Origin of the sequence: Roseovarius sp. (assembly GCF_027019125.1) — a bacterium.
In the GTDB taxonomy this organism is placed as follows: Bacteria; Pseudomonadota; Alphaproteobacteria; order Rhodobacterales; family Rhodobacteraceae; genus Roseovarius.
Genome location: NZ_JALUXE010000034.1, coordinates 169319 through 395417, shown reverse-complemented (window position 1 = coordinate 395417; position 226099 = coordinate 169319). Strand labels below are relative to the sequence as shown.

The following is a 226099-nucleotide window of genomic DNA, read 5'->3' as shown; positions in this document are numbered from 1 at the left end:
CGGATATTCTGGGCGATGAAGATCACCTGGGCGACATGGATTTCAAGGTGGCTGGCACCGCCGAGGGCATCACCTCGCTCCAGATGGACATCAAGGTTGCGGGCATCACGCCCGAGATCATGAAAAAGGCGCTGGAACAGGCCAAGGCCGGTCGTCTGCACATCCTCGGCGAGATGAACAAGGCGCTGTCGGGTGCGGCAGAATTCAGCGTTCACGCACCGCGCATCGAGACCATGCAGATTCCCACCGACAAGATCCGCGAAGTCATCGGGTCGGGCGGCAAGGTGATCCGCGAGATCGTCGAAGTGTCCGGGGCCAAGGTCGATATCAACGACGAGGGTATCATCAAGATCGCCTCTCCGAACGGCGAGTCGATCAAAAAGGCCTATGACATGATCTGGTCGATCGTGGCAGAGCCGGAAGAAGGCAAGATCTATGACGGCAAAGTCGTCAAGCTCGTGGATTTCGGTGCTTTCGTCAATTTCTTTGGCAAGCGCGACGGTCTGGTCCATGTCAGCCAGATCGAGAACCGCCGCCTGAACCACCCCAGCGACGTGCTCAAGGAAGGTCAGGACGTGAAGGTCAAGCTCCTGGGCTTTGACGATCGCGGCAAGGTGCGCCTGTCGATGAAGGTTGTCGATCAAGTGACCGGCGAAGAGATCGTGCCAGAGAAGGCCGAGAAAGAAGCCGAATAAGGCATCTTTTCAGATCAAATCAGGCCCCGGTGGAAACGCCGGGGCCTTTTTCATGCGACCGGGCTTTGCAACGTAAGAGGTATGGATTTCCATACGGGGCGTGAATGCACGGTATTCCCCATGAAAATCGCGCCCCTGTCTGCGACATCTATCCTTGTGGATAGGTATACTTGTGTCTCTGGTTTTGGTTTTCTGCCATTGGCGGCACCATCACTCACGTTCTGCACGCCAATCATACCCCGGTGGAAACACCGGGGTTTTGATTTTCTTGATAGCCACATGGTTTGACGACCTTGGCGACCGCTCAGTTCAGCATCGCCTCGACTTTTCTCGTGATCGCCCCCGCGGTCGGTCGCGTGGTCGATCCCCATGTGCCCGCGACCTCACCCTCTGGGGTGATGAGAACCTTGTTGAAGTTCCAGCTGGGCGCAAACCCGGTCTCGGCCAGAACCGAGGCATAGAACGGATGCGCCGCCTCCCCCCGCACCGAGGTGATCGTGGTCATCGGAATATCAAGCCCGAAATTGACCTCGCAGAATTCCTTGACCTCCGCCTCGCTCGACAGCTCTTGCCGGAAATCGTCCGAGGGCACGGCAAGCACCACCAAACCACGGTCGCGATAGGCATCATACAGCGACTGAAGCCCGTCATACTGCGGGGTAAACCCGCAACGCGAGGCCGTATTGACCACCAGCACCGGCTGACCCGCCCAATCCGAGAGCCGGATTTCGCCCCCGTCGATATTGCCAAAGGGCGTATCAAGATCGAGCGCCACGGCCGGCAGCGCGACGAGACTCGCAAACAAGATAGCGATGAACCGCATGGTATCCTCCTGTTTCGATGGAATACGCGACTTTGTGATCACCGGATCACCGCGCCCGCTATTTGATTTTTCCGCCGCCGATCCATCTGATAGCATGTGACCATCACAGGAGGCGCAGACGTGACCCAATATCACAAGACGCCGGAAAAAATCGCGGCTCTCAGCCCCGAGGAATTCCGGGTAACACAAAGAAACGGCACAGAGCATCCCGGCACCGGCAAATACCTGCACAACAAGGAACCGGGGATTTACGTGGATATCGTCAGCGGCGAGCCGCTCTTTGCAAGTTCGGACAAATACGAATCCGGCTGCGGCTGGCCCAGTTTCACCAAACCGCTTGAACCCGCGCATGTGAAGGAGTTGCACGATTTCACCCTTGGCATGATCCGGACCGAAGTGCGCAGCACCCATGGTGACAGCCATCTGGGACATGTCTTTCCGGACGGACCGCGTGATCGGGGCGGCCTGCGCTATTGCATCAACTCGGCAAGCCTGCGATTCATTCATCGCGACGACATGGAAGCAGAGGGATACGGGGCGTATCTCGATCAGGTGGAGGATGTGACATGAGCGAACGCGCCGTTCTGGCGGGGGGATGTTTCTGGGGCATGCAGGATCTGATCCGCAAGCTGCCGGGCGTGATTTCGACCCGCGTGGGATATACGGGCGGCGATGTGGCGCATGCCACCTATCGCAATCATGGGACGCATGCCGAGGGAATCGAGATCTTCTTTGATCCGGCGCGCATCAGCTATCGGCGGTTGCTCGAATTCTTCTTCCAGATCCATGATCCGACCACGGTGAACCGGCAGGGCAATGACATCGGGCTGAGCTATCGCTCGGCGATCTATTATTGCGACGATGCGCAAAAGGCCGAAGCGCTGCGCACCATTGCCGATGTCGAGGCCAGCGGTCTGTGGCCCGGCAAGGTCGTGACCGAGGTAGAGCCGGTCGGGGATTTCTGGGAAGCAGAGCCCGAGCATCAGGATTATCTCAAGCGGTTCCCTCAGGGCTATACCTGCCACTTTCCGCGCGCCGATTGGGTGCTGCCGCGCAAGGCCGCAGAAACCGACGCCTGACATCGAACAGAGGGCGTAGGAGCCAGGACCATGCGCCCTCTGACGGGAATATCGCTCAAACTCATTTCGGTGATGCTCTTCATCACCATGTCATCGCTGATCAAGGCCACGGCGGCGCATGTGCCGCCGGGCGAGGCGGTGTTCTTCCGCTCGTTCTTTGCCATTCCCGTGATCCTCTTGTGGCTGGCCCTGCGCGGCGATCTGCGCACCGGGCTCAAGGCCACCTCGCCGCTCAATCATTTCTGGCGGGGGTTCGTCGGCACCGCGGCGATGGGTCTGGGTTTTGCCGCGCTCGGCTTGCTACCCCTGCCCGAGGTGACGGCGCTCGGCTATGCCGCGCCGCTCCTGGTGGTGATCTTCGCCGCGATGTTTCTCAACGAGCAGGTGGGCGTTGTGCGCATCGGCGCGGTGGCGCTCGGGCTTGGTGGGGTGCTCATCGTTCTGGCCCCCCGCCTGACGGCGCTCAGCGGGCCGACGATGGAAACCATGCAGGCGGTTGGCGCGATGCTGGCCCTCACGGGGGCGATCTGCGCAGCACTTGCACAGATCTACGTGCGCAAGCTGGTGCAAACCGAGGAAACCAGCGCCATCGTGTTCTACTTCTCGATCACCTCGACGCTTCTGTCCCTCCTGACGATCCCGTTCGGCTGGGTCATACCCTCGGGGCCCGAGTTCGGGCTGCTAGTCATGGCGGGGCTTTTGGGTGGGCTTGGTCAGATTTTCCTGACCTCCTCCTACCGCTTTGCGGATGCCAGCGTGGTGGCCCCGTTCGATTATGCCTCGATCCTCTTTGCGCTTGGCATCGGCTATTTCATCTTTGACGAGGTGCCGACGCGCGCCATGCTGACGGGCGCATCTCTGGTCATCCTGGCGGGAATTCTCATCATCTTGCGCGAACGGCAACTGGGCATAAGGCGGAACAAGGCGCGCTCGGCCCGCACGCCCGAATGACTCATCCGCCGGTCAGTGTGGCCAGGGCATAGGGCGGCCAGAGCATCGCACGCCGGAACCGTCCCAGCGGCCATTTGCGCGGCGGCTTGCGCATGATCTCGGGGTAGAGGGTGCGCGGGGTCCGGTCCATCGCCAGATCGGCAAGGATCCCCCCGGCATAGCTCGCCATCGCCACGCCATTGCCGTGATAGGACAGGCCGGTAAAGGCCCCCGGCATATCGGGGATCGGCCCGGCATAGGGCGTCAGATCAGGCGCGAGGGACAAGAGGCCATTCCAGCTATACGGCGTTTCGACATGCGCCCAGGCGGGAAACATCGCCTCGAAATGCCGCCGTATGGTGCGGTGCATCCGGGCATCGAACCCGGGCGAGCTAAAGAGCCCGCCGCGCATGCCAAAGAGCATACGATTGTCGGGCATCAGGCGAAAATAATGCAGGAAAAAGCGATCGTCATAGCACATCTGCCGCGTGGTCCAGCCTTGGGCCGCCAGTTCATCTTCGGTCAGGGGGCGGGTGACGATGGCGTTCGACTGCGTCGGAATATAGCGCGCGCGCATCCACCCAGGCAGGTCATCCGAGGAATAGCCATTGGTGGCCACGATCAGGCGGCGGGCGGTGATCCGCGCCTGTGGCGTGGCGAGGGTAAAGCCTCTGGTCTGGCTGATGCTGGTAACGCGTGAATGGGCATAGATACGGGCACCGGCGCGCCTTGCGGCATCGGCCAGACCAAGCGTGTATTTGAACGGATTGAGCGCCACTCCGAGGGGCGTGGTGAGCGCCGCGTAGAACGGCCCCTTCATCCCCATCTGGGTTAGCTCGGAACCGGGAATGAACCTGGGCGTAACCCCGTAATCGGCCTTGATCCGCGCGGCACGCTCGGCAAAGCCTGCGGCCGCCTTGGGCGTATGCGCCAGCACGGTCTCGCCATCGGAATGGATGTCAGGCACGATCCCATGGGCGTCGATCAGGGCGCGGGTAAAGCGCACCGCCTCAGCCTCGCTCTGCCGGTATTCGCGGCGGGCAGGTTCGCCATGCATCTTGCGCAGCATCGTATCCGATGCCGCAGAGCCACCGAGACAGCAAAACCCGCCATTGCGCCCCGAGGCGCCCCAAGCGGGTGTTTCGGCCTCGAACACGCGCACATCCTGCCCCGCCTCGGCCAGATGCAGGGCCGCCGAAAGGCCGGTGAACCCCGCGCCGATCACCGCGACATCACAAGTGATCTCGCCCTCTGCACGCGGAAAATCAGGCATCTCTGCCGTGGTCTGCCAATAGCCGTGCGCCCTTGGTCCCTCGCCATAGGTATGGGCCGGAAAAACGCAGGTCATGCGTGCACGGCGGCGCGTTCGTCGGCTTGCTGGCGCAGGGACGCCCGTTTCGTGATCAGCGAGGCAGAGATGACCCCGACCGCGACGATCCCGATCATGATCGTCGAGAGCGCGTTGATCTCGGGCGACACCCCAAGACGGACCGCCGACCAGATCTTGATCGGAAGCGTGGTGGCCGAGGGACCGGCGGTAAAGCTGGCGATCACGAGGTCATCGAGCGACAGGGTAAAGGCCAAGAGCCAGCCCGAGATCACCGCAGGCGCGATGATCGGCAGGGTGACAAGCCGAAAGGCATCGAAAGGCGAGCACCCCAGATCAAGCGCCGCCTCTTCCAGCGAACGATCAAAGGTCACAAGGCGCGAAGAGACAACGACCGAGACGAAACACATCGAAAAGGTGGTATGCGCGAGAATGATGGTGAAAATCCCGCGATCCAGCCCGATCCCGATGAACAGCAGCAAGAGAGACAGGCCCGTAATCACCTCTGGCATCACCAGGGGCGCATAGATCATGCCGGAAAACAGCGTGCGACCATAGAATCGCCCGGCGCGCACCAGCACCAGCGCCGCCATGGTGCCCAGGATCGTGGCAATGGTCGAAGAGGCAACCGCCACCTTGACCGTCACCCAGGCCGCATCGAGGAACGACTGGTTGTTGAACAGTTCGCCATACCACTTGGTCGAGAATCCGGCCCAGACCGTCACCAGCTTGGATTCGTTGAAGCTATAGGTGATCAGAATGATCATCGGCAGGTAGAGAAACGCAAACCCAAGCGTAAGCGACGTGGCATTGAACCATGTGAGCCGTCTCATTCTTCGGCCTCCCGCTGCTTTTGTTCGTTGCGCTGAAAGAGCACGATGGGAATGATCAGGATCAGCAGCAGCACGACCGCCACCGCACTAGCCACCGGCCAATCACGGTTGTTGAAGAACTCTTCCCACAACACCTTGCCAATCATCAGGGTCTGCGAGCCGCCCAGAAGCGAGGGAATAACAAACTCGCCGATGACCGGGATGAACACCAGAAAACAGCCAGCGATGATGCCGGTCCGCGACAGGGGCACGGTGATCAGCCAAAAGGCCGTAAGGCGCGAACAGCCCAGATCTTCGGCCGCTTCCAACAAAGACCCATCCATCCGCTCAAGCGCGGAATAGATCGGCAGGATCATGAACGGCAGATAGGTATAGACGATGCCGATATAGACCGCCGTTGGCGTGTTGAGGATGATCAACGGCTCGGAAATCACACCGAATTTCAAAAGCACCTGATTGAGATACCCCTCGGTCGAGAGGATGCCCATCCACGAATAGACGCGGATGAGAAAGCTGGTCCAGAACGGCAGGATCACCAGCATCATCAGGGTCGGGCGCCAGTGATCCGGCGCATTGGCCATGCCATAGGCAATGGGGTAGCCCACCAAAAGCGTCAGAAGCGTGGCGAAGAACGCAATCTGAAGCGAGGAAATATAGGATTTCCAATAGAGATCATCGGTGGTCAGAAAAGCGAAGTTCTCGAAATCCAGCGCGCCGAAAAACGCCTTGATGCCCTGCCACCCTTGCGAGAAATCCAGGGTGGGTGTGTAGGGCGGAATGGCGGTGGCAATATCGCTCAGGCTGATCTTGAGCACGATCAGGAACGGCACCAGAAACAGCGCCAGAAGCCAGATGTAGGGCAGGAATATCAGGGCAAAGCGGCGCATCCCCCTACCCTTTCAAGAGCACGGCGGCGGTGTCGGTCCACGACAGCCAGACGGTGTCTTCCCAGGTAAAGCCGCGCCGGGACAGGCGGCGCGTATTGGCGGTCTGCGACTTGATCATCTGACCATTGGGCAAGGCCACGTGATAGGTCGACAGATTGCCGAGATAGGCAATGTCGATGATCTTGCCCTGCACGGCATTGCGGCGGTCTTCCGGTTTGTCGGCGCTGATCGCCACCTTTTCGGGGCGCAGCGCGATATGACAGGTCTCGCCATTGGCAAAGGCAGTCTCTGTTTCGGCATAGAGCGGCGCCATGCCCTCGGCATAGCTGATTTCATATCCCTCACCGGATTTGCGCGCGGTTCCGGGGATGATCGTGACCTCGCCGATGAAGTCGGCCACATAGACGGAATTGGGCATCTCGTAGATGCGGGCGGGCGTGTCGGCCTGAATGATACGGCCATTGTCCATCACCGCCACCCGGCTGGCCACGGTCATGGCCTCTTCCTGATCATGGGTCACGATCACGAATGTGGTGCCGGTCTTTTCCTGAATGTCCATCAGCTCGAACTGGGTCGCCTGACGCAGCTTGGCATCGAGTGCGCCGAGCGGCTCATCAAGCAAGAGCAACTTGGGTGCCTTGGCAAGGCTGCGGGCAAGGGCCACGCGCTGTCGCTGACCACCAGAGATCTGATGCGGCTTGCGCTTGGCGAATTGTTGCAGCCGCGTGAGCTTGAGCATTTCCTCAACGCGCGCGGCGATCTCGTCCTTGGGTTTGCCATCGCGCTTGAGCCCGAAGGCAATGTTCTCCCAGACCGACAAATGTGGAAACAGCGCATAGGACTGGAACATCATGTTCACAGAGCGCTTGTTGGGGGGGATGGGTGCCAGATCCTGACCAGCAAGCAGGATCTTGCCTTCGGTCGGTTTCTCGAACCCCGCCAGCATCCGCATCATCGTGGTCTTGCCACATCCCGATGGGCCAAGAAGCGCAAAGAACTCGCGCTCGTAGATGTCGAATGTCTGATTGTCGATCGCGGTAAATTCACCAAACCGCTTGGTTACGCCCTTGAATTGGATAAGTGGCTTTGCCTTGGGATCATTCCAAGGCTCGAAAACGACTTGTGCCATACCTGCCCCCGACTGTTTGAGAGTGCCCGCGCAGGGTCTGGCCATGCGCGGGCGATGTGCCTGTTCGGGTCAGGTGCCGGATTTGATCTTGGTCCAGAGGCGGGTCACGGTCCGCTGAACCTTGGCGTCATAGGGGGTGGTGGTGAAGAGGTTGTTCAGCGCCTCTTCCGACGGGTAGATCGCCGGATCGCCGATCACGTCTTCAACAAGGAACTCCTGGCTCGCCTTGTTGCCATTGGCGTAATAGACATAGTTCGACGCCGCGGCCATGTTCTGCGCATCCATGATGAAGTTCAGGAACACATGCGCCCCGTCGGGATTGGGCGCATCCACCGGAATGGCCATCTGGTCGAACCACATCTGTGCGCCTTCCTTGGGGGCGTTGTAGACGATTTCGACGCCATTGTCGGCCTCTGCCGCGCGGTCACGCGCCTGAAGAATATCGCCGGACCAACCCACAGCCACACAGATGTCGCCATTTGCCAGCGCGTTGATGTACTCCGAGCTGTTGAATTTCTGGATATGCGGGCGCACGGCCATCAGCACATCCTCGACCTTGGCGATCACGTCGGGATCATGGCTGTTGGGATCTTCGCCGATGTATTTGAGGGCCATCGGGATCATCTCGGCGGGCGCATCAAGGAAATGTACGCCACACGCGGACAGTTTGGACATGTTGTCCGGGTTCAGCACCAGTTCGAGACTGTCGAGCGGGGCATCCTCGCCAAGAATTTCCTGAACCTTGCCGACATTGGCACCAATGCCCGTGGTCCCCCACATGTAGTTGATCGAATAGGCGTTTTCAGGGTCATACTGTTCCGTGCGGCTGCTCACGACATCCCACATGTTGTCGATGTTCGGCAGCTTGGATTTGTCCAGCTTCTGAAACGCACCCGCCTGAATCTGGCGCTGAAGGAAGGTGCCGGTCGGGACAACCACGTCATAACCGGAACCGCCTGCGAGCATCTTGGTTTCCAGAACCTCGTTGCTGTCGAAGACGTCGTAGATCAGCTTGATCCCGGTATCCGCCTCGAACTTGGTCAGCAACTCTTCGTCGATGTAGTCGGACCAGTTGTAGACCCGCACTTCCTCGGCCTGGGCGGCAAACGCCCCAAGCGCGATGGTCGCGGTTGTCGTCAGTATCAGATTTCGCATCATGTTCTCCCGTTGGTCGGCATGTGTCTGCCCTGTTGCGGATTTGATCAAAAATTTCCGCTCATGGCAATATGGTAATGTTTTCATGCACAGGCTAAACTCGCAAGGCCAGACATTGAGACGCCTGATCGGATTGCCTTGCAGATGACCACCGCCGCACAGAAATTGAGCACGACCGATGGGGATTTGACGCGGCTGCCCGCGCACGAGGTGATCTATCGGCAACTTCGCGACCTCGTTCTGTTTGGTGATCTGGCACCCGGACAGGCCGTAACGATCCAGGGTCTCTCGGAACGTCTGGTCGCGGGCATGACGCCCGTGCGCGAGGCGATCCGCCGCCTCATCGCTGAGGGGGCACTGGAGTTTCAAGGCAATCGCAGGGTTTCAGTGCCTCTGTTGACGGCCGACAATATCAGCGAATTGATCTATGCACGGCAATGGCTTGACCCTTATTTGACGTTGCGCGCGACAGAGCGCGCGAGCCTTGAGGATCTGGATTGGCTGGCGGATTTGGATGACGAACTGGATCGTGCAATCCTGCGCGGCGATCTGCGTGCCTATCTCGAATTGAACTACCGCTTTCACAAGCGCATCTACGACATCGCACAGGCACCGATCCTGGCTGATGTCGCGGATGGGCTCTGGCTCCGGTTCGGGCCGTCGTTGCGCGTGGTCTGTGGACGCATGGGCACCCAGAACCTGCCGGACAAACACAAGGACATGCTGGCCGCGATGCATGCCCGCGATGCCGAGGCTGCCGCACGCGCCATTCGCGAAGACGTGATCCAGGGAATGGAGCAAGTGCGCCATTCCCTAGAGAGATCCGGCGCTCTCTACTGATTCGATTGACACTGGATAATTTGATCATATTTTTGTGGTGAGGGCCGCGCATGCGTGGCTGAACCGATTCGGGAAAGGGACCGCCATGACGATGATCACAAACCACATGCCGACCGCAGAGCTGCAGGCGCTGGATGCCGCGCATCACATGCACCCCTTTACCCATGGCGATCAACTGGGCGCCAAGGGCGCGCGGATCATCACCCGCGCCAAGGGCGTGACCCTGACCGACAGCGAGGGGCACGAGATCCTCGACGGCATGGGCGGGCTTTGGTGTGTCAACATCGGCTATGGGCGCAAGGAACTCGCCGATGTGGCCGCGCGACAGATGATGGAGCTGCCGTTCTACAACACGTTCTTCCAGACCAGCCACGTGCCCGCCATCGCGCTCTCGGCCAAACTGGCAGAATTGGCGCCAGAGGGGTTCAACCACGTGTTCTACGCCGGTTCCGGATCAGAGGCGAATGACACGAATATTCGCATGGTCCGCACCTATTGGGCGCAATTGGGCGAACCAGAGCGCAATATCATCATCAGCCGCAAGAATGCCTATCACGGGTCAACCATGGGCGGCGGCAGCTTGGGCGGCATGTCGGGCATTCACGCGCAGGGCGGCTTGCCCATCCCCAACATCTGTCACATCGACCAACCGCATTGGTATGCCGAGGGCGGCGATACCGACCCCGAGACGTTCGGCCTGGAACGCGCGCGACAGCTTGAGGCCAAGATCGAGGAACTGGGCGCGCATCGCGTCGCGGCCTTCATCGCCGAGCCGGTGCAGGGCGCGGGCGGCGTGATCATCCCCCCCGACAGCTATTGGCCCGAAATTCAGCGGATTTGCGACAAATACGGTATTCTGTTGATCGCAGACGAGGTGATCTGCGGGTTTGGTCGCACAGGCAACTGGTTTGGCAGCCAGACCTATAACATCCGGCCCGATATCATGACCATCGCCAAGGGGCTCAGCTCTGGGTACGCGCCGATTGGCGGGTCTCTGGTTTCGGACCGGGTGGCCAAGGTGATCAACGCCTGCGAGTTCAACCACGGCTATACCTATTCCGGGCATCCCGTCTCTTGTGCCGTGGCGCTCGAGAATCTGCGGATTCTCGAAGAGGAAAAGATCATCGAGCGTGTGGCGACGGACACCGGGCCCTATCTGCAGGAAAAGTGGAACACGCTGGCCGATCATCCGATGGTGGGCGAGACGCGGATCATCGGGATGATGGGATCGCTGGCGCTGACCCCGCACAAGGCGAGCCGGGCCAAGTTTGCATCCGAACCGGGCACGGCAGGCTATATCTGCCGCGAGCGGTGTTTTGCCAACAATCTCGTGATGCGTCACGTCGGCGACCGGATGATCATCTCGCCGCCCCTGGTCATCTCGAAATCCGAGATCGACACTCTGATCGAGCGCGCCTGGATGTCGCTCGATCAGGCGGAAAAGCAAATCCGCGACGAAGGCTTGATGAAGGCTGCGGCCTGAAAAATGACCTAGGTTGTGGCCGGGCGCAGCGCGCGTCCGGCCATTACAAGATGCGTGGCCATCGCCCCGATCCACATGCAGGTCACGGCCACCCACGCGGTCAAGGCGAAAATCGACCCACCCGACATGCCCGCGCCAACGGCGCAGCCACCGGCAAGCATGCTGCCAAAACCCATCAGTGCCGCACCGATCAGGTAGCGTTCCATCGGGGTATCGGGGCCAAAGCGCTCGATCTTCCATTCACGGGTCAAGAGGGCCATTGTGGCAGCCCCCGTAAAGACCCCTGGCACAAGACCCACGCCAAACCCAAGCGGCAGGGTGGTGCTGTTGACCAGTCCCATCAGCGTATCGGTAGACGGGCCCGTAAAGGTGACGGACGAGAGTTCGACCATCTCAAAGGACGTTTGGGCAATGGCATAGGTCAGCAACCAGCCGAGACCCACCGCAAAGCCCACCAATGCAGCAGCGATGGCGTGGGTGGCGCGCACGCCGCGCCGATATGCCAATAGAAAGCCGGCTGCGAGAACCAATGCCGCGAGCAGTACCGCCGCGCCCGGCGCCAGCCCAATAAGCGTCAGTATGTTGCGCGTGTCGCCCCCCGGCACGAGCCAGAGGCGCGCCAGTCCCTCGCGCGCCGGTGCAAGCACCCCACGCAAAGCCGATTGCGCCACGAGGGTCAGAACAAGCCCCGTCACGATGGCGCGCAGATTGCCGGTGGCCGAGAGCACGAGCAAGCGACTGGCACAGCCGCGCGCAAGGATCATGCCCGCGCCAAACATCAACCCGCCGATAATGGCCCCCGACATGCTGCCTGTTGCGGCCAAGGGGCGGGCTTCGGACACGTCGAGCAGGCCTAGGGCAATCGCACCCTGGACAGATACGACCCCCGCAGAAAAGGCAATGAGCCAGATCGAGAGACGCGGACCCAAACCGCGCTCGGCCACCTCGACCGCGGCGGCACGGAGGCAAAACCGGGAATGTTGGGCAGCAGCCCCGAAAAGCACACCGACAAGCGCGCCCGCCATGGCCAAAACCGCCCCGTCGCCAAATCTGTCTATCAAGGATTCAAGCATGCGCCGCCCCGCCAGAAAAGATGCGACCAGATATCAAGACAAGGGTTTGTGCGCCTTGACATGCGTCAACCGGGCCGTTGCAGCGGCCCGGTCGAAATGGCTTACTGCAATGCCTCTTGAACGATGTCGTCCAGCATTGCCTGCACCTTCTGCATCTCGCCCTCGGGATAGTTGCGATAGCCGATCAGCACCTCGCCCCCCTGATCGGCGACAAAGATACCATAGGGGCAATGCGCGATGTTCATCGGGTCTGCCTCCATGACTTCGCGCGAGAGGGTGGCGGAACAGAACAGAAAAATATCCGCCGAGTCGAAAATCCTCACATCGCTGCCCACATCCGCGCCGGTGCGGTTCAGCATTTCGCCGACGTGGCTCTGGAGATCAATCACCAGTCCACGCCCGACTATCGCGCTTTCAACAGCAAAGGTGGCGTCGTCAAAGCTGCCGTCATAGGGGTAGGTGGTGGCCTGATCCCCCGCCACTACGGGTGTCGCCAACAGGCTGAGGGCAGCGACGCAAAGTAACCGTTTCATGGAAATATCTCCTCTTTCAGAGTGGTGTTCGCGCGCATTCAGTTGAACATGTCGGCCGTGATACCGGCATACCAGCCCACGGATTCCTCGTATGTCGCCTTGCGGGTCGCGGCATCCTCGCCGGTCTGCGAGATGAACCCATCAACCTTGGCGATCTTCTCTGCCGTAGCCTCGTAGGTGGCCCCCACCTTGACGCCGTCGTCTGCGGCGATGAGGGACCAGCAGGTGTTGGTGAACTTCGCTGGAAAGACCTTGGAACCGGTCAGCGCGCCGCGGACCGCCATGGCGCAGACCTTGGCCTGCGAATTGGCGGCGAAACCTGACTTGGGCATGTCACCCTGTTGCGCCGAGTCGCCCAGAACATGCACATCCGGGTCAGCCTTGGACGACATGTCAGCCGCATTGACAGGCGCCCAGTTGCCATCGGTGACGCCTGCCATGTCGGCGATACGCCCGGCTTTCTGCGCCGGGATCACGTTACAGACATCCACTTTTTCGACCGATCCGTCGATGTCCACGGTCATTGCCGCGGGATCGACGCGCACATTGGTCGCGCCGAAATCCGGACCGACCCGCTCGATCATGCCGCTGTAATGGCGCTCCCAACCTTCTTCGAACAGAGCCTGTTTAGAGAAACTTTCCTTGGGGTCGACCAGCAGGATCTTGGCGGTCGGGTTGGTCTGCTTGAGGACATGTGCGACCATCGAAATCCGCTCATAGGGCCCCGGCGGACAACGAAACGGGTTAGGCGGGGCAACCATGGCGAACCGCCCGCCCTCGGGCATGGCCATGACCTGTGCCTTGAGAAGTTCGCTCTGCGATCCGGCCTTGTAGGCGTGGGGCATCTTGTTCTGCGCGGCGACCGACCAGCCGGGCACGGCCCCCTCTACAAAGTCAATGCCGGGGCTGAGGATCAGCTTGTCATAGGGCAGCACGGAGCCACCTGCGAGGCTGACGGTCTTGGCGTCGCGGTCCACATCGACGGCCCAGTCGTGCACGACATTGATCCCGTACTTGGCCGCAAGCGTGCCATAGGTGTGTGATATATCCTCGAGATCGGTAAAGCCCGCGATGTAGAGATTGGAAAAGTAGCAGGTAAAGTAGGTGCGCGACGGTTCGACCAGGGTGACGTCAATCGCACCCTGGCTGTCTTTGGCGATATAGCGCGCGGCGGTGGCCCCGCCCGATCCGCCGCCGATCACCACGACCCGGGGTTTGCCATGGCCATCGGCCAGAACGGCAGGCGCCGACAGGCTTGCAGCCGTGGCTGCGCCCACGGCAATAAACTTGCGTCGGTTCAACGTCATGTTCAGTCCTCCCTGAATGGACCTCAGGTCAGTCGAGGTCCTTGAAATAGGCCGCCAATGCCGCGATCTCCTCGTTCGACAGGCGTCCGGCCATCATCTGCATCACCGGATGGGGGCGCAGTTTGTTCTTGTATGCGTGCATGGCAACCACAAAATCCTCTTGGGGCCAGCGGGTAATGGACGGAATCCCATCGCTCGACCCATCGGCCTGATGGCAGCTGACACATTCGCTGGAGAGGTATTCGCCATATTCGGGATCACCCTGAATGGCCAGAATGGCAGGGTCAACAGAATGATCCGTGCCGCGTGCGGTCGGCGCAGCCTCAGGGATATTCGCAGGGTCAGCGGAAAAGCTACGCAGATAGGCCATGAGATCCGCACGGTCTTGCGCATCCTTGATGCCCCGAAAGCTCATCCGCGTTTTGGACACAAGGGCACGGGGATTCTCGATATAGGCGTCGAGCGTGTCAAAACCCCAGATCAACCCGTCAACCCCGGCCCGCTGCATCGAGGCGGAGTAGGCAAAACCCTCATGCGATGCGGCGCGACGCCCGAAGAGGCCATTGAGATGGGGGCCGATACGGTCTTCGGCCCCCTTCCCGATTTCGTGGCACCCTTTGCACTGTCCATACAACACAGCGCCTGCCTCAGCATCACCAGCCAATTCGGCGCGCAGAGCGCCCGCCGCCAGTATCGCGGTCAGGGCAATCGGCAAGAGGCGGCGCGCTATCATGGCCTAAGTCTACTGACTAAAGCTCGAAAGATAAGCGGAAATTGCTGCGAGGTCCTCATCCTTTTTGAGGCCTGCAAAGCTCATCTTGGTGCCCTTCATGAAGCCACGCGGATTGGCGAGAAATGCGGTTATCGTCTCGTCGGTCCAGACCAGACCGTCCGTCGCCATGGTTTGAAGCGCGTCGGAGTATTTGAACCCCTCGACCGCGCCCGCGGCACGCCCCATCACCCCATTGAGGACTGGCCCGACTCGATTTGTCGCCCCCTCCCCGACCTGATGGCAGGCGCTGCATTTCTTGAACACCTTTTCACCAGCGGCGATCAGCGCCGGATCAATCGCTGCGACCTCTGCTTCCGGGACCACCTCTGGTTCGGCAGCTGGCTCCGGCGCGGCCTCGGCCACTTGAACGGGGTCGGCCGCGCTTGCCTCTTCTGCAGCGCCCCCTTCATCGGGTGTCACGTCGAGAACGGTCGCATGCATCGTGATCTCGACCTTGTCCTTGCAATTCTCCATGCAGGGCTCGCCATGCCAGATGGCATATTCCGTCACGGCGCGATCATCGACGATAAAGCCGCCCGCGTTGGGCAATTCCACATCCATGAAGTTTTCATGGCTCAGCTCGAAATCGTCGTCCACAAGGTTGTTGGAATACAGGATATAGGCAACGATGGCATAGACCTCATCGGGTGTCAGGCTCTGCGCATTGCCGAACGGCATGGACCGGTTGACGTAATCAAACACGGTCGAAAGATGGGGCCAGTAGGACCCAACCGTCTTAAGCGGATCGTCCCGGTCGAGCGTGTCGGCCCCGCCCGCCAGTTTCGGCCAGTTTCCGATGCCTTCGGCGAAATCGCCATGACAGACCGCGCAATGTTCGCCAAAAACCTCGTCGCCAGTCCAGACATCGCCAGACCCCTCGGGCAAGCCGCGTCCGTCTGGCATCACCTTCACATCCCACGCCGCGATTTCCTCGGGCAGGGCAGGGCGCCCAAGGCCGTATTCCCCGGCCCAGATAGCAGTTGCCGTGGCGCTGAGGGCAAATCCCGTGACCAGCGTAAACTTAAGAAACTTCGACATTTTCTGCCTCCCCGTTGGGCCGCACCCACCATGTCTGAATACAGTTGTTGTGATAGACCGAGTTCAGGCCGCGCACCTCGCGCAGCTGCGCCTTGGTGGGCTGGATATATCCGGTCTCGTCCATGGCCCGGCTCTGAAGCAACATCTCTTCGCCATTCCAAGTGGTATCGAAGTAGAAACGGGTGAGCGCTTTGGCCTCTCCCGGTTTGGCAAGACGCGCGGTTTCCCATGTCTTGCCACCATCCTTGGACACGTCGACGCGGGTGATCGCGCCGTGACCGGACCATGCCAAACCTGTAATCACGAGTGGACCCGTGCCATGTTTGATGGGCGACTGCGGACTGGGCGAGGTGATGACCGATTTGGCATCCATCACCCAGGTCCATTTACGGCTTGTGCCATCTTCCAGCGTGTCCGTGTATTTGCTGGTTTCTTCGCGGCTCTCGACGGCGGCATCGGTCACTTCGATGCGACGCAACCACTTGACCCACATGTTGCCTTCCCAGCCAGGCACGACAAGGCGCACGGGATATCCATGCTCTTTGCGCAACGCCTCGCCATTGGCCTTGAACGCAACAAGGCAATCGCCAAGCGCCTTGGCCATGGGGATCGAGCGGCCATTGGAAGACGCATCCGCCCCCTCGACATAGACCCATTTATCCTTGAGATCGCCCGCTGCGTCCAATCCCGCCTCTTCGAGCAGGGTGCGCAGGGGGACGCCGGTGTATTCCATGTTGTGGATCATGCCATGGGTGAACTGCGCGCCGTTCAATTGTGCGCCGGCCCATTCCATGCCGGTGTTGGCGGCACATTCGCAGAAATAAACATGGTTCTCGCGCGGAAAACGCTCCAGGTCTTCGTAGGTAAAGACCAGCGGCGTATCGACGAGGCCGTTGATCATCAGGCGATAGTCCTCTTTCTTGAGGTCGATCGCGCCGGAATGGTGCCGCTCGAAGGCACAGCCCTGCGGCGTGATGGTGCCATCGAGCGCGTGAATGGGGGTAAAGTTGATCGAGCTGATCGGATCCGCGGTGAGCCAAGGCACATTGCGCCGCACGACATCCGATTCATACTCGATTGGCAGACCATAGGGCGTTGCATCCACCCCGTCGCCCAGACCGTTCGCCCAAGGCTGAACCTCGGTGATCAGCGGATCGGGGGTTCCTGCGTGCGTAGCCCCAGCCGCAACGGCCCCGGCCGCCGCCGCCACGCCACCGCGCAAAAAGGCGCGCCGGGAGGTGGGTTTGCCTTTGAATGTCCCTGACATCTCAAATGCCTCCTTTCAGCAAGTCGTTACGCGCCAATTACCTGGACGCTGTTGTTGGGGGTGACACTGACCGTGCCAAGTGTGCGGATATGGCTCTCGACCACATCCCAGATTTCGGGGCCTTCAGTGTTTTCATTGACCGAGGCCCAACCAGCGACCACGTAGGATTTCGCGGGATCAATCGCTTCGCCTGTCTTGAGCAGGGTCATGTCGCTGATCCGGCTGCCCTGCGGCTGGTTAATGTCGATCCGATAGCCCATGCCGCCGATGCGGACCATATCGCCACCCTGTTGATAATAAGGGTCGGGGTTGAAGATGTTGTCGGCCACGTCCTCGAGAATGACCTTGATGAATTCACCTGTCATTTCAGAGCGATAGGCCTTGCCATAGGTCATCGAGGTGACGTTGAAGATGTCCTCGCGGGTGATGTCCTGACCGGGGATCAGGCTTGGTCCCCAGCGGACGCCCGGAGACATGGCGATGTCGGCTTCGCGCTCGGACAAGAGCGCGTCGCAGATCAGATCGTCCCATGTACCGTTGAAGTTGCCACGACGATAAAGCAGGCTGTCTGTCTTGCCGATCACTTCGGTCAACTGGTCGAGATATGGCGCGCGCTGCGCGTCAATCAGGGCAGCAACCTCTTTATCCGGCTCGATCACGTCGGAGAAGATCGGGATCAGCTTGTGCCGGAAGCCCATCATCCGCCCATCGCGCACATCGAGATCAACGCGGCTCACGAATTTACCGTTGGAGCCAGAGGCCACAATGATTGTCTCGCCCACCAGCACAGGCTCTGGCAGGGCGTCATGCGTATGCCCCGACAGGATCACGTCGATGCCGGTAACGCGCCCGGCCATCTTCTTATCTACGTCAAAGCCATTGTGGCTGAGGCAGACGACGAGCTCGGCCCCCTGCCCACGCACCTCGTCGACCATGGTCTGCATGTTTTCGTCACGGATGCCAAAGCTGTATTCCGGGAACATCCAGCCCGGATTGGCAATGGGCATATAGGGAAAGGCCTGACCGATAACGGCGATCTTGACCCCGCCACGTTCGAAGAACTTGTAGGGCGGGAATAGATCGACCGGCTCGTCCCATTCGGCATCAAAGATGTTCTGTCCGAGCGCGGCAAAGGGGAGGCTCTCGACAATCTCCTGCACACGGGCGGACCCTAATGTGAATTCCCAGTGAAAGGTCATCGCGTCAGGTTTCAATGCGTTCATCACATTGACCATGTCCTGACCAGCGGTGTGGTAACAGGTGTAGGAACCATGCCAGGTATCGCCGCCATCCAGCAGGATTGCATCGGGGCGATCTGCTCGAATGGCGTTGATGACCGTCGCCATCCGGTCGAGGCCGCCGACCTTGCCATAAGCTTGCGCAAGCGCGCTGAAATCGCCAGCCGACAGGGCGTAATGCGTGGGGCTGCCATCGTCGATGCCGTAGAGCTTACGGAAATCCGCGCCGGTAACATGCGGCACGGCCCCCTTGTTTTCGCCCACGCCGATATTGATCGACGGCTCGCGGAAATAGATCGGTTTGAGTTGAGCGTGGATGTCGGTGACGTGGATCAGGCTGACATTGCCAAAGGTATCGAAGCGCATCAGCTGATCCTGGGTCAACGCCTGCTGCGCGGCGAGTTTCGCCCAGTTGCCAAAGGAAGATGCCCCAAGAATGGCAGAAGCAGCCATGCTCGTCTGAAGAAAATCACGCCGCGAGATCATGATGGACCTTTCCAACTCCCGCACAATCACATGCGGATTTTTGAATGTTTTTGGATATGGAAAACCCCGCCGACACGCAGTCTGGCGGGGTATCCCGATTAGTTTCTGACCGACGGACCTTCGACTGAAAGGCCGTTGCCGCGCGAGGCGACATAGAGCTCAAGCGCGATGAACTCGGGGCTACCTTCGGCAAAGGTTTCAGCCCGCGTGTCGCGAATGCACCCTTTGAAGCGGTTGTGTGCCCCGTTCAGCTTGGTGTTCTTGAGACGGTAGGTCGGGAAACCGTTGATCTGCCCTTGGCTCAGGTGATCCGCACGGATCATGTTGCCGTAGTTCTGTTCGTGGCAATTGGCGCAGGACAGCTCGAGCTGACCATACCGGGTATAATACATTTCCTTGCCCATTTCCCAAGTGGCCTGAGCCGGGCCGTCGATCGCGACGTTGATCGGCATGCCGCGCGATACAGAAGCCAAGAGCGCGGTCATGTTGACCATCTCGTCACCGCCATACTTCCACTTTTCAGCGCCCATCTGCTCTGTCCGGCAGGCGTTGACCTGCATTTCAAGCGTGCGCACTTCGGCAGCGGTCTCGTTCCACTTGGGGTAGACGGCACGGACGCCCTTCATGCTCTCGGCCGCATCACCATGGCAGCTTGCGCAGGACTTGCCTTCGGTGCCCTCTACGGTTTCCCATGCGGTCATTGCATTCTCGACAAAGATCATGCCGGGATTGTCGAAATCATCGGCCTGCATTGCACGGGTGTCATCGTTACGGAAATGCCAGCCGGACAGCACCTCGTCCAGCGTATCCGCGAGATGCGCGGGCGCCGCGGCGCGGGTGGTCATCTCGATTTCTTCGTTGATAACCAGGGTGTCGTCGACGGGGTCTGCAAAGGCAGTCCCCGCCAAGAGCGCCGTTGCGCCAATCAGACCGGTAATGCGTCCTGTTCTTGTCATTCTCGTCCCTCCCTTGACGATTGGCCCTTATTTCAGCGCGATCGGCTTGGTGTCTTCGTAGACCGAGCCATCGTCATCGTACCAAGTGAACTTGAATTCACCGGCTTCGGGCACGGTGGCGGCGAACTCGATGTAAGGGTTGGTCGAGATTGCGGGCTCCATGGTCACGTCGACGACGCTCTGACCGTTGAACTCGCAAGTGAACCGATTGATGATCGAGCGCGGGATGATGTTGCCTTCCTTATCCTTGCGCTGACCGGATTCCATCGGGTGGCTGATCAGGGTCTTGATCGTGACCGCTTCGCCTGCGGCTGCGGATTTCGGGACCTTGACGCGGGGTGTTACGTCTTGTGCCATTCTCGTTTCTCCTACCTAAGCCTCAGCCGCCGCAGCCGCCGATTGTAACCTTGACGTTGCTCGATGCCTTGGCGAAGGAGCCGTCGCTCATCTTGGCGATTGCCACCACATCCTGCGTGCCTGCCAGGCGGATGCGGGTCGAGGCGGTTTGCGATGCAGCCAAGGCGCCGAATTTGAAGGTGGCCACACCGGGCGTCGGGTTGCCCATGGCCAGCACGAGGATTTCGACGGCACCGGGGGCCGCGACCTCGATCGGCACCGTGTTTCCGTTCTCGGCGATTTCGGGGGCGGTCAATGTGATCCCGCTATCGGCCATGGCAGCCCCGCCCGTGAATTCGGCGATACGGTCTTCGCCTGCTGCGGTGGCGCGCATGGGAAGGCCAAAGGCGACAAAGGCCCCTGCCCCCATGATCATCACGTTGCGTCGTGTCAGTGTCATGTTGTCAAACTCCTGATCTTGGTCACGCTTGGGGCGCGATCACTCTTTGAGGGTCGCCAGATAGGCGACCACGTCTTCAACTTGCTGTGCAGTCAGCAGAGGACCAAAAGTGCTGTCTGCCGCCTCTCCGGTGAACGCATTTCCCGGCCGCGTATACCCATCTGTCCGGTAGAAAGAGGGCATCAGCGACTCTGGAAACATCATCTTGGCATTGGCGACGATGCCGCGCAGTTCGGCCTCGCTCCACCGAGAACCCGCGCCATCCAGCATTGGGCCGATCTCACCGTGAAACGGAACGTCGCTCAGGTCGGTAACCTGGTGGCAGGCCACGCAGTTGCCAAGCGAGCGATTTCCAAGCACTTCGCGCCCGGCGATTGGGTCGCCTGCAACACCCGTCAAGGATTCTGCAATCGCGCCATCGGTGAACTTCACATCTGTCGGTGCGACTTCGGCCGCTGACGCGCTCATTGTCGCGCAGATCAGCGACACCGTGAGAATTGATCGTTTCATGCGTCCTCCCTAACACATTCAGATTTTTGTATATCATAGAACACAATTTCGCGATCACACAACAATAAATTCGTATTCTTGAATTTAATGTATTCTCACGCAGCTGCTCACTGCGATTTTGCCGCTTCGCGTTCGGCGATGCGGCGTGCGTGATAGCGTTGGAAATCCTCTTCGGTATCAAGCAAATACCGTTTCTCCTGCACCCAAGTGAGCAAGTCTAACGTAGTGCCGGGGCCAAAGGCACCGGGCATCATCGCCACCGCTGCCTGTGCGGCTGTCTGATCTTCTGCCACCTCTTCGGGTAGAAACAGAATCGACGGCGTAAAGAGCAGCCCCCATTTTCGCGCGGCCTGTTTCTCAGACAGTGATTCACCGTCGAAATCGACAACCTCCAAATCGCCGTGCAAATTGAGCTGCACGACAAAGAAATTATCACGGATGAAATCGGCAATTTCCGGACGGGGAAACACCTCTTCATGCATCTTGGTGCAATAGATGCACCCGCGCTGTTCGATGATCACCATCAGGCGCTTGCCCTCGGTATTGGCATCAGCCAGGTCCTCACGCAGGTCCTTGAAAGTGTCGCGCATCCAGTCCGTCTTGTGCAGGCCGTCGTCGCCCAGTTCCACCGCAGCGACGGGCATTGCGAACAGGGCGGCGGCCAGCAGGGTCAACATTCTTGTCATCATGCTTCTCCTCGATCAGATGTTTTGAAAGGCTGGAAAGGTCTCCAGCATCCATTGGGCGATATAATTGACGCTGTCGGTCGCAATGAGCGCAGCAAAGACGATCAAGAGCAGCCCCATTGCTTTTTCGACCTTGGGCAAGTGGCGGCGGAACTTCGCGGCAAAGCGCAGAAACGGTCCGATAAAGAGCGAGGCCACCATGAAGGGCGTGGTCATGGCGAGACCAAAGACCAAGAGGAGCACCAGCCCTTTCATCGCCGTGGCCTCGGTGCTGGCGGTAAAGACCACTGCCGTCAGCACACCACCCACACAGGGCGTCCAGCCGGCTGCAAACGCAAACCCCACCACATAGGCCCCGAGAACCGACATATTCCTGGTGTCGCCGGCCTCCATCTGGAACACCCGGTTGAGAAAGCCGATGCGCAGCACGCCCAGAAAATGCAGTCCGAGGATCAGCACAACAAGCGCGGCAAACATGCGAAACTCTGTCTGAAATCCCCGGAACGCCTGGCTCAGGCCAAAAGCTGCGGCGCCTAGCAATACAAAAACCGTGATGATTCCCGCAGAAAACATGACAGACGCGGCAAAGGCGCGACGGCGCACACCCGGAGCAAGACGACCCTCCGCGCTGATCTCGGACATCGACGCCCCAGCCATGTAGCTGAGGTAAAAGGGCACGATTGGCAGCACGCAGGGCGAGAAAAAGACGATCAATCCCCCGACAAAGGCGCTAAGCAGTGAGACATCGAACATCGGGCATCCTCAGACGGGTTGATCCGCATACATATTCAAACTATCATATGTTTTATTCTGTCCGTCAATCGGAACACCGATGCACACGCTCGTTGCCTTTCTCGTTAGCCTCTCCCTGACATTCGGCCTGATTGGTCCGCTGTCGGCGGCTGAGCTGGTCATGGTCGAGCGGCATGGTTGTCATTGGTGCGAGCGATGGAATGCCGAGATTGCTCCGGCTTATCCCAAGACCACGGAAGGCGCGCGCGCACCCCTGCGCCGGGTGCAGATCAACGCGCTGCCCCAAGACATTGCCTTTCACAGTCGACCGATCTTTACCCCGACCTTTGTTCTGGTCGAGGACGGTCAGGAACTGGGGCGGATAGAGGGCTATGCGGGCGACGAGTTCTTCTGGTTTCTTCTGACACAGCTTTTGGACGCGCACCCCGATGCCACCAAGGCGCCGTGATACCGATGTTGCGCCGCGCTCCCCCTCCCCTTATGGACAAGTCTGACGAGAGCATCGATGCGATGCTTGACCTGGCGCATACGGCGGCAGAGTTCCTCAAGGCGATCAGCCATGAAGGGCGTTTGATGATCCTGTGTCATCTCGCTACCGGGGAAAAGAGCGTGACCGAGCTTGAGGATTTGCTCTCGGCGCGACAGGCGGCAGTGTCTCAGCAACTCTCACGCTTGCGTCTGGAAGGTCTGGTAACACCACGGCGAGAGGGCAAGGCTATCTATTACCGTTTGACAGACCGCCGCGCGATACAGATGCTCGAAGTTGTCTACGATCTGTTTTGCAAGCAACCGTGATCCACGCAGCGCGACCTTGCCAGCGTCAAACGGAGGAGCATCATGCCCGGCGGCATCCCTGAACCCATGATCATCCTGTTCTTTGGTTTTGCCGGCGGCATGGTCCTTGGGCTCGCGGCGCGCGTGGGGCGGTTCTGCACTCTGGGCGCGATCGAGGATCTGCTTTATCAGCAGAGCGATACGCGTTTGCGGATGTGGGGATTGGCCATCGGGGTTGCCGGGATCACGGCCTTTGGTCTGGCAGGGTTCGACCTGTTCGATATTTCCAGCAATGCCTATTGGATCACGCCATGGTCGCCGCTGGCCAGTGTCTCGGGCGGGCTTCTCTTTGGCTATGGCATGTCGCTTGCCGGGAATTGTGGATTTGGCGCGCTTGCCCGATTTGGCGGCGGCGATCTAAGAGCGTTCGTGATCGTTCTTGTGATGGGAATATCGGCCTATGTGATGATGTCGGGCCCCTTTGCGAGATTGCGTATCCTCGCGACAGAGGCAACAAGCCCCGCGTTCGAAAACCAGTCCTATGCGCAGGTTCTTGGATCGCTCACCGGATTACCGATGGTCTGGGTGGGAGCGGCAATTTCAGCGCTGATCTGCTTTGCGGCGCTTGCCTCGCGCAACTTTCTGCAGAACCGCCGTGCGGTCTTTTGGGGGGCGGCGGTTGGACTTGCGATCACGTCTGGTTGGTTCGGCACTTCCTGGGTTGCCACGCATGGCTTTATTCCGCAGCCGGTGCAGACGCATACTTTCTCTGCGCCTCTCGGGGAAACGATCATCTTTTTGATGACGGCAAGCGGTGGCGGCCTCAGCTTTGGCGTGGCATCCGTTTTTGGTGTGTTAGCCGGTGCATTTTGCGGCAGCCTGATCAAAGGCCATTTCCGGTGGGAAGCCTGCGAGGATCCGCGGGAATTGCGGCGGCAGATGTTGGGCGCGGTCTGCATGGGCTTTGGCGCGGTGCTGGCCTTTGGTTGCACCGTCGGTCAGGGAATTTCCGCCTTTTCCGTGCTGTCTTTCAGCGCGCCCGTTACCTTTGCCGCGATCTTTGTGGGTGCCGCGATTGGCTTGCGTCAGCTCATCACCGGCTTTGCCTGATCGCTTGCCACCGTATCGGGGCTGAGGGCCGTAAAGGCATCGTATTGCGCTTGGAACACCTGGCCGGTGAGGTCGCTCAGGAAATGCGCGCGGCAAAGCCGGTCCATTACTGGTCCCTTGACCTCTGACAGATGCAGGCGGATGCCCATCTCCTTGAGCCGATTGTTGATCTCTTCCAGTGTTTCGACCGCGCTCAGGTCGATCTCGTTGATGGCAGAGCACATGAGAACCACATCGCGCACCGGCCCCCCGGAGTGCACGCGCGCAAAGACGTGATCCTCAACAAAACGGGCATTGGCAAAGTAGAGGCTTTGATCGGGTCGAAAGGTCACGACCGCAGGATCGGTCAGGACCTGATGGCGCAGGATATTACGGAAATGCTGGGTGCCGGGAACAAGGCCCACTTCGGCAATATGAGGCCGGGAACTGCGATAGAGATGCAGGCCGATGGAAAGGATAACGCCGGCAGAAACTCCGGTTTCGACCCCGAAACCGAGGGTCAGAAGGATGGTACCCGCCACGGCGGCAAAATCTGCCTTTGAATAGGTCCAACTGCTGCGGAGGATCGCAAGATCAACGAGGCTGAGCACGGCCACGATAATTGTGGCCGCCAGCGTGGCAATGGGCAAAAAATAGATCAGCGGAGTGAGGAACATCGCGGCGATGGCCAATCCAGCGGCGGTAAAGGCGCCCGCGGCGGGCGTTGCCGCGCCTGCGTCATAGTTCACAACAGACCGGGCAAATCCGCCGGTGACGGGATAGCCGCCGGTAAAGGCCGCGCCGATATTGGCAGCCCCCAGACCGATCAACTCTTGATCCGGGTCGATCCGCTCGCGTTTCTTGGCCGCCAGCGTCTGCGCAACTGACATGGATTCAACAAAGTCGATCGCCGAAATCAGCAGCGCGGGCACAAAGAGAGCACCGATCAGGCCCGGAGAAAAGGACGGAAGTGTCAGGGGCGGCAAGCCTCGTGGCACATCCCCGACGACGGCCACACCATGCTGATCAAGCTCGAAGCGCCAGACGATAATGGTGCTCACGGCCACAGCGATCACTGGCCCTGCCTTGGCCCCCATATCCGCGGCGCGTGGACCCAGCCCGCACCGCACCAGCAAGGGTTTCAGGCCATGACGCACCCAGAATAGAAAAGCGGCGGAAGCCATGCCAATAAACAGGGTGAAATTGCTGATACCGCCCAAATGCTGCAGCAGCGACCAGAGCATCTCTGGCAAAGTTCCGCCGCTGGCCGGGACGCCAAGGAGATGTTTCAACTGACTGACGGCGATCAGTATACCGCTGGCGGTGATGAAACCTGCAATCACCGGATGCGACAGGAAGTTCGCCAGAAAGCCAAGGCGCAGCATGCCCATTGCAAGCAGGATAAGGCCCGACAAACCCGCGAGGGTTAGAGCCGCCACCGCATAGCCCGCTGTGCCCGCCTCGGCCACATCGCCAATCGCTGCCGCCGTCATCAGCGACACCACCGCCACCGGCCCCACGGCCAAGGCACGGCTGGTGCCAAAGATCGCATAGAGAACGATCGGAAGGATCGAGGCGTATAGCCCCGCCTCTGGTGGCAAACCAGCAAGAAGCGCATAGGCCAGAGATTGCGGAATCAGCATGATCGTCACGATCACCGCTGCCAGAGCATCGTCGGTCAGCGTGTTCCGCGTATACTGCCGACCCCAGTTCAGAATGGGCAGGAAGCGACCGAGTCGGCTCAGGTTCATTTCGGCCGTTCCCTGCCCTATCCAAGCGTTTGATCAGAGTCGGTTGACCGGCAATTTCAGCATCGGGTTGCCATCGCTGTCGCGGGGAACTTCGCCTGCGCGCATGTTGACCTGCAAAGAGGGCAGGATCAGCCGTGGCATGGCAAGCTGCGCGTCACGCTCTGTGCGGAACTTCACGAATTCCTCGCGGGTTTTCCCGCCACCGACGTGGATATTATACGCCTTCTCCGCCCCTACACTGGTCTCCCACTGAATGTCGCGGCCGTTGGGGCCGTAATCATGGCACATGAAGAGGCGCATATCATCAGGCAGGCGCAGCACCTTCTGGATGCTGTCATAGAGTTCGCCGGCATCACCGCCGGGAAAATCCGCGCGCGCCGAACCGCCATCCGGCATGAAGAGCGTATCGCCGACAAAGGCCGCATCGCCCATCACATGAACCATGCAGGCGGGCGTATGGCCGGGCGTGTGCATGGCAAAGCAGGTCATCTGCCCGACCTTGTAGGTGTCACCATCTTTGAACAGCGCATCGAACTGGCTACCGTCGCGCTGAAATTCGGTGCCTTCGTTGAATATCTTGCCAAAGGTTTCCTGCACGACGAGGATCTTCTCGCCAATCCCGATCTTGCCACCCAGTTTCTGCTGAATATAGGGCGCCGCCGAGAGGTGATCGGCGTGGACATGGGTCTCGATGATCCAGTCGAGCCTGAGGCCGAGGTCCAGAATATAAGCGATCATGGCATCGGCATGGGTATAGGTGATCCGCCCGGCCGCCATGTCGATATCCATCACGCTGTCAACCACCGCACAGGCGGACGAGTCGGGATCCTTGACCACGTAGCTGATGGTATTCGTGGCCTCGTCGAAGAACGCCTTGACTACGGGCGTCACGCCCATGTTCACGGGATAGTCCATCACGCCGTGACCCTTTTATCCGCTTGTTTCGTCTGTATCGTCTTGGCCACCCAAAGCCCGGCCAAGAGTGCTGCGACAAAGGCCACAACCTCGTATCTGCCCGAGCCAAGGGCCGGGACTGCTGCACCGGGGCAAAATCCCGCGATGCCCCAGCCAAGACCAAAAACCGCCGATCCCCCGATCAGGCGCGCGTCAATGACCCGGTTGGTGGGCAGCTTGAACTCTGCCTCGACAATCGGACCGGGGCGTTTGAGAACAAGCCGATAGCCGATGAAGGTGGTCAACAACGCACCGCCCATGACAAAAATCAGGCTCGGATCCCATGTCCCGGCAATGTCGAAGAAATTAAGCACCTTGGCCGGGTTGATCATGCCAGAGATGGCAATTCCCACGCCAAAGACAAGGCCGACAAGCAGCGCTGACAGGATACGCATGGCTCAGACTCCGATCACGTGACGAATGACATAAACCGTGGAAAAGGCCACCACCATGAAGGTCAATGTGGCCACGAAGGATCGGGGCGATAGCCGTGCAAGGCCGCAAACCCCGTGCCCCGACGTGCAGCCAGAGCCGAATGTCACACCGATACCCACGATGAATCCGCCGATCACGATCATCGGCAGGCTTATCGGTACCTCGACCTCTGGCATTTGTCCGGTCAGCGCCAGAACCACAAGCGGTCCGGCAATCATGCCCACGACCATCGCCGCACGCCAGCTCTTGTCGCCCGGCACACCGCCTGTAATCAACCCTGACAAAATGCCGGTGGCCCCCATGATCCGACCTTGGAGAAACATCAGCAACACGGCTGACAAGCCGATCAGCACACCGCCCGCGAATGACATAAGCGGGGTAAATTCAGTTTCGGCTCCGGTCATTCTTCTTCCTCTCTCGCCATGGCAAAAGCTCGTCAGGGGTGGCCAACGATTATATCTTTATTCTTGAATATATGAAGGGAAGCCGTGTTTTCCTAGCCCCCAGCAGGGCCTGTCACGAAAATCTTATCACGCGGCAAACCAACACGAGATGGTCGTATGCCACACGAGTTCAGCCCTTGTCCCGCGCCTTGTCAAGTGTGCCTCGCGCAATCGCAACGACCGCGATCAGGGTCAAGGCCCAGAAGAACCATGTGATTGGCCCCCGCAACAGCACATCGGGCGATCCGCCAGACATCAGCATGGATTTGCGGAAATTATCCTCGAGCAGGGGCCCCAGAATGAAGGCGATCAGGAAGGGGGCGGCGGGAATATGATAGCGGGACATGAAGAACCCGACCCAACCCATCACGAACATAACGCCGACGTCAAAGATGTTGTTGTTCACCGCGAACACCCCATAGATGCAGAGCACAAGGACGATCGGCATCAGAATACGCTTGGGAATATCAGCCACGGGCTTGAAGCCGCGAATGGCCAGGCCGCCCACGATCAAGAGCAAGCCAGAGGAAAAGATAAGGCCGATGAAGAGGCCGTATATTATGTCGACGTTCATCACGAACATCATCGGCCCCGGTTGCAATCCATGCACCATGAAGGCCCCGATGATGATGGCCGTGATCACGTCGCCGGGCACGCCCAAGGCCAGAAGCGGGATCAGAGTGGCACCCGCCACGCCGTTATTGCCTGCCTCCGAGGCGGCGACGCCCTCGATCTCGCCCTTGCCGAAATTGGCCTTGTTGGGGGATTTGCGGCGGGCTTCGGAATAGCTCAGAAACGCCGCAGGGGCCGCGCCGATACCGGGGATCGCGCCCAGGAAGACCCCGATGAAACTGCCACGCACGATGGAGCGAAAACAGCGCTTATACTCGGCGAAGGTGACCCATTTACCGCCCAGGGCCTGCACCTTGCCGATATGACCGGTGGGATTCCAAACCATGTTTATGACCTCGGGGATGGCAAAGAGTCCGATCAGCACGGCGATGAAATTCAGACCTCCCATCAGGTTGGGATCGCCAAAGGTGAAGCGATTGGTGCCATAGACAAGATCAAGCCCGATGGTTGCCAAGAGCAGCCCCAGAAGCGCCGCGAGAGCACCGCGCAAAAGGCTTTCGCCCGACACGCCCGCGATGATCGTGAGCGAGAACAGAATGAGCGCAAAAAATTCAGGCGGCCCAAAGCTGAGCGCAAAAGACGCCAGCCAGCCCGCGAAAAGGATCAGCGCAAGGTTCGAGATCAGATCCGCCGTGCAGGAGGCCCAGAGCGCCATGCCAAGCGCGCGCCCCGCCTCGCCGCGTGCGGCCATCGGATGCCCGTCCAGAACTGTGGCGGATGAGGCGGGCGTGCCCGGTGTCTTGATCAGAATGGCCGGGATTGAGCCGCCGAATATGCCGCCCTTGTAGACACCCAAAAGCAAGAGAATTCCATTGATCGGCTGCATCGGAAAGGTAAAGGGCAGCGTCAGAGCCACCGCCATTGTCGCCGAAATCCCGGGAATTGCCCCACCGATCACGCCGATCACGATACCTATCGCCAAGGACACAATCGCCTCGACGTTTCCGACCAGCGCGAGACCGGCCATGATGCTGTCAATCACACTCATGGCAGCCTCACAAATTCACCCTGCGGAATGGCGACGCCCGCAACATGAGCAAAGAAGGCATAGAGCAGGAGGGGAACAGTCACGGCACAGATCAACGCGGTCTTGGGATGACGCGTCTTGACCAGAAAAGCGAGCGACGCAAAGGCCAGCATCGTGGTCCAGACCATGCCGATCCGGGGCAAGAGCCAGAAGGTGACGGTCATCAATACCGCCATGCCTGCCAGCCGGATCAACCCCGCCTGCGGGTCTTGGATCGGGTCATTGACGGGCGCGTCATCCACATCCGGCTTGCGGTTCGCAAACAGCATTCCGAGCCCGACCAACCCCGTCAGTCCGGCGATGGCATAGGGCCAGAAGCGGGGCGACAACACGATGTTCCGGATATTGCTTGGAGCAGAGATCCAATAGGGAATGGCGTATAAGATCAGGAAAAGACAAGCCGCACAGGCGCCGATGCCCAGTTGCACCTGAATTGCACGTTTGTTCACCCTGATCCTCCCCGATCAGATTGCGGACCTCAGGCGACCGGGCACCGTGGTGCCCGGCCAGCGTTCGCGAGGGTCTTCAGCCTTCTATGCGCATGCCGAGTTTGTCGACCAACGCACGAAAGGTTTCATACTGAGTTTGAATGAAGGCGTTCGCCTCCTCGGGGCTCATGACATTGATGACCGAGCCAAGCGCGCTCATCTGTGCGATGAACTTCTCGTCTCCCGCAGCGGCGGCCATCCACTCGCCCCACTTTGCGGCTACATCGTCAGGAAGATCATCCGGCCCGGCAATGCCTGTCCAGCCCACAAGCTGCGTCAGGTCCGGTTTGCCGAGTTCGACAGCGGTTGGTGCGTCAAAGCCCGGTACAGGTTCTGCTGTGGTCACGAGGATCGGTTTCAACTGCCCATTGGCCACGAAATTGGCAAGGGCGGATGTGTTGGTGCAGATGAATGTCACGGTTCCGTTGAGAACGGCGGTTGCCGCCTCGCCACCGCCGCCTTGCGGGATATGGATCGCCTTGTCGAGCGGGTTCTCGACGCCGAACTCATCCAGCACCATTACCGCCGCGAGATGCAGCATCGAGCCGACGCCGGAGGAGCTGAAGCTGGTGCCTTCAGATTCTGTCAGTGCGACCAAATCCTCGATTGTCTCAATGCCGGAATCGGGGCGCACCGCACAGGCGACGGGGTTGATTTCATAGACTGTCACAAAGCGGAAGTCGTCTAGCGTATAAGGCAGCGTCGCCTTCATCGCCGGGTTGACGGTATGCGAACCGACGCGGGCAAAGAGCATGGTATAGCCATCTGGCTTGGCATTCTGCACCGCGACCGATCCTGTGGCGCCCCCTGCCCCAGTGATGTTCGACATGACCAAAGGCTTGCCGACCACGGTACCCAGTGGCTCTGCGATCGTGCGGGCCGAAATGTCGGTCGCACCGCCCGCGCCATAGGGAATGACCATGTTGATGGGGCGTTCGGGGTATTCGGCCAATGCGGCGGTCGCCGTCACGCCAAGCCCCAGGGCGCAAACCGCGCCCAACTGTCTCAGCTTCATGTTTTCCTCCTCCTCTGTGGTGTCGGCGGCTGGCTTGTTCGCGGATTGCAACGCCGTCGCCTTTAGGTGTAACTTTAAGGCAGGCTTAATATAAGCAATATTCTGTTACAGGATGCATTAGTTAAACTTACGAGAGAGGCGGAGCATGTCAATCCGGCGCTTGCGCACCCTGATTGCAGTAGATGATCACAAGACCTTTAGCGCCGCCGCCGAGGCAGTCTTTGTCACCCATGCCGCCGTCAGCCAACAGATGCGCAGCCTTGAGGAAGAATGGGGGGTCATGCTCTTTGACCGCTCACGCAGGTCTCCAGAGTTGACACCGACAGGGCGCGCCTTGGTCGCCCGGGCGCGTGACATCGTTCGCGCCTACGACGCCATCGTGCCATCGGTCCTGGGGGACGAGGGGTTTCGTGGCGAGATCTCTCTTGGTGCGGTGCCGATGACACTCACGGGGCTGACACCTCTGTCGGTCCGACTGCTCAAGGAAAGCTATCCGGAGTTGCATGTGCGCATCGTGCCCGGGATGACCACCGCGCTGATTGCCGAGGTCGAGCGGGGCGCGCTTGATGCGGCGGTGCTGTCGCGCCAAGGTCCTTTGCCTCCCGAAATCGACCATGCCGACATCGCACAAGAACCTATGGAACTGCTCGCCCCACAAGAGACAGAGGGCGACGATGTGCGCGAACTTTTGGTCCGACATCCCTTCATCCGGTTCAGCCGCGATGCTGTTGTCGGGGGGCTGATCGACGGTTGGCTGCGCGAGCACGGGATTCCCGTGTCGGTCACGATGGAGCTACAGGGGCTAGAAGCGATTTCGAGCATGGTCCTTGCGGGGCTAGGTGTGTCCATCGTGCCTGCGCGATGTGTGCGGGGTGTACAGCCGCTTCCGTTGCGCCGTGTGCCGCTGCCTGATGGCGCACCCGTGCGGCAATTGACGCTGGCCTATCGGCGAGACAACCCACGCATCCGCATCATCCAGGAAATCCACAAGGCCCTGATGGGTGCCGTCGAGATCGGCGTTTTCACCCCATCCACGGGCGGGCCGGCGGGATGAGCGCCGAGGTCATACCCTATGTCATTGCCGGAGCGATGGCGGGCGGATTCATCAACGGGCTGGCCGGGTTTGGCACGGCGCTGTTCGCCCTTGGCTTCTTTCTCGTCGTGTTGCCGCCCTTTCAGGCGGTGGCCATGCTGGTCCTGCTCTCGGTCATCACCGGACTGCAAGGCCTTTGGGTTGTGCGCGCTGCGATCCGCCAGAACACTCGGCGGCTAGCGCGGTTTCTGCTGCCCGGATTGGCGGGGATTCCCATTGGGGTGATGATCCTCAGCGTGATTGACGCCAGCACGCTCAAGACCGTGGTGGCGGCAATGCTGCTGCTTTACGGAGGCTATTTCACCCTGCGCGCACGCCTGCCACGGTTCGAGCGCGCGACGCCGTTCTGGGATATGCTGGTCGGGTTCCTGGGGGGCATTCTGGGCGGTGCCGCCTCGCTCTCTGGCGCGTTGCCGATGATGTGGTGCACGCTGCGTCCCTGGCCCAAGCAGGAAACACGCGCGGTCTTGCAACCGTTCAATGTGGTGGTTCTGGCGGTCACGACGATGCTGCTCGCGCTCAAGGGGGCCTATACCCATGAAACCTTGATCTATCTCGCGATGGCCATTCCAGCCGCGCTCTTGGCGGCGCAGATCGGGATTACCGTGTTCAAACGCCTGAGCGACACGGCCTTTCGACGGTTGCTGATCGTGTTGACCCTGGTTTCAGGCGTGGTTCTGCTGCTGCGCGAAGTGCTTTAGCCAATCACCTCGTCCGAGCGGTCATCGGTCTCGCCATAGCGTTTGAGCGTGGCGGGACGGGTTCCTTCATAAACCCGCGCCAGATTCTCGGCAATCTTGGCGTTCTCGCGCTCGAACAGGCAATTGCCCTCAAGGTCAGAGGCCACGATGAACGGCCCCATCTTGTTGCAGCGAATGACCCACATCGCCTGCGCCAGACCGAGTTCCTCTTGCCAATGCACGGCCTCGACCTTTTCGATGCCGCGCCCCAACAATGCGCCGGTGCCATAACCCACCGTCGAAAGGTAAATCGCACCATTGGGCACGAAATAGGATTTGTAATCCTTGGACGACATACCACCCTTGCCGATGATCAGCTTGGCACCGGTCTTGGCCATCCATTCCGGCAACCACTTGGCAAAGCGGAACGAGGCAGTGGCCGTCACCGCGCCCATGTTGAAGGACCCATCGGGGCGAATGGCAGCGGCGGGGGAGCAGTGGAAATTCGCGGCGCTCTGGCTGGGCAGTTCGAGCGGAATATTGGCCTTGTCCTCAAGCGCGCGCATGTAGACACCTTCGCGCGCCGTATAGAGCAACCCGTCCAGATAGACGATGTCGCCAAGACGAAGCTCGGCCAGGGCCTCGGGCGTCGGCGTGGTGCTCAGGCGGATTTCGCGGGGCTTGCTCATTCTGCGGCCTCCTGAGCGGAGCCTGGCCAATCGACGGTTTCGCGGCGCTGATAGGAGGTGAACCAATCAGGATCGGTGCGATGCTCGACCCGGCCATCGGGATAGATGCGTGCCACGGCCCGCCGTGATGACAGGCAAAAGGCATGCACCGACATCTGCATGCCCCCGGTATGGCAATAGCCCACCTCGATATTGCAGTTGATCACCATGTTCTTGCCGACAAAGCCCATCGCGCCCATGCCGATGGAATTGCCCAGTTCCTTGAACTCGCGCTCCAATGCCGCAATCTTTGGGTCAGGATTCTCGCTGCCTACCACACGCAGGCAGGCGGCGCGCTTGCCCAGAACCATGCAGGTATCCTTGGACCCACCCAGCCCGATGCCGATGATCGCCGGCTGACAGGCCAGCCCGCGTTTGCCAAAGGCCACGAGGCTATCGAGGTAAAACCGCTTGATCCCCTCGATCCCGTCGGAGGGGAAGAGCATGCGATAATCGGTGCCGAAAAGCCCGCCCTTGTGCACGGTGATGAGGTCGATCCATTCGCCCCCCGGCTCATAACCGTATTCGATCTCGGGCGCGCCGATGCCGACATTGTTGTTGTGATCGGTGCGCCAGAGCGGATGCACCCGGTTGGGCCGCAGGGGCACGTCATAGGTGGCCTTGGCCGTCGCACGGCGCAGCGCGGATTCGAGCGCGACCGGTCCGCCTTCGATCCGGGCCTCGTTGCCCATTTTCACATACCAGCGCGGACAGCCGGTATCGCCGCACATGGCGCGGCGGTCTTCCTTGGCGGCCTTGTAATTCTCGAGCATCGCCTGAAGAACGAAGGACGAGAGATTGCCATCCTCGGTTTCGGCGGCGGCCTGAAGGCCGGTCAGGTAATCCTCGGGGATTTCAATGGCCGCCTTGTCCATCAGGGCTTCGGCGGTGTTCTGGATGAGGTCGATCGAGATCATTGCGCGGCCACCAGTGTTTCAGGCTCATTTTCGGGCAAGATGGTCTCGCCGGGGCGAATGATGCTGAATTGCACCGGGTCGCGGCGCACGGTCAGGTCATCGCCCCGCTGCGTGACCACGGTAAAGTAAGAGGCATCGAGATCGCCCTCTTCGGGGAAATCCTCGCGATAATGCGCGCCGCGCGAGTTCTCGCGCGCAAGGCCCGCCAGCGTGATCGCCTCGGACACGTCGCAGAGCGAGCGCAGGTTGAGCCAATCGTGCCAAGTGAGGTTGAAGGCGAGATTATCGCCCGCGACGCCGACATTCATCAGCGCTTCGGAAATTTCGGCCACGCGGGTCAGCCCACGCTCCATTCCCGCGGCGGTGCGCATGACGCCGACATCGTCCCACATCGCCTCTTGCAGTGCCGCGCGCAGCGGATGGACCGGCGCAGGCTGGCGCGTGAGGGGGTGCAGCGCACGCGCAATCTCGGCCTGCAACACCTCGGGGCAGGGATCGCGGAGCGCCCCAATGCTGCGAATATCGGCGCCCATAACGTCACCCGCGACACCACCATAAACGGTGGAATTGGCGACGCCATTGCCGCCCAAACGGTTCGAGCCGTGGGCGCCGCCCGCATCCTCGCCCGCCACATAAAGCCCCTCCATCGCGGTGCGGGTGTCGGGATCAACCACCACGCCGCCCATGAAATAATGCGCGGTCGGCACAACCTCGACGAGGCCCCCCGCCAGATCGAAGCCACTATCGGCACAACGTTTGACCATGCCGGGGAACTTGGCGCGCACGGTGTCGGGCCCAAGATGGGACATGGAGATAAACACGCCGCCATTCGCCGAGGTGTTGTTCTTGCGCATCTCGGCATAGATGGCGCGGCTGACCACGTCGCGCGTCGCACGCTCTCCCTTGGGGTCATAGTCAAACATGAAGCGGTTTTCCGCGCCGTTGAGCAGTTGACCGCCTGCACCGCGCAGCCCCTCTTCCAGCACTGTTCCGGTCATGCGCGTATGGTCCCCCGCCAAGAGGCCGGTGGGGTGGAACTGCACCATTTCCATGTCGCGCAACTCCAGCCCCGCCCGCAGCGCCATGGCGAGGCCATCCATCGTCTTGTCGCCAGAGGGGGTATTGTACTTGTACATGGTCGGCCCGCCGCCGGTGGCCATCAGCACCGTCTTGGCCCGAACCAGCCGGAAACCGCCTGTGCGCATGTCGATAAAGAGCACGCCCGCGAGCGCGCTACCGTCGCGCGTGGGGATGAGGCCAATCGCGCGGTGTTCCTGCAACTTCTCGACAGGGCGCGCCAGAACCTGCTCCATCAAGCGGCTGATGATTTCTATCCCGGTCAGGTCGCCCTTGTGGACCGTGCGGTCGGCGGTCTGCCCGGCAAACGCCTTTTGATGCAGCGTGCCATCGGGGTTGCGGTCAAAGAAGCACCCGATTTCATTCTCTAGCTCGTGGATACGCACCACCGCCTGTTCGCAGAGTTTCCACGCCATGTCCTGATTGGGCAACCATTTGCCGCCCTTTATGGTGTCCATGAAATGCCGCTCGACGCTATCGCCCCCGCCCAGCGCCACGTTATAGCCGCCCTGCACCATGCGCGTGCAGCCGCATTTCCCGATCAGGCCCTTGACGGCAATGGTGATCCGCGTGCCCGCAGGTGCCGATTGCTGCGCGTGAAGCGCGGCAAAAAGCCCCGCACCACCGGTGCCAATGATGAGAATATCGGTGTCGTGCCGGTCGATATGGGTCATCAGATCGCCCTCAGGAAGAACGTGCCGGACAGGAAGAGCGCCGCGCCGACCGCCCCCGCCGCGAGCGTTTTCTGGCGGTCGGACCATGGCAGGAATTCTAGCGCCATCAAGCGCAGGCCACCGAACATATGGACTGCGAGCAGAAAGACGAGACCGAATTCGGCGATCTTGACCAAGGGATTGTCGGCAAAGGCGAGAAAGCCATCAAGTCGCGCAGGGGCGGTAATCGCCTGTGACAAGAGCCAGAAATGCGCGGGCAGGAAGAGGGCCAGGGCCAGACCCGAGACCCGGTGCAGCACAAAGGCCAGCCAGAGCGGATGCGAACGGGGCGGGTGTTTCATGGCAGCGTCACCGCAAAGACGGCACTGAACCCGAGCGCAAGGAGCGCGGCACAGGTGCCCCATGTCAAAAGGCCAAGGGCAGTTCCACGCAGGCGCAACCATTCATGCGCGATCACCCGCAGACCGATGGCGGCGTGAACAGAGACGGCCAGCACAAAGGTGCCGTAAAACAGGAACCACAGGAGGCTGCCCTGCGTCCGGCCAAGTATCTCTGCCGTGCTGAGCCCACCCTGAATGGCGTAAATCATCACCGCGATATGCCCTAGCACCAACGGGGCCATTACCAGCGCGCTCAGGCGCTGCGCCATGTAAAGCCGCAGATCAAGCATCGCGTTTCCCTCGCAAGGCCGCCTTGACCGTCTCGCGCTTGAGCCCCGCAATCGCGCGCATCGGGTTCAAACCATTGGGGCAATATTGCGCGCAGCTGCCCATGGAGTGACAATTGTGACAGCCACCCCTACCCGAGACAGCCGCCAGAATGCCGGGCCGGTCAGCATCGCGGCTGTCGTTGAGCAGAGTCCATGCACGTTGCAGGGCCGCAGGACCAAGGTAATCGGGATTGCCCGCTACCGTGTCACAAGCGGCGTAGCAGATGCCGCAGTTGATACATTCGATGCCAAGATTGGCCTCGGCGCGCTCGGGACTGTCCGGCTTGATCGGATCAAACTCTTCAAGCCGTCCACGTGTCGGATGGTGGTGGGCCTCGGCGGCGACCCATTTGTCAAAGAACGGGTCCATGTCCGTCGCCAGATCCTTGATCACCGGAAGGTTGCGCAGGGGCGCGATGTCCAGCCGCCCATCGCCCGCAACGCGGCTGACGTGGGTGCGGCAGGTCCAGCGCGGCACGCCGTTGACCATCATGGCGCAAGAGCCGCACATGCCCACGCGGCAGGCAAAGCGATAGCTGAGCGTCGGATCGGCCTCTTGCTGAATCCAGCTTACGACGTCGAGCACTGTCTGGTTTTCCCGCGCGGGCACGTCGTACCGCTCTTTGCGGGAGTCTTGTGCCGTGCCGCGCTGAACGGTGACGTGCAACATCTCGGGCGTTCGGGTCACGGCATCCTCTGGCTGGTGTGTAGACTGTGACCCTTGTTATAAACTTCAGTTTTCCTAACAAAAAGGAATAAATTCTAATATTTTGTGTAAGTCAGAGTATCATTTTGTCCAAGGTCAGGGATGACGCTTTCGCGACAACTCTTTGCCAAAGCCCAAAATTTGTGCATGACTGAGGGATAAGCGGGCATGAAACCGCATCGGGACCGGCTTGTCGCAACAATTTCGATTGCACAGGCCCCCGGACAGGGAAAGCATGATCCTATGGATATGTTCGATGAAATGCAGGGGCAGAACGGGCAGATTCGTGGCCCATATGCCAAATTCGACGCCTGGCTGAGCGAGGAAGATGCCGCTCGCCTGCGGGCCAAAAGTCGTGAGGCGGAGGATCTCTTTCGCCTTACGGGAATTACCTTCAATGTCTATGGGCGGTCAGAGGCTGAAGAGCGCCTGATCCCGTTCGACATCATTCCGCGCATCATCTCGGGGCGGGAGTGGCAGCGGCTGGAACGCGGCATCGAACAGCGCGTGCGCGCGATCAACGCGTTCTTGCATGACATTTACCACCGACAGGAAATCCTGCGCGCCGGACGCTTGCCGCAGGAGATGATTTCGAACAACGAGGCGTTTTTGCCTCAGATGATCGGGATGATGCCGCCGGGGGGCGTCTACACCCATATCACCGGCATCGACCTTGTGCGCACGGGGCCGGATGATTTCTTTGTGCTCGAGGATAACGCGCGCACGCCTTCGGGTGTCAGCTACATGTTGGAAAACCGCGAAACCATGCTGCGGATGTTTCCAGAGTTGTTCTCCAGAAACCAGGTTCGCCCGGTGTCGGATTATCCGCGCAATCTGCGCCGTTCGCTTGCCGCCTCGGCACCGGCCGCCTGTGAAGGCACGCCAACGGTCGCGGTGCTGACCCCTGGCATCTACAATTCGGCCTATTACGAACACGCCTTTCTGGCGGACAAGATGGGGGTCGAGCTGGTCGAAGGGCATGATCTGCGGATTGTGGATGGGCGTGTCGCGATGCGCACGACTCGCGGGTATCAGCCGATTGATGTGCTCTATCGCCGGGTCGATGACGACTTTCTCGATCCGCTCAACTTCAACCCCGAGAGCGCGCTTGGCGTGCCGGGGATCATGGATGTCTATCGCGCGGGCGGCATCACCATTGCCAACGCCCCAGGCACCGGTATTTCCGACGACAAGGCGATCTATAGCTACATGCCCGAAATCGTCGAGTTCTACACCGGCGAGCGGCCCATCCTGCAAAATGTGCCGACGTGGCGCTGCAACGAGAAAGCAAGCCTCGATTACGTTCTTGCGCATCTGTCGGAACTGGTGGTCAAGGAGGTGCACGGATCGGGGGGCTACGGCATGCTGATCGGTCCGGCCGCGAGCAAGAAGGAGCTCAAGGAGTTCGAGCGCAAGCTGCGCGCACGGCCGGGCAATTACATCGCGCAACCTACGCTCAGCCTATCGACGGTGCCCGTGTTCACCAAGTCGGGACTGGCCCCGCGACATGTCGATCTGCGGCCCTTTGTGCTGATGTCGCCCGAAGGGATCAACGTGACACCCGGCGGGCTGACGCGGGTGGCGATGAAAAAGGGATCGCTGGTGGTGAATTCGTCCCAGGGTGGCGGCACCAAGGACACTTGGGTGCTGGAGGACTAAAGGATGCTGGGAAAAACCGCCGGAGGTCTGTTCTGGATGGCGCGCCTGCTGGAGCGCGCCGAGAATACATCGCGGATGATCGAGACCGGACAGCGCATCGCGCTGACGCGCGCCGGCAGCGGTGCCGACGACTGGCTCTCGGTCTTGCAGGCCGCAGCAGTGGCCCATGGCTATCAACAAAAGCACGCCGAAGTGCTGCCCGAACTTGCGATCGACTGGATGTTGCGCGACCCTGAAAATCCATCCTCTGTGATGGCGGTCGTCACACAGGCGCGGCACAACGCGCGGCTGGTGCGCACAGCCCTCACGCATGAGGCGTGGGAGGCGGTCAATTCCTTTTGGATGCTGCTGAAAGAGGCGCTCTCGCGCAAGGTGGCGACCCGCGATCTGCCCAAGGTGCTGTCACTGATCCGCGAACGCAACGCGCTGGTGCGCGGGGCGATCCTCGGGACCATGTTGCGCAACGAAATCTATGATTTCATTCGCATCGGCACCTTTATCGAGCGCGCTGACAATACCGCGCGGATTCTTGACGTTAAATACTATGTGCTGCTGCCGTCGGCGGCGGCGGTTGGTTCGCGGCTGGACAATGTGCAATGGGACACGATCCTGCGCTCGGTCAGTGGCGAAGGCGGCTATCGGCTGGCGATCGGGCCGGATGTGACGCCGATGGGCATCGCGCAGTTCCTCATCCTTGACAAGCGTATGCCGCGCAGTCTGAATTTCTGCTGCGCCAAGCTGCGCGACAATCTCAACTATCTCGCTACGGATTACGATCTGCGCCTGCCATGCCACCATCAGGCCGACACGCTCTGCCGCCGGTTCATGAGCCACGATGTCGCCGCGATCTTTGATTACGGGTTGCATGAGTATGTGCAGGAGGTTCTCAACCATCTGGGCAAACTCAGCCAACAGATCGAGATTGACTACAGGTTTTACGGATAGCCCATGCTTCTCGCGATAAAACACCGAACCCATTACACCTATTCCGCGCCTGTCCCCTATGGCGTGCAGCAAATCCGGCTCTACCCCAAGCCGACGCGCGGACAGAACGTGGTGGAATGGTCCGTCTCTGTCGAAGGGGCCACGAAACAGGCCGAATTCACCGATCATCACCGCAACCACGTGGCGATGTTCAGCTTTGATGCCGATGTCACCGAGCTCATCATCCGCTCTGAGGGCGTTGTCGAGATGGCTGATACGGCAGGGATTGTCGGCCCGCACGACGGCATGGCCCCACTGTGGCTTTTCCAGCGGCCGACAGAGCACACTCGCGCCGGCAAGGGCTGTCGCGAGATCCTGCGCGGTGTCGAAGGCGATGGCGATCTGGCCCGGCTGCATGATCTGTCGCGGCGGGTGCATGATGCCATCACCTATGAGACAGGCAAATCCGAAGTTGCCTGGACAGCCGAAGATGCGCTGACCGCCGGTCACGGCGTTTGTCAGGATCACGCGCATGTTTTCATCGCCTGCGCCCGCGCAATGGGTCTTCCGGCGCGGTATGTTTCCGGCTATCTGCGAATGGACGGTCAAGACGAACAGAGCGCAACCCATGCCTGGGCTGAGGCCCATGTCGAGGGTTTGGGTTGGGTTGGGTTCGACGTATCCAACGCCATCTCGCCCGATACGCGTTATGTGCGGGTGGCGACCGGGCTGGACTATACCGAAGCTGCGCCGGTTTCCGGGCATCGGTATGGGGCGGCGACCGAGAACATGGACGTGACGCTGCAGGTGACGCAGCAACAGTGACAGAGGGTTTCAGACGTGACCTATTGCGTGGGCCTGTGCCTTGATCGCGGCATCGTTTTCATGTCCGACACGCGCACCAACGCGGGGCTCGATAATATTTCGACCTTTCGCAAACTGCACACGTGGCAAATGCCCGGAGAGCGGGCGATGGTGCTGTTGACGGCGGGAAATCTGGCAACGACACAGGCCGTTATCAGCCTTCTCGAAGAGCGGACCAAGGCCCATGACGAACGCGACCCGACCATCCTGTCGGTGCCGTCGATGTTTCAGGCCGCACGGCTGGTGGCGGGCACCCTGCGTGATGTGATCGAAACCCACGCCAGCACCGGACAACGCGCGGACAGCACATTCAACGCCACGATGATCCTCGGCGGTCAGATCAAGGGTGGGCCGCCGCGTCTGTTCCTGATCTATCCCGAAGGCAATTTCATCGAGGCCAGCCGCGAGACGCCTTTTTTCCAGATCGGCGAGACCAAGTACGGGCGCCCCATTCTGGTGCGCGCCTATGAACCCGGCATGAGCTTTGCCGATGCGATGAAGCTGTTGCTGGTCAGCTTTGACTCGACCATCAAGGCCAATCTGTCGGTCGGCTTGCCGCTCGATATGTGCATTTACGAGGCCGATAGCATGGTATTGTCCCCGGTGCACCGCATCGAGGCGGATGATCCCTATTTCCGCACCATCTCGGACGGATGGGGGGACGCCCTCAAACGCGCGTTCGAGAGCCTGCCAAATCCCGAGATCTGAGGGTGGCCGGGGTCAAGCCCGGCCAAACCCCCCTGCCGTTGGTGTGATCACGGTCACGGCTTCGCCTGCCTCCAGCACAGTCTGATCGCAGGCGTTCAGCACCTCGACAGCGCCCGAGAGGCGGCGCACTTCGGTTCGGCCCGCCTCGCCTGCACCGCCGCCCGCGCCGCCCTGCGGCGGGCGGTTGCGGTGCGACGACAGGATCGCGCAATCCATCCGGGTGAGGAACCGCAGGGTGCGGATCGTCCCATCCCCAGCGTTTGCGGCCCCTTTGCCGCCAGAGCCCGGACGCAGCGCAAAGTTTTCCAACAGCACCGGAAAGCGCAGTTCGAGAATTTCCGGATCGGTCAGGCGCGAGTTGGTCATATGCACATGCACGCCCGAGGTGCCGGGAAACTGCCGCCCATCGTTGAACTGACCTGCGGGCGAGCCAGAGCAGATGGTTTCGTAATACTGGAATTCGTCATTGCCGAAGGTCAGGTTGTTCATCGTGCCTTGACTGTTGGCCATGGCCCCCATCGCCCCAAAGAGCGCGTTGGTGACATGTTGAGAGGTTTCCACATTGCCCGCCACCACCGCCGCCGGATAGCGCGGCGAGAGCATCGACCCCTCGGGCACGATGATCCGGATCGGGCGCAGACAGCCCGCGTTCATGGGAATGGGCGCCTCGACCATCACGCGGAACACGTAGAGCACGGCGGCACGGGTCACGGGCTCTGGCGCGTTGAAGTTGTTTTTCCGCGCCTCGGATGTCCCGGTGAAATCCACTGTCGCCTCACGCGCGGCACGGTCAACGGTGATCTTGACCCGGATCACCTGACCTGTGTCGGTCTCATACTCGTATGCGCCATCCGAGAGTTTTTCCAGAACCCGCGCCACCGCTTCGGCGGCGTTGTCCTGAACGTGCCCCATATAGGCCTGCACCACATCGAGACCGAAATTCTCGACCATCTTGCGCAGCTCATTGATGCCGCGCGCATTGGCGGCGATCTGTGCCTTGAGGTCGGCCACGTTCATGTCGATGTTGCGACAGGGATAGGGGTGATCGCCAAGGAGCACGCGCAAGGCGTCCTCTCGGAACTTGCCCTGTTCGACCAGACGGAAATTGTCGATCAGCACGCCTTCTTCGTCCACCGTGGTGGCAAGCGGGGTCATCGAGCCCGGCGCCGTGCCGCCGACATCCGCATGATGCCCTCGCGAAGCCACCCAAAACAGGATGGTTTGCCCGTCCTCGGCAAAAACCGGCGTGACAACGGTGATATCCGGCAGATGCGTGCCACCGTTGTAGGGCGCGTTGAGCGCGAAGACATCGCCGGGGTGAATATCCCCTTCATTGAGGCGGATGATCGTCTCGACGCTGCGATCCATGGAGCCAAGGTGCACTGGCATGTGCGGAGCGTTGGCCACAAGCGCGCCGGTGGCGTCAAAAACCGCACAGGAGAAATCCAGGCGTTCCTTGATGTTGACCGATTGCGCGGTGTTTTGCAGGGTCACACCCATCTGTTCGGCAATCGACATGAAGAGGTTGTTGAACACTTCGAGCAGGATCGGATCGGCCTGCTCGGTGCCAATGGCCATATCGCGCGCCATCCGTTCGTGGCGGGACAAGAGCACATGGTCATGGGCCGTGATCTCGGCCCGCCAACCGGGTTCGACCACGATGGTCTGATTGTCCTCGATGATCAGGGCAGGGCCGGTGACACTGTTTCCGGGGGCAAGACCCGCGCGCCGGAACACGCCCGCAGAGGTCCATTCGCCGTTGCAGAAAAGCTGCGTGCGCGTGTCGGTCTGCGCCTCTGCAACACTCCGGGCCGCCCCGCTCTCGGGTGCTGCGGGGGGGGTTGTGTCGGTGGCCTCAACTTCGGCGCTGTCGATGATGACGCGTTTGTCGGGCGTGGTGAACCCGAACTGGGCCAGATGCGCCGCCTCGAATTCCGCGCGCGCCTGCGCCGGGGTGTCATAGGCCACAGGCAGGGCGGTATCGGTGCCGTCATAGCGCAGGTAGAGCCGCGGACGGATTTCTGCCCCTGTCACGCCCTGGGCCTGCATTTCCTGCATGACCTGCGTGGTCAGATCCTCGAGCACGGAAGTGATAAGGCTATCGCTGCTCTCGTCCAGCGGTTCTACCACCATCTGTTGCCGCGACGCGCTGACACGGGCCAGACCGATGCCATAGGCCGACAGAAGGCCCGAAAGCGGATGGATCAGAACCTTTTCCATGCCCAGAGCATCGGCCACAAGGCAGGCATGCTGACCGCCTGCGCCACCAAAGGAATTCAAGAGATAGCGGGTCACGTCATAGCCGCGCTGCACCGAGATTTTCTTGACCGCGTTGGCCATGTTTTCCACGGCGATGCGCACGAAACCTTCGGCCACTTCCTCGGGTGATTTACCGTCGCCCGCCTCTGCGGCGATCTCGGCAAAGCGCGCCGAAACCATATCGCGATCCAGCGGTTGATCCTGCTCGGGGCCAAAGATCGGCGGGAAGAAATCGGGGTTGAGCTTGCCCAGCATCACATTGGCGTCGGTCACGGTCAGCGGCCCGCCATTGCGATAGCAGGCAGGGCCGGGATAGGCGCCGGCGCTGTCAGGCCCAACACGAAACCGCCCCGGTTCGGCATGGAGGATGGAACCGCCACCCGCCGCCACCGTATGCACCCGCATCATCGGCGCACGGATACGCACGCCCGCGACCTCGGTGTCAAAGGCGCGCTCATACTCACCCGCGTAATGCGCCACATCGGTCGAGGTGCCGCCCATGTCAAACCCGATGACCTTGTCAAACCCGGCAATCGCTGCGGTCTGCGCCATGCCGACGACGCCCCCGGCAGGGCCAGAGAGAATCGCATCCTTGCCCTGAAAGCGCTCAGCCGCGGTAAGGCCGCCCGAGGACATCATGAATTGCAGCGTAGGGCCCGGCTGACCCGGCGGGGTTGCGCCAAGTGCTGCGGCCACTCGCGCCACATAACGGCGCAGGATGGGTGACAGATAGGCGTCAACCACCGTCGTATCGCCTCGCCCCACCAGCTTGATCAACGGCGAGACCTCATGGCTGACCGACACCTGCGCGAATCCTGCATCGCGCACCGCATCAGCCAGGGCCAGTTCGTGCGCGGGGTTTTTCCAGGCGTGCATCAGCACGATGGCGGCGGCATCAATCCCAGCGCTGCGGGCCTCGGCCAGACCGTCGGCGACGGCGCTCAGGTCGAGCGGGCTCTCGACTGTGCCATCGGCGCGCAGGCGCTCGGGCACCTCGATCACTCGGGAATAAAGCTGTTCGGGGAGCAAGATCTCCTTGGCGAAAATATCCGGCCGTGCCTGATAGGCGATGCGCAGCGCGTCACGAAAGCCGCGCGTGATCAAGAGAACCGTGGCGTCGCCCTTGCGCTCCAACAGGGCGTTGGTGGCAACGGTTGTGCCCATACGAACCGTTCCGATGCGCGCCGCGTCGATGGTGCCGCCAAGAAGACGGCGGATGCCCTCGATAGCCGCATCCTCATAAGCCTCAGGATTCTCGGACAAGAGCTTGAGCGGTTCGATCGCGCCCTCGGGGCTGCGCCCGATCACATCGGTAAAGGTGCCACCGCGGTCAATCCAGAAATCCCAGACCTTGTTCATATCATTCGTCCCCATTTCGGATCATTTACATTTTGTTGACAAATTATAAATGATCCGTCAAGCTTTCCTTGAACCGGGGCAACAACCGGCCACATCGTTCAATCAGGGAGACGACAATGAAACACCTCACCACTCTTGCCCTCTCGGGGGCGTTCGCCCTCAGCTTCGGGGCAGCGCAGGCGCAAACGACTTGGGATATGCCCACGCCCTACGGCGACTCGGTTTTCCACACCCAGAACATCATGGAGTTTGCCAAGGATGTCGCAACCGCGACCAACGGCGACTTGACCATCACCGTGCATTCGGCAGGTTCGCTCTATGCGCATCCCGAAATTCGGGATTCCGTGCGCCGGGGGCTGGCACCCATCGGAGAGATCCTCATGTCGCAGCTGGCGAATGAGGATGCAGTCTTTGGCGTCGACTCGGTGCCGTTCTTGGCGGCGAGCTATGACGATGCCAAGAAACTCTGGGATGCCTCGCGCGACGAGGTGACGGCGCGGCTGGCAGAGCAGGGGCTGACCCTGCTTTTCGCTGTGCCATGGCCGGGCCAGAGCCTCTACCTGACGGAAGAAGTGACCTCGCTCGACCAGATGAAAGGCGTCAGTTTTCGCGCCTACAACACCGCGACCGAGCGTCTGGCGCAGCTGATGGGCGCGGTGCCCACGACGGTTGAGGCGGGCGATATTCCAACTGCCTTTTCGACCTCGCGCGTTGCCGCGATGATCACCTCGCCCTCGACGGGCGTGTCCTCGCAGGCGTGGGATTTCGTGAGCCACTACATCGACACGCAGGCTTGGCTGCCCAAGAACATGGTTTTCGTGAACACGCGTGCGTTCGAGGCGCTGAGCGAGGCGCAGCAACAGGCGCTGTTCGAAGCCTCGGCGATGGCCGAGGCGCGCGGCTGGCAAATGTCGATGGCGGAAACCGAAGAAAAAATCGCGATCCTCAAGGAGAACGGCATGCAGGTCTCGGCCCCGTCAGAAGAGCTTGCACGCGGTCTGCGCGAGATCGGCGAGACGATGGCCGACGAGTGGCGCGCCAGCGCGGGCGATGTCGGGGCTGCAATCCTGTCGGCCTATTCCGCACGCTGACTCCAAGTCGGCGCGGGTCGCGACCCGCGCCGCATTCCTCTGACACAAAGGGAGACTGCGGATGCTGCGCGGGCTGCTGGATCGTCTTTATGCTGCGGGCTTTGTGCTTGCTGCCCTGTCGCTGGTGGCAATTGCCCTTCTGGTTCTGGTGCAGGTCCTTGGCCGGGTGATCGACAAGAGCCTGATTTCCCTCGGTCAAGAGCCTGTGGGCATCGCCATCACCTCTTTGTCGGAACTTGGCGGGTTTCTGTTCGTTGGCGCGGCATTTCTGGCGCTTGCGGGCACGCTGCGGGCCGGGGGGCATGTGCGGGTGACGCTCTTGATCCATTCGGTCCCGGCGTCCTTTGCCCGCCTGCTCTCTGCGGTGGCGCTTGTTCTGGCGCTCGGTCTTTGTGGCTTTGCGCTCTATAGCGCTGGGGTTCAGGCGCTGGATTCCTGGACGTTCAACGCGGTTTCCTTTGGGATGGCAAAGTTCCCGCTCTGGATACCACAAGCGGTGATGATGCTTGGGTTGATGTTGTTCTGGATCGCGCTTCTTGACGAATTGATCGTGCTGCTGAGCGGATCAAGCCCCGCCTTTCAACGGGCCGAAGACGGAAAGGGCATTCAGGATGGGCATTGAAATCCTCTCTCTTCTGCTGGTTGCGGTGCTCTTTGGTGCCCTGGCGCTTGGTCTTTGGGTTGGCTTCGGGCTGATCGCCGTGGGGCTGGTGGCGATGATGCTGGCCAGTTCCGCGCCCGCCGAACTGGTCTTTGGCACAAAGGTCTGGGGCGCGCTGAACATCTGGGATCTGACGGCGCTGCCGATGTTCATCTGGATGGGGGAAATCCTGTTTCGCTCGCGGCTGTCATCGAACATGTTTTCGGGCCTTGCCCCGCTGACCGGGAGACTGCCGGGGCGTTTGCTTCATGCCAATATCTTTGGCTGCGCGCTGTTTGCGGCCGTGTCGGGATCGTCTGCCGCAACCACAGCGACCGTTGGGCGCATGTCGGTGCCGGAACTCACGAAACGCGGCTATGACGACCGGATGATCATTGGCACGCTGGCCGGATCGGGCACCTTCGGCTTTCTCATCCCGCCGTCGATCATCCTGATCGTCTATGGCGCGGCCACAGAGCAGAGCATTGCGCGGCTCTTTCTGGCCGGGATCGGGCCGGGCATTCTGCTCGCCGCGCTTTTCTCGGGCTATACGATGATCTGGGCGCTGATGAACCGAGAGCGTATGCCGGAGCGCGAGCCAGCGACGTCCTGGGGCGAAAAGCTCAGGGCGATCACGCTCTTGGGGCCGACGATCCTGTTGATTGTCGCGGTGATCGGATCGATCTATGCAGGATTGGCGTCGCCCACAGAGGCGGCTGTCGTGGGCGTTCTGGGTGCGCTGATCCTCTCGGCCATCGGTGGCTCGCTGGATTGGCAGGGAACGTGGGAGGCGCTGCGCGGGGCGACGATCACCACCTGCATGATCGCCTTTATTCTGGCAGGCGCTGCCTTTCTCACCGTTGCCATGGGCTATACGGGCATCCCGCGCGCGCTTGCGGCCTGGATCGGGGAACAGGGCTATTCGGCCAATCTGCTTCTTGCGGCGCTTGTGGTGTTCTTTGTCATTCTCGGCATGTTCCTCGATGGCATTTCCATTGTGGTCCTGACCACTTCGGTCATCCTTCCAATGGTTCTGGCGGCAGGGATTGATCCGATCTGGTTCGGCATTTTCCTCGTCCTCGTTGTGGAGATGAGCCAGATCACCCCGCCGGTGGGCTTCAACCTCTTTGTTCTGCAATCCATTACCGGGCGCAGCATTTTCGAGATCGCGCGCTATGCCTTTCCGTTCTTTCTGCTCTTGGTGCTGGCCACGGCAATTCTGACACTCTTTCCGGAGATCGCCCTATGGATACCTCAGACAATGCTCGCCCGTTAGGACCTGTTGTCTCGTCGGCGCATCTGGCAGATTCGGGTTTGCCGGAACTGTCCGAGATGGAGTTTGCCCTGACGATGGCGAACCATGCGTTTCAACGCTGGATGGTCCGCTGCATGACGGCTGCGGGGATGCCGGGACTGACACCGCTGGAGGTCCTGATCGTGCATCTGGTGTATCACCGCGAGCGCGCCAAGAGCCTTGCCGATATCTGCCTCGTGCTCAATATCGAGGACACGCATCTGGTCAATTACGCTGTCAAAAAGCTTGAAAAACAAGGGCTTGTGAGGGCTGGTCGTAATGGTAAGGAAAAAACCATCGCCATTACCGAAACGGGGCAGGACTATTGCGCGCAATATGGTCGCGTGCGTGAGGCCTTGTTGGTGCGCTCGGTGCAACAGATCGGCGTGGACCCGGCAGAACTGTCGCGGTTGGCGGCGCTGCTGCGCGCGCTGTCAGGCGGATATGATCAGGCGGCACGCGGGGCGGCAGCGATTTGATCACGCTGCTGCATGGATTGGCGCGTCACGGGCGATTGATGCTCGTTCTCGGGCTGATCGTGGGAATCCTGGTGCCCGAGGCCGCCGAGAGCCTGGCCTCTCTGATCTTTCCAATGATTGTTTTTCTTCTGTTTCTTAGCACCTTGCGCGTTGACGTCTTGCACGCGTTTCCAGCTTGGGGTGATGTTCCCGGCTATGTCGCGATTACGCTGATCATGCAGGTCGTCATGCCGATGGCCGCCATCGGCGCCCTCGGTTTGGCGGGCGGGCTTGCGTCAACCCTGGGGATCGGGGTGGTGTTGGTGCTGGCTTCCGCCCCGCTGACAGGGAGTCCGGGCTTGACACTGATGGTAGGGGGCGATCCCGCGCCCGCCCTGCGGCAACTGATCATTGGCACGATGCTCTTGCCGCTGACGGCCTTGCCAGTGTTTTGGGTGATGCCGGTGTTTGGCGGCCCGGCAATGGTAGCCATCGCAGCGGCCAAGCTTCTTGCGGTGATTGCGGTCGCGGGGGTGCTTGGCCTGATCCTGCGCAGACGTGTGCGGTTTTTTCAATCTTACCAAGGGGAAAGGGCGGTCGAGGGTCTGATTACCGGGGTCATGGCAGTGGTCGTGGTTGGATTGATGTCGGCTGTCGGCCCGGCATTGCTGACGGCAAGTCCTGACCTTTGGCGCACATTGGCGTTGGTCTTTGGCCTGAATTTCGGGGCGCAAATTGTGGTGTTTTTCGCCGTGGGCCGATTTGGCCGGGTCGCCACGGCACCGTCACTTGCCATCATCGCCGGCAATCGCAACCTCGCGCTCTTTCTTGGGGCGCTGCCGGCAGATACAGCCGCTGATCTGCTGCTTTTCATCGGCTGCTATCAGGTGCCGATGTATGTCACCCCATTGATCATGGGCCCGGTGATGCGCCGAAGATCACGGCAGGTGGCGAATACGAAGCCTTAGTCTTGGCGCGCCACAACCTCAGGCAGATTAAATCTATGAGCCCTTTCAGTTGCACCTTTTACTCGGGTCTATGGTCTGTTACGATCGCGTTGTCGACCAAGGTGCTGTTTTATTGATCTAATTATCAATATCTTGAAGAGAGGCGGGTTTCTAAACCTGAAATGGCGCCCACTATCGTGTACCGCATTTCGGTACTGCGTCTATACATGGTTGTGTTTTCCAAAGCCCGAGCAAACCCAATGATTGAGGGTAGATTGAGACATAAGAGCATCAAACCGCGTTTCAACACGACCCCGGACAATGAGCCTGAGAATGGCCGTGATCCTCTGCGCGCTCAAAAACGATCCAAGCCCGGGTTTGCGACCACCACGATCCTGCTGAGCCTCGGGGTCGCGATCGTGGTGTTTGCCTTGGCGAGTTTTATCCTCTCGTCGTTGTGGTGGGCCATTCTTGTGGCCTATGCGGCGCAGGTCAGCTTTATCCTCGTGATGCTTGGCGGATATTACATGCGCAACATCGCGACCGAACCACAAAACCCGTATGACACGGAGAGGAATGATGGCGTCAATGATCGGATCATTGATACCGAACCGCCTGTCTGGTTGTCCTATCAGCCGAGGATGGAGGGGTTGAACCGTGTGCGGCGGGTCGCGGTGAGTGCGGCGAGCAACCGGAACAGCCGCAAATGCTGTGAGTGGCTTGCCGATTACGACTGTGAGGTGCATCTGTGTTCCGACCATGACACGTTGATCGGGGATCTTATTGCACGGCCTGAACGGTGGTCCTTGCTGATTGTCGACGTCGACCACATTGGCGGGCTGGATGCCGTGCCTCGAGAGCTGGAATATATCCGAAGTGGTCTGGCGCAGGTGCCGGTGATCCTGATGAGCAATCGCGCAGAAAAGGAAACTCTCGACGTTTTGATCCCGCGGAAACAAAATATGGTGTTGGCCAAGCCTTTCTTTCGCAAGTGTTTGTTCACGGCGGTTGAGAAACTCAACCCTGTCACAGCACAGGATGGGCATTGAGAGAAGGGGCGCGTCCTGCTAAGGGAAGGCAACATTATCCCTTCAGGAGGTTTTCATGGCCGAACATGAAAATGGCACCGCACAGGCCGGGCCACAATTGAAAATGAACATCCTATCGCAATTCATCCGCGATATGTCCTTTGAGAACGTGCTGGCGCAGCGCGGCACCGGTGGAGAGGTGCAGCCCGATGTGCAGGTGGCGGTGAACCTCGATGCCAAGAAGCGGAGCGTGGAACATCAATATGAAGTGGTGGTCAAGTTGACCATCAACTCGCGGAACAAGGCCGCCAACGAGGTTCTGTTCGTGCTGGAACTGGAATATGTCGGCGTTTTCCACATCGAGGGCGTGCCGGACGAGCAGCTGCATCCGTTCCTGTTGATCGAATGTCCGCGCATGGTTTTCCCGTTCATCCGGCGCATCGTCAGCGACATCACGCATGACGGTGGCTTCCCGCCCCTGAACCTTGAGAACATTGATTTCGTTCAGCTTTATCGCAGCGAGATCGCGCGCCGTCAGGCGCAGGCCGCGGCCCCCAAGGCCGACGCCTAAGACAGTTTTCGCCAGAGAGCCGCGTCGCCCATCTTGTCCACGAAGGCCTGATGGGCGGCCGCCTCTGACGGTGTCAGACGCGAGGCGAGGGGCGTCGGGCGCGGCATCGGCCGCCATGTGGATGTCTCGGTCACCTTACCAGATTTTGCGGTTGGACCTGTTGACAACACGAAATCTGGCTGCCGACCTCCGATCAGTTCCAGATAGACCTCAGCCAATATCTCGGAGTCCAGCAGGGCGCCATGCAGGGTCCGAGCGGAATTATCTATTTGAAATCTGCGACATAGCGCATCGAGAGAAGCGGGAGAGCCGGGAAATTTCTTGCGTGCGATGGCAAGGGTGTCGATGGCCCGTTCCCAGGGCAATTGCGGTAGTTTGAGCCAGCCCAGTTCGGCGTTGAGAAACTTCATATCGAAGGCGGCATTGTGGATGACAAGCCGCGCGTCCTGCACGAAATCCAGAAATTCCTGAGCAATTTCAGCGAATAAAGGCTTGTCACGCAGGAAATCATCCCCCAGACCATGCACGGCAAAGGCCTCTTCGGGCATGGCGCGCTGGGGATTGATGTATTTATGGAAGGTGCGGCCCGTCGGCATGTGATTATAGAGCTCGACGGCGCCGATCTCGACAATGCGATCGCCGGATTCTGGTTCAAAACCAGTGGTTTCCGTGTCGAGGACGATTTCACGCATGGGCCACCTTTTGCCGTATGTCACGCAGGACAGACTGCACTTGCGCGTGGGCGGATTCAAGGGTGTCTGTCGTGATCACGTAATCGGCGCGGGCACGCTTTTCCGCATCAGGCATTTGTTTTTGCAAGATATTCTCGAACTGCTCGGGCGTCATGGTGCCGCGTTCAAGAACCCGGGCGCGCTGTGTCTCGGTGGGCGCGCTGACCACGACGGTGTAATCCATGCCTTTATCTGCGCCAGTCTCGAAGAGCAGGGGAATATCGAGGACGAGGATCGGGTTGGAGTGTGTAAGGTCTGTAAGGTTCGTACGGTGGTTTTGTACAAAATCCGCACGGTCACGGGCGACGAGCGGATGAACGATGGATTCGATCCGGGCAAGCGCCGATGGATCGGCCGCGATGATCGATTTGAGCCGCGCACGGGAGATGCCGCCGTTTTCGATTGCCTCGGGAAAAACCGCGGCCATGGGTGCCACCGCCGCGCCGCCGGGGGCGTAAAGGCGATGGACGGCGGCATCGGCATCCCAGACCGGGCAGCCCTCCTGGTGAAAGAGACGGGCGGTGGTTGACTTGCCCATGCCGATCGAACCGGTGAGGCCAATCAGAATGGTCATCGCAAAACGGCCGCGCGGGTGGCGCTATCGACGGTGGGGCGCACACCGAACCAACGCTCGAAGGCTGGCACGGCCTGATGCAAGAGCATGCCAAGCCCATCAACGGTGACGCAGCCCAATTTCTCGGCCTCGATCAGAAGCTGGGTCTTGAGAGGTGCATAAACGAGATCCGTGACCAGGGCCCCGCGCCGCAACCCGTCGAGCGGGACGCGCAGGGGCGGTTTGCCCAACATGCCAAGAGAGGTGGTGTTGACGACCGTCACCGCGTCTTCCAGCATGTTTCCGGCCTGAACCCAATCGACAACGGTCAGACGCTTGCCGAATTCGGATTGCAATGCGTCTGCGCGGATGCGGGTACGGTTGGAAATGAAAATCTCTGGCACGCCGACATCGAGAAGCGAGGCGACAACCGCCCGCGCAGCGCCGCCGGCACCAAGGATGGCGGCTGGTCCGGCCTCTGGTTTCCATGTGGGGGCGTTCTGGCGCAGGTTCTGGATGAAACCGTAGCCGTCGGTATTGTCGGCATGCAATTTGCCGTCCTTGCGGAAGATAAGCGTATTCGCGGCACCGATCAGGGTGGCGCGATCCGTCACGAGATCGGCCAGGGCAAGCGCGCGTTCCTTGTGCGGAACGGTGATATTGACGCCGACGAAACCCATTTTGGGCAAGGTTTGTAACACTTGCGCCAGATCGTCGGCCCCGACATCCATGGGAATGTAGTATCCCGCGATCCCGTTCGTCTTGAGCCAGTGGCCATGCAATTGCGGCGATTTCGAATGGGCGACGGGCGATCCGATCACGCCCGCCAGTGGAATTCTGGCCAGAGGCTGTTTGTCATCGCTCATTGTTGCAGGTCTCCTCGGAGGGTGAGAAAGGACAGAAGATCGAGCAGCGGCAAGCCAAGAACCGTAAAGTAATCACCATCGACGCGAGAGAACAAGCGGACACCTTCGGCCTCGAGCTTGTAGGCGCCGACACTCTCGGCGATATCGGGCCAGTTGCGGGACAGGTAGCCATCGAGCCAGTCGTCGGAGAAGGAGCGCACGGTCATGCGCGCGGTGCCGATATGCCGCCAAAGCGGGCGGCCCGCCTGACAGATCACAACCGCCGAGAGGAGATCGTGACGCTTGCCCCGCATGGCGGCAAGCTGAGCGCGGGCCTCATCGACAGTTTCGGGTTTCGAGAGAAGCGCGCCGCCCAGGTCGAGCACCTGATCGCAGCCGATCACGAGCGCGGCGGGATGGCGGGCGCTGATCTTGGTTGCCTTGAGCTCTGCCAGCGCGTCGGCAATGTCGCGTGGTTTGGCCCCTTCGGCGAGAAGCGCGGCACGGACGCTGTCTTCATCCACGCGGGGTGTCACCGTCTCGAACGCGAGGCCCGCGTTGCGCAGGAGGCTCTGGCGAATGGTGGAGCCTGAGGCAAGGATGAGAGGAACATGCATGTGGATAACCTGCGGAATAACCTGATGGAATGTCTAGGTAGAATTGCGGAAGAAATCCATCCCGCCCGCGCATCCGGGGACAAGAGGGCGCTTCGGGAAAGTTCCGTCCGAGTTCTGCGGGTGTGGGAAAGAATAACTTGGGGGTTGGGATAGGTTGGACCTGATAGAGTTATTCACAGACCCAAGAGCGGAAACCGGGGACATCCAGATTCAGGACTACATTGAAGTTAAACACGAAAAAGCAGATTTTCCGTGGAGTTCAGGGAGATGTTGAAATTCCGTCACCATAGTTGTCCCCATGGGGATAATCCTGTGGGGTGGCTGATTATCCACAGAATTGGAACGCCCTACATCCCACTACATCCTTTCTTATATCTTACTTAATATTTAAGAAGTCCCAGAATGGACCGGAGCATAGCATGAGTGATGTCTTGAGCCTCGCCTATCCTTGGATCAAGGCGTTGCATATCATGTCGGTGATCGCGTGGATGGCCGGCCTGTTTTATTTACCACGCCTGTTCGTGTATCACACCGAGCAATCGCAACCGGGGGATAGCCGGGATGCTGTGTTTCAGGTGATGGAATACAAGCTCTTGCGGTACATCATGCGGCCGTCGATGATTGCGACCTGGGTGTTTGGTCTGTTGCTTGTGATGACGCCGGGGATTGTCGATTGGGGGTCGGTCTGGCCCTATACGAAGCTTGCGGGCGTCGCTGTCATGACCTGGTTTCACATGTGGCTGGCTCTGCGGCGCAAGGAATTTGCCCGAGGCGCCAATACCCGGACGGGTCGGCAGCACCGGATCATGAACGAGGTTCCGACATTGGCGATGGTGGTGATCGTGCTGTCGGTCGTGGTGAAATTCTGAGCTGGATTGACGTGGAGGGGCCTGTTGCCTATGTAGGCGCTGGGCCGCTGTTCTGGTGGCTGTCGAATCCCCGTTTCTGACCATAGGCCGCATCCAAATTCGGGTGTCACCAGAGGATTTCCCATGTCCGAAGACCGTTTGAACCTGTCCGATCTCAAGGCGCTGAGCGCCAAGGAATTGTTGACGATCGCCGAAGAGTTGGAGATCGAGAACGCCTCGACCATGCGCAAGGGCGAGATGATGTTCTCGATCCTCAAGGAGCGGGCCGAGGAGGATTGGACCGTTTATGGCGACGGGGTGCTTGAGGTGCTGCAGGATGGCTTTGGCTTTCTGCGCTCGCCGGAGGCGAACTATTTGCCGGGTCCGGATGACATCTATGTCTCGCCCGACATGATCCGGCAGTATTCTTTGCGGACCGGGGATACGATCGAAGGGCAAATGAAGCAGCCCGATGAAACCGAGCGGTATTTCGCACTGACCTCGGTCACGCAGATCAATTTCGAGGATCCGGAGCGGGCGCGGCACAAGATCGCGTTCGATAACCTGACGCCGCTGTATCCTGATGAGCGGTTCAAGATGGAGATCGAGGATCCGACCATCAAGGATCGGTCGGCGCGGATCATCGACCTTGTTGCGCCGATCGGGAAGGGGCAGCGATCCTTGATCGTGGCGCCGCCGCGCACCGGGAAGACCGTGCTCTTGCAGAATATCGCGCATAGCATCGAGAAGAATCATCCGGAGTGCTATCTCATCGTGCTCTTGATCGACGAGCGGCCGGAAGAGGTGACGGACATGCAGCGGTCGGTCAAGGGTGAGGTGGTGAGTTCGACGTTCGACGAGCCGGCGACGCGACATGTGGCCGTGTCGGAGATGGTCATCGAGAAGGCCAAGCGGTTGGTCGAGCACAAGCGGGACGTGGTGATTTTGCTCGATTCGATCACGCGTCTTGGCCGGGCGTATAACACGGTGGTGCCGTCGTCGGGCAAGGTGCTGACCGGGGGTGTGGATGCCAATGCGTTGCAGCGGCCGAAGCGGTTCTTTGGGGCGGCGCGGAATATCGAAGAGGGTGGATCGCTGACGATCATTGCGACAGCCCTGATCGACACCGGCAGCCGGATGGATGAGGTGATCTTTGAAGAATTCAAGGGCACTGGCAACTCTGAGATCGTTCTGGATCGCAAGGTCGCGGACAAGCGTGTGTTCCCGGCGATTGACATTCTCAAGTCGGGCACGCGGAAGGAAGACCTGTTGATCGACAAGAGCGATCTGCAGAAGACCTTTGTTCTGCGCCGGATTCTGAACCCGATGGGGACCACGGATGCGGTGGAGTTCCTGTTGTCGAAGCTCAAGCAGACCAAGACGAATGCCGAGTTTTTTGACTCGATGAACACCTGAGTCGGAGCGGAAACGGAGGTGTCCGGATGGACACGGTCTATGCCTTGGCCACAGCACAGGGGAAGGCGGGGGTTGCGGTTGTCCGTGTAAGCGGGCCCTGCGCCTTTGACGCGTGCCGTCAGATCTGTGGCGACGTGCCTGAACCGCGTAGGGCAGCTGTGAGGGTTCTCAGGGATGGGGATGGCGAGCGGCTGGATCAGGCGCTGGTCCTGACATTTGCAGAAAAGCAGAGTTTCACCGGTGAGGCGACGGTGGAATTTCATCTACATGGCAGCGCAGCGGTGATAGCGGCGGTTCTTGAGAGGCTGGGGCAGATCGAGGGTCTGCGCCTGGCGGAACCCGGGGAGTTCACGCGCAGGGCGTTGGAGAATGGGCGGCTTGATCTGGCGCGGGTTGAGGGGCTTGCCGATCTCATCGATGCGGAGACCGAAGCACAGCGCAAACAGGCATTGCGGGTGTTTTCCGGTGCTTTGGGTGAGAAGTGCGAGCAATGGCGTGGTCATTTGATCCGTGCGGTCGCACTTTTGGAAGCGACCATTGATTTCGCCGATGAGGAGGTGCCGGTGGACGTCTCGCCGGAGGTGACGGAGCTGGTAGGTCAGGTTTCCGCGGCGCTGGAGCGGGAGATTTCAGGCAGCCTGGTGAGCGAGCGGATTCGAAGCGGATTCGAAGTCGCGATCATTGGTGCGCCAAATGTTGGAAAATCGACGCTGCTCAATAGCTTGGCCGGGCGAGAGGCGGCGATCACCTCGGAGTATGCCGGGACCACGCGTGATGTGATCGAGGTACGGATGGATTTGGCGGGGTTGCCGGTGACCTTGCTCGACACGGCTGGCCTGCGGGAAACAGCGGATGCGGTTGAATCCATTGGTATCGCCCGGGCGCGCGCGCGGGCAGAGGCGGCGGATCTGCGGGTATTTCTGGTGGAGGCCGGTCAGCGGCCGGAAATGGAGCCGCGGGCAGATGATATTGTCATATGGGCCAAAGCGGATTTGCTGGGCGATGTGGAGAACGCCGTTTCGGGCAAGACCGGCTTGGGTGTCGGCGCGCTGGTGGAGAGGATTGGCCAGGTATTGAGCACGCGGGTGGCCAATGCCGGGATCGCGACGCGGGCGCGGCACCGGCAAGCAATGGAGCGTGGTTTGGCCGCTTTGCAGGCGGCGCTGGACATTCTTCCTCAGGGGGAAGCGGTGGCGGAGGTTGCAGCGGAAGAGCTACGTGTAGCTATCCGTGCGCTTGATTCTCTGGTAGGACGGATAGATGTCGAGATGGTTCTCGACGAGATTTTCGCCAGCTTTTGCTTGGGTAAGTGAGAGGTGTTTCACGTGAAACATTTTGACGTCATCGTGATTGGCGGTGGGCATGCCGGGGCGGAGGCCGCGCATGTGGCGGCGCGCATGGGCGCGCGGACGGCGCTGGTGACGTTGAGCCGGGCCGGTGTCGGGGTGATGTCGTGCAACCCGGCCATCGGCGGGCTGGGCAAGGGGCATCTGGTTCGAGAGATCGATGCGCTGGACGGGGTCATGGGCCGGGTTGCCGATCGGGCGGGCATCCAGTTTCGTCTGCTGAACCGGCGGAAAGGCCCTGCTGTTCAAGGGCCAAGGGCGCAAGCGGACCGCAAGATTTACCGCGAAGAGATGCTGCGCGAAATGGAGCGCTGCCCAACCCTGGAGATCGTCGAAGGGGAGGCGGCAGATTTTCTGATGCAGGGCAACCGGGTTACCGGCGTTCGCCTGGCGGATGGAAGCGAGATAGCCGGCGCGGCCGTGGTTTTGACGACCGGAACCTTTTTGCGTGGCGTGATCCATATTGGCGACGAATCCTACCCAGGTGGGCGGATGGGGGACCGTCCGGCAGTACGTCTGGCCGAGCGGATGGATGGATTCGGCCTTCCGATGGGGCGGTTGAAGACGGGAACGCCCCCGCGGCTGGACGGCGAAACGATCGACTGGTCGCGGCTCGAGGAGCAGCCCGGGGATGATGAACCCGTCCTGTTTTCGTTTTTGTCGAAAGGCCCAATGGCACGGCAGATCTCTTGCGGGATCACCCATACGAATGAGCAAACCCACGAGATCATTCGGGAGAATCTGCGCAGGTCCGCGATGTATGGTGGGCATATCGATGGGATCGGGCCGCGGTATTGCCCGTCGATCGAGGACAAGATCGTTCGATTTTCCGATAAGGCATCGCATCAGGTGTTCCTGGAGCCGGAAAGCCTGTCTGATCATGTGATCTATCCAAATGGGATCTCTACGTCACTTCCCGCAGAGGTGCAGGAGGCCTATGTCCGCTCCATTGTGGGCCTGGAGCGGGTCCAGATCCTGCAGCCGGGCTATGCGATTGAATACGATTATGTCGATCCGCGCGCGCTCGACAGTCGTCTGGCGGTCAAGGATGTTCCCGGACTTTTCCTCGCAGGGCAAATCAATGGGACCACCGGATATGAGGAGGCCGCGGCGCAGGGGCTGGTTGCGGGCATGAATGCGGTGCAAGAGGCGAAAGGGCGCGATCCGGTTCACTTTAGCCGAACGGACAGCTACATTGGGGTGATGATTGACGATTTGACCACGCGTGGTGTCAGCGAGCCCTATCGGATGTTCACGTCACGGGCGGAGTTTCGTCTGTCGCTGCGTGCGGATAACGCCGATCAACGGCTTACGCCTATGGGCATTGACCTGTGCTGTGTTGGTGAGACGCGCCGCGCCGTGTTTGCGGACAAGATGGAGCGGCTGGCGCAAGGCAAGGCGTTGCTGGAGGCCGCAAGCTATACGCCGCGCCAACTGGCCGAAAGCGGCTTCAAGGTCAATCAGGACGGCGCGCGGCGCAGCGCGTTTCAGGTGCTGTCCTTTCCTGACGTCGCGTTTGCCGATCTCCTGCGGCTTGATCCAGAGTATGGCGCGATTGATCCAGAGTGTCAGGCGCAGCTTGCGCGGGACGCGCTTTATGTCAGCTATATCGACCGGCAGGCTCGCGATGTGGAGAAGATGAAGCGGGATGAGGCGCACGCTATTCCCGAGGCGTTTTCCTATCTGCTGATTGAGGGGCTTTCGAACGAGCTCAAGGGGAAGCTGGAGCGGGTACGCCCGGAGAATCTCGCCCAGGCGGCGCGTATCGAAGGGATGACGCCAGCGGCGCTGAGCCTGATTCTCGCCAAGTTGCGGCAGGCGGCTCGGGAGAAGATCGCGTGACCGGCCTGCCGGATGTTTCACGTGAAACACAGGAGCGGCTCGAGATCTATGGAGACCTGCTGACCAAGTGGAATCCGCGCATCAACCTGGTGTCCAAAAAGAGCCTTGATGAGATGTGGACCCGGCATTTTGCCGATTCGGCGCAGATTTTTGCGCTGGCCCCGCACCCGGTGGACCATTGGGTCGACATGGGCTCGGGGGGCGGCTTTCCGGGCCTGGTGGTTGCGATTCTGGGTCAGGACGGTGAATCGCCGCGGCGGATGACCCTGATCGAATCGGACGCCCGAAAGGCCGCGTTTCTGCGGGTTGTCATCCGTGAAACCGGGCTCACCGCCTCGGTGCTCAACGAGCGGATCGAGAAGGCGGCGCCACAGAGTGCAAATGTGCTCTCCGCGCGGGCGCTGACTGATCTGAGCGGACTCTTGGGATTTGCCGAGCGGCATTTGGCCCCCGACGGTGTCGCGCTCTTTCCCAAAGGCGTAAGCTGGGAAAATGAGCTGACCGATGCCGAAAGAACGTGGCGCTTCAACCATCGACTTGTTAAAAGTGCCACAGAAGACGGTCCCGTCATTTTCGCCATCACAGGAGTGTCCCGTGCCTGATCCGACGCGCCCCGAAGGACCGAAAATCATCGCCATTGCCAACCAGAAAGGCGGGGTGGGCAAGACGACGACGACCATCAACCTGGCGGCGGCCTTGGCAGAGCTCGGTGTGCGAGTCCTCATTGTCGATCTTGACCCGCAGGGCAATGCCTCGACGGGGCTGGGTCTCGATGTGGAGGCGCGGCAGTTTACGGTCTATGATCTATTGCTTGACGAGGCCCCGTTGCGGGATGTCATTCAGGCCACGGCACAAGAGCGCCTGTCGATCATTCCCTCGACGGTGGATCTGTCCTCGGCAGATATCGAACTCATCTCGAACGAGAAGCGCAGCTTCTTGCTGCATGACGCGCTCCGACATCCTGAAATGGATCGTTACGGATTTGATTATGTGTTGATTGATTGTCCGCCGTCGCTCAATCTCTTGACGGTGAATGCCATGGTGGCGGCACATTCCGTGCTTGTTCCGCTTCAGAGCGAGTTTTTCGCCCTCGAAGGCCTGTCACAGCTCATGCTGACGATCCGGGAGATCCGGCAGACGGCCAATCCGGCGCTGCGAATCGAGGGGGTCGTGCTGACGATGTTTGATGCACGCAACAATCTCTCGACCCAAGTGGAACAGGACGCGCGCGACAATCTGGGAGAGCTGGTGTTTCGCACCCGGATTCCCCGGAACGTCCGCGTGAGCGAAGCACCTTCCTACGCGATGTCCGTGCTGAGCTATGATCCGTTGTCCAAGGGCGCGCAGGCTTATCGCGATCTGGCGCAGGAACTGATGGAAAACGCGGCGCGAGTCGCTGCCTGATCAAAGGGAACCGGCTATGACTGGCAAGAAATCTCAACCGCGTGGTCTGGGTCGTGGGCTGTCTGCGTTGATGGCGGACGTCACGACTGAGGGACCGGGGCGCGCAGCTGACGCGCCAAGGCGCCCGGATCTGTTGGTGCCGGTGGAAAAGGTCCGGCCCAATCCAAATCAGCCGCGACGCGATTTCGACAGCGCGCTGCTCGAGGATCTGGCGCGCTCGATTTCGGAAAAGGGCGTGTTGCAGCCCCTGATCGTGCGTCCCATCGCGGATCGGGAGGGGGAGTATGAAATCGTCGCCGGAGAGCGCCGCTGGCGCGCGGCACAAATGGCCAAATTGCATCAGATTCCTGTTTTGGTGCGAGATTTCAACGATACCGAGGTCCTCGAGGTTGCGATCATCGAGAATATTCAGCGTGCCGATCTCAACCCGGTGGAAGAGGCCTTTGGATATCAGCAGCTGATGCAGAAATTCGGCCATACCCAAGAGCGGTTGGCCGAGGCGCTTGGCAAGAGTCGCAGCCATATCGCAAATTCGGTGCGGCTATTGTCCCTGCCGGAAGAGGTCTTGGGCTATCTGCGCGAGGGCAAGCTATCTTCGGGTCATGCCCGCGCGTTGATCACGCTGGATGATCCCACCGCTGCCGCGCGGCAAGTGATTCAGAAATCGCTCTCGGTGCGCGATACCGAAAAGCTGGCCAAGGCCGGGGTCGGCAATATCTTCATGGAAACCGGCCGCGCCGCCAAGCCACCCAAGGAAGTCCTCAAGGATGCCGATACGCGCGCGCTCGAGGATGATCTGTCGGCGAGCCTCACGATGAAGGTCGAGATCCACCATGTTCCAGGGCAGGAAAATGGTCGAATCACCATCCATTACGCGTCGCTCGATCAGTTGGACCGCCTGATTGGTATGCTCAGCATCTAATCCGGCAAGAGATCGCGAATCACCGCGTTGAGCACCGCGCGCCCCGCGCGGGTTGCGCGCAAGCGGTGACCGTGCGCTTCGATCATGCCAATGGACTTGAGGTGTTCGATGGCGCCTTCGTCCAGCGGCTTTCCTCCAAGCGACGCAACCCGCGCCGGATCAATTCCGTCCGTGATCCGCAGACCCATGAGCAGGTATTCCACAGCCTGATCCGGACCGGACAGAAGATCCCATGTTTCGCTTGCCCGGCCATGTTCAACGCTGTCCAGCCATTTGCCCGGAGCGCGAAGCGCCTCGGTCGCGTATTTACGACCGTCGCGGGTGAGTCGCCCATGCGCACCGGGCCCGATGCCGATATAATCGCCGTAGCGCCAATAGATCAGGTTGTGCCGTGATTCCGCCCCGGGGCGCGCGTGGTTCGATACCTCATAGGCGGGCAGGCCTGCGGCCTCGCAGATGTCTTGCGTTACCTCATACATTTCGGCGGCGGTATCGTCCTCTGGCAAGCCGCGCAGTCGGCCCGCCGCGTAGCGATCGCCAAAGGCGGTGCCGGATTCGATGGTGAGTTGATACAGGGAGAGGTGATCGGCCGCCATCGAGAGCGCGTCCCGCAGTTCGGATGCCCAATCCGAGAGGGATTGATCCTGACGGGCATAGATCAGGTCGAAAGAGACACGCGTAAAGTTTTCTCTCGCTATATCAAAGGCTTGCCTTGCCTCCGAAACGCTGTGGATACGGCCCAACCGTCGAAGATCGCGATCGTTCAACGCCTGAATGCCCATCGACACGCGGGTAATGCCTGCTTGGGCAAAGGCACGAAATCGCCCGGCCTCGACCGAACCAGGGTTCGCCTCGAGTGTGATTTCCGGATCATTGGCCATGGGCCAATGCTGTCTGATACGGTCGAGAATTGCCGCCACCGTTTCGGGCGCCATCAGGCTCGGCGTGCCCCCGCCGAAAAATATCGTGTTCAGCACCCGATTGGGCGCCAGCGCCGCGTAACGGTCAATCTCGTTCAGATAGGCCGCGCGCCAACGGGTTTGGTCGATCTGCCGCGCGACATGGCTGTTGAAGTCGCAATAGGGGCATTTGGCCTCGCAAAACGGCCAGTGGAGATAGAGGCCAAAGCCACCCTGCTGCCAATCCTCAGCCAAAACAGCCTGCGACCAGTTTGCGAAAGGCGTCCGCGCGGTGGCTGATGCGGTTCTTCTGCGCCGGACTCATTTCGGCAAAGGTCAGGTCATGGCCCAGCGGCTGGAACATGGGATCATAGCCGTGTCCCTCTGCGCCGCGCGTGGGCCAGATCACCCAGCCCTCGACCGTACCCTCGAAAACCTCGTCATGTCCATCAGGCCACGCCAAGACCAGGGTGCAGCAGAACCGCGCCGTCCAGGGCTGTGGTTCCTTGCTCTCCAAGAGCGCATGATGCGCACGCTGCATCGCCTTGTTGAAGTCGCGACCAGTCTCTGTTTCGGCCCAATCTGCCGTATAGACACCGGGTCCGCCGTTGAGTGCATCGATCGCGATGCCGGAATCGTCCGAGAGCGCAGGCAGGCCGGTGGCCTGGGCTGCTGCATGGGCCTTGATCCGTGCGTTACCGACAAAGGTCGTTTCCGTCTCGGCCGGCTCCTGCAGGCCGAGCGCCGCCGCGCCGACCACCTCGACGCCATAAGGCGCCAGAAGCGCGCGAATCTCGTCAAGTTTGCCCGCGTTATGGGTGGCAACCAGAAGCCGGTCGTCGGTGAATTTACGCACCGGTCGCCTCGCGCTGTTTCTGAACCAGATGGTCGATGCCCTGTTCGGCCAGATCGAGCAGTGCGTTCATCTGGTCGCGGCTATAGGTTGCCCCCTCGGCGCTCATTTGCACTTCGATCAGGCGTTTGGTGCCGGTCATGATGAAATTGCCATCGACCCCGGCCTCGCTGTCCTCGGGGTAATCGAGATCGAGCACGGGTTGACCGGCGTAGATACCACAAGACACCGCGGCCACAGGGTCGGTCAACGGATCGCTCAACACCTCCCCCGTCTTCATCAGCTTTTGCACCGCCAGTTTGAGCGCGACCCAGCCACCGGTGATCGAGGCACAGCGGGTGCCGCCGTCTGCCTGAATCACGTCGCAATCCACCGTGATCTGGCGCTCGCCCAGCGCCACGCGGTCCACGCCAGCACGCAGGCTGCGGCCGATCAGGCGCTGGATCTCAACGGTGCGCCCGCCCTGTTTGCCGGCTGTTGCCTCGCGGCGCATGCGGCTGCCGGTCGAGCGGGGCAGCATGCCATATTCCGCCGTGACCCAGCCCAGCCCCGAGCCTTTGACAAACGGCGGCACGCGCTCTTCGATGGTGGCGGTGCACAGGACATGGGTATCGCCCACCTTGATCAGGCAAGAGCCCTCTGCGTGCTTGAGCACGCCAGTTTCAATTGAAACAGCGCGCATTTCGCTTAGATTTCTGCCCGACGGTCGCATCCTGTGTCCCTTTCCTTGGATGTCTCGGGATATATGGACCGGGCCGCTGATGGCAACCCCGATTGACCTTTGGCTTGCGCGATCCTTAATAGATCAGGAGACAGAAAGCCCAGCGCATGACAGACACCGCCTCGATTCTCGATCAGCTCAACGACCGCTCGCGCGAGGTCTTTCGCCGCGTGGTGGAAAGCTATCTGGCCAATGGCGATCCGGTCGGATCGCGCACGCTGACCCGTGATTTCAGCGAAAAGGTCAGCGCCGCCACGATCCGCAACGTCATGCAGGATCTGGAGTATATGGGCCTCTTGGGCAGTCCGCATATCAGTGCCGGTCGGATTCCCACGCAAGAGGGGCTGCGGATGTTCGTCGACGGGTTGCTGGAGGTCAGCAATCTGGAGGCGACGGACCGGCAGGCGATTGATGCGACGGTGGGCAGCAATTCGCAGGACGTGGGTGGCGTTTTGGACCGGATCGGCGCGGCGCTGTCCGGTGTGACGCGGGGCGCGTCGCTGGTGCTGGCGCCCAAGCATGAGGCCCCGATCAAGCATATCGAATTCGTGAGTCTCGGCCATGATCGCGCGCTCGTGGTGCTGGTGTTCTCCGACGGCCATGTCGAGAACCGGATTTTCACGCCGCCGCCGGGGCAAACGCCCAGCTCCATGCGAGAGGCCGCGAATTTTCTCAACGCGCTGATCGAGGGCAAGACCCTGTCGGATCTGCAGACCGTGATCGCGCGTCAGATCGCGGCGCGGCGGCAAGAGATTGACCAGCTTGCCCGCGACCTGATCGATAGCGGCCTTGCTGTCTGGGAGGGCGAGGGCGACAAATACGAGCGTTTGATCGTGCGCGGTCGCGCCAATCTGCTCAATGGCGCCTCCGAGGAGAAGGATCTGGAGCGGATTCGCATCCTGTTCGACGATCTCGAGCGCAAGCGCGACATCGCCGAATTCCTCGAACTGGCCGATGAGGGGGCCGGTGTGCGCATTTTTATTGGGTCTGAGAACAAACTTTTCTCACTTTCGGGTTCCTCTTTGGTGGTCTCTCCATATATGAACGCTGACCGTAAGATCGTCGGTGCGGTTGGAGTTATCGGCCCCACGCGCCTCAATTACGGGCGGATTGTGCCGATTGTGGATTACACGGCGCAGCTCGTGGGCAAACTGATCTCCGACCGGAGTTAGAGGTGAAGAATGGCAGAGCCGAAAGAAGACAGCTTTCTCGATGATATCGAAGAGGCCGCCGCGCAGGAGCGTGAGGGTATGGATGACGATATGAGTGATGACGCCGTGGAGCTTGATGCGCTGCGCGCCGAGCGGGACGCGCTGCGCGACAAGTTCATGCGCGCGCTGGCCGATGCCGAGAATGCACGCAAGCGGTCCGAGAAGGATCGGCGCGAAGCCGAGAATTATGGCGGGTCAAAGCTGGCGCGCGATATGCTGCCGGTGCATGACAACCTCAAGCGGGCGCTGGACACCGTCAACGAAGAGCAGCGCGCCGCCTCTGCCGCGCTCTTTGAGGGCATCGAGCTGACCCTGCGAGAATTGCTGAATGTCTTTGCCAAACACGGCATCACCGTGATCGATCCGCAGGTCGGCGACCGGTTCGACCCGCAGCATCACGAGGCGATGTTCGAGGCGCCATTGCCCGGCACCAAAGCGGGCGACATCATTCAGGTCTCGACCCAGGGATTCATGCTGCATGATCGTATCCTGCGCCCCGCGCAGGTCGGCGTGTCGTCGAATCGCGGCTGATGCGTCCAGAGGCGGGGCTTACCCCGCCTTGTCGGCCTGTTCCCCGGCGATCGCCTTGAGTTCATAGATCAGATCGAGCGCTTCGCGTGGCGTGAGAGCGTCGGGCAGGACGGTGGCAAGCCGCGTTTCCACCGCCGACTCGCGGCCAGGCTTCGGCGACGGGGCCGGAGCGACGGCGGCGAAGAGCGGCAATTCGTCAATCAGCGCCTTTTGTGTGCGTTGGCCTTCGCGGTCGCCTTTCTCCAGCGCATCGAGCACCACGCGCGCCCGCGCCACGACCGAGGCTGGCAGCCCCGCCAGCTTTGCCACTTGCACACCGTAACTGCGATCCGCCACGCCACGGCGCACCTCATGCAGGAAAATGACGTCGCCGTCATGCTCCTTGACGCGCACGGTGGCATTGTCGACACGGGCAAGCTTGTCACTGAGTTGCGTCAATTCGTGGTAATGCGTGGCAAAGAGCGCGCGGCAGCCGTTCACATCATGCAGATGTTCCAGCGTAGCCCAGGCGATACTGAGCCCGTCCCAAGTGGCTGTGCCGCGTCCGATCTCATCGAGGATGACCAGCGCGTGATCGTCCGCCTGATTGAGAATGGCGGCGGTCTCGACCATCTCGACCATGAAGGTCGAGCGTCCGCGTGCCAGATCGTCCGAGGCGCCGACGCGGCTGAAGAGTTGGCTGACCATGCCGATATGGGCGGATCTGGCGGGCACATAGCTGCCGATCTGCGCCAGGAGGGCGATAAGCGCGTTCTGGCGCAGAAAGGTGGATTTGCCCGCCATGTTCGGGCCGGTGAGCAACCAGATGTCGCTGTTTTCGCCCAGATCGCAATCATTGGCGATGAAGGGATCGCCGCCTTGGGCGCGCAGCGCGCGTTCTACCACCGGATGCCGCCCGCCCTCGATCCGGAGTGCGCGGCTCTGGTCCACCACGGGGCGGCACCAGTTCTCGGCGCGGGCCAGGTCCGCAAGGGCGGCGGTCAGATCCAGCTCTGCCAGGGCGCGGGCGCATCGGGCAATCGCGGCAGCGTGGTCGAGAATTGCAGCTTTCAGGCTCTCATAGAGACGTTTTTCAACCTCGAGCGCACGCCCGCCAGCGTTCAGAATCCGGGTTTCCATCTCGCTCAGCGGCACGGTGGTAAAGCGCAACTGATTGGCGGTGGTCTGGCGGTGTTTGAACGTCTCGTTCAGCGGCGCGCCCAGCATCCGGTCGGCATGGGTGCTGGTCACCTCGATGAAATAGCCCAGCACGTTGTTATGTTTGATCTTGAGCGAGGGAATGCCGGTTTGGGCGATGTAATCGCCCTGCATCCGGGCGATCACGCCGCGCCCCTCGTCGCGCAATTGGCGCGCTTGGTCGAGGTCGCTGTCATAGCCGGGCGCCACAAAGCCACCGTCGCGCACCAGCAGGGGCGGTTCGGCCACCAGCGCCTGATCGAGCAGATCGAGCAGCGCGTCATGGCCGGTCAGACCCGAGGCCGCCTCGTGCAAAAGGGGTGGCAAATCGGCGTCGGCAAGACGCGCGGCGATCTCTGTCGCCTGTGCCAGACCGTTGCGCACCGCCGCCAAATCCCGCGGACCGCCGCGATCCAGACCAAGACGCGACAAGGCGCGGTCGAGATCGGGCACCTTGCGCAAAGCCTCGCGGAGGTCGCCGCACAGGCGGCTCTGTTCCAGCGCGAAATGCACCGCATCAAGGCGTGCCTGCACGATGTCGAGAACGCGGCTCGGGCTGGAAATGCGCCGCTCCAGAAGGCGTCCTCCGCCAGCCGTGACTGTGCGGTCGATCGTGGCCAGCAGTGATCCGGCGCGCGTGCCGCCCAGGCTGTGGGTCAGTTCGAGATTGCGCCGGGTGGCGGCGTCGATCTGCATCACCCGCGCCTCGTTTTCGCGGGTTGGGGGCCGCAACAAGGGCAATTTGCCCTTTTGCGTGATGTCGAGCCAATCGACGATGGCGCCCATCGCGGCAATTTCGGGACGGGTGAAGGCCCCGTAAGCATCGAGCGTGTCGACGCCAAAAAGCAGGCAGAGCCGCCGTTCGCCAGCCGTGCTGTCAAAGGCGGCCTGTCCCAAACCGGTGAGAGATGCCCCTGATTCAGAGACTATTTCACCCAAACTCGCGATATCCGCCTCGGCCAACAGCACTTCGCGGGGGGCGAGCCGGGCCAGTTCGGGGCCAAGGCGGGCGGCAGCCAGGGGCATGACATGAAAGGTGCCGGTGGAAATATCCACCCAGGCCAGCGCGCCCGCACCCCGGATATGGGCGAAGCTGACCAGGTAGTTGTGGCGGCGCGCCTCAAGCAGGCTTTCTTCGGTCAGGGTCCCCGGGGTGACAAGGCGCACCACCTCACGCCGGACCACCGATTTGGCGCCACGTTTCTTGGCCTCGGCGGGATCCTCCATCTGTTCGCAGACGGCGACGCGAAATCCCTTGCGAATGAGGGTCAAGAGATAGCCTTCGGCGGCATGAACGGGCACGCCGCACATGGGAATGTCCTGATCGAGATGTTTGCCGCGCTTGGTAAGCGCGATATCCAGGGCCTCGGCGGCAGCGGCGGCATCATCAAAGAACAGTTCGTAGAAATCGCCCATGCGGTAGAAGAGCAGCGCTTGCGGATACTGCGCCTTGATCTCCAGATATTGTGCCATCATCGGCGTGACGGTTGATCCCGTTGTGCTCACCTGTGTCCCCCTGTTCTTCGGGCGACCTTACAAATCCATGGTGCGGGACGAAAGACCAAAGCGCGATTGCGAGCGGGCGCGGGGGTGTTATCGTGGTAAAGGCAAGATGAGTATTTGGGCCAGGAAGAAGCGGGCGGGATGATTTTCAATGTCGGGTCGATCAATGCCGACCATATCTACCGCGTGGCGCAGCTGCCGCGCGCGGGCGAAACCGTTGCGGTGCAGGGTTACGCGCAGGCGCTGGGCGGAAAGGGCGCCAACCAGTCGATTGCGGCGGCGCGGGCCGGGGCCAAGGTGGCACATATCGGCGCGGTGGGCGCGGATGGCGATTGGATGGTGGCCGAACTGGCCGAGGCGGGTGTGGATGTGCGGCATGTGCGCCGCGACTGCGGCGTGTCGGGCCATGCGGTTGTTGCGGTCGAGCAGAGCGGCGAGAATGCGATCCTGGTCCACGGCGGCGCCAATCGGGCGCTGCGGCTAAAGGATGTTGACGCGGCGCTGGCAGAGGCGGGGCTGGGCGATTGGCTCTTGATGCAGAACGAGACGAATTTGCAGGCCGAGGCCGCGCGGCTGGCCGAGGCGAAGGGGTTGCGCGTCGCTTATTCCGCCGCGCCGTTTGATGCGGCGGCGCTGCGGGCGGTTTTGCCTCATGTCACGCTCTTGATGTTGAACGCGGGGGAGGCGGCGCAGATGGAGCGGGATATGGGCGTGGTCCAGGTTCCGATGTTCTGCGTCACGCGGGGCGCGGGCGGTGTGAGCTGGATCGAGGCGGATTTGGGCAAAACAGTGACTATTCCAGCCCCAGAGGTGGTTGCGGTGGATACGACCGGCGCAGGCGATACCTTTGCGGGGTATTTGGTTGCCGGGCTGGCGGCGGGGGTCGCGCCAGAGCGCGCCTTGCGTCAAGCGCTTGGTGCCGCCGCCATTTCCGTCACGCGCCCCGGTGCGTCGGGGGCGATCCCCATGGCGGCGGAGGTTGCGGCGTTTCTGGCTCAGGAGTGACCGGCGAAGGGCGCATCCTTGCCCCAAAGCTCTTTGACACGCGCATCACGCCCGCAGGCGTCGCGGTAGAGTTTGTAAGCGCTGGCCTTGGTTCGGGCGCCAAAGCGGGTGAGGACAATCTCGCTGCTTTTGTAATAGTCCTGATGATAGGCGTCGGCGGGATAAAAGCGCTGGGCGTTCAGGACCGGGGTGACGATCTGTTGGCCCAATGCTGCTTGCGCGTCGGCGATCGCGTTCTCGGCTATACGCTTTTCCGCCGGATCAGAGACGAAAATCGCCGTGCGATAGCTCTCGCCCCGGTCGCAGAACTGGCCGCCTGCATCGGTCGGATCGACCGAGCGCAGGAAAAGTTGCAAGAGTTGCGCGCGGGTGATCTGGGCAGGGTCAAAGGTGATTTGCACCGCCTCGTAATGCCCGGTGCCGCCAGCCGAGACCTGTTTGTAACTGGGGTTTTCGACGCTGCCGCCGGTAAAGCCTGATTCGGCCGCGATTACGCCCCGGACCTGCTCGAAATCCGATTCGACGCACCAGAAACAGCCACCTGCAACGACGAGCGTTTCGCGCTCTGCCGCGTGGGCCCGGGTGCCGTGGACGCAAAGCCCGAGGATGATCAGCAGCGCCAGCACGCCCGCCTTGATTTCCCGAAGATGTGTGATCATGGATCTGCCCTCCTGATGGTGCCATCATGCTGCAACTGCAGCCTGAACCCAATCCACGACACTGTGATGTCACGGGCAGTTGAGCGATGTTTCGCTATTGGCGGGTGATTTCGGCCAAAAACTGCTCAGGCCGGTGCCAGATGCAGCGCCAGTTCGCGTGCGGGGCAGATGCCCTTGAGCCCGCCGGGCACGTCGAGATCGGCCAGTTGGGTGATCCGGTAATGGCATGCGTAATGGCTGTTCACCTCTGCCGCCGTCACGGAAAAGGGCGGGCCGGACATGATCGCGGGATCATATTCAAAGGTGATGAGCAATTGCGGCGCGGTCGCGGTCAGCGTCACAAGATGCGCGGTGTAGCGCGCGCGCATATCGGCAGGCAGGGCCACAAGCGCGGCGCGGTCGTAGATCGCGTCCACCGGCCCGAGCAATTCAGGGGTAAGCGCGAAAATATCGCCTGCAAACACTATCACGCCGGGGGCGGCATAGGCGCGCAGCGTGCCATGGTCGGTGATCTCTGGCGTGACGCCCAGTTCCTCGAAAAGCTGGCACACGGCGATGTCGCTGAGTTCCGCGCCTGCGACGCGATACCCTTGGGCGAGGAGCCAGGCGATGTCGCGGGTCTTGCCACAGAGGGGCAGGAAGATCCGCGCGCCGGGATCGAGACCCAGCGCGCCGATATGGGCCGAGAGCATGCGGTTGACCGCGCCCTCGTGAAAGCCGATTTGCATGTTTTCCCAACGGGAATGCCAGAAATCGGCTTCCATGGCGGTTAGCCCTTGAGCCGGCGGTCGCGCGCTGCCAGCAGTTTGAGGCGCAGCGCGTTGAGCTGGATAAAACCTGCGGCGTCTTTTTGATCATAGGCGCCGGCGTCATCCTCGAAGGTGACATGCGCCTCGGAATAGAGGCTGTGATCCGACCAGCGGCCAACGCAGGACACCGAGCCTTTGTAGAGCTTGAGGCGGACGGTGCCGGTCACGTGTTCCTGGCTTTTGTCGATGGCGGCCTGAAGCATGTAGCGTTCGGGGCTGAACCAGAAGCCGTTGTAGATCAGTTCCGCATAGCGCGGCATCAGCGAATCCTTGAGGTGACCCGCGCCGCTATCAAGGGTGATCTGTTCGATGCCGCGATGCGCCTCGAGCAGGATGGTGCCGCCCGGGGTTTCGTAGATGCCGCGCGATTTCATCCCGACAAAGCGGTTTTCCACGAAATCAAGCCGCCCGATGCCGTGTTTGCGGCCATATTCGTTGAGGTCGGTCAGGATCGTGGCAGGGCTGAGGGCCGTGCCGTTGATGGCCACGGCATCGCCCCGCTCGAAGGAGACTTCGATGAACTCGGGCGTATCGGGCGCATCCTCGGGGCTGACGGTGCGCTGATAGACGTAATCGGGGGCCATTTCGGCGGGGTCCTCGAGCACGCGACCTTCGGAGGAGGTGTGCAGCAGGTTGGCGTCCACCGAGAAGGGGGCCTCGCCGCGCTTGTTCTTGGCGATCGGAATCTGGTTCTTTTCGGCGAAGTCGATGAGCCGCGTCCGGCTGGTCAGATCCCACAGACGCCAGGGCGCGATCACCTTGATGTCCGGGTTGAGCGCGTAGGCGGCGAGTTCAAACCGCACCTGATCGTTGCCCTTGCCGGTGGCGCCGTGGGCCACGGCATCGGCGCCGGTCATGGCGGCAATCTCGACCAGACGTTTGGAGATCAGCGGGCGGGCGATGGAGGTGCCCAGGAGGTAAAGACCTTCGTAGAGCGCATTGGCACGGAACATCGGAAAGACGAAATCGCGCACGAATTCTTCGCGGACATCCTCGATAAAGATGTTCTCGGGTTTGATCCCCAGCATCTCGGCCTTTTGGCGCGCGGGTTCCAGTTCCTCGCCCTGTCCCAGATCGGCGGTAAAGGTCACGACCTCGCAGCCATATTCGGTCTGGAGCCATTTCAGAATGATCGAGGTATCGAGGCCCCCGGAATAGGCCAGAACAACTTTCTTGGGCGCGGACATGGTCTTTCCTCTCTCGCGAACGTCGGTGCGCGCTTAGCTGTTTTTGCGTGGCGGGGCAAGGTGCGCCCCTTGTCAGGCGGGCATGATTGCGGCACTGAGGCAGGCATGACCGAGTTTCAGGAAAATGCCCGCGCCGCAGAGGCCGCGATGCGCGCTGTGTTCGAGCCGACGCCGCTCCAGCGCAATGATCACCTGTCCGAGCGCTATGGCGCTGAAATCCTGCTCAAGCGCGAGGATCTGAGCCCGGTGCGCTCTTACAAGCTGCGGGGCGCGTTCAATGCGATGCGCAAGGTGTTGGCGGTGCGGCCGGAAACGGCGACCTTTGTCTGTGCCAGTGCGGGCAATCACGCGCAGGGCGTGGCCTATATGTGCCGGCATTTCGGGGTCAAGGGTGTGATCTTCATGCCGGTGACCACGCCACAGCAAAAGATCGGCAAGACCGAAAAGTTTGGCGGCGATGCGGTGGCGATCCGGCTGACGGGCGATTATTTCGATGACACGCTGGCGGCGGCGCAGGCCTATTGCGCGCAGGTGGGCGGGCATTTCCTGTCGCCGTTTGACGACGAGGATGTGATCGAGGGACAGGCCAGCGTCGCGGTTGAAATCGAGGCACAACTGGGCGGGATGCCCGATCACCTCATCCTGCCGGTGGGCGGTGGCGGGCTATCGGCGGGGGTGCGCAGCTATGTGGGCGCGCGGGCCGCGCTGACGCTGGTGGAGCCGGCGGGGGGTGCCTGTCTGGGTGCGGCGCTGGCGGCGGGGGGGCCTGTGCGTTTGCGGCATGTGAACACCTTTGCCGACGGGGCGGCTGTGGCGCAGATCGGGGCGCGCACATTCGCGCGGTTGGCGGATATTGACCCGGCCCGCGCGATGGTGATCGAAGAGGATCGGCTGTGCACCACGATGCTGGAAATGCTGAATATCGAGGGGATCGTGCTGGAGCCGGCGGGCGCGCTGGCGGTTGATGCGCTCAAGGATATGGCAGAGGCGATCCGGGGCAAGACGGTGGTTTGTGTCACGTCGGGCGGCAATTTCGATTTCGAACGCTTGCCCGAGGTCAAGGAGCGGGCGCAGCGGTTCTCCGGCGTGAAGAAGTATTTCATCCTGCGGATGCCGCAGCGGCCCGGGGCGCTGCGCGAGTTCCTGGAGATTCTGGGGCCAGAGGACGATATTGCGCGATTCGAGTATCTCAAGAAATCCGCGCGCAACTTTGGCTCTGTGCTGATCGGGATCGAGACGACGCGGCCCGAGAATTTTGCCCCGATCCTGACGCGTCTGGATGCGGCCGGATTCGAGTATCGCGACATCACGCGGGATGAGGTGCTGGCCGAGTTCCTGATCTGAGGATCAGGCGGCGATGACCCGCACCAGACCGGACAGAAATTCGGATTTCGAGCGCGTGTAGCACGCGAGCACAGCGTCGAGGTCGATCCCATCGTGTTGACCGGCGGCGGCGGCGCGTTCGCCCTGATGACAGAGATCGGCAAAGGCGGCAAAGCCGAGATTGAGCGCGCTGCCCTTGAGGAAATGCAACAGCGCCTCGAGGTCCGTGCCGGCATCCGGCAGGCGCAGTTTCCCGATCTCGGTATCCACCTCGTCCAGGAAAAGCTCGACCACCTCGCCAAAGGCGTCAGCCCCGATTTCATCGCGCAGGTCCTGCACGCGGCCCCAGTCGATCATAATCTACCCTCCGATACCTGGTGCCAGACTGAACGCAAAGCGCTGACAAAGGGTTAATCCACGCCGGAAAGCCGTGCGAATTTTAATATTCACCTCCTGTTAAACCCTGTGCGCCTAGGAAAGGCGGAGACAGTGTAAAAGGTGGCGCGGGTGCGATCACGAGCGGAACAGGTGGCGGGGACGGATGCAGGCGGCGGGGTGATCCAGCGCGTGCTGGTGGTGGATGACAGCCGATTGCAGCGGCGCATCCTGACGGCATCCTTGCAGCGCTGGGGATTCGACGTGCAAGAGGCGGAATCAGGCGAGGATGCCTTGCGTCTCTGCCGGGATCACCCGCCCGATCTGGTGATGAGCGACTGGATGATGCCGGGGCTGAGCGGGTTGGAATTCTGTCGCCGGTTCAGAGAGATGCAGCATGAGAGCTATGGCTATTTCATCCTCCTGACCTCCAAGAGCGACAAGGATGAGGTGGCGCTGGGCCTTGATGCCGGGGCGGATGATTTTCTGACCAAGCCGGTCAATGCCGCCGAGTTGCGGGCGCGGATTTCGGCGGGGGCGCGTATCCTGCGGATGCAGCGCGAGCTGACCGAGAAGAACCGGCTGATCAGATCGACGCTGGACGAGTTGCAAACGCTCTATGATTCGCTCGACAGCGATCTGATCGAGGCGAAGAAGCTGCAACAATCGCTGGTGAGCGAGCGCTATCGCGATTTCGGCGTGGCGGAGGTGTCTTTGATGCTGCAATCGGCGGGGCATGTGGGCGGCGATCTGGTGGGGATGTTCCCGATCGGGGCCACGCGCATCGGCCTCTATGGCATCGACGTGTCGGGACATGGGATCAGTTCGGCACTGATGACGGCGCGACTGGCGGGCTATCTCTCGGCCTCTGTGCCGGAGCAGAACCTCGCCCTGCGCAAGACGCGCGATGGCCGGTTCGTGCCGCGCCCGCCGGCACAGGCAATTGCGATGCTGAACCGGCTGATCATGTCAGAAATGGAGACCGAGCATTATTTCACCCTTGTTCTGGCCGATGTCGATCTGGAGAGCGGGCGGGTGATCCTGTCTCAGGCCGGGCATCCGCACCCGGCGGTGCAGCGGGCGGATGGCACGGTGGAATTCATCGGCGCGGGCGGTTTGCCGGTGGGGTTGATCGACGGGGCCGAGTTCGAGCAATTCGAGCTGCGCATGGGGCCGGGCGACCGGCTCTTGATCCATTCCGACGGGGTGATCGAGTGCGCGGGCCAAACCGGCGCGCTGTTGCAGGAGGAGGGGCTGGCCGCGATCCTGCGCGAGTTGCGGCAGACGCGCGGCATGGCGCTGCTCGAATCGCTGGTGTGGAAATTGTCGGAATTTGCCGGGGATGCCGAATTCAACGATGATATTTCTGGGGTATTGCTGGAATTCAAAGGCAGCGGATTTCCCGGCTGACAAAGTGCCGATCGCCGGAATTGCCAAGCTCCTGTGCGGCCTGCTCCGGTGCGATCCAGACCGCGCGGTGCCCCGGCTCGCTGGGTGGGCCCAGTCGTCGCACCGGATGGGCGCGGAAGATGATGCAGAGCTTTTCTGCCCATAGGTCGTATTCCGGCATATAGGTGAACCGGCGAAAGGCCCCGAGACGCCGGGGCCGCGCGATGAGCCAGCCGGTTTCCTCGAACACCTCGCGATAGAGCGCCTGGACGGGTGATTCGCCGGGATCAATGCCGCCGCCGGGCAATTGCAGCTCTGGCAGCGGGTCAGCCTGATGGGTCACGAGCAGCCGGCCGCGATGCGGCAGGATGGCATAGGCGCCGGGACGCAGGCGATAGGCCACATCGGGCCGGGGGCTGTCTCCGAATCGTCTGATCATCTGGCACCTCTCTTGGGGTTGGCTTGTCCTGACGGTACAGGCGCGATATGCCAAGTCGAGACCCAAAGGAAAGCCCATGACACTTGGACAGAAAATCGCCTGGGATGATACGATCCTGCCCTTTCAGCTTGACCGCGCCGATATTCGCGGGCGGGTGGTGCGGCTTGACGGGGTGCTGGACGGGATTCTGAAACAGCACGATTACCCCCCGCAGGTCGAGGCGTTGATCGCGGAAATGGCTCTTTTGACCGCGTTGATCGGGCAGACGATCAAGCTGCGGTGGAAACTGTCGTTGCAGGTCCAGACACGCGGTGCGGTGCGGATGATCGCCACGGATTACTATGGCCCGAGCGAGCCGGGCGAGCCCGCGCGAATGCGCGCCTATGCCAGTTTCGACGCAGAGCGCTTGAGCCATGCGCGTCCCTTCGATCAGTTGGGCGAAGGGTATTTCGCCGTCATGCTGGATCAGGGCGAGGGCACGACGCCCTATCAGGGGATCACGCCCATCGCCGGAGAGGCGCTGCGCCATTGTGCCGAGGCGTATTTTGCCCAGTCCGAGCAATTGCCGACGCGCTTTGCGCTGAGTTTCGGGAAGTCCACCGAGGCAGGCGGCATGGAGCACTGGCGCGCGGGCGGTGTCATGCTGCAACATATGCCCAAGGCCTCGCCCTTTGCCAATGAGGGCGGGTCTGGCGATGGCGGGCTCTTGCAGGCCGAGGATATTCTGGACGGCGACGATGCCGAGAACTGGAATCGCGCCAATTTCCTGCTGGACACGGTTGAGGATCTGGAGCTGATCGGGCCGTCGGTGGCACCGACGGATCTGCTGGTGCGGCTGTTTCACGAAGAGGGGCCGCGCGTTTTCGACATGCAGGCGGTGCGCTTTGGCTGCACCTGTTCGGAGGAGCGGGTGCGCAGCAGCCTGTCGATCTATTCCGCGCGCGATATTGCGACCATGACGACGCAAGAGGGGCTTGTGACCGCCGATTGCCAGTTTTGCGGCGCGCATTATCGGCTGGACCCGGCGACAGTCGGATTCGAGGCCAAGGATGACGAGGCCGGGGGCGGTGACTGATCCGCTCGATCGGGCGTTGGCTGCGCTGCGGGCCGCGCGGGCGCCCTCGTCGGATTATGATCTCAATCCCGGTGTCGTCTTGCCCGAGGGGCGCAAGCTGCGGGCGGCGGCGGTGCTGGTGCCGGTGTGTGACGGGCGGGTGATCCTGACCAAGCGGTCCTCGAAACTGCGGCATCATCCGGGGCAGATCGCCTTTCCGGGGGGCAAGCAGGACGCGGGCGATCCCGATATTACCGCCACGGCGCTGCGTGAGGCCGAGGAAGAGATCGGCCTTGATCGGCGGGGCGTTGAAGTGCTGGGGTTTCTGCCCCGGCATGAAACCGTGACCGGGTTTGATGTAACGCCGGTTCTGGCGCGGGTGCATGGGGCGTTTCAGCCCCGTGCCGAGCAGGGCGAGGTCGATGAGGTGTTCGATGTTCCCTTGGCCCATTTTCTCGAGTTGAGCCTATATAGGGTCGAAAAACGCCGCTGGCGCGGGGATTGGCGGCGCTATTATGCGGTGCCCTATGGCCCCTATTACATCTGGGGGGCAACGGCGCGAATCTTGCGCAATCTTGCGGATCTGGCGGGGTCGGAATGAAGGTTTCGGGCGCATGGATCGAGGCCAAGGCGACGCAGGCGGTCTGTGAGATGCTGACCGGCGCGGGGTATCAGGCGCTGTTTGTCGGTGGCTGCGTGCGCAATGCGCTCTTGGGGGCGCCGGTGGGGGATATCGACATTGCCACGGACGCGCGGCCCGAGGTGGTGATGGAACTGGCCGATGAGGCTGGGCTCAAGGCGGTCCCGACGGGGATCGAGCATGGCACGATTACGGTGGTATCGGGTCACATCGGCCACGAGGTCACGACCTTTCGCAAGGATGTGCAGACCTTTGGCCGGCATGCGGTGGTGGCCTTTGCCGAGGATCTGCACACCGATGCCCGGCGGCGGGATTTTACCATGAACGCGCTTTATGCGCGGCCCGATGGCGATGTGGTCGATCCTTTGGGCGGGCTGGAGGATCTGCGGGTGCGGCGGGTCCGGTTCATCGAGGATGCGGATCAACGGATTCGCGAGGATTATCTGCGAATCCTGCGATTCTTCCGGTTTCACGCCTGGTATGGTGATCCCGAGGGCGGGCTCGATGCAGAGGGGCTGGCGGCCTGCGCTGGCAATGTCGAGGGCTTGGCGCGCCTCTCTCGTGAACGCGTGGGGGCCGAGATGCGCAAGCTCTTGGGCGCGCCCGATCCGGCCCCTTCGGTGGCGGCGATGCAGGAGGCGGGGGTGTTGAACGCGGTGCTGCCGGGGAGTGACGCGCGCGCCCTGACCCTGCTGGTGCATCTGGAATCAGAGACGAACACGGCCCCGGATGCGATTCTTCGACTGGCTGCGGTAGGTGGTGAAACGGTGGCAGAGCGCTTGCGCCTGTCACGGGCAGATGCGCGGCGGCTCGATCTTTTGCGCATGGCGGCGGCGGAAACGGCGCAGGCGGCGGAACTGGGGTATCGCCACGGCGTCGAAGAGGGGCGCGCGATCCTGTTGCTGCGCGCGGCGCTCTTGGAGATGTCCTGGCGTGCGCGCTTTGCCGAGGATCTGAACCAAGGGGCCAAGGCACGATTTCCGGTCACGGCGGCGGACCTGATGCCGGAGTATACCGGCCCCGCGCTGGGCGAACGGTTGCAGGCGTTGGAGCGGCGCTGGATCGAGTCGAATTTTACGCTGACGCGCGATGATCTGCTCTGAGCGGGCTTTCACGGCGCGGCCAAGCGGGGTAGAGGCGCAGGCATGAGCGAGCATGACATCATACGGTTGGGGCATCAGGGCGACGGCATTGCCGAAGGGCCGGTTTATGCGCCCCTGACCCTGCCCGGCGAGCGGGTGTCGGGCACGCTGAACGGCCAGACCCTGACCGATGTGCGCATTATCACGCCGTCCTCGGATCGGGTGGGCGCGCCCTGTCGGCATTTCCGGTCCTGCGGCGGTTGTCAGGTGCAGCATGCGTCGGACGGGTTCGTTGCCGCGTGGAAGCAAGAGGTGGTGCGCGCGGCGCTGGCGGCACATGGCATCGCGGCTGAGTTTCTGCCGATCCATGTCTCGCCGCCGCAATCCCGGCGACGGGCGGTCTTTGCTGCGAAGCGCACGAAAAAGGGCGCGATGGCAGGGTTTCATGCGCGCGGCAGCGACGTGATCATCGAGGTGCCGGACTGTCACTTGCTGCATCCCGAGGTGTTGCGCGGGCTGAGCGTGGCCTGCGATCTGGCCGCGACGGGCACGAGCCGCAAGGCGGCGCTGGCGGTCAGCGTCACGCGCTCCCTCGTCGGGTTGGATGTGGCGGTGGCCGAGGGCAAACCGCTGGATGGGCCGCTCCGGATTGCGCTGGCGGCGCTGGCAGAGCGGCATGATCTGGCGCGGCTGGCCTGGGACGACGAGGTTGTCGTGACGCGGCGCCCGCCGGTGCAGGCCTTTGGCGCGGCGCGGGTGGTGCCGCCGCCGGGCGCGTTTCTGCAAGCGACACCCGAGGGCGAAGCGGCGCTTTTGGCTGAAACAGAGACTATTTTGGCGGGGGCGCGGCGGATCGTCGATCTATTTTCCGGATGCGGCACCTTTGCCTTGCCTTTGGCACAGCGGGCGCAGGTGCATGCGGTCGAGGGCGAGGCCGCGATGCTGGCGGCGCTGGATGCTGGGCGCCGTGGGGTGGCGGGGCTGCATCCGCTGAGTACCGAGGTGCGGGATCTCTTTCGCCGTCCGCTCTTGCCGGATGAATTGGCGCGGTTCGATGCGGCGGTGATTGATCCGCCGCGTGCCGGGGCCGAGGCGCAGATTGCGGAAATCGCGCGTTCGGGCCTGCACCGTCTGGCCTATGTATCCTGCAACCCTGTGACATTTGCCCGCGATGCCAAGGTGTTGATCGGCGCGGGCTATGCGATGGGGCCGGTGCGGGTGGTGGATCAATTCCGCTGGTCGGCGCATGTGGAACTGGTGGCCGGATTCACGCTGAACAAGGTGTGATCCTGACAAATCCCTCTACCACCATACCCCTGTTTTGAGGTATGAAACGCGCGAGCAGCAAGCGGAAGACAACAATGATCTCCAACAGACGTTTCGTAATGCTGGCGGGGCTGAGTGCCCTTGCCGCGTGTAGCAGGCAGGACTCCAAATTCCGGACCTATCGCGGCCCCGAGGTGACGCGCATCATCGTGAACAAGGGCGAGCGCGAGATGTTCCTCTTGCACCATGATCGCCCGCTCAAGCGGTATCGCGTCGATCTTGGCTTTGCGCCGCAGGGCCACAAGCAGTTCGAGGGCGATGGGCGCACCCCGGAGGGCGAGTATCATATCGACCGGCGCAATCCCAACAGCGCGTTTCACCTGTCGTTGGGCATCTCGTATCCCAATGAGGCGGACATCGCCTATGCCAAGGCGCATGGCAGATCGCCGGGCGGCGATATTTTCATTCATGGTGAGCCCAATGCGCTGGCCATGTTCAGCCCCGATTGGACGGCGGGCTGTATCTCGGTCAAGAACCGCGAGATGGAGGATGTCTATGCCATGGTCCGCGACGGGACGCCGATCACGCTCAATGCGTGATCAACCCCCAAGGATCATCGTCCACCAGATCTTGCCGCCGGGTTCCTGAAGCCAGGCAAAGCCCATCTTGCGCGCGTCGGGGTCGAGAATCACGCGGCGCGTGCCCTCTTCCTCCATCCAGGCGGCGAGAGTCTGAAGCTCTGTCTCATAGGTTTCCGAGATGGTTTCGCCCACGAGATTGCCGGAATAGCCGACGCGGCGCACCCGGTCGAGCGGCGAAGAGCCGTCAGAGCCAAAGTGCCAAGGACGGTTCTGCACCGACATATCGCGTGAATGGGTGGCGGCGGCGGCGGTCAGGGCCGAATCAAGCGACAGCGGCGGCTGGCCAGCGGCCTGACGCAGGGAATTGACCGAATCGAGCATGCGGAACTGGATTTCCGAGGTCTCGCCGGGCTTGATCCGATAGACGCGCGGCAGCGGTTTGCCATCCGAACCCAATTGCGGCGGGGGCGGTGCGGCACAGGCGGACAAAGCCAAAAGAGCCGAAACCAGCAGGATATAAAGACGCGCCATGATGCAGAACCACCCGAATATTGTTTCGACGTCTGCTTTAGCCCGGCTTGCGTTGCGATTCAAACCCACATGCGCAGAACCTTGCGCGCTGTGACTTTCTTGATTTGCGAGCGCAGGCTTGGCATCCTATAGCTCAAGGATCATCGGCTTGTCTGACTGGAGTTCTTCACCATGACCCATGACACTCGGATTTCGTGGAACCGGCGCACGTTCCTGACTGGCGCTGCGGCGTTGATGGGGGCCCCGGCACTGGCGCAGAGTGTGGACGGCGCTGGGACCGTCGAGATGGAAAGCCCGCTGGAGGAAACGGTGCGGCGCAATATTTCCGGTTTCCGGATGCTGGATTGGCGCCCCTATTTTTCCAACCTGAACAACGGGGCCATTCTGGTCGATATCGATTCACGCGCGGTGCATTTCTGGAGCGCGGACGAGTCTGTGTACAAGCTTTACCCGTCTTCCGTGCCATTGACCGAGGATCTCACGCGGCGCGGGCGCACTGCGGTTGTGCAAAAGGTTGAGGGGCCAAGCTGGCGCCCCACGCCATCGATGCTCAAGCGCAATCCGGAATGGCCCGCCTTTGTGCCGCCCGGGCCGGATAACCCGCTGGGCACCCACGCACTTTATCTGAGCTGGACCTATTACCGCATTCACGGCACCCATGACACGCGCAAGATCGGGCGTCGGTCATCGAATGGCTGCGTGGGTCTCTATAATGAGCACATCGCGGAATTGTTCTCTTTGACCAAAGTCGGCACGCAGGTGTTGCTAATTTGACGAAATATTGGCGATTTATGGGGCCAAGGACCCAAGATATAATTGCATTCGTTCTGGATTGCTGATTAGAAAATCTTACGAGGTTAAGTCTTGGGTGCTCGACGTTGTGTGTTGCAGCGTCTTGCCAATATCTGGAGGATAATCATGAAGAAACTCGTTCTCGCTGCTGCCCTGAGCGCCGCTGCTTCGACCGCTTTCGCAGGCAACCTGTCGGAGCCCGTCATCGAGGCACCGGTTGTTGTTGAAGAAACCGCTGCAAGCTCGTCCGCTGCTGGCGTTTGGGTTCCGCTGGTTCTGCTGGCAATCGTCGCAGCTGTGATCGCTGCTGACTAAGCCCGGCAACGGCACCAAAAGAAAAGGCAGTGGGAAACCACTGCCTTTTTTTTGTGCGTGACAGTGCGCCGCTTAGTCGAGCCAGCCCTTGAGGTTGTTCTCGACGATGGAGGACAGCGCCGTGATATGCGCGTCGTCGTCGTTGAGGCAGGGAATATAGGTGAACTCTTCGCCGCCTGCTTCTTCAAAGCTCTCGCGGATTTCCTCGTTGATCTCTTCCAGTGTTTCGATGCAATCGGCGGAAAAGGCGGGGGCCATCACGGCAATGCGTTTCTTGCCGTCTTCTCGGGCTAGGCGCGCGACCTCGTCCACGGTATAGGGCTTGAGCCATTCCTCGGGGCCAAAGACCGACTGGAATGTCGTGGTGATCTCGGTGTCGGCCCAGCCGAGCCGTTCCTTGAGCAGGCGGGTCGTTTTCTGGCACTGGCAGTGATAGGGATCACCCTGCATCAGATAGCGCTTTGGCATCCCGTGATAGGACACGACTAGGATTTCGGGCCGCTTTTCGACCGCGGCATAGGCGCGCTCGACCGATTGCGCCAGCGCCTCGATATAAAGCGGGTTCTCGAAATAGGGTTCGACCACGCGCGCGATGGGCTGCCATGTCTCATCCATCAGGGCGCGAAAGAACTGGTCGTTCGCGGTGGCCGAGGTGGCACCGGCGTAATGCGGATACAGCGGGAAGAAGAGGATTCGCGTGCAGCCCGCCTCAACCATCTGGCGCACCTTGGATTTGGTCGAGGGGTTGCCGTAGCGCATGCAGAAATCGACCATGACCTGATCGCCATAGCGGGCCTGCATGGCGGCCGCCATCTTGGTGGTCTGGTCGCGGGTGATGGTCATCAGGGGGCTTTCGCCCTTTTCCTCGTTCCAGATGGATTTATAGGCGTGCCCGCTGGTAAACGGCCGCTTGGTCAGGATGATGAGCTGCAAGAGCGGTTGCCATTTCCACGGGCTGTAGTCGATCACCCGGCGGTCCGAAAGGAACTCGTTGAGATAGCGGCGCATCGGCCAGTAGGAGTAGTGATCCGGCGTCCCGAGATTGGCCAAGAGCACGCCGGTTTTCGCGCGCGGCACCTTGGGGTGATCGGCGGCGGCATGTTCTGGGCGGGCGGCATCATGGCTGGCGTCAAGCATGGCTTGGTCATTCCTGTGAGTTCCGGGACAGGGGTGACATATAGGCTGTGCCCGAAAGGTCAATCTTTGAGCGGATTTTCCACCGCGCCAAGCGCATCGGCGAGCCGCGCGCTGGCCGATCCGGGGCGCAGCGGCTGGGGCTGGCTGGCGTCGGGGGACCAGCCGGTGAGAAAGATCATCTCGAACGTCGCGGGAACGCGCCCGTCGTCGGTGCCAAAGGCATGTGCATATATCTCGCAGGCGCGGCGCAGCATATGGGGCCGGGTCAGAGTGCGGGGGCGTGCCGTCATGGCGTTGGTTTCGCCCATGGCGCGCAGGTCGCGCATGAGGGCCAGAGGATCGGCATAGCTGGTGCGGAGCGGAAGGGTATCGGCAACCGGCAGGGTGAGGCCCGCGCGCTGCATCAACCCACCCAGATCGCGGATCTCGGCCATGGGCAGGACACGGGGCGAGAGGCCGCCGCGCACCTCTGCCTCGGCCTGCGCCAGCGCGCTGCGCAGTTCATGAAGCGTGCCGCCGCCAAAGAGCGCGACAAGCAAAAGGCCATCGGGGCGCAACGCGCGCCGCGCCTGAATGAGCTGGCCCACGGGGTCATTGGCCCACTGCAGGCAGAGCGCGTGAACGACCAGGTCATGCGCGCCGGGCTCCAGGTTCAGCACCTCGTCATCCGGCACGATCCGCGCTTCGGGAAAGCGGGATTGCCAGAATTGCGGAAATCCCGTCACCACGGCGGGCGCGGTAAAGGATTTGTTAACCAGGCTCAGGCGATCCTCGACCTCATCGGCGGCGATCTCGTGCAGGAAAAGGGCCGGGGCGCGCTGGGCGCGCTGGCGGTTGCGACTGAGGGCGGCACGGTCGGTGAGGGGCGTTTGGGTCATGGGGCAAGAATAGAGTGCTGGCAGAGGCTTTTCAAACGGCGGTTCGCCTGGTCTATCCGGCGCGGTGCACGCTCTGTGGCGCGGTGGTGGATAGCGATTTTGGCCTCTGTGGTCCGTGCTGGCGCGATACGCCGTTCATCTCGGGGCTGGTCTGCGACACCTGTGGCGTGCCTCTGCCCGGTGAGGCGCATGTTGGGGTGGACCATTGCGACGAGTGTTTGCGCATGGCGCGGCCCTGGGCACAGGGGCGCGCGGCGATGCGCTATCACGAGAACGGGCGCAAGCTGATCCTGATGCTCAAGCATGGGGACCGGCATGATGTGGTGCGCCCGGCGGCGAAATGGATGGCGCGGGCGGCGCAGCCCCTGTTGCGGCCCGATACATTGATTGCGCCGATACCGCTGCACTGGATGCGGATGCTGTCGCGGCGGTTCAATCAATCCGCGCTCTTGGCACAGGGTCTGGCGCGCGAGACCGGATTGCCCTGGTGCCCCGACCTCCTGACACGGTTGAAACGCACCCAGAGCCTGAAGGGTCTGAGTGTCGAGGCGCGGCACGCCATGTTGACCGATGCGATTCGGGTCACGGCGCGACATCGGGGATTGATTGCGGGCCGCTCCATTCTGATCGTGGATGATGTGATGACCTCGGGGGCGACGCTCTCGGTGGCGGCGCAGGCATGTATTTCAGCGGGTAGCGGTGATGTGAGCGTTGTGACACTGGCGCGCGCCGCCAAGGATGCCTAAGTTCGCGCCAGTGCGAACCGGGGACCCCAATCATGAAACCAGTGGAAATCTATACATCGCCGCTCTGCGGATTCTGCCATTCGGCCAAGCGTCTGTTGCAGAAGAAGGGCGTCAACTTTTCGGAAATCAACGTGCTGGCGCAGCCGGCGCGCAAATCCGAGATGATGAAGCGCGCCAATGGCCGCCATACCGTGCCGCAGATCTTTATCGGCACCACCCATGTCGGCGGCTGTGACGATCTCTATGCGCTGGAACAGGCGGGCAAGCTTGACGCGCTGTTGCGCGGGTGAGGGCGATGCGCGCCGCTCTTTTGCAGCTGAACAGCAGCGATGATCCAGAGGCCAATCTGGCGATCACGCTGGCTATGATGGACACGGCGATTGCGCAGGGGGCGGAGTTTATCCTGACCCCCGAGGTCACGAATTGTGTTTCGGGCAGCCGCGCGCATCAGAATTCCGTGCTGCATCCTGAAGAGAGCGATCCGACTTTGGCGGGCCTGCGTGCGCGTGCGGCAGAGGCGGGTGTCTGGCTCTTGATCGGGTCGCTCGCGCTCCGGACCGATGATCCGGATGGGCGCTTTGCCAATCGGTCGTTCCTGATCGGGCCGGATGGCGGCATTGTCGCGCGCTATGACAAGATCCACATGTTCGATGTGGATGTCAGCCCCGAGGAAACCTATCGCGAATCGGATGGGTTTCGCCCCGGGGATCGGGCGGTTGTCGCCGATATGCCGCTGGGCAAGCTGGGGATGACGATCTGTTATGACGTGCGTTTCCCGCATCTGCACCGCGCCCTGGCACAGGCGGGGGCCACGATCCTGACGGTGCCGGCGGCGTTTTCCTACGTCACGGGTGCTGCGCATTGGGAGGTGCTGTTGCGCGCCCGTGCGATCGAGACCGGTTGTTTCGTGCTGGCCCCGGCACAGACCGGCACCCATGCCGCGACATCGGGCCGCACCCGTCAGACCCATGGGCACAGTATGGTTGTGGCACCATGGGGAGAGGTTCTGGCCGATGGCGGTGTCGAACCGGGCATCGTGATGGTTGATCTTGACCCCGATGCGGTGGCACAAGCGCGCAGGCGCGTGCCTTCGCTGCGCCATGACCGAGCGTTTGACGGGCCCTGAATGACCGATACGACCAGCAATTCCCTTGCCGTGGCGCTCTTTAGCGAGATTCTGACGAATGAGCAGTTGATCCGCAGCCGCCTGACACGGGTTTTGCCAAAAGGCATGGAAATCTCGCATTTCTCGGTGCTGAACCATCTGGCGCGGATCGGGGACGAACGCAGCCCGGCGCAGTTGGCCAAAAGCTTTCACGTCACACGCGGGGCGATGACCAATACGCTGAGCAAGCTGGAATGGGCGGGATATGTGCACATCCGCCCCGATTGGGACGATGCGCGGCGCAAGATGGTGGCGATCAGCCCCTCGGGCCGTCAGGCGCGCGATGCCGCGATGGCCGCGATCACGCCGATGGTGTCGGACCTGATCCGCGATCTGGGCGAAGACCGCGTGCGCGCCAGCCTGCCGGTGTTGCGCGAATTGCGGGCGCGGCTGGATATATGAAAAATATTACTTAACGCTTGAGTTCAAGAGATCTCTTCTTTTTCGCCAATCAATGGCTCTTCCGTCTCCAGCTTATCAGCAACTTTCTTTGCCCGATCATAATCTTCGCGCTTTCCATCGCTAAGCTGCTCGAAGCGCTCCAGAGTTTTCCTCAAGGAAGAAGTGAAGTCAAACTTCAACGCCTGTGGTTGTACTGACATGTTGCTCTCCCTGTCTTTTGGGCATTACAACATACACTAGCGAAGTTGTGAATCCACAAAGTGAACACATGAAAAATTTAATGGTAACAGACCCTGAGCTTGTAATCGGCTTAGTCGGTCGGCTTGGCGTAGATACGAAGAATGTCTCAAAGCTTGTTTCTGAGCAGCTACGCGCACTCCATTACGAGAGCGTCACAATTAAGATTACTGATTACCTCAAGACTAAGAAATTTGAGATCCCTGTAAATGATCAAAAAATTGAAGAGCGATATCGATCATATATCGACGCATGTAACCACATTAGAGAGAAAGCAAATAGAAACGATTTTTTCGTTTCATATGCCATACAGCGTATAATCAACGAACGCTCTACTGTCACTGGGTCTGAAACTGAACCGGCCCCTCGGAGAGCTTATATTATTGATCAAATCAAACGACCAGAAGAGGCGGAAGCTTTCAGAAAAGTTTATGGCAAACAGTTTGTACTAATATCTTGTCATATGACAATTGATCGGCGCGTGGACACACTTTCAAGAAAGATAGCAGAAGGCCATGCCGAGTTACCAAAGTTTAAAGAATGGGAAACCGAGGCGAAAAGTCTAATCGCGCGAGATGAGAACGAATCGAACAAGCCATATGGCCAGCGTGTTGCAGACGTTTTTCCACAAGCGGATGTTATCGTTAGTGCTGATAAAAATGATGAGATAAAGAACGGACTAAGGCGATTTTTCGAAGCACTTTTTGGAAATTTTAGAGTTTCTCCAACAAAGAGCGAATTTTTACAAAACATAGCTTTTCAATCAGCTTTGACATCGTGTGACACCGCTCGACAAGTTGGTGCGGTAACATCGAGAGATGGGGACATAATTTCCACTGGCTTCAACGAAGCCCCAAAAGCGTTTGGCGGAACTTACTGGGCTGAAGACGGAGAGGATGGAAGAGACATCTATCTTGGAAAAGATATTAATACCGTACGAAAGCGCCATATGGTGATTGATATAGTACGGACGCTTCTGGATGCAAAATTGTTAGTTGCATCGAAAATAGATTTGGACCGACTCGAAGAACAAATGCTTGACGGTGAAAATGCGCCCTTGAAGAAAACACAAATAATGGACACGTTGGAGTATGGTAGGGCAGTACACGCTGAGATGGCGGCCATTACATCAGCTGCAAGACTTGGCTTGAGCCTCAAGGGCGCGAGTTTACATTGCACTACTTTTCCATGTCATAATTGCTCTAAGCATATAGTTGCCTCAGGAATTAAAACGGTTTTCTACCTAGAGCCTTACGATAAGAGTTTTACCGATCAACTACATCCAGACTCTGTGGAGATCGACACATCAAAGCCGTCACAAGACAAGGTTCAGTTCAGGCAATTCGTCGGCATCACACCAAACCGGTACGCAGACATTTTTGCAAAAAGTAAACTCAAAGATAAAAAAGGCACTGTCGTGGATTGGGATAAAGCACGATCCCAGCCAATAATTGGAAAATTGGACCAAGCCCATATTGACAGAGAAGTTCTATTTCAAAAAGAGCTTGTGGATAGTATTGGCCCGTCTATTCAACAATATTTAGGTTTAGCATGAAGATAATCTCTTCACACTCGCTGTCACGTAATTCACGCTCAGGTCCCGGTCCGACAGGCGCCAGCCCCAGGTGATCGGGTTGAACACGAATCCCTTGCGATCCACGGGATCGAGCCCGGCGTTGCGCAAGAGATCGTATAGCTCGTCCGGCGTGATGAACTTGGACCAGTCATGCGTGCCCTTGGGCAGCCAGCGCATGACATATTCCGCGCCGACGATGGCCATGGCATAGCTCTTGGGGTTGCGGTTGATGGTCGAGCAGACATGCAGCCCGCCCGGTTTCAATAGCTGTTGGCAGGCCGTGAGATAGGTCAGCGGATCGGCCACATGCTCGACCACTTCCATGTTGAGCACTACGTCGAACTGTTCGCCCGCTGCGGCCAGATCCTCGGCCGTGGTGTGGCGATAGTCGATGTCGAGCCCGGATTGCGCGGCATGGACCTGTGCGACGGGGATGTTGCGCGGTGCGGCATCGGCGCCCACCACGGTGGCACCCAGACGCGCCATCGGTTCGCTCAAAAGGCCGCCACCGCAGCCGATATCGAGCAGGCGTAGCCCGGCAAAGGGGGTCGTGCCCCGCAGATCACGGTCGAACTCGGCGGCGATTTGCGCGGTGATATAATCCAGCCGACAGGGGTTGAGCATGTGCAGGGGCTTGAATTTCCCGTTGGGATCCCACCATTCCGCTGCCATCGCCTCGAACTTGGCAACCTCGGTGGGATCAATCGTGCTCTGAGCGGCTTGCATTCTGCTCTCCATATGCTCTTTTGGTCTCGCGGCTTATATAGGACATTCATGGACAAATTCTCAGGCCAAAAGAGCGCAGTGCAATATCTCCACCCCCCGGTCGAGCCCTTTGACCGGCAAATGCTGGATGTGGGCGACGGGCATAGCGTCTATATGGAGCAATCGGGCCGCCCCGATGGCCTGCCGGTGATCGTGCTGCATGGCGGCCCGGGGGGCGGATGCAGCCCGGCCATGCGGCGTTATTTCGATCCGGAGGTCTATCGGATCATCCTGTTTGATCAGCGTGGCTGTGGTCGCTCGCGCCCGCATGCCAGCGTCGAGGCGAACACGACGTGGCATCTGGTGGCCGATATCGAGCTGATTCGCCGAACCCTGGGCATCGAGCGTTGGATCGTGTTCGGTGGCAGTTGGGGGGCGACGCTGGCGCTGATTTATGCGCAGACGCATCCCGCGCCGGTGCAGCATCTGGTGCTGCGCGGGGTTTTCACCATGACAGAGGCGGAATTGCACTGGTTCTATGGGGGCGGTGCCGGGGCCTTTTGGCCGGAAACCTGGGCACGGTTCGTCGCGTTGATCCCCGAAGACGAGCGGGATGACCTGATTGCCGCCTATCACCGGCGCCTCTTTTCCGGCAACCTGAGCGAGGAAGTCACCCATGCCAAGGCATGGTCCGCCTGGGAGAACGCGCTGGCGACGGTGCATTCAACAGGCGTGGGTGGCGATAGCCCCGCCGATTACGCCCGCGCCTTTGCCCGGCTTGAGAATCACTATTTCACCCATCGCGGATTTCTGGATCACGATGGTCAGATTCTGGCTGACATGCCCCGGATCGCCCATATTCCGGGCACCATCGTGCAGGGGCGGTATGACATGATATGCCCGCCGGTGACGGCGCATCGGCTGGCGGAACGTTGGCCGGGGGCCGATCTGCGGATGATCCCCGTGGCGGGCCATGCCCTGTCAGAGCCGGGGATCAGCGCCGAATTGGTCGGCGTCATGCAAAAGCTGGCGCGCGGCAGTCGCTAGGCCGATGGAAACCCTGCCCGATATTTATGCCCGCCTTGTGGCCGATGGCAAACTGACGCCCGATCCGGCGCAAGAGTCGCTCTTGCCGGAGTTCGAGCGGATTCGGCTGGCTCTGGACGAGGCCCCGCGCAAAGGCTGGTTTCGCCGTGCGCCAGAGCCGCCCAAGGGTCTCTATATCTGGGGCGGGGTCGGGCGCGGCAAATCCATGCTGATGGATCTCTTTGTGAGCACGCTGGCGGTGCCAAACCGGCGGGTGCACTTTCATGCCTTCATGCAGGAAATCCATGCCGGATTGCATGCCGCGCGTGCCCGCAACGAGACGGATGCGCTGGCCCCGGTGGCGGCAGAGGTGGCGAAATCGGTGCGGCTTCTGGCCTTTGACGAGATGCAGATAAGCGACATCACCGATGCGATGATCGTGGGGCGGCTCTTCGAGGCGCTCTTTGCGGCGGGGGTCGTGGTGGTCACGACCTCGAACCGGGTGCCGGATGATCTCTACAAGAACGGGCTCAACCGGCAGCTTTTCCTGCCGTTCATCGATCTCTTGAAAGAGCGGATGATCATTCACGAAATGGTCAGCCCGACCGATTACCGCCAGGATCGTCTGACCGGCAGCCCAAGCTATTTCACACCTGTGAATGCCGAGAGTCGGGCCGAAATAGAGACGATATGGCAGGATTTGACCCAAGGGCGCGGCGGGTCGCACACGATCATCGTCAACAAGCGGGCGGTGGAGATTCCGGCGTTTCACAATGGCGTGGCGCGGGCGACCTTCTATGACCTGTGCGGCAATCCCTTGGGGCCGGCGGATTATCTGGCCCTGGCCGAGGCGGCGCGCGTGCTGATCCTCGAAAACATCCCGCAGATGGGGCGCAGCAACTTTAACGAGGCCAAGCGCTTTGTCACGCTGATCGACGCGCTTTACGAGGCGCGGGTGCGGCTGATCTGTTCGGCGGCGGCGGTGCCGGAATATCTCTATATCGAAGGCGAGGGATCGTTCGAGTTCGAGCGCACCGCCAGCAGGATGCGCGAAATGCAGTCCGAAGGCTGGGGCAAAGAGGCTTAGCCCGAAAGCCCCGCCATATCGCAGATCACGCGCCATTCCTCTGCCGTGACCGGCTGCACCGAGAGGCGGGAATTTTTCACCAGCACCATATCGGCCAGACGCGGATCGGATTTGATGGTGTCCAGTGTCACGGGCGTCTTGGCGGTTTCAATCGCCTTGATGTCCACACATTCCCAACGCGGATCGTCGGATTTGCTGTCGGGGTGGGCGGTGGCGATCACCTCGACCGTGCCGACCACGGCCTTTTCGCTCTGGGAGTGGTAGAAAAAGCCGCGATCGCCCAAGGCCATCTCGCGCATGAAATTACGCGCCTGATAGTTGCGCACGCCGTCCCATTCCTCGCCTGCGTCACCCTTGGCCAACTGGTCCTGCCAGCCCCAGGTCGAGGGTTCGGATTTGAACAGCCAGTAGCGCATCAGATGACCTTTTTCCACGGAATGAGCTCGACATTGGCGAAAAGCCCGGCCTTGGCATAGGGATCGTTTGCGGCCCAATCCTGTGCGGCCTGCATATCGGCCACGTCGAGGATGACGAGCGAGCCGATCATCTGGCCTGCGTCATCGAGCAGGGGACCGGCCTGAGAGACAACGCCGGTTTCCTTGAGATAGGCAACATGCGCGTCGCGCGTGTCGAGACGGGTTTGCAGGGCGCCGGCTTTGTCGCGGGCAATCAGGGCAATGAGCATCATTCTTCCTTTAGTGGACGTGAGAGCAGCATATCCATCGCCTGCGCCACGCGCAATTCGCCTGTGACAAGCGCGGTGACGGCATGGGTGATGGGCATATCCAGGCCGAGCGCGCGCGCCCGGGCCAGCACGGCGCGCGCGGTGGCGGCACCCTCGACCGTGATGGTGGGATCGAAATCCGCGCCTTGGCCGATGCTGAGGCCATAGCGGTAATTGCGCGACTGGTCAGAGGTGCAGGTCAGCGCCAGATCGCCAAAGCCCGAGAGGCCCGCGAGCGTCTGGGGCTGCGCGCCCAAGGCGGCGGCAAGGCGGTTCATCTCGGCAAAGCCACGGGTCATCAGAGCGGCGCGCGCGCTCTCGCCCAGACCGGCGCCGATGACGGCCCCACAGGCGATGGCGATCACGTTCTTGAGCGCGCCACCCAGCTCTGCGCCGAGAGTGTCGGTGGCGCGGTAGAGGCGCAGGGTGGGCGTGGTCAGGGCGCGTTGCAGCATCTGGCCGGTGGCCTCATCGGCACAGGCGAGCGTCAGCGCCGTGGGCAGGCCAAGTGCGATGTCGCGGGCAAAGCTGGGACCGGTGAGGATGGCAGGGGTCGCCGACGGACAGACGCGCGCAATAAGGCCGGTGGGACCAAGGCCGGTGGTCAGGTCCATGCCCTTGCAGCAGGCGACGAGCGGGCGATGGCCGAGGGCGTCGGCATGATTTGAGAGAAAACCGCCCAAGGTCTGCATCGGCGCGGCAAGAAGGCACGGGGTGTCGCCCTCGGGCAGCGGCCCGCTGAGGATGGTCACGGCGTCGGGCAGGACGATGCCGGGCAGGCGGCGGGCATTCTCGCGGGTGGCTTGCATTTCAGCGGCGTGCGCGGCGTCACGTGCCCAGAGCATGACCGGGCCATTCTGCGCCAGAGTCACCGCAAGGGCGGTGCCGAATGCGCCTGCGCCACAGACAAGGATCATGCCTTGGCCCCTTTCTTGCCGCTGCCCAGCATGGCAGGGCTGGTGTGGTCCAAGGGCCAGCGCGGGCGGGCGGCAAGGGTCATGTCATCCTGGTGGCCAAGCGCCAGAAGCTCTGCCCCGGCATAGGCGATCATCGCGGCATTGTCCGTGCAAAGCGCCAGCGGAGGCGCGACAAAGGCTGCGCCCATTTCGGCGGCAACAGTCTCTAACTCAGCGCGAATGGCGGTATTTGCAGCGACCCCCCCGGCCACGGCGATCACCGGCGTTGCCGGTGCCTCTTGCAGATAGAGCGCCAGCGCGCGGCGGGTTTTCTCGGCCAGAACGTCGCGCACGGCGGCCTGAAACCCGGCGCAGAGATCGGCGCGGTCCTGCCGTGTCAGCCCGGATTTCGCGGTCACGATTTCATCGCGGGCGCGCAGAAGGGCAGTTTTCAGCCCGGAAAAGGACATATCGCAGCCGGGACGGTCGAGCAAAGGCCGGGGAAAGCGAAAGCGGTTGGGATCGCCCTGCATCGCCGCGCGTTCCACATTGGGACCGCCCGGTTGCGGCAGCCCCAAGAGGCGCGCGGTCTTGTCGAACGCCTCGCCGGGGGCGTCGTCGATGGTGCCGCCAAGGCGGGTGAAATCATCCGCACCGCGCACGATCAGGAACTGGCAATGCCCGCCAGAGACCAGCAGCATCAGATAGGGATAGGCCACGCGATGCGTCAGGCGCGGGGTCAGCGCATGACCGGCAAGGTGGTTGACGCCAATGAGCGGCAGACCCGCGCCCGCCGCAATCCCCTTGGCGCACATGACACCGGCGATCACCCCGCCAATGAGACCGGGGCCAGAGGTAACGGCCACCGCCCCCAGATCGCGCAGCCCAAGGTGCGCCGCGTTCAGCGCCTCGCGCACGCAGACATCCAGTTTTTCCGCATGGGCGCGCGCCGCGATTTCCGGCACAACCCCGCCGAACTCGGCATGGAGCGCGGTCTGGCCATGAACGACGGAGGAGAGGATTTCCGGGGCGCCATCCGCGTCAATGCGCAGCACCGCAGCGGCGGTATCGTCGCAGCTGCTCTCAAGTCCCAGGAGGATCAAAGGCTCTGTCATCGCGGCCATGCGTTGCGTGAAGGGTGCAAGGCAGGTAACACCGAATGAGGCAGGCAACAACTCTGGATGGGCCATGAGCGTTACGATCCTGATCACCCGGCCCGGCCCCGAGGCGCGCCGCATGGCCGATGAGGCACAAGCGCTTTGCGATGGGGTGGCTGTCGTGATCTCGCCGGTGATGCAGATCGTCTATGAGGGGGTGTTGCCCGAGATGTCGGGGGGCGAGGTTCTGATCTTTACTTCGCGCCATGGGGTCGAAGGATTTTGCCGCCTCAGTGCGCAGCGCGATTTCGCCTGTTACGCGGTGGGCGATGCCACGGCAGAGGCGGCAGAGGCGCAGGGGATGCGTGCGATTTCCGCCGGGGGCGATGCCGAGGCGCTCTTGGCGCGGATCGCGGCAGACAAGGCGCACGGGCCGTTCGTGCATCTGCGGGGGGCTCATGTCGCGGCGGATATTGCCGGGGCGCTCAGGGCGGCGGGGCATCTGGCGCGCGATGCCGTGGTTTACGATCAGGTCGAAGTTGCGCTAAGCGCCGAGGCGCAGGCGCTCTTGCAGGGTGCGGAGCCGGTTGTCTTGCCGCTGATGTCGCCCCGGACCGCCCGGATCGTGCTGGGTCAGGCGGGGCCGATCGCCGCCCCGCTTTTCATCGCGGCCATAAGCCGCAAGGTGGCGGATATCGTGCCCGAGGGTATGGCGCAGCGCGTGGATATTGCCGAAACGCCGGATTTGCCCGCGATCCTCGCGGTGGTTCAACGGCAGGCGCAGATGGCCAAGCGGCTTGAGGGCGGAAAACGACCGCAGTAAGGTCAGGTTGACAGGGACGTGTGGTGAGATTCGAAAGGATGGCGCAAGGTGGCTGACAAGAAGCAAGCTCCGAAAGAACCGGTTGAGGCAGAAGCTCTGCCGGATGACAAGGCGCCGGAGGCGGAGCAAGCAACTGTCGTAGAGCCCGACGTGTCGGACGCAGACCGCCCTGAAAGCAACGAGGTGCAGGACGCCACCGAAGAAGCTGTCACTGGGGCAGACGACAGCAACCCCGAGGATGAGCCCGCCGAAGATCGCGCGCCGGAGGTTCCCGGCGCGATCTATGTCGGCACCGATGCGCCAGAGGCAGAGCCGGTCGCCATGGTCAAGACCGAGCAGGTGATCGTGCGCCAGGGCGGATTCTGGTCGATGCTGCTGGGCGGTGTGGTGACGGCTGGGCTGGGTGTTGCGGCGGCCCCCTATGTGCTGCCCCCGTCGTGGTTTGCCCCGGAAGAGAGCGGTGTCGAGGCCGCACTCGCGGACCAGGAGGCGCGTCTGACCGCGCTGCGCACCGATCTGGAGGCTCTGCCGGCCGCGCCCGATCTGAGTGGCGAGATCGACGGGTTGAGCCAGACATTGACCGCCCTCACCGGGCAGATCGCCGATCTGGAAGGGCGGATCGCCGCGCTTGAATCGCGCCCGGCGGCGGAGGGCGGTGGCGTGCCCGTGGCCGAGATCGAGCAGTTGCGCGCGTCGCTTGCGGCGCAGGCGGCCCAGGTCGAAGAGCTGCGCGCGGCGGCGGATGCGCAGGCGGCCGCCGCTCGTGACAGTGCCGTGGCCACGCTGCGCCGCGCCGCGCTGACACAGGTGCGCACCGCGCTCGACACGGGAAGCGAGTTTGCGCCGGCGCTGAGCGAGTTGCGCGACACCGGCGCCGAGGTGCCCGACGTGCTGGCCGAGCAGGCCGAAACCGGCGTGCCGACCGAGGTCGCGTTGATCGAGACATTCCCCGAGGCGGCGCGCGCAGCGCTCGCCGCCGCCCGCGCCGAGAGCGGCGATGCGGTGGCCGGTGTCGGCGGCTTTCTCAAGAGCCAGCTCGGCATCCGCTCTCTCAGTCCGCAGGAAGGGGATGACCCGGACGCGGTGCTGTCGCGCGCCGAGGCAGCCCTGGCCGAGGGTCGCCTGAGCGAGGCGCTGAGCGAGATCGAGACGCTGCCCGAGGCTGCGCGCGCCCCCCTTGAGGCTTGGGTCGCCCAGGCCAAGCGCCGCCAAGAGGCGCTGGCCGCCGCAGCGGCCCTGGCTGAAAAAGTGAATTGAACGAGAAAAGGCGAACGCCATGCTTTGGTCGATTATCAAGATAGCGGTTTTCATTGCCCTCGTGGCGGGCGTGACGCTGGGGGCGAGCTTTTTGCTCGAGCTCGATGGCGGCGTGCGGATCGTCATGGCAGGGGTCGAGATCAACCTCACACCGATCAAGGCGGTGATCGCGCTGGGCGTGCTGGTCTTTGCCATCTGGCTTTTGATGAAGTTGACAGGCCTTGTCGTCGCCTCGCTGCGGTTCATCAACGGCGATGAAACCGCGCTCTCGCGCTATTTCGACCGGAGCCGTCAAGAGAAGGGCTATCGCGCGCTTTCCGAAGGGATGCTGGCGCTCGCCTCGGGCGAGGGGGACGTGGCCATGGCGCAGGCCGCCAAGGCCGAGAAATATCTGCGCAAGCCGGCGCTGACCAACCTCATCACCGCACAGGCCGCCGAGATGGCGGGCAACGGACGCAAGGCCGAAGAGGTTTACAAGCAGCTTCTGACCAATGAGAAAACCCGCTTTGTCGGTGTGCGCGGCATCTTGCGGCAAAAGCTGGCGCAGGGCGATACCGAGACCGCGCTGAAGCTGGCCAAGACGGCCTTCGCGCTCAAGCCGCGCCATGGCGAGGTGCAGGACACCTTGCTCGAGTTGCAGGCCAAAGCCGCGGATTGGAAGGGCGCGCGTGCGACCCTGAATGCCAAGCTGAAATACGGCAGCCTGCCGCGCGATGTGCACAAGCGGCGGGATGCGGTGCTGGCCCTGTCCGAGGCACGCGACGTGCTTGACGAGGGCAAGACCATCGAGGCGCGCGAGGCCGCCATCGAGGCCAATCGCCTCTCGCCCGATCTCATTCCGGCGGCGGTGCTGGCGGCGCGCGGCTATCTCGACCAGGGCAACACGCGCAACGCGCTGCGGGTGATCAACAAGGCGTGGCTCGTGCATCCGCATCCCGATCTGGCGGCGGCCTTTGCGGCGATCGAGCCGAACGAGTCACCGCGCCAGCGGCTGAAACGCTTTGCCAAGCTTCTCAAGGTGCATCCCGATCACCGCGAAACCCGGTTGCTCGAGGCGGAATTGAATCTGGCGGCAGAGGATTTTCCCGCCGCGCGCCGCGCGCTGGGCACGCTGGCCGAGGTCGAGCCGGACGCGCGCGCGCTGACCATCATGGCGGCCATCGAGCGGGGCGAAGGTGCGCCCGATGCGGTGGTCAAGGGCTGGCTCGCACGGGCCCTGTCGGCGCCGCGCGGGCCGCAATGGGTCTGTGACAAATGCCAGCATATCCATGCCGAATGGGCGCCCGCCTGCGAGAATTGCGACTCCTTCGACACGCTCAGCTGGCGCGCGCCGCCCAACAGCCCGATCGCCACGCCGACCGGGCTGGAAATGCTGCCGCTCATCGTCGGCGAGCTTGACGCACCCGCGACACAGTCCGATGACACGGTTCCCGACGCCGAGATCGTGACCGAGGACGACGCGGACAAGGGCGAAAAATAGGGCTTTTCCCCTGTCATACGCGGTGCTATAGCCCCGCCACCAGGGCCGCTGTAGCTCAGCTGGTAGAGCACGTCATTCGTAATGATGGGGTCGGGGGTTCGAGTCCCTTCAGCGGCACCACTTCCCTGTCCAAAATCATCCGATGATACGCGAAGTCACCTGCTGATAAGTGTTTTGCGCGGTGCCATCGGTTGTTCCTCATCCGAACACGCCGAGGCTTGGGCGGCGGGTTAGGTGGTGCGACAGGGTGCCGCCCTCAGCACACGAATGAGCCGAGTGACCGGAGATCAGGCAAGGCGCTATGCCATCGCGGGTCTCTCGATCGTGGCCGCCTCGCTTGTGATTTCCTTCGCCTTTGCGCTGGTCGCCCAGATGGTGACGGGTCTCTCGCTGGCTCAGGTCTGGATCGCCTATGCCCCCGGCGGGGTCGAGGCCATGGCCGCGATCGGGCTGTCGCTTGGATACGATCCCGCCTATGTGGCGGTGCATCACTTCGCGCGGATCTTCGCGCTGCTTCTCATTCTGCCTCTGGCGCTCCGTGTCTGACCAAGGTGCTGACAGGCAAGGCCACCGGCCGGTGTAGCATTGCCGGTCATTGCGCGCCCAAGGCCATGCACAGCCGGGCAGAGGCCGCGACGCCGTCGATCAACGGGATAGCGACGCGCGCCGCCAGGGACGCTCTGAGATGGGCCATGCCGGCACATCCAAGGATCGCGCAGCCTGCCCCGTCCTCGTCAATCGCGCGTTCGATTTCGGCGCTGATCCGGCCGATTACGGCTGGGCCGCCTTCGTCGATGACCAGAACCGGAAGCGCGCTGGCCCGTACCGACGCGCAGAGCGGCGCAAATCCGGACTGGCGGATATTCTCCTCGATCACCGGAACAGAGATCGCCATTGATGTGATGACTGAAAAGCGCAATCCCAGCAGATGAGCCATAACGTAGCTTGCCTGCCCGATGCCGATGACGGGGCAATCGACAACCGCCCGCGCCTGCGCCAGACCGGTATCGTCGAAGCACGCGATCACGATGGCCTCTGCGCCGCGCTGGCGGGCAATCGGCAGCAGATCCAGCAACCCCGGTATCGCGGCCTCTCCATCGTCCTGGCCCTGTATGGCGGCCGGTCCCGCGCTGTTGGTCAGTCCGAAGATCTCGGCCGAGGGCACGGCAGCCTGTGCCGCGGCGGCGATTCCATCCGTCATGGCTTCGGTCGAATTCGGGTTGATATAGGCGATTTTCATACGGCTTTTCCTGGGTCCGATCCTTTGTTTGCGCGGCGTTTGCCCATGACCCAGACAGCCAGAAGAAACACCCCGATTATGCTGAAGGAAAACAGTGTCGTCAGCGTTCCCAGCGCATAGATGACTGGCGTGGTGACATTCGTGGTCATCCCGAAAATCTCTAGCGGCAGGGTGTTGTAGCTGCCTGCGGTCAGCAGCGTGCGCGCGAATTCGTCGTAGCTGAGGGTGAAGCCGAACAATGCAACCCCGATCAACGATGGCGCGATGATCGGCAACACGACGAAACGCAGGGTCTGCCATGCTGTCGCACCTTGGTCGCGGGCGGCCTCTTCGTAGCTTTTGTCGAAGCGGTTAAAGACGGCGAACATGATCAGCAAACCAAAGGGCAAGGTCCATGTCAGTTGCGACCCGAAGCCTGACGTCGCCCAATGGATGCGCCAGCCGAACTGGTTGAAGATCAATCCAACGCCGAGCGAGATCAGGATCGAGGGTATGACCAGCGACGTGATCGCGGCGTAGAACACAAAGCCAGAGCCGAAGAACCGTTTGCGAAAGGCCAGCCCGGCCATCACCGACACGACGACGGTTGTGACCATCACCATCAGGCCAAGCGCAAAGCTGCGCCGGAACGCCCCCCAGATGTCGCCCACGGCCTGTTCTTGGAACAAGTCCCGGAACCAATGCAGGGATACGCCGTTCATCGGAAAGGTCAGCCCGCCCTGTGGCCCCTGGAAGCTGAGGATACCGATGGTCAGGATCGGGCCATACAGGAACAGCACGAAGAGCGCGAAGAACGCGGCGAGGATGTAGAAGCTGCGGGGCCGACGTTCCATGTCAAAGCTCTTTGCGAATGTTGACGAAGCGCAACAAGGTGGCGATCACGATCAGCACGGTGCAGAGCAGCACGACGGCGGTCGCGGCGGCGGAGGGGTATTGCAGCAGCCCGATGTCGTTCGAGATCAGCCGCCCGACATTGGCGCGCTGCGACCCGCTCATGAAGCGCACGGTGATGAAGTCGCCCATCACAAGCGTGACAACGAAAATCGTGCCGATCATGATGCCCGGCTTGGTCAGCGGAATGATGACATGCACGAGGGTTTGAAATCCGGATGCGCCATTGTCGCGCGCGGCCTCGAGCAGGGATTTGTCGATCCGCATCATGGTGTTGAAAATCGGAACCACCATGAACAGGGTATACAGGTGCACGAATGCAAGGATCACCGAAAAATCGGAATAGAGCAGCCATTCCAGCGGTTCGTCGATCACTCCCCAGGAAATGAGCGTCTGGTTGGCTATACCGTTGCGGCCCAGGAACGGGATCCACGAGATCATCCGGATGATGTTCGAGGTCCAGAACGGGATCGTGCAGATCAGGAACAGCGCGATCTGCATGGTCAGGCTGCGAACATGAAAGGCCAGGAAATACGCGACCGTGAACCCGATAACGAGCGTCAGCGCCCATGTGATGAGCGCATATTTCAACGTGGCGCCAAAGACCCGGTAGGTGACCGGAGAGCTGAAGAGAAACTCGTAATTGTCGAACTGGAACGCCGGATAGATCGAGAATTCGGTGGCTCCCCAGAAACTGACAGCCACGATCATGGCGATCGGCGCGATCAGAAATCCCACCAGCACGACGGTCAGTGGCAGCGCCTGAATCCAGCCCAGAACATGCCTGTTTCCTGTCAGTCGAGAAGCCATGTGCAGGCGCCTTTCCATCTGGCGGTCAGGGGATCGAATGATGTCCGGGGGGCAGGTTGCCCCCCGGCCAGAGCGCAGCGACACGCCGCAGCGAACGGACTCAGGCCGCGATGAACTCGTTCCATTTGCGGACCATGTATTGGTTCTCGTCCATCACGGCGTTCCAGCAGGCGACCGAACCCATACGGTCGAAGAAGGAACCGCCGTCGCGCACCTCGCCTGCTTGTGCCAGGGTGTCGCCAGTCGGAGAGGTGATCACGTCGGTCGCTTCCTTGCCTTCGAACCAGTAGCCCCACTCGTTCTCGGACATGAAGTTCTTCGAGGTTTCCGGCACGGCGGAATAATAGCCCTGACGCATCAGATAGCCGCCGACCCAGCCGGAGAGATACCAGTTGATGTAGTCATAGGCCGCGTCCAGCTCCATTCCCGACAAGGAGGATGACAGGCCGATGCCGCCGCCCCAGCTGCGATAACCTTCTTTCAGCGGCTGGTAGACACAGGGGATGCCGCGCGATTTGACGGCCGTGATGGCCGGTGACCACATGGATTGTATGACGACCTCACCCGAGGCCATCAGGTTCACCGACTCGTCGAAGGTTTTCCAGAAGGCCCGGAACTGTCCGGCGCGCTTGGCTTCCGTGAAGATCGCCATGGTCTTGTCGATTTCTTCGCGGGTCATGTTGCCCTTGTCGCCATACTGGATCTCACCCATAGCCTCGCAGACCATGGCCATGTCCATGATCCCGATGGAAGAGATGTCGAGGATCGACGCCTTGCCGCGGAATTCCGGGTTCAGAAGCTCTGTCCAGCTTTCGATGGGGCGATCGATCAGGTCGGGGCGGATACCCAGCGTGTCGGCGTTGTAGATGGTGGGGATCAACGTCATCCAGCCGGTCTCGCCTGTGGCGAAGGACGTGCCGCCGGGACCGTCGACAAAACCCACCGTATGCGGCGCGGTGCCCTGCGCTATGGTCGACTCCGGGGTCAGCTTGCCATCGCGGAAGATACCCACGATCTTGTCGTAATTGGCGATCCTTGAGGTATCCATGGCCTGCAGGTTGCCGGTCGGCCAGACCTTCTTGCAGATCCAGTATTCGATATCGGCAATATCGAAGCTGTCGGGCTGGGTCGCGGCACGTTGCGTCACGCTGTCGGAATCGAGCGCGGTCATTTCCAGCGTGAATCCAAGGTCTTCTTTCACCTTGTTGGCCACATCATTCAGGTTCGAAACGCCCGTGCCGAACTGGCGCAACACGATATCCTTCGTATCTTGCGCCCAGAGCATTGGTGCAGGCAGGGCAGAGGCGGCCAATGCGGCGCCGCTGGCTTTCAACAGAGAGCGCCGGGAATAGCCGACTTTGGGTTTTGCGAGTTTCGACATGTGTTTCATCCTTTTGGTTTGACAACTGGGGGACTTGAGGGTGCGGCCCTGTCAGGCCTCGAGGCGGTGAAGCCGCCTGTCGTCCCATGCGAGCCTGACGGCATCGCCGGGCGATTTGGGTGCCTTGAAAAACTGATCTTCCGGAAGCAGCGCGAGCACCTCGTCGCCGGTTTCCAGCTTCGAGGTGACAGCGACGGAGGCGCCTTGGTATTCCACCGCCAGGACGGTCGCCGGCAGGCCTTGCTCTGCGAGCGTGACGGCATCCGCCCGCACCGTTGCCTTGCCACCAGAGAGCGCAAGCACATTGTGCCCGCCGATGAAGCGGGCGACGAATTCGGTTCGCGGACTGGCCCAGACGGCCCGCGCGGGACCGGCCTGTTCGATGACGGCGTTGTTCATCACGACGATTTCGTCGGCGAGCGCCAGCGCTTCGTCCTGCCCGTGGGTGACGTGAATGAACGTGATCCCCAGCTCGCGTTGCAGTTTCTTCAACTCGGTCCGCATGCGTATGCGCAAGAACGGATCAAGCGCCGAAAGGGGTTCGTCCAGAAGCAGAACTTTGGGCTGCGTCACCAGCGCACGGGCCAGAGCCACGCGTTGTTGTTGACCGCCAGACAATTGCGCCGGAAGCCGGTCAGCCAGATGCGTCATGTCCACCAGTTCCAGCAATTCGCCCGCGCGGGCATGACGCGCCGCCTTATCAACCCCTTTCATCCGAAGAGAGAAGGCCACGTTGTCACGCACGGACAGGTGCGGAAACAGCGCATAGTTCTGAAACATCATGGCGGTGCCGCGCTGTGCGGGTGGCAGGTTTGACACCTCCTGACCGTCCAACACGATGGACCCTTCGCTTACATCCTCGTGCCCTGCGATCATGCGCAGAGTAGAGGATTTGCCGCATCCGGACGGGCCAAGAAGGCACACATAGCTGCCCTTGACGAAAACATGGTTCAGGTCGCGCACCGCCAGGGTGTCGCCATAGCGTTTCGTCAGGTGAACCAGTTCAAGATCGTATCCGGTCCGCATCAAAGCCCCCGTGCTGCGTGATGCAGGGAGCTTGGTCAGAACACAGAGGAAATCGCAGGGTTTTTGTCATGCAGCCCTGAGGAAAACAGGCTTCGCCAGTAATTTCAGCGCGGGCAAAAGCACTGTGCACAAAAAACAGCACAAAACTGTATACAATATTGTTGTGATCGTTGATCTGATGCCTGTGCTTGTTTCTGTTCAACCGAATCGGGCTAGGATACGCTGAGAGTGAACGAGGGACGGCAGGTCATGGAAACGATCGCAAGCAAGGGGTGGACCAGTGACATGGTGGTCGTCGACCTTGAGCGCGCGATCCATGAACACCGTTTGCCGCCCGGCACCAAGCTGGGCGAGGATGACCTGAGCGACGCCTATGGCATCAGCCGCACCATTGTCAGAGCCGCGCTTCTGGCGCTGTCGCATCGGCATCTTGTCGAGTTGCGGCGCAACCGGGGTGCCTTCGTCGCGCAGCCCTCGGTCCGCGAGGCACGCGAAGTGTTCGAGGCGCGTGCGCTTTTGGAACCGCGCACCGCGCATTCCGCGGCCCTTCGCATGACCGACAAAGGCCTTGCGATATTACAGGCGAATATCCGCGATGAACATGCGGCGCTGGACGCGGGTGAAAACGGGCGCGCACTGTTCCTGTCGGGCCAGTTCCATGTCGAAATCGCGCGCATCGCCGATCAAAGCACGATCGAGGCGTTCATATCGCAGCTGATCTCGCGGTCCTCGCTGATTATCGCTCTGTACTGGCGGCGGCGCGCGGCGTTGTGCGAAACGCAGGCGCATCATGCGTTGCTGGATGCTTTTGCGCGCAAGGATGGGGATGCGGCAGAGCAATTGATGAAAAGCCACCTGCTTGACCTTGTGACCTCGCTTGATCTGCGAAATGTCGCAGAGCCGCCAACCTCCCTGCGCGACGCGTTGAAGCGATGAGTGCCATCACATTCCACACCGCCCAATTGGCCGACCTGGCGCAGGTGCTCGACTGGGCCGCGCAAGAAGGGTGGAATCCGGGCCTCGAGGATGCCGAGGCGTTCCACGCCGCCGACCAGAACGGGTTCTTCTTGGCGAAGAGGGACGGACAGACCGTGGCAGCCATCTCTGTCGTCAATCACAACGACAGCTTTGCGTTCTTGGGTCTGTACCTGTGCCTCCCGGAATTTCGCGGGCGTGGGATTGGCTTTGCGCTGTGGCAACACGCCCTGAAGCATGCGGGTCAGCGCAGCATCGGATTAGACGGGGTGCCCGCGCAAGAAGCCAATTATGCGCGGTCAGGGTTTGTTTTCTCTGGTCGAACGCTACGGCTAAGTGGGCAAGTAAAGCCAGGACTGTCGGACTATCCAACGGCAACAAGCGCCGATTATCCCGAGCTGGAAAAGTTGGATGTCGCGGCAAATGGCCTGTTGCGGCCTCGGTTTCTCAGGTCATGGCTCGAGACCCGACCGACGCGCAAAACCATCGTGCTGCGCCAAGGTGGTGCGATCTCTGGCTTTGCGACGGCACGCATCTGCCGCGCGGGATGCAAGATCGGGCCCATCGTCGCCACCAGTGCCGAGGATGCCTACAGATTGGCGCGTGCTGCTGCGGGGGTTCTTGAACAGGACCGGGTCGTCATAGATGTGCCCGACACTGCCGCATCTTTCGCGGCGCTCTTGCGGCAGGACGGGTTCACAAACGATTTCAGCACCGCCCGCATGTTTCGCGGTCCGGCCCTGAAAAGCGGCGCCACCTTGCAAGCGGTCGCATCTCTGGAGCTTGGCTGATACAAGGCAATGTTCCGAATGCGCAGCGCGCGCTTCAGAAGAGCCCCGCCACACGAATGCGGCAGATCCGGTCAGTGTTCGCTCAGCCGTGCAGCGGCCCGTTCAATCGCCCTTGATGTCAGGTCCATATCCGCGTCGGTCAGGGCAAGAGAGGGGTAGAGTTTGCCCGCCGACTTGAAGACACCGTGGTCGCGCAGAGTTGCGTTCCAGACAGTGCCAAGGTGCGGGTCCGCATGGCGGGCGGTGCGGTAATCCTTTGGATCAGCCTGTGTGACGTAAACGTCAAACAAAGTCGGGTCGCCGCATAGCCTGTGCGCAATCCCGACCGCGTCCAGCGCCTTGGCCTGCATGTCCATCAGGGTCTGCCCCAGTTCGCGTAGCCGCTCATACTGACCCGGACGGCGCAGGATTTCCATTGTCTTGAGACCCGCAGACGCGGCGACCGGATTGCCCGACAGCGTGCCGAGCTGCATCAGCCACTTGTCGGCCCCCACGGCGGCCTTGTCGAAATGTGCCATGATCTCGGCGCTGCCCCCAAGCGCGGCCAAAGGAAATCCGCCACCGATGATCTTGCCAAGTGTGCAGATGTCGGGAACCACGCCATACCGTTCCTGGGCACCCCCATAGGCAAGGCGAAAGCCGGTCACGATCTCGTCGAAGATCAACAAGACAGCGTGCCGGTCGCACAGGTCGCGCAGGCCTTGCAGGAACCCGGGTTTCGCCGGGATGATCCGTTGCAGCGGTTCGACGATGATCGCAGCAATGTCATCGTGTTCGGTCAAGAGCGAGGCCACAGCATCCAGATCATTGAACGGGGCGATCAGCATCTCGGCGGCCACGCCCTGCGGAATGCCTGCACTGTCGGGGACGGGCGTGGGAAAATTGACCTCGCGCGCGGGGGCAAGGCTCATCTGCGCCTCGGCGGACATGCCGTGATACCCGCCTTCGAATTTCAATATCTTGGGCTTGCCGGTATAGGCGCGGGCAAGACGGATGGCATACATATCCGCCTCACCGCCCGAGGTGACGAAGCGGACCTGCTCGCAGCAGGGCACGGCCTCGACAATCGCCTCGGCCAGTTCGATGCCCTTGGCGTTGTTGGCAAAGAACGTCATGCCTTTCGGCAATTGCTCAAGCACCGCCTGCATGACCTCCGGATGCCCATGGCCCAGCAACATCGGGCCGGACCCGATCAGATAGTCCACGTATTCCCTGCCGTCTTCGTCCCAGACGCGGCTGCCCTCGCCCCGCGCGATCACGACCGAGGCGTCGAAATTTCCAAAACCCGCCGCAGGCAGCACCTCGCGGGCGCGATGGATCCATTCGGCTTGAGAGTGAATGCGGTTCATGTCTTCAATCCAGTATCAAATCGGGGGGGCCGAGGCGGTCTTGATCGACGATGATGCCGAGGCCCGGACGATCCGGAGGCGCGATGCGGCCACCGGCTCGGGTCGGTGCGTCAGGGGCAAGACGCGGGCTGACGTAGCCCGACAAATCGCAGACGTTCAGAACACGGCCCGGCGGTGTCGCGGCCCCCAGATGCAAGGCGGCAGCGGTCACGATATCGCTGCCCCAGGTGCATTCGATGCACATCTTCGCCCCGAGATGCAGGCAGAGATCGCGGGCACGACGTGTCGCGGCCAGCCCGCCGAACTTCGACAGCTTTAGCGCGACCGCGTCCATGATGCCGAGGCGGTGCGCCTCCAGAAGACTGGCCGTGTCATGGGCCAACTCGTCCAGCTTCATCGGCAGACCGGTGGCCGATTGCACCCGCGCGCAATCTTCGAGCGTGGCACAGGGCTGTTCCAGCATCACGTCCAGATGCGCCGCGGCTCGCCCGACGCGGATGGCATCCAGCGTGGTCGCGCCGCAGTTCCAGTCGCCATAGACCAGCGGGCCGGGGCCCACCGCCGCGCGTACCTTGGCCAGCCGCTCGACATCGGTCTGCCAATCACCGGATGCCCCAAGCTTGGCCTGAAACTGGGCGATCCCCTGCGCCTGCGCCTCTCGCGCGATCCGCGCCATCTCGTCCGGCTCAACGCAGGTGATAGAGTGATAGAGCGGCAGGGTCTCTTGCCGTTGACCGCCCAGAAGCGCATGAATCGGCAACCCCGTCACTTGCCCGGTGATGTCCCACAAGGCGATGTCCAAAGCGGATTTGGCATAGACATGACCGGGCAGGAACGCATCGGCCCTGGCCATCAACGCTTCGACCCCGACAGGATCACCGCCAAGGATCACCGGCGCGAGTTCCTGCAAGGCCGGGGCCACGCCGCGCGCATAGGCAGGCAGGTAATGCGGGATCGGACAGACCTCGCCCCAGCCGGTCAGGCCGGTGTCCGTATCCACCGCGATCACCACGGTGTCTACGGTGTCGCAGGTCTTGCCGTCAGCCATGTAATAGGCGGTGTGGCTGGTCAGGGGCACATGCCAAAGCCGCAGGCGCGCGATACGATGCGCGGCAACCGGCGTCAGGGCCGGGATCGGTAGAACGGTCATGCGACACCCATGCGCGGTGCGCCATGCAGCCCCGCGCCCCGCCAGAGGATCAGCGCCAGAACCGGGCTGTCCGTCGTGGTCATCGCGTGCGGCTGGTTCGACGCGTGGATGCGCGTGTCGCCTGCGCGCAGGACCTGCGCGGGCTGGCCTTCGGCCTCGAACAGGGCGTGGCCTGCGAGAATGTAATAGAGTTCCTCTGCTTCGTGCAGGTGCCAGGGGTAATACAGGTTCTCGCCCCACCACGCGATATAGGCCCGAACCGTATCCGAGTGATAATGCCCCTCGGGGCCGACCAACTCGAACCAGCCGTAACGGTTGAGGAAATCGGCACCGACCTCGTCCTCGGTATAGCTGAGCCGCCAGTCGGCAAAGTCTGCGATGTCCTGAATGCTGTTTCGCAGGGTCACGGTCGCGTCGATCGTGCCCTCGGCCCATTGGCGCAGCAGGGTTGCTGCGGGGACAGGGCGCGCAGGTCTGGGTGCGGGGGCGGCCAGCGGCCACCCGGCAAAGCCCATGAGCTCCGGGTTGGCCGCGATCAAGAGCGTGGCGGCGTGGTAGGCGCGGGCAAAGGCTTCGGCGGGATCGGTCATGCCAACGCCTCCTGCCGTGCATCCATGCGCGGGCGCTGGCTTTGGGGGTCATATGCGGCCGCCCCCAGTATGCGGCCTTTGCGGGGGGCACCGGCAATGACAAGATCGACCTCTTGACCGGGGATGTTGGCCTGCGGGCGGATATAGGCGAAGGCAAGGATCTTGCCCACGGTGTGCCCATAGACGACAGAGGCGGTGGAGCCCACGACCGTGCCGTCGATCAGCACGGGTTCGCCGCCATGCCCGTCATGTTGCCCGTCGGGGTCGATTTCGAGATAGGCGCAGACCCAGCGCAGGTCGGGATTCAGGGTCCTGTCCCGGCCCAGATACGCCTTGTCGGTGCGGGCAAGGTGCAGCACATCGGCCTCGGCAAGGGTCACTTCGTTGGTCAGTTCGGACGCGCCTTTGTAGGCCTTTTCCATCCGCAGGCTGTTCATGGCAAAGCTGCCATAATCGGTGATCCCGTGCGCCTGCCCCGCCTCGGTCAGGGCGTCATAAACGGCCAAGGCCCCGTCGCGCGGAATGTGCAATTCCCAGCCCAACTCGCCAGCGTAGGACAGTCGCATGGCCCACAGCTTGACCCCCGCCACGATGATATGCTGCGCTGACAGCCAGCGGAAGCCGCGGTTCGACAGATCGGCCTCGGTGCAGGCGCCCAGCACCGCGCGCGCGCGGGGGCCGTTCAGCGCCAGCGCTGCCCAGTCGGTGGACAGGCAGGTGATCGTGACCTCCTCGCCCGCCAGATGCGCAGCCAGATGATCCAGCAGGCGCTGTTCAAAGAACGCCGCGCAAACGAGGTAGTACTTCCCCTCTTCCAGCTTGACGACCGTGGTTTCCAGCTCGATCGTGCCCGCGCGGTTCAGCATATGGGTCAGGCCGATGCCGCCTACCTTGGCGGGCAAGCGGTTGGCGGTCAGCCGATCCAGCAGAGGCTCGGCTCCCGGCCCCTCGACAAGCACCTTGGTGAAGGCGGAGATGTCCATGATCCCCACCGCCTCGCGCACGGCGCGACATTCGGCCCCCACCACGTCATGCACCGCGGTCCGGCCAAAGCCGTAATGGTCGCGCTGTTCGATGCCCTTGGCAAAGAACCGGGGGCGTTCATGCCCGTAGACCTCTTCATACACCGCGCCCTTGGCCTTCAGCCGCTCATACAAGGGCGAAGGTTTGACGGGCCGTCCGGCCAGGCGGTTGAAATGGGGAAAGGGGATTTCGTGCCGCAGCTTGTAATCCTCATGCGCCTTGGTGACCTGCCATTCCTTGGTCGCGTAGCTGCCAAACCGGCGCGGGTCATAGTCGCGCATGGAAATCCCAGCCGCGCCGTGGACCATCCAGCGCGCCAGTTCACGGGTCAGGCCCGGCCCCCAGCCAATGCCGATCTGCGTGCCACAGCAACACCAGTAATTGCGCACGCCCGGCGCTGGGCCGATCAGCGGGTTGCCATCCGGCGGATGACTGATCGCGCCGTGCACTTCGCGCGTGATGCCCAGATCGGCAAAGATCGGCATGCGGTTCAGCGACTCTTCGAGCCACGGCATGACCCGGTCGTAATCCGCATCGAACAGCCAGTTCTCGTAATCCCACGGACATTCATCATGCCAGACAGAGTTCGGGTTCTCCTTCTCGTAGATCCCGATCAGCCCGCGCTTCTGCTCCATCCTGATATAGCCCGACACCTTGCGGTCATCGCGGATCACCGGCAGTTCGCGGTCGAGCTCGGCAAATTCCGGCACGGGTTCGGTGACGAAATAGTGGTGCGTCATCGAGGTCATCGGCAGTTGCAGGCCGGACCATTCGCCCATCTGCCGCGCATAGGTGCCGCCTGCGTTGACCACGTGTTCGCACAGGATGGACCCCTGGTCTGTCTCCACCAGCCATGCGCCCGAGGGCTGTTGCGTGATGTTGGTTGCGCGGCAGCGACGGATGATCTGCACACCCTTGGCCCGCGCACCGGCGGCCATTGCCATCGTCACATTGGTGGGATCCACATGGCCATCGTCCGGCGTATGCAGCGCGCCCAACACGCCGTCGAGATTGTAGAACGGGTGCAGTTCGGCAATCCGGTCCGGCCCCACCAGTTCGATGTTGAACCCGAGCGATCGGCCGACCGACAGGGTGTGGCGCAGCCAGTCCATCTCGTCTTGCGTATAAGCCAGTCGAAACGACCCGCAGCCATGCCAGGTCACGGGCTGCCCGGTCTCGGCCTCCAACCCGCCCGAGTAGAGGCCGATGTTGTAATCCACGCATTTGCCCAACGAGAAACTTGACGTTGAATGGGTGATCTGACCGGCGGCGTGCCATGTGCTGCCACTCGTCAATTCGGCCTTTTCCAGAAGCACCGTCTCCGCTCCCCATCCTTCGTGGCCGAGATGGTAGGCAAGGCCGACCCCCATCACACCGCCGCCAACGATGACCACGCGGGCGTGGCTGGGAAACTGCTTGTCCGACATTGTCGATTCCTTTGATCCGGGGATGCGAAACTTGTGGACAGGCTATGTGGACATTTGTATCACTGTCAATCATGAATGGCACAAATGTATCATCCCGCGTATTGGAGCGTCTCACCGAAGAGTGGGACGCCCTGACCCCCGAAGCACAAAAGGCCGCGCGCTATGTGCTGGAAAACCCCAATGATGTGGGGGTGTCTACCGTGCGCGAAATTGCCGAGGCGGCGAATGTGAAACCCAACACCTTTGTCCGCATGGCGCGGCAGGTGGGATTCGAAGGTTACGAAGACTTCCGCGCGCCGTTCCGCGAGGCGATCCGCCAAGGCGCCATCAGCTTTCCCGACCGGGCCCGCTGGTTGCAGGACATCCGCAAGTCGGGCGATCTGGGCGGGCTCTATGCCGACATGGTCGAAGGCGCGATCCGCAATCTTGAAGAAACCTTCGCCAGCATCGACTCCGACGCTCTCAAGGCCGCGGCAGAGGCGATCTGGTCCAGCCGTCAGGTCTTTACGCTTGGGGTTGGGGTAAACAACGCCAATGCGCGCAACTTTACCTACCTTGCGTCCACCGGCATGGTGCAGTTTCACGCCATCCCGCGCGAAGGCTCCACCCCAACGGATGATCTGGCCTGGGCCGACAAGCGCGATGTGCTGATTGCCATGTCGATGCGCCCCTACCGCACCGAGGTCGTCGCCGCCATCGAGGTGGCGCGCGAACAGGGCCTGACCATCATCGGCCTCAGCGACAGCCCCGCCAGCCCGATCATCCGCGCCGCCGATCACGGCTTTGTCGTCGCCGTCGACACGCCGCAGTTCTTCCCGTCGTCCGTGTCCACCATCGCGCTGCTGGAGACGCTGCTCAGCTTCGTGATCGCCGTGGCGAGCGATGAGATCGTGGACCGGGTCGAGCAATTTCACCGCCGCCGACATCAGCTTGGCATCTATATGGAGGAGCCGGAATGAAGGATGAAACAGGTCCGGTCCGGTCGTTGGGCGCGCGATATTACACCGATCCACAGATCTTTGAGGTCGAAAAGAACGGGCTTCTGACGCGCACATGGCAATTCGCCTGCCATGCAAGCCAGTTGGAGAATCCCGGCGACTACGTCGCGTTCGATCTGGTCGACGAAAGCCTGTTCGCCATCAAGGGTCGGGATGGTCAGATCCGCACCTTTTACAACGTATGTCAGCACCGTGCCCATCAGCTTGTCAGCGGCGCGGGCAGCACCCGCGTCGTGGTTTGCCCCTATCACGCGTGGACCTATGAGCTGACCGGCAAGCTGCGCGCGGCGCCCAACGCGAAATCGGTGCCGGGCTTCGACGCCTCTCAGATCTGTCTGACCGAGGTGCGGACCGAGGTGTTCCTCGGCTTCGTTTTCGTCAATCTCGATCCCAACGCCGAGCCGATGGACATATGGTTCCCGAATGTGCGGGCCGAGTTGCAAGACTTCGTGCCCAACTGGGCCGATCTGAAACCGCTGGACTGGGTCGAGATCCCCGAGACCTGCAACTGGAAGGTCTCGGTCGAAAACTATTCCGAATGCTATCACTGCACCCTGAACCATCCGACCTTCGCCACCGGCGTGATCCGGCCCGAAACCTATGACATCCAGCCACAGGGGTTTTGCCTCCGCCACACCACCGAGTGCAATGACCTCAGCCAGATGACCTATGACATCGACAGCGGGTTCGCCAATAATGACAAGTATTCCAGTTGGTTCCTCTGGCCGATGTTCTCCTTCCAGGTCTATCCGGGCAACCTGCTGAACACCTACCACTGGCGCGCGGTGGATGCCGATCACGTCGTGGTCTGGCGTGGCTGGTATTCGGTCGGGGGGTATGACGATGAAACCGTGCGCCGCATGGCCCAACAGGACCGCGCCACCACGGTCGAAGAGGACATTCACCTTGTCGAGTCGGTTCAGCGTGGGCTGAAATCGCGCGGTTACGTGCCCGGTCCCCTGGTTGTCGATCCCGGGTGTGGCGTGAATTCAGAGCATTCCATTCTTCACCTCCAGCGCTGGATGCGAGAGGCGGTCGAGGGCTGATGTGACACCTCTATTGGCGGAATGACATCGACGGCGCATGGGCCAATGCCGCCGCGGCGATTTCCGTCAGTTCCTCAAGATCATGATGGGCGTATTGGCGAGGAGTTCTTGGAACGTCGTGCTGCTCCCGGATTGGCCAAAGCGCCGGTTGGAGTTGAGCCCGCTGCCGATGATTCGGACCACCTCCGGCGACCCCGCGAACTTGGAGTGGCTGCCAGAGTTGGAATCCTCCACCTTGGACAGGTCGATGACCGTCACCCCGAGTTTTTCCAGCTGGAGCGCATCGGCCGCGCCGACGCGAGGCACGCCGCCTGCAATCCGTCGCGACAGGCGCAGCGCGGCATCATCCTGAGAGATCAAGAGATAGACCCTCTTCTTGATCGCGGGATCCAGCGCGGAAATCTGGGTGCGGAAAAGGTCGATGTCGATGTCGGGCGAGGCGAGCACGATGTGGTCAATCGGGAGACCCTTGCCAAGCCGTCCGGTTTGCTGCTGGTGGATGAGCCCTTCCATGGTCAGGAATGTGCCCATCGAATGCGCAAAGATATCGACGCTCTCGGCGCGGGTCCGGTTCAGGACCGCCGCCACATTTCTGACCTCGTGTCGGGCGATCAGGGCGCTGTTCAGGTCGTAGACATAGCGCGTGCCCTTGGCGGCCGAGGCCCATGTGAACAGCACCGGCACACCCTGGAAATCCGTGTCCTCCACGAATTGCGACAGGCGCAGCACGGCATCGCTGGCGGTATTGTTGAAACCGTGGACAAACACCAGAAGCTTGCGGTTGCCCGGCGCGCGCTTGGCCAGTTCGCGGTTTATGCCCGCGATAAAGGCCTCATCGGTGCTGTAGACGACGGGATTGACGACGGTGAATTCGCGGCGCGGGTCAGGCGGCAAGCGCTTTGGCCGCTCCAGCACGCCGACGACATGCGTGGGCGGCACAGTGGCATCGACCGAGGCCATGCCCAGATCAGGGGTGCGCTGCGACGAATAGAACGCCCCCGCCACTTCGGACGATCCTCGGGTCGACATGATGAATATCCGGTGCTTGGTCAGATCGGCAACGGTCTCGACCGGGACGTTCGCGTTGCGGATGCCAATGATCTCCGGTGCGGGTGAGCATGCCACCAGGGTCGTCACGATCAGCGCTGAAATCCAAAGTCTGAAACGAACATGAGGTGTCATGACAACTCTCTCGAAAATCATAACCGAAGTATCTCTAATTCAAACCGGTGCCTTGCCTCCGGGGCCAGCGCCTTGGCAAGCAGCTTGCCTGCGCTCCTCTTGCGGGTCAACATATTTGAGCAGGACGCGCCAATACCGCCCTGACAGGCGCTTGCCCCAAGGTTGGCGGTGTCGCGGGAGGCGTCGGGCGCTAATGCAGTCTGCGATTGGGGTCTTGGGGCGTGCGATCGGGCGTCACGTCCTCATAGTCGGTCTCGACCACATCGTCGCGGGCGGGGGGCGGGCGACCGCCCATCTCGAAGCGCTGGACATGCACGCGCTGACGGATCTGCCGGAACACGGCGCGGCGCACCGGCGGCATCAAGAGCGCAAAGCCCAGCCCGTCGGTAAAGAACCCCGGCGTGAGCAGCAGCGCCCCCGCGAACAGGATCATCGCCCCATGCGCCAGCGGCTCCGACGGATCGTCAAGCTCTGAAAACGAGCGGCGCAGGTTCGTCATCGCGACCGCCCCCTGCATCCGCAAGAGCCATGTGCCAATGACGGCGGTCAGCACGACAATCGCCAGCGTGGGCCACAGGCCGATCAGCCCGCCCACCTGAATGAACAGCGCGATTTCGATCAGCGGAACGGCGAGGAATGCCAGAAAAAGCCACATGCGCGGCCCCCCTTTGTTTTGTGACCCTTACGGTGGACTTGACCCTGTCCAGCCCCTACATAGGACTGAGCGCAGACGCTTACCATGCCCCGCACAACAAGAGGTGTCCATGAATTCGCCCATCTTGCAGTTACTGGTGCTCGCCGGTATCGCCATTTTCCTGATTTTGCGGCTCAAGAATGTTCTGGGCACGCGTGACGGGTTCGAGGGGCCGACGCGCAGCGCGCCCGCGCCCGACACCCGTCGCCGCCGCGAGTTCGAGGTGATCGAAGGGGGCCCGGACCATGACATCGTCGATCATGTGCCCGAGGATTCAGACGCCGCCGCCGCCCTGGCCGAGATGAAGCGGATCGAGCCGGATTTCAGCGTCACCACCTTTCTGCAGGGCGCGCGCGGCGCCTATGAGATGATCCTCATGGCCTTTGAGCGGGGCAAGCTGGACGAGGTGACGCCGTTTCTGGATCGCGAGGTCTACGAGACCTTTGCCCAGGTGGTCGATGCCCGGGAGCAGCAGGGGCTGACCATTGAGGCAGAATTCATCGGCGTGCGGGAATTGGCGCTGTCGGATGCAGCGTTCGATGCCGATACGCGGCGGGCAGAGATTTCCGTCCGCTATGTAGGCGAGTTGATTTCGGTCGTGCGCGACAGCAACGGCGAGATCGTCGAAGGGGCGCCGGGCCAGTCGAAACGTCAAAAGGATGTCTGGACCTATGAGCGGATCATGGGATCGGATGATCCCAACTGGCGGCTTGTTGCCACGGGCGAATGATCCGGGGGCTGTGGGGAATTGGTCTGGGGCTGTGGCTGGTGTGTGCGACACCGGCCATGGCGCAGGACGTGACCCACGAAATCCTGAGCTTTGACGATCTTGATGGATGGGCCGAGGATGATCACGCCGCGGCCCTTTCCGTTTATCTCAACACCTGCCCTGATATGAAGGACCCCGATTGGCGGTCGCTCTGTGCTCTGGCGCAGCAGCGCCCCGATGCACGGGGATTCTTCGAACTGTTCTTTCGCCCCGTCATGGTGTCCGAGGGCAAGCCCGCGCTCTTCACCGGCTATTTCGAGCCAGAGTTGCATGGCGCGTTGCGCCCCAGCGGGCGCTATCGCTATCCGGTGTATCGCGAACCGCCCGAGGCGCGGTTGTCGAATCCCTGGCTCACCCGCCGCGAGATCGAGACCACCGATGTCATGCGCGGGCGCGGGCTCGAGATTGCCTGGGTCGATGACCCGGTCGAGCTTTTTTTCCTGCAAATCCAAGGCTCCGGGCGGATCAGGCTTGAGAATGGTCAGGTGATCCGCGTGGGCTATGCGGGGGCCAATGGCCATCCCTATCGCTCGATCGGGGTCGAACTGGTGCAGCGCGGGATTTATTCGGTGCATCAGGTGTCCGCCGAGGTGATCAAGAACTGGGTGCGGCGCAATCCCGAAGAGGGGCGCGAGCTGCTCTTTCACAACCCGTCCTATGTGTTCTTTCGCCGGATTGACGATGTGCCGGCCGAGCGTGGACCGCTGGGGGCAATGAACCGGTCGGTGACGACCCTGCGCACCGTGGCGGTCGATCCGGCCTTTGTGCCCCTGGGCGCGCCCGTGTGGGTGGAAAAAGAGGGCGATGGTCCGATCCGCCGCCTGATGGTGGCGCAGGATACCGGATCGGCGATCAAGGGCGCGCAGCGCGCCGACATCTTCTTTGGCACGGGCGATGCGGCGGGTCAGGCGGCCGGGCGGCTGCGCGATCCGGGGCGGATGGTGGTGCTGATGCCCATTCAACGCGCCTACGCCATGCTGCCGGAGCAGATGCCATGAGCCGCCGGCGTGTCCGGCCCGAAGAGCTGGAGCTTTGGCAGCAGGTGGCGCGCACCGCGCAGCGCATCCGTCCCGAGGCCGCAGCGCGCGCGCCGGCACCCGCGCCGCACCCCGAACCGATGATCCGCAACCCGCGCAGCGCCCCGCCCATGCCAAAGCTCGAAGATTTCCAGATCGGGCAGAAGGCGGCGGGCGCGCCGCCCGCGCATGATGTCCTGCCCTGCCTCCCCGAGCGGCTGGCGACCGCGCCGGTGCAGATGGACAAGAAGGCGTTTCAGCGGATGAAGCGCGGCAAGCTGATCCCCGAGGCCAAGATCGACCTGCACGGCATGACCATGGAGCGCGCGCATCCCGCACTGACCGGGTTCATCCTGCGGTCCCATGCGGCGGGGCTGCGGCTGGTGCTGGTGGTGACGGGCAAGGGCAAGGATCGTGACACGGGTGGGCCGATCCCGGTGCGGCACGGTGTGTTGCGTCACAACGTGCCGCAATGGTTGCGGATGCCGCCGCTGGCCTCGCTGGTGTTGCAGATCACCGAGGCGCATCTGAAACACGGCGGCGGCGGGGCCTATTACGTCTATCTGCGGCGGCAGAGATAAGGGCGGCCCACTGGACCGCCCTCTTCTGCTTTACTGACCTGCGATCATCTCGGACTGTTTGACGATCACCTCGGCCTGTTTGATCGAGGCGATATCGACAAGGCGGCCCTTGTAGGTGGTCGCGCCCTCGCCGCGTGCCTTGGCCTCTTCCATCGCTTTCAGGATCTCGCGGGCCTCTTGCACGGCCGCTTCGGAGGGCGTGAAAATCTCGTTGGCAAGCGCGATCTGCTTGGGGTGAATCGCCCATTTGCCAACCATGCCCAGCGTGGCCGAGCGCCGCGCCTGCGCGCGAAAACCCTCATCATCCGAGAAATCGCCGAACGGGCCATCGACCGGCAAGAGACCATGGGTGCGGCAGGCGGCGACAATGGCGGTCTGCGCCCAATGCCACGGATCGGACCAATAGCGCTGGCCCTCGCGCAGCATATAGTAATCCTCTTGCGTGCCGCCGATGCCGGTGGTCTGCATCCCCATCGAGGCCGCGAAATCTGCGGCACCCAGGCTCATCGCCTCAAGCCGGGGCGAAGCGGCGGCGATTTCCTCGACATGCGCAATCCCGGCGGCGGATTCGATGATGACTTCAAAGGCGATCCGCTTTTTCCGGCCCTTCGCGGCCTCGATCGCGGTGACCAGCGCATCCACGGCATAGATATCCGCGCCGCAGCCGACCTTGGGGATCATGATCTGATCTAGCCGCTCGCTGGCGTTTTCGAGCAGCTCCACCACATCGCGATACCAGAACGGGGAATCGAGGCTGTTGATCCGCACCGAGAGGGTTTTCTTGCCCCAATCCACGGTATTGATCGCCTCGATGGTATTCTTGCGGGCGATGTCCTTGTCCGAGGGGGCGACGGAATCCTCAAGGTCGATATTCACCACATCCGCCGCCGAGGCCGCCATTTTCTCGAACAGTTTGGTGTTGGAGCCGGGGCCAAAAAGCTGGCAGCGGTTCGGGCGGGCAGGGGCGGGCGGTTGCAGGCGAAAGCTCATGGGCGGGTGGCTCCGTTACATAAGGAAATTGCGGGATTATCGCGGCTGTGGTTATGAAATTGCGCAGGGCTCTGCAAGGCGGTTTTCCCGGCACCCCGCATGCGCGCAGAAAAGGCATAGTGAAGAAAATTCGAAGAACTGACACATATGTCGAAGGAATATGTGGAAATTATGTGAATTACATGAAATCAAACAGAAAATCACAAAGAATTCGTTGGAAACTGTCGCCAAGCTATTGCGAAAGGATGTGCCATGATCGAGACCCCCTATCTGTTGTTCCTGGGCGATGCGCCCGACATGCTGGCTGCCAAGGTCGCCATCGGCATCCGTGACTGGCGGCCCGAGAATGCACTTGGTCAATTCCGCCTGCCCGGTTGCGGTGCCGATCTGGGTCTGCCCGACATGACGCTGGCCGAGGCCAAGGCGGCGGGCGTCAAGACCGTGGTCATCGGCGTGGCCAATCGGGGCGGCATCATCAGCCAAGCCTGGAAAAAGGTGCTGGTGGCGGCGCTGGAAGAGGGGTTCGATCTGGCGGCAGGCCTGCATAACCTCTTGCGTGACGAGGCCGATCTGCGCGCGGTGGCCGAGGCGACAGGGCGCAAACTGCATGATGTGCGCGTGCCTTCGGTGAAATATCCCATCGCGGATGGCAAGAAACGCACCGGCAAGCGCTGTTTGGCCGTGGGCACGGATTGCTCGGTGGGCAAGATGTATACCGCCATGGCGATGGAGCGCGAGATGATCGCCGCAGGCATGAAGGCCACCTTTCGGGCGACCGGCCAGACGGGGATCCTGATCACCGGCGATGGCGTGCCGCTCGATGCGGTCGTCGCGGATTTCATGGCCGGTTCGGTGGAATGGCTGACCCCGGATAATGATCCCGACCACTGGGATCTCATCGAGGGGCAGGGCAGCCTCTTTCACGTGTCCTTTTCCGGGGTGACGATGGCGCTCATTCATGGGGGCCAGCCCGATGCGCTGATCCTCTGTCACGAGCCGACGCGCGCCCATATGCGCGGCCTGCCCGATTACACGCCGCCCACGCTCGAGGCGTTGCGCGACATGGCGCTGCCCATCGCGCGGATCGCCAACCCCGCCTGTCAGGTGGTGGGCGTTTCGGTCAATACCCAGCATATGACCGAGGAAGAGGCGCGCGCCTATCTGGCCCGTGTCGAGGCCGAGATGGGATTGCCCGCAACCGATCCCTATCGGTTCGGGTCCGCGCCGCTGGTGGCTGCCTTGGCCGCGATTTGAGTATTCGAAGAACGATGAAAGGGGGCAGCCTTGCAGATTGATGTGACACGGGATGTGTTCCGACTGGCGCAGGTGTTCACCATCAGCCGGGGATCGCGGACCGAAGCCAAGGTCTTGACCGTGCGGATAACCGAGGGCGGCGTGACGGGCTGGGGCGAATGCGTGCCCTATGCCCGTTATGACGAAACACTCGAGAGCGTGACGGCGCAGATCGAGGGGCTGCCCGGCACTCTGACGCGCGCCGCGCTCTACGATCTCTTGCCGGCCGGGGCGGCGCGCAACGCGGTGGATTGCGCGCTCTGGGATCTCGAGGCCAAGCGCGCGGGATGCCGCGTCTGGGATCTGGCCGGGCTGCCCGCGCCGGGGCCCGAGATCACGGCCTATACGCTGTCGCTCGACACACCCGAGGCGATGCAGGCGCAGGCCGCGAAACACGCGCATCGCCCCCTGCTCAAGATCAAGCTGGGCACGCCGGATGACATGCCACGGCTCGAAGCGGTCCGGCGCGGCGCGCCGGAGGCCAGGATCATCGTCGATGCCAACGAGGGCTGGACAGCGGCGGTCTATGCTGATCTGGCCCCGCACCTGGTGCGGCTTGGCGTGGCGTTGGTAGAGCAACCGCTGCCCGCAGGCGCGGATGAGGCGCTGATCGGGATGGCGCGGCCCGTTCCGGTCTGTGCCGACGAATCCTGCCATGACCGCGCCAGCCTGCCCAAACTCAAGGGCAAATATGACGTGGTCAACATCAAGCTGGACAAGACCGGCGGTCTGACCGAGGCGCTGGCTTTGCGCGATGCCGCGCGCGCCGAGGGCTATGGAATCATGGTCGGTTGCATGGTCGGAAGCTCGCTTGCCATGGCGCCTGCGACGCTTGTAGCCCAAGGCGCGATGGTGACAGACCTTGACGGCCCGCTGCTTCTGGCCGAAGACCGCGAGAACGCTTTGATTTTCGATGCCGCGGGCGTGCATCCGCCACGGCCAGAACTATGGGGATGAGACCATGCGCACTGTCTATGTAAACGGCAAGTATCTGCCGGAAACCGAGGCCACCGTTTCGATCTTTGATCGGGGGTTTCTGATGGCCGACGGCGTTTACGAGGTGACAAGCGTGCTGGGCGGCAAGCTGATTGATTTCGGCGGGCATCTGGCGCGGCTGGAACGGTCGCTCAGCGAACTCGACATGAAGAAGCCGGCGGCCTTCGACGATCTGCTGGAGATTCACCGCGAATTGGTCCGCGCCAACGAGATCACCGATGGTCTGGTCTATCTTCAGGTCACGCGCGGCAGCGACGGCGACCGCGATTTCGTGTTCCCGAACGCCGAAACGACCGAGCCGACGCTCGTGCTCTTTACCCAGTCCAAGCCGGGCCTGGCAGAGAATCCGGTGGCCAAGACCGGGATCAAGGTCATCAGCATCGAGGATATTCGCTGGGGTCGGCGGGACATCAAGACGGTGCAGCTTCTCTATCCCTCGATGGGCAAGATGATGGCCAAGAAGGCCGGATGCGATGATGCCTGGATGGTCGAGGATGGCCATGTGACCGAAGGCACCAGCAACAACGCCTATATCGTCAAGGGCAACCGGATCATCACCCGGCAGCTCTCGAACGACATCCTGCACGGGATCACCCGCGCCGCGGTCCTGCGCTTTGCCCGCGAAGCGCAGATGGTGGTCGAGGAACGCGCCTTCACGATTGACGAGGCCAAGGATGCCGATGAGGCGTTCGTGACCTCGGCCAGCGCCTTTGTCATGCCGGTGGTCGAGATTGACGGTGTCGCCCTGGGGGGCGGTGTGCCGGGCCATGTGGCCGCGCGGTTGCGCGAAATCTATCTGGACGAGAGCCTGAAAGCAGCGGTCTGACCTGCGCATGGCGCAGGCCATCTCGCCATGGTCAATGACCGCATTGATTTGAAAGAGCTTTTGTCACATGACCCCGGCAGAGGGCTAGACGCGGCGCGACGCACGGCATAGGCTCTGCCCGACCGCTAGGGAGGGCACGCAGATGGCGACGGGCACGAATATTCGCACATATTTCAACGGGTCATGGCATGCTGGCGATCCGGCGGTGATCCGGGCGGCGGATCATGGCGCATGGCTCGGCACGACGGTGTTTGACGGCGCGCGCTATGTCGATGGCATCGCCCCGGATCTGGCCAGACATTGCGCCCGCGTCAATGCCTCGGCCCGTGCGCTGATGATCACGCCGACGGTCGAGGCGGCGGATATGGTCGAGATCGTCTGGGAGGGGTTGCGCGCCTATCCCAAGGAGGCGGCGGTCTATATCCGGCCGATGTACTGGGCGCTCGACGGCGGCGATCTGGGGATCGTGCCCAAGGAGGGCGCCACCGGCTTTGCAATAAGTCTCGAGGAAATTCCGATGCCGCCAGAGGGGTTCAGCACGACGCTCTGCCGCACGCGGTTTCGCCGTCCGGTGCTCGAGGATGCGGTGGTCAATGCCAAGGCGGGATGCCTCTATCCCAACAATGCAAGGATGTTGAAAGAGGCGCGCAGCCGTGGCTTTGGCAATGCGCTGGTCGCGGATGCGCTGGGCAATGTGGCCGAAACCGCGACCGCCAATGTCTTTGCCGTCAAGGATGGCGCGGTGTTCACGCCTATTCCCAATGGCACGTTTCTGGCGGGTATCACCCGCGCGCGGCATATCGAGAACATGCGCCGCGCGGGGATCGAGGTGCATGAAACGGTGATGACCTTCGACGATTTTCACGCGGCGGACGAGGTGTTCCTGTCCGGCAACCTGATGAAGGTCACACCCGTCTCTGCCTTTGAGGACACGCACTACAAACCCGGTCCCGTCACCGAAAAGGTGCGTCAACTCTATTGGGACTGGGCCTATTCCGCGAATTGAGGGGCGGTGGTGCGGGCGTGCCGCAGCGAGGGCAGGCACACCTTGCGCCCCGATGGCGTCGTTTCGACCGTGATGTCGATCCCGTAGACCGCGCTGAGCGTGGCGCTGGTCAGCGCCGCGTCGGCCTCCCCTTGGGCAAAGATGCGCCCGTCTTTCATCACCACCACGCGGGCGCCCAGCGCAAAGGCCTGATCGGGATCATGGGTCGAGAGGATGACACTGCGGCCCTCGCTGGCCGCTTCGGTCACGAGCGCGCGAATCTGTGCCAGAACCTGCGCCTGATTTCCGAAATCGAGACTGGCGGTGGGTTCGTCCATGACGATCAGCGGCGCCTCCTGTGCCAGTGCGCGCGCAATCAGGACAAGCTGGCGCTGGCCACCCGACAGCCGCGCGTAATCGCGATGCGCAAGCGCACCGATGCCGAGACGGTCAAGCGCATCGCGCGCCACCGCACGATCCCGCGCCCCCGGTTGACCAAAGAGCCCCAAACGCGCCGTGCGCCCCATCAGCACCACTTCGAGCGCCTCAAAGGGAAAGGGCGGCGCATGGGCCTGCGGGACATAGGCGACCTGCCGGGCAATTTCACCGCGGGCCTGTGTCGTAAGCGGCTTGCCCCCCAACAGGACCGTGCCCGCGCGCGCCGGTAACAGGCCCAAAAGCGTGCGAAAGAGCGTGGTCTTGCCACAGCCGTTCGGCCCCAGCAGGCACAGGATCTCACCGGCCTGCACGTCCAGCCCGATGCCCGTGCCGATCACGGTCGGGCCATAGCCGATGCTCAGATCCCGCGCCCGCAGCATCATGACCAGCCCCGCCGCCCGCGCGCCAGCAACCAGACAAAGAAGGGCGCGCCGATCACGGCGGTCAGGATACCCAACGGCACCTCGGTCTGGGCCATCAGTCGCGCGGCAGTATCGACAATCAGAAGATAGGCCGCGCCGATCAGCACCGAGGTGGGCAAGAGGCGGCCAAAGCCCGGCCCGACCAGCATCCGCGCGATATGCGGGATGACAAGACCAACCCAGCCCACGACCCCGGCGAGGGCTGTCACACTCGCGGTGATGAGCGTGGCGGCCGCGATCACAAGGAACCGCGTGCGCCCAACCTCGACACCCAGCGCGCGGGCCTCTTCATCGCCGAGGCTGAGAACATTGATCCGCCAGCGCAACAGGACCAGCGGCACCAGCCCAAGCAGGACAAGCGGCAGGGCCGGGCGGATGTCTTCGGTCGTGATCGCGGCGAGAGAACCCAGAAGCCAAAAGGTAATGGCAGGCAATTGGTCATAGGGATCGGCCATCACCTTGAGCAACGAGGTGGCCGCCCCCGCCAATGCGCCGATCACGACCCCGATCAGCACCAATGTCAGCGTCCGGTCGGTATTGCGGACCAGCGCCGCGACGAGGGTGACAACCCCAACCGCGGCCATGCCCCCGACAAAGGCCGAGACCTGGATCGCCGCGACGGGCAGCGACAGAAAGATTCCCGCCACAGCCCCAAGCCCGGCCCCGGCAGACACTCCGAGAATATCGGGCGAGACAAGCGGGTTGCGAAACAGCGCCTGATAGCTGGCCCCGGCCGCCGCCAGCGCGGCCCCGACCAGAATCGCCGCCGCCACGCGCGGCAGGCGAATGTTCCAGACGACGATCTCTGCCTGACTGTCCCCGCGTCCCAAAAGAGCGGCGAGCGTTTCGGCAGGTGTCAGCGCATAGGGACCCAGCATCAAGGCACCAAAGGCCAGGATCGCAACGCCAAGCGCCAGCGCCCCCGTCAAGGTCAAAACCGGCTTTTGCCGGGTCAGTTCGGCGGTCGTCCCTCGGCCCATTCCAGCAGCCTTTCCAGTTCCGCATCACTCAGATCGACATGGTAGTAGAGCTTGTAAAACGCGCGTGTTTCCGCGCGCAGATCGCCGCGCCAGTGGTCGGGATAGAGCAATCCCGCCATCCAGATCAGCCCCATCATCCGGTTGAGCGACGGAGGCCGGTCGATCCAGCCAAAGGGCGCCGTGGGCGACAGATGCACGCGCCCGTTGCGCACCGCGTCGATCCCCTGCCAGAGCGGATCCTCAAAAACACCGGCATGAAAATTCCGGTCCCAGGTCACGATGATCTCGGGGTTGGCGACCAGAACCTGCTCCATCGAGGCCTGAACCAGCCCGCGCGTCGCACCCCCGTCATCCGCCACATTGCGCCCGCCGGCGCGTTCGATGATCTCGGTGTTGATCGAGCCTTTCATCCCGGTCTCAAGCCCTTCGGGCCCACGGGCAAGATAGACGCGCGGGCGGGTCTCTTGGGGCATATCCGCGAGCAGGGCGTCGATCCGGGCAAAGACGCTTTCGACATGGCTCGCCAGCGCTTCGGCCCGCTCGGGCACGCCCAGCGCCGCACCAAGGAGCCTCAGCGCCTCGGGCGTCTTCTCAAATCGTCCGTCGATCAGCAGATAGGGAATACCTGTTTGCTCCTGCACACGGTTGGCAAGATCGACATAGGTGTCGCGCACCGAGCCGAAGTCGAGGATGAGATCAGGCTTGATCGCGAGCACACGTTCAAGGTTGGCCTCACCGCCGCGCCCGGTGATCCGCCCGGTTTCGGGCAGATCGCGATAGGGTTCGGCGATATAGGCGCGCTCTTCCGGGCGCAGCGCCCGAGGCCAGCCGGTCAGGGCCTCGGGCTTGAGGATATAGACAAGGATCGCGGCAGGCGGTCCGGCGGCAAAGACGCTCCCGACCGTTTCGGGCACCTCGACCACGCGCCCCGCGCTATCGGTGACGCTTCGGGCTTGGGCGGGCGCGGCCAAGAGCGACAGGATCAGCAGCAGGTATCGCATGTCAGTGGCCCTTTTGCTGCGCGGGTGCCCCAACCGAACCCATGGCACCCTGCGCGTGAGATAGGCGGTCTCCGTCAGAAATCCAGATTGGCGACGTTGAGCGCGTTGTCCTGAATGAACTCGCGGCGCGGCTCGACCACATCGCCCATCAGCTTGGTAAAGAGATCGTCGGCCTCGGCCACATCGTCGATCTTGACCTGGAGCAGCGTGCGCGCCTCGGGATCAAGCGTGGTTTCCCAGAGCTGATCGGGATTCATCTCGCCCAGACCCTTGTAGCGTTGCAGGCTCAGCCCCTTTTCCCCTTCCTTGAGGATCGCATCCAGCAGGTCGAGCGGCCCAAAGATGGCCTGCACCCGGTCCTTGCGGATCAGGGTGGCGCGCTCGCGGTAAATATCGCGGAGTTGCGTGGTCAGTTGCGCCAGCTTGCGCGCCTCGCCGCCGCGCAGCACGGGACCATCCAGCGTGCGCATTTCCTCGACCCCGCGCACGGTGCGCGACAGGCGCATCCCCTTGTCCTGCGTCGGACGCCCCTGCCAGCCGCGCTCGTATTCGTTCGAGATCATGTCGAGCCGGCTTGCCACGGTATCGGCCACGCCTTGCAGGTCACTGTCCACGCGACCGGGCAGGAACGCCTCGGCAATCGCGGCCTGTTCAAGGATGTGCCGGGGATAATGCGTCGGAAACGCCTCGAGGATACGCCGCGCCTGCCGCGCCTCTTCGACCACGCGCACAAGGTCCGGACCGGCAATCTCCTCGCCCGAGCCAAGGCGCAGGGCGGCATCGGTGGTGCCTTGGGCGATCAGGTAATCCTCCAGCCCCATCTGGTCCTTGATATAGACCTCGGACTTGCCGCGCATCACCTTGTAGAGCGGCGGCTGCGCGATATAGAGGTACCCGCCCTCGATCAGTTCGGGCATCTGCCGGTAAAAGAAGGTCAGCAGCAGCGTGCGGATATGCGCGCCGTCCACGTCGGCATCGGTCATGATGACGATCTTGTGGTAACGCAGCTTCGAGATGTCGAATTCATCGCGGCCAATGCCGGTGCCCAGCGCCATCACCAGATTGCCGATCTCCTGGCTGCCCAGCATCCGGTCGAACCGCGCGCGCTCGACATTGAGAATCTTGCCGCGCAGCGGCAGCACCGCCTGCGTGCCCCGGTCTCGGCCCGTCTGGGCAGAGCCGCCGGCGCTGTCACCCTCGACGAGGAACAGTTCGGTCTTGGCGGGGTCCTTGCTTGAGCAATCCTTGAGCTTGCCCGCAAGGAAATTGACATCCATCGGGTTCTTGCGGCGCGTCAGTTCGCGCGCCTTGCGCGCAGCCTCGCGGGCATGGGCCGCCTCGATGATCTTGCCGACGATCACCTTGGCGATCTGCGGATTTTCCTCGAACCATTCGGCCAGCTTTTCGCCCACCAACCCCTCGACCGCCGGGCGCACCTCGGAACTGACCAGCTTGTCCTTGGTCTGGGACGAGAATTTGGGATCAGGCACCTTGACCGACAGAACACAGGTCAACCCCTCGCGCGCGTCATCGCCGGTGAAACTCACCTTTTCCTTCTTCGCGATGCCAGAGGTCTGGGCATAGGTATTGATCGTGCGCGTGAGCGCCCCGCGAAAGCCGGCCATGTGGGTGCCGCCATCGCGCTGCGGAATGTTGTTGGTAAAGGGCAGCACCGTCTCGTGATAGCTGTCGTTCCACCACATCGCCACCTCGATGCCGATGTCATCACGCTCGCCGGTGATAAAGATCGGCTCGGGCATGGCGGGCGATTTGTGACGGTCGAGATATTTGACGAATTCCTTGACGCCGCCCTCGTAGAACAATTCCGTGCGCAGCGGCTCTGTCGGGCGCTCATCCGTCAGGATGATCCGCACCCCGGAATTGAGAAAGGCCAGCTCGCGCAGGCGCTTTTCCAGGGTCTCGAAACTGTATTCGAGATTGGAAAAGGTCTCGGTCGAGGCGAGAAAGCGCACCTCGGTGCCCTTGCGGCCACCCGCGTCCCCCACGACGCGCAGCGGCTCTACGGTATTGCCGCCTTCGAACCGGGCATAATGCTCTTTGCCACCCCGCCAGATGCGCAGTTCCAGCCATTCCGACAGCGCGTTCACAACCGACACGCCCACCCCGTGCAGACCGCCCGAGACTTTGTAGGAATTGCTGTCGAATTTGCCGCCCGCGTGCAGTTGGGTCATGATGACCTCGGCGGCGGAAACGCCCTCACCCTCGTGAATATCCACCGGGATGCCGCGCCCATTGTCGCTGACCGAAACCGAGGAATCGTCATGGATCGTGACGTTGACGGCGTCGGCATGACCGGCCAGCGCCTCGTCGATGCCGTTGTCCACGACCTCATACACCATATGGTGCAGACCCGAGCCGTCATCGGTATCCCCGATATACATCCCAGGACGCTTGCGGACTGCCTCTAACCCCTTGAGAACCTTGATGGAATCGGCACCATATTCTTCGGGCACTGCGGCGGGTTCGGACATGCGGATTTTCCTTCGGAAGTTTTGCCATTTTATACGAAGTCTGGGGGGGAATGTCACGCCATTCCCCCATATTTTGCGCTAGTGTCCGATGCGCTCCCCTTTCCTTCAGCGGCGTTTCGCGCGAACAAGGCACATGCCGATTCTCGCCTTTCTCCGTGACAACGCGCCTTGGCTCACCGCCGGGGTTCTGCTGACCTTCCTGAGCAGTTTCGGACAGACTTATTTCATCTCGATTTTCGCCGGTGAGATCCGCGACACCTTTGGTCTCAGCCACGGACAATGGGGCGGCATCTATATGCTGGGCACCACGGCCTCGGCATTGGTGATGGTCTGGGCCGGGGGGCTGACCGACCTCTTTCGCGTGCGCCGCCTGGCGCCTCTGGTTCTGGTGCTCATGGTCGGCGCGTGCCTTTTCATGGCGGTCAACCCGGTCTGGTGGCTGCTGCCGCTGGTGATCTTTGCGCTGCGCTTCACAGGACAGGGCATGCTGAGCCATCTGGCGGTGGTTGCCATGGCGCGCTGGTTCGTGGCGGCGCGCGGCAAGGCGCTCTCCGTCGCCACCTTGGGCTTTGCGCTGGGCGAGGCGTTCTTGCCGCTCATATTCGTATCGCTCCTGACGGTCCATGACTGGCGATTGCTCTGGGTCGCGGCGGCGCTTGTCGCCGGTCTGGGCATCCCGCTCTTGCTGGTGCTCCTGAGGCGGGAGCGCACCCCGCAAAGCTGGGCCGGAAGCAGCCAGTCCCTCGGCATGGACGCGCGCCATTGGACCCGCCGCCAGACGCTGCGGCATTACCTCTTCTGGTTCATGGTGCCTGCCCTCCTGGGGCCGTCCGCCTTCAACACCGCCTTCTTTTTCCATCAGGTGCATATCGCCGAGGTCAAAGGCGTCAGCCATGTGGCGCTGGTGGCGATGTTCCCGGTCTATACGGCGGTGGGCATCGGCGCGATGATCCTCTCGGGCTGGGCGCTCGACCGGCTGGGCACGGCGCGGCTCTTGCCGTTCATGCAACTGCCGATGGTTGCCGCCTTTCTGCTCTTTGCCCTGTCGGATGGGTCGGGCCTCTTGCTCTTGGGGTTCGTGTTTCTGGCGTTGACCACGGGGGCCAACAGCACGCTGCCCAATGCCTTCTGGGCGGAATTCTATGGCACCGCGCATCTCGGCAGCATCAAGGCCATGGCCGCCGCCGTCATGGTTCTGGGATCGGCCATCGGGCCGGGGCTGACCGGGCTTGGCATTGATCTGGGCCTTGGCATCGAGGCGCAATTCGTGCTCATCGCCGGCTATTTCGTCTTTGCCAGCGCGATGATGACCGTGGGCGTGTTGCGCGCGCGCGGCGCCCTGACGCTCTAGCTGGCGCGCAGACCCTCCTCCGTCGCGGCCTTGTGCGTTGAATGACACACTCAAGATGTGTATATCCGTGCATAGCAACGGAGGTTGTGACATGCCGCGATCCGCTCGGGAAAAGCAACGCACCAATATCACCGTTGACGCCGGTCTCTTGTCCGAGGCGCGCGCGTTGAACCTGAATGTGTCATCCATCAGCGAAGCGGCCTTGGCCCGCGCCGTGCGGACAGAACAGGCGCGCGCTTGGACCGAAGAGAATGCCGAGGCGATCGAGGCCCGCCGCATCTGGAGCGCGGGCAATGCCCTGCCTCTTTCCGAATACCAGGTCCTCAAGACCGACTGATGGCGCAGTTCCACGTTTACCGCCTGCCGAACAAGTCGCTTGTTCTCGATGTGCAGACCGACCTGATCGACATCGGGACACGGATCGTCGCCCCTCTGGTGCCGTTAAAGAGCGGGCCACCGCCTTTGACCCGTCTTGAGCCGATATTTGACCTCGACGGCGCGGCATATGTCCTGCATGTCGCGGAAATGGCGGCTGTCAGATCGGCTGTGCTCACGGGCCCGGCTATCGCTGATCTCCGGGACCGCGACTATGAAATTCGCGGCGCGCTCGACATGGTTTTCTCGGGGTTCTAGGGCGCGTTGCACTCAATCCAAAGCACCCGTCCCGGACTTGATCCGGGACCTCGCCGAGGCAGAGTAAAGGCCCCGGCTCGCAGGCCGGGGTGATGTGAACCGGATCAGACGCAGCACGCTCTAGCTGGCGTGCAGACCCTATTCCGCCGCAACCGTGATCACCGGTTCCATCTGGTCGAACATCTCTTGCGACAGGTGGCATTTCACCTGATGCCCCGGCACCAGTTCGCGCACGGGCGGCACCTCACGGTCACACAGGTTCCCCGGCACCTGCGCTTTCCACCGGCACCGCGTCTGGAACGGGCAGCCGGGCGGCGGGTTCATCGCCGAGGGCACATCGCCCTCAAGCACGATATGCTTCTTGGTGATCCGCGTATCGGCAATCGGCACGGCCGAGAGCAGCGCCTCGGTATAGGGGTGATAGGGGGGCGAGAACACCTGATCTGTGGTGCCCAGTTCCACCACATGACCCAGATACATGACCATCACCCGGTCGCTCAGGTAGCGCACGATGCTGAGGTCATGGGAAATGAACAGCAATGTCGTCTTCTGCTTGCGCTGAATCTCCATCAAGAGATCCGTCACCGCCGCCTGCACGCTCACATCCAGCGCCGAGACCGGCTCGTCCGCCACCACGATCCGTGCGCCGCCGGCAAAGGCGCGGGCGATGCCCACCCGCTGCTTCTGCCCACCCGAGAGTTGCCGGGGCATCCGTTCGGCGAACTCGCGCGGCAGCTTGACCAGATCGAGGAGGCGCAGCATCTCGTCCCGCCGCGCCTGATCCGAGTCCCCGATGCCGAACACCTCCAGCGCGCGGATGATCTGGCGCCCCACGGTCATCGACGGGTTGAGCGTATCGAACGGGTTCTGGAACACCATCTGCACATCGGCCACGGTCTGCGTGTCTCGCGTCTCGATGGGCACCTGCTCGATACTGCGATTGTCCAGCAGGATCTGCCCCTCGGTCGCGGTCTCGAGCCCCATCAACACCTTGGCAAAGGTGGATTTGCCACAGCCCGACTCGCCCACGATTGCCAATGTCTCGCTCTCGCGCGCCTCGAAACTCAGGGTCTCGTTGGCCTTGACGACCTTCTTGCCGCTGCTCCCGCCAAAGAGCGCGTTGGCCGCAACCTCGTAATACTTCTTGAGGTTCTCCATCTTGAGCACGACGTTGCCCGGTGCTGCCGACGCGTGCTGCGTCATGGCCTCGATCGGCGCGTTCCAGTCGATCTCGGCAAACCGCAGGCAGCGGGTGAAATGCCGATCATCGCCCTTGACCCCCGCCATGGGAATATCGCCCACATCGCATAGACCGGCCTGAAAATAGTCGCAGCGCGGCCCGAAATTACAGCCCTCCGGGCGTTCATGCGGCAGGGGGAAATTACCGGGAATGGCCTTCAACGGCCGCGTGTTCTTATCCGCGCCGGGCAGGGGGATCGACCGAAACAGAGCCTGTGTATAGGGATGCTGCATCTTGTCGAACACATCCTTGATGCTGCCGGTCTCGACCGCTTCACCGGAATACATCACGCAAATGCGGTCGCAGGTCTCAAGCACCAGCCCAAGATTGTGACTGATGAAGAGCATGGAGGTGCCATACTTCTTGCCCAGGTCCTTGACCAGTTCCACCACCGCTGCCTCGACCGTCACGTCAAGCGCGGTCGTCGGTTCATCCAAGATCAGCAGCGACGGCTTAGACATCAAGGCCATGGCGATCACGATCCGCTGCTGCTGCCCACCGCTCAACTGATGCGGATAGCTGCGCATGATCCGCTCGGGATCCGGCAGCTTCACATCGCGCACCACCTCGAGCGCCCGCGCCCAGGCCTCAGACTCGGAAATGCCCTCGTGGATCATCGGCACTTCGATCAGTTGCTTGCCGATCCGCATGGCCGGGTTCAGGCTTGCCATCGGCTCCTGATAGATCATCGCGATCTCGTTGCCGCGAATGTCGCGCAACTCGGCGGCGCTCATCTGTCCCAGATCGCGGCCCTTGAATCGCACGGACCCGCCCACGATGCGCCCGTTCACGCCCAGATCCTGCATCACCCCCAGCGCCACCGTGGATTTGCCGCAGCCGGATTCCCCCACCAGCCCCACCGCCTCGCCGGGTTGCACCGTCACGGAGAAATCCATCACCGCCGGAATCTCGCGCAGCCGGGTGAAAAAGGAAATCGACAGGTTCTCGATCTCCAGGATCGGCCCGTCATAGTCCAGCTTGGCCATGTCCATCTCCCTATTCACCGGGGCGCTGCCGCCCTCTTTCAGCGTTCGTCCAATGCCTCAATCCCGCAGGCTTTCCTCGCGCAGGCCATCGGCCAAGAGGTTGAGCCCCAGCACCAGCGACAAGAGCGCAAAGGCAGGCGGAAGTGCGGGATGCAGGTACATCGTCAGCAATTTGCGCCCGTCATTGATCGTGCTGCCCCAATCCGGGCTCTCGGGGCTGAGGCCCAGACCAAAGAACCCGAGCGTGCCCAAAAGGATCGTCGTATAGCCAATGCGCAGGCAGAAATCGACCAAGAGCGGCCCGCGCGCATTGGGCAGGATTTCCCACAGCATGATGTACCAGGGCCGCTCGCCCCGCGTCTGCGCGGCGGCAACGTAATCGCGCGTCTTGATATCCATGGTCAGCCCGCGCACGATGCGAAACACCGTCGGCGAATTGACGAACACAACCGCCACGAACACCACCAGGAGGTTGGGCGGAAAGCTGACCAGCCCCAGAGGATCGGCATTCCAGGCAATCCCCAGATAGAGCCAGAGCCCGATCACCAGCGTGATCCCGACATAGACATTCCGCCGCGAGGGCTGCGTGTGATAGCGCGAGTTCCACAACAGCAGCAGGAACACGATGGGAAAGAGAAAGAGCACCGCCGCCATATAGACCGGAATTCCCGTCTGCACGATTTCCGGTGTGACCAGCAGGTAAAAGAGCAGGATCACCGGAAAGGCAAGGATGAGATTGGCCATGAAGGACAAGAGCGTATCCAGCCGCCCGCCATAATAGCCCGCAGGCAGGCCCAGCGTGATCCCCACCATGAACGAGAACATGCTGGCAAAGGGCGCGATCTTGATCACTTCCCATGCGCCCGCCACCATCCGGCTGAACACATCCCGGCCCAGGTTGTCCCCGCCCAACAGGTAATAGGGATAGGCCCCGGGATCGGGCGTGCCCATCAACTGCGTAAAGGGCGTGCCCGGCCCCTTGTTCTTCATCGAGGCCGATTGCGACAGCACATCATGCGTCACGATCATGTCGAACGCCCCGCCAAAGATGCCGGTGAACACCCAGAACATCACCATGGCAAAGCCGATCATCCCGATGGGGCTGTCAAACAGCTTGCCATAGAGGCCCAGACGCCGCTTGAACGCAATCGACACCGCAAAGGTCACGATCAGCGCGATCCAGACCGGCAGGAACAGCCCCAGCATCCGCAGGGCAATCTCGCTCCAGCTCAGTGGTTCCATGGCCTCGATACCCCCTTAGCGCACGCTGATGCGCGGATTGAGAAAGACATAGCCGATGTCCGAAATCAGCTGCGTCACCAGAACCACGATCACCGAGATCACCGAAACGCCCAAGAGCAACTCGATGTCGTTGTTGCCCGCCGCCTGCACCAGCGTCCAGCCAAAGCCCTTGTAGTTGAACAGGGTCTCGACGATCACCACCCCGTTCAAAAGCCACGGAAATTGCAGCATGATCACGGTAAAGGGTGCAATCAGCGCGTTGCGCAGCGCGTGTTTCATCACGATATTCGAGAAACTCACACCCTTCAGCCGCGCGGTGCGGATATATTGCGCGGTCATCACCTCGGCCATGCTGGCCCGCGTCATTCGCGCGATATAGCCCATGCCATAGAGGGCGATGGTCAGCACCGGCAGAAAGAAATTCTCGAAATCCGGGGCATCCATCGCCGCCGTTGCCGTGCCCTTGAACCATTTGAGGCCCACGGCCGTGCTGGCAAACACCGCGATGAACAGCACGCCCGAGACATATTCCGGCGTGGCCGTGGTGGTGATGGCAAAGGTCGAGAGCGTGCGGTCGGTGCGCGACCCCTCACGCATCCCTGCCAGGATCCCGAGGATCAGTGCCGATGGCACCATCAGCACCATCACCCAGAACATGAGCCTGCCGGTCAGCACCAGCTTGTCGCTCAGGATCTTGCCCACATCCTCGCGGAACACGGTGGAATAGCCCCAGTCGCCTTGCAGGATGCCGCAGAACCGGGGCGCGTCCTTGGGGTCGGTGTCGGGCGGAATACACTGGCCGCGCGTCACCCCGTCACGGTCGTCGATCACGAAACCCGGCACCACACCCAACCATTGCCCGTATTTCACCGGCATCGGTTGCAGATAGCCATTGCGCCCGAGGTAGCTCGCCACTTCCTCGTCGCTCATTCGGAAATCGCCTTGGGTCTTGGCCAGCTTTTCCAGATTGGGATACAGGTTCGTCAGGAAAAAGACGATAAACGTCAGGCAGAGCGCCGTCAGGATCATAATCCCGACGCGGCGCAGGATGAACATGGCCATGGCCGCCCCCTGTTGGCGTTTTCCCCGACGCTAGTCGAGAGGGCGCGGGCGGTCCAGCATCATTTGCGACGCCGTCTTGTCAGAAAACGCCCCCGGACCGTCCAGACCGGGGGCGCAATTCGTTAAACCAGCGATTTGGGGTCGACCGTCGCCATACCCAGCGCCTCGCCAACGGCGGCATAGGTCAGTTGGCCCGCATGCACATTCAGCCCGTTCAGCAGATGGGCATCATCGGCACAGGCCTGCTTCCAGCCCTTGTCGGCCAACGCCAGCATGAAGGGCATCGTGGCATTGCCCAGCGCCAGGGTCGAGGTGCGCGCAACCGCCCCCGGCATGTTGGCCACGCAGTAATGCATGATCCCGTCGACCTCATAGATGGGGTCCTGATGCGTTGTGGCGCGCGAGGTCTCAAAGCAACCGCCCTGGTCGATCGCCACATCCACCAGCACCGAACCCGGCTTCATCATTCCGAACTGGTCGCGGCGCACCAGCTTGGGGGCGGCCGCACCGGGGATCAGCACCGCACCAATCACCATATCCGCCAGTGGCAGCAACTCTTCCAGCAACCCGGCCGAGGAATAGCCGGTCTTGAACGTGCCGCCAAACACGTCATCGAGATAGCGCAGACGCGGCAGCGAGCGGTCGAGCACCGTCACATCCGCGCCCATGCCGGCCGCGATCTTGGCCGCATGGGTGCCCACGACACCGCCGCCGATCACGATCACCCGCGCCGGGCCCACACCGGGCACGCCACCCATCAGCACGCCGCGCCCGCCATTGGCCTTTTGCAACGTCCAGGCACCAACCTGCGGTGCCAGACGTCCGGCAACTTCAGACATCGGCGCGAGCAGGGGCAGGCCGCCCGAGCGATCCGTCACCGTCTCATAGGCAATGCAGGTGGCCCCAGAGGCCAACAGATCCTTGGTCTGCTCCGGGTCCGGCGCCAGGTGCAGATAGGTGAACAGAACCTGCCCCTCGCGCAGCATCTTGCGCTCGACGGCCTGCGGTTCCTTGACCTTCACCACCATGTCGGCCTGCGCAAAGACCTCCTCGGCGGTGCCGACGATCTTGGCTCCTGCCGCCTGATAGGCCGCATCGTCAAACCCTGCCCCAAGGCCCGCACCGGACTGGATCAGAACCTCGTGGCCATGGCCCACGGCCTCCTTGGCTGCGATGGGCGTCATGCCCACCCGAAATTCCTGCGGTTTGATTTCTGTCGGACAGCCGATTCTCATGGTAAACTCCTCCCTGCGAGATTTGACGCGGAGTCTGCACCGGACCGCACGCAAGGAGATTGAAAATTTGCTCGCTTTTCACGGTATTCTGTGAATATCCTGCGGGAATTGTTTGATTGGTTGGAAAGGTCTTGCGCGAATGTCCCTCGATCCGACAGATCGTCGCTTGCTTCATGTTCTCCAGCGGCGTGGCCGTATTTCCAATGCCGACCTTGCAGAAGAGGTCAATCTCTCCGCCTCCGCCTGTCACCGCCGCGTGCAGCGCCTCGAATCCGAGGGCTATATCAAGGGCTATGTCGCCCTGCTCGACGCGCGCAAGATGGGCGTTCCCGCCACGATCTTTGTCGAGATCACCCTGACCACGCAGGCCGACGAGGTGCTCGACGCCTTTGAAAAGGCGGTCTCGCGGGTGCCGGACGTGCTCGAATGCCATCTCACCGCCGGCACCGCCGATTACATTCTCAAGGTCGTGGCCGAGGATACCGAGGATTTCGCACGCATCCACCGGCAATACCTCACCCGGCTGCCCGGCGTGGCCAAGATGCAATCGAGCTTTGCCCTGCGTACCGTGTTCAAAACCACGGCGCTGCCGCTCTGATCCCTCACCAATCCATCACCACCTTGCCGGAATTGCCCGAAATCATCGCGGCAAAGCCCTGCTCGAAATCGTCGATCCCGATCCGGTGGGTGATCAGCCCCGATACATCCAGCCCCGATTGCACCAGCGCGATCATCTTGTACCAGGTCTCGAACATCTCGCGGCCATAGATGCCCTTGATATGCAGCATCTTGAAGATCACCGCGTTCCAATCCACCGCGAATTCCGTCGGCGCAATCCCCAGCAGCGCGAGCTTTCCGCCATTGTTCATCCGCGCGATCATCTGCTGCATCGCGGGGGCGGCGCCCGACATTTCCAGCCCCACGTCAAAGCCTTCGGTCATGCCGATTTCGGCCATCACATCGCGTAGCTGCTGATTGCCCACATCCACCACATGCTGCACCCCCATCCGCCGCGCCAGGTCCAGGCGATAGGGGTTGATATCGGTGATCACCACCTTGCGGGCACCGACCTTTTGCGCAACCAGCGCCCCCATGATCCCGATGGGGCCGGCCCCCGTGACCAGCACGTCCTCACCGACCAGATCGAAACTCAGCGCGGTATGCACCGCATTGCCAAAGGGATCGAAGATTGCCGCGATCTCGTCGGGAATATCCTCCGGGATCGGGACCACGTTCATCTCGGGAATGCACACATATTCCGCGAAGGAACCGGGCCGATGCACGCCCACGCCCTTGGTGTTTCGGCACAGATGCCCCCGGCCCGCGCGACAATTCCGGCAGGTGCCGCAAACGATATGCCCCTCACCGCTCACCCGCTGACCGATCTTGTATTTCACCGCCGCTGGCCCGGTATCGACGATCTCGCCAACGAATTCATGGCCCACCACCATCGGCACCGGCACGGTCCGGGCCGAGAACTCGTCCCATTTCCAGATATGCACATCGGTGCCGCAAATGGCGGATTTCTTCACCTTGATCAGCACATCCGTCGGCCCCACCTCGGGCACCGGCACATATTCCATCCACAATCCCGGCTCTGCCTTGGCCTTGACCAGTGCCTTCATTTCGTTCTGCATCAGATCACCCCCAGTTCGCGGCCCACGGTGCCAAAGGCATCAATCGCCCGGTCCAGCATGTCGCGGCTCAGCCCGGCACTCATCTGCGTTCTGATCCGGTCCTGCCCCTTGGGGACAACCGGAAAACTGAAGGCGGTCACATAGACACCCCGCGCGTTCAGCCGTGCCGCCATGTCCTGCGCCAGTTTCGGATCGCGCAGCATGACCGGAATGATCGCATGTTCTCCGGGCAAAAGCTCGAACCCAAGCGCGCTCATCTTCTCGCGGAAATGCCGCGCATTCTCCCACAGCCGCGCGCGCCGTTCCGCGCCGTCCTCCAGCATGTCAAAGACCTTGAGCGATGCCCCCGCAATCACCGGCGCCAGCGTGTTCGAGAACAGATAGGGCCGCGAGCGTTGCCGCAGCCAATCCACCACCCGCGCGCTTGCCGCCGTATAGCCGCCCGAGGCGCCACCCAGCGCCTTGCCCAGCGTGCCGGTCAGGATATCCACCCGGTCCATGACCCCAAACCGCTCTGGCGTGCCGCGCCCGGTCGGTCCGACAAACCCGGTGGCATGGCAATCATCCACCATCACCATCGCGTCATACCGTTCCGCCAGATCACAGATTTCGTCCAGTGGCGCGTAATAGCCATCCATCGAGAACACGCCATCCGTGGCGATCATCCGATGCCGCGCGCCCTGCGCATCCTTCAGGCAGCGCTCCAGATCGGCCATGTCCCGATTGGCATAGCGATAGCGCTCCGCCTTGCACAGCCGCACGCCGTCGATGATGCTCGCATGGTTCAGCGCGTCCGAGATGATCGCATCCTCTGGCCCCAGCAGGGTCTCGAACAAACCGGCATTGGCATCAAACGCCGCCGCATAGAGGATCGCATCCTCCTTGCCCAGAAACCCGGCGATCCGCGCCTCCAGCGCCTTGTGCTCCTCCTGCGTGCCGCAGATGAACCGCACCGAGGCCATGCCGAACCCGTAGCGATCAAGCGCGTCATGCGCCGCCGCGATCACCTCCGGGTTATCCGCCAGCCCAAGATAATTGTTCGCACAGAGGTTCACCACCGCGCGCCCATCCGCAAGCCGCACCTCGCCCGCCTGCATCGAGGCGATCACCCGCTCGCTCTTGTAGAGCCCTTCGGCGCGCAACTCCTCCAGCCGCCCCGCCATGTCCGCCTCAAACCGATCCGCCGCGCTCATCGTCCCCTCCCATTCATCTGGCCGTCAAATACCTCGGGGGGAGTCGCCCCTTGGGGCGACGGGGGGCAGCGCCCCCCAATCCCGTCAGACGGCGATACGTGGCCGCCCACTCGCCTCTACCACGATTTCCGCCTCCAGAAACACCCGTCGCGCTTCGGCCTGCGCTTCCTTGACCTCACGCCGCGCGGTCACATGGATATCGACCGCCCCCGCCGCCTCGGCCTCGGCTTGCGCCTCGGCGCGCAGGACCGTCTCCAGCGCCGTCATCGCCGCGTCAGAGGCGGCATAATCCTGCGGCCCGCTCTCCAGATGCACGCGAAATTTGCCCTCGGACGGCGATGTCACCGTGCCACCGCGCCGGATCGTGACCCGGCCCACCACCGCGCCGATCGCATTGGCCACGCCGCCATGCGCGGGCAGGATCATCTCGCATCCCAGCCGCGCGCCCACCGCGCCGTAATAGCTGGCCGCCGAGGCCCCCAGCCCGATCACCGGCACCGCCAGTCCGCTTTCGATCCGCACCAGCCCGCGGTGCCCATCAAGGCCCCGCTGCATCAGAACATGCTCGGCCAGGGTCGCGGGCGAGAGGCCGAAATCCATCTCTTCCTCGGCAAAAGCAGTCTCTAACAAGGCCAAACTTGTCTGATACGTCAACCGATCCACGATCATCCGTGCCAACTGCTCCGGCCCCTCGGCCAGCCGGTTGCCCGATCCCGTCCGCTTGCGCGCCATCAGTTCCAGCGCCATGCGCGCGGCCCCGGCATCCCAACTGTCCAATCCGCCCAGCACATGGCTTGCATCCGACGGCGTGATGCCCGCGACCTGCACCAGCCCGCGCCGCACCAACCGGGTCAGCGCCGCACCATCCATCCGGGTCTTGAGCACCTTGCCCACAGGGCGCACTTCGTCACCAATCCGGCTCAACAATGCTTCTTCACGCTCGCCAAGGCCCCCGGCGTCGATCCCCGGCACCGCACGAACGAACCTTGCGTCATGTTCTCCGGGCGCTGTCGCGCGCAGCTGTTCCTCCAGCACGGCGCGCACCGCCGCGCCGGCCTCCGCCGCCATCAGGCTCACCGGAACCACACGACGCGGCCCAAGGGTCACGCCCCCCTCCAGCCCCTCGTCACGCACATGCACCTCGCTGTCGCCGCCCAGGCCAAAGGTGCGCATCGCCACCGCCTCGACCATGGTGCGCCACGCGCCCACCCGCGCGCCCTCGGGGTCAATCGCCGGTCGCCCCTCGCGCAGCACGGCGACATCGGTCGTCGTGCCGCCAATATCGGACACCAGCGCATGGTCCGCCCCGGTCAGCCAGCGCGCGCCCACAATGCTTGCCGCAGGACCGCTCAGGATCGTCTCGATGGGCCGTTCCCGTGCCTGATCCGCGCTGATCAACGCCCCGTCGCCCCGCACCACCATCAGCGGCGCATGGATGCCCAACTCGCCCAGCTTGCCCTCGGCCCGGTCAATCAGCCGCGCAATCATCCCGATCAGCCGCGCATTGAGCAGCGCGGTCAGCGCCCGTTTCGGCCCGTTGAGCTTGGCCGACAGGTGATGCGACAGGCTCACGGGCCGCCCCGTGACCGCGCGGATCATCTCGGCCGCCGCCAGTTCATGCGCCGGATTGCGCGTGGCAAAGAGCGAGGCCACCGCATAGGCCTCGGCCCCTGTTCCAGTCTCTAACCAGGCCAAAAGCGCGTCTTTGTCCAGCGGCTGTGCCTCGCCCCCGGCATGGTTGTGACCGCCCGTCAGGACAAGAGCGGGATCACCGCCCAGCGCCTCAGCCAGACCATGCGTCTGCAAATCCGCCGCGCGAAACCCGATATAGACGAGGCCCGCGCGCCCGCCTTGCCCCTCGACCAGCGCGTTGGTGGCCAAGGTGGTCGAGAGCGAGGCAAGTCCGATCTCGGCCACATCCGCCCCGCTCTCGCGCAGGACCGCCTCAACCGCCTCTCCGATCCCGATCGCCAGATCGTGCCGTGTCGTCAGCGCCTTGGCGCTTGCGATTACCTCGCGCTCATCCCGGATCAGCACGGCATCGGTATAGGTGCCACCCGTGTCCACGCCCAACAACAATGCCATCTGCCTGCCCTCTTTGCCTGTCAGGCTAGGGGTGTAGCGGGTTTTGCCGCCTATGCCAGCCCGTTTGCGTCACGATCCAGTCGCAGCACGGCCCAGCGCGCCGCATCCGCCACCGCCGCATCGGGATCCTCGCAATGGCCCTGCGCCACACGGCGCAGCGAACCATCGCCGGAATTTCCAATCGCATAAAGCACGTTGCGCAGGAACCGGTCGCGCCCGATCCGCTTGATGGGGCTTCCGGAAAACCGTTCGCGAAACGCCGTATCGTCGAGCGCGGCCAGGTCCGCCAGCCGTGGCGCCAGCAGGTCGTCGCGCGCGTGATACTTCACCTCGCGCGCAGCCACGGCAAACTTGTTCCACGGACAGACCGCCAGACAATCGTCACAGCCATAGATCCGGTTGCCCAGACCGGGGCGCAATTCCTCATCCACGGGCCCTTTGTGCTCGATCGTCAGATAGGAGATACAGCGCCGCGCGTCCAACTGATAAGGTGCCGGAAACGCATCGGTCGGGCAGACATCCAGACACGCGCGGCACGACCCACAATGATCGACTTCCGCCGGATCAGTCTCTATTTCCAGGGTCGTGAACACCGAACCGATAAAGAACCAGCTTCCCAGATCACGGCTCACCAGATTGGTATGCTTGCCCTGCCATCCCAGCCCCGCTGCCTGCCCCAGCGGCTTTTCAGGCACGGGGGCGGTGTCCACAAACACCTTTACCTCGCCGCCGCCCGCGTCGATCAGCCAGCGCGCCAACCGCTTCAATCGCTTCTTGACCGTATCGTGATAGTCTCTGTTACGGGCATAAACCGAGATATTGCCGCAATCCCGCTGTGCCAACCCTGCCAGCGGGTCGCCCTCGGGCGTATAGCTTTCGCCCAGCATGATCACCGTGCGTGCCTCGGGCCAGAGCAGGTCAGGCGCGCCGCGCCACGCGCTGCGCTCCGCCAACCAGCCCATCTGCCCGTGATAGCCCCGCCCGAGAAAGGCCGCCAGACGCTCCGGCACATGCCCGACATCCCAAGGACGACACAAACGACAGGCGTCAAACCCTTCGGCCTTCGCCTGCGCAACCAGTCTCTGTTTCAGCCCATCTTTCATCGTTCCGGCAAATACTCCGGGGTGAATTGACCGCAGGCCAAGAGGGGCAGCGCCCCTGAGTCATGTCGCATGTTCGAATAGCTCAAAACCGGTTCCCACTTTTGAGCAACATGCTTTGTCAGAAATCCAGATCGGCATAATGCGCGGGCGGTGGGAATCCCGGCACCTGATCCGCCAGAATCCCCCGGAACGCCGGGCGCGACTTGATCTTGGCGTACCAATCCTTGACCGCCTCGCTGCGTGTCCAATCCACGTCGCTGATATAGTCCAGCGCGCTCAGATGCGCGGCGGCGGCGAAATCCGCCAGCGTCATCACATCTCCGGCCAACCAGCGCCGGTGATCCAACAGCCATGCCATGTAATCGAGGTGATACTTGATCGCCTTGGCCCCGTCCTTGACATTGCGACTGTCGGGAAAGCCCAACTTCATCACCTTCTTGTTCACCCGCTCATAGACCAGCTTGGATGTCACGTCGCGGTGGAACTTGTCATCGAACCATCCCACCAGCCGCCGCACCTCGTAGCGGGCATCGGTGCCCTTGGGCATCAGGGACGGTTCGGGATATTTCTCTTCCAGATACTCGCAGATCGCCGCGCTCTCCGACATGGTCTTGCCGTCGATCCGCAGCACCGGCACCTTGCCTGCCGGGTTGCGGCGCAGGAAATCGGGGTCCTGCTCCCAATAGCGCTCTTCCACCAGCTCGCACTCGATCCGCTTTTCCGCCAGACTTAGCCGCACCTTGCGGCAAAAGGGCGAGAGCGGGACATGATAGAGCTTGGCCATTGACGATTACCTGTGGTCTCGGGGGTCGCCCTTCAATGCCCCCTTTGGGCGCGATTTTCAATCCTCGAAACAGGACGCGCGCCCATCTCGGTCAATCGTTGCCGCCCCATCCAGAATACCGGCTGCCCGGTTGCGCAGCGCCTTTGATGGCTTTGACGCCGAGCGCCCCTTGGGATCGGGCAGCACCGCGGCCAGCCGCGCCGCTTGCACCGCGCTCAGATCGGCGGCCCTCACGCCGAAATAGTGCTGCGCCGCGGCCTCGATCCCGAAAATCCCCTCATCGAACTCCGCCACGTTGAGATATACCTCGACGATCCGTCGCTTGGGCCAGAGCGTCTCCACCACCGGCGTCAGGCTCGCCTCCAGCGCCTTGCGCGCCCAGTTGCGCCCATGCCAGAGATAGACATTCTTGACCACCTGCTGACTGAGGGTCGAGGCCCCACGCCCGGACCCTTCGGCAATCGCGGTGCGAATGGCGGCCATGTCAAAGCCCCAGTGCTGGCAGAAATTGGCATCCTCCGCCGCCACCAGCGACCGCGCCATCACCGGCGCGATCCGCGTCATCGGCACCCAGTCCTGCGCGATCCGGCCCAGCCGGCGCTCTTCCTGACCCATGTAATAGGTTTTGGGCGGGGGAATGAGGCGATGCGCCGCGATCACCCCCAGCAAGATCAGCACCGCAACGATGCCCCACCGCATCAGCCATGCGGTCGGGGTCAATCGGGGCCGTGCCCGAGAGGGGGCGGATTTGCGCGCGCGTGCCATGGCCCAGCTATAGCGCTCCCTGCGCCTGCGCAAAACACCTTTGGCACGCGCCGGTTTCTTCTTGGCGGAAATACTCCGGGGGTCCGGGGGCAGTGCCCCCGGATTTCGTCTCTATTCCGCCGGAATCGCCTCTGGCGTCATGCCAAGAGGATGACTCAGCTTGTTGAGCATTTCCTTGGGGCAAAGCTGGATGAAATGCGCCCGCTCCCGGTCCCAGTATTGCAGGATCTCCTGCCCACGGCGGCTTCCGGTTTCGGCGACATGCCGCTCGATCAGGCCTTTCAATTCGGCCTCCCAATGCGGCTCTGTCACGGCGCAACTCACCAGGGTTTCGCCATTGACCAGCGTCGGCGCACGGCCTTCCGGATCATAGAGATAGGCCATGCCGCCGGTCATGCCCGCGCCGAAATTGGCGCCGATGTCGCCAAGGATCACCGCAACACCGCCGGTCATGTATTCGCAACCGTTGCTGCCGCAGCCCTCGATCACCACCCGCGCACCCGAGTTGCGCACGGCAAAGCGCTCGCCCGCGCGACCCGCGGCAAAGAGATAGCCGTCGGTCGCACCATAGAGCACGGTATTGCCGATGATCGTGTTCTCGGCCGCGACCAGCGGGCTCGCCATCGGCGGGCGCACCACGATGGTGCCCCCCGACAGACCCTTGCCGACATAGTCGTTGGCATCGCCCGACACCTCGATCTTGAGACCGGGGGCGGCAAAGGCACCCAGGGATTGCCCCGCACTGCCTGTAAGTTTCACCGTCAGGTGATCCGGTTGCAGGCTGTTGCGCATCCCGAACTTGCGCACGATATGGCTGGAGACCCGCGTGCCCACCGTCCGATGCGTGTTCTGCACCGCATAATGCAGCTGCATCTTCTCGCCATCATTCAGAAAGCGTGCTGCGTCGCGCACGATCTCGGCGTCCAGCGTATCGGGCACCTCGTTGCGCGGCTTGAGCCGGTCATAGCGCTGATGCTGCGCCCCATCGACGGTGATCAGCATCGGGTTGAGGTCGAGATCATCCAGATGCGCCGAACCGCGCGACACCTGCGTCAGCAGATCCGCCCGACCGATCACCTCATCGAGGCTGCGCGCACCGATCGAGGCCAGGATTTCCCGCACCTCCTGCGCGTAGAAGGTGATGAGGTTGACCACCTTGTCGGCATTGCCGGTGAACTTGGCGCGCAGCGCCTCATCCTGCGTGCAGACGCCCACGGGGCAGGTGTTCGACTGGCACTGACGCACCATGATACAGCCCATGGCAATCAATGCGGCCGTGCCGATACCGTATTCCTCGGCCCCCATCATTGCCGCCATGACGATGTCGCGGCCCGTCCGCAGCCCGCCATCGGTGCGCAGCGTGATCCGCTCGCGCAGATTGTTCATGCTCAGCACCTGATGCGCCTCGGTCAGCCCCATTTCCCACGGCAGGCCGGCATATTTGATGCTCGTTGCCGGGCTCGCGCCGGTGCCGCCGTTATGGCCGGAAATCAGGATCACATCCGCCTTGGCCTTGGCCACCCCGGCGGCAATCGTGCCAACACCCGATTGCGCCACCAGCTTGACGCAAACCTTCACGTTCGGGTTGATCTGCTTGAGGTCATAGATGAGCTGCGCCAGATCCTCGATACTATAGATATCGTGATGCGGCGGCGGCGAAATCAGCGTGACGCCCTCGGTCGAATGGCGCAGCCGTGCAATCAGCTTCGTCACCTTCATCCCCGGCAACTGCCCGCCCTCGCCAGGCTTGGCGCCCTGGGCCACCTTGATTTCCAGTTCCTCGCAATGGTTGAGGTATTCCGCCGTCACGCCAAAGCGGCCCGAGGCCACCTGCTTGATCTTGGCCGACGGGTTGTCGCCATTGGCCTCCGGCGTGAAATGCGCCGGGTCTTCGCCGCCCTCGCCACTGTCCGAACGTGCGCCGATCCGGTTCATCGCCACATTCAGCGTTTTATGCGCCTCGGGGCTCAGCGCCCCAAGGCTCATGCCCGGCGTGACAAAGCGCTTGCGGATCGCGGTCACGCTCTCGACCTCTTCGATCGGGATCGCCTTGCCCAGCGGCTTGATCGCCATCAGGTCGCGCAGATGGATGGGCGGATTGGCCTGCATCGCCGCGCTGTAGCGTTTCCAGAGCTCATAGCTCGCCTTGTTGCAGGCGGTTTGCAGGATATGCATCGTCTGCGCGCCCCATGCATGGGTTTCGCCCGATTTCCGCGCCTTGTAGAATCCGCCGATGGGCAGAATATCCTGCGTCCCGCGCCAGCCTTTGCTGTGCACCTCTTCCAGCTTGGCCTGAATACCGCTCACGCCGATGCCGCTGATGCGGCTGGTCAGACCGGGGAAATATTCCGCGCACATGGCGCGGCTCAGGCCCACCGCCTCGAAATTCAGACCGCCGCGATACGAGGAAATCACCGAAATCCCCATCTTCGACATGATCTTCAAGAGGCCCTGATCAATCGCCGCGCGATAACGTGCGACCGCCTCGGTCAGGCTGCCCTCGATCAATCCGCGCGCGATCCGGTCGGCGATGCTGTCCTCGGCCAGATAGGCGTTGACGACCGTCGCCCCCGCCCCGATCAGCACCGCGAAATAATGCGGGTCGATACATTCGGCGGACCGCACGTTCAGGCTCGAGAAGGTGCGCAATCCCTTGCGGGTCAGGTGGCTATGCACCGCGCTCGTCGCCAGAATCATCGGCATGCCGATGCGGTTCTCGTTCTGGTGCTGATCCGTCAGGATGAGATGCCCGGTGCCCGAACGGATCGCATCCTCCGCCTCGGCGCGGATACGCTCCAGCCCCTCTTGCAGCGCGTTCTTGCCAGGCGCAAAGGTGCAGTCGATCTCGGTCACATCGGCGTTGAACTGCTTGATCATCTCGGCCCATTGGGCATTGCCCACGAACGGGCTTTCGAGCACCAGGATCTCGGTCTGCGCGCTCGATTCATCGAGCACGTTCTTGAGATTGCCGAACCGCGTCTTGAGGCTCATCACCCGGTATTCGCGCAAGCTGTCGATCGGCGGGTTCGTCACCTGGCTGAAATTCTGCCGGAAAAAATGGCTCAGCGGGCGATACTGCTTGGACAGAACGGCACTCGGCGTGTCATCGCCCATGCTCGCCACGGCCTCTTTGCCATCCTCGGCCATGGGGGCCAGAATCTGCTCCAGTTCCTCGATGCTGTAACCGGCGGCAATCTGGCGCTTGCGCAATTCCGCCCCGGTATAGAGCGGCGCTTCGCTCACACCCGAGAGCGCGTCGTCCAATTCGTTGATCTTGCCGACCCACTCGCCAAAGGGCTGTGCATCCGCCAGCCGGTTCTTGATCTCGGCATCGTGATAGAGCTTGCCCTCGGTCATATCCACGGCCAGCATCTGACCCGGCCCAAGCGCGCCCTTCTCCTTGACCGTGCGTTCGTCAATCGGCACCATCCCGGCCTCGGACCCGGCAATCACCAGCCCGTCACCCGTCACCACATAGCGCATCGGGCGCAGGCCGTTGCGGTCCAGCCCGGCGCAGACCCAGCGCCCATCGGTCATCGCCAGCGCCGCAGGGCCATCCCACGGCTCCATCACCGAGTTGCAATAGGAATACATATCGCGCCACGACTGCGGCAATTCCTCGGCCTGCTTCGACCAGGATTCCGGCACCAGCATGGTCTTGGCCATCGGCGCGGACCGCCCGGCGCGCACCAGCACCTCGAACACGGCATCAAGGGCGGCGCTGTCGCTTGATCCTTGCGGGATGATCGGCTTGATATCCTCGGCCAGATCGCCAAAGGCACCGCTCGCCATGCGAATTTCATGGCTCTTCATCCAGTTGGTGTTGCCCTTGAGCGTGTTGATCTCGCCATTATGCGCCAGCATGCGGAACGGCTGTGCCAGCCACCATTGCGGGAAGGTATTGGTCGAATAGCGCTGGTGATAGATCGCAAAGGCGCTCTTGAACCGCTCGTCCATGAGGTCCGGGTAGAACACCGCCACCTGCTCGGCCAGCATCATCCCCTTGTAGATGATGCTGCGGCAGCTCAGGCTTGCCATGTAGAATCCCATGATGCCCGCGGCCTGCACTGCCTTTTCGATGCGGCGGCGGATGACATAGAGTTCCCGCTCAAAGGATTCCTCGTCCAGCCCCTTGGCATCGGAAATCAGGATCTGCTCGATCTCGGGGCGGGTTGCATTGGCCTTCTCGCCCAGACAGGAAATATCCACCGGCACGTGCCGCCAGCCATAGATCGTATGGCCCATGCGCAGCACTTCGGTTTCCACGATGGTCCGGCACTGCTCCTGCGCACCGAAATTGGTGCGCGGCAAGAATACCTGTCCCACGGCCACAAGGCGGCTCTCGTTCGGCTCATGCCCGGTGCGGCGAATCTGATCGTAAAAGAACGACACCGGAATCTGCAGGTGAATGCCCGCCCCGTCACCGGTCTTGCCATCGGCATCGACAGCGCCCCGGTGCCAGATCGCCTTGAGCGCGTTGATCCCTGCCTCGACCACCTTTCGGCTCGGCTTGCCATCAATCGACACCACCAGACCGACGCCGCAAGAGGAATGTTCCTCTTCCTCGGCATACATGCCATTGGCTGCCAGCCATTCGCGCTTGGCCTCTTCCTTGGCTGCCCAAGTGCTATCGAAGTTTGACATCGCGATCACTCCTCATCCTGCGCCACGGCGCATACGTTTCATTCCTAGTCACGACCGGTCCGGCACGGCGCGCTCCGACGCCTCGTACTCGGCCTGGGTCATGCGCCGGTGTCCGCCCGCAAGCTCGACACTGGCAAACGCCCGGTCTACGTAAATCTCGTGCGACAAGGGCAAGTCGCGCGCATCGTCGAACAGCCCCGGCATCAACTCGTAGGGCCCGTCATCATCCTTGATCCACAGTTGGGTGCCGCAAGTAGCGCACCATGCGCGCTCGGCGAAAGACGATGAACGATAGTGCTGCACCGACCCTGCAACCTCGACGGATTCCACAGGAGCCTCCAGAACCCACATCGCGGCACCGCTCCAGCGGCGGCACATGGAACAGTGACAGGCGCTGACGGCACCGGCATGCGACAGCACGGTGATTGTCACCGCGCCGCACAGGCAATGTCCTGTCATTGGTCCTGTCACTTGTCTTCACCCTTCCTTTACCCGGTGAGTCAGATTGTCTGTCTTATTGTCTCGTCACGCTCCGCCGGGGCACCGCCGGAATACCGACGTGATACCGACGCAACACCGCTACTCCGCTGCAACCGCCTGCGCGCCGCCCAGATAGTTGAGGATCGCCGACGCCGAATCGCGCCCGTCACGGATTGCCCAGACCACGAGCGATGCGCCGCGAACGATGTCGCCTACCGCGAAAACACCCTCCATCGCGGTCTGCCCGGTGGTGAATTCCGCCTTGATCGTACCCCAGCGGGTGACTTCCAATTCTTTTTGATTCCAAAGGGTTGGTAGGTCTTCAGGCTCGAATCCAAGCGCCTTGATCACCAGATCCGCAGGCGCATCCTCGACCGCGCCGTCAATCGGCTCCGGGCTCTGCCGCCCCGTGGCATCCGGCGCACCAAGACGCATCTTCTGCACCTTCACTGCCGTTACCGGATCACCGACAAAGCCAACAGGTGCGCTAAGCCATTCAAATTTAACGCCTTCTTCCTCGGCATTGGCCACTTCACGCTGGCTGCCGGGCATGTTCTCGCGGTCACGACGATAGAGGCATGTCACCGATTTGGCCCCTTGCCGAATCGCGGTGCGCACGCAATCCATAGCGGTATCGCCACCGCCAACCACAACAATTCGTTTGCCCGCCGCGTTCAACTCGCCGCTTTCATATTCCGGCACCTGATCGCCAAAGCACACCCGGTTGCTCGCCGTGAGGTAATCAATCGCGCGCACGATCCCCTTGGCACCGGCCCCCGGTCCTTCCAGATCGCGGCTCTTGTAAACCCCGGTCGCAATCAGCAAGGCATTGTGTTTCTTGCGAATTTCGTCAAAGCTGATGTCCGTTCCCACATCACAATTGAGCACGAATTTCACGCCACCCTGCTCAAGCTGTTCGACCCGGCGCATCACCACATCCTTTTCCAGCTTGAAGCCGGGGATGCCATAGGTCAGCAGACCGCCAGCCCGGTCGTAACGGTCATAAACCGTGACCTGCACCCCCGCCCGCCGCAGCACATCCGCCGCCGCAAGGCCACCGGGGCCCGCGCCAATAATCCCAACGGATTCAACACGTTCGACGCTCGGCTTGATGGTTTCAACCCAGCCTTCTTCCCAGGCGGTGTCAGTGATGTATTTCTCGACTGCGCCAATCGTGACCGTGCCATGACCTGATTGCTCGATCACGCAGTTGCCTTCGCAGAGCCGGTCCTGAGGGCAGATACGCCCGCAAATCTCGGGGAAAGTATTGGTCAACTGGCTGATTTCGTAGGCTTCTTTTAGCCGCCCCTCGGCCGTCAGGCGCAGCCAGTCGGGGATGTTGTTGTGCAACGGGCAATGGCTCTGGCAATAGGGCACGCCACACTGGCTGCACCGCCCGGCCTGCTCCTTGGCCTTGGCATCGGCAAAATCGGCATAGATTTCATGGAAATCTTGCCGCCGATCCTCCGCGCCGCGTTTCTCGGGCATGTCCCGTTCAACGGTCACGAATTTCAGCATGGGTTGCTTGGCCACGGCTTTTCCTCCCGAGTCAACTGGTCGCGCAGGTTTACAGCAGTCCCTTCTGGATTAAAAGTCATAAACTATGACCTATTATGAATTAATTTGAAACCGTCCGCCCGCGCCATTCAGGAATTTTTCACAAATTGATACCGATTCGGACCTACAATCAACTTTGCCTTTTAAGCACAATACTTTATACGATTTCAAAAACAGGCTCAGGACAGGCATCATGGCGCTCTTTCACATTTTCCTCGTCGCCGTTGTCCAGGGCATTACCGAGTTTCTACCAATTTCATCGTCGGGCCACCTCATCCTTTTGCCGAATCTTTTGCATATCCCTGATCAGGGCCAGATCATCGACGTGGCGGTGCATGTGGGCACGCTCTTTGCCGTCATCCTCTATTTCTGGTCCGACATGCGCAGCGCGATCCTAGGCCTGCCTCGCCTCATGACAGGCCGCGCCGACACACCCGGCGCGCGGATGGCCCTGCTCCTGATCGTCTCTTCGGTTCCGGTGATGGCTGCGGGGCTGTTGCTCAAGGTGACCGGCCTCAACGACGCGCTGCGATCCATCACCGTGATCGGCTGGGCCACGATCATCTTTGGTGTGCTGCTTTACTGGGCGGATCAGAAGGGCGAGACCGTCAGAACCAGCGAAGGCTGGACCCTGCGCGATGCCATCCTGCTGGGGCTGTGGCAGGTCATTGCGCTCATTCCCGGCACGTCCCGGTCTGGCATCACCATCACCGGGGCACGGGTGATGGGCTTTGCGCGTGGAGATGCCGCGCGTCTCTCGATGCTCATGTCGGTGCCGACGATCATCGCCAGCGGTGTATTGCTGGGGGCAGAGGCGGCGATGCAGGCGGATATGGGTGTGATCCGCGACGGCGCGATTGCCGCCGTATTGGCCTTTGTCGCCGCGCTCTTGGCGCTCAGTCTGATGATGCGCCTCCTGCGCAGCGTCAGCTTCACGCCCTATGTGATCTATCGCATGGTGCTTGGCGTGGCCCTGCTGGCCATCGCCTATAGCTGAGGATCAGCGCGCGCGCAGGTTCTTGGCCGATTCCTTGATCGCGGCATATTGCCCTGCCGGACGGAATCGCCAGAGATAATCCGGCAGCACCGCACCCACGGCCACAGGTGTGATGCCAAGCGCGTCAAATCCTTTTGCCCCGTCCGTCACGACATTATCCCGCCGCAGGCTGCGCACCTGATCACGGGTGATCTGCGGCGGCACAAGGCCAAGCGTCACGGTTTGCACCAGCTCCATCACCCCGGCCATCAGCCCCGCTACCCCAAAGGGGATGTTCACGATCAGACGCCGCCGCCGGATCACCTGCAACATCTGCTGCATCAGGCCGCGAAAACTGACGGCCTCTGGTCCGCCAAGTTCGTAAATCCCCGGCGCGGCGCAGCCCATGACCCCCATGACCGCGGCCTGCGCCACGTCATCCACATAAACCGGCTGAAAGCGCGTGTCGGCACCGACCACAGGCAGCACGGGCCCCAGCCGTGTCATCCCGGCAAAGCGGTTGAAAAACTGATCCTCTGGCCCAAAAATGACCGAGGGGCGCAGGATCACTGCGGTTGGGAAATGCTTGAGGATTCCCGCCTCGCCGGCCGCTTTGGAGCGGGCGTAGTGGCTGTCAGAGGCGGCATCGGCACCAATGGCCGACAAATGCACCAGATGCGCCACGCCTTCTTCTGCCGCGATCCGCGCGATCCGCGTGGCCCCCTTGTCCTGTACCGCGTCAAAGCTGTTCTTGCCCTTGCGATCAAAGGTGCCCACGCAGTTCACCACCGCATCCGCGCCCTGCATCACCGCCCGCACAGAGGCATCATCGCGGATGTTGCAGAACACCGGCTCGACCTGACCGACCACGCCATAGGGTTTGACATGCATTGCCTCATTGGGGCGCCGCACCGCCACCCGCACGCGCCAACCGGCCTGCGCCATACGCCGTGCGATATAGCGACCCACGAACCCTGATCCGCCGTAGATGGTGACAAGCTTTGACATTCGGGCCTCCGAGGCTATGCACATTCGCTCACTGTCCTACCGCTCCCGCGCGATTTGGACAAGACGATAAGGCAATTGCAGCCAAGCGACAAAATCGCCGTTGACACCATCCGGGCCGAGCGATAAACGCCTGCCTCACGACACCTGCCCAGGTGGCGGAATGGTAGACGCGCTGGCTTCAGGTGCCAGTGGCCGCAAGGCCGTGGAGGTTCGAGTCCTCTCCTGGGCACCATGTTTTCCCATTAAATTATTGTTTTTAATGACAAAAATGGGAGCACTATTTAATGTATCCCCCCAATTATCCCCTCATCATGTGCCGGTCAGGCCCTGAAAAGGCGTCTTTTAAGTCTCGGCGCGGCGGGGCAGTCACCATAAGAAAAGCCGGGCGAGTCCCGCCCGGCCATTCAAGGCTATTCATGATCTCGCGAAGGGGAAATAGCTACCCGCATGGGAATGCTGCCGCATAGGCCCGCCAGATAAGTGTTCGCGCACTCTCATGGCGGCTATCAGGATTTTCTTGCAGGTATTTTGTTACAACATCTTTCAATTGGCCATTGGCCGCATCGGATGGAACACAGCTTCCTGTCACGTTGCCGACCAGATTATTTACATCAGGCCCTGCCATTTCACCGCGCGCACTGGCGATTGCCAGCGCCACACCCCAAGGCGCACCTTCAGAGTAGCCGATAACGTAGCCAATGCAAAAACCGGCCAAAACCTGATTATCGCTGGTGCACGTTTCCAGTAACTCGTTGCCGCTAACCTGTTGAGCAAACGAAGTCGTCGCAAAGCCCAGCAGGCCGCACAAAAGCGATGTTCGAAACAGTCGGATCATTAATAGGCACCTTTCGACGAAACAAAACACCTTTGAACCTATACCTCACCGCGCGCCGCCCTCCAAGCGCGCCAGCGTCGCCGCTGCGCCTCTGCAATCCGCCCGCGCCCCTCGGGCGTTCGTGGTCCTGTGCTCATGCCGCCGTGAAACTTGCAACGCCTCTTGCCCGGCAACGGTTTGGCCCGGCATGGCTTCCCCTTCCGGGTTTTCGCGCCGCAACAGCCGTTCCCCCTGCGTTTGACTGCCGGAAAATCACTGGCTTCTAAAACCCTATTACGCGCGCGCAGTGGTGCGGGAAAAACCCCCGTTTCGCGCCATGCAGGATAGATGCCCCGCTGCGAAAGATGCCCAGCGCCCAGCGCGCGCAGTATCCGGTCAGGTGCCCAGCCGCGAAGGTCAATCCGCGCCTTGCTTTCCCAATACTTTACGCTGTCCGGATGCAGCCCAGCCAATGCGGCAAGCGCTGGGCGGGATAGTCCTTTGCGCATTCGCAAAGCGCGCAGTTCGTCGCCGGTCATATGCGGCCCCCTTCTATCGGTGAGTTTCGCCATGCGTCAGGATTGCGCGCATCGTCGGCTTCGCGCCTCCAATCGTCTAAGGCGGTGATGCCCGCCGCGTGCCGGGCCTCGGGCCATGCGGCGCGCTCGGCTGTCTCGCGTTCCTGCCCGCCATCATGTTCGCGAATTGCGGCCCGTTCCTCGAATACGTCGCGGGCGAGGGCTTCGGGCGGTATGGTCTTTCGGGCGTCGGAATTAACCGAATTAACCGAATTAACCTCGGGCATAGGGGGTTGTTTCGGTTTTTTTGGTAAATTCCCGGTCCCGGATGCTCTTTGCGCGGCCTCTAACCAGCGGGTCATGACGGCCCCCCGATGATCGCGGGGTTGACCGAATAAAGCCGCGTCGGTCTGCCGCCTTGTGGGCCTGTCGGCACTGGCACCGCGCGGATCACGTCGCCGTCGAGCAACATGTCAAGCGCGGGGTCGAGCGCGGCTTTCGCGCCCAGCCCAGTCCGGTCAAGCCGCAACACGTCGCTGGACGTGAAGCGCGGCCAGCCTTGTTCGCGGATCACCTGCACAAGCCGCCGGGCGGCGCGCTCGGCCTTGGGGGTGGCGGCGTCCGCATAGGCGCGGCGGGCCATTGGCAGGACATAGGCTTCCACAAGGTGAGCGGCCCGGCCAAAGTGCTGCACCGTGATTTCGTGCGGTTCCTCGATCCCTTCGGATGACCAGTCGAGAAATGCCAGCACCAGCGACAAGCGCGCGGTCAGCCCCGGCAGTTTTCCGATGAAGGAAAGCATCAGGCCATCGGCCTGCGATTCCCATTGCCGCACCGCCAGCCGGAATTCGTCCATCAGGTCGCGCGCGCCGTCTGTGAAGCCGACAATCCAAGGGCGCTGTTGCTCGTGCTCATCGGTCAGCAGGTCGAGCGTCAGCAGCTTTTCGATGATCCGCCGCATCAGATCTTCATCGCCCCATGCGCCAGGGCGGCGCAGCGGTGCAGGCTCCGGCCAGATCGGCAGGAAGCGTGCAAGCAGCCCGTCATCATCGGTCTTGAACAAGAGGGTTTTCAGCCGGTCGGGTTGAACGCCCCCCATCACGGCGATGGTGAGCCGGTCGATGGTGAGCGGCTCGCGGCCCATGCGTTCGACCGTGTAACCGCGCCCGCCATAGGCTTCTAACCAGAAGGGCCGGTCACTGCCCCCGCCGGAATAGCGGGCCATGCCTTCCAGCCAGCCAGCCAGTTCATCGCGCATCTGTAGGATGCCCCGAGGCTGATTTGCGAGGATCGCGCCCAGCCGCTCGATTGTGCCGTCATTGACCACAAGGCGGGGGATATGCGGCGGCGGTCCCGCATCGGCTTCCTTCGGCCTGTCTGGTGGCGTCTGGCCTTCCTTGATCGCGGCCTTGACCGCTTCCTTCCATGTGGATTCGGCCAGCTTGGCAATCTCGGCCTTTTCGGCCCATGCCTTCTTTTCGGCGTCTGCGGCTTCACGCAAGGGGCGCTCAGCGACGCGCAGCGGTTGCAGGGCGGCGTCGATAGCAGGCGATTTGCCCGCGCTCGGCAGTCCGATCAGCATAGCCCAGATCACCGGCGGCTCAGCCCAGCCGCGCCACGGCGCTACCCACCGCGCATTGCCGATGACGCTGGACAAAACTGACAAAACCGAAAAAACCGCATAGTCGAGCGGCGCGCCCTTGGCCTCTGCCGCCTCTCGCGCCCATGTCGCGAAGCGCGGGCCGAATACATCATCAATCGGCAGTTCCGGCGCAGGCGGGATTTCCGGGCGCAAGAATTTCGCATCCGGTGCGGGCCAGTCGGGCGTGAAGGGGATTTCGCGAATCTCGGTCATTCCGCCACCGCCTTTCCGGCCAGCACGTCGCACCAGTCCCGGCCATCCGGCGCGGGCAGTAGAGACACGGCCCAGCCGGTCGCATGAGCGCGCTCGGCCAGATCGTGACCAGCCTCCCGGCCCGGATCGTCGCCATCGGTCGCGATGGTCAGCCGCCCCGGCGATGGTGGCAGGCGCAGCCCGCGCAACCCGCTTGTCGAGAGCGCCGCCCAGATCGTCGCAGGACCGCCCAGCAGCCCGCTTGCGAGGCTCAGGGCGGTTTCGATGCCCTCGGCCACCACAAGCGGCCCCTGCGCCTGTGTGAGTCTCACCGCGCCCCCAGCGACGGCCCCCAGCATGGCCTTGGCAGGATCAATCGCCGCCTTGCCGGTGCCATCCGCGCGCAGGTAGGTGCGATGAATGGCGAAGCCGTCCGCGCCCTCGATCAGCGCAATCAGCGCCGGGTGCCGCTTGGCGGATGCGTGCCAGCAGGACGGGTGATAGCGCAGCGTGCCGGGCAGATCGCAGGTGATGCCCCGCCCGCGCAAATAGGTCTCAGCGATGGTGCCGCCGATAGGCTGGGCTTCCTGCCATACCGCGCCTGCCTGTCTTGCTCGTTTCTCGGCCTGCGCCCGTTCCTCGCGGTCGCGCTGGGCGATGGTGGCAGGGTCAGGCGGGGTGTAGCTGCCCGGCGCGATGCACGCCGCCGCGAGTATATCCGCGAAGGCGCATCCGCCCTTTTTGCAGTTCAAGAGCAAGCGCCCGTTGCGGCCATCAGCCAAGGTCAGGGCGTCTTGCCCCTTGCGGCGTTCCGGCTGGCAGACCGGGCAGGGGGCGCAGCCATAGCGGCGATGCCATTTGCCGCCAAGGTCGCGTGTCAGGGTTGCGGCGTCTGTCATTGTGCGGCCCCCCAGATCAGGGCGGCGATTGCCTGCGCCTGCGCCTCGGTCAGCCCATGCGCGCGCATCAAAAGGCGGATTTGAATCTGTCTCATGTCCGGCCCCCTTTCGCCTTGAAGGGGCGCATTTGCCGGGCGGCGGCTCTCTTGCCTGCCAACATTGCCGATTCTCGATCCGAAAATTGCGCCACGGTCGTTTTCAGATTCTTGCCGGGGCACGGCGTCACAAGCACGACATTGAACCAACTGCCCGCCTTTTGGACTGTGAAATAGGACGTTACCGCCGTAGGAAGTTTTGTGATGTTGGACATTGCTCTTACCTCGGGTTTGCCCACGGCGAGCGGCGGTGCTATGTCTCAGAGTGAAGCGCCCATGCTTCCACCCCCCCAAGAATTGCCCCCGTCCGCGCGCCATGCGGGCGGGGTTTCTCATGCGGATTGCTTTGCGGTGGGCTGCGCCTGTTCCCGTTCGCGAAGGCCGCGCAGGTGAGCGTCAACGTCACCCTCGGGCCAGTAGAGCCGCCCGCCCAGCTTGATCGGCTGGGGCAGTCGGCCCGCCGCAAGGTCGAGATAGATTGCAGAGCGTGAACGCCCGCCCAGCTTGGCGCGCAGTTCGGTGAGGGTCAGATAGGTTTGCATTTGAACCATCCTTTGCGGTTTCGGATGGTGCAAAGGTGGGCGGAAGTGTCCCCCCCGGTCATGTCGGACGTTCGGCCCTAACTTCCGACATGGCTGAGAAGATTGGCGAAAGCGTTCATGGACGGCTCTTTGTGATTGGCTATAGCTTCACTTAACCTTTGGCACTCGCGGCGCTTTTTCTTGTTTAACCAAACATCCTTGATTGCCTTTGCGGTCACTTCATGCCGCCCTGCGTCAGCGAAACACTTGGCTAAAATTCCCATACCGCTTGGGGATAGCACTCGGCTGCGCATGTCGTTTTCCGTTGGCGGGACACCGAAACTCTTTTTTATCTCGTCCAGCGTCCAAATGATGAACATGTCGCGTTCAAAATTCTTTGAAGTTTTGGTGCCAGGCTTTGCAATGGGCTTTGGAAGCTGGCCCAGAAGTGCCCAACAGGCAAACTGCTTTAGGACACTGGTTAGCGTCTGACCGTTAAGGATGCGAAAGGCGATGATATCGAGCACAAGCTTTCTCACGTCCGCGTTTGTCAATGCTAATGCGCATAAGTCCCGATCTGCGCCTAAAGGCACGTTCATATACGGGCCTTTCTTGCCGTCTGCGAAAGATAGATTTAACTTCCATCGAAGGTAAGTCGCGACAGGTCCGTATACACCTACAGACGCTCTATTGCCCTCATCTCGGGAAGGTTCCGTAGCGAGAAATTCTCTCACCTCGTTTTCAGCAAATGCCTGCGCCGCCTCGATCTTTTCAGGATCAACCCGCGCCATCAGCCCGCCCCCGCCAGCTTCACCACCTGCCCAGCGCCGCCGGTCACATGGTCGGCCCAGCGCTCTAACAGCGCGCGCCGTTGTTCCAGATAATCGGTGCGGCGATATGCGCGCACAACGCCGGAATCCGTCACATGCGCCAGCACCGCTTCGGCCACCTCATGCGGCGCGTCGGTTGCTTCGGCCAGCCATGTGCGCAGGCTTGTGCGAAAGCCGTGCGGGCGCGCTTCCAGTTCGCGCCGCTCCATGTGCCGCGAAAGCGTCATGTCGCTAATCACGCCTTGCCGGTTGTTCGGAAACAGGAAGCCGTTGCGGGCGTGCGGGCGGGCAAGGTCAATGATGCGCTGGGCTTCGGTCGAAAGCGGCACGCGGAAAGCCTCGGTCGCGCCCTTGCGGCCCTTCATCGCTTCAGCGGGCACCGTCCACACGTCGCCTTCTATCTGGTCCAGCCGGATATTGCGCAGCGGTGTCGAGCGCATCCCGGTCAGAATCAGCAGCCGCAAGGCGAGATGCGTCAGGGTCGGCTCTTCAAGGCTCGCATAGAAGTCCGGCACATCGGCCCAAGTCATCGCGGGAATGTTCTTTGGCACGTGCCGGGTTTTTCCCAGCAGCGCCTTTGCCTTGTCGGTCGCTTGCAGGTCCACATCAAGGCCCAGCGCCGCCGCGTGCCGCATGACGATTGAAAGCCGGTTCAATGCCTTCCGCGCCGTGTCGGCCTTGGTGTGCCAGATCGGGGCAAGCGTGTCGCGAATATCGCGCTGGTCAAGGTCCGTGACTGGCACGCGGCCCAGCTTGGGCAGGACATGAAGGTTAAGGGGCGAAAGCCACCGGCCCGCCGTGCCATCGCCTTTGAGTTCTGCCTTGCGCGCCTCGAAGGCGTCAGCGGTCAGCACCGTAAGTGAAATATCCTCGCGCCGTGCGGCTCTTTCTTCGGCTTCACGTTCCTTCACGGGGTCGCGGCCCGCCGCTGCCACCTTGCGCCAGCGGTCTGCCAGCTTGCGTGCGTCGGCCAGCCCGAGTGCGGGGAAGCCGCCAAGGCCCATTTCCCGCCGCCGCCCGTGAACGGTGACACGCAAAACCCATTGCGCCCCGCCATCCTCGCGCTTGATGAGCCAAAGCCCGGCCCCGTCGCAGTGCTTGCCTACGGGTGCGGATTTGAGAAAGCCCGCCGAAAGCCTGTTTGTTGCCCGCATTATTTATCCCCCTAAATATCCACCTTAAGTTAGTGGATACGGTTGGACAGCGCAAGACACGCTCGGGCAGTAGCCGCCATGTTTTTAGGTGGATACGTGAACGCATGGACAGATTAAAACATTATAAAACAATGGGTTGGTGCCTCTCCTGGGCACCACTCGTCAAGCCTAAAATCCAGAAATTGTTGGTTTTCTTAGGTTTTGGGTGAATGATTAAGAGAATTTGCCCCACAAAGTGCTCCACAATCGCCTATCAACATGAATGCTGACGATGCGGACCTGTTTTCTATGGTGACGATGGAAGTGGTCGGTCACACCCGAAATGCGAACTTGATACCCCGTGTAGGCGCGCGCAAAGTTTTTCGCGTAGCAGCGATGAGGCCGTCCGCTCGCCGACCGTATCATGACGGTCCAGGCCGGAATGTAGAGGGCCGGCCGATACGGCAAGCCCTTTGTCAGATGCGTAGATGATGCTCGTGGTCAGGCAGGAGGCTCAGCCTGCGTCGAGATCCCTTAGATCGATGTTCGTGTCGTTCTTGAGGAGGTCGTAGATCAGGTTCGTCATGATCCCGAGGCTCTGGCGATCCTCCTTGAGCAGGGTGGCGGCCAGGGAGCTGTTCGAGGCCATGGCCCTGACCACGGCGGCCTGAATAGCTCCGGGCAGGTTGCCCTTCAGAGCCTGCTCCTTTGGATTCTTCTCGACTTGTGCCATTACGATCTCGTTCTCACGGGCGATCGCGGCAATGTGGTTCACGAAATTGGCCTGATCCTTCAGCGGCGCGGCTTCGCCGAAGATGCCGTTCAGTCGCTCGATGAGCTCCTGCAGGTAGACAGGGAGACCTCCCGGGGCAGGGGAACCGCCGGGGCCTATCGGTTTGAGCGCGAGATCAGTTTCTTCGTCGTCAGAGTCGAGCTGGCCGGGCATGTCCACAGTTTGGATGTCATAGCCGGTCAGGCGAATTCCCGAGAGGTCGATCTGGTCCGGAGGGATGCCATCGAGGCGCTTCGACAGCAGCTTCGTGAAGCTGGCAAGGTTCTCGAGTTCCGGATCGCCGAGATCGATAAGCTGGGCGATGTAGGCATAGGTCCGGGAGAAGCGAGCCAGGCCGGACTTGAAGTCGACCATCTGTCCGATGGCCTCGTCGACCTGGCGGCGCTCATGATCAGCCTTCTCCATCGCGGGTTCGTTCCCGGCAGTCTTCGCGATCTGGTAGTCTGCCTCGGCCTGCTGGCTCCGCTTTCGAAGCTCTTTCAGCCGCATATTGTAGAGGTCGGTAGGCTCCTGGGTGGCGGCATACATTGCCTTGTGCTGCACCTCCTCGGAAGCGGATGAGCTTGATCCTGTCTTGTATCTGGCTTCGCGGAAGGCGGCGACGTGAGACGGCATGTAGATAGCCTGCTCTTCCAGCTGCTCCTTGAGTTCGTAGACGACTTCGAGGGTCTGGGCTTCTTCGATCTTCGCCCCGGAATCATACTTGGCGAATGCGGCAAGGACGGCCTCCGGATCATTCACGAAGTCGACGATGAATGTCTGATCCTTGCCGGGCGCCTTGCGGTTCAGGCGAGAGAGGGTCTGGACGATATCGACCTCGTTGGCGATCTTCTTGTCGATATACATCGCCACGAGCTTCGGCTGGTCGAACCCTGTCTGGAACTTGTTCGCGACGAGCATGACCCGGTACTCGGGTCGGTCGAAGGCGATGCGGAGATCCTTGCTTTTTGCATCCGGGTTCATGTTTGCTTCGGTGAACTCAGCATCATCCTCACAGACGAAAGCCTCTCCGGATATCCGGTCGTCGTCGGAATGCATGACGTCCTTTCCGGTCAACTTGCCTGAGAAGGCCACCAGAGCTCGGATTTCCTTGTATTGCGGGTTGGCTTCGATGAAGGCGTCGAACGCCTTCTTGTATCGAACGGCCGCCGGACGCGAGCTCGTGACAACCATCGCTTTTGCTTGGCCATCGAGCAGGTGCGCTACGTTCTTCGAGAAGTGCTCAATGATGAACTGGACCTTCTGGGTCACGTTCGTCGGGTGCAGGTTCATCCATCTGGCCAGAGCGCGCTTCGCAGTCTTGCCATCGACGCGCTTGTCGTCGGCAATCTGCTTCCCGAGGTTGAAGGCGGTCTTGTACGGCAGGTAACCCTTCAGGACGTCGAGGATGAAGCCTTCATCGATCGCCTGGCGCATCTCGTATTTGTGGAAAGAGGCGGGGAGGTTGTCTTTCCCTGCGAGCCTGGAAGGGTCCGGCCGCCGCCCGAAAAGCATCATGGTCGAATGCTTCGGCGTCGCAGTGAACGCGAAGTGCGAGATGTTGCTCGGCCGCACGCGGCTCTTCTGAATTTCCTCAAGGAGCTCCTCGACCGTCATCCCGGCCGTGTCCTTGTTGGAAGACATGGCGAGCGTGGCCTGAAGCTTCGAGGCCGTGCTGCCGGTTTGCGAGGTGTGCGCTTCGTCGATGATGACCGCGAAGCCGCGATCCTTCAGCGATGTCTCGGTAAGTATCGCCTCCATGGCGTAGGGGAAGGTTTGGATCGTAACGACGATGATCGGCGTGCCCTTCAGGATCGCGTCGGTGAGCTGCTGGCTCTTGCTCTTGGAGCTCTTTTCGCGGTCGATGGCGGCGATCAGGCCTTCTTGGTGGTCGATCTGTTGGACGGCATCTTGGAGCTGCCCGTCGAGGACATTGCGGTCGGTGACGATGATCAACGTATCGAAGATCGCCTTCCCTTCATCAGACCGCATCTTGACCAGGTCATGGGCTGTCCACGCGATGGTCGATGTTTTGCCCGATCCTGCGCTGTGCTCGCACAGATAGGCGTGACCGGGACCGTTCGCCTTGGCGTCCTCGGTCATCTTGTTGACGGCATCGAGCTGGTGGTAGCGCGGGAAAATCTGGGTTTCCTTGACGGTCCATTTCCCTTTCAGGTCCACCACGTCTTTTTTTTCGACATAGACGAAGCTGTGGAAAATCCGCAGCCAGGCGTCGGGCTGGCAGATCTTCTCCCAGAAATAGGCGACGGGGTATTCGCCATCGTCACGCGGGGGATTCCCACCGTGGCCGTCATGCCCCTGATTGAAGGGCAGGAAGAACGTGTTCTCGCCAGCCAGCTTCGTCGTCATCCAGATTTCGCTGTCCGACATGGCGAAATGCACGATGGCGCCGCGCTTGAAGGTCAGAAGAGGATGCTTGCGCTTTGTTCGCGGCTCCATTGGGAGCCGGTCCTCGATGTATTGCAGCTTCGCAGTCTCGGCCGACTGGGTGAAGTCGGTCTTGAGCTCGACCGTGGCGACGGGCAGGCCGTTCAGGAAGAATCCGAGGTCGATCGCATCCTGGTGGCCGTGCTTGTATTTCAGCTGCGGAACGACGCGCAGGCGGTTCGCGGCATAGCGGTCGATGATCTTCTGGTTCCGCTGATCCTCTGGCGCGGCCTCGGACATGTCGATCTGCCCACAGCCGGCGATGGCGAAGCCGCGGCGCAGGACATGGATGGGGCCGTTTTTTTCGAGCGCGGCCTCGAGCTTGTCCATCAGGACCTTGCGGGCATTGTCGCCATTCATGGCGACAAGCTTCTCCCACTTGGCAGGCTGGGTGGCTTTCAGCCACTCCGCGATATCCTCGGGGTAGAGCGCGTGATCCTGATCGTAATGATCCGAGGAACCCAAGAGCCAGCCTTGCTCGGTCAGCTTCCGGACGATGTAGTCCTCGAGATGCTTTTCGTGGTGCTGATCGTCCTTCATGCTGCGCTCCTTACATCGATCTTGCCGGTGACGGCGGCTGTGATCAAGGCCGCGCGCTTTTCCTTGAGTAGGGCGATGCTTTGTTCGGTCTTGGTGATGAGGGTGTCGATTCTGGTGGTCTCATTCGACAAGAAACGTGCAATTTCGACCTGTTCATCAAGAGGAAGGCGCGGCAGCTTTACGGCCCTGAAATTCCAGAAACTCAGATCCTGTCCATCGCGAATGAAACTCGATGTGGCTCGCAGCGCCTGAATATAGCTGATTGATTTGAAGAGGTATGTGAAGAAGTCAACGTCCACGTTGGCAGATGATTTCAGGACCACATAGGAAGACCTGACGCAGCCGCGCGCCTTGGCGCGTTCAAGTCCGCCGTCCATGCTGCGCATACTGATCACGAAATCACCGACTTCGACGTGCTTGCGCTGCTCAAGGTTCAGAAAGGCTTTGGTGACTTGCCGTTGTTCAAGGCGCTCGAACTCGGAAAGTGGGATCACGCCATATTTCTGGGTTGCCGATAGTTGCTCATCGTCTTCGTGCGCGCGCTCCTTGCTTTCGGTGAATAGCCAGATGCTGGGCACCACCTCCCAATGCGCGGGCACCTCGCCGAGCCAGCCTTGGCCGGAGTCCTTCATCGGCGCATTGCGGTTCAGGCCCTTGGTGACGGCATGGGCGATTACGGCGACGCGCTTTTCCTTCAGCAGCGCGATAAAGCGGGCCTTCTTCTCGATCAACCCGCCAATCCGCGCGGTCTCGCGGTCGAGGTAGGTTGCGACTTCGCGTTGCTTTTCAAGTTCGTAGAAAGTCGTCGGGAAATTGAGGATCGCTTCTGGATTGACGCGTTTCAGCCCTCCGGTACCAGTCATGCTTCGCACACCGTGAGAGCGAAAATCTTCAGATGACATAAGATAAAGAAGAAAGTTCGGATCGATCTTGTTTAGGTCAGGCCTGATTACAAAAACCTCGGACGTTGCGTATCCAATTCCATTCTCAAGGTTATGGGCATACGCCTTTTTGCCATTCTCAAAGCAAGGGGTGACCTTTGCGAGGAGAACATCCCCCTCAGCGAAATAGTTGTAGCTGCCATTTTTCAGGTCACCCAATCGAGCGACGCGGGATGTGTCCAAACCACCGAGGCCATTCATTATTGCTTCCATCGGAGCGAAGGTGACAAAGCTTTCCCCCGGCGCAGTGATTTCACTTTGAGTTGGCGCGAGTGAAACGGAAAATCGAAGTCTACTCATTCTGTCACCTCTGCCAGAATTTCGGCAATTTCGGCCTCTACGGCGTTCAGATCGGCGTCGATGTCTTCCAGATCGCGTGGCGGCTGATATTCAAAGAAAAACCGGTTGAAGTTGATCTCGTAGCCGACGATCCCGACCTTCCTATCGGTCTCGTCCCGGTAGGTCTCGTCGATATAGGCGTCCTCGACATGCGGTAGGACTTCTGTCGCCAGATAGTCGTGGATGTTCGTGCCCATCGACACGTTCTCGTAATCCGTCAGGTCATCGTCGGGCAGGGTGTTGCCGTGTCTGTCGGTAACGGGATCAAGCTCGGGCTCGCGTACGCCTAAGGCGCGCTGGAGCATCTTCACATGTGTTGCGGTAACCTTGCCCAGGCCGGAATCGGCCTTGGCGGCGGCTTTCATCCAGCCATCGACCCAGTGCCAACCGTGCTCAGTGCCCATCTGATCGTACAAGCGTGTGCGCCACCCCGCCCGCTGTTCCTCGGTCAGCTTGGCCCAGGGTTTTTCCTCTTCCAGCTTGGCCAGCCCCTCCTCGGAGATCACGATCTTCTTGCGCAGGGGGCGCAGGACACGGATGCGGCGGTAACCAAATTCTGTGCTGTCGAAGATCTTGCTTTCGCCGCTCTCTTCGAAGGTGGAATACATGCTGACGATATCGCGGGTCTGCTCTTCGCCCACGCGGCGGCGCTTGTTGCCCTCGCTCTTGCGCATAGACTCATACATCTCGGTTGCGTTGATCAGCTGCACCTTGCCTTTACGATGCGCAGGTTTCTTGTTGGACAGGATCCAGATGTAAGTGCCGATACCCGTGCGGAAGAAAATCTCCTGCGGCAACGCGATGATAGCCTCGACCACGTCCTGTTCCAGCAGGTAGCGGCGGATCTCGGACTCACCTTGGCCAGCGCGCCCGTTAAAGAGGGGCGAACCGGAGAGCACGATAGCGGCCCGGCCTCCGCCTTTCTCCGGATCCTCCAGCTTGCTGACCAGGTGCAGCAGGAACAGCATAGAGCCGTCGCCAATGCCGGGCAGTTTCGGTCCAAACCGGCCTTCGAATTTCTGGTCATTGTGTTCCTTGACCACGGCCGCCTGGTCCATCTCCCATTTCTTGCCGAAGGGCGGATTGGAGACGCAGTAGTTGAACTTCTCGTTCGAAAGTTGATCATTCGACAGGGTGCTGCCGAGCTTGATGTTCTGCGACAGGTCGCGGCCGGGGTCGGTCGGGATTGTCTTCAGAAGCATGGAAGCCAGCGCGACGGCGTGCGTCTCGGGCTCGAGTTCCTGGCCGTAAGGAACGATTGTTGGGGCGCGGCCGTAGCGGTCCTGCAGCGTATCAACGTGCTCCATCCCATCCGAAAGGAAGCCGCTGGTGCCGCAGGTCGGGTCATAGAGCGTAGTAATGAGGCCAGGGTTGTCGACGAAGACCTGCTCGTCAGGGTCCAGGAGAAGCTCAATCGCCAGATGCACGACGTCCCGCGGCGTCATGAAGTCTTCCGCAGCTTCGTTCACCTCGGCGCCGAACTTGCGGATCAGGTGCTCGTAGACGTTCGACATGGTCCGCTCAGGAACTGCCTTCGGATGCAAATCGATCGCCGCGAAGTTCTGGCAGATCTTGTAGAGAACGCCTGCTCGATCCATGCGCGCGATCGTGTTTGCAAAATCGAATTGCTCGAAGATCACGCGAGCGTTGGCCGAGAAGCTGGAGATGTAATCTTCGAGGTTTTGGCGGGTTCGGGTCGCCCCAAGGCTCCCGAGATCGTAGTTGGAGGTATTGTAGAAAGAGTATCCCGCGATCGGTCGGAGGACGAGGTCCATGTCGATCCCCTGGTTGGCCATCGACTGGTAGGTGGAGAAGACTTGGGCCCGGCTCGGTTCGAGAACGCACTCGAGACGACGGAGGAGGGTGAACGGCAGGATGACCTTGCCGAAATCGACGTGCTTGAAGGCACCCCATAGGTCATCTGCGTTCTTCCAGATGAAGTCTGCCAGGGTTGTGGTGTTGCCGTTGATTTTTGTCATGGGGTCCTTGGAAGTGCTGGTGCGTGAGGTCTCAGGGCTACTCTGGATATTGGTCCGGGTTCCTGTGGGCGAAGGAGATTTCCCGACACCACCGTCATTGAGTTGTGCGCTCATGCATGCGCCCCTTGAAGTTCTCGGTGAGGCCACGAAGCATCTCGGGCGTGCTCGATGCCCTTGAGGATGGCGCGAACCTCGGCCAGGCGATCCTGCCGCTCCCGGAACGTGGCCTCCATCTCGTCCTCTTCCTCGGCAGAGGGCACGGGAATACGGAAATCCTTGAGATCCTTGATGGAGATCGTTTGGATTGCCGCGCCCGCAGCAAGGGACCGCAATGCGGTCTTCACGGAAGGATTCGAGAAGTATTCGAGTAGCGCGATGCCTGAGATTCTTCCCTGCTTGGGGCGGAGGATCATGAACGACTGCCCAGCCGTCCAGAAATGGCTTTCCCCATCTACGGAAGCCTCTTCAGGCACCAGGGCAACCGAGCCAATGGTTCCCTTGACTGACAAGAGAACGTCTCCCGGTATCAATCTCTGATTGCGCGCCTTCCTGAGTTGCGCGCGCTCAATGGAGATCTCCTTCTTCGGCAACGGAAGGTAATCGCACTCACCGATGTCCGCAGGAGCGGCTTCCCGTATCTTGTAATCGCCGTCATCGCCTTGACCGAGAGACAACGGACGGATGAGTTCAACGGCCTCGTGAAGCGGAAGAGTGTCCCTTTCGGATAGAAAGCATTCCAGCTCGGCGACTGCGGGTGGAATGAGATATCGGTCCAAGCTGAGGATGCAATCCTTTGCCTGAATGTCAGAGATCGAAACATCCACCGTCGAGGTGCTGCCTTCCGGAACGGGAGCCATGATGGCCTTGAGCCAAGAGGTGCCCGACTTAATCTCGGGGCGGCCACGGACGGTCCGTCCAGCAAACTGAGATGCGCTCAGATCAACAAAGCGAACCTTTTGTTTGGCATCCCACTCTGAGCTCAGGATGAGGATGTCGCTGGCAATGCCGGTGTTCTGGAAGATCATTCCTCCCGGAACGGCAAGTATGGCTCGGAGCCGGCCGGATTCCACGAGAGCCTCCCTGGCAATGGGCTCGACACCGACACCCCGAAACATGGCGCCGTCGGCAACGGAAACGATGACGAGTTTGGATTTGGACACCTGGGCGTCGGCGAGGGCCACTGCTTCGCTGCTAAGGCGCCGAGACCGGCCATCGTCTCCGATAATTTCGAGTGTCTTCCGGGGGAGGTCAGATGTTGATGGGATCTTGTATCCGAATGGCGCCATGATGATTTCTGCGTCATTGGCGTCTTCATCGAGTCTGGCGAACGGATCTGAGGGGACCACTTGGAGAGGAACCTCCAAGACGACTGCCAGCATTCTCGCCAAGTTGCAGACGTCGTGGTTGATATCTTCGAAGCGCACACTCGTTCCGCTCATTGCCAACAGCAGAGCCGGATGAAGTGAACTCGCAAATGCGCAGCGAGCAGTATCAGGGTCGTCTGCCAGTTCAACGATGCGCTTGGTGGCCTGCTGTCCAATCCACGAGAAACCTGTCTCCGATCGATAGAGACTCATCATCTCATCGAAGGCAGAGAGCCGTTCCTGCGCGGGCAGAGAAAGAAAGAGCGACCTCGCCTCTTTCAGAGATTGGTATGCTTCGGTCCCAAACACGTTCTCCCAAGTGGTGAATCTTGGGTCGGAAGTATCTTGTTGCATGCCGAGGGATTGGGACGCCTCGATGAGGAGAGCTTCGGGCATTTCGGAAGGTCTGATATACCCATGGATGCCGTCCAGAGCGCGCCAGATGTTCTTATACTTAGACTTCATTTTTGTTTCACACCCTTATTTTCTTGCAGCGGCCGACGAAAAACTGTCGGTGCGGTAGGTGGTGATGAGGGCCTCGCCCTTGGAGACAACGGTGATCCCGCCCTTGCTCATTGCCCGTTCGAGGGCCTTCAGTTCGCCGCGCAGCTGCTGCATGGCCTCGTGGCACTCCTTGCGCCCGAGGACGGTCTTGTCTCCCTTGGGTTCGCCATACTCCAGCGCCAGGTTGATCAGTTCCTTGTTGATGCCACGTTGGTTCATGCGGGTGTCCATGTGTGTTGTTTTTTGCATGTGCTTCCCCTTCCTGCTGAAATATATCTACACTCTTTGAAACCATTTTCAAGCCCTTATTTTGTTTTTTTGCAAGAAAGTCTGCCCGGTGCCGCGTTCGCGATAGCTTCAAGAGTGTGCTTGAGATGCAGGTATGCTCGTGAAGATACCAAGCGATACCGGAGAGCAATTCGACGCGGCGCGGGTCGGCCCATGGGTGTTGTCAGGGGTGTTCGGTCTCGCGGTCGGCGTTTCCGCTGGCGTTGGCTTCAGGGATGCTTTCATCGCGGCGATAGTGGTCTCTGTTCTCCTAATGATCGTGTTCGCTGTCGTTGCGGGAGACGGCGCACTGGGAGAACTCACCACGATGGTGATCGGGTTCTTCGTCATGGTCGCATTCTTTACCGTCTCGATCGCGCTCATTCTTTGAAGCCCGACAAGCATGCGCATCTATGACGATGAGGTCATGACGCTACTGGTTATGCAGGATGAACGCATGCTCGCGGACAAAAATGGGCTAACCCTCAAACCTAAAATCACCCGAGAAGTCGGGGAAACCTTCTGAAATCGGGTTTGGACAGGGACATCCGGCGAGAGTGTAACGCACACTCTTCGAGGGTGTTGCTGTCCGAGGCGCTCAGGCCGGGAAAGGGCCTGGAAACCCCGGACAGCGTCCGGATGTCGGGAATAGCGGGACCGACATGGCGCGATTTGCGCCGAACCTCTCTCATATTTTTCGTTCTCGGACAGAGTTGCAAACCGGATGCCTGAACGCAAAGAACCGGGGCTGCCATAACGGCGGCCCCGGCTGTCCTCACGTTTCCGCTTTCAAGCCGGCAATCGCCATGTCGAGAAGATGCGCAATCATCCAGAGCTCCGCACCATGTCGCGTGACGCGCCAGTGTTTGCCGTAGGGATCGACTGGGCGGTCGCGGATGTACTGCGCGTGACCGGCATACTCCTCGATCGTGATCTTACGACGGACGCAGGCCAGCATCGCTCTGCACGATTCCAGCCGCGCCTCGTCGCTCCCATCCGGGTCGAGGATGGCGCTGTAGTGACACATGCCGGGTCCGAAACTCGGCGCGCCTGGATACGCGCTGAATCCGATCAGGGCCAACCATTGGGCTGCCAGATCCGCTTGCAGTCGCGCCGTTGTAGGGTCGGGAGTGTTTGCAGTCGCCCTCATTGCCGCTCCTCCCCATGTGCAGGTAGCCCGGCCAGCCGAAGCGCTTCAAGCGCCCGCGAGCCACGCGACACAGCATCGGCGCAGTACATCGCCGCTTCTGCTCGGGGGTCGTCGGGGTGGAGAGCGGCGAAGCGGATCGCCTCCGGTCGCCAGGGCTCGTCTGCGAATTCGAGACGCAAAAGCCTCGCCAATAGGGCGAGATCGCGCCGGCGGGCATGTAGATCCCCTGCGTTGCGTGCGCAGTCGACGACGGCGATGGCGCGCCTGGACCAGGCGGACCCGCCAAGCAACTCGGCCGCGTCGACGAGCGTGTCGCCGCCTTCGCGAAGCCAGCGTTCGAACTCACAAGCGATCTCAGTATTTCGCAGCAAGGAATTGATATTCGATTCATGTCTCATCGGGAGTCACTCTCTGGTAGTTCGCGGGCCCGGAATTGGGTCGCGTCAGAAATCCCTGCTACGTGCCTTTGTCGGTCTGTCTTTCTCGTCCTCTCCTTTGTTCACTACGACTGTGTGGGCGGCATCTTCGGGTCCAGCCTCCACGGGGACCGTGTTCAACACCAAACATCTTTGAGGTTTTTTGGGGACCCAAACGTCGTTCAGCGCGCCTCACCAAGAGGGGCGCGCTGAATGACGGTTGAGTCAGGCATTATAGCCTATTCGACCTATGCTTTTGATCTTTCCGGCCAGGCACGACGAAAACCCAGAAGGTCAATGTCAGACAAGGTCCGCGAGGAGGTCCGCCTCTTCCGCCTCTATCTCGATCAGCCCGGCGATCATGTCCTGGCTTTCGAGCATGTGCCGTCCCGCGAGGCTCTCCGCCTGGTACCATTTCGCGGTCCGGGGCGACCTCTGCGCGCAGAGCGCCAGAGCGGCGCGCGTGCCGTGCTCTCCGAGCGCCCCCAGAAGCGTGTGGATGCGGGTGCGGCTGATGATGGACCCGGTCCCCAGATGTTTGCGCCACCGCTCGGACAGGCTGTGCACGTTGCGCGCCACGCCATTGCTCTTGGGAAAGACAGGGGCCCGAGCCTTCATGATCGCGTCCCGAAGATCCGGCAACATCCGCTCGTCCTGGCCGCGCAGGATCAAGGCCTCCAGAAACGGTGTGAGGATCGGGGACAGTGGGCCGGACAGGTCGCTGTCCGTCTTCGATGTGCGCAGATCGAGATAATAAGACAACGGCTCGTCGCGGTCTTCCAATCCCCAATCCGCCGGGTCGTCGTCACCGATGTAGAGGATGTGCTGCCCCCACAGGAGACAGGTATCGTGGTTGCGCAGCGGGATCAGCGAGAGGAAGGGCAGGGCAGCGGCATCGACATAGAGCGTGGTGCGACTTCGGCGGTCCATGGTGTTCGGCGCCTGATCGAGAAGCTTGTTGGCCAAGTCGAAGATCGCCTGGAGGTCCGGAAGGTCGGCGAGCCGGGCTTCCTTGACCTTCATGTCGCCTTTCGCTTCGCCCTCGTAATGGCCAACGAGGTCCTGGAGATCGGCCAGAAGCTCGTCCCTATGTCCCAAACGCTTCGCAAACGTGCGAAGGGACGCGAAAAGAATGCCACGGCTGCTGGCCCGGACACCCCGCGCTTCCAGCGCCTTGTCGTAGGCACTGATCGTGTCGAGGCTGAGTTCGTCCGGCAAACCGTTGTCACGGGCAGTTCGAACGAGTTGGCACGCGGCACCGGTCATGCCTTTCACCGTTTTAGGCGCCAACTTTTTGCCGCGATAACGCTTGCCGGCCAGCAGGGCATCGAGAACTCGCAGCCAATCGGCCGGCAACTGGTCGCGCGGAACCGAGACCTCGAGAGGACGTTGCTCGTCATCTTCGGTCTGTTCCGGTTTTCGGCGCCGGTAGCGATCCGCCTCTTTCAGGCCGCGCGCGTGTTCCACGGCCATAACGGCGGGGTGCGCGGGGGTGAGGAGTTTTTCCAGCCCCCCGCGGAGCGTACGCAGCAGCATCGAGGACTCCCGATCAGAGACGAAGGCGAGGAAATCCTCGGTCTCGGTGCCACGGCCATTCGTCTCGCAGAACGCGAGGAACCGGTCGAGCGCGCGCAACTCATCCAGGGGCATGGTCCGGGTGGCGTCGATCTCGCGGAAGGGCGTCCAGCGCGCCTCGTGCAGAATGGCTTCCCGTGTCCGGTCATCCCGGTGCCGCGACCCTTTGCGGTTCGCCGCTCCGTGGTTCCGGAGGGCTGCAGACACCGTGTTCGTCGCCGGATGATCCATGCCTACGAGGGCGCGCAACGCGCGCTGCGCGCATTGAAACCGGTGACGGCTGGTCCCCCCGAATGCGGTCGCACTCTCGAGCGAAATACCGGCCAGAGAGCCCCCGGAATAATCCCGAACGAGCTCCGCGAGCTTTCTCAGGTCCTCCACCTTGACCGACGGGAAGGCGGCAGAGTCCGCCACGTCGGCAAGCTCGGGGGCGCCTTTCAGCGCCTCCCTGTCCCTCAGATCCTTTTTCATGTTCCGAACTCCTATGTTTCGATCATTTCGGAGATGAGCCGCTGGCCTTCGGCCATGGCCTTCTCCGCGTGAACCCAGGCGTAGTGCCGGATCACCGTGTCCTGAGTGTCGCCCAGGCGCACCGCGATCCACCCGATGCGCTCCGGGTAACGGTGGTAGAGCAGCGAGGCCTGCCCATGCCGGTAATTGTGAGGCGTGCAGGGGACGCCCGCGACGTCGCGCATGATGCGGACAAACCAGCCGTGGAACGTCTCGTAAGGGCACGGCCGGTGAGGTGCGCTCAGCATAGGCACCAGCCACGGGCTGGAGGCGGTCTTGCCCGTATCCGGATCGGTGAGAATCAGTGGGCGGATGGTGTCGATATACCAGCGCACCGTTTCGGCGAACCGGTGCGGCCCGGGCTGCATTTCGAACCGGATATCCTTGCCATTCTTGACGAAATTTCCGGGAATGACGACGCGAACGTCCTTTCCGACCAACCACATCCAGGCATTGTCTCCGCCGAACGGCATTTCGAGCACGTTCTCGACGCGCACCGGCGCGCCCCCGATCTCGATTGCGCAGAAGAGCGCGACAGTGCCGTGGCGGATGACCTGAAGCCGCTCTCCCCGGGTCAACGTGCGCCCTTCCCGGGCTGCGGCATCCAGCAGGGCCTGGGCAATCCACCGCGGCCGGGCATGGGCGAGCAGGAAATCGTTCCTGAATTTCCGCTTCTCGATGAGGGCCCGGCACAGCCGCTTCGTCTTATCGGGCATGCCTGCCTTATCGGAGTGATGCCCGAGCTCCTCCACCTCCTTGATCAATTCCCGCAGCCCGCGGCTTTCAATGCCGTTCCGGTCGAGAATCGTGGGAAGGCGGCCGACCAGAGTGGTGGCATGCCGCGCGGTGATCCCGTCCTCTCCGATGCGGTCCACGATGTGGCCGAGAAAATCCTCGAGGGCTGCCGGATCCTCGAGCACCAAGGCAAAGCTGTTGGCGCGCGGGTCGAGATGCCCGGTCGCGATCAGGCCGTCGATGACTGCATGCAGGGTGGTCTTGATACCTGGGCGAGTGCGTTCCTTGACGTATTTATGAACTTTCCTGGCACGGATATACCTTACCTTCGCGGCCCGCTCGACGAACTCCTCCACTTCAGTTGCGAAGTGTGCCGGGACGTTGTAGCGAAATGCCCCGTCGGCCTCGATGGGCCGGATCGGATGCGGAAACAGGCGGGCGATCGCCGTCGACGCTTTCTGGCCTTCGGAAATCATCCGGGACGCGTTCGTCAGGCTGGTCCGTTCGCTTTTTTTCGCGTCGTCATGCAGATCCATGAGCGCCGACTGGTCGAGGTCACCAGGCGCCAGGCCAGCGCGGCGCGCCGCCATCGTCAGAGTGCTCCGGATGGGGATGATCTTCCGTTGGCTGTTGCGTCCAACGATCGTGTCGAGACGCTCGAACTCGGCGGCGGCTTCGTCCCAGCCGTCGACCACCGCGCGGATGACCCTATTCTCCTGTCGTACGCCGAGCATCTCCTCGAGCAGAGGGCGGACACGGTTGCGATAGTCCTGGTAGGTCGCCTGCTCGAACGGCATGATTGTCGGATCCCAGCCATCAACGGGGAACATCCGGTCGAACCATTCGAGCTTCATAGGCGCATTCTCCGCCGTGATCCCCTTGGCTTTCAGCAGGCCGTTGACAGCGCTCCGGATCTTGGCGGCGGAGCTTTTTGAAGCGCCGGCAGCGACCTTGCCGTCGAGAAATTCCGGGATTGCCGCCCAGGTGCGGTGAGGGGCGGGTGTGGCCTTGGCAAGGGCCATCTGGTCGAGAGTTTGCAGCATGAAAGAGCCTTTCTGTGTTGTCTTCTGTGCAGAAGGTTGGCCGTTTCCGCTCAGGCAGAAACAGGATCCGCGTTTCCCTTGCGGAATGCGGATCCCGTTCTTTGCCGGAGGAGGGAAACAGGCGTCATCCCGCATCTGCGGATCGAGGCGGAAGCGGTTGTATTGTGCCGGTGTAGGGGATGCGCTCGGCCTTCTTGGCCGCGGCCTGACGTTTTGGCTTCCACCGGATCATGGCTGCCCGGTCCTTGTAGAGAGACGGGCGGTTATAGGCCTGCACCTCAAGCGGGAGCCAGAGACGCGTTTTCGGGCTCAGGTCGATCAACGGGCTGGGGAAGCCGTTCGGAAATCTGTTCTTGTGGCAGTAGCCGTTCACCGTAGCTGCCGTGAGCCCGACTTCTTCGGCGACCCGAGCGGCATTCCAGAGCGATTTCTTGCCATCGCTTCCATGTGTGAGGTCTTCCCAGAGAGTTTCGGGCTGATCAGGATCGAGACCAACAGCGTTCCAGAACTCTCCCCACGGCCGCTTCGCGCGTTTGGGAAGCCCGAGGTGATGAAAGATCTTGCGGCGGGTGTCGTCTCCGCAGCCGCCGAAGAATTTCTCGAACTCACCGTTCGTCGCGTGGGAAGATGGGGTGATTATCGCGGGCTTGGCGGCCTCGGGGGATGATATTTGCGGCATATTTCGTTCCTTTCGAAAAGGAACTGGGATGAGTGTCTTCTCCGCGGAAGAAGATTTTTCGCCCTCGGCACAGAGTCCTTAAAAGCAAGGGTTTGGCCGCTTTGCATCCGAGTTTCATTGCTCATGGGCGATGCACCGTTGAGCGGGACGTGGATGCGCATGCCTGTGCTCTTCACGAGGACTCGTGACGCTGGGGCGCGGATCAGCGAGCATATCAAAGCTCTCCAGCGCGACATTTGTCGCGCTGGAGTTCACATGTTCCATTGATGCGTCCCGAAGCGCATTCTTGGTACCTGATCGAGCACCACCGCGCCCGTCACGTGTTCCCGTCGGTGGCCGGGAATTCGAAGTCCGCCATGGCCGGCCTTCTGCGGCAGACATCATGTAAACGCGTCAAGGATGCAGGCAGTCGCGTCCGTTCGAACGGATGTCATCGCTTCCGGGAGTGATCAGGGCCCACGGCGCGCCGCTTTTCGGCGATGATGAGCGACTTTCTCGGATGCCCAGCCTTGCTGGAACCTGTGCGACCTCCTTCCTCTTCACCCGATAGTGCAGATCCTCGACGGCATGTGCATGCATGTCCGCCATGGGGAAGAAATGGGTCGTTTTTGACCACACTTCCCTGCCCCACCACTTTTCAACGGGTTGACCGGGACAAAAACCCATGACAAAACCAAACATGTTTTGGGAGGTTTTTGTCCATGATATTGGGATATGCGCGGGTCTCGACGCGGGATCAGAACCTGGACGGTCAGCGTGATGCCCTCGCTGCCGCGGGATCAGAACGGATCTTCGCAGATACGATCACTGGAACAGCCCGGACCAGGCCCGAGCTGGACCGGCTCCTTTCTGAGCTCCGGTCCGGGGACGTGGTCGTCGTCACGAAATACGACCGCCTGGCACGGAGCCTGAAAGATCTTCTCGAAATCGTCGACCTGATCCAAGCTCGCGGTGCCGGATTCCGGTCCCTCGGGGAAGAAATCGACACAACCAGTCCCGCGGGCCGGCTGGTGTTTCACGTCTTCGCATCAATCGCCCAGTTTGAGCGGGAGCGGATCGTCGAGCGAACCAAGGAGGGGTTGGAGGCGGCCCGGAAACGGGGCCGGGTTGGTGGCCGCCCCCCTGCCCTCTCACCCGCCCAGAAGGCTGAGGTGAAGCGGATGAGGGACGAGGAGCACCGTCAGATCCCCGAGATCGCGGCGCTATTCAAGGTCAGTGAGAAGACGATCCGGAGGGTGGGCTGATCGCGCATGTCGGAACAGGATTGCTGCGTTCTCGCCATGAAAATGATGTCTTCCTGTCCCACAGAGGATGTATCGGGAAAACTTCCGGTGATTGAAAACAAGGATGACACATGAATTTTTGCAGGTCTGCTTTTTGTGCGGCTCTCTCTGTATCATCTTTGGCCGGTCCCGCCGCCGCCACGGATTGCGCGCAATGGTCAAGGTTTTCCAGCACTCAGGAATATCTCCAGCCATTGTCGGTACCCGCAGATAGCATCGGATCTCACCTGTCTGCGTCCGAATGGTCCAGTGGCGTTGAAATCGAATCCGAGATGCATGGAGATGAACTCTGGATCGACATAACGTCTTTTCCCGGCGATACGACCGCGGCAGCTGGACCGCGCGCCATCATGATGGTGGGCCGTCTTGCCGATGAAAGCTTCAGCCAACTTGTCCTGTCAGATGCCGGGACAGGTCTTTTCGCCATCAGCGAGCAGGATATCCGCAGCATCGGATGTCAGTTCATCTGGGGTGTGGAAGGAGGCCAGAACCCGATCGCGTTGATGCGCGAGATGTATGCGGCGATGACACACTACGGTACAGGACAGCCTCTGAGCACCCGATGGAACGGCAGTCTGCTGGGCGACACGACCAACGCGATGAACGTGAACAACGAGATTATCCTGCCTGGCTGGGTCATGAGCGCGGTAGAATGAGGTTCGGGTTTTGCTTAATTGAAAGGTCACCGTTCTCCGCCCTTGTCCTGCTTGCAATGGGATCCGCTGCCTGGGCCGATGGCGATTGCACTGCCCTTTCCGAAGATACCGCACGCCTCGCCTGCTATGACGCCGCGCATGGCGTCGAGACAACGGAAGATCAGGGCGACGCCGCCGATACAGGTGCCTGGATTATCGAACGGGAGAAGAACGCCCTCACGGATCGCGAAGATGTCTTTGTCGGAATCCGGGCATCGGAAACGGCGCAATGTGGCTACCAAAGCATCCGGCCGACCCTCTATCTGCGCTGTATGGACAACACGACGGCGGCACTCCTGGTAACCGATTTCTTCATGGCCGATATCCAGGGCTTCGGAAAGGTCCGGTACCGTGTCGACGGTGGCAGCATGAAGAGCTGGAACTTCGAGGAGCGCACCGACAACATGGCGTTGGGCTTGTGGACGTTCGGAAGGTCGACACCTTTCATCAGGGATCTGCTCGGGGGCGAAACCCTGATCATGGAATACACGCCTTTCAACGACATCCCGAAGCAGTCCACGTTCGACATTTCAGGTGTGGATGAAGCCATCGCGCCGATGCGCGAGGCCTGTGGCTGGTAGAGATCCCTTTCGCTCTCATTCAACACTATGCCCGACAACTGTTAAGCCGCAAAGCTTGAACAGGCCCCCTGCCCGGTCTGTTCGCAGTTTTCGCGGCATGCGCGCTTAACAGTATTAGTAATAGTGTTGAATCGACGCTTCTGACCCAGTGATGACTTGCAACGATGGACCTATCTTCTACTGAGAACTCTCAGAGGAACAGAAAGTCATAGTTACGTGGGAATTGTAGTTACCGAGAGGATCGAAGAAGGCGAAGATACCATCTTCGATGTCACTATCGATCTGCGGCACAATGACGGGGTGGATATGTCCCTGTCCGGGAATCCGACCGTCATGACTGTCGACGACCTGCACGTCTTTTCTCTTTTTCGGAGACGCCGACTCTCAACCACCGAAGCGGATGGCAACCCCCTGATCTATGCCCTCAAGGAACTGAAGGGATATGCCATTGATGAAGCTGGCAAGGAGCTCATGTGGGAAACGGCAGGCGAGATCTTCCGAGCCTGGACATGTCCGTGGAAACCCACCCACATCGTCTCCATCCCTTCCAGGCATTCTGTGAGCATCGACCTGGCCTCCAAGATCGCAGCCTTTCTGGAGGTGGAACACGTCCCTGTGGCCCTGGTCCACAAGAAAACCGTCGCCGAGGTTCTGGAGGAAGCCGAGACCCTGAAAGACAGCGATGCAGTGTCCGGGCGCGACCTCAAGGCCTTCAAGAACCAGCTCGGCCGTCTCTCGACAGCCCCGCCGGGGAAGACTTTCCAGATGAAGGAGATCGATGTGCGCGTCAGGCAATACTTTCACCCATGGCGGGTGGCTGAGGAAGCCAAGGACCTCATCGGCCACGATCTTCTTCTGGTCGACGACCTCATCGGGACTGGTGCTTCGCTCTCGACTTGTGCCAAGTGCCTGGTTGAGAACGGGCACTCTGTGGTCGGCGGGATGAGCTTGTTCAGCCCTCTCGATCGGGAACTTGCCAAGAAGTCGAAAGGAGCGCGTCGTAAGAGGCGCAGAGGTGGAAAGCCTTGACTTGAAGTGGCCTTTTTGCTACCTATCTCTCTATCATAGACCGCACATACGCCCTGCGGTCTCTAAAGATAAAGCTTGGAGTGCCTTAGGGTGCGTCAAGTGGGTCCGAGCCGCGCCTTTGAACGAGGCCTCCCGGTAAGCGGGGATATCGTTCTTCCCAGGGATCGGCGGGAGAAATACGGAAGCGGGGAGATGAGCCAATCATCTCCCCGCTTTTGCGTTAGCCGGTTGGCATCTGCCAACTTCATCGCGCCATCATGTATTCGCTCTTCAGGACCAGCAAGGTCATGACTTCGTCGTCACCCACACGGAACGACTGCTCAGCAAGCTCATACCGATCGGCGCCCTCGGTATCGAACCAAGTGTCCGCGTCCATGAGGGATAGCGAGATGTCGTCTCGGGTTCCCTTGTGCAGGATGTCGTAGGCGTTGCTCTGTGGATGGAGCGTTCGCCTGTCTCCGCTTGATCCGAGCCCATGGCAGGCGATCTTCTCGGCCTCCCTCCGTCGTTACCCCGCGCGGAGCACTTCAGGGTCGCCTGGCCACCGCTTCAGGTCGGAAATCCATCGTCCTGTCGAGAGACACTCGGGGAACCACTCCACAAGCCGGGGCAGCGAGACCACCCGGTGCTCTCGCAGGATGTCGAGGCCGCGAGACATGACCTTGTCGACCGGCCCCCGGAACGAGCCCTCATCGAAATACCACTCCTGCTTGACGAACCTCACGTAGCGATCCGGATCGTCCCGCAGGGGCGCCCGCCCCTCCTGGGTTTTCCAGAGCGGGCAGTAGTCGCGCGAGAAAAGAACCTTCGTGCCATCCGCCTCGGTCCAAAATCCGTATGGCATCCAGAAGCGCAGCGGCACGAAGAGGCGCCCGGCGCGATGTGCGGGGGCCTCCCGGGAGACGCAGGTCATGATGCTATGATCGATCATGACGCGCGTGAGTCCTTCCGGCCCCTCGCCGCGCTCGACAAGCAGGGCGCGCGCATTGTCATAGCCGGGGGCTTTCACACGGCACGGAGCTCCGACGTCCTGCCGCCCGCGATCCGGATAGTCTGCGGCGAACAGAGCCTCTCGGACGGCGAGTGTGGTTTCCGGGTCCGGACTGCCGCCGAAGAACCTGGTTCGGGTCAGGGCGTCGAGGATGTCGCCGCTCCGAAGACCGCTGGCCTGGTGAATCCGGGAGACGATGTCGGCCTGGGTGACGACAGACGCCTCCGCCGGGTGGTGCATCTTGGCCTGGAGGGCTTGTAGGTGATGCAGATCGCGGTGGCCGCTCGCCTGGGCAAGAGCAGTCTGGCACGCGCTCAGGGAGCTTGCGCCCGGCAGCTTCGAGAGTGCCTGGGCTGCACGCTTGAAGGCGTGCTGGTCGGGAGAATGGATAGACAAGGTGGTGATCCTTCAACAGATGCCGTATTGGGTGCCCACTGAGCCGACGGCAATGCGTCGAAGGTCGTTCATTCTGCAGTACGCACGCATGCTTCTCCACTGTGGGCGGAACGGATCACCAGAGCCGTGCCATTGATATAGGCACAGCGGCATCCCGCGACAAGCCATCGCCTGCATCTTTCGCTCTCTGATTTTCCCCCGGCGCGTTGGCAGCTGCCAACGGTATGCTCTTTCCCCTTTGAGGTCCCGCCGGGAGCTACGCCTGATGGACGAAACCCTGCGACTGCACAACAGGGGTAAACCAAGAACAAAATACGCCCTATAGCGTTGAAATAAATCGGGTTATGGCATATATTGTGGCGATTGGCGCGGAAGGTTGAAGGGAGGCAATCGGACGGGCACCACACCGGAGGAGGCCTTTTCGATGCCGCTCGACGATACCGCACCGCAACTCGATGCCCTGCTGCTCGGCACTGTTCTCGAGATGGAACTGAGCCCGCGAGACAACCAGGTTGCATCGAAACGATACAACCTGATCCCGGAGCACCTCCAGCGGCCGACCAGTCCGATCCGCCGATACATGGAGACCGCCCTCGTCTATCCTCAGGGCTCCCGCGCCATTGGTGCCACCATCGTTCATGGCGCGGACGACGACAGGTTCGATCTGGACGCCATCCTGGAATTCCGCACCCCGATTGGCTGGACGCCGCGACAAGTGCTCGACGAGCTCCACGCCGCCTTCGAGGGCTTTCCCGACGTGAAGAAGATCGAGCGATGCACACGCTGCATCCAGCTCCAGTTCGCCTTCATGCATTTGGACGTCACGCCGATGGATCCGGACCGTGATCCTCGGGACGAGCGTGTCGGCGAGATTTATCACAGCCCCGACGAAGGACGTGATGAGCGGTTCCGCGTGAACCCCTACGGCTTTGCTGAAGACTTCAGGACACGCATCACGATGCCGAGCCGGAGCTTCCAGGATCATGTGCGTGACGTCCGCTCGAAGCTGCAGATGAAGGATCGCCTGGTGCCTGGCACCATCATGGCCGATGCGGACATAGACGCGCTCCCCGAGCCGATCGATCCGATCCGGGACGCGCCGCAGGTCATCGCCCTCAAGCTCATGAAGCGATACCTCAACCTGCGCTATGCCAACCGGGACGAGAAGCGCCCGGTGTCCGTTTATCTGTCCAAGATCGCCGCCGAGGTCCCCCTCTCCCCTTTCGGGATCTGCGCGCAACTCGAGAGCTACGCCGCAGAACTCGACAGGCGCATGGCAGTCGCGCTGGATAGCGGCCGCCGTCCCGAGGAGCGCAATCCAGCGCTCTGGGAAGAAAACTTCAACGACCGGTGGCCGAAGCACGATCGGGAGATGAAACTTTTCCGGATGGATCTACGCCATCTTGTAGCAGAACTGGCTCGCGCCCGGTCCTCTACCCTGTCGGATACGCGCAAGATCTTCAACGACCTGTTCGGCGAACGGGTCAGCGAGAAGGCGGTTCGGGCCTATATCGACGGTCTTTCCTCGACCGCCGGCGCCGCACATTACGAGCACAACAAGGGGTTCGTGGCCAATCCCGGTCTCGTCTCGCCCGCGCCGAAACAGGTGGCCAAGGTCTCGAGGGCACCCGCCCACCACTTCCATCCCGGTTTCCGCGGAAAATGAAGGCGAAGCCCAGGAAGCCGCGCTCCGCTCAGGTCCAGCTCAACCGCATGCGGCATCGTTGGCCTGACCTCCGGCCGCGGATGCTGGAAAAAGGTCGGGCCATCGCGTGGATTGGACCTCTCCGGGGTTTCCAGATGAAATATGAGGTCGCCGTCATCTGGGAGTGGCAGAACCCGACAGCCGTTCCCCTGGTCCACGTCCTGGACCCGCCAATCGAGCCCCGGCCGGGGACCGATTTCATCGATCTGCCGCACCTGAACTACGATCATCAGACTCCGGAAGACTCGGCGCTCTGCCTGTTCGATCCCGATGCCGGGGAATGGGACAGCACGATGCTCATCGCCGACCGGATCGTCCCATGGGCGTCCGAGTGGCTCCATTTCTATGAAATCTGGCATCTCGACGGCGTCTGGCGCGGCTCGAACGCGCCGGGCCCGATCTCCGTGGGCGAGATACTCAGGCAGAGGCAGGAGGCTCCGGATGGCACGAGGGCGTAGTCCATCGCAAAAGACAAGAATTCTCGTCTGGGGTCGCGCTGCCGGCCGATGCCAGTATCACGGCTGTGGCAAACGCCTCGACGGCGATCTCGTGACGGGCGACCTGGCGAAGAACCATGCCTACCTGGCTCATATCATCGCCTCTGACCCGGGCGGCGAGCGCGGCCATCCGGTCCTCTCGCACCAGCTCGCGGATGATCCCGAGAACCTGATGTTGATGTGCGATCCGCATCACCGCGAGATCGACGATCCCGCCAAGATCGACCGCTATACCGTGGACGTCTTGCGCGAGATGAAGCGTGCCAACGAGGAGCGGATCGAGCGTCTACTCGCAAACCCGAATGCAACGCCCGCCCATATCCTTCGGATCGCCGCTGCGGTCGGCGACAACGAAACAGCCGTTCCGCTCCGCGACTGCATCGAGGCCATGAGGCCAGATTTCACCCCTGCAGACCGGCGTCCCATCGACGTCAAAATCCGGGACATCGCGCAGAAGGACAGCGATCCCGAATACTACCCCGTCGTCATCGATGCGCTTCGCAAGAAGATCAAGCGAGAGATCGACGGAAGGTTCGCAGACGGTGAGCTTGAACATCTCGCGGTGTTCGGCTTCGCGCCCATGCCCGTCCTCATGGAGCTTGGCCGACTGCTTCCAGATCTGTCTCCCGTTTCCGTCTACGGCAGACACAGGGAGCCGACGCCGGGCTGGGCCTGGCCGAACGATCGTGAACCTCTCGAGTTCACTTGCACAGCTGGGGCTCCCGGCCCGAAGAAAGTGGCGCTGAAAATCTCCGTCACGGCCGCAATTGCAGATGATCGTGTCATCCAGGCGCTGCCTGAGGAACCGGTTTCAATCTGGGAGATCCGGAGCAGCAGGCTGGGCGCGTCTGAGCTTCGCAACAAGGATGATCTCTCCCGTTTTCGGGAGCTCGTCGGAAAGACGTTCGACGCCATCAAGGATCAGCACGGGATGGATGCAGATCTGTCTGTCTTTCCTGCCTCTCCCGCGGCCTGCGCGATCGAGTTCGGAAGAACCTGGCAGCATAAGGTCCATCCTCCATTCCTCATCTATGACCAGATACCGGAACGGGGATTTCTGCTTCGCCACGCCATTGGTCTGCCAATGTCAGATCAGCAAGACGCTTTTGCCCGAGGCTTTTTGAATTCTCGAGGGAGAATCCCCTCAGATATCGACCTGCAGGAGTAACGACCTTGCTCGTTTATCGCTCTGGGAAAACAGCATCGCCTGAACACCTGCCGGTGAGCCTTAGGCACCAGAGGAATCCGCGCGGCGGACCTGGTGGTCATTCCCATTCGGCCGGGGCCCTTCGACATCAACGCGACCGCGGGCACGGTCGAGATCATGAAGCAGACCGGGCGGCCGGGGATCTTCGTCCTGAGCCAAGTGGCCGCGGTCGGGCCCGAGGGGGACGACACCGCGGCGGTGCTGCAAGACCTTTACCCGGACGTGCCGGTGGCCAAGGCCCGACTCGGCCAGCGCAAGGCATTTATACAGGCGCTGATCTCCGGCCAGGCGATCACCGAGTTCGAAGGCCGTCGGCGAGATCAAGGCGCTGTTTCGGGAGGTGCGGAGCAGGCTGAGACCGCAACGTGCGGCACCACGAGGAGACCACACCTTCGATTTGTAGGCAGAGCAAGGAAGAACAAGTGTCGGAAGAACCAAAGACAAGCACGCCGACCAACCTCTCGGCCTCAGCCAGGAACTACGCCCGCGAGGAAGACGCTCGCGCCATCGGATCGAACGTCCTCGGGCTGATCAATTTCTTCGGTCAGCATATGGATCTCGAAACCCTGGATGGCGTGACCCTGGCCTACGACTATGGCGAAGCCCTGAGAGAACTGGATCGCGGAGTCGAGACGTCCTCTGAACTGTCGGCCAGCAAGGAGTGGGGCATCGGCATTGCGATGACCCCGGCGGTTCTTCGTGATGGTGCCCTGAAATCGCACATCCTGTTCAATGCGGTCTTTTTGGAGGGCCTCATGGAGGAGCCAGACAGCGAGGCCTGCCAAGAGGCGGTTCACATCATCGCCCACGAATGCGCGCATGTCGAAATCAACGCCATCAAAGATCGCCAGTTCCCCGAGGTGATCCTTCGTTATCGTCCTGCCACTTGGTACGAAAGCCTCCGGCTCGAGGTGATCGAGGCCTCCTGGGACGAATATGCAGCCTGTCGGATCTCGGCTGGCTTCGGCAAAAACCCATCCGAGAACTATCAGGAAGTCCTCCTGAACATTCTCGGCGCAGCCGGACCGAACGTGCGGGAGGCAATACTGAAGTGCCGACACGATTCTGACTACGATGCGCTCCTGATCGAAGCTCAGCGCAACATCGGCAACCTCGTGAAGTATGCCTCCTACGTGCTGGGCACCGCCGACGGGCTCAACCAAGACGCCGAAGTGGACCTGCCAGAGATATCAGAAGCCATCGAGGGGCACTGGTTCTCCCCTTTCTTCCAGCGGCTGCGTGACGTCCATCGCGTTCTCTGGGAGCGCTATGGGCAGTGGGAAAGTCTGGCGGAGTTCGAGACGATAGCCGATATCTGGCTCGAAATGCTCGCAGACCGAGGCGTAGAGGTCACCCAGCAGGAGGATGGCGGGATGTATGTGAATATCCCCTTCCGGGCGGATACCAGCTCCTTCCAAGCCATGATGTGGGGGATCCGGCAGGCGACCAAAGGGATCCAAGGTTGGCAGCTGCCAACCGATCGGGGCGATAAGGATTCCGGCACATCATGATGGGGCAACACCCACACACCCGACGCCAGATCGGATCGTTCCGGGGGCGAAGGCCCGACCTGTTGCCCCGGCGCGTCGCGGATAGGGGTCCTGCCCGAGGATCACGACCCGGACCCGATCGGGCGTAAGGCCGTCGAACGCACGTAGCATATGACGGACCGGGACCGGATCTTCGACTTCTCTCAAATGCCCGAGATCCAAGCGATCCGGGAAGAGATCAGGGACGTCCCACTCGGGAAGCTCGCCCAGGTCCGGCTCGACGCCCTCGAAGAAGCCGCGCGAGACCGGCTCCAGGTCCTCCCGCCAATTCTGGTTGAGATGCGCCGTCAGACGTTCTCGCAGCGCCATCATCGTGTCCCTCCCCTGCTCTTCGCAGCCATTGCCAATAGTATCCGATAACCAGTCTTATCGGATACGAAAGAATAGGCCCCGGCAGATTACCGGGGCCCCTGCCCTGTCCGTTTCAGGTCGCCAGCGCGCGCTCGAGCGTAATCGTGATGTCCTCGAGTCGCGCGCCTGACCAGCGCACATGCATGTCGAACGCCGCAGGTCCCGGCAGCCCCCATGCCGAAATCGTCCCCTGGCGGCAGGACATGCCGCGCAGGGTTCCGAGCAGAACCTCGAGAAGCACGAGCGCGTGCTCGAGCAACTCGCGGATCTCGGCTGGGCCGTGACCTGGTTCCAGATGCAGCTGGTCCAGCGCTTCGAGCGCGTTGCTGGCCTGCAATTGGCCGGCTTGCGCAAGCACGCGACCCAGCGTGTCGCGCTCGACATCAAGCCAGGCGCTCAGACGGTCGAGGGCCACAGTGAGGGGCGCAGCGCCCTCATCAGGCACTTCGAAGTGAGTGAAGATGATAGAGTTCATGAGTAAACCTCCAGCATGGGATCCGGGGGCGTTCGTGCCCAATGGCCGCGTCCGGAGAAAACGGCATTTGCCGTCACGACCGTCAGAAATCCGGGGATGGATCTGCTTGGAGAGGGTGTTTCGAAACTCCTGTCTTGCGTCTTCGGAGTAGATTTTGGCCGGTCGCAGGATTGGCGAAGAAAAAAACGAAAAATCTTGCCCACACGAGTTTGGATCCGTGAGATTGGTCTTCCGGGTCGAGAGAGTTTCGTGGGGTTGCCCGCACTCATTGCGCCCTGCGCCTGCAAAAGGTCATTGAGGGCGAACAGGGCGGCATATCGAAGGATGTCGGATGGGAGGGCGGCGGCGGCTTCCGCTTCTGCACCCTCGGCCCCGCGGTCTTCGACGAGGACGGCCGGATCGACCCAGCGATCCGCTTTGCCGACCTTGCCCGTCACGTCTGGTTCTCCGAGACCCGGCAGCCCATGGGTGACGTACCCGCCGGCCCGCTTCTGGGTGTGCATGGGGAGCGCGCCGTCGCCCTGCTCTATAACGGCATCCTGAAGGACCGCAGCCCCGGGGGCGGCAACGTCCTGACCCGCGCAGTGCTGAAGTTGATCCGCGACGACCTCGCTGCGGCCGCGCCGGACTTCGGGGACGATCTGGCTGTCTACGGCGCCGCCTGCCGCTTGTCCGAAGCCACGCTGAAGGATCAGGGCATCCTGTTCCGCCAGACCCCCTACGACATCTCGGCGAGGACGTGATCATGCAGCTCAAATCATACCAGAGCTGACAAGGCCGACGTGGCTATAGAGGCGTCATGGACGGCGGAATCCGGACCTTCGCTGCGTTAGCGTTAGAATATGGGCGAACTCCTTGAACAGGACATTCAAATTGCAAGACGGGCCATAACCGTGAACGACAGCGGCCTTGCCGCACAAACTTTCGGCTAAACCGAACCGTCGGTGGCCCGCAGCCAGTGGGTTTGTTATAATTTTTTGCCATGTCGGGTCGCACTTCCGATGACCAAGCTTCACTCCTGCTCCGGCTTTGGGGCCGGTAGGCTCAGCGCGATGGCGGCGAACGGTCAGGCCAGACGACAGCTGAGAAGGCGCGGATTAAAGAGTTATCCCTTGTCTCCGCGTTCGCGCCACATTTTCCGCAATGCGCCTGAGAGTACTTCGACGCTTTCCTGACCAGTGAGCTTTCCATCGTAGGCGTTGAGGCCGACAGCAGCGTAAACATTCGCAAAAGCTCCCTGCATTTCCGCGTAGGTCGCGTCATAGCGCAACGATGCAAGGATCGCGTTGAGGTTCTCGCGCACGAGTTCTCGTTGAGAGCCTACGCCTGTCTGATACTCGTCTCGCGCCTGCGAGAAGATTTGATCGGAGGTGTTGTGGTATTGGCGCGCTGTCTCGGCCTCATGCTGCAGGCTATGGAATCGCTTGTTTGCAACGAACACCTGCGTTGCGATTGCTTGGGACAAGGCCAGCGACCGCGCATCGAGAAGGTCGCCCTGACGCGCGACACGGTTCTTACTTCGCGGGTATTTGGCCAGGTTCATCAGGTCCCACGACACACGGGCGCCCCATCCGGTCCAATTTTCGTTCACGAGATAATCGTTAGAATCGTAGTTGACGCCCAGATACCCGCGGATGGATGGAAGGAGCGCCAGCACAGATGCCTTTTCCTCTTCCTCATTGATGCGCAGGCGATAGGCGATTTCCCGCATTTCAGGCCGGTTGCGCAACGCCATTCGTGTCATGTCATCCGAAGACAAGGCCGTGATCGGCGTTTTGAGACCGGCGCGCTTCGGGACGACGACAGAGAACTGCTGGTTCTGCGGCAAATTCATCAATGCCGCCAACTGGTTCTTGGCAACGAACAGATCCCGCCGCAACTCCTGCGCAGTGCGCAGCGTATCGAGCATTTCGCGCTGGAATCGCAGCGCTTCCAACCGATCACCTTCGCCATTCTTAACCTGGCCGCGCGCCACGCTCAAAGCTGCTTGAGCGCGATTCTCCAGCTGACTGATCTGTCCAAGAAGACGCTCGGCGGCGACCGCGCGCCAATACGCCGTGCGGACATCCTCAATCACGCGATTGATCGCTGCCCGGCGTTGTTCCTCGGCAATTAAGAAACGATCGCCAGCCTGCTTGGCCCGGTAGTATGATAAGCCAAAGTCAAGAATATCCCAACTCAGTTCCAAACTCCCTGAATCGCTGCCCGGATCCGCCGAGGTAGAGGCCAGTGGATCAACCGTTCCATCCTGATTGAGGGACCGCGAGAACGGATCATTGTTCCGGTCCGACCAGTCGACCCTCGCCACTAATTCGGGCAGCATGTCGAATTCGGCCTCACGGAGCTCGGCGCTTCTCAACGCAAGGTCGGCCATTTCCAGGCGATGATCCAAATTGTATTTCAACGCGCGTGCCATTGCATCGTAGAGGTCGATGCTATGCGTCACGGGCGTCTGATTTTCCGAGATGACCCGTCGCTCTCTGTCGGCGGCAAACGCCTCCATTTCTGCTTTGGTGAAAGGCTCGGGCGCGACCGTGCACCCGGCGATGGCCGCCAGTGCCAGCATCCCCATCCCCGCCTTGAGACCGCGACGAACCGGGCCCGCCATTTGGATGCCTGTGAATTTACCGGAGGCCATCCGAACTTCGTTTATCATGTCGTGACCCTTGCTACAGCCTGTATCAGTTTTGACGCCTCGGCGTCGCTGGCGAAAACCAGCTTTTCGGTTTGCGCCGTGAACGTCTTATCCAAGACTTCACGCATACTGATCCCGGCTGCACCGTCTCCTGGCAGCCCGAGTTCTGTTGATATCGTCTGACCATTGGCCAAACCGAATTCTATGAAAGAACGGTCGCGTCCGCCGTCAATGGCGAGAACAGCACCACCGTCCACATCCAGTTCGACCGATACACCGGCGGCGTCTTTGGCTTCAATCGCCTCGATCGCCAAAGGCGCGCCAGTCGCGCTTTGGACGAACACGTTCAGCACCACGCGGTTCTGATCAGTCACGTCTGCTGCAATCTTCAGGCGATCCCCGCGCACCGTCGTCATATCAGCGACGTCGATACGCCGCCCATCTTGCGACAGTTGATCCAATCGATCATTGACATCGCGAATCGCGAAAATACCCTCGTCAAGGATGCGCGGGAACCCGACCCCTTCCACTGCCGCCTCGACCGCACCTCGCGCGAAAATTGTTTCGACATCAGTTCCCGTCTCGACTGGCAGCAGGGGCGTACCTTCCAGCGATTGAATCGCATTCACGGCCGTCAGGATCGGGTGATCCACCTCAAGACCGGTGTTGATGTCAGACATCAGGGCGGGCGTGCTGAACAGGTCATTCTCTTGCCCGGCTACCAGATCGACAATCGGGTCCGCATAGATGCCGGAACGCGGCAGATCGTCGAGTTCTGTTCGATCATCGTCGTCCGCCCGCTCGACATCTCCCGCGAATTCGCCAACGGGATTGACGATTATCGTCACAGTCGCCGTGTCTGTGGCCCCGTCAGCATCTGTGACAGTGTAGGTGAAGCTTTCGGTGCCGTTGAAATTCCGATCCGGGACATAGGTGAAGGAACCGTCGGGATTGAGCGTCAGACTACCATTGGAAGGCCCCGTTGCGACTGCAACCGATAGTGCATCGCCGTCCACATCCACATCGTTGCCCAAAACGCCAGGTCCGGGAACGGTGAGCGTCCGGTCCTCATTGACGACATAAACATCATCCGTCGCCACCGGTGGGGGGTTGCCGACCGTCCATGTGAAGCTGTCGCTCTGGCTGCTGTTGGGCAGGCCGCTGCCATCATCCGCCGTCACGGTCACGCTATAGGGCCCGGAGACCGAGGCATCGGCATCAATCGTGCCGCTGATCACACCGGTGCCCGGATCGATGCTCAGCCCCGGCGGCAGGCCGGTGGCCGAAAATCTCAGCGTGTCGCTGGCATCAGGGTCCGAGAAGTTGCCCGACACATCCACGCTGACCGTATCGCCGTCATTGTCACTCTGATCCGGCAGCGGAACGTCCAGTACCGGCTGATCATTCGCGCCCGTGATGGTCACGGTGAGCGTTGCCATATCGGTACCGCCCTCGCCATCGGAGACCTCGTAGCTGACCGTGCTGGTCGTGCTCTCGCCAAGAGCCAGACTCTCGAAATCGCCGTCCGGATCGAAATCATATGAGCCGTCGGCGTTGATCGTGAACAGTCCGCCGGTCGAGCCCGCCACCGCAGCGCCGACATTGCCCGGCCCGCCATCAACCTGGCTGACCGTCAGCGTATCGCCGTCCGGATCGTTGTCATTGGGCAGCACGCCGCTGGCCGCGTCGCGGCTGATTGCCGTGTCCTCGTCGGTGCTGTCAGTGTCATCCGTCGCCACCGGTGGGGGGTTGCCGACCGTCCATGTGAAGCTGTCGCTCTGGCTGCTGTTGGGCAGGCCGCTGCCATCATCCGCCGTCACGGTCACGCTATAGGGCCCGGAGACCGAGGCATCGGCATCAATCGTGCCGCTGATCACACCGGTGCCCGGATCGATGCTCAGCCCCGGCGGCAGGCCGGTGGCCGAAAATCTCAGCGTGTCGCTGGCATCAGGGTCCGAGAAGTTGCCCGACACATCCACGCTGACCGTATCGCCGTCATTGTCACTCTGATCCGGCAGCGGAACGTCCAGTACCGGCTGATCATTCGCGCCCGTGATGGTGATCGTAAAGGTCTGGTCGGCACCTGTATCATTACCGCCGTTGGCGGTGCCACCGTTGTCGGTCACGCCGACAGTGACGGTGACGGTTTCCGTTTCGCCTTGGGCGAGGATATCACTTGGTTCGAAGACCAGCGTGTTTCCCACCCCCGACGCGGTGGTGAACGTCGGCAATGTGTCGAACAATTGGGCCGCCGTGTAATTGGTGCCGTCAGACACGCCTTCGATGGTGAACGAGACTATCTGCCCGTCCTCGTCCGCCGCACCTCCTTCTTCGATCGATTGCATAAAGCCTGCGATAGTCTGAAGGCCATCATCTTCGCTGATCGTGAAGTCCTGAGATGGAGTTGCCGAGGGCGCGTCGTTGACCGGCGTCACATCGACGGTCATCGTTTTTGGCGTAGTATCGAAGCCGCCGCGATCGTCGCGCACCGAGAAGGTAAAGATATCGAGGCCGGTACCGTTTGCATCCGGATCTGGGGTGTAGATCAGATTGCCGCCGGTAATATCGCCTTGCGCGATGATGTCGCCTGCGCTGACCGCGGTGCCGTTCAGCACAAAAGTGCCGGTCGCGGGCAGCGTGTCGATACGGACCCCGTCCATGACATCCGTCTCTCCCCCCGGCTGGGTGAAGTTGAAGTCGCCAGCTGCGAAAACGAGAGCGGTGTCCTCAGGTGTGCTTACCGTGTTGTCGGCCCCAGCGGGCGGGTCGTTCACCTCGGTGATCGTTACCGACGCGCTAAGGCTATCCGACAGTGCGGAGGGACCGCCGGCATCGTTGCCCCCACCATTGTCGTTGTTGCCGTCGCTCAGTGTGATCGTGATGTTGCGCGTACCACTGAATGTGTCGGAATTGCTGTTGTAGCGCAGAGCCTCGGCAATCGCCTCCACCTGCGCGGTCGTCGCCGTAGGTGCCAGATTGATGATCAAGTCAGTGCCATTACCGCCGCCGCTAACGCTTGCGATGCCCGGAAGGGACGCATTGGTGATCGTGAGTTGATCGAACGATTGGCCCCCGCCGTCCATCGAAGCCGTGATGGTGCCCGCCCCGAACTGCCCCAGTCCCAGAGTTGTCGCGATATCAAGGTCCGACACAGTCGCGCCGGCAACCAATTGTTGTGGCGCTATGCCACTATTGGGGCTGTTGCTTTCGCTGACAGTCACAGAGGCACCCGTGCCGCCAAAGACTGGCGCATCGTTGATGGCTGTGACCGAGGTGTTCAGGTTGATCGCCGCTGACCAGATATCGGTGTCGCGACCCGGATCGTCACCTAACACGCCGGATATATCGGCACTGGGGTCGAATGACTGCGGTGCGTCAGCCAAACGGATTTCAAGAGCACCGGGCGTGCCGTTGTAGTTACCGACGGGCACAAAGCGCAGCTCAGCGTCGGTGGGCAGAAGGATGGCGTTGGTATCGTTGGCGGCGCCCTGCGGGATATCCATCCACCCAGGGCTTCCGGCCGAGCGGTATTGCCAAGTGCCCTCGGTCGCCGCGTCCGCGGCGCTGCCAATGACGGCTACGCCGCCCAGCGGTGTACTGCTATCACCTCCGCCAGGGATGTCTGCCTGATCGTCGGTGCCGTCGTCATAAATGCCGCCAAAAAGACTGCCCACGGTGTCACCCGGTGGTGTCGTGGTGTCCTCGCCAACCGCGGCGAGGGTCGCGTCCGAGCCGGTCGGTCGGTCATTTTCCGCCGTGACGGCGGTCTGGATCGCCACCGATCCGGCCGACCATCGACCAGTCTGGTCGGTGCCGCCCTCGGACGACAAATTCTTCAAATCGCCCGCTCCGGCACTCGCGGTGATGCTGCGGCTGCCATCACCATCGGCAAGGCGCACGTTCACCGTGCCGGGTGTGCCGTGAAAATCGGCTGCCGGATCAAAGCGGATTTCGCGCCCTGTCTCAACAATCAAGGCATTGCTGGCGCTCAGACCGGATGTTGGAACGTCGATCCAGCCGCCGCTGCCGTCGCTGACCTGCCATGTGCCCTGCGCCGGATCATACCCTGTGAATCCCACGATTGCCACGAAGGTGAGCGGCGTGGAGGTGTCACCGCCGTCGACACCTGCCCCGGTCTGATTGTCCGTGGCGTCGCTGTAAGTACCGCCCAGCAGACTGGACAACTCTACCCCTGTGCCGGTCTGATCTTCGGGCGTTGCCGACACCGTGACAGGACCGCCGGAGGCGACCGGGCGATCATTGACCGGCGTAACGTTGATGCTGACCGATTGCGCCGCGGATTTGGCACCGCCGACGCCGGTATTGCCCTGATCATCGATGGTAACCGTAATGGTGTCCGAACGACCCGCGCCGTTGCTGTGGAAATCGGCATTGGGCGTATAGATCAGACCATCAAGCGCGGCGTTGATCTGCGCTTCGGTGCCGATGATGGTGAGCGCCCCAGAGCCGTCGCCCGCCAGCGTGGCACCAGAACCGCCCGCCGCAGTTATTGCACCATAATTGACGGAAACGGTCGCCTCCATGACGGTGCCAAAATCGTCGGGATCGCTGATCGTGAATGCGTTGCCGTTTCCGATAGAGAAGCTAAGGCTGCTGTCTTCGGCAACCGCCTGGTCTATCGGTGGATTGACCGCGGGTCCGTCGTTAACGGAAGATACCTGAATGACGAAGCTGTCGCTGGCGGTCAGCGCGCCGCCGACACCATTCGGCAAGGCCGTGCCACCGTTTGCCTGATCGTCGATTTCGACGGTGACAGTGACGCTCGCATCGACGTTGGGATCTGTCGGTGCGAAGGTCAGGCCATCGAGCGCGGCGTTGATATCGGTAAGAGTGCCTTCCAGAACCAATACTTCGTCGCTGCCTGGGTTTTGATCCGTCAGCCCGCCTGAAGACACGGTCAAGACACCATCTCCAGTTGGGATACTGACAGTCACGCGCTGAACATCGTTGAACGGCGTATTGCTGACATCGTTCGGATCCCCGACCTGCGGCGCATTTGCACCGCTAAGCGTGATTGAGGTGCCACTATCAAGCGTCTGCGTACCCGGTACGGTTAGCGTTGGTCCATCATTGACTGGATTGATCGCAATTTGCGTCGGCGGCAGCACCACATCAGCGCCGCCGCCGGTCCCGCTGTTGCCGCCATCGTTGACGGAGATCGTCAGAGTGTCGTCATTGACTCGCGTGGTACCATCTGGGCTGTGGAAATTTGCATCAGCGACATAAGTCAACTGGGCGAGCTGGGCGTTTATCTCACTGATCGTGCCGGTGAGGTTCAGGCTGGAGGGATCACCGGTCGTGGCATCCCCGATGACGCTGAGATGACCGTTTGTCACATTGAGCGTGACGGTCAAATCGCTGTCGAAGGCGTCGACATCGTCGATCACGTAACCGGACAGGTCGAGAACGGTATCTTCGTTCACTGTTTTGTCACCGGGCGTCGCGGTAGCAACAGGATCGTCGTTGTCGTCTGACGCCCGGAATGTGACACTCAGGATATCGCGGTTGTTGGTCGCATCGATGGGCGTGCCATCCTCGTTCGCCGGGCCGCCATTTGCCCCGACTGTCAGGGCGCCACTGCCATCGCGCAGGCGGTCATCCACTGTCACCTCAAGGGTGAACGTGTCGTTGAAATCCACATTGGGTAGTTCGACCGCGAGGCCGGTAAGCGCCGCCTGTACGTCGGCAAGCGTTCCCTGCACGACAAGGTCACCGTTGCTGTCGTCGCCGTCAATCAGGGTCAGGCCGGTCGTGCTGCCCAGAGTCATGCCGCCCGTGCCCGACAGATCGACATTGTTGCCGCTGCTGTCCTGCAGCACGATGGTCGCCTGTATGAAATCGACCTCACCTGCCGCTGTGTCGACTGCGGCCAGATCCTCATCGGTAATGGTCAGATCGCTGCCGAAATTGTGGGTGAACGTGCCGAAAATATCAACTGTACTGTCGCCATTGTTGACGATCTCGGGCGCGTCATTGCGTGCCGCATCGACGAAAATCTCGAAAGTGGATTCACCTGACGCCCCGCCGGGTAAAAACACACTGTCACTGACCGAATCGCTGACGACGAACCTGAACTGGTCGCTGAAATTCTCCGTGCCGTCGTGTTCATAGGTCACGCGACCGGCGTCGATGTCCGCCTGTGTGAATGTTGATCCAACACCCAGCTGCCGACCATTGAGCGCCAGACTTCCGTTCGCCGGGCTGTCGGTCAACCGGTACTGCAGGGTTTCCGGATCCGTATTGTCAGGATCAACCGTGTTCAGTAGCGTGTCGGTGATCGTTCCGGTTTCGCCCTCGGCAAGATACAGCGGATCGTTTGCGGTCGTCTGGGAGTCCCCGTTCGCGTCGATGATCGTCGTATCCGGATCGGACGGACCTTGGGGGGCGATGGGCGCATCGTTCTGTGACGCGATCGTCAGATTAACTGTCGCAGTCGAGCTGAGGTTATTGGGCGCAGCGACACCAACGCCCGACTGGCTTTGAACATCAAAGGCGCTCGCGAACGTCAGATCGTCGCGCACTTCGACACTGAACGCATCTGCGAAATTCTCAGTGCCGTCATGCGTGTAGCGCAAGCCGCCTGTCTCTCCTTCCGCGGTGACGGTCAGCAGATCCGATGACAGCAGATCATCCTGCGTAACCGCAACCCAATTGGTGCCATCGAACCGCTCCAGCATGCCGTTCGCTGGCAGAGACGTGATACGGAACATCAAATCGTCATCGCGCGCCTCACCCGAAGGTTCACCGGGCTCATTGTCGGTGTCGACATCACTCAGGCTGATTTCCGACGCGGTGATCCTGGTCGTTCCACCTTCTGGCAACAGGTCCGGGTCATTGGTCGCGACGGTGGGGGCGTCGTTGGTCGATATTGCGTCCAGAGTGAAAGAGCCGGCGATTTCGGTGCCGGTACCACCCGATACGCTGAACTGGAATCTGCCCTGATGGAATTCAGATCCATCGTGAACGAATTGCAGGTTGCCATTGTCGATGTCAGCCTGCGTGAAAGTGTCGAAATTGGCGAGTGCGGAGCCCGACAGTAGAAGCGTTCCATTGCCGGGTGCCGCGGTGATCCGATAGACAGTTTCAGCAGCCGGAACAGCTACTGTTCCGCCGCTACCGTCATTGGTCTGAAGGTTGTATTGCAACTCGGTGGAGGTAATTGGGATGGTGTCGATCCCACCGACCACGCCATCGTCTTCGGTCACTGTCACGCCGACACTGTTAGACGAGCCGATCTCAACTATGCCGGAGCGTCCGGGAGCTGCCGGTCCCGGCGGCGTGCCGTCCGCCTCGCTGCCCGAAAAATCTATCGTGAAGGTATGTTCCCGGATCGTGCCATCGGGGTCGCGATCAGCCCCCTCAACGCCGGGGTTGTTGAACGCGCGTAGCGTGGAATCACGCACATCAAAGCGGAACGTGTCGGTGTCACCGTCAACAAAGCTCTCCGTGCGGTTGTAGTCCAGACGGCCTGAATCGATATCAGCTTGTGTAAAGCGCGCGCCGATCCCGAGTATTTCGCCGTCAAGTCGCAATTCACCTTTGGTCGGCACCTGCGTCACGGTGTAGACGACGTTTTGACTGTCGGTATCCACGTCAGTTGCCTGCAGGTTGGCGTTGCCGATCGCAACGGAATCGCTGCCGCCCGCCGTAACGGTAACCGATGAGTTGGTCGTCAGTTCGGGGTTATCGTCGTTGGGATCGACCGTGATTTCAATGGTCTGCGGTCCCGAACTGAGGGCGTTCGCGTTGCCGGCACCGCCACCCGCATCCGTCACCTCAATATCAAAGCGGGGGTTGATACCGTCAGGTTCGTTTCCATCATGCGCAAAACGTAGACGGCCATTTGCCAGCTCGCTTGCGGCAAAGGTTTCGCCGCCCGAAAGCGCCTCGCCCGCGTCAAGACGTCCGTTACCGTTCGCATCCCAAAACAGCGCACCTTCGCCGTCATTGTTAATGTTCGTGATTGTGATTTGAGACGCGGCGATCGAATCATCCACGTCGGAAATCGTCAGGCTACCGCCAATATCGGCGGCGGCTGTGACGGTACCCGGATTACCGAATTCGTCCTCGGTTCCTTCGCCCTCGAAGACCTGCGGGTTTCCTCCGATGGTTGGCGCATCGTTCACCGGCTGCAGATTGATGGTAATGTTTGCCGGGCCGACATCGCCGCTGCCGCCCCCGTCGTTGATCGTGATCGCAAAGGCATCTGTACCGCCGGGCAATACGTTGGTGCCGTCATGCACATAGGTCAGCCTGCCGTCCCGAACATCCTGCAGCGAGAACGTGCTGCCAGCCAAAAGCGCCTGTCCGTTCAGTCGCAGGGTGCCCTCGGTCGGCAGGTTGCTGGCGTCGAGATTGAAGACAAGCTGCTTGGCCAGTTGCGGGCTCGCGTTCAGCAGAGGATTGAGGTCGGGATCGATGACGCCAAAATTGGCCTCGGTTAAAATGGTGGTTTCGCCCTCGTCGACCGAAGTGCCGGTCGGCGAAAACGTAGGCGCGTCATTGACGCCGCTAACGTTGATGGCCACGCTATCGCTGGTGACGGTGCTACCGTCATCGGCAGTGATCGCCAAGCTGTCAGAGCCGTTGTAGTCGCTCGTCGCGCGGTAGATCATCCCCGACAGCGCGTTGTTGATATCGGCCGCATCACCAGTGATCGAGACCGAGCCGCTCCCGTCGCTTGTCACGGTCAGGCCGTTTGTCTGCGCAAGCGTGATCGTTCCGTTGCTAACGTCAAGCGATACGGTCAGAGGGTCGCCATCTGCGTCAGCGACAGACACGCCCGTGATTGCCAGGTCAGTATCCTCCGACCCGGTCAGCACATTGACAGGAACAGTCACTTCGGGCACGGCCAAAAGGCCGCCGTATGCTTCGGCATTCAGGACTGCGGCTTCGATGTCGCCGGTGGTGACCTCCAGATTCCAATCACCGCCCAGATCCGCCGCGCCGGTCGCATCACTCGAGGCTGCGACATCGGCACCGGTCACCATGGCGAATGCGGCAATCGCTGAATCATCCTGACCGACATCACAGCCATAGATCAGGATATCCGCATCATCTGACAGCGCAGAGCCGATCATCGCAAGCTCGTCAGCATGATCGCCATTGATGCTGGCCGCGTCCAGAATTGTGTCGCCCAACGTTATCTGGCCACTCTCGCCGTGGGACAGAATATGGATTGCGTCGAGACCGGTGCGACCCTGCAGCGCCGAGGTAATCTGTTCGACGCCGTCGGATCCGGCGTCCAACACCACCACTTCAGCACCTGCGGGAATAGCCGAAATCAGGCTCTCTGAATCGTCTACACTGGAATCGACGAAATAGATCTCGGAGCGCTCTGCAGTTGGGACAACTATGGCTGATGCGGCCGCCTCAATATCGTCGGCAGTGGCGGTCGGCCCGGACACGTCATCGGATGCGTGATCGACGGCCGTGTCCACGGCCTCGGCACCCATCGCGCCATCGAACATGATCCGCTCTTCCAGCGCCATGTATTCCAGTTCGGGGGTGTTTTCTGCGTCATCCGACACTAAGTCTTCTGCGGTCACCCCTCGCTCGAAACCATCTTTCATAGATCAGCCTTTTCGCTGAGTGTTGTGATGATGCCCGTCAAACCGTCCACCTCTTGTGTCATACCCCGGTACATTGCCTCAATATAAAAAACAACCTGAAGGCGCACATGAATCCGGAGTCATGGCGCCATGAGGTGCGTTCTTGTCATTTCATTCACTGAAAATATTCTCAGCAGACCGTGTTGGGGTTGTTTTTGAGGAGGCGGTCACGATCATGAGTCTCTGAAAGAGCCGCTAACGCGGAAGACTGCTTCTGATCCGGGGACCAGACGGACAAACGCACTGAAACCTATCCTTGCTGCTTAAATACGACCGCTCCTCAGGACGCGTGCCGCAGCGTTACAAATCAGCTTCGCGAATCAAAACGCGAGCAATGCGGCGAAAGGTTTTCACGGCAAGGGATTCTGGATTGGTTCGCAGAATCACCACGCCCGGCTGAATCGTCTCCAGTACGGGCGCTGTCGAAGTCGCACCGGCAACCTTTGCGTTGAGCGAGTACCAGACGCCCTTCGGGCGGTTCACATCCGGATCACCGTTAAAGACAGGAATGTTACCCCCGTTCAGCGATGACAGATAACCATCGGGCAAAGCGGTAACGCTGAAATCCGCGACCGCAATATCCTGTAAGGATAGTTTTGCCACACGCAGTTCATCTGCGACGAAAGTGCCGGGTTTGTCATGGTCAATACGCATCAGGTCGTCCTCCCTGATGAAGCCGCGAACGATCAAGCTGCCGGGGTCGACGATGCGGCAGAGAAACTGTTTTCGCCCGAACCATGTATCAGCCTTGGGATCGGTGATGAGATCGCGCACGATACCATCCAGCGGCGCGCGCACCTGCATTTCGGATTGCCGATCCTTCAACGCGGACAAGGCTTCGCGCTCCTGTTCGATCTGCCGTTCAATGATAACCCGTGACGCTCGCTCGACCGCATCGCCGGCGCCGGCCCTCAGGCGGGCTTCGTTCAGGGCAATCCGTTGTCGCGCTTGCTGAATTTGGAGCGGAAGTTCGGGGTTCTCGAAGGAAAACAGCGGGTCACCGGCGCGTACCGCCTGCCCATCGGTCACAAAGACCTCCTTGAGGCGACCATCGATTGACGAATAGATCGCTTGCTGGCGCGCCTCGTCCAGAACCGCCGGCACGTGTATGCGTCCCGACATCGGAATGACGGCAAGCGCACCAAGAAGTGTCACAACAACAAACGTTCCCCAAGTACGAAGGGACCGAAGAATTCGCTCGCGCATGTCAATCCAGACCTTGATTTCGCGCAGTATCGGCGTTGCGATAAAGAACATGATCTCCGCCAAGAACAGTATAATCCCCAGCGCCTTAAATGACAGGGCATATACAATCAGCGCGATCGTCAGAAACAAGAAGAACCGATAGATCCAGACCGCATAGCTATAGACAACCATGAATACACGCATCCGGCCTGACAGTTTTTCCGGTGGTGGCGCGCCGAGGCCGAACAAGAATTCCCGCAACGCCCATTTGCCCATCGCGAAAGAGCGTGGTTGCAGATTGTGAATCCCAAGGGAGTCGGCCAGCAGGTAGTAGCCATCAAACCGCATCAAGGGGTTCAGATTGACCAGCAGCGAAAAGACCCAACTGACGGTGGCGACGGCAAAGGCCGCATTGCGCGCCGGTCCATCTGGCAGGAAGCACCACAAAAGGGTCGAATAGATCGCCAGCGTAAGTTCGACCATGATTCCGCCCAGGTCTACCATCACCCGGTCGCGCCGCTTGCGTAGCCGCCACGCGTCAGTCGTGTCAGTATACAGCAGCGGAAACATGACGATGAAGGCAACCCCCATCACCGGAACGCGAAGCCCCCTCGCCACGGCCTGATAGGCGTGACCCAACTCATGCAGGATCTTCACAAAAATCAGCGCTACCGCATAGGTCATTGCGCCGGTCAGCGAAAACGCCCCCCGGAAGTGGGCCTGCACATCGGAAAGCTGACGACTTGCCAAATAGAGGGCAAGGATCAACACCACGGCCGTCAGCGCCACAAAGCCACGACTGAACAGTGGCCACACCAGCGGCCAGGTCGCTTTTAGAAACGCGTTTGGACGCAGCAGCGGCACGCGAAAGAAAATATAGCGATGCAGCGCCCAATTGATCAGCGAGCTTCGCTGTGCCCCCGCGCGGCGATCAAAGCTCTTGGCAACGCCCGAACCGCTTTCGGCCAGAAGGTCACTGCTTTTCAGAAACTCCCGGACCGCCCGCACTTCCTGTTCGCCAATTCGGAGAGCGCGTTTCGTCTTCAGCTCGAATTGCAGCCGCGCCACCGTGCCCGACGACCAGCCGGAGATCATTTCGATCGTGCGCTGACCGACCTGAAAAAAGCGATGCCGGATCGGATCATAGATGACCCAGCTGGGCGCACCATTCATAAGCGGCGCGCCGGGTGAGATGCTGAGATCCTCGCGAAGCGGCGGGAGCGTGGTGTCGTCCGGCTGTGCGGCCTGCATGGGCTACACTCCGAAAGTCTGGCGCAACCAGCTGAGCGGGCGGCGAAAAACGATGTAATGGATGCTGTGATGCTCGCCATAAAGCTGGGCGGTTCCATAGGCTCCGATGCGAACCTGCTGCAATTCGGCGTCATCCTGCATCCGCGCGGTGAGCGTATAGGCAAAGCTGCCATCCGGCTGACTTACCGCGCGATAACTCGTCTGCGACAGTGTCGCCTCGATGGGGCTGAGAGGATCGCCATCGAGAAAAATCCGGACCTTATTGCCTTCGTCGAGGGCTATGTTGTCGATCACCGGCAGCCGGATGGTGAATTCCAGACTGTCGGGCGAAACGACCTCCATTAGCTTGTCGCCCACGCTGACGGGTCGTCCACTCAGCGCCTGCGCGTCATCAAATACAGCGATCCCATCCATGTCGGCCACGATTTCTGTCCGAGCCAACCGTTCTTGCGCCAACGCCCTTTCGGCTCGGGCCAAAGCAAGCTCCGCTTCCGCTACTTTCAATTCACGTGCTGCGGTACGATCGGAAAAAGATGCGTTCTGCAATTGCGCCAGCCGGGCGCCCGCCACCGTGACTTTCCGTTCGGCAATCGCAAGCGCGTTGCGTAATTCGGTATCTTCCAGGCGAACCAAGACAGTTCCGGCCGTGACACGCTGGTTTGGCGTAACCTCAACACTGTCGACCACGCCCTCCATCGGCACCGATACCGCGGCGCTTTGTCGGCCGCTGACCTCGACTGGGGCGAGAACCGTCAAAGGTGCCTGCCAGAAGCCTGCCGCCAAGAGGAAAAGCAGAACAATCGGCATGGCGATCCGGCTCGGCAGCCAGCGGCGACGCGTAAGCGCCTGGCCCTTGAGCGCCCACCAGGCATGTGCCCCGGCTTCTGCAACGCGCTCAAGTAGCGGCACCGCACCTTCGGACCAATCCTTCTCATGCAGAACAAGCAAGCCGGCAAAAACCCTGCCCTGGCGCGTCTTGAACGGCATCCACACGGCATTCAGGAACATGTGTTGGCACAGGACGTCCAGCCGGTCATCCGCATCCAGTCGAAGGCGCTGCACCGTGCCCGCGTCCGGCCTTTTCGAGAGGTTTGATACGAACTGACGGATCTGCCGGTTGATCGGTGCGTTGCGATCAAAGCTCGTCACCGACGAGACCGCTTCCAGTGACCAGCCACGACGCTTGCGCAACACGAACGCCTGACGGAAACCGAGGACGGAACGCGTCTCGTTCGCCAGATAGTAGACCAGCTCACGCTCGGTTTCGATCCGCCGCAGATCGGCATCCAGCTGCAACACTTTCAGCAAAGCTGCGGTGTCTTTCGAGGCCCTTTGCGCCGCCGCATCGTCAGGGACGCGATGCTGGCTGACAGTTCGGTTTTCGGACCTGGAGGGTCTTGCCTGGTCGTTCATTCAAAACTTGCCCGTCCGGACATTCCTGGAAGGATGCCATTGACGCTGCCTTTGAAAGCTGCCGTCAGCCTTATCGTTGCGCTGATCGGATCGACGGTTGCACCGATGCCCGTAATCTGGATCTGGAAACTGTCAGCCGCTTCGTCAAAGCGCACAGTGCCGGTAGAGCCGACTTCGATTCGACGCAACCAGACCGACGGCGCGCTGATCTCCACCTCGGGGCGTTCCGTCGAAACAATGCTCAACAATGGTTGGGAAGGTTCGACATATTCGAATTCGTTGACCGAAACCTCGACGATCCGTCCGTCAAAAGGCGCCTTTACCTCGCAGCCCTCGATGACTGCCTCGGCCAAGCGCTGACGCGCGCGCGCGGCTGCTGCCTGGGCCTTTGCAACATCGACCTGAACGCGGCCCAGCCCGCCACGCGCGAGCAATGCCTCGCGCGCATCGAAATCAGCGCGGGCAGCCTGATAATCGGCCGCCGCCGCCTCGGCTTGAGCGCGCTGCACCGCACAATCCAGCGTTGCCAGAACGTCCCCTTTGGAAAAGGCACTACCTTCTTTGAAAGGCAAGGCTACAATCGTTCCGGCCAGGCTGCTGGAAAATTCGGCTTTCGCTTTCGCTCGCACCACGGACGGTGCCAACATGCTCACGTCCTGCGCCGACACGGGGATGGACGTCACGAAAGTAGATAGCGCGACAACCACAAAGATCGTGCATGTGGGCCGCCAGACTTGCCATGAACAACCGGTCATTTTCTGCCTTTCGCTCCACCGACCCGCTGGCGTTGCCGGTACCACATGTACGTATCCAGCACAAAAGGATAATCAGAGGAGACCATGGCAAGCGAATTGGTTGGGTGGCTGATCCTTAGCTGAAAGTGTCAGTCCCGGCGCAAAAAGGGTCCGTTTCCCAGTGGGTGAAATTGACCAGCTCAGTTAGGAGTTTGCGGCACCTTGGCGCGTGTGCTTACCAAATAGCTGACCCGTGCCAAGGCTCGCTGGCCGAAGGCCAGCACTTCCAGTCTTGGTTTGTGGATTTCAGGTTTGGGCTTTTCTGCTTTGACGCTAACGAAAGCTCTCGCGGTTGATTTTCATGATACGCATGCGATGGGTCAGGCGGTCCAGAAGCGCGCCAATTGGATGTTCTGAGCCGATAGTAGCAATCGGCAACGTCAGGCCGGACGTTAGGAAAGTCCCGCATTGCCGCCACTCGGATCTCAAAATGCCGCGCGAGGCATGAATGACCGGTCTGGGGAAGCTGCGTTGCAGCGTCGCAACTGACTGCGGAGGTCGGCTCCGGGCCGTTCGTGACGTTCCCGCAGTCACGGCGGATTCCGGAAGTTCGCTGCAACCGCGATGCGACGCGGCAGCTTCATTGAGAGCTGACATTCAGATTGCGTTGCACCGCGAATTTTTCTGCGCGGTCGCAAGGCTGACCGGAGCCTGGATTGACCAATGCGGCGATTTGAACCGACGTCTGAAAGCCGGTGGAAGCGGTCATGCGAAAACGATCTTTGCATCTAACTCGTGATGGATAGTGTCGATTTAAGCGAGTATTCAGTATTTCGACGGACGTCGAAGGGCAGTTTGTGTAGATGCTTCGATCGCGCAAATCGGCATTGTGTTGCGTGGGCGGCGGAAAGTCTTTTGATTAAGCGGTTCTGGGGCTTGGGTGGCCAAAGCACCGGCCTCGTTGCTGCATGGCTCGGCGATCGTACTGATGGTGAGCGATTATGCGGTAACATGCCAGCAAGCGCGAAGGTGCTGATGCTCCTCGAATTGTCACTCCCTTTGCATCATGCCTTGCGCGAGGTCTCCGGCGGGGGCTGCCGGTAGCTTGATGGAGGCCTCGAAACCGGAAGACCTGCCCGGACGCGGAGATGCCAAGCTGAGCGGACTACCGATCCGGTTCGCGATGGCGGCGACGATGGCGAGGCCCAGCCCACTGCCGTCGGTGCTTGCACTTGCACGCTCAAAACGGGCGGTGAGGCGGTCAAGGGTGTCACGGGAGAGAACAGGACCATCATTCGCGACGACAAGCCGCCCCTCCGCCGTCAGCGTCATGTCAACCGGAGCATTTTCCTCGCCATGGCGAAGGGCATTTTCCAGGAGATTCCGGCAGAGGATGGCGAAGGCGTCGGGGTCAATGTCCGACATGACGGCCGTTTCCGGCAGTGTCAGCACGATGCGGCCCGGCGTGCCCGCGCGTCCGATATCGTCCACCACAATCCGCACGACGGAGCGAAGATCCGCGCTTTGGTCCATCCGAAGGCGCCCGCCTTCGGCCCGCGCAAGTTGCATGAGCCGTTCGGAAAGCCGCGTCAGCCGCTTTAGGGACGCCTCGATATCGGCCGCCCGGGCGTCAATGGCCGGGTCGCGCGTCTCCGAGCGGAGCCGCTGCGCCTGCGCAATGGCACCCGCGAGCGGCGTTCGAAGCTCGTGCGCGGCATTCGCAGCAAAGCTGCGCTCGGCCTCGAACGCATCGCGCAACCTGCCCAGCAGGCTGTTCAGCGTGTCGGCCAGTGGCCCGATCTCCCTTGGCAGATCGTCAGCGGGAACCTCTGAAAGGTCGCGCGCGCCGCGCGACTCCAGCCGCACCCGGAACCGGCGCAACGGGTCGAGGCTGAAACGGACAGCAAGGATGATCGCAGTCAAGGCGACCGGCAGGACGATCAGCAGCGGCAGACTAAGGCCCATCTGGATTTCACGCGCGGTCGACGCACGATGTGCCAGCGGTTCGGCCACAGTGATGCGGATCGTCCCTTGAAGCGCTGCGTCACCGTAGAGGCGATGGGTGGCGGTCTGCCGAAACCCCGGCCCGTCATAGGGCGGAAACACAGCGGGGTCCGCCGCATGGGATTGCAGCAGGACGCGCCCTTCGGCATCGCGGACGAGATACGTAAAGAACTCGTCGTGTTCCCGGATCGGGGCGAGCCGTTGCGTTACCCCCTCATCTTCCCGTCCGACAATGTCGGTCACGGCCAGCGGCAGGATCCGCTCAGCGGTCTCGCGCAGGGCACTGTCGAAGACTTCGTCCATCTCGCCCCGGACAATCACGCCGGTGACGCTCGCAGCGAGCAGCCAAAGTACCGTCAGCACAAGGCCGACCGACAGGGCCAGCCGCGCCATGAGGCTCGCGGGCCACCTCATGGTTTGCCCAGGCGGTAGCCCATGCCGCGCTCGGTCTCAATGACCTCGCTCCCGAGCTTTTTGCGCAGGCGGCTGACATGGACCTCGATCGTGTTGCTCTCCACCTCGGCGTCAAAGGCGTAGAGCCTCTCCTCCAGTTGCGCCTTTGACAGCAGCTGACCGGGCCGGGCGAGGAAGGCGTCGAACAGCGCCCATTCGCGGGCCGTCAGCGCAACGGGCTTGCCGTCGCGGTGAACACTGCGTGCAGCAAGGTCGATGTCCAATGACCCATGGGTGAGGATGGGATTCGGGTTGCCGCTGTAACGCCGGGCGACAGAGCCGATCCGGGCAGACAGCTCGGCAAGGTCGAAGGGCTTCACGAGGTAATCGTCGGCGCCCACGTTCAGCCCTTCGATCCGATCCGAGACCTGGTCGAGCGCGGTCAGGATGATGACCGGGGTCACATCTCCCCGCGCGCGCAGGCCTTTGAGGAACCCGATGCCCCGGCCATCCGGAAGCATCAGATCCAGGAGCATCAGGTCATAGGACGTGACCCTCACCGCATCGCCGGCCGTATCGAGGCGCGTGACCCAGTCCACCGATTGGCCATCGGCGGCAATCTGGTCGCGCACTGCGGCTCCCAGAACCGTGTCGTCCTCGATCAGCAGGATGCGCATATTTGTTCTTTCCTTTTGTCCCTAACCTTCTTTTGGCGGCTACGGCTGACGCAAAGCTTACGCGCGCGGATGAACTTCTTCAGCCTGCTGTCAGCTTCGTGGCGCATACCTTGCAACGAGACGCGCCCCATGAGGAGTTTGGCCTATGAAGAAGACATTGACAATTCTCGGCTTTCTCGCGGTGTTCCCGGCCGGCTCCGCACTGGCGGACGATGATTGCTTTGTGCCGATGGCCGATTGGCAACCGCGCGATGCCGTCACTCGACTGGCCGAAGAGAACGGCTGGACCGTGCGGCGCATCAAGATCGACGACGGCTGCTATGAAATTGACGGCCGCGACGCCGAGGGCCGCCGGATCGAGGTGACGGTGCACCCGTCGAATCTGCAAATCATTGAATTCGAGTACGAGGATGACGACGATGACTGAAACCTATGCGACCGAAGGCGAGGCCGGAAGACATGATGCCGATGGTCCGGTCCGCGTCTGGGACCCGCTGGTGCGGATTTTCCACTGGGGGCTCGTGGTGGCCTTCGTGGTGGCATACCTGAGCGCCGAAGAGCTCTCGACGGTCCATGAGGTGGCGGGATACGTCGTTGCCGGGCTGGTGGCCTTCCGTCTGATCTGGGGATTTGTCGGAAGCCGCTATGCCCGCTTTTCCCAGTTTCTTAAAGGGCCGTCGGCGACAGTCCGGTATCTCAGCGACATGGTAGGTGGTCGTGAGCGCCGCTATCTGGGCCACAATCCCGCAGGTGCTGTGATGGTCGTAGCACTGCTGATCGCCCTGTCGGGAACCGCTTTCACGGGGTGGCTGATGGAGGATGAGACCCGCATGGCGATGCTGCCCGATGTTCCGCAGATCGTGGCGACAGCCTGGGCCGACGAGGATGGCGACGAACGCTCAGAATATGGTGAAGGCGGTGAAAGCGCAGTGGGGGAGGTGCACGAAACCCTTGCCAACCTGATGCTTCTGCTGATCGCGGTACATATAGGCGGCGTGGTTCTGACCTCGTTCCGGCATCGCGAAAACCTTGCGCGGTCCATGGTCACCGGTACCAAACGTGCGCCCGAGCCGGGCGACATCGCCTGACCGGAGGAGTCCCCCAAGGTCGATCGTCCCATCGGCCGAACCTGGCCCCGCCCTGATCGGCGGGGTCTTTTTCTTTCCTGACAGCAAGCTGAAGCGGAAACTGCCGCGCTGTCAGGAAACCCTCAGGTCGGCTCTCCAGATTGTCCTCAGCAGACGAAAGGAGACCCTGCCATGAAAAAGACCCTGACATTTCTCGCCGCCACAACCGCGTTGACGACAGCGATCGGCGTCCCTGCCTGGAGCGCGATGCAGGCGCCCGACGGCGGCCTTCGGCCGTTCACTGCGTTCTTCGAAGAGCGCGCGCAAGCGATGCCGCTCATTCTTGCAAGCGACGACGACGATGACGATGACCGCTACCGTAACGGCTCGCGGAGCCGCTATGGCGACGATGATGACGACGACTGCGACGACGATGACGATGACGACGATGACGATGACGATGATGACGATGACGATGACGATGATGACGATGATGACTGTCGCGGTGGCGCCCGCAATCCCGCGCCCGCGGGCACCGTCGCACCGCCGAAGAACGGCCTTTTCGGGAACGGTGCCCCGCCGCAGGTTCAGGTGAACTGAACCACTCCGCAGCCCCTCTCCGAATAAGGATACATCCGATGAAATCGCTTCTCGCAACGCTCGCTCTCACCACCGCGCTAACGCTCCCCAGCCTCGCCATGGCGCGGCCGGTGACACTGACCGCAACGCTCAATAATTACGGCGGCGACGGCGCCTATCTTGCGCTCTACGTCACAGATACCTCTGGAGCCTATGTCGGCAGTCTCTGGATGGCTGGCGGCAAGTCCAAATACTACGAGCATCTGACCGACTGGTACCGCGCCACGGGTGGCGACACCGCGCAAGTGAACGGCATCACCGGCGCCAGCATTGGCGCGGGCCGCACGCTGGAGATCACTCTCGACCTCGCCGATGCGCTGTTCGATGCGGGGTACACGCTTCACATCGACGCAGCCGTCGAGGATATGCGCGACAGTCCGAACGAGGTGGCGGTGCCACTCACGACCGACGGTGCGGGGACTTCTGTGCCCGGGCGCCGCTACGTCGCCAGCTTCGCCTACGACATGTGAGGAGTGAGGGCCATGATCCGTGCACTCCATCGCTGGCCGGGTCTGCTGGCCCTCGTGCTCGTCACCATCCTCAGCTTGAGTGGCGCGGCGCTGTCTGTCTTTCCTGCGGCCGAGCGGCTTGCCGCGCCACAGGCAGAGACCGAACTGACGGTCGCCACTCTCGCGGATCGCATCCAGTTGGTCTATCCGGGCGTCGAGCAGATCCGCCGGTCGCCATCGGGACAGATCACCGCCTACTGGTTCGATCAAGGCACGCCGGGCGCCGCCGTGATCGACCCCGCCACGGGTGAGGGCGTGGCCTCGGCTGATCCCAATCAAGTTGAACGCTGGATTACCAACCTGCATCGCTCGTTGTTTCTGGGCGACGGCGGGCGCATCGCCATGGCTGCAGGGGCGGCCGCGATGCTGGTCCTCTCCCTTTCCGGAGCGGCACTGGTCGCGCGCCGGACGGGCGGATGGCGGCACTGGTTTGCGCCTCTGCGCGGACCGCTCGCTGGTCGTCTTCACGTCGAAATCGCCCGGATCGCCGTGGTTGGCCTTCTGCTTTCCTCGACTACGGCTTTGTGGATGACGGCGTCGACCTTCGACCTGCTTCCCGATGGCGGAGCCCCGCCGGCCTTTCCGGCCGAGGTGAGCAATGAGACGGGCGTTGCGCTCGACCGCCTTGCCGGTCTGAGCGAAATACCAGTCGCAGACCTGCGCGAGCTGAGCTTTCCCTATCCCGGGGACACCACGGATGTCTTCACGCTCAAGACCGACCGGGGCACCGGATATCTCGATCAGGGCGACGGTGCCCTCCTGGCCTGGGCCGACCTGACCGGATGGGAGCGCGTCTCCGAGACGATCTACATGCTGCACACCGGACAGGGTGCGGCGGTGCTCGGTCTCGTGCTCGGGCTCATGGCGCTCGGCGTGCCCGCGATGGGCGCTACCGGCGTCCTGATCTGGCTCGCCGGGCGGCGCGCGCGGCCGCGCATCCGGGGCAACCAGCCCGCAGGCCGCGCCGGGACGATCCTGCTCGTCGGCAGCGAGGGGGGAAGCACCTGGGGCTTTGCCGCGACGCTTCATGCCGCGCTGACGCAAGCCGGGCAGAGCGTCCATGTCGGCCCGATGTCGGGCTTTGCGCCAGAGCGCTACACGAGGGCCGAGCGGATCATCCTGCTCGCCGCGACTTACGGCGACGGGGCGGCGCCCGCCTCAGCGAAGGGCTTTCTCGATCGGCTGAACGCGTTCGATCGGGTGCCAGACATGCCCATTGCGGTGCTTGGCTTCGGCGACCGCAGCTTTCCAGCCTTTTGCGCCTTCGCCAAGGACGTCGCAGCAGCGGCGCAGGCGAAGGGCTGGCCCGAGCTTCTTCCGCTCGAAACCGTCGACCGCCAATCGCCGCAGGATTTCGCCCGCTGGGGCCGCGCACTGGGCGACGCTCTCAGGATCGACCTCGAGCTGTCGCACCAGCCCGTCTTGCCGAAAACTGAAACGTTGACCCTCGTCTCGCGCCGCGACTACGGCGCCGAGGTGCAGGCCCCGACCGCGATCCTCCGCTTCGCGCTTCCGCGCGTCACGCTCTGGCAGCGGCTGGTCGGGGCGGGCTTCGCGCGGTTCGAGGCCGGTGACCTGATCGGCGTCCTGCCGGAAGGAAGCGCCGTCCCGCGGCTCTATTCGCTCGCCTCCGCGCGCTGCGACGGCTTCATCGAGATCGTCGTGAAAAAGCACCCCGGCGGTCTCTGCTCGGGTCAGCTCACGGCCCTGGAGCCGGGCGATACGGTCACCGCCTTCCTCCGCCGCAACCCTGGCTTCCGTCCGGGGCCGAGCCGGGCACCGCTGATCCTGATCGGCGCGGGGACCGGCATCGGGCCGCTCGCGGGTTTTGTGCGCGGCAACACGCGCCGCAGGCCCATCCACCTCTTCTTCGGGATGCGGCATCCCAAAAGCGATTTCTTCTACGGCGAGGAACTGCCCGCCTGGCAGGATGAGGAACGCCTGGTGCGTCTGGTCATGGCGGTCTCGCGGGTGGAGCATCCGCACTACGTGCAGGACGCGTTGCGGGACGACGCGGCCCAGGTCACCAGACTGATCCGTGACGGGGCGCGCGTGATGGTCTGCGGCGGTCGTGAAATGGCGGCGGGCGTGGCCGATACGCTGGCCGAGATCCTCGCGCCGGCCGGGCTCACGCCGGCAGTCCTGAAGGCGGAGGGGCGGTATGTCGAAGATGTCTACTGAGCTGGTGAAGGTCGCGCTGAACGGACCGACCATGGGCACACGCTGGTCCACGCTGTTCTTCGCGGAACCGGACTTCGACCCGGCCACGGTCCGCGTGGCGCTTCAGGCGGCTGTCGATGAGGTGGACGCACAGATGTCCACCTGGAAACCCGATAGCCACCTGATGCGGCTCAATGCGGCGCCGGTCGGCGAATGGATCGCTGTTCCCGCGCGATTGCGCGAGGTGATACGCCTCGGCCTGGAGATCGGGCGCGCCTCCGGCGGGGCCTTCGATATCGGCATGGGCGACGCGGTTAAAGCTTGGGGCTTCGGGCCAGGAGACGTCACGCCGGATGGCATCCGCGCAGCGATGAAAAACCCTCGTTGCCCGGCGCATGAAGTCCTGGAGTTCGACGGCGACCACGTTCGCAAGACCGCGCCCGTCGCGCTCGACCTCAACGGTATCGCCAAGGGTTATGGCGTCGACCGCCTGGCCGAGACCCTGCGCGATCATGGGATTTCCGCCGGACTCATAGGGATTGACGGCGAGATGCGGGCGATGGGTGTGCGGCCAGACGGCGAGGCCTGGACCATCGCGGTCGAGGCGCCGGACTCCGAGCGCCGAAGGCCGCATTCAATCCTCGCGCTGCAGGACGCGGCCGTCGCGACCTCGGGCGACTACCGCCACTGGGTCGAGGTGCAGGGTCGCCGTCTCTCGCACACAATGGATCCGAGACGCGGCGCGCCGCTGATCGCGTCGCCTGCCTCCGTCACCGTCGTTGCCCGCAGCTGTGCCGAGGCCGATGCCTGGGCAACGGTGCTTATGGTGCTCGGTCTCGACAAAGGAGCGAAACTCGCAAGAAAACAAGGGCTCGACGCCCTGTTCCTCCTGCGCGATGATGCAGGGAGCGCGAGGGGCGTAGGAGTCGGACGACTTTTTTCCGAAGAGCCAGCGGCGATGACCCCAGCAGAGGGGAGATAAGCCGAATGGACCAGACCCGCACCGATCGCTTCAAGACCGCAATTCTGCTTCTGGCCGTGATTGGTCTGATCGCGGGTCTTGCATTCTATTTCGCTGGCAGGCGCGACATCGCGAACATCGTCTGGTTCGCCGGGGTTGTTCCAGCCCTTGCCGCGCTCACAGTCGAGATCCTGCGCAGCATTGGACGCGGCGAGGTGGGCCTCGATATCGTCGCAGCGCTGTCGATGACTGCCGCGCTCGTCTTCGGTGAGACTCTCGCCGCGGCGGTCGTCGCGGTGATGTATTCCGGTGGCACCTTCCTCGAAAGCTTCGCAGAAGGCCGCGCCCGGCACGAGATGCACGACCTGTTGTCCCGAGTTCCGCGGACAGCGACACGGCATCGCAATGGCGGCCTCGAAGATATACCGCTTGAGGAAATCGCTCCCGGCGATCGGCTGCTGATCCGTCAGGGCGACGTGGTGCCGGTGGACGGCACGGTGGCCTCTGACGCGGCCTTTGTCGATACTTCGGCGCTGACCGGCGAGTCGCTACCGGTGCGGCTTGCACGCGGGGCCGAGGCCATGAGCGGCTCTACCAATGCAGGCGAGGCTTTCGACGTCACGGCGACCCGCGAGGCCAAGGACAGCACCTATGCCGGAATCGTCAGACTGGTCGAGGAGGCGCAGGCGTCCAAGGCACCGATGTCACGGCTGGCCGACCGATGGTCTCTGGGATTCCTGGCCGTCACCGTGACCATAGCCTTCGCTGCCTGGTGGTTCACCGGCGACCCCATCCGGGCCGTCGCCGTTCTGGTCGTGGCGACGCCCTGTCCGCTGATCCTCGCCGTTCCTGTGGCGCTGGTCGCGGGCCTGTCGCGAGCCGCGCATTTCGGCGTGCTGATCAAGGGCGCGGGGCCACTCGAAACGATGGCGCGGATCCGCACGCTCATCCTCGACAAAACCGGAACGCTGACGGATGGCCGCCCGAAGATCGTGTCGATAAATAGTGCGGATGGCATGGACGAGGACGACATCCTGCTCTTTGCGGCATCCCTCGATCAGGCCTCCAAGCACCCAGTGGCACAGGCCGTCGTCGCCGCCGCGAAGGCGCAGGGCTTAACGCTGCCCGTGCCGTCCGAGGTTGCCGAGTTTCCGGGGGAAGGGGTCGTGGGCCATGTCGAGGGCCGCAGCGTGATCGTCGGCGGCGACGGTTTCGTGGCGTCCCGGGTTGGGCGGATGACGGGCGATCACCCCGCCACCGCCAAGAGCGCCGGATCGGTCCTTGTCGCCGTAGCGGTCGATGGACACATGGTCGGGCATCTGGTGATGTCCGACCCATTGCGCGAGGGCGCGGGCGTCATGCTGGAAGGTCTGCGCCGCGAGGGTATCGGGCGTATCCTGTTGGCCACAGGCGACCGCGCAGATGTGGCCGAGCGCGTGACCGAGGGGCTGGGTCTCGACGGTCTGCGCGCCGGGCTGACGCCGGATCAGAAAGTTCTCCTTGTTCTCACAGAGCGCAAGCACGGACCCGTCATGATGGTGGGCGACGGCGTGAACGACGCGCCGGCACTCGCGGCAGCCGATGTCGGTGTGGCCATGGGTGCTCGGGGCGCCGCTGCCTCCGCCGAGGCCGCTGACGTGGTGCTGCTTGTCGACCGGATCGACCGGCTTGGGCCCGGCATCGAGATCGCCCGCGCGTCCCGGCGGATCGCCGTCGAAAGTGTTGTCGCCGGGATCGGCCTTTCGGTTCTTGGCATGATTGCCGCCGCCTTCGGCTACCTCACCCCTGTGCAGGGAGCGCTTCTACAGGAGGTGATAGACGTCGCCGTGATCCTCAACGCCCTGCGGGCGCTGCGCATTGTGCCGCATGAGCCTGCTATGGCCAAACCACAGCCCGCAACGTCAGGGCAGGCCGACATTGTTCAAGGAGCCACGCCATGAGCCGTCTCTCGCATTCCGAAATCCACATGGTGCACCGCATCGGCTGGCTGCGGGCGGCCGTACTTGGGGCCAATGACGGTCTCGTCTCGACCGCGAGCCTTATCGTCGGCGTCGCCGCAGCGGGGTCCGAAAAGCCCGAGGTCCTGATCGCGGGGTTGGCCGGGCTCGTGGCCGGTGCGATGTCGATGGCTGCAGGCGAGTACGTGTCAGTCAGTTCCCAGACCGACGCCGAGCAAGCCGACCTTGCGCGCGAAACGCGCGAACTTGAGGAAACACCGGAGGCTGAGCTTGAGGAACTAACCCTGATCTATGTCGATCGAGGTCTTGATCGGGATCTGGCCGAGAAGGTCGCGGTTCAACTGACCGAGCGAGACGCGCTTGGGTCGCATGCGCGCGACGAGCTGGGCATTTCCGAGACCGTGACGGCCCGCCCGGTCCAGGCGGCATTGGTTTCGGCGCTGACTTTTGCCGTCGGCGCGGTGCTTCCACTGATCGTGGTGCTGCTCGTGCCGGAAACGTTGATCGCGCTCTTGGTGGCAGCATCGACGATCATTGGCCTCGCGGTTCTCGGTGGACTGGGCGCCTCGGCGGGCGGCGCTGGCGTCGCGCGAGGGGCCGCCAGGGTCACGCTCTGGGGCGCCCTCGCGATGGCCGCGACAGCGGCAGTCGGCACAATCTTTGGTGTGACTGTCGGGTAGGAAATGATGGCAGCAGAGGGTGTAGACGTTGGATGTCAGCCCCCCGGGTTCGGCCACTCCGTTCGGCAATCGCGTCGGTCTTGAATTAAACCCAAGGAGCGATTTTGATTCGCTATCAAGGTGTTACGGCGTCCAGTGTGCGTTTTTGTGTACAAGCGCCTCCTAAAGTCTGCTAACGGGTGGGAAGCAGACCTTCACGGCCGTTGGCCGAACGGCAGGCTTTGCTGCAAGCTGTGAGGTCGATGGCACCGAGATCATGCATCTGCAGTGAAAGTCCGGTCTGGTGAAGCTGCAGCGCAGCGATTGACGACAGCGGCCATGGCTGGTTTGGGCCGGTCGCGTCGGTAGCTCGAGTCCCAAAAATCACGGCGGGGAACCACCTATGCGGCGGCAGTTTGTAGGACCCTCGTCGGCCCTGAAGCTGAGACGTGAAAGCTCCGCGCGAGCAGAAATCCCATCTCTCAGGCTCCCATTCGCATGTAGCGTTCGTAATCGTATTCCTCGCTCCGGATAGCCTGAAGCTCGCGTTCCAAGTGCTGCGCGATAGGCACGAGCTTGCGACCATCCTCCGGTCGGGCGCGGAGGATTTCCAAGATTCTCTTGTATGCGGCTTCGAGCCTTTCTTGGGTCATGAAACGATCCTTCCTCTTTCCTGCGGAGGAGGTCGGATCGTTTCGAAATGATCGGAAAAGGCTTACTCGACCCGGTACCCCTGGGCCTTGAATTCGGCCTCGATAAGGCTCCAAATCTCTGCGTGTGGGCGCGGTTGCCACGTGTCCGTGGGGAAGGCGACCAGCTCGGCATAAAGTGCGCGAAGCCTGAGTTCCGGCCCGTCGCCATAGACCGGGCGTCCACGAAGCTTGCCGACGGAATGGCCGAGGAGAAATGCGCGTTCCTCATTTGTCATGCCTGCAGCCCGACCGCGTTCTTCCCACGTGTGCCTCGTGCCGCCGAAGGTATAGCGCTTTCCACCTTCGGGATGCGGGGGGAAGAGCCCATTGTCCCTCATGAATTTATTGATGTCACCTGAGAAGCTGCCTTTAGATCGATAACGGTAGAAACCCTCGGGATGGCGACGCATTACTTCGAGTGCAGCGCCGAGGAGCGGAACGAGCCTGATGGATGCGAGATTCTTGATGTCGCGGGCGTGCTCTCCCTCTTCGACATACCTAATACGTAAGTGTGGGATAGGATGGTTGAGGATGATGTCCTCGGGCGGAACGTGAACGATCTCAGTCTGCCGACATCCCGTTTCGGCAGCGACAATCCCGATATCGACGCGCTCATCGGTTTCGATCGCTTCGGTCAGTCTGCCGCTGACAAGGTCTCGCACCCATGCGACGGGAAGCGCGGGCTTCCCTCCTTGGTTCGAGGATCTTTCCTTCTTCGGCCTCGGTTTGATCTTGAACCCGGCGACCGGATTGAAAATCTGGCTCGGAAGTGTCCCTGCAAGCTCATGAAACTCGGCAATCATTTGCCTCAGATAGCGAAGGCGCTTGATGGCCTGGTCATCCGAGATGCTCCCGGAATTCACTCTATTTTGCCAATGATTGTAGTATCGCCGTGCGTCGTCCTCGGTGATCTCATGCACGTTCTTGTTCGAGACGACCTCAGAGAAGATCCGTGCGGCGTGCTTGTAGCGGTTGCGCCATTGCCGCATCTGATCCTGGTGCTTCCCTTTCACCTTGTGCTCCCATCGCTCCTCCATGATCTTTGGCATATCGCGGATCTTTATATGGGGGACGTCGCAGACCCCGAGTGCCGCAGGTATTACGGGCGAGTCTGCAGAAATGCCATCGAGCTTCTCGATCCTGGCGACCAGCTCCTCGAGCGGCCCGGCCAAGAGGCCTTGGACCGGAATATAGGGTAGCTGAAGGTCGTCAAGCAGCGCCACCGCAGCTTCGAAAGCCTCTGCCGAGGGGCCCTCGTTTGCTTGCAGCAGGCGGGCCTTCCAAAGCTTTCGAAGCGCGTTCTTTTTCAGGAAGGCAGCAGCTCTCGCCTCTGCTTCGTCGCAGGTCTTCAAGGACTGATTGATCTCAGTCCGGGACTCTACGGTGCGGAACTCCGCAGGAACCCGCCAGCGCAGGTAGTAGATACTGCCGCGGCGCTCGACGCCGTCGACACAATTGGATACGCTCATGGAAATTTTGCTCCACAGTTTGCCACACAACGGAGCCGCGGGTCATCCTTGGTTTTTCGACCCGATTAAGCTCCAAGTGCCGAAGAAGTGGGAGCTTTTTCAGGGCGGCGGAAATCGCGTCTCCGCCACCGATAATTCTCTCCTGGGCACCACTATCCCCGAGGGGATCGTTTCTGTCGGAAATCCAGCCCACACCAGTCCAGCTGATGCCAGATTCGCGCAAAGGCGCTTAGTGGGCCTCGGCCCAGTTTTTGCCATGGCCTGCATCCACCACGAGCGGCACGTCGAGGTGCACTGCGGGGTGGGCCGCGCCCTGCATGACCGTGCGTGCGGCGTCGATCAGGCGCTCGACGCTGGCCTCGGCCACCTCAAAGATCAGTTCGTCATGGACCTGCAAGAGCATCTTGCAGGGCAGCCCCTCGATTGCCTCGGGCATGCGGATCATGGCGCGGCGGATGATGTCTGCTGCCGTGCCTTGTATCGGCGCGTTGATCGCGGCGCGGCGGGCGAACCCGGCGCGCGGGCCCTTGGCGGCGATCTCGGGCGTATGGATTTTCCGCCCGAACAGCGTCTGGACATAGCCGTGATCCTTGGCAAAGGCGATGGTGGCGTCCATGTAATCCTTGATGCCCGGGAACCGTTCGAAGTAGCGGTCGATGAATCCCTGCGCCTCGCCTCTGGGGATGCGCAGGTTGCGCGCAAGACCAAAGCCGGAGATGCCATAGATCACCCCGAAATTGATCGCCTTGGCCTGTCGCCGAATCTCGGGCGTCATCTGGTCAAGCGGCACGTTGAACATTTCTGACGCGGTCATGGCGTGGATGTCATGCCCGTCGCGGAACGCTTGCTTGAGTGTTTCTATTCCTGCGATATGCGCCAGAATTCGAAGCTCGATCTGGCTGTAATCGAGACTGACCAGCCGGTTGCCGGGCGCGGCGACAAAGGCCTCGCGGATGCGCCGCCCCTCTTCGCTGCGCACGGGGATATTCTGCAGATTGGGATCGGATGACGAAAACCGCCCCGTGCTGGCCCCGGTTTGCAGATAGGAGGTGTGCACCCGGCCTGTGTCCGGGTCGATGTGATCCTGAAGCGCGTCGGTGTAGGTGGACTTGAGCTTGCTCAACTGCCGCCAGTCCAGCACGCGCGCCGGCAGATCATGCTCGGTTGCCAGATCCTCCAGCACGTCGGCACCAGTGGCATAGGCGCCTGTCTTGCCCTTCTCCCCGCCCGGCAAACCCATTTCGTCAAAGAGAATCTCACCCAACTGTTTGGGTGATCCGACGTTGAAGCTGCGCCCCGCCAATTCGTGAATCTCGGATTCGAGCGCTGCCATCTTCTGCGCGAACTTGCCCGACATGGCGCGCAGCGTGTCGCGGTCGACCAAGACGCCGTGCCGCTCCATCCGCGCCAGAACCGGCACCAACGGGCGCTCCAGCGTCTCGTAGACTGTGGTGACCTGGGCACGGTGCAATTGCGGCTTGAACGTCAGCCAGAGGCGCAGCGTGATATCGGCATCCTCGGCGGCATATTTGACCGCCTCGGCGACCGGCACGCGGTCAAAGGTGACGGCGGATTTGCCGCTGCCCAGCAGGGATTTGATCGGAATCGGACTATGGCTCAGATAGCGCTCCGAGAGTGTGTCCATGCTATGCCCATGCAGACCGGCATGCAGCGCGTAGGACATCAGCATGGTGTCGTCGATGGGGGCCACGGTGATGCCATGGGCGGCCAGAACCTTGGCGTCATATTTCATGTTCTGCCCGATCTTGAGGATGGCCTCATCCTCGAGCACGGGTTTGAGGGCCTTCAGAACCTCCTCCAGCGGCAATTGCCCCTCGGCCCGCTTGTCCGAGCCAAAGAGGTCATCCGCCGTCCCGTCCTTGTGCGCCAGCGGGATGTAACAGGCCTGGCCCGGTGCCGTGGCCAGCGAAATCCCCACCAGATCGGCCTGCATCTCGTTGAGCGAGGTGGTCTCGGTATCGAAGGCGACATAGCCCTGGGCGCGGATGGTGGCGATCCAGGCGTCCAGCGCTGCGCGATCCGACACACAGTGGTATGTATCAGGCTCTATTGCGGGCCAATCGGCCGTTTGTTCGGGCGTGTCATCCGAGGGTCGCGCGACAGGCTCGGGAATGGTCGGAGCCTCCTTGCCCAAGGCCTCGGCAATGCGTTTCGACAGGGTGCGAAACTCCATCTGCGCCAGAAAACCCAACAAGACCTCGGGATCGGGATCGCGGACTTCGAGATCGTCGAGTGTAAAGTCGAGCGGTGTCTTGCAATCCAACTGCACCAGGCGCTTGGACATCTCGATCTGCGCGCGCTTCTCAATGAGTGTATCGCGCCGCTTGGGCTGTTTGATTTCTTCGGCGCGGTCGAGCAGCGCCTCGAGCGAGCCGAACTCGTTGATCAAGAGCGCCGCCGTCTTGATCCCGATCCCCGGCGCCCCGGGCACGTTGTCGACGCTGTCCCCGGCCAAGGCTTGCACATCGACCACCCGGTCCGGGGCCACGCCGAATTTCTCGCGCACGCCCTCGACATCAATGCGCCGGTTCTTCATCGCATCCAGCATCTCGACCCCGTCGCCGACAAGCTGCATCAGGTCCTTGTCAGAGCTGATGATCGTGACCCGTCCACCCAGATCGCGCGCCTGACAGGCGAGCGTGGCGATGATGTCATCGGCCTCAAATCCCTCTTTTTCCTCGCAGGCGATGTTGAAGGCGCGCGTGGCCTCACGCGTCAGTGGAATCTGCGGGCGCAGATCTTCGGGCATCGCCTCTCGGTTGGCCTTGTAATCGGGGTAGAGCTCGTTTCGGAACGTATGGCTGCCCTTGTCAAAGATCACCGCCACATGCGTGGGCGCGTCATGGCCGTTGTTGCCTTCGACATAGCGTTGCAGCATGTTGCAAAAGCCGGACACCGCCCCGATGGGCAGCCCGTCGGATTTGCGGGTGAGCGGCGGCAGCGCATGATAGGCGCGAAAGATGAACGACGAGCCGTCGATCAGATGCAGGTGACAGCCTTTTCCGAATGACATGGATTGCCCTCCCGATCAGGCTTCTTCTTGGCGTAAATACTCATATCCCAACGCCCGATCCGGGCGCCCGGTCGATGGCTCAGACCTTGCCCTCGAAATCCTTGTGGACCAGCTTGGCATCGCAATAGGGACATTCGACAAATCCCGTCTCATGAGGGATCTGCAGCCAGACGCGGGGATGGCCCAAGGCGCCTTCGCCCCCGTCGCAGGCGACACGATAGCTGTCCACAATGCGGGTTTCGGGGGCCTGCGTTACCATCGGGGCGTTTCCTTTTGCCGTGCTTTCCACTAGGTGCGAATATGAGTGAACACAAGCCGAGGGGCAAGAGCAGCATGGCGTCCAATGCCATTGAAATCCGCGGATTGACCAAGACTTATGGCGGTGGGCGCAACAGCCCCGCCAAAGAGGCGCTCAAGGGCATCGACCTTGATGTGCCGCAGGGGTCGGTTTTCGGCTTGTTGGGGCCGAATGGGGCGGGCAAATCGACGCTGATCAACATTCTGGCGGGGCTGGTGATCAAAACCGCGGGGCAGGTGACGATCTGGGGCTTTGACCAGGACCGCAACCCGCGTCAGAGCCGCGCCTCGATCGGAGTCATGCCGCAGGAACTGAACCTCGATCCGTTCTTCACGCCGCGCGGCGCGCTCGAAGTGCAGGCGGGGCTTTACGGCGTGCCCCGGCGCGAACGCCGCAGCGACGAGATCCTGCGCCTGATCGGGCTGGAGGACAAGGCCGAGGCCTATGCGCGCACGCTTTCGGGGGGTATGCGGCGCAGGCTTTTGCTGGGCAAGGCGCTGGTGCATCATCCACATATCCTCGTGCTGGACGAACCGACCGCCGGTGTGGACATCGAATTGCGCCAGATGCTGTGGGAAAATGTGCGGCGGCTGAACCAGCAGGGCATGACCATCATTCTCACCACCCATTACCTCGAAGAGGCCGAGGAAATGTGTGACGAGATCGCTATCATCAATCTGGGCGAGGTCGTGGCGCGTGACAGTACCGCCAATCTCTTGGGCCGGCTGGATGCCAAGACGATGATCATTCAGCCCGACAAACCTACGGAGCTTCTGCCACAGGGTGAGGGTCTTACGGTCACGCGACGCAGCGATGGCGCGCTGGCGATTTCCTACAAATCCGGGGCGACGCCTGCCGAAGCTGTGCTTGCCGCTGTCCGTGCCGCAGGAATCACCATCCGCGATGTGAAAACCGAACAGGCGGATTTGCAGGATGTGTTTCTGGAACTGACGCGGAGCAGATAGCGCCTGTGAAAGACCCAAACGGAGGATGCCAGCCTATGCCGACACCCTCCGTTCCCCACGTGCTCCCTACGCACCACACGTGTAACTTGATCAGGTCTCGGCCATACTGGCCCGAACAATCCCACCATACGCGAAATGCGCGGCCTCTCCAAACAGAGACTGCCGCGCATTCGTTTCAAATTGTGCTCAGCGCACCCGGTGGATCGGCCGCGCTCAGGCGGCCTTTCTAGGGAGGTGCGCCACCGTGCTTTCGATCAGCGCCCGGTGCAGCGCGGTGATGCCTGCCTCCATCTCTTTTGCGGCAAGGACGAATTGCACATCGACGCTGCGCGGAGTCTGATGCGCGGCGATCACCTCGATGCCCGCCTCTTCCAGCGCCGCGAGCCCCCGGCTCAGCACGCGCAGACCGCTCAGATCACGCCCGATGGGCGACACGAGCGATAGCGTGCGGGCCGAGACCTTGGCCGAGGGGTATATCTCTTCCAAATCCCGCGCCACGCGCCGCACCACCTTGAGCGATGCCTGCACATAATGCGTGATCGTATTGGCGTTCGATGTCTTGGACACGATCCAGACATTGTGCCGCTTGAGCGCCTCGAGAATGGCCGCGTCATAGCCTTTGACGCCCACCATATCCTGTTCGAAAAGCTCGAGCGCCACGACTTTGAGGCCAGTCACAATCTCGACACTTGGGGTATCGGTCGGCTGATCGTCAATCAGCGTTCCGGGATCACCGGGGTCAAACGCATTCGTCACCCGAAGTGCCACATCCGCCTGACGCAGGGTCTTGGCGGCCTTGGGATGAATCGCCTCCATCCCGAGATTCGAGAGCTGATCCGCCACGTCATAGTTGGTGTGGCCCAGCTTGCGCACCGCCTCTTCGCCCACGAGCTTGGGATCGGCAGAGGACAGGTGGAACTCTTTGTGGATGATCGCTTCTTTCGCGCCGGTGTAGGCGGCCAGAGTAGCGAATGTCACTTCGGAATACCCCCGGTCGAACTCTCGCATGAGCCCTTCGGTGCATTGCGCATAGCCGGTGACAATCGGCATTTCGCTGGAGAGGTCCACGTCACGCAGGCCCGCCTCGATGCGTTCGGACAGGCTATGCTCGCTTTCGTCGCGCCAGCCGCTGAGGTCGATGAACCGCGCATTCACACCTGCCCGCTGCAACAAAAGCGTGGTGACAAAGGCCGAATGGGATTCGCCCAGACCGGACAACAGTTCGCGGATGACCAGCATGTGATCGCTCAGGCGGAAATGACCATAAGAGCACAGCCGTTGCAGATCGAAGAGGCACGAGCGCGCGCCTTCGATCCGCTCGCGCACGAATTCGTCCGCCATGCTGCGGTCGCCTGGATTGTCGAGGATGTCGCCATGTGCGGCGCGCATCGCCGCGCCCACCTCGGTCAGCGCGTCCAGCCAGCCGTGATCGTCATCCCCGTTGGCAAAGCGCGCATAGACCCCCGGTGTGCCGGATTTCTTGTGCTCCAGCAGCTTGTTGGTGATCCCGCCAAAGGCCGAGACCACGAAGATACGGTGATAGAGCGCGCCGCCCTCGCGGGTCCCGATAAAGAGCGTGTCGAGAAGCTCGTTTACACGGCTCATGGATGTGCCGCCGATCTTTTCGACGGTGTGATCTGGAAATGTCATAGTCCTCTTATCCGGGCTGCTGCCCGGACCCTCTTGTCAGGCGCTTTCCAGCGCGTAAGAGCCGTCGGCCTGATGCACCTCTTTGCCTGTCACCGGCGGGTTGAAGCAGCAGGCCATGACCAGCTCTTCTTCGGCGCGCAGAATGTGGCGATCATGCTTGTCGAGCGCATACATCACACCCGGCTTGATCTCGTGCGTTTCGCCCGTGGCAATATCCGTGATCGAGCCTTTGCCCTGCATGCAATAGACGCTCTCGAAGTGGTTCTTGTATTCGAACGTATGTTCCGAACCCGGCTCAAGAAACGTGATGTGGAAAGAAAACCCCATCCCGTCGTCGGCCAGAAGCATCCGCACGCTCGACCACTGCGCGTCCGAGACGACGCGCTCGCGCTCGTCTTTGACGATCTTGTTGAAGTCTCTGACAATCATTGCTGTTACTCCGCTGCAAGTTTTTGTGTTTGTGTCACCTCACGCGCCGCCGCTTCGAGGATGTCCAGGCCCTTTTTCAAGGTCGCTTCAGGCGTCGTCAGCGCGGCCAGCACCTTGACCACCTCGTCATGGGCGCCCGAGGTCTCGATGATGAGCCCCTTTTCAAAAGCGCGGGCGCATATCGCCGCAGCGAGCGTGCCACAGCCCACATCGACCCCCTGCATCATGCCGCGCCCCTTGAGAGAGGAGCCGGGAATAGCATCGGCAATCCGCATGAGTGCGTCGCGCAGGATTTCCGACTTGGCGGCGATGGATTTCTGGAACGCATCATCCGCCCAGAATTTTTCGATCGCCACACGCGCCGTGACAAAGGCATGGGTGTTGCCACGGAAGGTGCCATTATGCTCGGCCGGGCCCCAGATGTCATGCTCGGGTTTGATCAGGAGCGCGGCAAAGGGCAGGCCCATCCCCGAAAAGCTCTTGGCCATCGGGATAAGATCCGGCTCAATGCCCATCTCTTCAAAGCTGAAGAAGGTGCCAGTGCGTCCGCACCCGGCCTGGATGTCATCGACGATCAGCAGCGCGCCATGCTCTTTGGCCAGCCGGGCGACACCCTGCATGAAGGCGGTGGAGGCGGCATTCAGCCCACCCTCGCCCTGCACCGGTTCGATGATGAAGGCGGCCGGCGCATCGACGCCGCTCGACGGATTGCCCAGCATTTCCTCGATGATGCGCAGGCTGTCCACGTCGGGCCCAAAGGCACCCTCGTAAGGCATGTGCGTGGTGCCGCAGAGCGATCCACCACCCGCGCCCGCGCGCTTGCCAGCGTTGCCGGTGCAGCTGAGCGCACCCATGGTCATGCCGTGAAATCCGTTGGTAAAGGCAATGATATTGCGCCGCCCCGTGACCTTGCGCGCCAGTTTCATTGCGGCCTCGACCGCGTTGGTGCCTGTGGGCCCGGTCATCATCACCTTGTAATCCATGCCGCGCGGTTTGAGGATGATGTCTTCGAACGCGCGCAGGAACTCGGCCTTGGCGCCTGTGTGCATGTCGAGACCGTGGGTGACCCCATCGGCCGTGATGTGCGCGATCAGGGCTTCCTTCATGTCCGGGTCATTGTGCCCGTAGTTGAGCGACGAGCACCCGGCGAGAAAGTCGATATAAGTGTTGCCCTGCGCATCGGTCATCTCAGACCCCTGCGCCTTGACAAAGGCGGTCGGGAAGCTGCGGCAATAGCTGCGTGCCTCGCTCTCGCGGCGGGCAAAAATTTCCAGGTCGGCTGACATGTCAGTCGTCATAACGTGTTCCTTCATGTGATTGGGAAATAGGCGGGCAGGGGCCTGAGGGTCAGGCCGCCTTCTTCATCCGCTCTTTCATGGCGATGGTGACCATGTATTCGGTGTCGTGCAGATCGTTGAAATGCAGCGACTTGGAGAAATACGGCGTGCTCGACAATTCGCCGTCGTTCAGGTCGCTGAACTTGCGGAAAAGCGCCCAACTTGCGGCGTTGTCGCGGGTAATCGTGGTTTGCACACGGGTCACATCCTTGCAGATGTCACGCGACAACAGCCCGCGCAGCATCAGCGTACCAAGGCCGGTGCCCCGCGCCTTCTCCGACACGGCCACTTGCCAGACAAAGAACGTCTCGGGGTCATCGGGCAGGATATAGCCTGACACCCAGCCGACAATCTCGCCGTCCAGCTCGGCCACGATGCAGGTGTCGCGGAAATGATCGCACTGGATCAGGTTGCAATACATCGAATTCTCATCGAGAGGCTTGCAGGCCTGAATCAGCTCCCAGATGGCCGCGCCATCCTCGGACGAGGGCTTGCGCAGGGTTGGCAGGGCTTTCCGAAACATTTCCATCGCATGTCGCATCGCTGAGTGACCTCTCCATTTGCTTCGCTTAACTAAATATAACGCGTATGCTTATAAATCAACCTTTCTGATGAAAATAGCGTGAATGGGCCATAATTTGAGAAAAAACCTTAATTTTCGGCGTCAAATGCCCTATATATTTAATTAGCGAACTAAATTAGTTTCACAGGAGGAATGAAATTGCAATTGAGCGACAGCTTTGCGACCATTACAGCCATCACAAGAGGGGCTCGGATGGACCGCACAGACCAAAGCTTGATCGCCCTGCGTCGCATCCTGCGCGCAACCGAAATCTATGGGCGCAAGCTCGCCACCGCTGCGGGGCTGACGGCGGTGCAGTTCCGCGTGCTGCAGATCGTGGCGGAACGGGGCAGTTGCACCGCAACCCACATCGCGCAACAGATGCGCGTGTCCCAGGCGACCATCACGGCGCTGGTGGATAAACTGGTGAAACATGGCGTGGTGACGCGCGAAAAGTCCCAGACGGACCGTCGCCAGACCAATATCGTGATCACCGATGCAGGGCATGAGACCATCCGACGCGCGCCTGACGCACTTCAGCAGCGTTATGTGCGCAAGTTCGAGGCTCTTGCGGATTGGGAACAGGCGCAGCTTGTGGCATCTCTCGAGCGGGTCGCCAGCCTGCTGGACGCCGAGGATATAGATGCGGCACCGGTGCTGGATACGAGCGATTTGCGCACGCATTCCTGACCCAGAAACAAGAACACCCGCCAAGGGGCGGGCGCTCTGAATCTCGGTGGGCTCATCGCCTCAGCGATAGACGGCTTCCTTGCCGAAATGCTTGGTCAGCATGTAGTAGATCACCGCGCGATATTTGTTGCGCTCGGATTTGCCATAGGTCTCGATCATCTGATTGATCGCGTCCATCAGCGCCGGGCTATCAGCCAGGCCCAGTTTCTTGACGAGAAAATTCGTCTTGACCGTCTCAAGCTCTGCCGGCTGGCCACCCGCAACGGTTGAGGCATCTGCGTTGTAAATCGCCGGCCCGCAGCCAATCGTCACCTTGGTCAGCAGGTCCATATCTGGCTCCATCCCGCATTTGTTGCGCAGATCGTCTGCGTATCTCGCGATCAGGTCGTCACGCTTTCCCATCAATTCTCTCCCTATTTTCCCGGCAACCGACCGGTTTGTCGTTACACCCAGCCTCACAAATGACGCCTTGGGCACGATAGCCGGGGATTTTTCACGGACAAAGGGAAATTTTCAGCAAGGCTCCCCTGAGGCGAGAACCTGGGGATACCGTCGGTTGATCGCGACACGTCCCTAATTCAGGGTCACACCCTCTTTGCGCCCGTGGTCCGTGACCTTGTCGAATTTGATGTCGACAGCGTTGTATTTCTTGATGATCCCATCACCGCCCGAACATCCCGCCGCTTCGATCTCTTGTGCGGCGGCAATGCCATGACGTCCGTGCTGGCGCTCATGCTCTGTCAGGGCCACAAGCATGGCATCGAATTTCTTGCGCACGTCGGCGGGCATCTTGGAAGGATTCTTGTGCTTTGGCAGGATAATATCGACCGTGACGCTCAGCTTGCAATCGCCGGTCCAGCGCACATACCACTCTGTATAGGCCCAATATCCCTTTGGGCCTTTCTTGTCCATTTCCTTCGCCAGCTCCGCAAGCGACGTGGACGACACCGGATATGTCTTGATCGTTTCGGTGACTTTCGGCCTGGCCTGCGCCGCCGAGATGCCGCCCAGGCCGAGTGCCAGGCCAAGGGCCAGGACACCGACATCAAAAAAGCTCTTCTTCAACATCGGGTTCCTGTCCTATGACTCTATGTATCAGTAGCGGTAATGCTCCGGCTTGAACGGGCCATCGGTGGTTACGCCGATGTAATCCGCCTGATCCTGCCGCAGCTGTGTCAGCTTGACTCCAATACGCTCAAGGTGAAGTCGCGCCACCTTCTCGTCAAGGTGTTTAGGCAGGACATAGACCTGGTTCTCGTATTGATCGCCCTTGGTCCAAAGCTCGATCTGCGCCAGCACCTGATTGGTGAAAGACGCAGACATAACGAACGACGGATGGCCAGTGGCGTTGCCGAGGTTCAACAGGCGACCTTCGGACAAAAGAATGATCCGGTTGCCCGAAGGCATCTCGATCATGTCCACCTGGTCCTTGATATTGGTCCACTTGTGGTTCTTGAGGGCGGCAACCTGAATTTCGTTGTCGAAATGGCCGATGTTGCCGACGATCGCCATATCCTTCATCGCGCGCATGTGCTCGATGCGGATCACGTCCTTGTTGCCGGTGGTGGTGATGAAGATGTCGGCGCTGTCGATCACATCCTCCAGCACAACCACTTCGAACCCGTCCATCGCCGCCTGAAGGGCGCAAATCGGATCTACTTCGGTCACTTTCACGCGCGCACCGGCGCCACGCAGCGACGCGGCAGAGCCTTTGCCCACGTCGCCATAGCCACAGACGACGGCAACCTTGCCTGCCATCATGGTGTCGGTGGCGCGGCGGATACCGTCCACAAGGCTTTCCTTGCAGCCGTATTTGTTGTCGAATTTCGACTTGGTGACAGAGTCGTTGACGTTGATCGCCGGGAAGGGCAATTGACCCTTCTTGTGCAGGTCATAGAGACGATGCACGCCGGTTGTGGTTTCCTCGGATACGCCTTTGATCTGGTCGCGGACCTTTGTGAACCAACCGGGGCTGGCCTTCATTCGCTTGGCAATCTGTGCCTTGATCACCGCTTCCTCTTCCGAGGCGGGGACCGGGATGATGTCTTCGCCAGCCTCGGCGCGCGCACCGAGCAGGACATAGAGCGTCGCATCGCCGCCGTCGTCGAGGATCATGTTCGGGCCGTCTTCGAACAGGAAGGATTTGTCGAGATAGTCCCAATGCTCCTCAAGGGTCTGGCCCTTGATCGCAAACACCGGGGTTCCCCCTGCGGCAATCGCCGCTGCCGCGTGGTCCTGCGTCGAGAAAATGTTGCAAGACGCCCAACGAACATCAGCGCCCAGATCCACCAGCGTTTCGATCAGCACGGCCGTTTGAATGGTCATGTGCAGACTTCCGACGATGCGCGCGCCCTTGAGCGGCTTGGCCTCGCCATATTCCTTGCGCAAGGCCATCAACCCCGGCATTTCGGTTTCCGCGATATCCAGTTCCTTGCGTCCGTATGCCGCGAGATTGATGTCCTTGACGATGTAATCGTTGGCCATGTGAGGGTGGCTCCTTGCATGAGAAGTTTGCGAGGCAGATAGCACTCGCTCCCCCTTTCGGCAATGCGCGATTAGCCCGCCACCCCCTCTGGGTGGGTTGGTGCGGCGTCCTGCCAATTCTGGCCCGTGGCGATCACACAACTCAGCCCATCAGGCCGGGTCACAAAGACGGTGAAGCTGCCGGTCTGATCCGACGCCCAGATTTCAAGCAACTGTTGCGCACTTTGCAGCCCACCGCCGGTCAAATGTTCGGAATAGCGCCCCTCAAGGTGTTCGATCAGATCGGCGCGCGGCAGGCAGGTGATCATTTGCGCGTGGACGGGCGGTGCCAGCGCTGCGGCACCAAAGATGACAGCGGTGGAACAGAGACGTTTGAACATGGCCTTTCTCCTCAGCTCTGGCGCATGACTGCGCCGGGTGTCCATGCCGTCAATCTGGGTGGTCGAGGATCGCGTTACACTAAAACTCCGAGCACAAGCGCGTGTTGCCCCTGTGTTTAGGGTTTGCACCCGGATCGACCATTGCCTAGGTCTGTCGCCATGATCACCTCACCTCGCCTCACCTTCTCCAGCCCTGCCGCGCGGCTGCAGTACATGCTCTTGATGGGGCTCTTTCGTCTCGCCGTGACGCGCGGGCTCTATGGCCGGTTTGCGCGCGGGCTTGGGCGGCTTTTCGACCCCGAGAACGCAGTGATCCTGCATGACGGCGATGCCGCGCCCTATCGTATCCTGCTCAATGATGGCTATTGGACCCGCTTTGCGCTCTATCTTGCGCCCTATGAGCCCGAGGTTGACGCGGTGTTGCGCGCTGCCGCCGGGGCGACGCCGCTCTTTTGCGATCTCGGCGCAAACATGGGGTATTGGACCACCCGCGCCGTGCCGCTCTTTGAGCGCGTGATCGCGGTCGAGGCG

219 protein-coding genes and 2 tRNA genes (2 of these 221 cut by a window edge) are annotated in these 226099 nt (G+C 61.5%); 91 read left to right on the top strand and 130 right to left on the bottom strand.

Annotated elements, in window-relative coordinates; all coding sequences use genetic code 11:
* Positions 1-695: the final stretch of a polyribonucleotide nucleotidyltransferase gene (pnp, locus tag MVC20_RS18250; protein WP_297544015.1), read on the top strand. Its footprint begins 1447 nt before the window's first position; only the last 695 of its 2142 coding nucleotides appear in the window; its start codon lies off the left edge, out of view; the stop codon is at positions 693-695.
* Positions 696-999: 304 nt separating this feature from the next.
* Here pnp and MVC20_RS18245 read toward each other — a convergent pair whose 3' ends face one another.
* The gene (locus tag MVC20_RS18245; protein WP_297544013.1) at positions 1000-1518 is read right to left on the bottom strand and encodes a glutathione peroxidase; all 519 of its coding nucleotides are present in this window, start codon (positions 1516-1518) and stop codon (positions 1000-1002) included.
* Positions 1519-1638: 120 nt separating this feature from the next.
* Between MVC20_RS18245 and msrB the strand changes: the two genes are divergently transcribed.
* The 3 genes from msrB to MVC20_RS18230 are packed head-to-tail and all read left to right on the top strand — an operon-like array spanning position 1639 to position 3548.
* Complete coding sequence (gene msrB / locus MVC20_RS18240; RefSeq protein ID WP_297544010.1) at positions 1639-2088, top strand: peptide-methionine (R)-S-oxide reductase MsrB; 450 nt, start codon at positions 1639-1641, stop codon at positions 2086-2088.
* Positions 2085-2597 (top strand): peptide-methionine (S)-S-oxide reductase MsrA, encoded by a 513-nt coding sequence (gene msrA / locus MVC20_RS18235; protein ID WP_297544008.1) that lies wholly within the window; start codon positions 2085-2087, stop codon positions 2595-2597. The genes msrB and msrA (MVC20_RS18235) overlap by 4 nt, the downstream gene beginning before the upstream one ends.
* A gap of 30 nt (positions 2598-2627) precedes the next feature.
* On the top strand, positions 2628-3548 hold the full coding sequence (locus MVC20_RS18230; RefSeq protein ID WP_297543996.1) for a DMT family transporter: 921 nt from the start codon (positions 2628-2630) through the stop codon (positions 3546-3548).
* A 1-nt stretch (position 3549) separates the two neighbouring features.
* On the opposite strand, the gene MVC20_RS18225 is transcribed toward MVC20_RS18230, so the two are convergent.
* From MVC20_RS18225 to MVC20_RS18205, 5 genes are all read right to left on the bottom strand, one after another.
* Positions 3550-4875: an FAD-dependent oxidoreductase gene (locus MVC20_RS18225; protein WP_297543995.1), complete on the bottom strand. Its 1326-nt coding sequence runs from the start codon at positions 4873-4875 to the stop codon at positions 3550-3552.
* Positions 4872-5687 (bottom strand): ABC transporter permease, encoded by an 816-nt coding sequence (locus MVC20_RS18220; RefSeq protein WP_037276285.1) that lies wholly within the window; start codon positions 5685-5687, stop codon positions 4872-4874. Before MVC20_RS18220 ends, MVC20_RS18225 begins: the two co-directional genes overlap by 4 nt.
* Positions 5684-6574, bottom strand: a complete 891-nt coding sequence (locus tag MVC20_RS18215) for an ABC transporter permease subunit (protein ID WP_297543994.1) — start codon at positions 6572-6574, stop codon at positions 5684-5686. The genes MVC20_RS18220 and MVC20_RS18215 overlap by 4 nt, the downstream gene beginning before the upstream one ends.
* Before the next feature lie 4 nt (positions 6575-6578).
* Complete coding sequence (locus MVC20_RS18210) at positions 6579-7703, bottom strand: ABC transporter ATP-binding protein (RefSeq protein ID WP_297543993.1); 1125 nt, start codon at positions 7701-7703, stop codon at positions 6579-6581.
* A gap of 69 nt (positions 7704-7772) precedes the next feature.
* A complete protein-coding gene (locus tag MVC20_RS18205; protein ID WP_297543991.1) occupies positions 7773-8858 on the bottom strand; it encodes a polyamine ABC transporter substrate-binding protein in 1086 nt (361 codons plus the stop codon).
* Between the two features lie 144 nt (positions 8859-9002).
* Here MVC20_RS18205 and MVC20_RS18200 point away from each other — a divergent pair, with 144 nt between their 5' ends.
* Complete coding sequence (locus MVC20_RS18200; RefSeq protein WP_297543990.1) at positions 9003-9698, top strand: GntR family transcriptional regulator; 696 nt, start codon at positions 9003-9005, stop codon at positions 9696-9698.
* An 85-nt stretch (positions 9699-9783) separates the two neighbouring features.
* A complete protein-coding gene (locus MVC20_RS18195) occupies positions 9784-11181 on the top strand; it encodes an aspartate aminotransferase family protein (protein ID WP_297543988.1) in 1398 nt (465 codons plus the stop codon).
* Between the two features lie 8 nt (positions 11182-11189).
* Here MVC20_RS18195 and MVC20_RS18190 read toward each other — a convergent pair whose 3' ends face one another.
* The 13 genes from MVC20_RS18190 to MVC20_RS18130 all read right to left on the bottom strand — a co-directional run bounded on the left by MVC20_RS18190 (position 11190) and on the right by MVC20_RS18130 (position 22596).
* A complete protein-coding gene (locus tag MVC20_RS18190; protein ID WP_297543986.1) occupies positions 11190-12254 on the bottom strand; it encodes a YeeE/YedE family protein in 1065 nt (354 codons plus the stop codon).
* Positions 12255-12355: 101 nt separating this feature from the next.
* Complete coding sequence (locus MVC20_RS18185) at positions 12356-12787, bottom strand: DUF302 domain-containing protein (protein WP_297543984.1); 432 nt, start codon at positions 12785-12787, stop codon at positions 12356-12358.
* Between the two features lie 38 nt (positions 12788-12825).
* Positions 12826-14094, bottom strand: coding sequence for an NAD(P)/FAD-dependent oxidoreductase (locus MVC20_RS18180; protein ID WP_297543982.1), 1269 nt, complete (start codon positions 14092-14094; stop codon positions 12826-12828).
* Positions 14095-14122: 28 nt separating this feature from the next.
* Positions 14123-14827: a c-type cytochrome gene (locus MVC20_RS18175; RefSeq protein WP_297543972.1), complete on the bottom strand. Its 705-nt coding sequence runs from the start codon at positions 14825-14827 to the stop codon at positions 14123-14125.
* A 9-nt stretch (positions 14828-14836) separates the two neighbouring features.
* Complete coding sequence (locus tag MVC20_RS18170) at positions 14837-15904, bottom strand: c-type cytochrome (RefSeq protein ID WP_297543970.1); 1068 nt, start codon at positions 15902-15904, stop codon at positions 14837-14839.
* Complete coding sequence (soxC, locus tag MVC20_RS18165; RefSeq protein WP_297543968.1) at positions 15888-17171, bottom strand: sulfite dehydrogenase; 1284 nt, start codon at positions 17169-17171, stop codon at positions 15888-15890. The genes MVC20_RS18170 and soxC overlap by 17 nt, the downstream gene beginning before the upstream one ends.
* A 26-nt stretch (positions 17172-17197) precedes the next feature.
* The gene (soxB, locus tag MVC20_RS18160; RefSeq protein ID WP_297543967.1) at positions 17198-18895 is read right to left on the bottom strand and encodes a thiosulfohydrolase SoxB; all 1698 of its coding nucleotides are present in this window, start codon (positions 18893-18895) and stop codon (positions 17198-17200) included.
* Between the two features lie 98 nt (positions 18896-18993).
* Complete coding sequence (soxA, locus tag MVC20_RS18155) at positions 18994-19851, bottom strand: sulfur oxidation c-type cytochrome SoxA (protein ID WP_297543965.1); 858 nt, start codon at positions 19849-19851, stop codon at positions 18994-18996.
* Between the two features lie 27 nt (positions 19852-19878).
* Positions 19879-20208, bottom strand: coding sequence for a thiosulfate oxidation carrier complex protein SoxZ (soxZ, locus tag MVC20_RS18150; protein WP_297543963.1), 330 nt, complete (start codon positions 20206-20208; stop codon positions 19879-19881).
* 22 nt (positions 20209-20230) lie between these two features.
* The gene (soxY, locus tag MVC20_RS18145) at positions 20231-20647 is read right to left on the bottom strand and encodes a thiosulfate oxidation carrier protein SoxY (RefSeq protein WP_297543961.1); all 417 of its coding nucleotides are present in this window, start codon (positions 20645-20647) and stop codon (positions 20231-20233) included.
* Between the two features lie 39 nt (positions 20648-20686).
* The gene (soxX, locus tag MVC20_RS18140; protein ID WP_297543959.1) at positions 20687-21157 is read right to left on the bottom strand and encodes a sulfur oxidation c-type cytochrome SoxX; all 471 of its coding nucleotides are present in this window, start codon (positions 21155-21157) and stop codon (positions 20687-20689) included.
* A gap of 107 nt (positions 21158-21264) precedes the next feature.
* Entirely contained in the window at positions 21265-21843 is a 579-nt protein-coding gene (locus tag MVC20_RS18135; RefSeq protein ID WP_297543957.1) for a thioredoxin family protein, read from the bottom strand.
* A gap of 15 nt (positions 21844-21858) precedes the next feature.
* Positions 21859-22596, bottom strand: coding sequence for a cytochrome c biogenesis protein CcdA (locus MVC20_RS18130; protein WP_297543955.1), 738 nt, complete (start codon positions 22594-22596; stop codon positions 21859-21861).
* A gap of 79 nt (positions 22597-22675) precedes the next feature.
* Here MVC20_RS18130 and MVC20_RS18125 point away from each other — a divergent pair, with 79 nt between their 5' ends.
* From MVC20_RS18125 to MVC20_RS18115, 3 genes are read left to right on the top strand one after another with little or no spacing between them, the layout of a single operon-like run.
* Positions 22676-23044, top strand: coding sequence for a hypothetical protein (locus tag MVC20_RS18125; RefSeq protein ID WP_297543953.1), 369 nt, complete (start codon positions 22676-22678; stop codon positions 23042-23044).
* Positions 23045-23076: 32 nt separating this feature from the next.
* Positions 23077-23391, top strand: a complete 315-nt coding sequence (locus MVC20_RS18120; RefSeq protein WP_297543951.1) for a metalloregulator ArsR/SmtB family transcription factor — start codon at positions 23077-23079, stop codon at positions 23389-23391.
* Between the two features lie 42 nt (positions 23392-23433).
* Positions 23434-24480 (top strand): YeeE/YedE family protein, encoded by a 1047-nt coding sequence (locus tag MVC20_RS18115; RefSeq protein WP_297543949.1) that lies wholly within the window; start codon positions 23434-23436, stop codon positions 24478-24480.
* Here MVC20_RS18115 and sulP read toward each other — a convergent pair.
* From sulP to MVC20_RS18080, 7 genes are all read right to left on the bottom strand, one after another.
* Complete coding sequence (sulP, locus tag MVC20_RS18110; protein WP_297543947.1) at positions 24456-26210, bottom strand: sulfate permease; 1755 nt, start codon at positions 26208-26210, stop codon at positions 24456-24458. The two genes, MVC20_RS18115 and sulP, sit on opposite strands and share 25 nt — an antisense overlap.
* Before the next feature lie 33 nt (positions 26211-26243).
* A complete protein-coding gene (locus MVC20_RS18105; protein WP_297543945.1) occupies positions 26244-27128 on the bottom strand; it encodes an MBL fold metallo-hydrolase in 885 nt (294 codons plus the stop codon).
* Positions 27125-27559: a DUF6691 family protein gene (locus MVC20_RS18100; RefSeq protein WP_297543943.1), complete on the bottom strand. Its 435-nt coding sequence runs from the start codon at positions 27557-27559 to the stop codon at positions 27125-27127. Before MVC20_RS18100 ends, MVC20_RS18105 begins: the two co-directional genes overlap by 4 nt.
* Positions 27560-27562: 3 nt before the next feature.
* A complete protein-coding gene (locus MVC20_RS18095) occupies positions 27563-28003 on the bottom strand; it encodes a YeeE/YedE thiosulfate transporter family protein (protein WP_297543941.1) in 441 nt (146 codons plus the stop codon).
* A gap of 169 nt (positions 28004-28172) precedes the next feature.
* Positions 28173-29663 carry a tripartite tricarboxylate transporter permease gene (locus MVC20_RS18090; RefSeq protein WP_297543939.1) on the bottom strand — a complete coding sequence of 497 codons (1491 nt, stop codon included), beginning with the start codon at positions 29661-29663 and terminating at the stop codon, positions 28173-28175.
* Positions 29660-30151 carry a tripartite tricarboxylate transporter TctB family protein gene (locus MVC20_RS18085; protein ID WP_297543937.1) on the bottom strand — a complete coding sequence of 164 codons (492 nt, stop codon included), beginning with the start codon at positions 30149-30151 and terminating at the stop codon, positions 29660-29662. The genes MVC20_RS18090 and MVC20_RS18085 overlap by 4 nt, the downstream gene beginning before the upstream one ends.
* A 76-nt stretch (positions 30152-30227) precedes the next feature.
* Positions 30228-31205: a tripartite tricarboxylate transporter substrate binding protein gene (locus tag MVC20_RS18080; RefSeq protein WP_297543935.1), complete on the bottom strand. Its 978-nt coding sequence runs from the start codon at positions 31203-31205 to the stop codon at positions 30228-30230.
* A gap of 145 nt (positions 31206-31350) precedes the next feature.
* On the opposite strand from MVC20_RS18080, the gene MVC20_RS18075 reads away from it, so the two are divergent.
* Complete coding sequence (locus tag MVC20_RS18075) at positions 31351-32259, top strand: LysR family transcriptional regulator (protein WP_297543933.1); 909 nt, start codon at positions 31351-31353, stop codon at positions 32257-32259.
* Positions 32256-32999 (top strand): sulfite exporter TauE/SafE family protein, encoded by a 744-nt coding sequence (locus MVC20_RS18070; RefSeq protein WP_297543931.1) that lies wholly within the window; start codon positions 32256-32258, stop codon positions 32997-32999. Before MVC20_RS18075 ends, MVC20_RS18070 begins: the two co-directional genes overlap by 4 nt.
* Here MVC20_RS18070 and MVC20_RS18065 read toward each other — a convergent pair.
* From MVC20_RS18065 to MVC20_RS18040, 6 genes are read right to left on the bottom strand one after another with little or no spacing between them, the layout of a single operon-like run.
* Positions 32996-33667 carry a fumarate hydratase C-terminal domain-containing protein gene (locus MVC20_RS18065; protein WP_037276229.1) on the bottom strand — a complete coding sequence of 224 codons (672 nt, stop codon included), beginning with the start codon at positions 33665-33667 and terminating at the stop codon, positions 32996-32998. The two genes, MVC20_RS18070 and MVC20_RS18065, sit on opposite strands and share 4 nt — an antisense overlap.
* Entirely contained in the window at positions 33664-34623 is a 960-nt protein-coding gene (locus MVC20_RS18060) for a fumarate hydratase (protein ID WP_297543928.1), read from the bottom strand. Before MVC20_RS18060 ends, MVC20_RS18065 begins: the two co-directional genes overlap by 4 nt.
* Entirely contained in the window at positions 34620-36374 is a 1755-nt protein-coding gene (locus MVC20_RS18055) for an FAD-binding protein (RefSeq protein WP_297543926.1), read from the bottom strand. Before MVC20_RS18055 ends, MVC20_RS18060 begins: the two co-directional genes overlap by 4 nt.
* The gene (gene sdhC, locus MVC20_RS18050) at positions 36374-36715 is read right to left on the bottom strand and encodes a succinate dehydrogenase, cytochrome b556 subunit (protein ID WP_297543924.1); all 342 of its coding nucleotides are present in this window, start codon (positions 36713-36715) and stop codon (positions 36374-36376) included. The genes MVC20_RS18055 and sdhC overlap by 1 nt, the downstream gene beginning before the upstream one ends.
* A complete protein-coding gene (locus tag MVC20_RS18045; RefSeq protein WP_297543922.1) occupies positions 36712-37044 on the bottom strand; it encodes a succinate dehydrogenase in 333 nt (110 codons plus the stop codon). The genes sdhC and MVC20_RS18045 overlap by 4 nt, the downstream gene beginning before the upstream one ends.
* Positions 37037-37771, bottom strand: coding sequence for a 2Fe-2S iron-sulfur cluster-binding protein (locus MVC20_RS18040; RefSeq protein WP_297543920.1), 735 nt, complete (start codon positions 37769-37771; stop codon positions 37037-37039). The genes MVC20_RS18045 and MVC20_RS18040 overlap by 8 nt, the downstream gene beginning before the upstream one ends.
* A 261-nt stretch (positions 37772-38032) precedes the next feature.
* Between MVC20_RS18040 and MVC20_RS18035 the strand changes: the two genes are divergently transcribed.
* From MVC20_RS18035 to MVC20_RS18020, 4 genes are read left to right on the top strand one after another with little or no spacing between them, the layout of a single operon-like run.
* Entirely contained in the window at positions 38033-39448 is a 1416-nt protein-coding gene (locus MVC20_RS18035) for a circularly permuted type 2 ATP-grasp protein (RefSeq protein ID WP_297544239.1), read from the top strand.
* Positions 39449-39451: 3 nt separating this feature from the next.
* Positions 39452-40393, top strand: coding sequence for an alpha-E domain-containing protein (locus tag MVC20_RS18030; protein WP_297543918.1), 942 nt, complete (start codon positions 39452-39454; stop codon positions 40391-40393).
* A 3-nt stretch (positions 40394-40396) separates the two neighbouring features.
* The gene (locus MVC20_RS18025; protein ID WP_297543916.1) at positions 40397-41197 is read left to right on the top strand and encodes a transglutaminase family protein; all 801 of its coding nucleotides are present in this window, start codon (positions 40397-40399) and stop codon (positions 41195-41197) included.
* Between the two features lie 15 nt (positions 41198-41212).
* Complete coding sequence (locus MVC20_RS18020; protein ID WP_297543914.1) at positions 41213-41944, top strand: proteasome-type protease; 732 nt, start codon at positions 41213-41215, stop codon at positions 41942-41944.
* Between the two features lie 12 nt (positions 41945-41956).
* Here MVC20_RS18020 and MVC20_RS18015 read toward each other — a convergent pair whose 3' ends face one another.
* The gene (locus tag MVC20_RS18015; protein WP_297543912.1) at positions 41957-45562 is read right to left on the bottom strand and encodes a hydantoinase B/oxoprolinase family protein; all 3606 of its coding nucleotides are present in this window, start codon (positions 45560-45562) and stop codon (positions 41957-41959) included.
* 116 nt (positions 45563-45678) lie between these two features.
* On the opposite strand from MVC20_RS18015, the gene MVC20_RS18010 reads away from it, so the two are divergent.
* The 7 genes from MVC20_RS18010 (at position 45679) to secB (ending at position 51591) form a co-directional block, all read left to right on the top strand.
* Complete coding sequence (locus MVC20_RS18010) at positions 45679-46653, top strand: TRAP transporter substrate-binding protein (protein ID WP_297543910.1); 975 nt, start codon at positions 45679-45681, stop codon at positions 46651-46653.
* Between the two features lie 61 nt (positions 46654-46714).
* A complete protein-coding gene (locus MVC20_RS18005) occupies positions 46715-47275 on the top strand; it encodes a TRAP transporter small permease subunit (protein WP_297543908.1) in 561 nt (186 codons plus the stop codon).
* Complete coding sequence (locus MVC20_RS18000; protein ID WP_297543906.1) at positions 47265-48569, top strand: TRAP transporter large permease subunit; 1305 nt, start codon at positions 47265-47267, stop codon at positions 48567-48569. The genes MVC20_RS18005 and MVC20_RS18000 overlap by 11 nt, the downstream gene beginning before the upstream one ends.
* Complete coding sequence (locus tag MVC20_RS17995) at positions 48539-49066, top strand: winged helix DNA-binding protein (protein WP_297543904.1); 528 nt, start codon at positions 48539-48541, stop codon at positions 49064-49066. The genes MVC20_RS18000 and MVC20_RS17995 overlap by 31 nt, the downstream gene beginning before the upstream one ends.
* Entirely contained in the window at positions 49063-50013 is a 951-nt protein-coding gene (locus MVC20_RS17990; RefSeq protein ID WP_297543902.1) for a hypothetical protein, read from the top strand. The genes MVC20_RS17995 and MVC20_RS17990 overlap by 4 nt, the downstream gene beginning before the upstream one ends.
* A gap of 254 nt (positions 50014-50267) precedes the next feature.
* A complete protein-coding gene (locus MVC20_RS17985) occupies positions 50268-51041 on the top strand; it encodes a response regulator (RefSeq protein WP_297543900.1) in 774 nt (257 codons plus the stop codon).
* A 55-nt stretch (positions 51042-51096) separates the two neighbouring features.
* On the top strand, positions 51097-51591 hold the full coding sequence (gene secB, locus MVC20_RS17980) for a protein-export chaperone SecB (protein WP_297543898.1): 495 nt from the start codon (positions 51097-51099) through the stop codon (positions 51589-51591).
* Here the strand turns inward: secB and dnaQ are convergent.
* From dnaQ to MVC20_RS17960, 4 genes are read right to left on the bottom strand one after another with little or no spacing between them, the layout of a single operon-like run.
* The gene (dnaQ, locus tag MVC20_RS17975) at positions 51588-52283 is read right to left on the bottom strand and encodes a DNA polymerase III subunit epsilon (RefSeq protein WP_297543896.1); all 696 of its coding nucleotides are present in this window, start codon (positions 52281-52283) and stop codon (positions 51588-51590) included. The two genes, secB and dnaQ, sit on opposite strands and share 4 nt — an antisense overlap.
* On the bottom strand, positions 52276-52896 hold the full coding sequence (gene coaE, locus MVC20_RS17970) for a dephospho-CoA kinase (protein ID WP_297543894.1): 621 nt from the start codon (positions 52894-52896) through the stop codon (positions 52276-52278). Before coaE ends, dnaQ begins: the two co-directional genes overlap by 8 nt.
* Complete coding sequence (locus tag MVC20_RS17965) at positions 52893-53741, bottom strand: shikimate dehydrogenase (RefSeq protein ID WP_297543892.1); 849 nt, start codon at positions 53739-53741, stop codon at positions 52893-52895. The genes coaE and MVC20_RS17965 overlap by 4 nt, the downstream gene beginning before the upstream one ends.
* A complete protein-coding gene (locus MVC20_RS17960) occupies positions 53738-54337 on the bottom strand; it encodes a Maf family nucleotide pyrophosphatase (RefSeq protein ID WP_297543890.1) in 600 nt (199 codons plus the stop codon). The genes MVC20_RS17965 and MVC20_RS17960 overlap by 4 nt, the downstream gene beginning before the upstream one ends.
* 419 nt (positions 54338-54756) lie before the next feature.
* Here MVC20_RS17960 and hemJ point away from each other — a divergent pair, with 419 nt between their 5' ends.
* The 7 genes from hemJ (at position 54757) to MVC20_RS17925 (ending at position 62115) form a co-directional block, all read left to right on the top strand.
* On the top strand, positions 54757-55206 hold the full coding sequence (hemJ, locus tag MVC20_RS17955; protein WP_297543888.1) for a protoporphyrinogen oxidase HemJ: 450 nt from the start codon (positions 54757-54759) through the stop codon (positions 55204-55206).
* A gap of 123 nt (positions 55207-55329) precedes the next feature.
* Complete coding sequence (gene rho / locus MVC20_RS17950) at positions 55330-56601, top strand: transcription termination factor Rho (RefSeq protein ID WP_297543886.1); 1272 nt, start codon at positions 55330-55332, stop codon at positions 56599-56601.
* 26 nt (positions 56602-56627) lie between these two features.
* On the top strand, positions 56628-57914 hold the full coding sequence (mnmE, locus tag MVC20_RS17945; RefSeq protein ID WP_297543884.1) for a tRNA uridine-5-carboxymethylaminomethyl(34) synthesis GTPase MnmE: 1287 nt from the start codon (positions 56628-56630) through the stop codon (positions 57912-57914).
* Positions 57915-57926: 12 nt separating this feature from the next.
* The gene (gene mnmG / locus MVC20_RS17940; RefSeq protein WP_297543882.1) at positions 57927-59789 is read left to right on the top strand and encodes a tRNA uridine-5-carboxymethylaminomethyl(34) synthesis enzyme MnmG; all 1863 of its coding nucleotides are present in this window, start codon (positions 57927-57929) and stop codon (positions 59787-59789) included.
* Positions 59786-60391, top strand: a complete 606-nt coding sequence (gene rsmG / locus MVC20_RS17935) for a 16S rRNA (guanine(527)-N(7))-methyltransferase RsmG (RefSeq protein ID WP_297543880.1) — start codon at positions 59786-59788, stop codon at positions 60389-60391. The genes mnmG and rsmG overlap by 4 nt, the downstream gene beginning before the upstream one ends.
* Positions 60384-61193: an AAA family ATPase gene (locus MVC20_RS17930; protein WP_297543878.1), complete on the top strand. Its 810-nt coding sequence runs from the start codon at positions 60384-60386 to the stop codon at positions 61191-61193. Before rsmG ends, MVC20_RS17930 begins: the two co-directional genes overlap by 8 nt.
* 16 nt (positions 61194-61209) lie before the next feature.
* Positions 61210-62115 (top strand): ParB/RepB/Spo0J family partition protein, encoded by a 906-nt coding sequence (locus MVC20_RS17925; protein WP_297543875.1) that lies wholly within the window; start codon positions 61210-61212, stop codon positions 62113-62115.
* Here the strand turns inward: MVC20_RS17925 and hemW are convergent.
* Genes hemW through rph form a run of 3 tightly spaced genes read right to left on the bottom strand, consistent with a single transcriptional unit; the run spans position 62112 to position 64579 of the window.
* The gene (gene hemW, locus MVC20_RS17920; protein ID WP_297543873.1) at positions 62112-63269 is read right to left on the bottom strand and encodes a radical SAM family heme chaperone HemW; all 1158 of its coding nucleotides are present in this window, start codon (positions 63267-63269) and stop codon (positions 62112-62114) included. The two genes, MVC20_RS17925 and hemW, sit on opposite strands and share 4 nt — an antisense overlap.
* Positions 63262-63870, bottom strand: coding sequence for an RdgB/HAM1 family non-canonical purine NTP pyrophosphatase (rdgB, locus tag MVC20_RS17915; RefSeq protein WP_297543871.1), 609 nt, complete (start codon positions 63868-63870; stop codon positions 63262-63264). Before rdgB ends, hemW begins: the two co-directional genes overlap by 8 nt.
* Entirely contained in the window at positions 63863-64579 is a 717-nt protein-coding gene (gene rph, locus MVC20_RS17910; RefSeq protein ID WP_297543868.1) for a ribonuclease PH, read from the bottom strand. The genes rdgB and rph overlap by 8 nt, the downstream gene beginning before the upstream one ends.
* A 116-nt stretch (positions 64580-64695) precedes the next feature.
* Between rph and hrcA the strand changes: the two genes are divergently transcribed.
* Together hrcA and MVC20_RS17900 are read left to right on the top strand one after the other, a co-directional pair.
* Complete coding sequence (gene hrcA / locus MVC20_RS17905) at positions 64696-65760, top strand: heat-inducible transcriptional repressor HrcA (RefSeq protein WP_297543866.1); 1065 nt, start codon at positions 64696-64698, stop codon at positions 65758-65760.
* 9 nt (positions 65761-65769) lie between these two features.
* Positions 65770-66330, top strand: a complete 561-nt coding sequence (locus MVC20_RS17900; protein WP_297543864.1) for a nucleotide exchange factor GrpE — start codon at positions 65770-65772, stop codon at positions 66328-66330.
* Positions 66331-66348: 18 nt separating this feature from the next.
* Here MVC20_RS17900 and mutS read toward each other — a convergent pair whose 3' ends face one another.
* The gene (gene mutS / locus MVC20_RS17895; RefSeq protein WP_297544238.1) at positions 66349-68982 is read right to left on the bottom strand and encodes a DNA mismatch repair protein MutS; all 2634 of its coding nucleotides are present in this window, start codon (positions 68980-68982) and stop codon (positions 66349-66351) included.
* A 168-nt stretch (positions 68983-69150) separates the two neighbouring features.
* On the opposite strand from mutS, the gene MVC20_RS17890 reads away from it, so the two are divergent.
* On the top strand, positions 69151-70014 hold the full coding sequence (locus MVC20_RS17890; protein WP_297543862.1) for a ribokinase: 864 nt from the start codon (positions 69151-69153) through the stop codon (positions 70012-70014).
* Here the strand turns inward: MVC20_RS17890 and msrA (MVC20_RS17885) are convergent.
* The 3 genes from msrA (MVC20_RS17885) to MVC20_RS17875 all read right to left on the bottom strand — a co-directional run bounded on the left by msrA (MVC20_RS17885) (position 70005) and on the right by MVC20_RS17875 (position 72669).
* Complete coding sequence (gene msrA / locus MVC20_RS17885; RefSeq protein WP_297543860.1) at positions 70005-70673, bottom strand: peptide-methionine (S)-S-oxide reductase MsrA; 669 nt, start codon at positions 70671-70673, stop codon at positions 70005-70007. The two genes, MVC20_RS17890 and msrA (MVC20_RS17885), sit on opposite strands and share 10 nt — an antisense overlap.
* A gap of 125 nt (positions 70674-70798) precedes the next feature.
* Positions 70799-71437, bottom strand: a complete 639-nt coding sequence (tmpT, locus tag MVC20_RS17880; protein WP_297543859.1) for a thiopurine S-methyltransferase — start codon at positions 71435-71437, stop codon at positions 70799-70801.
* Positions 71438-71442: 5 nt separating this feature from the next.
* Positions 71443-72669 carry an argininosuccinate synthase gene (locus tag MVC20_RS17875; protein WP_297543857.1) on the bottom strand — a complete coding sequence of 409 codons (1227 nt, stop codon included), beginning with the start codon at positions 72667-72669 and terminating at the stop codon, positions 71443-71445.
* 105 nt (positions 72670-72774) lie between these two features.
* On the opposite strand from MVC20_RS17875, the gene ilvA reads away from it, so the two are divergent.
* The gene (gene ilvA, locus MVC20_RS17870) at positions 72775-74013 is read left to right on the top strand and encodes a threonine ammonia-lyase IlvA (protein ID WP_297543854.1); all 1239 of its coding nucleotides are present in this window, start codon (positions 72775-72777) and stop codon (positions 74011-74013) included.
* 3 nt (positions 74014-74016) lie between these two features.
* Here ilvA and MVC20_RS17865 read toward each other — a convergent pair whose 3' ends face one another.
* The gene (locus MVC20_RS17865; protein ID WP_297543852.1) at positions 74017-74349 is read right to left on the bottom strand and encodes an Hpt domain-containing protein; all 333 of its coding nucleotides are present in this window, start codon (positions 74347-74349) and stop codon (positions 74017-74019) included.
* A 141-nt stretch (positions 74350-74490) separates the two neighbouring features.
* Here MVC20_RS17865 and MVC20_RS17860 point away from each other — a divergent pair, with 141 nt between their 5' ends.
* Positions 74491-75777, top strand: a complete 1287-nt coding sequence (locus MVC20_RS17860; RefSeq protein WP_297543850.1) for a SpoIIE family protein phosphatase — start codon at positions 74491-74493, stop codon at positions 75775-75777.
* Here MVC20_RS17860 and MVC20_RS17855 read toward each other — a convergent pair.
* A complete protein-coding gene (locus MVC20_RS17855; protein ID WP_297543848.1) occupies positions 75752-76195 on the bottom strand; it encodes an NUDIX hydrolase in 444 nt (147 codons plus the stop codon). The two genes, MVC20_RS17860 and MVC20_RS17855, sit on opposite strands and share 26 nt — an antisense overlap.
* 76 nt (positions 76196-76271) lie before the next feature.
* On the opposite strand from MVC20_RS17855, the gene MVC20_RS17850 reads away from it, so the two are divergent.
* The 5 genes from MVC20_RS17850 to MVC20_RS17830 all read left to right on the top strand — a co-directional run bounded on the left by MVC20_RS17850 (position 76272) and on the right by MVC20_RS17830 (position 80836).
* On the top strand, positions 76272-77270 hold the full coding sequence (locus tag MVC20_RS17850; protein WP_297543846.1) for an Hsp33 family molecular chaperone HslO: 999 nt from the start codon (positions 76272-76274) through the stop codon (positions 77268-77270).
* Positions 77245-77850, top strand: coding sequence for a CoA pyrophosphatase (locus tag MVC20_RS17845; RefSeq protein WP_297543844.1), 606 nt, complete (start codon positions 77245-77247; stop codon positions 77848-77850). The genes MVC20_RS17850 and MVC20_RS17845 overlap by 26 nt, the downstream gene beginning before the upstream one ends.
* A complete protein-coding gene (locus MVC20_RS17840) occupies positions 77847-78992 on the top strand; it encodes a CCA tRNA nucleotidyltransferase (protein WP_297543842.1) in 1146 nt (381 codons plus the stop codon). The genes MVC20_RS17845 and MVC20_RS17840 overlap by 4 nt, the downstream gene beginning before the upstream one ends.
* A 42-nt stretch (positions 78993-79034) precedes the next feature.
* Positions 79035-80258 (top strand): class I SAM-dependent RNA methyltransferase, encoded by a 1224-nt coding sequence (locus MVC20_RS17835; protein ID WP_297543840.1) that lies wholly within the window; start codon positions 79035-79037, stop codon positions 80256-80258.
* Between the two features lie 74 nt (positions 80259-80332).
* Entirely contained in the window at positions 80333-80836 is a 504-nt protein-coding gene (locus tag MVC20_RS17830) for a L,D-transpeptidase family protein (protein WP_297543838.1), read from the top strand.
* Here MVC20_RS17830 and MVC20_RS17825 read toward each other — a convergent pair whose 3' ends face one another.
* A complete protein-coding gene (locus tag MVC20_RS17825; RefSeq protein WP_297543836.1) occupies positions 80837-81349 on the bottom strand; it encodes a CAP domain-containing protein in 513 nt (170 codons plus the stop codon).
* Between the two features lie 171 nt (positions 81350-81520).
* Between MVC20_RS17825 and MVC20_RS17820 the strand changes: the two genes are divergently transcribed.
* Both MVC20_RS17820 and MVC20_RS17815 read left to right on the top strand, forming a co-directional pair.
* Complete coding sequence (locus tag MVC20_RS17820; protein WP_297543834.1) at positions 81521-82123, top strand: L,D-transpeptidase; 603 nt, start codon at positions 81521-81523, stop codon at positions 82121-82123.
* Between the two features lie 144 nt (positions 82124-82267).
* Positions 82268-82456, top strand: a complete 189-nt coding sequence (locus tag MVC20_RS17815) for a hypothetical protein (protein WP_008282723.1) — start codon at positions 82268-82270, stop codon at positions 82454-82456.
* Between the two features lie 72 nt (positions 82457-82528).
* On the opposite strand, the gene hemH is transcribed toward MVC20_RS17815, so the two are convergent.
* Together hemH and MVC20_RS17805 are read right to left on the bottom strand one after the other, a co-directional pair.
* The gene (gene hemH, locus MVC20_RS17810; protein ID WP_297543830.1) at positions 82529-83593 is read right to left on the bottom strand and encodes a ferrochelatase; all 1065 of its coding nucleotides are present in this window, start codon (positions 83591-83593) and stop codon (positions 82529-82531) included.
* A 59-nt stretch (positions 83594-83652) separates the two neighbouring features.
* Positions 83653-84471 carry an SAM-dependent methyltransferase gene (locus MVC20_RS17805; RefSeq protein ID WP_297543828.1) on the bottom strand — a complete coding sequence of 273 codons (819 nt, stop codon included), beginning with the start codon at positions 84469-84471 and terminating at the stop codon, positions 83653-83655.
* A 14-nt stretch (positions 84472-84485) separates the two neighbouring features.
* Between MVC20_RS17805 and MVC20_RS17800 the strand changes: the two genes are divergently transcribed.
* From MVC20_RS17800 to MVC20_RS17785, 4 genes are read left to right on the top strand one after another with little or no spacing between them, the layout of a single operon-like run.
* Entirely contained in the window at positions 84486-85217 is a 732-nt protein-coding gene (locus tag MVC20_RS17800; protein ID WP_297543827.1) for a ComF family protein, read from the top strand.
* A gap of 32 nt (positions 85218-85249) precedes the next feature.
* Complete coding sequence (grxC, locus tag MVC20_RS17795) at positions 85250-85507, top strand: glutaredoxin 3 (RefSeq protein WP_008282716.1); 258 nt, start codon at positions 85250-85252, stop codon at positions 85505-85507.
* 5 nt (positions 85508-85512) lie between these two features.
* Positions 85513-86343: a carbon-nitrogen hydrolase family protein gene (locus MVC20_RS17790; protein ID WP_297543825.1), complete on the top strand. Its 831-nt coding sequence runs from the start codon at positions 85513-85515 to the stop codon at positions 86341-86343.
* Entirely contained in the window at positions 86344-86784 is a 441-nt protein-coding gene (locus MVC20_RS17785) for a MarR family transcriptional regulator (protein ID WP_297543823.1), read from the top strand. It begins immediately after the preceding gene.
* A 23-nt stretch (positions 86785-86807) separates the two neighbouring features.
* On the opposite strand, the gene MVC20_RS17780 is transcribed toward MVC20_RS17785, so the two are convergent.
* Positions 86808-86984 carry a hypothetical protein gene (locus MVC20_RS17780; RefSeq protein ID WP_297543821.1) on the bottom strand — a complete coding sequence of 59 codons (177 nt, stop codon included), beginning with the start codon at positions 86982-86984 and terminating at the stop codon, positions 86808-86810.
* 68 nt (positions 86985-87052) lie between these two features.
* Between MVC20_RS17780 and MVC20_RS17775 the strand changes: the two genes are divergently transcribed.
* Positions 87053-88576 carry an anti-phage dCTP deaminase gene (locus MVC20_RS17775; protein WP_297543820.1) on the top strand — a complete coding sequence of 508 codons (1524 nt, stop codon included), beginning with the start codon at positions 87053-87055 and terminating at the stop codon, positions 88574-88576.
* Here the strand turns inward: MVC20_RS17775 and ubiG are convergent.
* Positions 88568-89323: a bifunctional 2-polyprenyl-6-hydroxyphenol methylase/3-demethylubiquinol 3-O-methyltransferase UbiG gene (gene ubiG / locus MVC20_RS17770; RefSeq protein ID WP_297543817.1), complete on the bottom strand. Its 756-nt coding sequence runs from the start codon at positions 89321-89323 to the stop codon at positions 88568-88570. The genes MVC20_RS17775 and ubiG overlap by 9 nt on opposite strands.
* 48 nt (positions 89324-89371) lie before the next feature.
* On the opposite strand from ubiG, the gene pip reads away from it, so the two are divergent.
* Together pip and zapE are read left to right on the top strand one after the other, a co-directional pair.
* Complete coding sequence (pip, locus tag MVC20_RS17765) at positions 89372-90349, top strand: prolyl aminopeptidase (protein ID WP_297543815.1); 978 nt, start codon at positions 89372-89374, stop codon at positions 90347-90349.
* Positions 90350-90353: 4 nt separating this feature from the next.
* The gene (gene zapE / locus MVC20_RS17760) at positions 90354-91415 is read left to right on the top strand and encodes a cell division protein ZapE (RefSeq protein WP_297543812.1); all 1062 of its coding nucleotides are present in this window, start codon (positions 90354-90356) and stop codon (positions 91413-91415) included.
* On the opposite strand, the gene MVC20_RS17755 is transcribed toward zapE, so the two are convergent.
* The 4 genes from MVC20_RS17755 to tsaD are packed head-to-tail and all read right to left on the bottom strand — an operon-like array spanning position 91412 to position 94150.
* On the bottom strand, positions 91412-91831 hold the full coding sequence (locus tag MVC20_RS17755; RefSeq protein ID WP_297543810.1) for an EVE domain-containing protein: 420 nt from the start codon (positions 91829-91831) through the stop codon (positions 91412-91414). The two genes, zapE and MVC20_RS17755, sit on opposite strands and share 4 nt — an antisense overlap.
* Complete coding sequence (locus MVC20_RS17750) at positions 91831-92100, bottom strand: YciI family protein (RefSeq protein ID WP_297543808.1); 270 nt, start codon at positions 92098-92100, stop codon at positions 91831-91833. The genes MVC20_RS17755 and MVC20_RS17750 overlap by 1 nt, the downstream gene beginning before the upstream one ends.
* Positions 92100-93056, bottom strand: a complete 957-nt coding sequence (locus tag MVC20_RS17745; protein WP_297543806.1) for an NAD(P)H-dependent glycerol-3-phosphate dehydrogenase — start codon at positions 93054-93056, stop codon at positions 92100-92102. The genes MVC20_RS17750 and MVC20_RS17745 overlap by 1 nt, the downstream gene beginning before the upstream one ends.
* The gene (gene tsaD / locus MVC20_RS17740; protein ID WP_297543804.1) at positions 93053-94150 is read right to left on the bottom strand and encodes a tRNA (adenosine(37)-N6)-threonylcarbamoyltransferase complex transferase subunit TsaD; all 1098 of its coding nucleotides are present in this window, start codon (positions 94148-94150) and stop codon (positions 93053-93055) included. The genes MVC20_RS17745 and tsaD overlap by 4 nt, the downstream gene beginning before the upstream one ends.
* A gap of 73 nt (positions 94151-94223) precedes the next feature.
* On the opposite strand from tsaD, the gene MVC20_RS17735 reads away from it, so the two are divergent.
* The 5 genes from MVC20_RS17735 (at position 94224) to MVC20_RS17715 (ending at position 98238) form a co-directional block, all read left to right on the top strand.
* The gene (locus MVC20_RS17735) at positions 94224-94955 is read left to right on the top strand and encodes a uroporphyrinogen-III synthase (RefSeq protein ID WP_297543802.1); all 732 of its coding nucleotides are present in this window, start codon (positions 94224-94226) and stop codon (positions 94953-94955) included.
* Between the two features lie 48 nt (positions 94956-95003).
* Positions 95004-96212, top strand: coding sequence for a mitofilin family membrane protein (locus MVC20_RS17730; protein ID WP_297543800.1), 1209 nt, complete (start codon positions 95004-95006; stop codon positions 96210-96212).
* Between the two features lie 19 nt (positions 96213-96231).
* Positions 96232-97692 carry a heme biosynthesis HemY N-terminal domain-containing protein gene (locus MVC20_RS17725; RefSeq protein ID WP_297543798.1) on the top strand — a complete coding sequence of 487 codons (1461 nt, stop codon included), beginning with the start codon at positions 96232-96234 and terminating at the stop codon, positions 97690-97692.
* Positions 97693-97736: 44 nt separating this feature from the next.
* A tRNA-Thr gene (locus tag MVC20_RS17720) sits at positions 97737-97812 on the top strand.
* Between the two features lie 114 nt (positions 97813-97926).
* On the top strand, positions 97927-98238 hold the full coding sequence (locus MVC20_RS17715; RefSeq protein WP_363320825.1) for an AbrB family transcriptional regulator: 312 nt from the start codon (positions 97927-97929) through the stop codon (positions 98236-98238).
* Between the two features lie 46 nt (positions 98239-98284).
* Here MVC20_RS17715 and MVC20_RS17710 read toward each other — a convergent pair whose 3' ends face one another.
* The 5 genes from MVC20_RS17710 to MVC20_RS17690 form a co-directional block, all read right to left on the bottom strand.
* The gene (locus tag MVC20_RS17710; RefSeq protein ID WP_297543793.1) at positions 98285-98932 is read right to left on the bottom strand and encodes an aspartate/glutamate racemase family protein; all 648 of its coding nucleotides are present in this window, start codon (positions 98930-98932) and stop codon (positions 98285-98287) included.
* Positions 98929-99765, bottom strand: a complete 837-nt coding sequence (locus tag MVC20_RS17705; protein WP_297543791.1) for an ABC transporter permease — start codon at positions 99763-99765, stop codon at positions 98929-98931. The genes MVC20_RS17710 and MVC20_RS17705 overlap by 4 nt, the downstream gene beginning before the upstream one ends.
* Before the next feature lies 1 nt (position 99766).
* The gene (locus MVC20_RS17700; protein ID WP_297543790.1) at positions 99767-100633 is read right to left on the bottom strand and encodes an ABC transporter permease; all 867 of its coding nucleotides are present in this window, start codon (positions 100631-100633) and stop codon (positions 99767-99769) included.
* A gap of 100 nt (positions 100634-100733) precedes the next feature.
* The gene (locus MVC20_RS17695; RefSeq protein WP_297543788.1) at positions 100734-102014 is read right to left on the bottom strand and encodes an extracellular solute-binding protein; all 1281 of its coding nucleotides are present in this window, start codon (positions 102012-102014) and stop codon (positions 100734-100736) included.
* 51 nt (positions 102015-102065) lie between these two features.
* The gene (locus MVC20_RS17690) at positions 102066-103040 is read right to left on the bottom strand and encodes an ABC transporter ATP-binding protein (protein ID WP_297543786.1); all 975 of its coding nucleotides are present in this window, start codon (positions 103038-103040) and stop codon (positions 102066-102068) included.
* 249 nt (positions 103041-103289) lie between these two features.
* Here MVC20_RS17690 and MVC20_RS17685 point away from each other — a divergent pair, with 249 nt between their 5' ends.
* A complete protein-coding gene (locus tag MVC20_RS17685; protein ID WP_297543784.1) occupies positions 103290-103976 on the top strand; it encodes a GntR family transcriptional regulator in 687 nt (228 codons plus the stop codon).
* Entirely contained in the window at positions 103973-104806 is an 834-nt protein-coding gene (locus MVC20_RS17680; protein WP_297543782.1) for a GNAT family N-acetyltransferase, read from the top strand. Before MVC20_RS17685 ends, MVC20_RS17680 begins: the two co-directional genes overlap by 4 nt.
* 71 nt (positions 104807-104877) lie before the next feature.
* On the opposite strand, the gene MVC20_RS17675 is transcribed toward MVC20_RS17680, so the two are convergent.
* Genes MVC20_RS17675 through MVC20_RS17660 form a run of 4 tightly spaced genes read right to left on the bottom strand, consistent with a single transcriptional unit; the run spans position 104878 to position 110345 of the window.
* Positions 104878-106155, bottom strand: coding sequence for an aminotransferase class III-fold pyridoxal phosphate-dependent enzyme (locus MVC20_RS17675; RefSeq protein WP_297543780.1), 1278 nt, complete (start codon positions 106153-106155; stop codon positions 104878-104880).
* 4 nt (positions 106156-106159) lie between these two features.
* Positions 106160-107305: an enolase C-terminal domain-like protein gene (locus MVC20_RS17670; RefSeq protein WP_297543778.1), complete on the bottom strand. Its 1146-nt coding sequence runs from the start codon at positions 107303-107305 to the stop codon at positions 106160-106162.
* The gene (locus tag MVC20_RS17665) at positions 107302-107895 is read right to left on the bottom strand and encodes a dimethylsulfonioproprionate lyase family protein (RefSeq protein WP_297543777.1); all 594 of its coding nucleotides are present in this window, start codon (positions 107893-107895) and stop codon (positions 107302-107304) included. The genes MVC20_RS17670 and MVC20_RS17665 overlap by 4 nt, the downstream gene beginning before the upstream one ends.
* Positions 107892-110345, bottom strand: a complete 2454-nt coding sequence (locus MVC20_RS17660) for an FAD-dependent oxidoreductase (RefSeq protein WP_297543775.1) — start codon at positions 110343-110345, stop codon at positions 107892-107894. Before MVC20_RS17660 ends, MVC20_RS17665 begins: the two co-directional genes overlap by 4 nt.
* A 71-nt stretch (positions 110346-110416) precedes the next feature.
* On the opposite strand from MVC20_RS17660, the gene MVC20_RS17655 reads away from it, so the two are divergent.
* Together MVC20_RS17655 and MVC20_RS17650 are read left to right on the top strand one after the other, a co-directional pair.
* The gene (locus MVC20_RS17655) at positions 110417-111304 is read left to right on the top strand and encodes a MurR/RpiR family transcriptional regulator (RefSeq protein WP_297543772.1); all 888 of its coding nucleotides are present in this window, start codon (positions 110417-110419) and stop codon (positions 111302-111304) included.
* Positions 111301-112389 (top strand): aromatic ring-hydroxylating dioxygenase subunit alpha, encoded by a 1089-nt coding sequence (locus tag MVC20_RS17650; RefSeq protein ID WP_297543769.1) that lies wholly within the window; start codon positions 111301-111303, stop codon positions 112387-112389. The genes MVC20_RS17655 and MVC20_RS17650 overlap by 4 nt, the downstream gene beginning before the upstream one ends.
* Positions 112390-112455: 66 nt before the next feature.
* Here MVC20_RS17650 and MVC20_RS17645 read toward each other — a convergent pair whose 3' ends face one another.
* Positions 112456-113571, bottom strand: coding sequence for an alpha/beta hydrolase (locus tag MVC20_RS17645; RefSeq protein WP_297543767.1), 1116 nt, complete (start codon positions 113569-113571; stop codon positions 112456-112458).
* A gap of 190 nt (positions 113572-113761) precedes the next feature.
* Entirely contained in the window at positions 113762-114226 is a 465-nt protein-coding gene (locus MVC20_RS17640; protein ID WP_297543765.1) for an FxsA family protein, read from the bottom strand.
* 109 nt (positions 114227-114335) lie between these two features.
* Here MVC20_RS17640 and MVC20_RS17635 point away from each other — a divergent pair, with 109 nt between their 5' ends.
* Genes MVC20_RS17635 through MVC20_RS17625 form a run of 3 tightly spaced genes read left to right on the top strand, consistent with a single transcriptional unit; the run spans position 114336 to position 116631 of the window.
* The gene (locus MVC20_RS17635) at positions 114336-114995 is read left to right on the top strand and encodes a Tim44/TimA family putative adaptor protein (protein ID WP_297543763.1); all 660 of its coding nucleotides are present in this window, start codon (positions 114336-114338) and stop codon (positions 114993-114995) included.
* Positions 114992-116032 (top strand): murein transglycosylase A, encoded by a 1041-nt coding sequence (locus tag MVC20_RS17630; RefSeq protein WP_297543761.1) that lies wholly within the window; start codon positions 114992-114994, stop codon positions 116030-116032. The genes MVC20_RS17635 and MVC20_RS17630 overlap by 4 nt, the downstream gene beginning before the upstream one ends.
* The gene (locus MVC20_RS17625; protein ID WP_297543759.1) at positions 116029-116631 is read left to right on the top strand and encodes a Smr/MutS family protein; all 603 of its coding nucleotides are present in this window, start codon (positions 116029-116031) and stop codon (positions 116629-116631) included. Before MVC20_RS17630 ends, MVC20_RS17625 begins: the two co-directional genes overlap by 4 nt.
* A 30-nt stretch (positions 116632-116661) precedes the next feature.
* On the opposite strand, the gene MVC20_RS17620 is transcribed toward MVC20_RS17625, so the two are convergent.
* Entirely contained in the window at positions 116662-117621 is a 960-nt protein-coding gene (locus MVC20_RS17620) for an L-malyl-CoA/beta-methylmalyl-CoA lyase (RefSeq protein ID WP_297543757.1), read from the bottom strand.
* Between the two features lie 252 nt (positions 117622-117873).
* Between MVC20_RS17620 and dgcN the strand changes: the two genes are divergently transcribed.
* From dgcN to MVC20_RS17600, 4 genes are all read left to right on the top strand, one after another.
* Positions 117874-118875 (top strand): N-acetyltransferase DgcN, encoded by a 1002-nt coding sequence (gene dgcN, locus MVC20_RS17615; protein ID WP_297543756.1) that lies wholly within the window; start codon positions 117874-117876, stop codon positions 118873-118875.
* A gap of 30 nt (positions 118876-118905) precedes the next feature.
* Positions 118906-119871, top strand: a complete 966-nt coding sequence (gene dgcA, locus MVC20_RS17610; RefSeq protein WP_297543754.1) for an N-acetyl-D-Glu racemase DgcA — start codon at positions 118906-118908, stop codon at positions 119869-119871.
* Positions 119872-119875: 4 nt separating this feature from the next.
* On the top strand, positions 119876-120736 hold the full coding sequence (locus MVC20_RS17605; protein WP_297543752.1) for a D-amino-acid transaminase: 861 nt from the start codon (positions 119876-119878) through the stop codon (positions 120734-120736).
* Between the two features lie 142 nt (positions 120737-120878).
* Complete coding sequence (locus tag MVC20_RS17600) at positions 120879-121742, top strand: branched-chain amino acid aminotransferase (RefSeq protein WP_297543750.1); 864 nt, start codon at positions 120879-120881, stop codon at positions 121740-121742.
* Here MVC20_RS17600 and MVC20_RS17595 read toward each other — a convergent pair.
* The 4 genes from MVC20_RS17595 to gyrB form a co-directional block, all read right to left on the bottom strand.
* Complete coding sequence (locus tag MVC20_RS17595) at positions 121727-122542, bottom strand: ABC transporter ATP-binding protein (RefSeq protein ID WP_363320824.1); 816 nt, start codon at positions 122540-122542, stop codon at positions 121727-121729. The two genes, MVC20_RS17600 and MVC20_RS17595, sit on opposite strands and share 16 nt — an antisense overlap.
* Positions 122539-123561, bottom strand: a complete 1023-nt coding sequence (locus MVC20_RS17590) for an iron ABC transporter permease (protein ID WP_297543748.1) — start codon at positions 123559-123561, stop codon at positions 122539-122541. The genes MVC20_RS17595 and MVC20_RS17590 overlap by 4 nt, the downstream gene beginning before the upstream one ends.
* On the bottom strand, positions 123534-124562 hold the full coding sequence (locus tag MVC20_RS17585; protein WP_297543746.1) for an iron ABC transporter substrate-binding protein: 1029 nt from the start codon (positions 124560-124562) through the stop codon (positions 123534-123536). Before MVC20_RS17585 ends, MVC20_RS17590 begins: the two co-directional genes overlap by 28 nt.
* Positions 124563-124636: 74 nt before the next feature.
* The gene (gyrB, locus tag MVC20_RS17580; protein WP_297543744.1) at positions 124637-127054 is read right to left on the bottom strand and encodes a DNA topoisomerase (ATP-hydrolyzing) subunit B; all 2418 of its coding nucleotides are present in this window, start codon (positions 127052-127054) and stop codon (positions 124637-124639) included.
* A 133-nt stretch (positions 127055-127187) separates the two neighbouring features.
* On the opposite strand from gyrB, the gene MVC20_RS17575 reads away from it, so the two are divergent.
* From MVC20_RS17575 to MVC20_RS17565, 3 genes are all read left to right on the top strand, one after another.
* Entirely contained in the window at positions 127188-128405 is a 1218-nt protein-coding gene (locus MVC20_RS17575; protein ID WP_297543742.1) for an MFS transporter, read from the top strand.
* A gap of 91 nt (positions 128406-128496) precedes the next feature.
* Positions 128497-128742: a type II toxin-antitoxin system CcdA family antitoxin gene (locus MVC20_RS17570; protein ID WP_297543740.1), complete on the top strand. Its 246-nt coding sequence runs from the start codon at positions 128497-128499 to the stop codon at positions 128740-128742.
* On the top strand, positions 128742-129038 hold the full coding sequence (locus tag MVC20_RS17565) for a CcdB family protein (protein WP_297543738.1): 297 nt from the start codon (positions 128742-128744) through the stop codon (positions 129036-129038). The genes MVC20_RS17570 and MVC20_RS17565 overlap by 1 nt, the downstream gene beginning before the upstream one ends.
* A gap of 138 nt (positions 129039-129176) precedes the next feature.
* Here the strand turns inward: MVC20_RS17565 and MVC20_RS17560 are convergent, their stop codons facing one another.
* The 4 genes from MVC20_RS17560 to ald all read right to left on the bottom strand — a co-directional run bounded on the left by MVC20_RS17560 (position 129177) and on the right by ald (position 134803).
* Entirely contained in the window at positions 129177-131264 is a 2088-nt protein-coding gene (locus tag MVC20_RS17560; RefSeq protein ID WP_297543736.1) for an ABC transporter ATP-binding protein, read from the bottom strand.
* Between the two features lie 57 nt (positions 131265-131321).
* A complete protein-coding gene (locus MVC20_RS17555) occupies positions 131322-132506 on the bottom strand; it encodes an ABC transporter permease (protein ID WP_297543734.1) in 1185 nt (394 codons plus the stop codon).
* Between the two features lie 15 nt (positions 132507-132521).
* Positions 132522-133568, bottom strand: a complete 1047-nt coding sequence (locus MVC20_RS17550) for an ABC transporter permease (protein WP_297543732.1) — start codon at positions 133566-133568, stop codon at positions 132522-132524.
* Between the two features lie 122 nt (positions 133569-133690).
* Positions 133691-134803, bottom strand: coding sequence for an alanine dehydrogenase (ald, locus tag MVC20_RS17545; protein ID WP_297543730.1), 1113 nt, complete (start codon positions 134801-134803; stop codon positions 133691-133693).
* A gap of 139 nt (positions 134804-134942) precedes the next feature.
* On the opposite strand from ald, the gene MVC20_RS17540 reads away from it, so the two are divergent.
* A complete protein-coding gene (locus tag MVC20_RS17540) occupies positions 134943-135401 on the top strand; it encodes an Lrp/AsnC family transcriptional regulator (RefSeq protein ID WP_037276058.1) in 459 nt (152 codons plus the stop codon).
* Positions 135402-135405: 4 nt separating this feature from the next.
* Here MVC20_RS17540 and tdh read toward each other — a convergent pair whose 3' ends face one another.
* From tdh to MVC20_RS17495, 9 genes are all read right to left on the bottom strand, one after another.
* Positions 135406-136428 (bottom strand): L-threonine 3-dehydrogenase, encoded by a 1023-nt coding sequence (tdh, locus tag MVC20_RS17535; protein WP_297544236.1) that lies wholly within the window; start codon positions 136426-136428, stop codon positions 135406-135408.
* An 11-nt stretch (positions 136429-136439) separates the two neighbouring features.
* Complete coding sequence (locus tag MVC20_RS17530) at positions 136440-137633, bottom strand: glycine C-acetyltransferase (RefSeq protein ID WP_297543728.1); 1194 nt, start codon at positions 137631-137633, stop codon at positions 136440-136442.
* A gap of 84 nt (positions 137634-137717) precedes the next feature.
* Positions 137718-139718: a hydantoinase/oxoprolinase family protein gene (locus MVC20_RS17525; protein WP_297543726.1), complete on the bottom strand. Its 2001-nt coding sequence runs from the start codon at positions 139716-139718 to the stop codon at positions 137718-137720.
* Positions 139719-139768: 50 nt separating this feature from the next.
* Complete coding sequence (gene queG, locus MVC20_RS17520; protein ID WP_297543724.1) at positions 139769-140821, bottom strand: tRNA epoxyqueuosine(34) reductase QueG; 1053 nt, start codon at positions 140819-140821, stop codon at positions 139769-139771.
* Between the two features lie 118 nt (positions 140822-140939).
* On the bottom strand, positions 140940-141605 hold the full coding sequence (locus MVC20_RS17515; protein ID WP_297543721.1) for a glutathione S-transferase family protein: 666 nt from the start codon (positions 141603-141605) through the stop codon (positions 140940-140942).
* A gap of 57 nt (positions 141606-141662) precedes the next feature.
* Positions 141663-142370: a monofunctional biosynthetic peptidoglycan transglycosylase gene (mtgA, locus tag MVC20_RS17510; RefSeq protein ID WP_297543719.1), complete on the bottom strand. Its 708-nt coding sequence runs from the start codon at positions 142368-142370 to the stop codon at positions 141663-141665.
* 111 nt (positions 142371-142481) lie between these two features.
* Complete coding sequence (gltB, locus tag MVC20_RS17505) at positions 142482-147014, bottom strand: glutamate synthase large subunit (RefSeq protein WP_297543717.1); 4533 nt, start codon at positions 147012-147014, stop codon at positions 142482-142484.
* A gap of 48 nt (positions 147015-147062) precedes the next feature.
* Positions 147063-147473: a GFA family protein gene (locus MVC20_RS17500; RefSeq protein ID WP_297543715.1), complete on the bottom strand. Its 411-nt coding sequence runs from the start codon at positions 147471-147473 to the stop codon at positions 147063-147065.
* A gap of 120 nt (positions 147474-147593) precedes the next feature.
* Positions 147594-149027 carry an NAD(P)-dependent oxidoreductase gene (locus MVC20_RS17495; protein WP_297543713.1) on the bottom strand — a complete coding sequence of 478 codons (1434 nt, stop codon included), beginning with the start codon at positions 149025-149027 and terminating at the stop codon, positions 147594-147596.
* 217 nt (positions 149028-149244) lie between these two features.
* On the opposite strand from MVC20_RS17495, the gene MVC20_RS17490 reads away from it, so the two are divergent.
* A complete protein-coding gene (locus tag MVC20_RS17490; protein WP_297543711.1) occupies positions 149245-150048 on the top strand; it encodes an undecaprenyl-diphosphate phosphatase in 804 nt (267 codons plus the stop codon).
* Positions 150049-150051: 3 nt separating this feature from the next.
* Here the strand turns inward: MVC20_RS17490 and MVC20_RS17485 are convergent, their stop codons facing one another.
* The gene (locus MVC20_RS17485; protein ID WP_297543709.1) at positions 150052-151035 is read right to left on the bottom strand and encodes a complex I NDUFA9 subunit family protein; all 984 of its coding nucleotides are present in this window, start codon (positions 151033-151035) and stop codon (positions 150052-150054) included.
* Between the two features lie 146 nt (positions 151036-151181).
* On the opposite strand from MVC20_RS17485, the gene MVC20_RS17480 reads away from it, so the two are divergent.
* Positions 151182-151267 (top strand) — tRNA-Leu (locus MVC20_RS17480).
* A gap of 207 nt (positions 151268-151474) precedes the next feature.
* On the opposite strand, the gene MVC20_RS17475 is transcribed toward MVC20_RS17480, so the two are convergent.
* From MVC20_RS17475 to MVC20_RS17410, 14 genes are all read right to left on the bottom strand, one after another.
* Positions 151475-151870: a Rap1a/Tai family immunity protein gene (locus MVC20_RS17475; RefSeq protein ID WP_297543707.1), complete on the bottom strand. Its 396-nt coding sequence runs from the start codon at positions 151868-151870 to the stop codon at positions 151475-151477.
* A gap of 38 nt (positions 151871-151908) precedes the next feature.
* Entirely contained in the window at positions 151909-152388 is a 480-nt protein-coding gene (locus MVC20_RS17470) for a helix-turn-helix transcriptional regulator (RefSeq protein ID WP_363320823.1), read from the bottom strand.
* Positions 152385-152729: a hypothetical protein gene (locus MVC20_RS17465; protein WP_297543705.1), complete on the bottom strand. Its 345-nt coding sequence runs from the start codon at positions 152727-152729 to the stop codon at positions 152385-152387. Before MVC20_RS17465 ends, MVC20_RS17470 begins: the two co-directional genes overlap by 4 nt.
* Entirely contained in the window at positions 152726-154222 is a 1497-nt protein-coding gene (locus MVC20_RS17460) for a YfjI family protein (RefSeq protein WP_297543703.1), read from the bottom strand. Before MVC20_RS17460 ends, MVC20_RS17465 begins: the two co-directional genes overlap by 4 nt.
* On the bottom strand, positions 154219-155100 hold the full coding sequence (locus MVC20_RS17455; RefSeq protein WP_297543701.1) for a toprim domain-containing protein: 882 nt from the start codon (positions 155098-155100) through the stop codon (positions 154219-154221). Before MVC20_RS17455 ends, MVC20_RS17460 begins: the two co-directional genes overlap by 4 nt.
* Before the next feature lie 91 nt (positions 155101-155191).
* Entirely contained in the window at positions 155192-155410 is a 219-nt protein-coding gene (locus MVC20_RS17450; protein ID WP_297543699.1) for a hypothetical protein, read from the bottom strand.
* Positions 155411-155527: 117 nt separating this feature from the next.
* Positions 155528-155737, bottom strand: coding sequence for an AlpA family phage regulatory protein (locus tag MVC20_RS17445; RefSeq protein WP_297543697.1), 210 nt, complete (start codon positions 155735-155737; stop codon positions 155528-155530).
* Between the two features lie 77 nt (positions 155738-155814).
* A complete protein-coding gene (locus MVC20_RS17440) occupies positions 155815-156507 on the bottom strand; it encodes a hypothetical protein (protein ID WP_297543695.1) in 693 nt (230 codons plus the stop codon).
* Positions 156507-157700 carry a site-specific integrase gene (locus MVC20_RS17435; RefSeq protein ID WP_297543693.1) on the bottom strand — a complete coding sequence of 398 codons (1194 nt, stop codon included), beginning with the start codon at positions 157698-157700 and terminating at the stop codon, positions 156507-156509. Before MVC20_RS17435 ends, MVC20_RS17440 begins: the two co-directional genes overlap by 1 nt.
* A gap of 493 nt (positions 157701-158193) precedes the next feature.
* Entirely contained in the window at positions 158194-161439 is a 3246-nt protein-coding gene (locus tag MVC20_RS17430; RefSeq protein WP_297543691.1) for a DEAD/DEAH box helicase family protein, read from the bottom strand.
* Positions 161436-162680, bottom strand: coding sequence for a restriction endonuclease subunit S (locus MVC20_RS17425; protein WP_297543689.1), 1245 nt, complete (start codon positions 162678-162680; stop codon positions 161436-161438). Before MVC20_RS17425 ends, MVC20_RS17430 begins: the two co-directional genes overlap by 4 nt.
* Positions 162677-164812 (bottom strand): class I SAM-dependent DNA methyltransferase, encoded by a 2136-nt coding sequence (locus MVC20_RS17420; protein ID WP_297543687.1) that lies wholly within the window; start codon positions 164810-164812, stop codon positions 162677-162679. Before MVC20_RS17420 ends, MVC20_RS17425 begins: the two co-directional genes overlap by 4 nt.
* A complete protein-coding gene (locus tag MVC20_RS17415; RefSeq protein ID WP_297543685.1) occupies positions 164809-166458 on the bottom strand; it encodes an N-6 DNA methylase in 1650 nt (549 codons plus the stop codon). Before MVC20_RS17415 ends, MVC20_RS17420 begins: the two co-directional genes overlap by 4 nt.
* An 84-nt stretch (positions 166459-166542) precedes the next feature.
* Entirely contained in the window at positions 166543-166797 is a 255-nt protein-coding gene (locus MVC20_RS17410; RefSeq protein WP_297543683.1) for a hypothetical protein, read from the bottom strand.
* 151 nt (positions 166798-166948) lie between these two features.
* Between MVC20_RS17410 and MVC20_RS17405 the strand changes: the two genes are divergently transcribed.
* Complete coding sequence (locus tag MVC20_RS17405; RefSeq protein ID WP_297543680.1) at positions 166949-167224, top strand: hypothetical protein; 276 nt, start codon at positions 166949-166951, stop codon at positions 167222-167224.
* A gap of 384 nt (positions 167225-167608) precedes the next feature.
* On the opposite strand, the gene MVC20_RS17400 is transcribed toward MVC20_RS17405, so the two are convergent.
* The 6 genes from MVC20_RS17400 to MVC20_RS17375 form a co-directional block, all read right to left on the bottom strand.
* A complete protein-coding gene (locus tag MVC20_RS17400) occupies positions 167609-167983 on the bottom strand; it encodes a hypothetical protein (protein ID WP_297543678.1) in 375 nt (124 codons plus the stop codon).
* Positions 167980-168381, bottom strand: coding sequence for a hypothetical protein (locus MVC20_RS17395; protein WP_297543676.1), 402 nt, complete (start codon positions 168379-168381; stop codon positions 167980-167982). The genes MVC20_RS17400 and MVC20_RS17395 overlap by 4 nt, the downstream gene beginning before the upstream one ends.
* Before the next feature lie 318 nt (positions 168382-168699).
* On the bottom strand, positions 168700-170445 hold the full coding sequence (locus MVC20_RS17390) for a hypothetical protein (protein WP_297543674.1): 1746 nt from the start codon (positions 170443-170445) through the stop codon (positions 168700-168702).
* An 11-nt stretch (positions 170446-170456) separates the two neighbouring features.
* Positions 170457-172262 (bottom strand): hypothetical protein, encoded by a 1806-nt coding sequence (locus MVC20_RS17385; RefSeq protein WP_297543672.1) that lies wholly within the window; start codon positions 172260-172262, stop codon positions 170457-170459.
* 124 nt (positions 172263-172386) lie between these two features.
* Positions 172387-172941 carry a hypothetical protein gene (locus tag MVC20_RS17380; protein ID WP_297543670.1) on the bottom strand — a complete coding sequence of 185 codons (555 nt, stop codon included), beginning with the start codon at positions 172939-172941 and terminating at the stop codon, positions 172387-172389.
* Between the two features lie 393 nt (positions 172942-173334).
* Positions 173335-173622, bottom strand: coding sequence for a hypothetical protein (locus tag MVC20_RS17375; RefSeq protein WP_297543668.1), 288 nt, complete (start codon positions 173620-173622; stop codon positions 173335-173337).
* Positions 173623-173642: 20 nt separating this feature from the next.
* Here MVC20_RS17375 and MVC20_RS17370 point away from each other — a divergent pair, with 20 nt between their 5' ends.
* From MVC20_RS17370 to MVC20_RS17355, 4 genes are all read left to right on the top strand, one after another.
* On the top strand, positions 173643-174185 hold the full coding sequence (locus MVC20_RS17370) for a recombinase family protein (protein WP_297543665.1): 543 nt from the start codon (positions 173643-173645) through the stop codon (positions 174183-174185).
* Between the two features lie 110 nt (positions 174186-174295).
* Entirely contained in the window at positions 174296-174880 is a 585-nt protein-coding gene (locus MVC20_RS17365; RefSeq protein ID WP_297543663.1) for a hypothetical protein, read from the top strand.
* Positions 174877-175500, top strand: a complete 624-nt coding sequence (locus MVC20_RS17360; protein ID WP_297543661.1) for a type VI secretion system-associated protein TagO — start codon at positions 174877-174879, stop codon at positions 175498-175500. The genes MVC20_RS17365 and MVC20_RS17360 overlap by 4 nt, the downstream gene beginning before the upstream one ends.
* A 216-nt stretch (positions 175501-175716) precedes the next feature.
* Positions 175717-176529 carry a phosphoribosyltransferase family protein gene (locus MVC20_RS17355; RefSeq protein ID WP_297543659.1) on the top strand — a complete coding sequence of 271 codons (813 nt, stop codon included), beginning with the start codon at positions 175717-175719 and terminating at the stop codon, positions 176527-176529.
* 244 nt (positions 176530-176773) lie between these two features.
* Here the strand turns inward: MVC20_RS17355 and MVC20_RS17350 are convergent, their stop codons facing one another.
* Together MVC20_RS17350 and MVC20_RS17345 are read right to left on the bottom strand one after the other, a co-directional pair.
* Entirely contained in the window at positions 176774-176905 is a 132-nt protein-coding gene (locus tag MVC20_RS17350; RefSeq protein ID WP_297543657.1) for a hypothetical protein, read from the bottom strand.
* A gap of 132 nt (positions 176906-177037) precedes the next feature.
* Positions 177038-177916, bottom strand: coding sequence for a hypothetical protein (locus MVC20_RS17345; RefSeq protein ID WP_297543655.1), 879 nt, complete (start codon positions 177914-177916; stop codon positions 177038-177040).
* A 424-nt stretch (positions 177917-178340) separates the two neighbouring features.
* On the opposite strand from MVC20_RS17345, the gene MVC20_RS17340 reads away from it, so the two are divergent.
* From MVC20_RS17340 to MVC20_RS17325, 4 genes are all read left to right on the top strand, one after another.
* Positions 178341-179582 (top strand): nucleotidyltransferase, encoded by a 1242-nt coding sequence (locus tag MVC20_RS17340; RefSeq protein WP_297543653.1) that lies wholly within the window; start codon positions 178341-178343, stop codon positions 179580-179582.
* A gap of 134 nt (positions 179583-179716) precedes the next feature.
* Positions 179717-180079, top strand: coding sequence for a hypothetical protein (locus MVC20_RS17335; protein ID WP_297543651.1), 363 nt, complete (start codon positions 179717-179719; stop codon positions 180077-180079).
* Positions 180063-181286 carry an HNH endonuclease gene (locus MVC20_RS17330; RefSeq protein WP_297543649.1) on the top strand — a complete coding sequence of 408 codons (1224 nt, stop codon included), beginning with the start codon at positions 180063-180065 and terminating at the stop codon, positions 181284-181286. The genes MVC20_RS17335 and MVC20_RS17330 overlap by 17 nt, the downstream gene beginning before the upstream one ends.
* A gap of 461 nt (positions 181287-181747) precedes the next feature.
* Entirely contained in the window at positions 181748-182836 is a 1089-nt protein-coding gene (locus MVC20_RS17325) for a hypothetical protein (protein ID WP_297543647.1), read from the top strand.
* Here MVC20_RS17325 and MVC20_RS17320 read toward each other — a convergent pair.
* The 3 genes from MVC20_RS17320 to MVC20_RS17310 form a co-directional block, all read right to left on the bottom strand.
* Positions 182831-183187 (bottom strand): hypothetical protein, encoded by a 357-nt coding sequence (locus tag MVC20_RS17320; RefSeq protein WP_297543645.1) that lies wholly within the window; start codon positions 183185-183187, stop codon positions 182831-182833. The two genes, MVC20_RS17325 and MVC20_RS17320, sit on opposite strands and share 6 nt — an antisense overlap.
* A 112-nt stretch (positions 183188-183299) precedes the next feature.
* Entirely contained in the window at positions 183300-183701 is a 402-nt protein-coding gene (locus MVC20_RS17315; protein ID WP_297543643.1) for a hypothetical protein, read from the bottom strand.
* Positions 183698-184138, bottom strand: a complete 441-nt coding sequence (locus tag MVC20_RS17310) for a hypothetical protein (protein ID WP_297543642.1) — start codon at positions 184136-184138, stop codon at positions 183698-183700. The genes MVC20_RS17315 and MVC20_RS17310 overlap by 4 nt, the downstream gene beginning before the upstream one ends.
* A gap of 27 nt (positions 184139-184165) precedes the next feature.
* Between MVC20_RS17310 and MVC20_RS17305 the strand changes: the two genes are divergently transcribed.
* The gene (locus tag MVC20_RS17305; protein WP_297543640.1) at positions 184166-184444 is read left to right on the top strand and encodes a hypothetical protein; all 279 of its coding nucleotides are present in this window, start codon (positions 184166-184168) and stop codon (positions 184442-184444) included.
* Positions 184445-184806: 362 nt separating this feature from the next.
* Here the strand turns inward: MVC20_RS17305 and MVC20_RS17300 are convergent, their stop codons facing one another.
* The 8 genes from MVC20_RS17300 to MVC20_RS17265 all read right to left on the bottom strand — a co-directional run bounded on the left by MVC20_RS17300 (position 184807) and on the right by MVC20_RS17265 (position 203625).
* Entirely contained in the window at positions 184807-186357 is a 1551-nt protein-coding gene (locus MVC20_RS17300) for a TolC family protein (RefSeq protein WP_288397571.1), read from the bottom strand.
* On the bottom strand, positions 186354-195929 hold the full coding sequence (locus MVC20_RS17295) for a cadherin-like domain-containing protein (RefSeq protein WP_297543636.1): 9576 nt from the start codon (positions 195927-195929) through the stop codon (positions 186354-186356). The genes MVC20_RS17300 and MVC20_RS17295 overlap by 4 nt, the downstream gene beginning before the upstream one ends.
* A 339-nt stretch (positions 195930-196268) precedes the next feature.
* Positions 196269-198404: a biotin/lipoyl-binding protein gene (locus tag MVC20_RS17290; RefSeq protein WP_297543634.1), complete on the bottom strand. Its 2136-nt coding sequence runs from the start codon at positions 198402-198404 to the stop codon at positions 196269-196271.
* A 3-nt stretch (positions 198405-198407) separates the two neighbouring features.
* Positions 198408-199817, bottom strand: coding sequence for an HlyD family efflux transporter periplasmic adaptor subunit (locus MVC20_RS17285; protein ID WP_297543632.1), 1410 nt, complete (start codon positions 199815-199817; stop codon positions 198408-198410).
* Positions 199814-200572, bottom strand: a complete 759-nt coding sequence (locus tag MVC20_RS17280; RefSeq protein ID WP_297543631.1) for an efflux RND transporter periplasmic adaptor subunit — start codon at positions 200570-200572, stop codon at positions 199814-199816. The genes MVC20_RS17285 and MVC20_RS17280 overlap by 4 nt, the downstream gene beginning before the upstream one ends.
* Before the next feature lie 619 nt (positions 200573-201191).
* On the bottom strand, positions 201192-201320 hold the full coding sequence (locus MVC20_RS17275) for a hypothetical protein (RefSeq protein WP_274840669.1): 129 nt from the start codon (positions 201318-201320) through the stop codon (positions 201192-201194).
* A 281-nt stretch (positions 201321-201601) separates the two neighbouring features.
* Positions 201602-202969, bottom strand: a complete 1368-nt coding sequence (locus MVC20_RS17270; RefSeq protein ID WP_078572350.1) for an ATP-binding protein — start codon at positions 202967-202969, stop codon at positions 201602-201604.
* Positions 202966-203625: a response regulator transcription factor gene (locus tag MVC20_RS17265; protein ID WP_078572351.1), complete on the bottom strand. Its 660-nt coding sequence runs from the start codon at positions 203623-203625 to the stop codon at positions 202966-202968. Before MVC20_RS17265 ends, MVC20_RS17270 begins: the two co-directional genes overlap by 4 nt.
* A gap of 145 nt (positions 203626-203770) precedes the next feature.
* Here MVC20_RS17265 and MVC20_RS17260 point away from each other — a divergent pair, with 145 nt between their 5' ends.
* From MVC20_RS17260 to MVC20_RS17225, 8 genes are all read left to right on the top strand, one after another.
* Positions 203771-204052 (top strand): PepSY domain-containing protein, encoded by a 282-nt coding sequence (locus MVC20_RS17260; protein ID WP_078572352.1) that lies wholly within the window; start codon positions 203771-203773, stop codon positions 204050-204052.
* The gene (locus MVC20_RS17255; RefSeq protein ID WP_078572353.1) at positions 204045-204713 is read left to right on the top strand and encodes a cytochrome b/b6 domain-containing protein; all 669 of its coding nucleotides are present in this window, start codon (positions 204045-204047) and stop codon (positions 204711-204713) included. The genes MVC20_RS17260 and MVC20_RS17255 overlap by 8 nt, the downstream gene beginning before the upstream one ends.
* A 171-nt stretch (positions 204714-204884) precedes the next feature.
* A complete protein-coding gene (locus tag MVC20_RS17250) occupies positions 204885-205292 on the top strand; it encodes a hypothetical protein (protein WP_107817729.1) in 408 nt (135 codons plus the stop codon).
* A gap of 38 nt (positions 205293-205330) precedes the next feature.
* Positions 205331-205801 carry a DUF2271 domain-containing protein gene (locus MVC20_RS17245; protein WP_078572355.1) on the top strand — a complete coding sequence of 157 codons (471 nt, stop codon included), beginning with the start codon at positions 205331-205333 and terminating at the stop codon, positions 205799-205801.
* A gap of 12 nt (positions 205802-205813) precedes the next feature.
* Positions 205814-208021, top strand: a complete 2208-nt coding sequence (locus MVC20_RS17240; protein ID WP_078572356.1) for a PepSY domain-containing protein — start codon at positions 205814-205816, stop codon at positions 208019-208021.
* Positions 208002-208982: an FAD:protein FMN transferase gene (locus MVC20_RS17235; protein ID WP_038147442.1), complete on the top strand. Its 981-nt coding sequence runs from the start codon at positions 208002-208004 to the stop codon at positions 208980-208982. Before MVC20_RS17240 ends, MVC20_RS17235 begins: the two co-directional genes overlap by 20 nt.
* A gap of 5 nt (positions 208983-208987) precedes the next feature.
* Complete coding sequence (locus MVC20_RS17230; RefSeq protein WP_088726623.1) at positions 208988-210901, top strand: heavy metal translocating P-type ATPase; 1914 nt, start codon at positions 208988-208990, stop codon at positions 210899-210901.
* Positions 210898-211599, top strand: coding sequence for a VIT1/CCC1 transporter family protein (locus MVC20_RS17225; protein WP_078572358.1), 702 nt, complete (start codon positions 210898-210900; stop codon positions 211597-211599). The genes MVC20_RS17230 and MVC20_RS17225 overlap by 4 nt, the downstream gene beginning before the upstream one ends.
* 461 nt (positions 211600-212060) lie before the next feature.
* On the opposite strand, the gene MVC20_RS17220 is transcribed toward MVC20_RS17225, so the two are convergent.
* The 4 genes from MVC20_RS17220 to MVC20_RS17205 all read right to left on the bottom strand — a co-directional run bounded on the left by MVC20_RS17220 (position 212061) and on the right by MVC20_RS17205 (position 217032).
* Entirely contained in the window at positions 212061-212231 is a 171-nt protein-coding gene (locus MVC20_RS17220; RefSeq protein ID WP_297543618.1) for a hypothetical protein, read from the bottom strand.
* A 62-nt stretch (positions 212232-212293) separates the two neighbouring features.
* Positions 212294-213739, bottom strand: coding sequence for a DUF6538 domain-containing protein (locus MVC20_RS17215; RefSeq protein ID WP_297543616.1), 1446 nt, complete (start codon positions 213737-213739; stop codon positions 212294-212296).
* 229 nt (positions 213740-213968) lie between these two features.
* Positions 213969-216773 carry a DNA polymerase I gene (gene polA, locus MVC20_RS17210; protein ID WP_297543614.1) on the bottom strand — a complete coding sequence of 935 codons (2805 nt, stop codon included), beginning with the start codon at positions 216771-216773 and terminating at the stop codon, positions 213969-213971.
* 79 nt (positions 216774-216852) lie between these two features.
* Positions 216853-217032 (bottom strand): zinc-finger domain-containing protein, encoded by a 180-nt coding sequence (locus MVC20_RS17205; RefSeq protein WP_037276823.1) that lies wholly within the window; start codon positions 217030-217032, stop codon positions 216853-216855.
* A gap of 74 nt (positions 217033-217106) precedes the next feature.
* On the opposite strand from MVC20_RS17205, the gene MVC20_RS17200 reads away from it, so the two are divergent.
* On the top strand, positions 217107-218036 hold the full coding sequence (locus MVC20_RS17200; protein WP_297543611.1) for an ABC transporter ATP-binding protein: 930 nt from the start codon (positions 217107-217109) through the stop codon (positions 218034-218036).
* Positions 218037-218249: 213 nt separating this feature from the next.
* Here the strand turns inward: MVC20_RS17200 and MVC20_RS17195 are convergent, their stop codons facing one another.
* The 4 genes from MVC20_RS17195 to ectA all read right to left on the bottom strand — a co-directional run bounded on the left by MVC20_RS17195 (position 218250) and on the right by ectA (position 221981).
* Positions 218250-219686: an aspartate kinase gene (locus MVC20_RS17195; RefSeq protein ID WP_297543609.1), complete on the bottom strand. Its 1437-nt coding sequence runs from the start codon at positions 219684-219686 to the stop codon at positions 218250-218252.
* Positions 219687-219722: 36 nt separating this feature from the next.
* Positions 219723-220115: an ectoine synthase gene (locus MVC20_RS17190; protein ID WP_297543606.1), complete on the bottom strand. Its 393-nt coding sequence runs from the start codon at positions 220113-220115 to the stop codon at positions 219723-219725.
* Between the two features lie 5 nt (positions 220116-220120).
* Positions 220121-221401 carry a diaminobutyrate--2-oxoglutarate transaminase gene (ectB, locus tag MVC20_RS17185; RefSeq protein ID WP_297543604.1) on the bottom strand — a complete coding sequence of 427 codons (1281 nt, stop codon included), beginning with the start codon at positions 221399-221401 and terminating at the stop codon, positions 220121-220123.
* Positions 221402-221462: 61 nt separating this feature from the next.
* Positions 221463-221981, bottom strand: a complete 519-nt coding sequence (gene ectA, locus MVC20_RS17180; protein ID WP_037276821.1) for a diaminobutyrate acetyltransferase — start codon at positions 221979-221981, stop codon at positions 221463-221465.
* 246 nt (positions 221982-222227) lie between these two features.
* Between ectA and MVC20_RS17175 the strand changes: the two genes are divergently transcribed.
* Positions 222228-222704: a MarR family transcriptional regulator gene (locus MVC20_RS17175; RefSeq protein ID WP_297543602.1), complete on the top strand. Its 477-nt coding sequence runs from the start codon at positions 222228-222230 to the stop codon at positions 222702-222704.
* Between the two features lie 60 nt (positions 222705-222764).
* On the opposite strand, the gene MVC20_RS17170 is transcribed toward MVC20_RS17175, so the two are convergent.
* From MVC20_RS17170 to MVC20_RS17155, 4 genes are all read right to left on the bottom strand, one after another.
* Positions 222765-223106, bottom strand: coding sequence for a DUF2853 family protein (locus tag MVC20_RS17170; RefSeq protein WP_297543600.1), 342 nt, complete (start codon positions 223104-223106; stop codon positions 222765-222767).
* Between the two features lie 171 nt (positions 223107-223277).
* Positions 223278-223772 carry a DUF922 domain-containing protein gene (locus tag MVC20_RS17165; RefSeq protein ID WP_297543598.1) on the bottom strand — a complete coding sequence of 165 codons (495 nt, stop codon included), beginning with the start codon at positions 223770-223772 and terminating at the stop codon, positions 223278-223280.
* Positions 223773-223799: 27 nt separating this feature from the next.
* Positions 223800-225188: an adenosylhomocysteinase gene (gene ahcY, locus MVC20_RS17160; protein WP_297543596.1), complete on the bottom strand. Its 1389-nt coding sequence runs from the start codon at positions 225186-225188 to the stop codon at positions 223800-223802.
* A gap of 71 nt (positions 225189-225259) precedes the next feature.
* Positions 225260-225568, bottom strand: a complete 309-nt coding sequence (locus MVC20_RS17155) for a hypothetical protein (protein ID WP_297543594.1) — start codon at positions 225566-225568, stop codon at positions 225260-225262.
* A gap of 159 nt (positions 225569-225727) precedes the next feature.
* Here MVC20_RS17155 and MVC20_RS17150 point away from each other — a divergent pair, with 159 nt between their 5' ends.
* Positions 225728-226099 carry the beginning of an FkbM family methyltransferase gene (locus MVC20_RS17150; RefSeq protein WP_297543592.1) on the top strand. The gene runs 549 nt beyond the window's last position, so the window shows 372 of its 921 coding nt (coding positions 1-372); the start codon lies at positions 225728-225730; the stop codon falls past the right edge of the window.

What these genes read in the sequence shown, in the direction of transcription:
- MVC20_RS18245 (WP_297544013.1), bottom strand. Translation starts at nt 1,518, where the DNA reads ATGCGGTTCATCGCTATCTTGTTTGCGAGTCTCGTCGCGCTGCCGGCC.
- msrA (WP_297544008.1), top strand. Translation starts at nt 2,085, where the DNA reads ATGAGCGAACGCGCCGTTCTGGCGGGGGGATGTTTCTGGGGCATGCAG.
- MVC20_RS18230 (WP_297543996.1), top strand. Translation starts at nt 2,628, where the DNA reads ATGCGCCCTCTGACGGGAATATCGCTCAAACTCATTTCGGTGATGCTC.
- MVC20_RS18225 (WP_297543995.1), bottom strand. Translation starts at nt 4,875, where the DNA reads ATGACCTGCGTTTTTCCGGCCCATACCTATGGCGAGGGACCAAGGGCG.
- MVC20_RS18220 (WP_037276285.1), bottom strand. Translation starts at nt 5,687, where the DNA reads ATGAGACGGCTCACATGGTTCAATGCCACGTCGCTTACGCTTGGGTTT.
- MVC20_RS18215 (WP_297543994.1), bottom strand. Translation starts at nt 6,574, where the DNA reads ATGCGCCGCTTTGCCCTGATATTCCTGCCCTACATCTGGCTTCTGGCG.
- MVC20_RS18210 (WP_297543993.1), bottom strand. Translation starts at nt 7,703, where the DNA reads ATGGCACAAGTCGTTTTCGAGCCTTGGAATGATCCCAAGGCAAAGCCA.
- MVC20_RS18205 (WP_297543991.1), bottom strand. Translation starts at nt 8,858, where the DNA reads ATGCGAAATCTGATACTGACGACAACCGCGACCATCGCGCTTGGGGCG.
- MVC20_RS18200 (WP_297543990.1), top strand. Translation starts at nt 9,003, where the DNA reads ATGACCACCGCCGCACAGAAATTGAGCACGACCGATGGGGATTTGACG.
- MVC20_RS18195 (WP_297543988.1), top strand. Translation starts at nt 9,784, where the DNA reads ATGACGATGATCACAAACCACATGCCGACCGCAGAGCTGCAGGCGCTG.
- MVC20_RS18190 (WP_297543986.1), bottom strand. Translation starts at nt 12,254, where the DNA reads ATGCTTGAATCCTTGATAGACAGATTTGGCGACGGGGCGGTTTTGGCC.
- MVC20_RS18185 (WP_297543984.1), bottom strand. Translation starts at nt 12,787, where the DNA reads ATGAAACGGTTACTTTGCGTCGCTGCCCTCAGCCTGTTGGCGACACCC.
- MVC20_RS18180 (WP_297543982.1), bottom strand. Translation starts at nt 14,094, where the DNA reads ATGACGTTGAACCGACGCAAGTTTATTGCCGTGGGCGCAGCCACGGCT.
- MVC20_RS18175 (WP_297543972.1), bottom strand. Translation starts at nt 14,827, where the DNA reads ATGATAGCGCGCCGCCTCTTGCCGATTGCCCTGACCGCGATACTGGCG.
- MVC20_RS18170 (WP_297543970.1), bottom strand. Translation starts at nt 15,904, where the DNA reads ATGTCGAAGTTTCTTAAGTTTACGCTGGTCACGGGATTTGCCCTCAGC.
- soxC (WP_297543968.1), bottom strand. Translation starts at nt 17,171, where the DNA reads ATGTCAGGGACATTCAAAGGCAAACCCACCTCCCGGCGCGCCTTTTTG.
- soxB (WP_297543967.1), bottom strand. Translation starts at nt 18,895, where the DNA reads ATGATCTCGCGGCGTGATTTTCTTCAGACGAGCATGGCTGCTTCTGCC.
- soxA (WP_297543965.1), bottom strand. Translation starts at nt 19,851, where the DNA reads ATGACAAGAACAGGACGCATTACCGGTCTGATTGGCGCAACGGCGCTC.
- soxZ (WP_297543963.1), bottom strand. Translation starts at nt 20,208, where the DNA reads ATGGCACAAGACGTAACACCCCGCGTCAAGGTCCCGAAATCCGCAGCC.
- soxY (WP_297543961.1), bottom strand. Translation starts at nt 20,647, where the DNA reads ATGACACTGACACGACGCAACGTGATGATCATGGGGGCAGGGGCCTTT.
- soxX (WP_297543959.1), bottom strand. Translation starts at nt 21,157, where the DNA reads ATGAAACGATCAATTCTCACGGTGTCGCTGATCTGCGCGACAATGAGC.
- MVC20_RS18135 (WP_297543957.1), bottom strand. Translation starts at nt 21,843, where the DNA reads ATGACAAGAATGTTGACCCTGCTGGCCGCCGCCCTGTTCGCAATGCCC.
- MVC20_RS18130 (WP_297543955.1), bottom strand. Translation starts at nt 22,596, where the DNA reads ATGTTCGATGTCTCACTGCTTAGCGCCTTTGTCGGGGGATTGATCGTC.
- MVC20_RS18125 (WP_297543953.1), top strand. Translation starts at nt 22,676, where the DNA reads ATGCACACGCTCGTTGCCTTTCTCGTTAGCCTCTCCCTGACATTCGGC.
- MVC20_RS18120 (WP_297543951.1), top strand. Translation starts at nt 23,077, where the DNA reads ATGGACAAGTCTGACGAGAGCATCGATGCGATGCTTGACCTGGCGCAT.
- MVC20_RS18115 (WP_297543949.1), top strand. Translation starts at nt 23,434, where the DNA reads ATGCCCGGCGGCATCCCTGAACCCATGATCATCCTGTTCTTTGGTTTT.
- sulP (WP_297543947.1), bottom strand. Translation starts at nt 26,210, where the DNA reads ATGAACCTGAGCCGACTCGGTCGCTTCCTGCCCATTCTGAACTGGGGT.
- MVC20_RS18100 (WP_297543943.1), bottom strand. Translation starts at nt 27,559, where the DNA reads ATGCGTATCCTGTCAGCGCTGCTTGTCGGCCTTGTCTTTGGCGTGGGA.
- MVC20_RS18095 (WP_297543941.1), bottom strand. Translation starts at nt 28,003, where the DNA reads ATGACCGGAGCCGAAACTGAATTTACCCCGCTTATGTCATTCGCGGGC.
- MVC20_RS18090 (WP_297543939.1), bottom strand. Translation starts at nt 29,663, where the DNA reads ATGAGTGTGATTGACAGCATCATGGCCGGTCTCGCGCTGGTCGGAAAC.
- MVC20_RS18080 (WP_297543935.1), bottom strand. Translation starts at nt 31,205, where the DNA reads ATGAAGCTGAGACAGTTGGGCGCGGTTTGCGCCCTGGGGCTTGGCGTG.
- MVC20_RS18075 (WP_297543933.1), top strand. Translation starts at nt 31,351, where the DNA reads ATGTCAATCCGGCGCTTGCGCACCCTGATTGCAGTAGATGATCACAAG.
- MVC20_RS18070 (WP_297543931.1), top strand. Translation starts at nt 32,256, where the DNA reads ATGAGCGCCGAGGTCATACCCTATGTCATTGCCGGAGCGATGGCGGGC.
- MVC20_RS18065 (WP_037276229.1), bottom strand. Translation starts at nt 33,667, where the DNA reads ATGAGCAAGCCCCGCGAAATCCGCCTGAGCACCACGCCGACGCCCGAG.
- MVC20_RS18060 (WP_297543928.1), bottom strand. Translation starts at nt 34,623, where the DNA reads ATGATCTCGATCGACCTCATCCAGAACACCGCCGAAGCCCTGATGGAC.
- MVC20_RS18055 (WP_297543926.1), bottom strand. Translation starts at nt 36,374, where the DNA reads ATGACCCATATCGACCGGCACGACACCGATATTCTCATCATTGGCACC.
- sdhC (WP_297543924.1), bottom strand. Translation starts at nt 36,715, where the DNA reads ATGAAACACCCGCCCCGTTCGCATCCGCTCTGGCTGGCCTTTGTGCTG.
- MVC20_RS18045 (WP_297543922.1), bottom strand. Translation starts at nt 37,044, where the DNA reads ATGCTTGATCTGCGGCTTTACATGGCGCAGCGCCTGAGCGCGCTGGTA.
- MVC20_RS18035 (WP_297544239.1), top strand. Translation starts at nt 38,033, where the DNA reads ATGGATATGTTCGATGAAATGCAGGGGCAGAACGGGCAGATTCGTGGC.
- MVC20_RS18030 (WP_297543918.1), top strand. Translation starts at nt 39,452, where the DNA reads ATGCTGGGAAAAACCGCCGGAGGTCTGTTCTGGATGGCGCGCCTGCTG.
- MVC20_RS18025 (WP_297543916.1), top strand. Translation starts at nt 40,397, where the DNA reads ATGCTTCTCGCGATAAAACACCGAACCCATTACACCTATTCCGCGCCT.
- MVC20_RS18015 (WP_297543912.1), bottom strand. Translation starts at nt 45,562, where the DNA reads ATGAACAAGGTCTGGGATTTCTGGATTGACCGCGGTGGCACCTTTACC.
- MVC20_RS18010 (WP_297543910.1), top strand. Translation starts at nt 45,679, where the DNA reads ATGAAACACCTCACCACTCTTGCCCTCTCGGGGGCGTTCGCCCTCAGC.
- MVC20_RS18005 (WP_297543908.1), top strand. Translation starts at nt 46,715, where the DNA reads ATGCTGCGCGGGCTGCTGGATCGTCTTTATGCTGCGGGCTTTGTGCTT.
- MVC20_RS18000 (WP_297543906.1), top strand. Translation starts at nt 47,265, where the DNA reads ATGGGCATTGAAATCCTCTCTCTTCTGCTGGTTGCGGTGCTCTTTGGT.
- MVC20_RS17995 (WP_297543904.1), top strand. Translation starts at nt 48,539, where the DNA reads ATGGATACCTCAGACAATGCTCGCCCGTTAGGACCTGTTGTCTCGTCG.
- secB (WP_297543898.1), top strand. Translation starts at nt 51,097, where the DNA reads ATGGCCGAACATGAAAATGGCACCGCACAGGCCGGGCCACAATTGAAA.
- dnaQ (WP_297543896.1), bottom strand. Translation starts at nt 52,283, where the DNA reads ATGCGTGAAATCGTCCTCGACACGGAAACCACTGGTTTTGAACCAGAA.
- coaE (WP_297543894.1), bottom strand. Translation starts at nt 52,896, where the DNA reads ATGACCATTCTGATTGGCCTCACCGGTTCGATCGGCATGGGCAAGTCA.
- MVC20_RS17965 (WP_297543892.1), bottom strand. Translation starts at nt 53,741, where the DNA reads ATGAGCGATGACAAACAGCCTCTGGCCAGAATTCCACTGGCGGGCGTG.
- MVC20_RS17960 (WP_297543890.1), bottom strand. Translation starts at nt 54,337, where the DNA reads ATGCATGTTCCTCTCATCCTTGCCTCAGGCTCCACCATTCGCCAGAGC.
- hemJ (WP_297543888.1), top strand. Translation starts at nt 54,757, where the DNA reads ATGAGTGATGTCTTGAGCCTCGCCTATCCTTGGATCAAGGCGTTGCAT.
- rho (WP_297543886.1), top strand. Translation starts at nt 55,330, where the DNA reads ATGTCCGAAGACCGTTTGAACCTGTCCGATCTCAAGGCGCTGAGCGCC.
- mnmE (WP_297543884.1), top strand. Translation starts at nt 56,628, where the DNA reads ATGGACACGGTCTATGCCTTGGCCACAGCACAGGGGAAGGCGGGGGTT.
- MVC20_RS17925 (WP_297543875.1), top strand. Translation starts at nt 61,210, where the DNA reads ATGACTGGCAAGAAATCTCAACCGCGTGGTCTGGGTCGTGGGCTGTCT.
- rph (WP_297543868.1), bottom strand. Translation starts at nt 64,579, where the DNA reads ATGCGACCGTCGGGCAGAAATCTAAGCGAAATGCGCGCTGTTTCAATT.
- hrcA (WP_297543866.1), top strand. Translation starts at nt 64,696, where the DNA reads ATGACAGACACCGCCTCGATTCTCGATCAGCTCAACGACCGCTCGCGC.
- MVC20_RS17900 (WP_297543864.1), top strand. Translation starts at nt 65,770, where the DNA reads ATGGCAGAGCCGAAAGAAGACAGCTTTCTCGATGATATCGAAGAGGCC.
- mutS (WP_297544238.1), bottom strand. Translation starts at nt 68,982, where the DNA reads ATGATGGCACAATATCTGGAGATCAAGGCGCAGTATCCGCAAGCGCTG.
- MVC20_RS17890 (WP_297543862.1), top strand. Translation starts at nt 69,151, where the DNA reads ATGATTTTCAATGTCGGGTCGATCAATGCCGACCATATCTACCGCGTG.
- msrA (WP_297543860.1), bottom strand. Translation starts at nt 70,673, where the DNA reads ATGATCACACATCTTCGGGAAATCAAGGCGGGCGTGCTGGCGCTGCTG.
- tmpT (WP_297543859.1), bottom strand. Translation starts at nt 71,437, where the DNA reads ATGGAAGCCGATTTCTGGCATTCCCGTTGGGAAAACATGCAAATCGGC.
- MVC20_RS17875 (WP_297543857.1), bottom strand. Translation starts at nt 72,669, where the DNA reads ATGTCCGCGCCCAAGAAAGTTGTTCTGGCCTATTCCGGGGGCCTCGAT.
- ilvA (WP_297543854.1), top strand. Translation starts at nt 72,775, where the DNA reads ATGACCGAGTTTCAGGAAAATGCCCGCGCCGCAGAGGCCGCGATGCGC.
- MVC20_RS17865 (WP_297543852.1), bottom strand. Translation starts at nt 74,349, where the DNA reads ATGATCGACTGGGGCCGCGTGCAGGACCTGCGCGATGAAATCGGGGCT.
- MVC20_RS17855 (WP_297543848.1), bottom strand. Translation starts at nt 76,195, where the DNA reads ATGATCAGACGATTCGGAGACAGCCCCCGGCCCGATGTGGCCTATCGC.
- MVC20_RS17850 (WP_297543846.1), top strand. Translation starts at nt 76,272, where the DNA reads ATGACACTTGGACAGAAAATCGCCTGGGATGATACGATCCTGCCCTTT.
- MVC20_RS17845 (WP_297543844.1), top strand. Translation starts at nt 77,245, where the DNA reads ATGACGAGGCCGGGGGCGGTGACTGATCCGCTCGATCGGGCGTTGGCT.
- MVC20_RS17840 (WP_297543842.1), top strand. Translation starts at nt 77,847, where the DNA reads ATGAAGGTTTCGGGCGCATGGATCGAGGCCAAGGCGACGCAGGCGGTC.
- MVC20_RS17835 (WP_297543840.1), top strand. Translation starts at nt 79,035, where the DNA reads ATGAGCGAGCATGACATCATACGGTTGGGGCATCAGGGCGACGGCATT.
- MVC20_RS17830 (WP_297543838.1), top strand. Translation starts at nt 80,333, where the DNA reads ATGATCTCCAACAGACGTTTCGTAATGCTGGCGGGGCTGAGTGCCCTT.
- MVC20_RS17825 (WP_297543836.1), bottom strand. Translation starts at nt 81,349, where the DNA reads ATGGCGCGTCTTTATATCCTGCTGGTTTCGGCTCTTTTGGCTTTGTCC.
- MVC20_RS17820 (WP_297543834.1), top strand. Translation starts at nt 81,521, where the DNA reads ATGACCCATGACACTCGGATTTCGTGGAACCGGCGCACGTTCCTGACT.
- MVC20_RS17815 (WP_008282723.1), top strand. Translation starts at nt 82,268, where the DNA reads ATGAAGAAACTCGTTCTCGCTGCTGCCCTGAGCGCCGCTGCTTCGACC.
- hemH (WP_297543830.1), bottom strand. Translation starts at nt 83,593, where the DNA reads ATGCTTGACGCCAGCCATGATGCCGCCCGCCCAGAACATGCCGCCGCC.
- MVC20_RS17805 (WP_297543828.1), bottom strand. Translation starts at nt 84,471, where the DNA reads ATGACCCAAACGCCCCTCACCGACCGTGCCGCCCTCAGTCGCAACCGC.
- grxC (WP_008282716.1), top strand. Translation starts at nt 85,250, where the DNA reads ATGAAACCAGTGGAAATCTATACATCGCCGCTCTGCGGATTCTGCCAT.
- MVC20_RS17790 (WP_297543825.1), top strand. Translation starts at nt 85,513, where the DNA reads ATGCGCGCCGCTCTTTTGCAGCTGAACAGCAGCGATGATCCAGAGGCC.
- MVC20_RS17785 (WP_297543823.1), top strand. Translation starts at nt 86,344, where the DNA reads ATGACCGATACGACCAGCAATTCCCTTGCCGTGGCGCTCTTTAGCGAG.
- MVC20_RS17780 (WP_297543821.1), bottom strand. Translation starts at nt 86,984, where the DNA reads ATGTCAGTACAACCACAGGCGTTGAAGTTTGACTTCACTTCTTCCTTG.
- MVC20_RS17775 (WP_297543820.1), top strand. Translation starts at nt 87,053, where the DNA reads ATGAAAAATTTAATGGTAACAGACCCTGAGCTTGTAATCGGCTTAGTC.
- ubiG (WP_297543817.1), bottom strand. Translation starts at nt 89,323, where the DNA reads ATGCAAGCCGCTCAGAGCACGATTGATCCCACCGAGGTTGCCAAGTTC.
- pip (WP_297543815.1), top strand. Translation starts at nt 89,372, where the DNA reads ATGGACAAATTCTCAGGCCAAAAGAGCGCAGTGCAATATCTCCACCCC.
- zapE (WP_297543812.1), top strand. Translation starts at nt 90,354, where the DNA reads ATGGAAACCCTGCCCGATATTTATGCCCGCCTTGTGGCCGATGGCAAA.
- MVC20_RS17755 (WP_297543810.1), bottom strand. Translation starts at nt 91,831, where the DNA reads ATGCGCTACTGGCTGTTCAAATCCGAACCCTCGACCTGGGGCTGGCAG.
- MVC20_RS17750 (WP_297543808.1), bottom strand. Translation starts at nt 92,100, where the DNA reads ATGCTCATTGCCCTGATTGCCCGCGACAAAGCCGGCGCCCTGCAAACC.
- MVC20_RS17745 (WP_297543806.1), bottom strand. Translation starts at nt 93,056, where the DNA reads ATGATCCTTGTCTGTGGCGCAGGCGCATTCGGCACCGCCCTTGCGGTG.
- tsaD (WP_297543804.1), bottom strand. Translation starts at nt 94,150, where the DNA reads ATGACAGAGCCTTTGATCCTCCTGGGACTTGAGAGCAGCTGCGACGAT.
- MVC20_RS17735 (WP_297543802.1), top strand. Translation starts at nt 94,224, where the DNA reads ATGAGCGTTACGATCCTGATCACCCGGCCCGGCCCCGAGGCGCGCCGC.
- MVC20_RS17725 (WP_297543798.1), top strand. Translation starts at nt 96,232, where the DNA reads ATGCTTTGGTCGATTATCAAGATAGCGGTTTTCATTGCCCTCGTGGCG.
- MVC20_RS17710 (WP_297543793.1), bottom strand. Translation starts at nt 98,932, where the DNA reads ATGAAAATCGCCTATATCAACCCGAATTCGACCGAAGCCATGACGGAT.
- MVC20_RS17705 (WP_297543791.1), bottom strand. Translation starts at nt 99,765, where the DNA reads ATGGAACGTCGGCCCCGCAGCTTCTACATCCTCGCCGCGTTCTTCGCG.
- MVC20_RS17700 (WP_297543790.1), bottom strand. Translation starts at nt 100,633, where the DNA reads ATGGCTTCTCGACTGACAGGAAACAGGCATGTTCTGGGCTGGATTCAG.
- MVC20_RS17695 (WP_297543788.1), bottom strand. Translation starts at nt 102,014, where the DNA reads ATGTCGAAACTCGCAAAACCCAAAGTCGGCTATTCCCGGCGCTCTCTG.
- MVC20_RS17690 (WP_297543786.1), bottom strand. Translation starts at nt 103,040, where the DNA reads ATGCGGACCGGATACGATCTTGAACTGGTTCACCTGACGAAACGCTAT.
- MVC20_RS17685 (WP_297543784.1), top strand. Translation starts at nt 103,290, where the DNA reads ATGGAAACGATCGCAAGCAAGGGGTGGACCAGTGACATGGTGGTCGTC.
- MVC20_RS17680 (WP_297543782.1), top strand. Translation starts at nt 103,973, where the DNA reads ATGAGTGCCATCACATTCCACACCGCCCAATTGGCCGACCTGGCGCAG.
- MVC20_RS17675 (WP_297543780.1), bottom strand. Translation starts at nt 106,155, where the DNA reads ATGAACCGCATTCACTCTCAAGCCGAATGGATCCATCGCGCCCGCGAG.
- MVC20_RS17670 (WP_297543778.1), bottom strand. Translation starts at nt 107,305, where the DNA reads ATGACCGTTCTACCGATCCCGGCCCTGACGCCGGTTGCCGCGCATCGT.
- MVC20_RS17665 (WP_297543777.1), bottom strand. Translation starts at nt 107,895, where the DNA reads ATGACCGATCCCGCCGAAGCCTTTGCCCGCGCCTACCACGCCGCCACG.
- MVC20_RS17660 (WP_297543775.1), bottom strand. Translation starts at nt 110,345, where the DNA reads ATGTCGGACAAGCAGTTTCCCAGCCACGCCCGCGTGGTCATCGTTGGC.
- MVC20_RS17655 (WP_297543772.1), top strand. Translation starts at nt 110,417, where the DNA reads ATGAATGGCACAAATGTATCATCCCGCGTATTGGAGCGTCTCACCGAA.
- MVC20_RS17650 (WP_297543769.1), top strand. Translation starts at nt 111,301, where the DNA reads ATGAAGGATGAAACAGGTCCGGTCCGGTCGTTGGGCGCGCGATATTAC.
- MVC20_RS17645 (WP_297543767.1), bottom strand. Translation starts at nt 113,571, where the DNA reads ATGACACCTCATGTTCGTTTCAGACTTTGGATTTCAGCGCTGATCGTG.
- MVC20_RS17640 (WP_297543765.1), bottom strand. Translation starts at nt 114,226, where the DNA reads ATGTGGCTTTTTCTGGCATTCCTCGCCGTTCCGCTGATCGAAATCGCG.
- MVC20_RS17635 (WP_297543763.1), top strand. Translation starts at nt 114,336, where the DNA reads ATGAATTCGCCCATCTTGCAGTTACTGGTGCTCGCCGGTATCGCCATT.
- MVC20_RS17630 (WP_297543761.1), top strand. Translation starts at nt 114,992, where the DNA reads ATGATCCGGGGGCTGTGGGGAATTGGTCTGGGGCTGTGGCTGGTGTGT.
- MVC20_RS17625 (WP_297543759.1), top strand. Translation starts at nt 116,029, where the DNA reads ATGAGCCGCCGGCGTGTCCGGCCCGAAGAGCTGGAGCTTTGGCAGCAG.
- MVC20_RS17620 (WP_297543757.1), bottom strand. Translation starts at nt 117,621, where the DNA reads ATGAGCTTTCGCCTGCAACCGCCCGCCCCTGCCCGCCCGAACCGCTGC.
- dgcN (WP_297543756.1), top strand. Translation starts at nt 117,874, where the DNA reads ATGATCGAGACCCCCTATCTGTTGTTCCTGGGCGATGCGCCCGACATG.
- MVC20_RS17605 (WP_297543752.1), top strand. Translation starts at nt 119,876, where the DNA reads ATGCGCACTGTCTATGTAAACGGCAAGTATCTGCCGGAAACCGAGGCC.
- MVC20_RS17600 (WP_297543750.1), top strand. Translation starts at nt 120,879, where the DNA reads ATGGCGACGGGCACGAATATTCGCACATATTTCAACGGGTCATGGCAT.
- MVC20_RS17595 (WP_363320824.1), bottom strand. Translation starts at nt 122,542, where the DNA reads ATGATGCTGCGGGCGCGGGATCTGAGCATCGGCTATGGCCCGACCGTG.
- MVC20_RS17590 (WP_297543748.1), bottom strand. Translation starts at nt 123,561, where the DNA reads ATGGGCCGAGGGACGACCGCCGAACTGACCCGGCAAAAGCCGGTTTTG.
- MVC20_RS17585 (WP_297543746.1), bottom strand. Translation starts at nt 124,562, where the DNA reads ATGCGATACCTGCTGCTGATCCTGTCGCTCTTGGCCGCGCCCGCCCAA.
- gyrB (WP_297543744.1), bottom strand. Translation starts at nt 127,054, where the DNA reads ATGTCCGAACCCGCCGCAGTGCCCGAAGAATATGGTGCCGATTCCATC.
- MVC20_RS17575 (WP_297543742.1), top strand. Translation starts at nt 127,188, where the DNA reads ATGCCGATTCTCGCCTTTCTCCGTGACAACGCGCCTTGGCTCACCGCC.
- MVC20_RS17570 (WP_297543740.1), top strand. Translation starts at nt 128,497, where the DNA reads ATGCCGCGATCCGCTCGGGAAAAGCAACGCACCAATATCACCGTTGAC.
- MVC20_RS17565 (WP_297543738.1), top strand. Translation starts at nt 128,742, where the DNA reads ATGGCGCAGTTCCACGTTTACCGCCTGCCGAACAAGTCGCTTGTTCTC.
- MVC20_RS17560 (WP_297543736.1), bottom strand. Translation starts at nt 131,264, where the DNA reads ATGGCCAAGCTGGACTATGACGGGCCGATCCTGGAGATCGAGAACCTG.
- MVC20_RS17555 (WP_297543734.1), bottom strand. Translation starts at nt 132,506, where the DNA reads ATGGAACCACTGAGCTGGAGCGAGATTGCCCTGCGGATGCTGGGGCTG.
- MVC20_RS17550 (WP_297543732.1), bottom strand. Translation starts at nt 133,568, where the DNA reads ATGGCCATGTTCATCCTGCGCCGCGTCGGGATTATGATCCTGACGGCG.
- ald (WP_297543730.1), bottom strand. Translation starts at nt 134,803, where the DNA reads ATGAGAATCGGCTGTCCGACAGAAATCAAACCGCAGGAATTTCGGGTG.
- MVC20_RS17540 (WP_037276058.1), top strand. Translation starts at nt 134,943, where the DNA reads ATGTCCCTCGATCCGACAGATCGTCGCTTGCTTCATGTTCTCCAGCGG.
- tdh (WP_297544236.1), bottom strand. Translation starts at nt 136,428, where the DNA reads ATGAAGGCACTGGTCAAGGCCAAGGCAGAGCCGGGATTGTGGATGGAA.
- MVC20_RS17530 (WP_297543728.1), bottom strand. Translation starts at nt 137,633, where the DNA reads ATGAGCGCGGCGGATCGGTTTGAGGCGGACATGGCGGGGCGGCTGGAG.
- MVC20_RS17525 (WP_297543726.1), bottom strand. Translation starts at nt 139,718, where the DNA reads ATGGCATTGTTGTTGGGCGTGGACACGGGTGGCACCTATACCGATGCC.
- queG (WP_297543724.1), bottom strand. Translation starts at nt 140,821, where the DNA reads ATGAAAGATGGGCTGAAACAGAGACTGGTTGCGCAGGCGAAGGCCGAA.
- MVC20_RS17515 (WP_297543721.1), bottom strand. Translation starts at nt 141,605, where the DNA reads ATGGCCAAGCTCTATCATGTCCCGCTCTCGCCCTTTTGCCGCAAGGTG.
- mtgA (WP_297543719.1), bottom strand. Translation starts at nt 142,370, where the DNA reads ATGGCACGCGCGCGCAAATCCGCCCCCTCTCGGGCACGGCCCCGATTG.
- gltB (WP_297543717.1), bottom strand. Translation starts at nt 147,014, where the DNA reads ATGTCAAACTTCGATAGCACTTGGGCAGCCAAGGAAGAGGCCAAGCGC.
- MVC20_RS17500 (WP_297543715.1), bottom strand. Translation starts at nt 147,473, where the DNA reads ATGACAGGACATTGCCTGTGCGGCGCGGTGACAATCACCGTGCTGTCG.
- MVC20_RS17490 (WP_297543711.1), top strand. Translation starts at nt 149,245, where the DNA reads ATGGCGCTCTTTCACATTTTCCTCGTCGCCGTTGTCCAGGGCATTACC.
- MVC20_RS17485 (WP_297543709.1), bottom strand. Translation starts at nt 151,035, where the DNA reads ATGTCAAAGCTTGTCACCATCTACGGCGGATCAGGGTTCGTGGGTCGC.
- MVC20_RS17475 (WP_297543707.1), bottom strand. Translation starts at nt 151,870, where the DNA reads ATGATCCGACTGTTTCGAACATCGCTTTTGTGCGGCCTGCTGGGCTTT.
- MVC20_RS17470 (WP_363320823.1), bottom strand. Translation starts at nt 152,388, where the DNA reads ATGACCGGCGACGAACTGCGCGCTTTGCGAATGCGCAAAGGACTATCC.
- MVC20_RS17465 (WP_297543705.1), bottom strand. Translation starts at nt 152,729, where the DNA reads ATGACCCGCTGGTTAGAGGCCGCGCAAAGAGCATCCGGGACCGGGAAT.
- MVC20_RS17460 (WP_297543703.1), bottom strand. Translation starts at nt 154,222, where the DNA reads ATGACCGAGATTCGCGAAATCCCCTTCACGCCCGACTGGCCCGCACCG.
- MVC20_RS17455 (WP_297543701.1), bottom strand. Translation starts at nt 155,100, where the DNA reads ATGACAGACGCCGCAACCCTGACACGCGACCTTGGCGGCAAATGGCAT.
- MVC20_RS17450 (WP_297543699.1), bottom strand. Translation starts at nt 155,410, where the DNA reads ATGTCCAACATCACAAAACTTCCTACGGCGGTAACGTCCTATTTCACA.
- MVC20_RS17445 (WP_297543697.1), bottom strand. Translation starts at nt 155,737, where the DNA reads ATGCAAACCTATCTGACCCTCACCGAACTGCGCGCCAAGCTGGGCGGG.
- MVC20_RS17440 (WP_297543695.1), bottom strand. Translation starts at nt 156,507, where the DNA reads ATGGCGCGGGTTGATCCTGAAAAGATCGAGGCGGCGCAGGCATTTGCT.
- MVC20_RS17435 (WP_297543693.1), bottom strand. Translation starts at nt 157,700, where the DNA reads ATGCGGGCAACAAACAGGCTTTCGGCGGGCTTTCTCAAATCCGCACCC.
- MVC20_RS17430 (WP_297543691.1), bottom strand. Translation starts at nt 161,439, where the DNA reads ATGAAGGACGATCAGCACCACGAAAAGCATCTCGAGGACTACATCGTC.
- MVC20_RS17425 (WP_297543689.1), bottom strand. Translation starts at nt 162,680, where the DNA reads ATGAGTAGACTTCGATTTTCCGTTTCACTCGCGCCAACTCAAAGTGAA.
- MVC20_RS17420 (WP_297543687.1), bottom strand. Translation starts at nt 164,812, where the DNA reads ATGAGCGCACAACTCAATGACGGTGGTGTCGGGAAATCTCCTTCGCCC.
- MVC20_RS17415 (WP_297543685.1), bottom strand. Translation starts at nt 166,458, where the DNA reads ATGCCCGAAGCTCTCCTCATCGAGGCGTCCCAATCCCTCGGCATGCAA.
- MVC20_RS17410 (WP_297543683.1), bottom strand. Translation starts at nt 166,797, where the DNA reads ATGGACACCCGCATGAACCAACGTGGCATCAACAAGGAACTGATCAAC.
- MVC20_RS17405 (WP_297543680.1), top strand. Translation starts at nt 166,949, where the DNA reads ATGCTCGTGAAGATACCAAGCGATACCGGAGAGCAATTCGACGCGGCG.
- MVC20_RS17400 (WP_297543678.1), bottom strand. Translation starts at nt 167,983, where the DNA reads ATGAGGGCGACTGCAAACACTCCCGACCCTACAACGGCGCGACTGCAA.
- MVC20_RS17395 (WP_297543676.1), bottom strand. Translation starts at nt 168,381, where the DNA reads ATGAGACATGAATCGAATATCAATTCCTTGCTGCGAAATACTGAGATC.
- MVC20_RS17390 (WP_297543674.1), bottom strand. Translation starts at nt 170,445, where the DNA reads ATGAAAAAGGATCTGAGGGACAGGGAGGCGCTGAAAGGCGCCCCCGAG.
- MVC20_RS17385 (WP_297543672.1), bottom strand. Translation starts at nt 172,262, where the DNA reads ATGCTGCAAACTCTCGACCAGATGGCCCTTGCCAAGGCCACACCCGCC.
- MVC20_RS17380 (WP_297543670.1), bottom strand. Translation starts at nt 172,941, where the DNA reads ATGCCGCAAATATCATCCCCCGAGGCCGCCAAGCCCGCGATAATCACC.
- MVC20_RS17375 (WP_297543668.1), bottom strand. Translation starts at nt 173,622, where the DNA reads ATGTTTGGTTTTGTCATGGGTTTTTGTCCCGGTCAACCCGTTGAAAAG.
- MVC20_RS17370 (WP_297543665.1), top strand. Translation starts at nt 173,643, where the DNA reads ATGATATTGGGATATGCGCGGGTCTCGACGCGGGATCAGAACCTGGAC.
- MVC20_RS17365 (WP_297543663.1), top strand. Translation starts at nt 174,296, where the DNA reads ATGAATTTTTGCAGGTCTGCTTTTTGTGCGGCTCTCTCTGTATCATCT.
- MVC20_RS17360 (WP_297543661.1), top strand. Translation starts at nt 174,877, where the DNA reads ATGAGGTTCGGGTTTTGCTTAATTGAAAGGTCACCGTTCTCCGCCCTT.
- MVC20_RS17350 (WP_297543657.1), bottom strand. Translation starts at nt 176,905, where the DNA reads ATGGACGCGGACACTTGGTTCGATACCGAGGGCGCCGATCGGTATGAG.
- MVC20_RS17340 (WP_297543653.1), top strand. Translation starts at nt 178,341, where the DNA reads ATGCCGCTCGACGATACCGCACCGCAACTCGATGCCCTGCTGCTCGGC.
- MVC20_RS17335 (WP_297543651.1), top strand. Translation starts at nt 179,717, where the DNA reads ATGAAATATGAGGTCGCCGTCATCTGGGAGTGGCAGAACCCGACAGCC.
- MVC20_RS17330 (WP_297543649.1), top strand. Translation starts at nt 180,063, where the DNA reads ATGGCACGAGGGCGTAGTCCATCGCAAAAGACAAGAATTCTCGTCTGG.
- MVC20_RS17320 (WP_297543645.1), bottom strand. Translation starts at nt 183,187, where the DNA reads ATGATGGCGCTGCGAGAACGTCTGACGGCGCATCTCAACCAGAATTGG.
- MVC20_RS17315 (WP_297543643.1), bottom strand. Translation starts at nt 183,701, where the DNA reads ATGAACTCTATCATCTTCACTCACTTCGAAGTGCCTGATGAGGGCGCT.
- MVC20_RS17305 (WP_297543640.1), top strand. Translation starts at nt 184,166, where the DNA reads ATGGGTGACGTACCCGCCGGCCCGCTTCTGGGTGTGCATGGGGAGCGC.
- MVC20_RS17300 (WP_288397571.1), bottom strand. Translation starts at nt 186,357, where the DNA reads ATGATAAACGAAGTTCGGATGGCCTCCGGTAAATTCACAGGCATCCAA.
- MVC20_RS17295 (WP_297543636.1), bottom strand. Translation starts at nt 195,929, where the DNA reads ATGAAAGATGGTTTCGAGCGAGGGGTGACCGCAGAAGACTTAGTGTCG.
- MVC20_RS17290 (WP_297543634.1), bottom strand. Translation starts at nt 198,404, where the DNA reads ATGCAGGCCGCACAGCCGGACGACACCACGCTCCCGCCGCTTCGCGAG.
- MVC20_RS17285 (WP_297543632.1), bottom strand. Translation starts at nt 199,817, where the DNA reads ATGAACGACCAGGCAAGACCCTCCAGGTCCGAAAACCGAACTGTCAGC.
- MVC20_RS17280 (WP_297543631.1), bottom strand. Translation starts at nt 200,572, where the DNA reads ATGACCGGTTGTTCATGGCAAGTCTGGCGGCCCACATGCACGATCTTT.
- MVC20_RS17275 (WP_274840669.1), bottom strand. Translation starts at nt 201,320, where the DNA reads ATGACCGCTTCCACCGGCTTTCAGACGTCGGTTCAAATCGCCGCATTG.
- MVC20_RS17270 (WP_078572350.1), bottom strand. Translation starts at nt 202,969, where the DNA reads ATGAGGTGGCCCGCGAGCCTCATGGCGCGGCTGGCCCTGTCGGTCGGC.
- MVC20_RS17265 (WP_078572351.1), bottom strand. Translation starts at nt 203,625, where the DNA reads ATGCGCATCCTGCTGATCGAGGACGACACGGTTCTGGGAGCCGCAGTG.
- MVC20_RS17260 (WP_078572352.1), top strand. Translation starts at nt 203,771, where the DNA reads ATGAAGAAGACATTGACAATTCTCGGCTTTCTCGCGGTGTTCCCGGCC.
- MVC20_RS17255 (WP_078572353.1), top strand. Translation starts at nt 204,045, where the DNA reads ATGACTGAAACCTATGCGACCGAAGGCGAGGCCGGAAGACATGATGCC.
- MVC20_RS17250 (WP_107817729.1), top strand. Translation starts at nt 204,885, where the DNA reads ATGAAAAAGACCCTGACATTTCTCGCCGCCACAACCGCGTTGACGACA.
- MVC20_RS17245 (WP_078572355.1), top strand. Translation starts at nt 205,331, where the DNA reads ATGAAATCGCTTCTCGCAACGCTCGCTCTCACCACCGCGCTAACGCTC.
- MVC20_RS17240 (WP_078572356.1), top strand. Translation starts at nt 205,814, where the DNA reads ATGATCCGTGCACTCCATCGCTGGCCGGGTCTGCTGGCCCTCGTGCTC.
- MVC20_RS17235 (WP_038147442.1), top strand. Translation starts at nt 208,002, where the DNA reads ATGTCGAAGATGTCTACTGAGCTGGTGAAGGTCGCGCTGAACGGACCG.
- MVC20_RS17230 (WP_088726623.1), top strand. Translation starts at nt 208,988, where the DNA reads ATGGACCAGACCCGCACCGATCGCTTCAAGACCGCAATTCTGCTTCTG.
- MVC20_RS17225 (WP_078572358.1), top strand. Translation starts at nt 210,898, where the DNA reads ATGAGCCGTCTCTCGCATTCCGAAATCCACATGGTGCACCGCATCGGC.
- MVC20_RS17220 (WP_297543618.1), bottom strand. Translation starts at nt 212,231, where the DNA reads ATGACCCAAGAAAGGCTCGAAGCCGCATACAAGAGAATCTTGGAAATC.
- MVC20_RS17215 (WP_297543616.1), bottom strand. Translation starts at nt 213,739, where the DNA reads ATGAGCGTATCCAATTGTGTCGACGGCGTCGAGCGCCGCGGCAGTATC.
- polA (WP_297543614.1), bottom strand. Translation starts at nt 216,773, where the DNA reads ATGTCATTCGGAAAAGGCTGTCACCTGCATCTGATCGACGGCTCGTCG.
- MVC20_RS17205 (WP_037276823.1), bottom strand. Translation starts at nt 217,032, where the DNA reads ATGGTAACGCAGGCCCCCGAAACCCGCATTGTGGACAGCTATCGTGTC.
- MVC20_RS17200 (WP_297543611.1), top strand. Translation starts at nt 217,107, where the DNA reads ATGGCGTCCAATGCCATTGAAATCCGCGGATTGACCAAGACTTATGGC.
- MVC20_RS17195 (WP_297543609.1), bottom strand. Translation starts at nt 219,686, where the DNA reads ATGACATTTCCAGATCACACCGTCGAAAAGATCGGCGGCACATCCATG.
- MVC20_RS17190 (WP_297543606.1), bottom strand. Translation starts at nt 220,115, where the DNA reads ATGATTGTCAGAGACTTCAACAAGATCGTCAAAGACGAGCGCGAGCGC.
- ectB (WP_297543604.1), bottom strand. Translation starts at nt 221,401, where the DNA reads ATGTCAGCCGACCTGGAAATTTTTGCCCGCCGCGAGAGCGAGGCACGC.
- ectA (WP_037276821.1), bottom strand. Translation starts at nt 221,981, where the DNA reads ATGGAAATGTTTCGGAAAGCCCTGCCAACCCTGCGCAAGCCCTCGTCC.
- MVC20_RS17175 (WP_297543602.1), top strand. Translation starts at nt 222,228, where the DNA reads ATGGACCGCACAGACCAAAGCTTGATCGCCCTGCGTCGCATCCTGCGC.
- MVC20_RS17170 (WP_297543600.1), bottom strand. Translation starts at nt 223,106, where the DNA reads ATGGGAAAGCGTGACGACCTGATCGCGAGATACGCAGACGATCTGCGC.
- MVC20_RS17165 (WP_297543598.1), bottom strand. Translation starts at nt 223,772, where the DNA reads ATGTTGAAGAAGAGCTTTTTTGATGTCGGTGTCCTGGCCCTTGGCCTG.
- ahcY (WP_297543596.1), bottom strand. Translation starts at nt 225,188, where the DNA reads ATGGCCAACGATTACATCGTCAAGGACATCAATCTCGCGGCATACGGA.
- MVC20_RS17155 (WP_297543594.1), bottom strand. Translation starts at nt 225,568, where the DNA reads ATGTTCAAACGTCTCTGTTCCACCGCTGTCATCTTTGGTGCCGCAGCG.